Origin of the sequence: Stenotrophomonas sp. TWI809, from assembly GCF_039673205.1 — a bacterium.
In the GTDB taxonomy this organism is placed as follows: domain Bacteria; phylum Pseudomonadota; class Gammaproteobacteria; order Xanthomonadales; family Xanthomonadaceae; genus Stenotrophomonas.
This window is the reverse complement of record NZ_JBDJLE010000003.1, coordinates 56,536-252,575: the sequence shown is the minus strand read 5'-3', so window position 1 is coordinate 252,575 and position 196,040 is coordinate 56,536. Positions and strand designations below refer to the sequence as shown.

At 66.9% G+C, this 196,040-nt stretch carries 193 protein-coding genes, 9 tRNA genes, 1 other RNA gene and 2 pseudogenes (1 of these 205 running past the window's edge); 66 read left to right on the top strand and 139 right to left on the bottom strand.

From position 1 onward, the window contains the following. Together abc-f and ABE472_RS04295 are read right to left on the bottom strand one after the other, a co-directional pair. On the bottom strand, positions 1-1,630 hold a 1,630-nt coding region (gene abc-f, locus ABE472_RS04300; protein WP_346465610.1), incomplete at its 3' end, for a ribosomal protection-like ABC-F family protein. A gap of 36 nt (positions 1,631-1,666) precedes the next feature. Then, complete coding sequence (locus ABE472_RS04295; protein WP_346465608.1) at positions 1,667-2,563, bottom strand: LysR family transcriptional regulator; 897 nt, start codon at positions 2,561-2,563, stop codon at positions 1,667-1,669. A gap of 104 nt (positions 2,564-2,667) precedes the next feature. Between ABE472_RS04295 and ABE472_RS04290 the strand changes: the two genes are divergently transcribed. Both ABE472_RS04290 and dbpA read left to right on the top strand, forming a co-directional pair. Further along, positions 2,668-3,744: a YeiH family protein gene (locus ABE472_RS04290; RefSeq protein WP_346465606.1), complete on the top strand. Its 1,077-nt coding sequence runs from the start codon at positions 2,668-2,670 to the stop codon at positions 3,742-3,744. 33 nt (positions 3,745-3,777) lie between these two features. Further along, positions 3,778-5,160 (top strand): ATP-dependent RNA helicase DbpA, encoded by a 1,383-nt coding sequence (dbpA, locus tag ABE472_RS04285; protein ID WP_259260417.1) that lies wholly within the window; start codon positions 3,778-3,780, stop codon positions 5,158-5,160. A gap of 145 nt (positions 5,161-5,305) precedes the next feature. On the opposite strand, the gene ABE472_RS04280 is transcribed toward dbpA, so the two are convergent. The 4 genes from ABE472_RS04280 to ABE472_RS04265 form a co-directional block, all read right to left on the bottom strand. Then, positions 5,306-5,842: an adenine phosphoribosyltransferase gene (locus ABE472_RS04280; protein ID WP_346465604.1), complete on the bottom strand. Its 537-nt coding sequence runs from the start codon at positions 5,840-5,842 to the stop codon at positions 5,306-5,308. A gap of 42 nt (positions 5,843-5,884) precedes the next feature. After that, entirely contained in the window at positions 5,885-7,450 is a 1,566-nt protein-coding gene (locus ABE472_RS04275) for a protein adenylyltransferase SelO (protein ID WP_346465602.1), read from the bottom strand. A 37-nt stretch (positions 7,451-7,487) separates the two neighbouring features. After that, positions 7,488-8,180: a glutathione S-transferase gene (locus tag ABE472_RS04270; RefSeq protein ID WP_346465600.1), complete on the bottom strand. Its 693-nt coding sequence runs from the start codon at positions 8,178-8,180 to the stop codon at positions 7,488-7,490. A 161-nt stretch (positions 8,181-8,341) separates the two neighbouring features. Then, positions 8,342-8,551 (bottom strand): cold-shock protein, encoded by a 210-nt coding sequence (locus ABE472_RS04265; protein ID WP_017356920.1) that lies wholly within the window; start codon positions 8,549-8,551, stop codon positions 8,342-8,344. Between the two features lie 300 nt (positions 8,552-8,851). Here ABE472_RS04265 and ABE472_RS04260 point away from each other — a divergent pair, with 300 nt between their 5' ends. Further along, a complete protein-coding gene (locus ABE472_RS04260) occupies positions 8,852-9,328 on the top strand; it encodes a YaiI/YqxD family protein (protein ID WP_346465598.1) in 477 nt (158 codons plus the stop codon). A gap of 126 nt (positions 9,329-9,454) precedes the next feature. On the opposite strand, the gene ABE472_RS04255 is transcribed toward ABE472_RS04260, so the two are convergent. Further along, positions 9,455-10,339, bottom strand: a complete 885-nt coding sequence (locus ABE472_RS04255) for a pseudouridine synthase (protein ID WP_346465596.1) — start codon at positions 10,337-10,339, stop codon at positions 9,455-9,457. 41 nt (positions 10,340-10,380) lie between these two features. Between ABE472_RS04255 and ABE472_RS04250 the strand changes: the two genes are divergently transcribed. The 3 genes from ABE472_RS04250 to ABE472_RS04240 all read left to right on the top strand — a co-directional run bounded on the left by ABE472_RS04250 (position 10,381) and on the right by ABE472_RS04240 (position 14,275). Beyond that, positions 10,381-10,932 (top strand): YaeQ family protein, encoded by a 552-nt coding sequence (locus ABE472_RS04250; protein ID WP_313211577.1) that lies wholly within the window; start codon positions 10,381-10,383, stop codon positions 10,930-10,932. Further along, complete coding sequence (locus tag ABE472_RS04245) at positions 10,929-12,113, top strand: NAD(P)/FAD-dependent oxidoreductase (RefSeq protein ID WP_313218039.1); 1,185 nt, start codon at positions 10,929-10,931, stop codon at positions 12,111-12,113. Before ABE472_RS04250 ends, ABE472_RS04245 begins: the two co-directional genes overlap by 4 nt. 92 nt (positions 12,114-12,205) lie before the next feature. Beyond that, positions 12,206-14,275: an EAL domain-containing protein gene (locus tag ABE472_RS04240; RefSeq protein WP_346465594.1), complete on the top strand. Its 2,070-nt coding sequence runs from the start codon at positions 12,206-12,208 to the stop codon at positions 14,273-14,275. A 166-nt stretch (positions 14,276-14,441) separates the two neighbouring features. Here ABE472_RS04240 and fabV read toward each other — a convergent pair whose 3' ends face one another. The 6 genes from fabV to queA all read right to left on the bottom strand — a co-directional run bounded on the left by fabV (position 14,442) and on the right by queA (position 22,106). Beyond that, the gene (fabV, locus tag ABE472_RS04235; protein WP_313211574.1) at positions 14,442-15,701 is read right to left on the bottom strand and encodes an enoyl-ACP reductase FabV; all 1,260 of its coding nucleotides are present in this window, start codon (positions 15,699-15,701) and stop codon (positions 14,442-14,444) included. Positions 15,702-16,471: 770 nt separating this feature from the next. Beyond that, positions 16,472-17,446, bottom strand: a complete 975-nt coding sequence (secF, locus tag ABE472_RS04230; protein ID WP_313211573.1) for a protein translocase subunit SecF — start codon at positions 17,444-17,446, stop codon at positions 16,472-16,474. 19 nt (positions 17,447-17,465) lie between these two features. Then, entirely contained in the window at positions 17,466-19,319 is a 1,854-nt protein-coding gene (secD, locus tag ABE472_RS04225) for a protein translocase subunit SecD (protein ID WP_313211572.1), read from the bottom strand. Between the two features lie 58 nt (positions 19,320-19,377). Further along, complete coding sequence (yajC, locus tag ABE472_RS04220; protein ID WP_019183141.1) at positions 19,378-19,722, bottom strand: preprotein translocase subunit YajC; 345 nt, start codon at positions 19,720-19,722, stop codon at positions 19,378-19,380. A 155-nt stretch (positions 19,723-19,877) separates the two neighbouring features. Further along, positions 19,878-21,008, bottom strand: a complete 1,131-nt coding sequence (gene tgt, locus ABE472_RS04215) for a tRNA guanosine(34) transglycosylase Tgt (protein ID WP_346465592.1) — start codon at positions 21,006-21,008, stop codon at positions 19,878-19,880. Between the two features lie 66 nt (positions 21,009-21,074). Then, on the bottom strand, positions 21,075-22,106 hold the full coding sequence (gene queA / locus ABE472_RS04210) for a tRNA preQ1(34) S-adenosylmethionine ribosyltransferase-isomerase QueA (RefSeq protein WP_313211590.1): 1,032 nt from the start codon (positions 22,104-22,106) through the stop codon (positions 21,075-21,077). 247 nt (positions 22,107-22,353) lie between these two features. On the opposite strand from queA, the gene ABE472_RS04205 reads away from it, so the two are divergent. Then, positions 22,354-23,850 carry an aminotransferase class III-fold pyridoxal phosphate-dependent enzyme gene (locus ABE472_RS04205; protein ID WP_313218031.1) on the top strand — a complete coding sequence of 499 codons (1,497 nt, stop codon included), beginning with the start codon at positions 22,354-22,356 and terminating at the stop codon, positions 23,848-23,850. Positions 23,851-24,122: 272 nt separating this feature from the next. Next, positions 24,123-24,716 carry a TIGR00730 family Rossman fold protein gene (locus ABE472_RS04200; RefSeq protein ID WP_123729018.1) on the top strand — a complete coding sequence of 198 codons (594 nt, stop codon included), beginning with the start codon at positions 24,123-24,125 and terminating at the stop codon, positions 24,714-24,716. 21 nt (positions 24,717-24,737) lie between these two features. On the opposite strand, the gene ABE472_RS04195 is transcribed toward ABE472_RS04200, so the two are convergent. After that, complete coding sequence (locus ABE472_RS04195) at positions 24,738-27,620, bottom strand: EAL domain-containing protein (RefSeq protein ID WP_346465589.1); 2,883 nt, start codon at positions 27,618-27,620, stop codon at positions 24,738-24,740. Positions 27,621-27,823: 203 nt separating this feature from the next. Here ABE472_RS04195 and ABE472_RS04190 point away from each other — a divergent pair, with 203 nt between their 5' ends. From ABE472_RS04190 to ABE472_RS04170, 5 genes are all read left to right on the top strand, one after another. Continuing rightward, a complete protein-coding gene (locus ABE472_RS04190) occupies positions 27,824-28,378 on the top strand; it encodes an RNA polymerase sigma factor (protein ID WP_346464501.1) in 555 nt (184 codons plus the stop codon). Then, complete coding sequence (locus ABE472_RS04185) at positions 28,375-29,346, top strand: hypothetical protein (protein ID WP_346465587.1); 972 nt, start codon at positions 28,375-28,377, stop codon at positions 29,344-29,346. The genes ABE472_RS04190 and ABE472_RS04185 overlap by 4 nt, the downstream gene beginning before the upstream one ends. A gap of 44 nt (positions 29,347-29,390) precedes the next feature. Beyond that, positions 29,391-29,999 (top strand): YigZ family protein, encoded by a 609-nt coding sequence (locus tag ABE472_RS04180; protein WP_313211568.1) that lies wholly within the window; start codon positions 29,391-29,393, stop codon positions 29,997-29,999. After that, positions 29,992-31,758 (top strand): ABC transporter transmembrane domain-containing protein, encoded by a 1,767-nt coding sequence (locus ABE472_RS04175; protein ID WP_346465585.1) that lies wholly within the window; start codon positions 29,992-29,994, stop codon positions 31,756-31,758. Before ABE472_RS04180 ends, ABE472_RS04175 begins: the two co-directional genes overlap by 8 nt. 67 nt (positions 31,759-31,825) lie before the next feature. Beyond that, positions 31,826-32,020: a hypothetical protein gene (locus ABE472_RS04170; RefSeq protein WP_313211565.1), complete on the top strand. Its 195-nt coding sequence runs from the start codon at positions 31,826-31,828 to the stop codon at positions 32,018-32,020. Positions 32,021-32,167: 147 nt separating this feature from the next. Here the strand turns inward: ABE472_RS04170 and ABE472_RS04165 are convergent, their stop codons facing one another. From ABE472_RS04165 to hrcA, 6 genes are all read right to left on the bottom strand, one after another. Then, the gene (locus ABE472_RS04165; protein ID WP_346465583.1) at positions 32,168-33,280 is read right to left on the bottom strand and encodes a prephenate dehydrogenase; all 1,113 of its coding nucleotides are present in this window, start codon (positions 33,278-33,280) and stop codon (positions 32,168-32,170) included. Next, positions 33,277-34,185: a pyridoxal kinase gene (gene pdxY / locus ABE472_RS04160; RefSeq protein WP_313211562.1), complete on the bottom strand. Its 909-nt coding sequence runs from the start codon at positions 34,183-34,185 to the stop codon at positions 33,277-33,279. The genes ABE472_RS04165 and pdxY overlap by 4 nt, the downstream gene beginning before the upstream one ends. Before the next feature lie 308 nt (positions 34,186-34,493). Further along, positions 34,494-35,630: a molecular chaperone DnaJ gene (gene dnaJ, locus ABE472_RS04155; RefSeq protein WP_121042065.1), complete on the bottom strand. Its 1,137-nt coding sequence runs from the start codon at positions 35,628-35,630 to the stop codon at positions 34,494-34,496. Positions 35,631-35,794: 164 nt separating this feature from the next. Next, positions 35,795-37,723, bottom strand: coding sequence for a molecular chaperone DnaK (dnaK, locus tag ABE472_RS04150; protein ID WP_259260393.1), 1,929 nt, complete (start codon positions 37,721-37,723; stop codon positions 35,795-35,797). 175 nt (positions 37,724-37,898) lie between these two features. Beyond that, positions 37,899-38,414 (bottom strand): nucleotide exchange factor GrpE, encoded by a 516-nt coding sequence (gene grpE / locus ABE472_RS04145; protein WP_121042061.1) that lies wholly within the window; start codon positions 38,412-38,414, stop codon positions 37,899-37,901. Between the two features lie 82 nt (positions 38,415-38,496). Then, positions 38,497-39,564, bottom strand: coding sequence for a heat-inducible transcriptional repressor HrcA (hrcA, locus tag ABE472_RS04140; protein ID WP_088433152.1), 1,068 nt, complete (start codon positions 39,562-39,564; stop codon positions 38,497-38,499). A gap of 125 nt (positions 39,565-39,689) precedes the next feature. Here hrcA and recN point away from each other — a divergent pair, with 125 nt between their 5' ends. Continuing rightward, on the top strand, positions 39,690-41,351 hold the full coding sequence (gene recN, locus ABE472_RS04135) for a DNA repair protein RecN (RefSeq protein ID WP_346465581.1): 1,662 nt from the start codon (positions 39,690-39,692) through the stop codon (positions 41,349-41,351). A 125-nt stretch (positions 41,352-41,476) separates the two neighbouring features. Here the strand turns inward: recN and fur are convergent, their stop codons facing one another. Then, on the bottom strand, positions 41,477-41,884 hold the full coding sequence (fur, locus tag ABE472_RS04130; protein ID WP_070470227.1) for a ferric iron uptake transcriptional regulator: 408 nt from the start codon (positions 41,882-41,884) through the stop codon (positions 41,477-41,479). 104 nt (positions 41,885-41,988) lie between these two features. On the opposite strand from fur, the gene bamE reads away from it, so the two are divergent. Then, positions 41,989-42,381, top strand: a complete 393-nt coding sequence (gene bamE / locus ABE472_RS04125) for an outer membrane protein assembly factor BamE (RefSeq protein WP_019183163.1) — start codon at positions 41,989-41,991, stop codon at positions 42,379-42,381. 16 nt (positions 42,382-42,397) lie between these two features. Here the strand turns inward: bamE and ABE472_RS04120 are convergent, their stop codons facing one another. Both ABE472_RS04120 and ABE472_RS04115 read right to left on the bottom strand, forming a co-directional pair. Beyond that, positions 42,398-42,658 (bottom strand): RnfH family protein, encoded by a 261-nt coding sequence (locus ABE472_RS04120; RefSeq protein ID WP_346465579.1) that lies wholly within the window; start codon positions 42,656-42,658, stop codon positions 42,398-42,400. A gap of 3 nt (positions 42,659-42,661) precedes the next feature. Then, complete coding sequence (locus tag ABE472_RS04115; RefSeq protein ID WP_026069778.1) at positions 42,662-43,090, bottom strand: type II toxin-antitoxin system RatA family toxin; 429 nt, start codon at positions 43,088-43,090, stop codon at positions 42,662-42,664. Positions 43,091-43,147: 57 nt separating this feature from the next. On the opposite strand from ABE472_RS04115, the gene smpB reads away from it, so the two are divergent. Together smpB and ABE472_RS04105 are read left to right on the top strand one after the other, a co-directional pair. Continuing rightward, positions 43,148-43,651: an SsrA-binding protein SmpB gene (gene smpB / locus ABE472_RS04110; protein WP_088433158.1), complete on the top strand. Its 504-nt coding sequence runs from the start codon at positions 43,148-43,150 to the stop codon at positions 43,649-43,651. Beyond that, positions 43,651-44,079, top strand: coding sequence for a GNAT family N-acetyltransferase (locus ABE472_RS04105; protein ID WP_346465577.1), 429 nt, complete (start codon positions 43,651-43,653; stop codon positions 44,077-44,079). Before smpB ends, ABE472_RS04105 begins: the two co-directional genes overlap by 1 nt. Before the next feature lie 120 nt (positions 44,080-44,199). On the opposite strand, the gene ABE472_RS04100 is transcribed toward ABE472_RS04105, so the two are convergent. Continuing rightward, positions 44,200-44,847: a hypothetical protein gene (locus ABE472_RS04100; protein ID WP_346465575.1), complete on the bottom strand. Its 648-nt coding sequence runs from the start codon at positions 44,845-44,847 to the stop codon at positions 44,200-44,202. 167 nt (positions 44,848-45,014) lie between these two features. On the opposite strand from ABE472_RS04100, the gene ABE472_RS04095 reads away from it, so the two are divergent. After that, a complete protein-coding gene (locus tag ABE472_RS04095) occupies positions 45,015-45,368 on the top strand; it encodes a hypothetical protein (RefSeq protein ID WP_121042052.1) in 354 nt (117 codons plus the stop codon). A 108-nt stretch (positions 45,369-45,476) separates the two neighbouring features. Further along, positions 45,477-45,879, top strand: a transfer-messenger RNA (tmRNA) gene (ssrA, locus tag ABE472_RS04090). 104 nt (positions 45,880-45,983) lie between these two features. On the opposite strand, the gene ABE472_RS04085 is transcribed toward ssrA, so the two are convergent. The 3 genes from ABE472_RS04085 to ABE472_RS04075 are packed head-to-tail and all read right to left on the bottom strand — an operon-like array spanning position 45,984 to position 48,411. Then, positions 45,984-46,295 (bottom strand): hypothetical protein, encoded by a 312-nt coding sequence (locus ABE472_RS04085; RefSeq protein ID WP_123729002.1) that lies wholly within the window; start codon positions 46,293-46,295, stop codon positions 45,984-45,986. A gap of 55 nt (positions 46,296-46,350) precedes the next feature. Further along, entirely contained in the window at positions 46,351-46,902 is a 552-nt protein-coding gene (locus ABE472_RS04080) for a TetR/AcrR family transcriptional regulator (RefSeq protein WP_346465573.1), read from the bottom strand. Positions 46,903-46,905: 3 nt separating this feature from the next. After that, positions 46,906-48,411 (bottom strand): MFS transporter, encoded by a 1,506-nt coding sequence (locus tag ABE472_RS04075; protein ID WP_346465571.1) that lies wholly within the window; start codon positions 48,409-48,411, stop codon positions 46,906-46,908. A gap of 211 nt (positions 48,412-48,622) precedes the next feature. Here ABE472_RS04075 and ABE472_RS04070 point away from each other — a divergent pair, with 211 nt between their 5' ends. Next, the gene (locus ABE472_RS04070) at positions 48,623-48,892 is read left to right on the top strand and encodes a hypothetical protein (RefSeq protein ID WP_346465569.1); all 270 of its coding nucleotides are present in this window, start codon (positions 48,623-48,625) and stop codon (positions 48,890-48,892) included. A 4-nt stretch (positions 48,893-48,896) separates the two neighbouring features. On the opposite strand, the gene ABE472_RS04065 is transcribed toward ABE472_RS04070, so the two are convergent. Together ABE472_RS04065 and ABE472_RS04060 are read right to left on the bottom strand one after the other, a co-directional pair. Beyond that, positions 48,897-49,232, bottom strand: coding sequence for a hypothetical protein (locus ABE472_RS04065; RefSeq protein ID WP_313217956.1), 336 nt, complete (start codon positions 49,230-49,232; stop codon positions 48,897-48,899). Positions 49,233-49,359: 127 nt separating this feature from the next. Then, positions 49,360-49,536: a hypothetical protein gene (locus ABE472_RS04060; RefSeq protein ID WP_346465567.1), complete on the bottom strand. Its 177-nt coding sequence runs from the start codon at positions 49,534-49,536 to the stop codon at positions 49,360-49,362. A gap of 270 nt (positions 49,537-49,806) precedes the next feature. Between ABE472_RS04060 and ABE472_RS04055 the strand changes: the two genes are divergently transcribed. From ABE472_RS04055 to ABE472_RS04045, 3 genes are all read left to right on the top strand, one after another. Further along, positions 49,807-50,217, top strand: coding sequence for a g-type lysozyme inhibitor (locus ABE472_RS04055; protein WP_346465565.1), 411 nt, complete (start codon positions 49,807-49,809; stop codon positions 50,215-50,217). A 55-nt stretch (positions 50,218-50,272) separates the two neighbouring features. After that, the gene (locus ABE472_RS04050) at positions 50,273-50,941 is read left to right on the top strand and encodes a hypothetical protein (RefSeq protein WP_346465563.1); all 669 of its coding nucleotides are present in this window, start codon (positions 50,273-50,275) and stop codon (positions 50,939-50,941) included. 97 nt (positions 50,942-51,038) lie between these two features. After that, entirely contained in the window at positions 51,039-51,911 is an 873-nt protein-coding gene (locus ABE472_RS04045; RefSeq protein ID WP_313211517.1) for an endonuclease/exonuclease/phosphatase family protein, read from the top strand. 81 nt (positions 51,912-51,992) lie between these two features. Here ABE472_RS04045 and ABE472_RS04040 read toward each other — a convergent pair whose 3' ends face one another. The 6 genes from ABE472_RS04040 to ABE472_RS04015 all read right to left on the bottom strand — a co-directional run bounded on the left by ABE472_RS04040 (position 51,993) and on the right by ABE472_RS04015 (position 60,020). Next, positions 51,993-52,265: a hypothetical protein gene (locus tag ABE472_RS04040; RefSeq protein ID WP_313211516.1), complete on the bottom strand. Its 273-nt coding sequence runs from the start codon at positions 52,263-52,265 to the stop codon at positions 51,993-51,995. Between the two features lie 160 nt (positions 52,266-52,425). Further along, positions 52,426-53,856 carry an efflux transporter outer membrane subunit gene (locus ABE472_RS04035; RefSeq protein WP_313211515.1) on the bottom strand — a complete coding sequence of 477 codons (1,431 nt, stop codon included), beginning with the start codon at positions 53,854-53,856 and terminating at the stop codon, positions 52,426-52,428. Beyond that, positions 53,850-54,587: an SDR family oxidoreductase gene (locus ABE472_RS04030; protein ID WP_313211514.1), complete on the bottom strand. Its 738-nt coding sequence runs from the start codon at positions 54,585-54,587 to the stop codon at positions 53,850-53,852. Before ABE472_RS04030 ends, ABE472_RS04035 begins: the two co-directional genes overlap by 7 nt. Positions 54,588-54,612: 25 nt before the next feature. Beyond that, positions 54,613-57,783 (bottom strand): multidrug efflux RND transporter permease subunit, encoded by a 3,171-nt coding sequence (locus tag ABE472_RS04025; protein WP_313211513.1) that lies wholly within the window; start codon positions 57,781-57,783, stop codon positions 54,613-54,615. Between the two features lie 160 nt (positions 57,784-57,943). After that, positions 57,944-59,155: an efflux RND transporter periplasmic adaptor subunit gene (locus ABE472_RS04020; protein ID WP_346465560.1), complete on the bottom strand. Its 1,212-nt coding sequence runs from the start codon at positions 59,153-59,155 to the stop codon at positions 57,944-57,946. A 91-nt stretch (positions 59,156-59,246) separates the two neighbouring features. Continuing rightward, the gene (locus tag ABE472_RS04015) at positions 59,247-60,020 is read right to left on the bottom strand and encodes an SDR family oxidoreductase (RefSeq protein WP_346465558.1); all 774 of its coding nucleotides are present in this window, start codon (positions 60,018-60,020) and stop codon (positions 59,247-59,249) included. A 367-nt stretch (positions 60,021-60,387) separates the two neighbouring features. On the opposite strand from ABE472_RS04015, the gene ABE472_RS04010 reads away from it, so the two are divergent. Then, on the top strand, positions 60,388-61,410 hold the full coding sequence (locus ABE472_RS04010) for a LysR family transcriptional regulator (protein WP_121041912.1): 1,023 nt from the start codon (positions 60,388-60,390) through the stop codon (positions 61,408-61,410). A gap of 337 nt (positions 61,411-61,747) precedes the next feature. Here ABE472_RS04010 and ABE472_RS04005 read toward each other — a convergent pair whose 3' ends face one another. Further along, positions 61,748-62,443, bottom strand: coding sequence for an OmpA family protein (locus ABE472_RS04005; RefSeq protein WP_088432184.1), 696 nt, complete (start codon positions 62,441-62,443; stop codon positions 61,748-61,750). 151 nt (positions 62,444-62,594) lie between these two features. Next, positions 62,595-64,010, bottom strand: a complete 1,416-nt coding sequence (locus ABE472_RS04000; protein ID WP_346465556.1) for a deoxyribodipyrimidine photo-lyase — start codon at positions 64,008-64,010, stop codon at positions 62,595-62,597. A 187-nt stretch (positions 64,011-64,197) separates the two neighbouring features. On the opposite strand from ABE472_RS04000, the gene ABE472_RS03995 reads away from it, so the two are divergent. Beyond that, positions 64,198-64,827 (top strand): superoxide dismutase, encoded by a 630-nt coding sequence (locus ABE472_RS03995; RefSeq protein ID WP_346465554.1) that lies wholly within the window; start codon positions 64,198-64,200, stop codon positions 64,825-64,827. Positions 64,828-64,858: 31 nt separating this feature from the next. Continuing rightward, positions 64,859-65,185: a tetratricopeptide repeat protein gene (locus ABE472_RS03990; protein WP_313211507.1), complete on the top strand. Its 327-nt coding sequence runs from the start codon at positions 64,859-64,861 to the stop codon at positions 65,183-65,185. A gap of 13 nt (positions 65,186-65,198) precedes the next feature. Here ABE472_RS03990 and ABE472_RS03985 read toward each other — a convergent pair whose 3' ends face one another. The 5 genes from ABE472_RS03985 to ABE472_RS03965 all read right to left on the bottom strand — a co-directional run bounded on the left by ABE472_RS03985 (position 65,199) and on the right by ABE472_RS03965 (position 71,279). Then, a complete protein-coding gene (locus tag ABE472_RS03985) occupies positions 65,199-65,438 on the bottom strand; it encodes a hypothetical protein (RefSeq protein WP_346465553.1) in 240 nt (79 codons plus the stop codon). 79 nt (positions 65,439-65,517) lie between these two features. Next, positions 65,518-66,153, bottom strand: coding sequence for an inorganic diphosphatase (locus tag ABE472_RS03980; RefSeq protein ID WP_346465552.1), 636 nt, complete (start codon positions 66,151-66,153; stop codon positions 65,518-65,520). 49 nt (positions 66,154-66,202) lie between these two features. Then, a complete protein-coding gene (locus ABE472_RS03975; RefSeq protein WP_346465614.1) occupies positions 66,203-67,552 on the bottom strand; it encodes a metallophosphoesterase family protein in 1,350 nt (449 codons plus the stop codon). 32 nt (positions 67,553-67,584) lie between these two features. Then, on the bottom strand, positions 67,585-68,709 hold the full coding sequence (locus ABE472_RS03970) for a phytase (protein WP_346465550.1): 1,125 nt from the start codon (positions 68,707-68,709) through the stop codon (positions 67,585-67,587). Next, positions 68,709-71,279 carry a TonB-dependent receptor gene (locus ABE472_RS03965; RefSeq protein ID WP_346465548.1) on the bottom strand — a complete coding sequence of 857 codons (2,571 nt, stop codon included), beginning with the start codon at positions 71,277-71,279 and terminating at the stop codon, positions 68,709-68,711. Before ABE472_RS03965 ends, ABE472_RS03970 begins: the two co-directional genes overlap by 1 nt. Positions 71,280-71,584: 305 nt before the next feature. Between ABE472_RS03965 and upp the strand changes: the two genes are divergently transcribed. Then, complete coding sequence (upp, locus tag ABE472_RS03960) at positions 71,585-72,220, top strand: uracil phosphoribosyltransferase (protein ID WP_019183235.1); 636 nt, start codon at positions 71,585-71,587, stop codon at positions 72,218-72,220. A gap of 161 nt (positions 72,221-72,381) precedes the next feature. Here upp and ABE472_RS03955 read toward each other — a convergent pair. The 6 genes and pseudogenes from ABE472_RS03955 to rsmD all read right to left on the bottom strand — a co-directional run. Then, positions 72,382-73,191: pseudogene (locus ABE472_RS03955) on the bottom strand (MBL fold metallo-hydrolase); the annotation flags it as partial. 96 nt (positions 73,192-73,287) lie between these two features. Continuing rightward, the gene (gene ggt / locus ABE472_RS03950; RefSeq protein ID WP_313217933.1) at positions 73,288-75,024 is read right to left on the bottom strand and encodes a gamma-glutamyltransferase; all 1,737 of its coding nucleotides are present in this window, start codon (positions 75,022-75,024) and stop codon (positions 73,288-73,290) included. Then, entirely contained in the window at positions 75,021-75,305 is a 285-nt protein-coding gene (locus tag ABE472_RS03945) for a YfhL family 4Fe-4S dicluster ferredoxin (protein WP_070427136.1), read from the bottom strand. Before ABE472_RS03945 ends, ggt begins: the two co-directional genes overlap by 4 nt. Positions 75,306-75,430: 125 nt before the next feature. Beyond that, positions 75,431-75,922, bottom strand: a complete 492-nt coding sequence (locus tag ABE472_RS03940) for a hypothetical protein (protein ID WP_019183240.1) — start codon at positions 75,920-75,922, stop codon at positions 75,431-75,433. 47 nt (positions 75,923-75,969) lie between these two features. Continuing rightward, on the bottom strand, positions 75,970-76,479 hold the full coding sequence (coaD, locus tag ABE472_RS03935) for a pantetheine-phosphate adenylyltransferase (protein ID WP_313211488.1): 510 nt from the start codon (positions 76,477-76,479) through the stop codon (positions 75,970-75,972). Between the two features lie 7 nt (positions 76,480-76,486). After that, positions 76,487-77,089 carry a 16S rRNA (guanine(966)-N(2))-methyltransferase RsmD gene (gene rsmD, locus ABE472_RS03930; protein ID WP_346465546.1) on the bottom strand — a complete coding sequence of 201 codons (603 nt, stop codon included), beginning with the start codon at positions 77,087-77,089 and terminating at the stop codon, positions 76,487-76,489. Positions 77,090-77,534: 445 nt separating this feature from the next. On the opposite strand from rsmD, the gene htpG reads away from it, so the two are divergent. Next, entirely contained in the window at positions 77,535-79,433 is a 1,899-nt protein-coding gene (gene htpG, locus ABE472_RS03925) for a molecular chaperone HtpG (RefSeq protein WP_313217930.1), read from the top strand. Between the two features lie 91 nt (positions 79,434-79,524). Here htpG and ABE472_RS03920 read toward each other — a convergent pair whose 3' ends face one another. Further along, on the bottom strand, positions 79,525-79,821 hold the full coding sequence (locus ABE472_RS03920; protein ID WP_313211481.1) for a hypothetical protein: 297 nt from the start codon (positions 79,819-79,821) through the stop codon (positions 79,525-79,527). 165 nt (positions 79,822-79,986) lie between these two features. Between ABE472_RS03920 and ftsY the strand changes: the two genes are divergently transcribed. The 3 genes from ftsY to ABE472_RS03905 all read left to right on the top strand — a co-directional run bounded on the left by ftsY (position 79,987) and on the right by ABE472_RS03905 (position 83,014). Beyond that, entirely contained in the window at positions 79,987-81,468 is a 1,482-nt protein-coding gene (gene ftsY, locus ABE472_RS03915; RefSeq protein ID WP_346465543.1) for a signal recognition particle-docking protein FtsY, read from the top strand. Between the two features lie 132 nt (positions 81,469-81,600). Then, complete coding sequence (gene mutY, locus ABE472_RS03910; protein ID WP_346465541.1) at positions 81,601-82,740, top strand: A/G-specific adenine glycosylase; 1,140 nt, start codon at positions 81,601-81,603, stop codon at positions 82,738-82,740. 4 nt (positions 82,741-82,744) lie between these two features. Continuing rightward, positions 82,745-83,014: an oxidative damage protection protein gene (locus tag ABE472_RS03905; RefSeq protein WP_019183247.1), complete on the top strand. Its 270-nt coding sequence runs from the start codon at positions 82,745-82,747 to the stop codon at positions 83,012-83,014. A 120-nt stretch (positions 83,015-83,134) separates the two neighbouring features. Here the strand turns inward: ABE472_RS03905 and ABE472_RS03900 are convergent, their stop codons facing one another. From ABE472_RS03900 to ABE472_RS03855, 10 genes are all read right to left on the bottom strand, one after another. Continuing rightward, positions 83,135-83,599: a DUF6491 family protein gene (locus tag ABE472_RS03900; protein WP_088432205.1), complete on the bottom strand. Its 465-nt coding sequence runs from the start codon at positions 83,597-83,599 to the stop codon at positions 83,135-83,137. 105 nt (positions 83,600-83,704) lie between these two features. Then, on the bottom strand, positions 83,705-84,418 hold the full coding sequence (lolD, locus tag ABE472_RS03895) for a lipoprotein-releasing ABC transporter ATP-binding protein LolD (RefSeq protein WP_346465538.1): 714 nt from the start codon (positions 84,416-84,418) through the stop codon (positions 83,705-83,707). Then, a complete protein-coding gene (locus tag ABE472_RS03890; protein ID WP_088432207.1) occupies positions 84,411-85,652 on the bottom strand; it encodes a lipoprotein-releasing ABC transporter permease subunit in 1,242 nt (413 codons plus the stop codon). The genes lolD and ABE472_RS03890 overlap by 8 nt, the downstream gene beginning before the upstream one ends. 23 nt (positions 85,653-85,675) lie before the next feature. After that, positions 85,676-86,125, bottom strand: a complete 450-nt coding sequence (locus tag ABE472_RS03885; protein WP_346465536.1) for a hypothetical protein — start codon at positions 86,123-86,125, stop codon at positions 85,676-85,678. Then, the gene (locus tag ABE472_RS03880) at positions 86,076-86,324 is read right to left on the bottom strand and encodes a succinate dehydrogenase assembly factor 2 (RefSeq protein WP_019183252.1); all 249 of its coding nucleotides are present in this window, start codon (positions 86,322-86,324) and stop codon (positions 86,076-86,078) included. Before ABE472_RS03880 ends, ABE472_RS03885 begins: the two co-directional genes overlap by 50 nt. 193 nt (positions 86,325-86,517) lie before the next feature. Then, entirely contained in the window at positions 86,518-87,303 is a 786-nt protein-coding gene (locus ABE472_RS03875; RefSeq protein ID WP_088432210.1) for a succinate dehydrogenase iron-sulfur subunit, read from the bottom strand. Between the two features lie 163 nt (positions 87,304-87,466). Beyond that, a complete protein-coding gene (gene sdhA / locus ABE472_RS03870) occupies positions 87,467-89,257 on the bottom strand; it encodes a succinate dehydrogenase flavoprotein subunit (RefSeq protein WP_121041870.1) in 1,791 nt (596 codons plus the stop codon). A 31-nt stretch (positions 89,258-89,288) separates the two neighbouring features. Next, positions 89,289-89,675: a succinate dehydrogenase, hydrophobic membrane anchor protein gene (gene sdhD, locus ABE472_RS03865; RefSeq protein ID WP_346465534.1), complete on the bottom strand. Its 387-nt coding sequence runs from the start codon at positions 89,673-89,675 to the stop codon at positions 89,289-89,291. After that, positions 89,672-90,064: a succinate dehydrogenase, cytochrome b556 subunit gene (gene sdhC, locus ABE472_RS03860; RefSeq protein WP_313211464.1), complete on the bottom strand. Its 393-nt coding sequence runs from the start codon at positions 90,062-90,064 to the stop codon at positions 89,672-89,674. The genes sdhD and sdhC overlap by 4 nt, the downstream gene beginning before the upstream one ends. Positions 90,065-90,120: 56 nt before the next feature. Continuing rightward, on the bottom strand, positions 90,121-90,294 hold the full coding sequence (locus ABE472_RS03855) for a DUF1674 domain-containing protein (RefSeq protein ID WP_102788321.1): 174 nt from the start codon (positions 90,292-90,294) through the stop codon (positions 90,121-90,123). A 39-nt stretch (positions 90,295-90,333) separates the two neighbouring features. Here ABE472_RS03855 and ABE472_RS03850 point away from each other — a divergent pair, with 39 nt between their 5' ends. After that, entirely contained in the window at positions 90,334-91,203 is an 870-nt protein-coding gene (locus tag ABE472_RS03850) for a folate-binding protein (protein ID WP_346465532.1), read from the top strand. 48 nt (positions 91,204-91,251) lie between these two features. Further along, a complete protein-coding gene (locus ABE472_RS03845; RefSeq protein ID WP_284129577.1) occupies positions 91,252-91,407 on the top strand; it encodes a hypothetical protein in 156 nt (51 codons plus the stop codon). Positions 91,408-91,419: 12 nt separating this feature from the next. Here ABE472_RS03845 and ugpC read toward each other — a convergent pair whose 3' ends face one another. Continuing rightward, a complete protein-coding gene (ugpC, locus tag ABE472_RS03840; protein WP_313211458.1) occupies positions 91,420-92,511 on the bottom strand; it encodes a sn-glycerol-3-phosphate ABC transporter ATP-binding protein UgpC in 1,092 nt (363 codons plus the stop codon). A gap of 354 nt (positions 92,512-92,865) precedes the next feature. Between ugpC and zwf the strand changes: the two genes are divergently transcribed. From zwf to ABE472_RS03815, 5 genes are all read left to right on the top strand, one after another. Further along, on the top strand, positions 92,866-94,305 hold the full coding sequence (zwf, locus tag ABE472_RS03835) for a glucose-6-phosphate dehydrogenase (RefSeq protein WP_313211456.1): 1,440 nt from the start codon (positions 92,866-92,868) through the stop codon (positions 94,303-94,305). Further along, the gene (gene glk, locus ABE472_RS03830) at positions 94,302-95,309 is read left to right on the top strand and encodes a glucokinase (protein WP_313217922.1); all 1,008 of its coding nucleotides are present in this window, start codon (positions 94,302-94,304) and stop codon (positions 95,307-95,309) included. The genes zwf and glk overlap by 4 nt, the downstream gene beginning before the upstream one ends. Continuing rightward, a complete protein-coding gene (gene pgl, locus ABE472_RS03825) occupies positions 95,306-96,028 on the top strand; it encodes a 6-phosphogluconolactonase (protein ID WP_313211452.1) in 723 nt (240 codons plus the stop codon). Before glk ends, pgl begins: the two co-directional genes overlap by 4 nt. A 45-nt stretch (positions 96,029-96,073) precedes the next feature. Beyond that, positions 96,074-97,990 (top strand): phosphogluconate dehydratase, encoded by a 1,917-nt coding sequence (gene edd, locus ABE472_RS03820; protein ID WP_346463688.1) that lies wholly within the window; start codon positions 96,074-96,076, stop codon positions 97,988-97,990. A gap of 201 nt (positions 97,991-98,191) precedes the next feature. Then, positions 98,192-98,851 (top strand): bifunctional 4-hydroxy-2-oxoglutarate aldolase/2-dehydro-3-deoxy-phosphogluconate aldolase, encoded by a 660-nt coding sequence (locus ABE472_RS03815; RefSeq protein WP_346463690.1) that lies wholly within the window; start codon positions 98,192-98,194, stop codon positions 98,849-98,851. 54 nt (positions 98,852-98,905) lie between these two features. Here ABE472_RS03815 and ABE472_RS03810 read toward each other — a convergent pair whose 3' ends face one another. The 3 genes from ABE472_RS03810 to ispG all read right to left on the bottom strand — a co-directional run bounded on the left by ABE472_RS03810 (position 98,906) and on the right by ispG (position 101,728). Beyond that, positions 98,906-99,553, bottom strand: coding sequence for a response regulator (locus ABE472_RS03810; protein WP_019183265.1), 648 nt, complete (start codon positions 99,551-99,553; stop codon positions 98,906-98,908). A 221-nt stretch (positions 99,554-99,774) separates the two neighbouring features. Further along, positions 99,775-100,482 carry a phosphatase PAP2 family protein gene (locus ABE472_RS03805; protein WP_313217916.1) on the bottom strand — a complete coding sequence of 236 codons (708 nt, stop codon included), beginning with the start codon at positions 100,480-100,482 and terminating at the stop codon, positions 99,775-99,777. Then, on the bottom strand, positions 100,463-101,728 hold the full coding sequence (gene ispG / locus ABE472_RS03800) for a flavodoxin-dependent (E)-4-hydroxy-3-methylbut-2-enyl-diphosphate synthase (protein WP_313217914.1): 1,266 nt from the start codon (positions 101,726-101,728) through the stop codon (positions 100,463-100,465). The genes ABE472_RS03805 and ispG overlap by 20 nt, the downstream gene beginning before the upstream one ends. 144 nt (positions 101,729-101,872) lie before the next feature. Here ispG and ABE472_RS03795 point away from each other — a divergent pair, with 144 nt between their 5' ends. Both ABE472_RS03795 and ABE472_RS03790 read left to right on the top strand, forming a co-directional pair. Next, positions 101,873-103,099 (top strand): ATP-binding protein, encoded by a 1,227-nt coding sequence (locus ABE472_RS03795; RefSeq protein WP_346465530.1) that lies wholly within the window; start codon positions 101,873-101,875, stop codon positions 103,097-103,099. Continuing rightward, entirely contained in the window at positions 103,096-103,680 is a 585-nt protein-coding gene (locus ABE472_RS03790) for a response regulator transcription factor (protein WP_346465528.1), read from the top strand. Before ABE472_RS03795 ends, ABE472_RS03790 begins: the two co-directional genes overlap by 4 nt. Positions 103,681-104,026: 346 nt before the next feature. Here ABE472_RS03790 and pgi read toward each other — a convergent pair whose 3' ends face one another. From pgi to pcnB, 6 genes are all read right to left on the bottom strand, one after another. Further along, positions 104,027-105,541, bottom strand: a complete 1,515-nt coding sequence (gene pgi, locus ABE472_RS03785) for a glucose-6-phosphate isomerase (RefSeq protein WP_346465526.1) — start codon at positions 105,539-105,541, stop codon at positions 104,027-104,029. Further along, a complete protein-coding gene (gene panD / locus ABE472_RS03780; RefSeq protein ID WP_019183273.1) occupies positions 105,538-105,918 on the bottom strand; it encodes an aspartate 1-decarboxylase in 381 nt (126 codons plus the stop codon). The genes pgi and panD overlap by 4 nt, the downstream gene beginning before the upstream one ends. 206 nt (positions 105,919-106,124) lie before the next feature. Beyond that, complete coding sequence (gene panC, locus ABE472_RS03775) at positions 106,125-106,967, bottom strand: pantoate--beta-alanine ligase (protein WP_019183274.1); 843 nt, start codon at positions 106,965-106,967, stop codon at positions 106,125-106,127. Continuing rightward, positions 106,964-107,779, bottom strand: a complete 816-nt coding sequence (gene panB / locus ABE472_RS03770) for a 3-methyl-2-oxobutanoate hydroxymethyltransferase (protein ID WP_121041839.1) — start codon at positions 107,777-107,779, stop codon at positions 106,964-106,966. Before panB ends, panC begins: the two co-directional genes overlap by 4 nt. Positions 107,780-107,810: 31 nt before the next feature. Continuing rightward, entirely contained in the window at positions 107,811-108,299 is a 489-nt protein-coding gene (folK, locus tag ABE472_RS03765; protein ID WP_346465524.1) for a 2-amino-4-hydroxy-6-hydroxymethyldihydropteridine diphosphokinase, read from the bottom strand. 3 nt (positions 108,300-108,302) lie between these two features. Then, entirely contained in the window at positions 108,303-109,670 is a 1,368-nt protein-coding gene (gene pcnB, locus ABE472_RS03760; RefSeq protein ID WP_346463758.1) for a polynucleotide adenylyltransferase PcnB, read from the bottom strand. 50 nt (positions 109,671-109,720) lie between these two features. Between pcnB and ABE472_RS03755 the strand changes: the two genes are divergently transcribed. After that, positions 109,721-109,795: transfer RNA gene (locus tag ABE472_RS03755), tRNA-Glu, on the top strand. 151 nt (positions 109,796-109,946) lie between these two features. On the opposite strand, the gene ABE472_RS03750 is transcribed toward ABE472_RS03755, so the two are convergent. Continuing rightward, positions 109,947-111,377, bottom strand: coding sequence for a sugar porter family MFS transporter (locus ABE472_RS03750; RefSeq protein ID WP_346465522.1), 1,431 nt, complete (start codon positions 111,375-111,377; stop codon positions 109,947-109,949). 328 nt (positions 111,378-111,705) lie between these two features. On the opposite strand from ABE472_RS03750, the gene ABE472_RS03745 reads away from it, so the two are divergent. Both ABE472_RS03745 and fdxA read left to right on the top strand, forming a co-directional pair. Continuing rightward, positions 111,706-112,614: an SMP-30/gluconolactonase/LRE family protein gene (locus ABE472_RS03745; RefSeq protein ID WP_346465521.1), complete on the top strand. Its 909-nt coding sequence runs from the start codon at positions 111,706-111,708 to the stop codon at positions 112,612-112,614. A 204-nt stretch (positions 112,615-112,818) separates the two neighbouring features. Continuing rightward, on the top strand, positions 112,819-113,142 hold the full coding sequence (fdxA, locus tag ABE472_RS03740; protein ID WP_137189155.1) for a ferredoxin FdxA: 324 nt from the start codon (positions 112,819-112,821) through the stop codon (positions 113,140-113,142). A 181-nt stretch (positions 113,143-113,323) separates the two neighbouring features. Here the strand turns inward: fdxA and ABE472_RS03735 are convergent, their stop codons facing one another. Together ABE472_RS03735 and dapA are read right to left on the bottom strand one after the other, a co-directional pair. Continuing rightward, positions 113,324-113,848 carry a hypothetical protein gene (locus ABE472_RS03735; protein WP_313212562.1) on the bottom strand — a complete coding sequence of 175 codons (525 nt, stop codon included), beginning with the start codon at positions 113,846-113,848 and terminating at the stop codon, positions 113,324-113,326. Between the two features lie 26 nt (positions 113,849-113,874). Next, the gene (gene dapA, locus ABE472_RS03730; protein ID WP_313212567.1) at positions 113,875-114,768 is read right to left on the bottom strand and encodes a 4-hydroxy-tetrahydrodipicolinate synthase; all 894 of its coding nucleotides are present in this window, start codon (positions 114,766-114,768) and stop codon (positions 113,875-113,877) included. A 163-nt stretch (positions 114,769-114,931) separates the two neighbouring features. On the opposite strand from dapA, the gene ABE472_RS03725 reads away from it, so the two are divergent. The 9 genes from ABE472_RS03725 to ABE472_RS03685 all read left to right on the top strand — a co-directional run bounded on the left by ABE472_RS03725 (position 114,932) and on the right by ABE472_RS03685 (position 120,693). Further along, positions 114,932-115,492 (top strand): glycine cleavage system protein R, encoded by a 561-nt coding sequence (locus ABE472_RS03725; RefSeq protein ID WP_019183297.1) that lies wholly within the window; start codon positions 114,932-114,934, stop codon positions 115,490-115,492. A 78-nt stretch (positions 115,493-115,570) separates the two neighbouring features. Next, positions 115,571-116,050 (top strand): peroxiredoxin, encoded by a 480-nt coding sequence (locus ABE472_RS03720; RefSeq protein WP_176989669.1) that lies wholly within the window; start codon positions 115,571-115,573, stop codon positions 116,048-116,050. A gap of 81 nt (positions 116,051-116,131) precedes the next feature. Beyond that, positions 116,132-117,529 carry a PhoH family protein gene (locus ABE472_RS03715; protein WP_313212561.1) on the top strand — a complete coding sequence of 466 codons (1,398 nt, stop codon included), beginning with the start codon at positions 116,132-116,134 and terminating at the stop codon, positions 117,527-117,529. A 23-nt stretch (positions 117,530-117,552) separates the two neighbouring features. Further along, positions 117,553-118,032: a hypothetical protein gene (locus ABE472_RS03710; RefSeq protein WP_313212566.1), complete on the top strand. Its 480-nt coding sequence runs from the start codon at positions 117,553-117,555 to the stop codon at positions 118,030-118,032. Between the two features lie 30 nt (positions 118,033-118,062). After that, a complete protein-coding gene (locus tag ABE472_RS03705; protein ID WP_313212560.1) occupies positions 118,063-118,734 on the top strand; it encodes a YoaK family protein in 672 nt (223 codons plus the stop codon). Between the two features lie 43 nt (positions 118,735-118,777). Next, positions 118,778-119,587 (top strand): bifunctional hydroxymethylpyrimidine kinase/phosphomethylpyrimidine kinase, encoded by an 810-nt coding sequence (gene thiD, locus ABE472_RS03700; RefSeq protein ID WP_346465519.1) that lies wholly within the window; start codon positions 118,778-118,780, stop codon positions 119,585-119,587. Further along, complete coding sequence (locus ABE472_RS03695; protein ID WP_346465517.1) at positions 119,584-120,423, top strand: alpha/beta fold hydrolase; 840 nt, start codon at positions 119,584-119,586, stop codon at positions 120,421-120,423. The genes thiD and ABE472_RS03695 overlap by 4 nt, the downstream gene beginning before the upstream one ends. Positions 120,424-120,485: 62 nt before the next feature. Beyond that, positions 120,486-120,562 (top strand) — tRNA-Arg (locus tag ABE472_RS03690). A gap of 54 nt (positions 120,563-120,616) precedes the next feature. After that, a tRNA-Arg gene (locus ABE472_RS03685) sits at positions 120,617-120,693 on the top strand. Between the two features lie 145 nt (positions 120,694-120,838). Here ABE472_RS03685 and ABE472_RS03680 read toward each other — a convergent pair. After that, on the bottom strand, positions 120,839-121,984 hold the full coding sequence (locus ABE472_RS03680; RefSeq protein ID WP_346463704.1) for an alpha/beta fold hydrolase: 1,146 nt from the start codon (positions 121,982-121,984) through the stop codon (positions 120,839-120,841). Between the two features lie 155 nt (positions 121,985-122,139). Further along, a complete protein-coding gene (locus ABE472_RS03675; protein ID WP_313212556.1) occupies positions 122,140-123,066 on the bottom strand; it encodes a LysR family transcriptional regulator in 927 nt (308 codons plus the stop codon). A gap of 140 nt (positions 123,067-123,206) precedes the next feature. On the opposite strand from ABE472_RS03675, the gene ABE472_RS03670 reads away from it, so the two are divergent. Beyond that, on the top strand, positions 123,207-123,908 hold the full coding sequence (locus tag ABE472_RS03670) for a pirin family protein (RefSeq protein ID WP_346465515.1): 702 nt from the start codon (positions 123,207-123,209) through the stop codon (positions 123,906-123,908). A 55-nt stretch (positions 123,909-123,963) separates the two neighbouring features. On the opposite strand, the gene ABE472_RS03665 is transcribed toward ABE472_RS03670, so the two are convergent. The 3 genes from ABE472_RS03665 to ABE472_RS03655 form a co-directional block, all read right to left on the bottom strand. Then, positions 123,964-126,102 carry a TonB-dependent siderophore receptor gene (locus tag ABE472_RS03665; protein ID WP_346463762.1) on the bottom strand — a complete coding sequence of 713 codons (2,139 nt, stop codon included), beginning with the start codon at positions 126,100-126,102 and terminating at the stop codon, positions 123,964-123,966. A 230-nt stretch (positions 126,103-126,332) separates the two neighbouring features. Then, entirely contained in the window at positions 126,333-127,481 is a 1,149-nt protein-coding gene (locus ABE472_RS03660; RefSeq protein ID WP_346465514.1) for an aldo/keto reductase, read from the bottom strand. A gap of 119 nt (positions 127,482-127,600) precedes the next feature. Next, the gene (locus tag ABE472_RS03655; protein WP_346465512.1) at positions 127,601-128,281 is read right to left on the bottom strand and encodes an ankyrin repeat domain-containing protein; all 681 of its coding nucleotides are present in this window, start codon (positions 128,279-128,281) and stop codon (positions 127,601-127,603) included. Positions 128,282-128,468: 187 nt separating this feature from the next. Between ABE472_RS03655 and ABE472_RS03650 the strand changes: the two genes are divergently transcribed. Beyond that, positions 128,469-128,846, top strand: a complete 378-nt coding sequence (locus tag ABE472_RS03650; RefSeq protein ID WP_313212552.1) for a VOC family protein — start codon at positions 128,469-128,471, stop codon at positions 128,844-128,846. Between the two features lie 58 nt (positions 128,847-128,904). Here the strand turns inward: ABE472_RS03650 and ABE472_RS03645 are convergent. From ABE472_RS03645 to rlmE, 16 genes are all read right to left on the bottom strand, one after another. Continuing rightward, positions 128,905-128,997: transfer RNA gene (locus tag ABE472_RS03645), tRNA-Ser, on the bottom strand. Positions 128,998-129,078: 81 nt separating this feature from the next. Next, positions 129,079-129,282, bottom strand: coding sequence for a carbon storage regulator CsrA (gene csrA, locus ABE472_RS03640; protein WP_019183311.1), 204 nt, complete (start codon positions 129,280-129,282; stop codon positions 129,079-129,081). Between the two features lie 145 nt (positions 129,283-129,427). Continuing rightward, entirely contained in the window at positions 129,428-132,076 is a 2,649-nt protein-coding gene (gene alaS, locus ABE472_RS03635; protein WP_346465510.1) for an alanine--tRNA ligase, read from the bottom strand. Between the two features lie 107 nt (positions 132,077-132,183). Further along, complete coding sequence (recX, locus tag ABE472_RS03630; protein ID WP_123728918.1) at positions 132,184-132,675, bottom strand: recombination regulator RecX; 492 nt, start codon at positions 132,673-132,675, stop codon at positions 132,184-132,186. Between the two features lie 110 nt (positions 132,676-132,785). Continuing rightward, positions 132,786-133,826 (bottom strand): recombinase RecA, encoded by a 1,041-nt coding sequence (recA, locus tag ABE472_RS03625; RefSeq protein WP_123728917.1) that lies wholly within the window; start codon positions 133,824-133,826, stop codon positions 132,786-132,788. Positions 133,827-134,030: 204 nt separating this feature from the next. Beyond that, on the bottom strand, positions 134,031-134,681 hold the full coding sequence (lexA, locus tag ABE472_RS03620) for a transcriptional repressor LexA (protein WP_121041795.1): 651 nt from the start codon (positions 134,679-134,681) through the stop codon (positions 134,031-134,033). Between the two features lie 588 nt (positions 134,682-135,269). Continuing rightward, a complete protein-coding gene (ubiB, locus tag ABE472_RS03615) occupies positions 135,270-136,949 on the bottom strand; it encodes a 2-polyprenylphenol 6-hydroxylase (RefSeq protein WP_346465508.1) in 1,680 nt (559 codons plus the stop codon). Between the two features lie 36 nt (positions 136,950-136,985). After that, positions 136,986-137,480: a CinA family protein gene (locus ABE472_RS03610; protein ID WP_019183317.1), complete on the bottom strand. Its 495-nt coding sequence runs from the start codon at positions 137,478-137,480 to the stop codon at positions 136,986-136,988. A gap of 140 nt (positions 137,481-137,620) precedes the next feature. After that, positions 137,621-138,931, bottom strand: a complete 1,311-nt coding sequence (gene hflX / locus ABE472_RS03605) for a ribosome rescue GTPase HflX (protein ID WP_313217881.1) — start codon at positions 138,929-138,931, stop codon at positions 137,621-137,623. Between the two features lie 26 nt (positions 138,932-138,957). Further along, on the bottom strand, positions 138,958-139,239 hold the full coding sequence (hfq, locus tag ABE472_RS03600) for an RNA chaperone Hfq (RefSeq protein WP_123728913.1): 282 nt from the start codon (positions 139,237-139,239) through the stop codon (positions 138,958-138,960). A gap of 107 nt (positions 139,240-139,346) precedes the next feature. Beyond that, entirely contained in the window at positions 139,347-140,300 is a 954-nt protein-coding gene (gene miaA / locus ABE472_RS03595; protein ID WP_346465505.1) for a tRNA (adenosine(37)-N6)-dimethylallyltransferase MiaA, read from the bottom strand. Next, positions 140,300-141,199, bottom strand: coding sequence for a dihydropteroate synthase (gene folP, locus ABE472_RS03590; protein WP_346465503.1), 900 nt, complete (start codon positions 141,197-141,199; stop codon positions 140,300-140,302). The genes miaA and folP overlap by 1 nt, the downstream gene beginning before the upstream one ends. A 57-nt stretch (positions 141,200-141,256) precedes the next feature. After that, positions 141,257-141,748 carry a hypothetical protein gene (locus ABE472_RS03585; RefSeq protein WP_313217875.1) on the bottom strand — a complete coding sequence of 164 codons (492 nt, stop codon included), beginning with the start codon at positions 141,746-141,748 and terminating at the stop codon, positions 141,257-141,259. 119 nt (positions 141,749-141,867) lie between these two features. Beyond that, complete coding sequence (locus ABE472_RS03580) at positions 141,868-142,053, bottom strand: hypothetical protein (protein ID WP_019183322.1); 186 nt, start codon at positions 142,051-142,053, stop codon at positions 141,868-141,870. Positions 142,054-142,156: 103 nt separating this feature from the next. Continuing rightward, complete coding sequence (ftsH, locus tag ABE472_RS03575) at positions 142,157-144,103, bottom strand: ATP-dependent zinc metalloprotease FtsH (protein WP_313211994.1); 1,947 nt, start codon at positions 144,101-144,103, stop codon at positions 142,157-142,159. Between the two features lie 53 nt (positions 144,104-144,156). Continuing rightward, a complete protein-coding gene (gene rlmE, locus ABE472_RS03570) occupies positions 144,157-144,789 on the bottom strand; it encodes a 23S rRNA (uridine(2552)-2'-O)-methyltransferase RlmE (protein WP_121041780.1) in 633 nt (210 codons plus the stop codon). Between the two features lie 65 nt (positions 144,790-144,854). Here rlmE and yhbY point away from each other — a divergent pair, with 65 nt between their 5' ends. Next, entirely contained in the window at positions 144,855-145,160 is a 306-nt protein-coding gene (gene yhbY, locus ABE472_RS03565; RefSeq protein ID WP_019183325.1) for a ribosome assembly RNA-binding protein YhbY, read from the top strand. Between the two features lie 13 nt (positions 145,161-145,173). Continuing rightward, the gene (locus ABE472_RS03560) at positions 145,174-145,548 is read left to right on the top strand and encodes an Mth938-like domain-containing protein (protein WP_346465501.1); all 375 of its coding nucleotides are present in this window, start codon (positions 145,174-145,176) and stop codon (positions 145,546-145,548) included. Positions 145,549-145,600: 52 nt separating this feature from the next. Here the strand turns inward: ABE472_RS03560 and ABE472_RS03555 are convergent, their stop codons facing one another. The 4 genes from ABE472_RS03555 to surE are packed head-to-tail and all read right to left on the bottom strand — an operon-like array spanning position 145,601 to position 148,464. Beyond that, a complete protein-coding gene (locus tag ABE472_RS03555; RefSeq protein WP_313211998.1) occupies positions 145,601-146,380 on the bottom strand; it encodes a peptidoglycan DD-metalloendopeptidase family protein in 780 nt (259 codons plus the stop codon). Further along, positions 146,377-146,991 carry a YqaA family protein gene (locus tag ABE472_RS03550; RefSeq protein ID WP_121041774.1) on the bottom strand — a complete coding sequence of 205 codons (615 nt, stop codon included), beginning with the start codon at positions 146,989-146,991 and terminating at the stop codon, positions 146,377-146,379. Before ABE472_RS03550 ends, ABE472_RS03555 begins: the two co-directional genes overlap by 4 nt. A 19-nt stretch (positions 146,992-147,010) precedes the next feature. Beyond that, complete coding sequence (locus ABE472_RS03545; RefSeq protein WP_121041772.1) at positions 147,011-147,688, bottom strand: protein-L-isoaspartate(D-aspartate) O-methyltransferase; 678 nt, start codon at positions 147,686-147,688, stop codon at positions 147,011-147,013. Beyond that, entirely contained in the window at positions 147,685-148,464 is a 780-nt protein-coding gene (surE, locus tag ABE472_RS03540) for a 5'/3'-nucleotidase SurE (protein ID WP_313217870.1), read from the bottom strand. Before surE ends, ABE472_RS03545 begins: the two co-directional genes overlap by 4 nt. A gap of 186 nt (positions 148,465-148,650) precedes the next feature. Between surE and ABE472_RS03535 the strand changes: the two genes are divergently transcribed. After that, entirely contained in the window at positions 148,651-149,190 is a 540-nt protein-coding gene (locus tag ABE472_RS03535; RefSeq protein WP_346465499.1) for a Smr/MutS family protein, read from the top strand. 224 nt (positions 149,191-149,414) lie between these two features. Here ABE472_RS03535 and truD read toward each other — a convergent pair whose 3' ends face one another. The 10 genes from truD to ABE472_RS03485 form a co-directional block, all read right to left on the bottom strand. Further along, a complete protein-coding gene (gene truD / locus ABE472_RS03530; protein WP_346463713.1) occupies positions 149,415-150,452 on the bottom strand; it encodes a tRNA pseudouridine(13) synthase TruD in 1,038 nt (345 codons plus the stop codon). Continuing rightward, entirely contained in the window at positions 150,449-150,946 is a 498-nt protein-coding gene (gene ispF / locus ABE472_RS03525; protein WP_123728899.1) for a 2-C-methyl-D-erythritol 2,4-cyclodiphosphate synthase, read from the bottom strand. The genes truD and ispF overlap by 4 nt, the downstream gene beginning before the upstream one ends. A 37-nt stretch (positions 150,947-150,983) precedes the next feature. Then, complete coding sequence (ispD, locus tag ABE472_RS03520; protein ID WP_313212036.1) at positions 150,984-151,682, bottom strand: 2-C-methyl-D-erythritol 4-phosphate cytidylyltransferase; 699 nt, start codon at positions 151,680-151,682, stop codon at positions 150,984-150,986. Continuing rightward, entirely contained in the window at positions 151,679-152,029 is a 351-nt protein-coding gene (ftsB, locus tag ABE472_RS03515) for a cell division protein FtsB (RefSeq protein WP_121041759.1), read from the bottom strand. Before ftsB ends, ispD begins: the two co-directional genes overlap by 4 nt. 4 nt (positions 152,030-152,033) lie before the next feature. Further along, complete coding sequence (eno, locus tag ABE472_RS03510) at positions 152,034-153,320, bottom strand: phosphopyruvate hydratase (RefSeq protein WP_121041757.1); 1,287 nt, start codon at positions 153,318-153,320, stop codon at positions 152,034-152,036. Positions 153,321-153,391: 71 nt separating this feature from the next. Next, on the bottom strand, positions 153,392-153,805 hold the full coding sequence (locus tag ABE472_RS03505) for a hypothetical protein (RefSeq protein ID WP_346465497.1): 414 nt from the start codon (positions 153,803-153,805) through the stop codon (positions 153,392-153,394). Further along, positions 153,805-154,635, bottom strand: coding sequence for a 3-deoxy-8-phosphooctulonate synthase (gene kdsA, locus ABE472_RS03500; RefSeq protein WP_088433181.1), 831 nt, complete (start codon positions 154,633-154,635; stop codon positions 153,805-153,807). The genes ABE472_RS03505 and kdsA overlap by 1 nt, the downstream gene beginning before the upstream one ends. Positions 154,636-154,740: 105 nt before the next feature. Beyond that, entirely contained in the window at positions 154,741-156,405 is a 1,665-nt protein-coding gene (locus tag ABE472_RS03495; protein WP_313212006.1) for a CTP synthase, read from the bottom strand. Beyond that, complete coding sequence (locus ABE472_RS03490) at positions 156,402-156,662, bottom strand: hypothetical protein (RefSeq protein ID WP_313212007.1); 261 nt, start codon at positions 156,660-156,662, stop codon at positions 156,402-156,404. Before ABE472_RS03490 ends, ABE472_RS03495 begins: the two co-directional genes overlap by 4 nt. Before the next feature lie 261 nt (positions 156,663-156,923). Then, positions 156,924-157,163 (bottom strand): hypothetical protein, encoded by a 240-nt coding sequence (locus tag ABE472_RS03485; RefSeq protein ID WP_313217859.1) that lies wholly within the window; start codon positions 157,161-157,163, stop codon positions 156,924-156,926. 163 nt (positions 157,164-157,326) lie between these two features. Between ABE472_RS03485 and parE the strand changes: the two genes are divergently transcribed. Together parE and ABE472_RS03475 are read left to right on the top strand one after the other, a co-directional pair. Further along, entirely contained in the window at positions 157,327-159,216 is a 1,890-nt protein-coding gene (gene parE, locus ABE472_RS03480; protein WP_313212009.1) for a DNA topoisomerase IV subunit B, read from the top strand. Between the two features lie 135 nt (positions 159,217-159,351). Next, positions 159,352-159,924: pseudogene (locus ABE472_RS03475) on the top strand (GNAT family protein). A 105-nt stretch (positions 159,925-160,029) separates the two neighbouring features. Here the strand turns inward: ABE472_RS03475 and ABE472_RS03470 are convergent. After that, a complete protein-coding gene (locus ABE472_RS03470; protein WP_121041745.1) occupies positions 160,030-161,151 on the bottom strand; it encodes an inorganic phosphate transporter in 1,122 nt (373 codons plus the stop codon). Positions 161,152-161,164: 13 nt separating this feature from the next. After that, positions 161,165-161,791: a DUF47 family protein gene (locus tag ABE472_RS03465; RefSeq protein WP_121041743.1), complete on the bottom strand. Its 627-nt coding sequence runs from the start codon at positions 161,789-161,791 to the stop codon at positions 161,165-161,167. 282 nt (positions 161,792-162,073) lie between these two features. On the opposite strand from ABE472_RS03465, the gene ABE472_RS03460 reads away from it, so the two are divergent. Both ABE472_RS03460 and ABE472_RS03455 read left to right on the top strand, forming a co-directional pair. After that, a complete protein-coding gene (locus ABE472_RS03460; RefSeq protein ID WP_346465496.1) occupies positions 162,074-163,384 on the top strand; it encodes a hemolysin family protein in 1,311 nt (436 codons plus the stop codon). After that, positions 163,368-164,024: an exopolysaccharide biosynthesis protein gene (locus tag ABE472_RS03455; RefSeq protein ID WP_313217854.1), complete on the top strand. Its 657-nt coding sequence runs from the start codon at positions 163,368-163,370 to the stop codon at positions 164,022-164,024. Before ABE472_RS03460 ends, ABE472_RS03455 begins: the two co-directional genes overlap by 17 nt. A 161-nt stretch (positions 164,025-164,185) precedes the next feature. On the opposite strand, the gene ABE472_RS03450 is transcribed toward ABE472_RS03455, so the two are convergent. The 4 genes from ABE472_RS03450 to ABE472_RS03435 form a co-directional block, all read right to left on the bottom strand. Next, positions 164,186-164,695, bottom strand: a complete 510-nt coding sequence (locus ABE472_RS03450; protein ID WP_121041737.1) for a pyridoxamine 5'-phosphate oxidase family protein — start codon at positions 164,693-164,695, stop codon at positions 164,186-164,188. 97 nt (positions 164,696-164,792) lie between these two features. Beyond that, the gene (locus ABE472_RS03445; RefSeq protein WP_346465493.1) at positions 164,793-165,785 is read right to left on the bottom strand and encodes an LLM class flavin-dependent oxidoreductase; all 993 of its coding nucleotides are present in this window, start codon (positions 165,783-165,785) and stop codon (positions 164,793-164,795) included. 138 nt (positions 165,786-165,923) lie between these two features. Further along, entirely contained in the window at positions 165,924-166,676 is a 753-nt protein-coding gene (locus ABE472_RS03440) for a sulfurtransferase (protein ID WP_346463723.1), read from the bottom strand. Positions 166,677-166,725: 49 nt separating this feature from the next. Then, a complete protein-coding gene (locus ABE472_RS03435; RefSeq protein WP_313212019.1) occupies positions 166,726-167,091 on the bottom strand; it encodes a DUF6164 family protein in 366 nt (121 codons plus the stop codon). A gap of 67 nt (positions 167,092-167,158) precedes the next feature. Here ABE472_RS03435 and ABE472_RS03430 point away from each other — a divergent pair, with 67 nt between their 5' ends. Together ABE472_RS03430 and ABE472_RS03425 are read left to right on the top strand one after the other, a co-directional pair. After that, on the top strand, positions 167,159-167,599 hold the full coding sequence (locus ABE472_RS03430) for an FKBP-type peptidyl-prolyl cis-trans isomerase (RefSeq protein WP_346465491.1): 441 nt from the start codon (positions 167,159-167,161) through the stop codon (positions 167,597-167,599). A 10-nt stretch (positions 167,600-167,609) separates the two neighbouring features. Then, positions 167,610-168,857, top strand: coding sequence for a TIGR03862 family flavoprotein (locus ABE472_RS03425; protein WP_346465489.1), 1,248 nt, complete (start codon positions 167,610-167,612; stop codon positions 168,855-168,857). Positions 168,858-168,964: 107 nt separating this feature from the next. On the opposite strand, the gene ABE472_RS03420 is transcribed toward ABE472_RS03425, so the two are convergent. The 8 genes from ABE472_RS03420 to ABE472_RS03385 all read right to left on the bottom strand — a co-directional run bounded on the left by ABE472_RS03420 (position 168,965) and on the right by ABE472_RS03385 (position 176,418). Continuing rightward, positions 168,965-169,444: a GNAT family N-acetyltransferase gene (locus ABE472_RS03420; RefSeq protein ID WP_346465487.1), complete on the bottom strand. Its 480-nt coding sequence runs from the start codon at positions 169,442-169,444 to the stop codon at positions 168,965-168,967. Next, positions 169,441-171,063 carry an FMN-binding glutamate synthase family protein gene (locus ABE472_RS03415; RefSeq protein WP_313212024.1) on the bottom strand — a complete coding sequence of 541 codons (1,623 nt, stop codon included), beginning with the start codon at positions 171,061-171,063 and terminating at the stop codon, positions 169,441-169,443. Before ABE472_RS03415 ends, ABE472_RS03420 begins: the two co-directional genes overlap by 4 nt. Positions 171,064-171,094: 31 nt before the next feature. Beyond that, positions 171,095-172,381, bottom strand: a complete 1,287-nt coding sequence (locus ABE472_RS03410) for a nucleotide sugar dehydrogenase (protein ID WP_313212025.1) — start codon at positions 172,379-172,381, stop codon at positions 171,095-171,097. Between the two features lie 303 nt (positions 172,382-172,684). After that, positions 172,685-173,140 (bottom strand): BLUF domain-containing protein, encoded by a 456-nt coding sequence (locus ABE472_RS03405; RefSeq protein WP_313212027.1) that lies wholly within the window; start codon positions 173,138-173,140, stop codon positions 172,685-172,687. A gap of 107 nt (positions 173,141-173,247) precedes the next feature. Then, complete coding sequence (locus tag ABE472_RS03400; RefSeq protein WP_346465484.1) at positions 173,248-174,279, bottom strand: TraB/GumN family protein; 1,032 nt, start codon at positions 174,277-174,279, stop codon at positions 173,248-173,250. Between the two features lie 96 nt (positions 174,280-174,375). After that, positions 174,376-174,462: transfer RNA gene (locus tag ABE472_RS03395), tRNA-Leu, on the bottom strand. Between the two features lie 64 nt (positions 174,463-174,526). Continuing rightward, the gene (hemN, locus tag ABE472_RS03390; protein ID WP_346465482.1) at positions 174,527-175,936 is read right to left on the bottom strand and encodes an oxygen-independent coproporphyrinogen III oxidase; all 1,410 of its coding nucleotides are present in this window, start codon (positions 175,934-175,936) and stop codon (positions 174,527-174,529) included. A gap of 44 nt (positions 175,937-175,980) precedes the next feature. Then, positions 175,981-176,418: a group III truncated hemoglobin gene (locus ABE472_RS03385; RefSeq protein WP_313212030.1), complete on the bottom strand. Its 438-nt coding sequence runs from the start codon at positions 176,416-176,418 to the stop codon at positions 175,981-175,983. Positions 176,419-176,606: 188 nt separating this feature from the next. Between ABE472_RS03385 and ABE472_RS03380 the strand changes: the two genes are divergently transcribed. Both ABE472_RS03380 and ABE472_RS03375 read left to right on the top strand, forming a co-directional pair. Next, positions 176,607-176,900: a hypothetical protein gene (locus ABE472_RS03380; protein ID WP_121041710.1), complete on the top strand. Its 294-nt coding sequence runs from the start codon at positions 176,607-176,609 to the stop codon at positions 176,898-176,900. A 2-nt stretch (positions 176,901-176,902) separates the two neighbouring features. Next, complete coding sequence (locus ABE472_RS03375) at positions 176,903-177,991, top strand: 4Fe-4S dicluster domain-containing protein (RefSeq protein ID WP_346465480.1); 1,089 nt, start codon at positions 176,903-176,905, stop codon at positions 177,989-177,991. A gap of 55 nt (positions 177,992-178,046) precedes the next feature. Here ABE472_RS03375 and ABE472_RS03370 read toward each other — a convergent pair whose 3' ends face one another. The 8 genes from ABE472_RS03370 to ABE472_RS03335 all read right to left on the bottom strand — a co-directional run bounded on the left by ABE472_RS03370 (position 178,047) and on the right by ABE472_RS03335 (position 184,545). Then, positions 178,047-178,295 (bottom strand): hypothetical protein, encoded by a 249-nt coding sequence (locus ABE472_RS03370; protein ID WP_019183363.1) that lies wholly within the window; start codon positions 178,293-178,295, stop codon positions 178,047-178,049. 270 nt (positions 178,296-178,565) lie between these two features. Beyond that, positions 178,566-179,027 (bottom strand): BLUF domain-containing protein, encoded by a 462-nt coding sequence (locus tag ABE472_RS03365; protein ID WP_313217838.1) that lies wholly within the window; start codon positions 179,025-179,027, stop codon positions 178,566-178,568. Positions 179,028-179,176: 149 nt separating this feature from the next. Then, entirely contained in the window at positions 179,177-181,231 is a 2,055-nt protein-coding gene (locus tag ABE472_RS03360; protein WP_346465479.1) for an ATP-binding protein, read from the bottom strand. Next, positions 181,221-182,810 (bottom strand): ATPase domain-containing protein, encoded by a 1,590-nt coding sequence (locus tag ABE472_RS03355; protein ID WP_346465478.1) that lies wholly within the window; start codon positions 182,808-182,810, stop codon positions 181,221-181,223. The genes ABE472_RS03360 and ABE472_RS03355 overlap by 11 nt, the downstream gene beginning before the upstream one ends. 42 nt (positions 182,811-182,852) lie before the next feature. Beyond that, a tRNA-Cys gene (locus ABE472_RS03350) sits at positions 182,853-182,926 on the bottom strand. Between the two features lie 77 nt (positions 182,927-183,003). Next, positions 183,004-183,079: transfer RNA gene (locus ABE472_RS03345), tRNA-Gly, on the bottom strand. Between the two features lie 146 nt (positions 183,080-183,225). Then, positions 183,226-183,301: transfer RNA gene (locus tag ABE472_RS03340), tRNA-Gly, on the bottom strand. A 137-nt stretch (positions 183,302-183,438) separates the two neighbouring features. Next, entirely contained in the window at positions 183,439-184,545 is a 1,107-nt protein-coding gene (locus ABE472_RS03335) for an NAD(P)/FAD-dependent oxidoreductase (protein WP_346465612.1), read from the bottom strand. A 170-nt stretch (positions 184,546-184,715) separates the two neighbouring features. On the opposite strand from ABE472_RS03335, the gene ABE472_RS03330 reads away from it, so the two are divergent. Beyond that, the gene (locus ABE472_RS03330) at positions 184,716-185,063 is read left to right on the top strand and encodes a hypothetical protein (RefSeq protein ID WP_346465477.1); all 348 of its coding nucleotides are present in this window, start codon (positions 184,716-184,718) and stop codon (positions 185,061-185,063) included. A gap of 90 nt (positions 185,064-185,153) precedes the next feature. On the opposite strand, the gene ABE472_RS03325 is transcribed toward ABE472_RS03330, so the two are convergent. From ABE472_RS03325 to ABE472_RS03280, 10 genes are all read right to left on the bottom strand, one after another. Continuing rightward, positions 185,154-185,229, bottom strand: a tRNA-Gly gene (locus tag ABE472_RS03325). A 46-nt stretch (positions 185,230-185,275) separates the two neighbouring features. Beyond that, positions 185,276-185,899 (bottom strand): CDP-diacylglycerol--glycerol-3-phosphate 3-phosphatidyltransferase, encoded by a 624-nt coding sequence (gene pgsA / locus ABE472_RS03320; protein WP_088433209.1) that lies wholly within the window; start codon positions 185,897-185,899, stop codon positions 185,276-185,278. Between the two features lie 9 nt (positions 185,900-185,908). Continuing rightward, positions 185,909-187,756 (bottom strand): excinuclease ABC subunit UvrC, encoded by a 1,848-nt coding sequence (gene uvrC / locus ABE472_RS03315; RefSeq protein ID WP_346465476.1) that lies wholly within the window; start codon positions 187,754-187,756, stop codon positions 185,909-185,911. Next, positions 187,753-189,168, bottom strand: a complete 1,416-nt coding sequence (locus ABE472_RS03310; RefSeq protein ID WP_346465475.1) for a hypothetical protein — start codon at positions 189,166-189,168, stop codon at positions 187,753-187,755. The genes uvrC and ABE472_RS03310 overlap by 4 nt, the downstream gene beginning before the upstream one ends. A 46-nt stretch (positions 189,169-189,214) precedes the next feature. Next, positions 189,215-189,988 carry a 3-deoxy-manno-octulosonate cytidylyltransferase gene (gene kdsB / locus ABE472_RS03305; RefSeq protein ID WP_313217827.1) on the bottom strand — a complete coding sequence of 258 codons (774 nt, stop codon included), beginning with the start codon at positions 189,986-189,988 and terminating at the stop codon, positions 189,215-189,217. A gap of 66 nt (positions 189,989-190,054) precedes the next feature. Next, the gene (lpxK, locus tag ABE472_RS03300) at positions 190,055-191,077 is read right to left on the bottom strand and encodes a tetraacyldisaccharide 4'-kinase (RefSeq protein WP_346465474.1); all 1,023 of its coding nucleotides are present in this window, start codon (positions 191,075-191,077) and stop codon (positions 190,055-190,057) included. Beyond that, complete coding sequence (gene msbA / locus ABE472_RS03295) at positions 191,077-192,825, bottom strand: lipid A export permease/ATP-binding protein MsbA (RefSeq protein WP_346465473.1); 1,749 nt, start codon at positions 192,823-192,825, stop codon at positions 191,077-191,079. The genes lpxK and msbA overlap by 1 nt, the downstream gene beginning before the upstream one ends. Continuing rightward, on the bottom strand, positions 192,822-193,244 hold the full coding sequence (locus tag ABE472_RS03290; protein ID WP_123728864.1) for a biopolymer transporter ExbD: 423 nt from the start codon (positions 193,242-193,244) through the stop codon (positions 192,822-192,824). Before ABE472_RS03290 ends, msbA begins: the two co-directional genes overlap by 4 nt. Positions 193,245-193,247: 3 nt before the next feature. Next, entirely contained in the window at positions 193,248-193,922 is a 675-nt protein-coding gene (locus ABE472_RS03285) for a MotA/TolQ/ExbB proton channel family protein (RefSeq protein ID WP_259260249.1), read from the bottom strand. A gap of 3 nt (positions 193,923-193,925) precedes the next feature. After that, positions 193,926-196,040, bottom strand: partial view of a DNA internalization-related competence protein ComEC/Rec2 gene (locus tag ABE472_RS03280; protein ID WP_346465472.1) — the 3' portion only. Its footprint extends 294 nt past the window's final position; 2,115 of the gene's 2,409 nt are visible here — the last part of the coding sequence; its start codon lies off the right edge, out of view; its stop codon occupies positions 193,926-193,928.

Here is a 196,040-nt window from a genome sequence, read left to right as displayed (position 1 = left end):
CAACAGGCTTGGCCGCCACCACCGGCGCGGCCGCCGCCGCGGCGGCCACGCGTGCGGCGTGGCGCTGCCAATCGGTATAGCCGCCCACGTACTCGCCGACTACGCCGTCGCCTTCCATCACCATCGTGGAGGTCACCACGTTGTCCAGGAAGTCACGGTCATGGCTGACCAGCAGCAGCGTGCCGGTGTAGTCGCTCAGCAGCTCTTCGAGCAGCTCGAGGGTTTCCACGTCCAGATCGTTGGTCGGTTCATCCATCACCAGCAGGTTGGACGGCTGCGCGAACAGCTTGGCCAGCAGCAGGCGGTTGCGCTCACCACCGGACAAACGGGTGATCGGCGCGCGGGCGCGTTCGGGCGAGAACAGGAAGTCCTGCAGGTAGGCATGCACGTGCTTGCGCTTGCCGTTGAACTCGATGAAATCGCGGCCCTCGGCCACGTTCTCGATCGCGGTCCAGTCTTCGCGCAGCACCGCACGGTACTGGTCGAAGTACGCGATCTGCAGGTTGGTACCGGCACGCACTTCGCCGCTCTGCGGCTGCAGGTCGCCCAGCAGCAGCTTGAGCAGCGTGGTCTTGCCGCTGCCGTTCGGCCCGATCAGGCCGATGCGGTCGCCGCGCAGGATGACGGTGCTGAAATCCTTGACCATCGTGCGCTCGCCGAAGGCGAACGAGATGTCCTTGACGTCGATGACCTTCTTGCCGGAGTTCTCCGCCTGCGCCGCTTCCATGCGCACGTTGCCGCCAAGTTCACGGCGCTGCGAACGATCGTTGCGCATCGCCTTGAGGCGGCGCACACGACCTTCATCGCGGGTGCGACGGGCTTTGATGCCCTGGCGGATCCAGATTTCTTCCTGCGCGAGCAGCTTGTCAAAGCGCGCGTTTTCCTGCGCCTGCGCGTTCATGCGCTCTTCGCGGCGGCGTTCGTAGTTGGCCCAGTCGCCCGGCCAGCTGGTGACCTGGCCGCGGTCGATCTCGACGATGCGGGTGGCCAGTGCACGCAGGAAACGACGGTCATGGGTGACGAACACCACGCTGCCGTTCCAGTTCTTGAGGAACATTTCGAGCCAGTCGATGGCTTCGATGTCCAGGTGGTTGGTCGGTTCGTCGAGCAGCAGCAGATCCGGCGAGGAGACCAGCGCGCGGCCCAGCAGCACGCGGCGCTTCATGCCGCCGGACAGGCGCGCGAATTCGGCATCACCGTCCAGGTCGAGCTTGGTCAGGGTTTCGCTGACGCGCTGATCCAGGCCCCAGCCGTTGGCGGCATCGATCTTGGCCTGCACGGCCGAGAGCGCATCGCCGTCGAAATCTTCGGCCATGCTCAGGTGGTGGAACTCGGCCAGCCACTGGCCCAGCTCGCCCAGGCCATCGGCAACCACGTCGAACACGCTGCCGGCGGCGCCGTGCGGCACCTCCTGTTCCAGGCGGGTGATGCGCACCCCCTGCTGCACGCGGACTTCGCCGTCATCGGGCTTGTGATCGCCGGACAGCAGTTTGAGCAGGGTCGATTTGCCGGCGCCGTTGCGTCCGATCAGGGCGATACGCTCGCCCGGCTCGATCGACAGTTCGGCTTTTTCCAGCAACAGGGGGCCGCCGACGCTGAAGTCGACGTTTTGCAGAGTAATCAGAGGCATCCGACCATTGTACGGTCTGGCGATGCGCGGCGTCGCTTACTGCTGACCGAACGCGTCCGCAGGCAGCCCCAGCAACGCCCCCAGCACCGGCGGCACCCGCTTGCCGGGATGGCGTACCAGCCACAGCTGGCGCGACATGGGCGGCAGCGGCGTGTTCACCACGGTCAGCGTCCCCAGCGCGAGCAGATCGGCCACCGCATGCCGCGACAGGCACGCCAGACCTAGCCCGGCTGCCGCCGCCTGTTTGATGGCCTCGGTGCTGCCCAGCTGCATGGCGCGGGCGAAGTGGTGCAGGTGCGGCAACAGCGCCTGCTCGACCGCCTCGCGGGTGCCCGAGCCCGGCTCGCGCAGCAGCCAGCGGGCCTGTGCCAGCACGTCAATCTCCATCCAGGCGGTCCCCGGCGCTGTCGCGGCCACGATGACCAGTTCATCGCGCTGCCACGGCAGCACTTGCAGGCCGCTTTCGTGGCACGGGCCTTCAATCAGGCCCAGATCCACCTCCAGCCGCTGGACCGCGGCGACGACGTCGGCGCTGTTGCCGATCCGCAGGTCGAGCTGGGCCTGCGGGTTATCGGCCAGCAGCGCGGCGACGCGGGTCGGCAGCAGGTAGTTGCCGATCGTGGTGCTTGCCCCGAGCCGCAGCAGCAGTGGCTGCGCACCGGCTTGAATCTGCCCGACGCCGGCCAGCCGCTCCAGATCGACGGCGGCGGCCAGCAAGGCGCGGGCGGGATCCAGCAGTGCCCGTCCCTGCGCGTTGAGCACCAGCCGGCGCCCGATCCGGTCGAACAGCGGGCTGGCCAGCTGGTTTTCCAGCTCATTGAGGGCGGCGCTGGTGGCCGATTGCGACAACGCCAGCTGCGCTCCCGCAGCAGCCGTCGTGCCGGCGTCGGCGATGGACACGAAAACCTGCCATTGGCGAAGGGTGAGGTGCATGCCGCCAATTAACGCACCAAACAGGTCGAAATGACATGAACAATGCGTTTTACAGGTTCATCAGCGGCGCGCAGGCTGGGAAGGTGATCTGACTGGAGACATCTGTGAACACCTCTGCCGCCGCCCTGCCCTCACCCACCACCGCGCAGCGCTGGCGCGGTCGCCTGCCCGGGCTGCTGCTGACCGGCGCCGTTGCAGCTGCGGCCATGGGACTGGCGCCACTGCCGTGGCTGCAGGCGCACGGCATCAGCGCGCTCACCCTGGCCATCGTGCTGGGCATCGCGCTGGGCAACACCCTTTACCCGCGGCTGGCGGCCCATGCCGGCGCCGGGGTCGGCTTTTCCAAGCACTGGCTGCTGCGGGCGGGCATCGTGTTGTACGGCCTGCGCCTGACCTTCCAGGATATCGGCCAGGTCGGTATCAGCGGGGTGCTGATCGATGCGCTGGTGCTGACCAGCACGTTCGCGCTGGCCTGGTGGGCCGGCACGCGATGGTTCGGTCTCGAGAAGGAAAGCGCCCTGCTGATCGGCGCCGGCAGCTCGATCTGCGGGGCGGCGGCGGTGATGGCGGCCGAACCGGTGGTGCGCGGGCGCGCCGAGCAGGTGACGGTGGCCGTTTCCACCGTGGTGGTGTTCGGCACGCTCGCGATGTTCCTGTACCCGCTGCTGTACCAGCTCAATCAGGCGCACGGCTGGATCCCGATGAGCGCGCAGGTCTACGGCGTGTTCACCGGCTCGACCGTGCACGAGGTTGCGCAGGTGGTCGCGGCCGGGCGCGCGGTGAGCGCAGCCGCAGCCGACACCGCCGTGATCGCCAAGATGGTGCGGGTGATGATGTTGGCACCGTTCCTGATCGGGCTGTCGATGCTGTTGGCACGCCGGGGTACGCCGGGGGCGCCCGGCCAGCGCGCCAGGATCGTGGTGCCCTGGTTCGCGTTCGGCTTCGTGGCGGTGGCCGGGCTCAATTCGCTGCAGGTGCTGCCGGCGGCCATCGTCAGTGCAGCGATCGATCTGGACACCGTGTTGCTGGCGATGGCGATGGCCGCGCTCGGTCTGACCACGCACGCCTCGGCGCTGCGCAAGGCCGGGATGAAGCCGCTGCTGCTGGCGCTGCTGCTGTTCGGCTGGCTGTTGGCGGGCGGGTTGGGGATCAACCTGGGCGTACACGCGCTGCTCGGCTGAGGCACGCCGGGCGGACTTCTGCGACACTACCGCATGTCTGAATTCTCCTCCCTGCCGCTGAAACCAGCGCTGCTGCCCGGCATCGATGCCATGGGCTATACCTCGCTCACCCCCGTGCAGGCCCAGAGCCTGCCGGCCATCCTTGAGCGCCGCGATGTCATCGCACAGGCCCCGACCGGCAGCGGCAAGACCGCGGCCTTCGGGCTGGGCCTGCTGCAGGCGCTGGACCCGTCCGTGACCCGCGCCCAGGCGCTGGTGCTGTGCCCGACCCGCGAGCTGGCCGACCAGGTCGGCAAGCAGATCCGCAAGCTGGCCACCGGCATTCCGAACCTGAAGCTGCTGGTGCTGACCGGCGGCATGCCGCTGGGCCCGCAGCTGGCCTCGCTGGAGGCACACGATCCCCAGGTCGTCGTCGGCACCCCCGGGCGCATCCAGGAGCTGGGCCGCAAGCGCGTCCTGCATCTGGGCGGCGTGACCACCCTGGTGCTGGATGAAGCCGACCGCATGCTCGACATGGGCTTTGAAGAGCCGATCCGCGAGATCGCCGGGCGCACCAGCAAGGACCGCCAGACGCTGCTGTTCTCGGCGACCTTCCCGGATGAGATCCGCGAGATCGCCCGCGTGCTGCTGCGCGATCCGGTGGAAGTGACCGTGGAAGGCGCCGATCACGCGCCGGCGATCCGTCACCTGTTCTGCGAGACCGAGTTGGCACTGAAGCAGAAGGCGCTGGCCGGCCTGCTGCTCAAGTACACGCCGGAATCGGCCGTGGTGTTCTGCAACACCCGCCGCGATGTCGACGATGTCGCCATTTCGCTGCAGCAGTTCGGGTTCTCCGCGCTGCCGCTGCACGGCGAGATGGAGCAGCGCGACCGCGATGAAGTGCTGGTGCGCTTCGCCAACCGCAGCTGCAACGTGCTGGTCGCCAGTGACGTCGCCGCGCGAGGCCTGGATGTGCAGGATCTGGCCGCGGTGATCAATTACGAGCTGCCGACCGATATCGAAACCTACGAGCATCGCGTTGGCCGCACCGGCCGCGCCGGTGCCACGGGCCTGGCGATCAGCCTGGTGACGCACCGCGAGCGCAACCGCGCCGATGCGCTGGAAATGGCACAGGGCAAGCCGCTGGACTGGCAGAAGACGCCGCTGGCCACCGCGCGCCCGCCGGTGCTGCCGCAGGCCGCGATGACCACGCTGCGCATCGATGGCGGCAAGACCGACAAGCTGCGCCCGGGCGACATCCTCGGCGCACTGACCGGCGATGCCGGGCTGGCAGCCAAGTACATCGGCAAGATCGACATCTACGCCACGCGTTCGTATGTGGCAATCGCGCGCGAACATGCCGGCCGGGCGATCGCCCAGCTGGAGGCCGGCAAGATCAAGGGCCGCCGGTTCCGCGTCCGCAAGATGGATGTCTGAGCGGTAGAGCCGACCGTTGGTCGGCTGATCGCTTCAAGCATCGGGTAGAGCCGACCGTTGGTCGGCTGCGCCTTCGCCGGAGCGTTTGGGGTGCCGGCCAGCGGCCGGCACTACCGGTGCCGGCACGCCCGCACGGATTCCCGGCTCAGTACACCAGGTTGGCCAGCAGCGGCACGTCACTCGTCCAGCGCTCGCGGCCACCGAGGCCGGCCAGTTCCACCAGCACGGCCGCACCGACCACCTCGACCTGCAGCTGGCGGGCCAGCGACAACGCCGCCAGCAGGGTGCCGCCCGTGGCGAGCACGTCATCGATCACCAGCACGCGTGCGCCGGCCGGCAAGGCATCAGCGTGCACTTCAATGCTGTCCGTGCGGTATTCCAGGGTGTAATCCTGGCGCAGCACCCTGCCCGGCAGCTTGCCCGGCTTGCGCACCGGCACGAAGCCCACGCCCAGCACCCGCGCCATGGCCGCACCGAGGATGAACCCGCGCGACTCGATCCCCATCACCGCCTGCAGGTTGGCATCGCGCCAGGGCGCGACCATCGCATCGATGGCGGCCGCGAAATCCGGGCCGTCGGCGAGCAACGGCATGATGTCCTTGAACAGGATGCCCGGCTTGGGGAAATCGGCGATGTCGCGTAGGCGGCCGGCCCAGGCGGGCGTGGCGGAAGACTCGGTCATGATCGGCACAGCACAAAGGGTGGCATAGGGTAACCGAGCGTCTTACGAGCTGCAGGACAGCATCGAGCACCCGGCCTTCACACGCGCCCACTCGGGCCGCTTGGCCGCGAAGTGTTCGCGCCCCGGTTGCGTTTCATACGGCCGCCGCAGCACCTCCAGCAGCGTATGCACGCCGCTCAGGTCGCCCTGCTCCGCCTGTTCGATCGCCTCCTGGGCGAGCCAGTTGCGCAGCACGTAGACCGGATTGGCCCGGCCCATCTGCTGCTGACGCGCCTGTGCACTCAGGCCATCGCCGCGCAGGCGCACCGCGTACTGCTGCAGCCATGCCTGCAGCGACGGCAGCACCGCGTCGCGACGGGCCGGGCGGTAGAACGCCTCCTCCAGCACCGCCACGGAAGGCGATGCTGGATCGAGCGCCATCAGCCCACGGAAGGCCAGGGTCATGTCCATCTCACCCTCGTGCAGGATCTCCAGCCACGCCGCCATCAACGCCACGTCGTCATCGCGGCAGCTATCCAGGCCCAGCTTCGCGGCGATGTCGGCGCGCTCGCAGTCCGCGTGCACCTGCTGGAAACGCGCCAGCCCGTCGTGCAGCGGCGTGACATCGTCGAACAGCGGCGCCAGTGCCTGCGCCAGCCGGGTGAGATTCCAGTACGCCACCTGCGGCTGCGTGCCGAAACGATAGCGTCGCCCCTGCGCGTCGGTGGTGTTGGGCGTCCACTCGGGATCGTAATCCTCGACCCAGCCATACGGGCCGTAATCGATGGTGAGCCCGAGAATGGAGAGGTTGTCGGTGTTCATCACCCCGTGCACGAAGCCGACGCGCATCCAGTGCGCGACCAGCACCGCGGTGCGTTCGCAGATCTCGGCGAACCAGCGTGCATGGCGCGCCTCGCCCAGCTCGGCGAGTGCAGGAAAATCACGCGCGATGCAGACATCGGCCAACTGCCGCAGCAACGCGGTGTCGCCACGCGAGGCCGGCAGTTCGAACGTGCCGAAACGGATGAAGGACGGCCCGACGCGGCACACGATCGCGCCGGGTTCGGCCTCGGGGTGGCCGTCATAGAACATGTCGCGCACCACAGCATCGCCGGTGCCGACCAGGCTCAATGCGCGCGTGGTCGGCACGCCGAGATGATGCATCGCCTCGCTGCAGAGGAACTCGCGGATCGACGAGCGCAGCACTGCACGTCCGTCGGCGCCCCGCGAGTACGGGGTGCGCCCGGCGCCCTTCAACTGCAGTTCCCAGTGCGCACCGTCCGGCGTGAGCAGTTCGCCCAGCGAGATCGCGCGGCCATCGCCGAGCTGCCCCGCCCAATGCCCGAACTGATGGCCACCGTAGTTGGCCGCCCACGGTGCCATCCCGGCATACAGCGCATTGCCGCCGAACACCCGCGCGAAATCCTCGCTCTGTATCAGGTCCTCGCCCATGCCCAGCAGCGTGGCCACCTCAGGTGAGTACGCCAGCAGCTGTGGCGCGGCGACCGGCGTCGGCATGACCGAGGACCACGCGGCCTCGCGCACCTCCCGCACGCGCGGGCCGGTTTCCGGCTCGCCGGGCAGGTCACGGATGAAACGGTTGTCGAAACGCAGGGGCTGGGTGCTCATCGGTATGAAATGGGGGCAGACCGGCTGCCCCGCAAGTTCAGCGCGAACCGCCGCCCAGGTTCAACGGACCGCCGCGCTCCACCGCACGCTGGTACGCCGGGCGCTGCTCGATCCGCGCCAGGTAGGCCTGCAGGCGCGGATACGCCGCCATGTCACCGCCGCGGGCAGCGGCGGCCTGGATCGGGAAACTCATCTGGATATCGGCCGCGGTGAAGCGTTCACCGGCAAACCACGGCGACTGGCCGAGCTCGCGTTCCATCCAGTCCATGTGCAGCTTCACCTGCGGACGCACGAAGCCGTTGAGCGCCTTGTCGGCGATGGAGCGCGCGATCGGCCTGGCGAAGAACGGCATCGGCGCTTTGCGCAGCCGCGAAAACACCAGCGTCATCACCAGCGGCGGCATCGCCGAGCCTTCGGCATAGTGCATCCAGTAGCGGTAACGCACGCGTTCGGGCGCCTGGGCCGGCATCGGCTCGGGGGAGAGCTGGCGGCCGCTGTCGTAGCGGTCGGCGAGATATTCCAGGATCGCGCCGGATTCGGCCAGCACCAGGGCATCGTCCTGCAGCACCGGCGATTTTCCCAGCGGGTGCACGTCGCGCAGCGCCTGCGGCGCCAGCCAGGTCTTGGGATCGCGCTGATAGTTGACGACCTGGTACGGCAGGCCCAGTTCTTCGAGCATCCACAACACGCGCAGCGAGCGCGAGTGGTCCAGATGGTGCACCTTGATCATCGAGGGTTCCGCAGGGTCAAAGCGGCATCGTAACCGGGCAACGGGAAGGATGACGTCTTCAACGGGGTCTGCGTCGACGATGGCCGAACGCCGCCCAACAAAAAACGCCGGAAGCTTTCGCTTCCGGCGTTTTAGGCGACCTTACGGTTGCGGGGGGTCGATTAGACCGCCTGCACCTGGTCAGCCTGCATACCCTTCTGGCCCTGCACGGCGACGAAAGTCACCTTCTGGCCTTCCTGCAGCGACTTGAAGCCGGTGCCCTGGATCGCGCGGAAATGCACGAAGAGGTCCGGGCCGCTTTCCGGGGTGATGAAGCCGAAGCCCTTGGCGTCGTTGAACCACTTCACGGTGCCCTGCTGACGATCAGACATGTACTAACTCCTGAAACAATAGTTGAAATAATCGCGGCCGCCGCGTATCGGAGCCGAGACTGAGTTGCAGGCGTTGGTAAAGCGGATCGATGAGCAGATCGTGAGATCAACTGCACCAGGCCACGATTCACGGTGACCCTAGCAAACACAGTGTGGGTGACGATACTCGTGTTTTACCGAAAAAGCGATAGCTGGTTGATTCAGCCATCCTCCCCTCCCGCCTGACAGGACAAGGGGTCGGGCGATCCTACACGAATTTGCACCCCCTATTCAGATTTTTCCTACCTTAAGATCAGCCAAATGACCGGTACCCCGACCCCTAAAGTTCACATCTGGGTGGACGCCGACGCCTGTCCGGCCGTCATCAAGGAGATCCTGTTCCGGGCCGCCGAGCGTGCCGGGATCGAGATGACCCTGGTCGCGAACCACTGGCTGCGGACCCCTCCGTCCCGTTTCATCCGCTCGATCCAGGTTCCGCCGGGCCTGGATGTGGCCGACAGCGTGATCGTGGAACGGCTCCAGCCCGGCGATCTGGTCGTCACGCAGGACATCCCGCTGGCGGCCTTGGTCTTGGACAAAAAGGCCGTCGCATTGAACCCGCGCGGCGACCTGTACACCCCGAACAACATGGCCGAGCGGCTGTCGATGCGCAATTTCATGGAGGAACTGCGCGGCGCCGGCGTTCAGACCGGCGGCCCTCCGCCGCTGCATGCGCGGGACAAGCAGGCCTTTGCCGCGCAACTGGACCGCTGGCTGGCCAAGCGTTCGGCAAGATGAACGGACGGATGGCGGGTCGAGGTCCGGCGTGGCGGAAAGTCGCGGCCCGGTAGTGCCGGCCGCCGGCCGGCTCCTCCGTAGCGTTGGTGACCACCACACCCCCCGGCAGCCGGCCAGCGGCCGGCTCTACAGGTGGAGCGACAGGCCGCTGGTGAACGTGCGCCGCTGCCCGGTCAGCGGGTCATCGAATGTCAGTTCCTTCGCCAGCAACTGCAGCGCCGTATCCGCCGGCCCGTCCGCGAGCAGGTCTGGGTACAGGTCATCGCCCAGGATCGGCGCGCCCAGCCCCGCCATGTGCACGCGCAGCTGGTGCTTGCGGCCGGTGACCGGGTGCAGCCGGTAGCGCCAGACCGGTCCGGTGCTGTCCACCACCTCGATGCGGGTTCGGGCATTGGGCTCACCGGGCGCCTCGGTCATGCGGAAGAACGGCTCACCGGGGACCAGTCGCGTATGGCGTTCCAGCGGGAACGCCAGGTGCGGCAATGCCGGCGCCAAGGCTTCGTACACCTTCTCGATGCGCCGCTCGCGGAACAGGCGCTGGTAGGCATCGCGGCTGTCTGGCCGGGTGGAGAACAGCACCAGCCCGGCGGTCAGCCGGTCCAGGCGGTGCAGCGGCACCAGATCCCGGTTGCCGGTGCGCGCCACCAGCCGGGCCAGCAGCGTCTCGCGCACGTAACCGCCGGCAGGAGTGACCGGCAGGAAGTGCGGCTTGTCGGCCACCAGCAGGTCCGCGTCCTGGTGGACGATGGCCTCGGCGAAGGGAATCACCGGCTCATCGGCCACTTCACGGAAATACACGATCTCCAGCCCCACCTGCCAGGCCTGATCCGGCGCGAGCGCCCTACCCTGCGCGTCCTGTACCCGCCCCCGGGCGAAGCGGTCTGCCCACTGCGCGCGGTCGATGCGCGGGAAGCGCGCGCACAGCCCATCCAGCAGGCTCGGCCAGTCGCCGGGGGGCAACTGCAGGCGGCTGGGTGCGGGGGCAGCGAGGATCGGATCGGACGGGCTCATGGCGAACCATTATCATGGCGCTCTTTGTTTCAGGTATCCCCATGGCCCTCACCGCCACCATCCGCAAGGCCGAACTGCAGATCAGCGACATGGATCGCGGCTATTACGCCAGCCATACGCTGACGCTGGCCCAGCACCCGTCCGAGACCGACGACCGCCTGATGGTGCGCCTGCTCACCTTCGCGCTGAACGCCGATGACCGGCTGGAGTTCGGCCGCGGCCTGAGCGTGGACGACGAGCCGGACCTGTGGCGACGCGACTACACCGGTGACGTCGAGCTGTGGATCGAACTGGGCCAGCCCGACGAGTCGCGCCTGCGCAAGGCCGCCGGCCGCGCGCGCGCGGTGCAGCTGGTCACCTACGGCGGCCGCGCCGCCGACATCTGGTGGGACCGCAACGCCTCCGCACTGAAGAAGCTGTCCACGCTGGACGTGATGGACCTGCCGGGCGAGTTCGTCACCGAATGGGGCGCGCAGATCGAACGCACGATGCAGTGGGACGTACAGATCCAGGACGGCGAAGTGCAGTTGACGTCCGACAAGGCGCAGCTCAGCGTCATCCCCACCTGGCGCAAGCAGAAGCCGCAGGCGTGAGTGTGATCCGCTGTGATGTGCTGGTCATCGGGGCCGGCGCGGCCGGGCTGATGTGCGCGATGACCGCAGGCAAACGCGGGCGCCTGGTGCAGGTGATCGACCATGCCAACAAGGTTGGCAAGAAGATCCTGATGTCCGGCGGCGGGCGCTGCAACTTCACCAACACCGGCACCACGGCGGCCAACTTCCTGTCGGCCAATCCGCACTTCTGCAAATCCGCGCTGGCCCGTTACACGCCATACCACTTCATCGAGATGGTGGAGCGGCACGGCATCGCGTATCACGAAAAAGAGCTGGGCCAGCTGTTCTGCGACATTTCCTCCAAGCAGATCGTGAAGATGCTGGTGGACGAATGCCAGGCCGCCGGCGTGCAGATCCGCACCGACTGCGGCGTGCAGAAGGTGGAGCGCGGCGCGGACGGCTTCCACGTGCACACCGCGCAGGGGCACTTCCATGCCGCCTCGCTGGTGGTGGCCACGGGTGGCCTGTCGATCCCAAGCATGGGCGCGACCGGCTTCGGCTATGAGCTGGCCCGCCAGTTCGGCCATGAGGTCCTGCCGACCCGCGCCGGGCTGGTGCCACTGACCCTGAGTGGCAAGCATCAGGAGCGCTTCAACGATCTCAGCGGCGTGGCCCTGCCGATCGAAGCGCGCTGCAACGGCACCGAGTTCCGCAACTCCATGCTGATCACCCACCGCGGCATCAGCGGCCCGGCGATCCTGCAGATCTCCTCGTACTGGCAGCCCGGCGATACGCTGCACCTGGACCTGCTCCCCGGCCAGGACGCGCTGGAGTGGCTGCGCCGGATGAAGGCCGAACGCGGCGCCGCCGAGCTGCGCACGGTGCTGTCGGAGGTGTTGCCGCGCCGGCTGGCGCTGCGCCTGTGCGAGCACTGGCTCCCGGACCGGCTGGTGCGCCAGATCGACGAGCCACAGCTGCGCGAGGCGGCCGAGCTGTTGCAGAATTTCCCGCTGGTGGCCAGTGGCACCGAGGGGTACCGTACCGCCGAAGTGACGCTGGGCGGAGTCGACACCCGGAAGGTGTCCTCCAGTACCTTTGAATCGCACGTGGTTCCCGGCCTGCACTTCATTGGGGAGGTGCTGGACGTGACCGGCTGGCTGGGGGGCTACAACTTCCAGTGGGCCTGGGCCTGTGGCCATGCGGCAGGGAGCGTGGCCTGAGCCGGAACCAGCGTTCCGTGATCGGCTACCGTTTGCCGCATGGACGTAGTCACACGCATCGTGTATCAAGTTTGCAGTCCGGGGAGTAGTGAATGCAGAACGCGAATGACATGACGGTCCGCCTGCTGATCGTGGACGACAGCGGCGAGAACGCCGAGACCATCGTCAGCACGCTGCGCAACAGCGGCATCGCGGTGCGCCCGACGCGCCCGCAGCACAGTGAGGAACTGGCCCAGGCACTGGGTACCCAGCCGATCGACCTGGTGCTGGTCACCGCGGCGCAGAGCATCCCACTGCTGCAGGTGACCCAGCAGATCGCGGCCAGCGGCAAGGACATCCCGATGATCCTGCTGGCCGAATCGATCAACGAAACCGAGTGGGTCGAGGCCGGGGCCAATGGCATCCGCGCCATCGCCCTGCGCCACCGGCCCGAGCACCTGCTGGCGGTAGTGCGCAACGAATGGACCGATCTGCATGCGCGCCGCGGGCTGCGCCGGATCGAGGCGCAGATGCGCGAGACCGAGCGCCGCTGCGATGCGCTGATCTCCTCCTCGCGCGACCCGATCGCCTACATCCATGAAGGCATGCACATCCGGGCCAACGAGGCCTACCTGGAGATGTTCGGCTACGAAACCTTCGACGATGTGGAAGGCATCTCGCTGCTGGACATGGTCGCCCCGCAGCATGTGGACGGCTTCAAGCAGCTGCTCAAATCCATGAGCAAGGGCGATGCGCCGCCGCCGCAGTACCAGGTGGATGCGCGCAACCAGGACGGCGCGGTGTTCCCGGCCACGATGGAGTTCACCCAGGCCAGCTATGAGGGCGAATCGTGCCTGCAGGTGGTGTTCCGCCGGCGCATGGAGTTCGATCCGGAGCTGGCGCGCGAGGTCGAGGACCTGCGCCAGCGCGACCAGGTCACCGGCCTGCTCAACCGCCCGACCTTCATGTTGCATGTCGAACATGCCGTGGCCCAGGCCGGTCGCAGCGAGGGCCGGTTCGGCCTGCTGTTGATCGAACCGGATCATTACGCGCGCCTGCTGCCGGAGATCGGCCTGGACTCGGCCGACACACTGATCGGCGCCCTCGCCCGCGTGCTGGCCCACTCGGTGGGCGACACCGCACAGGTGGCGCGCTTCGGCGAGCACAGCTTTGCCGTGCTGACCGAAGCGCCCTACGCGCAGACCGTCGCCCTGGCCGACCAGATCCGTGAGGCATTCGCCTCGCAGGTGTTCAGCATCGGCGAGCGCTCGGCCACGGTCACGGTCAGCGTGGGCGGTGTGCAGGTCGGTGAAAAGATCGCGAGCATCGGCCAGGTGCTGGCGCGTGCCACCGAGTGCACCCAGGCGGCACTGGAGCTGGGCAACACCACCCGCGTATTCGATCCGGCCGCGGTGGATCGCGTGGAAGAAGAACGCATCCAGCACTGGGTCGCACGCATCCGCCAGGCCTTGGCCGGCGATGGCTTCCAGCTGCATTACCAGCCGGTGCTCAACCTGCAGGGCGAAGCGCTGGAGCTCTACGAAGCCTACCTGCGCCTGGACCACAACGGCGAGCTGCTCAGCCCGACGGCCTTCCTGGGCATTGCCGAGGATCACGGGTTGCTGGCCGACATCAACCGCTGGGTGGTCACCCACGCGATCGGCATGCTCGGCGCGCGCAAGCGCGAGGGCCATGTGACCCACCTGATGGTGAAGATCACCCCGGAGTCGTTCAACGACCCGCAGATGATCGCCACGCTCCGGCGCGAACTCGAGGCGCAGGGCGTGCCGGGCGAACAGCTGTGGCTGCATGCGCCGGAGGCCAAGGTGTTCACCCACCTGCGCAATGCCCAGCAGTTCCTGGCCGCGGTCGCCCCGCTGGGCTGCCGGATCGGTCTGGAGCAGTTCGGATCAGGGCTGGATTCGTTCCAGCTGCTGGCGCACTTCCAGCCGCAGTTCCTCAAGCTGGACCGCGACTTCACGTCCGACTTCGCCCGCACCCGCGAGCACAGCGAGAAGATCAGCGAGATCACCGCGCGTGCGCAGGCCGCCAACATCCGGACCATCGCCGAGTTCGTCGCCGATGCCAACTCGATGAGCCTGCTCTTCAGTGCCGGCGTGGACTACGTGCAGGGTGAGTTCGTCGGCCCGGCGGGGCCGGTGATGAACTTCGACTTCAGCTGAGCGTCTGAGCGTCACGACCAACGGTCGTGACCTACGGCTTCCCGGACATCCGGGTGCGCTGCCGGCGCATCCCGCTGCGCCGCATGGGCGTCACGGCGCGGCGCGTGGGCATCTGCGCGCACCACACCGGTAGATGCCGACCGTTGGTCGGCATCCCTCCTTCCGATCAGGCCATCTCGACCAGGTTCGGAATCTTCACGTCGGTGGCGACATCGGCGTCGTAATCCACGCCTTCCACGCCGAACCCGAACAGACGCAGGAAATCGGCCTTGTAGCCGGCCAGATCGCTGATCTCGTACAGGTTCTCGTTGGTCACCTGCGGCCACAGCGCGACCACCTCGCCCTGCACCTCCGGTGCCATTTCCTTGTAGTCCGCGCGCAGGCGGCCGGCGTCATCGATCAGCTCGACCTTGCGGCCGCCATCGGTGACCAGATCGTGGCGCAGGCGCTCGGTTGCGGTGCCCGCGTCCTTGCCGCCGTAGAGGATGTCGTACAGCGTATCGAGCTGCTCGATGCAGCCTTCATGCGTGCCCTTGGCCTTCATCACCTTGAACAGCAGCGACAGGTACAGCGGCATGGTCGGGATGGCCGAGCTGGCCTGGGTGACCACCGCCTTGAGCACCGACACGCGCGCATCGCCACCGATCGGGGCCAGCTTCTGGCGCAGACCGACGACCTTCTCGTCCAGATCCTTCTTGGCCGCGCCGATGGAGCCGTTCCAGTAGATCGCCTGGGTGATTTCCTCACCGACATAGGTGAAGGCCGTGGTGGTCGCGCCCTCGGCCAGCACACCGGCCTCGAGCAGCGCATCGATCCACATCTGCCAGTCTTCGCCGCCCATGACGGCGACGGTGCCGGCGATCTCTTCGGGCGTGGCCGGCTCGATCGTGGTCTCGGTGATCACTTCCTTGTCGGTATCCAGACCACGCAGCGTGATCGGCGCACCGATCGGCTTGAGCGTGGAGCTGATCACTTCACCGGTCTTGGGATGCTTGCGGCGCGGCGCGGCCAGGCTGTACACCACCTGGTCGACCTGGCCGAGGTCCTGCTTGATCAGCTCGATGACCTTGGCCTTGACCTCATCGGAGAACGCATCGCCATTGACGCTCTTGGCGTACAGACCGGCCTGCTCGGCGTACTTGTGGAACGCGGCGGTGTTGTACCAGCCGGCGGTGCCGGGCTTGGTCTCGGTGCCCGGGCGCTCGAAGAACACGCCCAGCGTGGCGGCATCGCTGCCGAAGGCGGCAGTGATGCGCGCGGCCAGCCCGTAGCCGGTGGAGGCGCCGAGCACCAGCACCTTCTTCGGGCCATTGGTGATCTTCGGCTTGGACTGGATGTAATCGATCTGCTGCTTGACGGCCGCATCGCAGCCGACGGGATGGGTGGTGACGCAGATGAAGCCGCGCACACGCGGTTTGATGACCATGTAAACCTCGAGGGGACTGGCGCAGGGCGGACCGGCGCGATGAAAAGGGAGGTCGCGCGCCACCGGAGCGGCTGCGCGGAACGCAAGGGATCGTAGTGCGCAGCGCTGCTTAGTACAACCGACGGGGGTGTATGTTCCTCGTGGCCTGGGACCGGTGAGGGCAGGTCGGGACGCGCCGTGAATCCGCCCCTGGAGGCTCGACACCCGCATCCATGCGGGTGACGGTCCCGCCCTGCCCTCACCGGCCCCTGCCCGACACAGGGTCGCTGCGGACGGAGAGCAGCCACGCATGGCGTGGCTCTACCTGCCACACCTGGCGCTGTGACGAGTGCAGTGGATGCTGACTCTTGGAGATTGGCCGACTGTCGCCGAACCAGGATCGCGCGTGCAGAGAGTCACCAATGCCAAGGCCGATTCTTGCCCCACGTAGATCCACGCCAGCGCGGGTGCCGTTGCTTTGCTTTGCGTGGCTTTGCTTTGCGTGGCTTTGCCTTGCTTCGCTCTGCCCTACCAACCGCCATCCAGCCCCCTGTCTGGAGGGTGACGGATAGCGATGTGCAGGACCGTTGGAGCGCCATGGATGGCGCTCACGAGCCCCCAGGGATGGGTTTACGGCGGGTCCAGCACAGCGCTATCCGTCGCCCTCCAACAGTGAGCACCCAAGGCGCCGCCCTGGCTCTGGCTCTGGCTCCGGCTCCGGCTCTGGCCCCAAACAAAAAGAAAGGCCGCGCAATGCGCGGCCTCTCAGCTGTTTCACACCACCAGAAAACTTACGGACGACGCTCCAACGCTTCCACGTCCTTGGCCTTCGGCAGCAGATCCTGCTTGGTCACCGCCAGCGCGCCCATCGTCAGCAGCGGGCAGGCAATGAAGATCGACGACAGCGTACCGATCACCGCACCGATCATCTGGCTCAGCGCCAGCCCTTCCAGCGAACCACCGCCGTACAGGTACAGCGCCAGCACCGACAGGAAGAACACCAGCGAGGTGATGATCGTGCGCGACAGCGTCTGGTTGATCGACCGGTTCATCACTTCCAGCGGCTCCACGCGCAGGCTGCGGAAGTTCTCACGCACACGGTCGAAGACCACGATGGTGTCGTTGATCGAGAAGCCCATCACCGACAGCAGACCTGCCAGCACGGTCAGATCGAACTCGCGGCCACTCAGCGAGAAGTAGCCCGCCACCACCAGCACGTCGAACAGCGTGGTGATGATCGCCACCATCGCGAACTTCCACTCGAAGCGGAAGCCGATGTAGATCAGGAAGCCGATCAGCACGAACAGCGCTGCGTACAGGCCGTTCAGCGCCAGCTCTTTACCGACCTGCGGGCCGACAAACTCGGCACCCACGATGGCGGCCTGGTTGCCCTCCATCGAGATCGCTTTCTGCACGGCTTCGGCGGTGCGGTTGTTGGCCTCACCGGCGTTCTCGCCTTCGGCCATCTCCTGCGGCTGCAGACGGATCAGCAGGTTGCTGCCGCTGCCGAAGCTCTGTACCTGGGCACCGGCATAGCCGGCGCCTTCCAGATGGTCGCGCACGGCATCGACGTCAGCGGGCTTGTCGAAGCGGACTTCGACCACGGTGCCGCCGGTGAAGTCCAGCGCGTAGTTGAAGCCCTTGAAGGCAATGCAGCCGATGGCGGCAATGAACACCAGCGCCGCCAGGCCGATGGCCACCCAGCGGGTGCGCATGAAGTCGAACTTGGTGTCGTTCGGGATCAGATGCAACGGGAAAAGTTTCATGGTTTCTATTCGCTTCCCGTCAAATGGCCAGGGTCTTGAGCTTCTTGCGGCGGCTGTAGACCAGCACGGCAAGGGCACGCGAGACGGTGATTGCAGTGAACATGGAGGCCAGGATGCCGACGATCATGGTCACGGCGAAGCCCTTCAACGGACCGGTACCGAACGCATACAACGCCACACCCGCCAGGATGCCGGTGAGGTTGGCGTCCAGGATGGTCCCGGAGGCCTTCTCGTAACCGGCCACGATGGCCGTCTTGGGCGGCATGCCGGCCCGCAGCTCTTCACGGATACGCTCGTTGATCAGCACGTTGGCGTCGACCGACAGGCCGATCGACAGCGCCAGACCGGCGAAGCCGGGCAGCGTCATCGTCGCACTGAACAGCGACATCACCGCCACCACGATCAGCAGGTTGAACAGCATGGCCACCGAGGTGATCACGCCGAACATGCGGTAGTACACGGTGAAGAAGATCAGGGTGAACAGGAACGCGAAGCCGACCGCGGTCACGCCGCGCTCGACGTTCTCCGCACCCAGGCTCGGGCCGACGATGCGTTCTTCAACGAAGTCCATCGGTGCGGCCAGCGAACCGGATTTCAGCAGCTTGGCCAGGTTTTCCGCCTCGGTCTTCTCAAGGCCGGTGGTCTGGAAGTTCTTGCCGAACACGCCGTTGATGTTGGCGACCGAGATCACTTCTTCCTTGACGCGGAAGCTGCGCACTTCCTTGCCATCGACCACGTTCACGGTCGGGATGCGTTCGGTGTAGACCACCGCCATCGGCTTGTTGACGTTGGCGCTGGTGAAATCAAACATGCGCTGGCCGCCGACATTGTTCAGCGTCACGCTCACGGCCGCAGCGCCGTTCTGGTCGGTGGTGGCCTGGGCGGCGACCATCTGGTCACCGGTCACGATCACGCGCTTGTTGAGCAGGATCGGGCCACGGTTGTCACGCTGCTGGTAGACCTTGGCCTCCGGCGGGATACGGCCGCTGGTGATCGCGTCCTGGGCATTGCCCTCGACCACGGCGCGGTACTCCAGCGTCGCGGTGGCACCGATCATGCGCTTGGCTTCAGCGGTGTCCTGCACGCCCGGCAGCTGCACGACCACGCGGTCGGCACCCTGGCGCTGGATGATCGGCTCGGACACGCCGAGCTGATTGACGCGGTTGCGCAGCGTGTTGACGTTCTGCTCGATGGCGCCGTTGGCGATCGCGGTCAGTTCCGTCTCCGGCATGCTCACGGTGATGCGGTTGCCCGCCACCTCGTAGCCCAGCGTCGGCTGCGCCTTGACCATGACTTCGCGGGCACGCGCGGCGGCATCGGCACCGGCGGACGGGCTGATGGTGGCCACGATGGTGTTGTCGCCACGACGCTCAACCGACTGGTAGGCGATGCGGGCATCGCGCAGGCTGGTCCGCACGTCTTCGGCGTAGGCGTCCAGACGCTTGTCCAGTGCCGCCTTCTGGTCGACCTGCAGCACGAAGTGCACGCCGCCCTGCAGATCCAGGCCGAGCACCATCGGCTTGGCGCCGAGGTCGCTCAGCCACTCCGGCACGGTGGAGGCCAGGTTCAGGGCGACCACGTAGTCCTCGCCCATCTCGTCGCGCAGGGCGTCGTTGGCGGCGGTCTGCGCCTGCAGCGTCGGCAGGCGCACGATCAGGCTGTCGCCTTCCTTGGCCACCGACAGCGGCTCCACGCCGGCCTGCTTGAGGTCACCCAGCACGCGGTCGCGCAGGGCGTCGTCGATCTGCCCGCCACGGTTGGCGGTGATCTGCACGGCAGGGTCCTTCTGGTAGATGTTGGGCAGTGCGTACAACGCACTGACCGCCAACACGATCAGGATGAGGAAATACTTCCAGCGTGGAAATTCGAGCATTGCTTGGGTCCCGCGCGGTGCCCGTCCCGGCACCGCGGTTGAACGGAAAGGGAGTGGATCAGTTGGCCGACTTCAGCGTGCCGGTCGGCAGCACATTGCCCACGGCGCCCTTCTGCACGCGGATGCGCACGTTCTCGGCCACTTCGATGGTGATGAAGTTGTCGCCGATGTCGGTGACCACGCCGGCGATGCCGCCGTTGGTCAGCACTTCGTCACCGCGCTTGACCTTCTCCAGCATGGCCTTGTGTTCCTTCTGGCGCTTCATCTGCGGGCGGATCATCAGGAAGTACATGATCGCGATCAGGATGATCGGGAACAGCAGGGTGGTCAGACCCATGCCCTGCGGCTGGCCACCGGCGGCCTGGGCGTTGGCGGTGGGAATCAGGAAGGCGAGCAGGTTCATAGTGTGTCCTTGGGTTGGGAGGCGCCCTGCCCTCTTTGAGGGTCGGGGAGTCGCCGCGAAACGGGGGTCAGCCTCGAAGTATGCCATGGCCCCGGGAGTTCGTCCTTGGGCCGTTTGGCAGGGTTCGCGCGCTGGATCGGCTGGCGGGGGTCACTTTACAGCGCGGGCGTGACCGCACCACGGGCCGCGTAGAAGGACTCGCGGAAGGCGGTAAAGGTTCCCGCCGCGATCGCCTCGCGCATGTCGGCCATCAACTTCTCGTAGTAATAGAGGTTGTGGATGGTGCCCAGCATCGGCGCCAGCATCTCGTTGCAGCGGTCCAGGTGGCGCAGATACGAGCGGGTATAGCCGCTGGTGCAGGCATGGCAGCCGCAGCCCGGCTCGATGGTGTCCATGTCGCGCTCGTAGCGGGCGTTGCGGATGCGGACCGTGCCGAACGAGGTGAAATAGTGGCCGTTGCGGGCATTCCGGGTCGGCATCACACAATCGAACATGTCCACGCCGCGGGCGACGCCTTCGACCAGATCCTCCGGGCGGCCGACGCCCATCAGGTAGCGCGGGCGATCGGCCGGCAGGATCGGGTGCACATGGTCGAGCATGGCGTTGCGTTCGTGCTCGGGCTCGCCCACGGCCAGGCCGCCGATGGCGTAGCCGTCGAAGCCGATCTGCTGCAGACCCTCGGCCGAGCGGCTGCGCAGGTCGTGATGGACGCCGCCCTGGACGATGCCGAACAGCGCCGCGTCGTTGCCCAGTTCATCGTGCGCGTTACGGCTGCGCTGCGCCCAGCGCAGGCTCAGCTCCATCGAGGTGCGCGCGACCGGCTCGGTGGCCGGGTACGGGGTGCACTCGTCGAAGATCATCACCACGTCCGAATCGAGCACCTTCTGGATGCGCATGCTCTCTTCCGGGCCCAGGAACACACGGGCGCCGTCGGTCGGCGAGGAGAACGTCACGCCCTGCTCGGTGATCTTGCGGCGGTGGGCCAGCGAGAACACCTGGAAGCCGCCGGAGTCGGTCAGGATCGGGCCGTTCCAGCGCGCGAAGCCATGCAGGCCGCCGTGGTCGGCGATCACGTCCAGGCCCGGGCGCAGGTACAGATGGAAGGTGTTGCCGAGGATGATTTCCGCACCCAGCGCGCGGATCTGCTCCGGCAGGATGCCCTTCACCGAGCCATAGGTCCCCACCGGCATGAAGGCCGGGGTTTCCACGGTCCCGCGCGGGAAGGTCAGGCGGCCGCGGCGGGCGCGACCGTCGGTGGTCTGGAGCTGGAACTGGAGTCGGGACATGGAGCGGTCATTCGGGCAAATAGTCTGCCATTGTCGCCGAAAACGGCCGCGCCTGCCCCGCTGACCTCATTCCCCCTGCGGGAACAGCAGCATCGCATCGCCATAGCTGAAGAAGCGGTACTTCTCCGCGATCGCAGCCTGGTAGGCCTCGAACACCCGGGCCTGGCCGGCAAACGCCGAGATCATCATCAGCAGCGTGCTTTCCGGCAGATGGAAGTTGGTCACCATCGCGTCCACGCTGCGGATCCGGTAGCCCGGCGTGATGAAGATCTGGGTTTCCCCGGCGTAGGGCAGCAGTTCGCCCTCGCGCATGGCGCTTTCCAGCGCACGCACCACGGTGGTCCCGACGCCGATCACCCGGCCGCCCGCAGCCCGGGTGCGGCGCACCTGCTGGACCAGTTCAGCCCCGACGTTCAGCCACTCACGGTGCATCACGTGTTCTTTCAGATCGTCCACGCGGACCGGCTGGAAGGTGCCCGCACCCACGTGCAGGGTCACGTGGCCGAACGCCACGCCCTTGTCCTTCAACGTGGCCAGCAGGGCCTCATCGAAGTGCAGGCCGGCGGTCGGGGCGGCCACCGCGCCGATCTCGCGCGCGAACACGGTCTGGTAGCGCTCGCGGTCGTCCACGCCCGGCTCGCGCTGGATGTAGGGCGGCAGCGGCAGCCGACCGGCGTGCAGCAGCCATTGCTCCAGCGCCTCGGGCACGTGGAACTGCAGCACGTAGAACTCGCCGTCGCGGCCCAGCACCTCGGCCTCGCCACCGGCGTCGAGCGCGATGCGGCTGCCTGGCTTGGGCGACTTGCTGGCGCCGACCTGCGCGCGGGCCTGCTGGCCACCGAGCAGGCGCTCGATCAGGATCTCGACACGGCCGCCGCTGGCCTTCTGGCCGAACAGACGGGCCGGGATCACCCGGGTGTCGTTGAAGACCAGCAGGTCGCCGGGCTGCAGCAGGTCGGGCAGATCGCGCACCTGGCGGTGATCAAACGCGGCCGGGGCCGGCGGCACCACCATCAGGCGGCTCGCCGAGCGCTCGGCGAGCGGCGCCTGGGCAATCAGTTCAGGCGGCAGGTCGTAGTTGAAATCGGACTTCTTCAAGGGAGCGCACGGCAACGTGTAGGCAATGTCGGCCATTGTACGACTGGCTCTCGGTGGCAACGAAGGATTCGCCAAACGTCGCGCAAAATGCTGCTTTGCAACAGTTTTTGACGGGGTTATCGCGCGAAAAACCGCGTGCTAGCATCGAGCCGGAAGTCTGATGCACGAGCAGGAATGCCCGAAGCGCGCGCGAATAGACGCGCGTTTTGCTTTTCCGCCGTGCCGCCATCGTTTCAGGAGATCTGCAATGAGCTTCATCGAACGTCTCGCCCCGCTCCGCGCCCAGCCCGGCACCCGCCTCACCACCGGCCTGGATGACGCCACCCTCGAACGCCTGGCCGCCGGCCACCCCGCCCTGGTCGCCGCCATCGACGCCGCCGCCGCTGAATTCGAGCGCGTGCGCGCCGATCTTGGCGGCCTGCTGGCACTGGACGAGCGCGCCCAGATCGATGCGATGCAGGAGGGGTTCGTCAATTTCTATGCCGATGATGCGGTCACCCCGTACGTCGCCCTCGCCGCCCGTGGCGCATGGGTGGTCACCCTGAAGGGCGCGGTGCTGTACGACGCCGGCGGCTACGGCATGCTCGGCTTCGGGCATACCCCCGAGGCGGTGATGCAGGCGATGGCCGCGCCGCAGGTCATGGCCAATGTGATGACCCCCAGCCTGTCCCAGCAGCGCTTCATCCAGGCGTTGCGCAAGGAGATCGGCCACCGTCGTGGCGGCTGCCCGTACAGTCACTTCATGTGCCTGAACTCGGGCTCCGAAGCGGTAGGGCTGGCCGCCCGCATCGCCGATGTCAACGCCAAGCTGCAGACCGATCCGGGCGCCCGCCACGCCGGTGCGAAGATCAAGCGCGTGGTGGTGAAGGGCAGCTTCCACGGCCGCACCGACCGCCCGGGCCTGTATTCCGATTCCAGTCGCAAGACTTACATGCAGCACCTGGCCAGCTACCGCGGCGAGGACACGGTGATCGCGATCGCGCCCTATGACGAGGAGGCGCTCAAGCGCGTGTTCGCCGAGGCCGAACAGAACCGCTGGTTCATCGAGGCGGTCTTCCTGGAGCCGGTGATGGGCGAAGGCGACCCCGGCCGCTCGGTGCCGCCCGCGTTCTATGCGCTGGCCCGCGAACTGACCCGCCAGCACGGCAGCCTGCTGCTGCTGGATTCGATCCAGGCCGGCCTGCGCGCGCACGGCGTGCTCTCGATCGTGGATTACCCGGGCTTCGAAGGCCTGGATGTGCCGGACATGGAAACCTACTCCAAGGCGCTCAACGCGGCCCAGTTCCCGCTTTCCGTGCTGGCCGTGACCGAGCATGCGGCGCAGCTGTATCGCAAGGGCATCTACGGCAACACCATGACCTCCAACCCGCGGGCGCTGGACGTGGCCTGCGCCACGTTGTCGCTGCTGACCCCGCAGGTGCGCGAGAACATCCGCGTGCGCGGCGAGGAAGCCGTGCGCAAGCTGGAACAGCTCAAGACCGAGCTGGGCGGGCTGATCACCAAGGTCCAGGGCACCGGCCTGCTGTTCTCCTGCGAGCTGGCCCCGCAGTTCAAGTGCTATGGCACCGGCTCCACCGAAGAGTGGCTGCGCAACCATGGCATCAATGTGATCCATGGCGGCGAGAACTCGCTGCGCTTCACCCCGCACTTCGGCATGGACGGCGAAGAGCTGGACCTGCTGGTCGGCCTGGTCGGCCGCGCGTTGAAGGAAGGTCCGCGCCGGGAGCAGTCGCAGGCGGCCTGAGGCCGGCGGTACGAACAACGGCAGCCGACCAACGGTCGGCTCTACCCCCATGAACCCCGGTAGAGCCGACCGTTGGTCGGCTGCCACAAACCCGGCAGAGCAACCACTACCCAGCCGCCACCCCCGGCGCCCGATTGGCCCCCGCGCCCGAAACGCGCGATAATCCGCCACCGCACCTGCGGAACGACACCCCGTCACGAGACCAGCGCACCGGTCATCGGCGGGGCTTTTTCGTTTCCGGTCGCTACAGATTCGGACAACAGGAAGATCCAATGAAGTCGATTTGCGTTTACTGTGGTTCCAACCCCGGCAGCAAGCCGGTCTACACCGAGCGCGCCATCGCGCTGGGCGACCGCATCGCCCGCGACGGCCTGCGCCTGGTCTACGGCGGCGGCAACGTCGGCCTGATGGGCACCGTGGCCAATGCCGTGCTTGAAGGCGGCGGTGAAGTCACCGGCGTGATCCCGCAGCAGCTGGCGGACTGGGAAGTGGCCCACCGTGGCCTGACCGAGCTGGAAATCGTCGGTTCGATGCACGAGCGCAAGTCGCGCATGTTCGATCTGTCCGATGCGTTCGTCGCCCTGCCCGGCGGCTTCGGCACCATGGAAGAAATCTTCGAGATGCTGACCTGGCGCCAGCTGGGCATCGGCAACAAGCCCTGCGCGTTCCTGGATGTGGACGGCTTCTATGCCCCGCTGATCGGCATGATCGATCGCATGGTCGAAGAGCGCTTCCTGCACCCGGCCCAGCGCGCGGACCTGTGGTATGGCTCGGACATCGATGAAATGCTGGCCTGGATGCGTGCCTACGAGCCGGCGCAGGCCTCCAAGTGGATCGACGAAAAGCGGGCCAACGCGCTGCGTTGATGCCTGCGGCACCGCGACGGTTCAGGCCGTCGCGGGGATCACCATCGGGGCCGGCCGGCCGAGCAGATAGCCCTGGCCGTAATCGCAGCCGAGCTGCAGCAGCGTATCGTGCTGGGCCTGGGTTTCGATGCCCTCGCCCACCGTTTCGATGCCCAGTGTGCGCGCCAGTGACAGCACGCCCTGCACCAGCGCGTGCGTGCTCTGCATGTCCTGGCCGTGCAGGCCGGCGATGAAGGATTGGTCGATCTTCAGCGTCGAGATCGGGAACCGGTGCAGGTAGGACAGCGCCGAGAAGCCGGTGCCGAAATCATCCAGCTGCACCAGCACCCCGCGCTCACGCAGGGTCTGCAGGATGCGCAGCGTGCGCGGGCCATCATCCAGCAGCGCCACCTCGGTGATCTCCAGCCGCAACCGGTGCGGATCGGCGCCGGCCGCTTCGATCAGGCCGAACAGGCGCGTGCTGAAATCGGCCGAGCGGAAGTGCCGCGGCGACACATTGACGGACAGATACCCACGGCCACCGCGCGCGAGCTGGGTGATCACCTGTTCGTACAGCAACCAGTCCACCTGTTCGATCAGGCCGCTCTCTTCGCCCAGATCCAGGAACGCACTCGGCAGCAGCAGCCCGCGGCGCTCGTGCTGCCAGCGCAACAGTGCTTCGTGGCCGACCAGCTCACCATCGCTGAGCCGCACGATCGGCTGATAGAACGGCATGAAATCCCGGTTGATGATGGCCCGGCGCAGGTCCGCCTCCAGGTCCAGGCTGCGCAGTGCCTGCTCGCGCATCGCCTCATCGAACACGGCGCAGCGATCATTGCCCTGCGCCTTGGCGCGGTACATCGCCGCATCCGCATCGCGCACCAGTTCCTCGCCGTTGCGGTAACGCGGGTTCCACATGGCGATACCCAGGCTGCCCGAGGGGAACAGTTCGCGCCCCTTCACCCACATCGATTCTTCCAGCGCCACCAGCATGCGCTGGGAAAACTCCAGCGCCGAGGCCAGGCCATCGCCGCACTGGAGCAGGATCGCGAACTCATCCCCGCCCAGCCGTGCGACCACATCCTGTGCGGAGATCATCGAGACGATGCGCTTGGCCACCTCCACCAGCATCTGGTCACCAGCGGCATGGCCGATGCTGTCATTGACCAGCTTGAACCGGTCCAGGTCCAGGAACAGCACGGCAAAGCCCTGGCTTTCGTTGGCGCGCGCACGCACGATCGCGTCTTCCAACCGGTCCAGCAGATGCAGGCGATTGGGCAGTCCGGTCAGCGCGTCGTGCATGGCCTGGTGGGTGAGGCGCTGTTCGGCACGCAGGCGCTCGCCGATCTGGCCCAGCAGCTTGTCGTTGACGTCGGCCAGCTCGCGGGTGCGCTCGTCCACGCGCTTTTCCAGATCGGCATGCGCGTTGCGCAACCGTTCCTGGTCACGCTGGCGCGCCAGTCCGTTGCCGATGTTCTGGGCCACGAAGGTCAGCAGCCGCTGGTCGTGCACGGTGAACACCACCTCCGGTGAATAACTCTGCACCACGATCACGCCGACCACATCGTCATCGCTCAACAACGGCACACCCAGCCAGCAGTTCGAGCGCGCACCGAACTCGCGCACCACGCCACTGTCGCGCAGCGCATCGATGCGCTCACGCGTGGCCAGCAGCGGTTGCCGGTTGCGCACGATGAACTCGGTCAGGCCTTCGCTGAAGGGCCGTGGTGCGCGCGAGGGGTTGTACTCATCCACCGAGTACACGAACTCCAGCCCATCCCCGCGTTCATTGACCAGCGCGATATAGAAGTTGCGCGCATCCAGCAGCGTGCCGACGACGCCATGCACCTGGCCGTAGTACTGCGACAGCGACTCGGCGCTCATCGCCAGCTCGGCGATGTTGAACAGCGCCATCTGCAGTTTCTCAGCACGGCGGCGCTCGACCACCTCCTCCTGCAGATTGCGGTTGGCACGCTGCAGCTCGACCGTGCGGCGCTCGACCTGCCGCTCCAACTGCACCTGCGCCTGGCGCCGGTCCATCGCGGTCAGGATGTGCTGGGCGACATAGCCCAGCAGGGTGCGGTCGGCCTCGCCATAGCGCGCGCAGTGTTCGTAGCTCTGCACCACGATCGCGCCGCACACGCGCCCATCGCGCAGCATCGGCACGCCCAGCCAGTCCAGGCTTTCCGGGCCGCGCTCGGGGTCATGTTCGTCATCAAGGACGGCCAGCAGTTCCCGCGAGGGACCGCTCAACGGCTCACCATGCCGCAGCAGCGCGAAGGTGAGGCTGCGTGGCATTTCATGCTCTTCGTAGCTGCGATCCGGGTCGGCAACGAAATCATCTTTCTGATCGGCGAAATACAGGAAGCGGACCCGGTGGCGGATGTCGTCGTATTCGACGATGAAACAGTTCTGCGCGTACATCAGCGAATTGAGCACGCGATGGAAGTGGCGCAGCATCTCGGCCATTTCCAGGTCCGCACCGGCCAGATCGGCGATTTCATAGAGCGCCTGCTGCAGGCGTTTGGAGTCTTCCAGGGAGGCGATCTCGCGGCGCTGCCGCGCCAGCAGCAGGGTGCTCTGGAACAGGGAGCGCGCCAACGCCCACCAGGTGTCCGGCGGTGTCGTCCCGGCGGCCGGGGTCACGTCCAGCGTCAGGGCGGCGCCGCTGTGGTTCCAGCACTGCTGCAGCGCCATGCCGGCCGAGGCCGCCTGACGCCGCGCGGGACCAGGGCCCGCCGGCGGGCTGCGGCCCTCAGGATGGGCCAGGGCACCCTCGCCCAGCACCGGATCCGACCAGGCCAGCGTGATCGCCGCCCCTGCCGGCAACAGGGCGCACAACGCCGTGGCGACCGCGGCAGGGATCACCGCATCACCGTCCCGTTGCACTGAAGAGGTCACCATCTGGCTGGTCACGTTGCTCATCTCTCGCGTGCCGACTGCCCGGCACCGCCCCTGTCCTGCGAGCATAACGCGCGGACCGGGGGGCAATGGAAGCGCTTCAACCCCGTCCGGCGCTGCTGGACGTTGTTCGTGCTGTGCCCCAGGTCATCACCATGCCATCCCGCTCTGCCGCCCCGCGCGCCATCGACTATGCGAACACCCCCGCAGCGCTTACTCTGTGCGGCGTGGACGCCCTTGCCCTGCCGACCGATGAAGCGCTGATGCTGGCCTGGGCCGGCGGCGACCTGCGTGCATTCGAGGCGCTGTATGGCCGTCATCGCGGCCGTCTGTACAGCTTCCTGCTGCGCCAGCTGCGCGACGGCGCGCTGGCCGATGAGATGTTCCAGGACGTCTGGCAGCGCGTGATCGCCGCGCGCGCCGGCTGGCAGCCGGACGCCGCCTTCACCACCTGGCTGTTCCGGATCGCCCACAACCGCCTCAACGACCACTGGCGTGCGGCCAGGCACCGGCCTGCAGCACCGATCGACGCCGATGAGCGGGTCGCGGCGATCGCCGATGCGCGCACGCCGGAAACCCAGCTGTCCGAGTTCGAACAACGCCGCCAGCTGCAGCTGGCCATGGAGCAGCTGCCGCCCGAGCAGCGCGAGGTCCTGCAGTTGCGCCTGGAACAGGAACTGAGCCTGGAAGAGATTGCCGAGATCACCGGTGTCGGCCGTGAGACAGTCAAATCACGGCTGCGCTATGCCATGGACAAACTGCGGACGGGGTTGAGCGGATGAACCGCCCGGATCCACTGACCCCGGAAGAACGCGAACTGGCCCGGCTGCTGGGTCGCCCGAGTGCCACCGGCCCGGCGCCGGCGATCGACGAGGCGGTGCTTGCGGCCGCCCGTACGGCAGTGGAAGCACCGGCCGCAGACGCTGCCACCTGGACGCTGCCGCCGGACACCGCCGTGCCTGCGCGACGGCCGCGCTCACGCCTGCCGGCCGTGTTCGGGCTGGCCGCCTCGGTGATCTTCGCCGTGGGCATCGCCTGGCAGCTCAAGCCCGAAGACCCGCCCGCCCCGCCGTTGGCCGAACCGGTCGCCGCACCGGCATCCAGCACCGCGGTGACCGGGACTGCGCCGGCGATGGAGGCCGCGCCGCCACCGCCCCCCGCCGCGGCACCGCCGGCGGTCCAGCAGCCGCGCGCGGCAAAGACAACGGCGCTCGAACCTGCCCCAGCCGCCGCACCGCCTGCGACCGAGCGTGGGCGGGACATGTCCTCGCCCCGCCCCGAGGCCATCGCCGCGCCCGCACCGCCAGGACCGCCCGCCCCGGCACCGGTGCAGGCCCCGGCGCCAATGATGTCGGCCCCGGCACCGCAGGCAGCCTCGGGGTATGCCATGGACACAAGCGAACCGGCGCTGGACAGCGTCGTGGTGACCGGTTCGACGATCGAGCGCGCTGCGCCGCGTGCCGCACTCAAAAACGCACCGCCGGCCAAACCCGCACCCAGCGCTCCCGGCGTGATGCGCCGCGCCGCCGCGCCGATGGCGGCCCCCGCCTCGCCTGACGATGCCGTGCAGGCTTTGCATCAGGCCGTCGCTGCCGATGCCAGCCTGCCGCGCAAGCAGTGGCTCAAGCGCATCCGCGAGCGGCGTGATGCCGGCGATGTGGATACCGCACGCGCCAGCCTGGAGCGCTACCTGCAGCAATACCCGGAAGTGCGCATCCCGCGCGACCTTCGCCAGCTGCTCGAGAACTGAGACGGCGCGTACGGTGATCAGGCATCCCCACTAGAATGATGGGAATGCCCGATACGCTCGCCACCCCCGTCAGCCACAGCCTGGAGATCAAGCACAGCCGCTTCATCGCCCATGCCGCGCCAATCCAGCATGCAGCCGCTGCGTTGGCGTTCCTGCAGCAGGTCGCCGTCGCCGATGCCACCCACAACTGCTGGGCCTACCGCTACGGCAACGACTACCGCTCCAGCGACGACGGCGAGCCGTCCGGCACCGCCGGACGCCCGATCCTGGCCGCCATTGATGGCCAGGGCTTCGATCGCGTGATGGTCGTGGTGACACGCTGGTACGGCGGCATCAAGCTCGGTGCCGGCGGCCTGGTCCGTGCTTATGGCGGCACTGCCGCCGAGTGCCTGCGGGTAGCCCCGCGGCTGCCCCTGATCGCCATGGCCGAGCTGGACGTGCAGGCCGGCTTCGAGGATCTGGGCCCGCTGCATGCCGCCCTGGGCGCCCATCTGGCCGAGAAAGTGGACGAAGCGTTCACCGCCGACGGCGTGAACCTGCACCTGCGCTTGCCGGCAGATCAGGTCGAACCGTTGAAAAACCGCCTCCGCGACGCCACTCGTGATCGTGTCCGTATTGAATCCCGCATCGAACCAGGCCCATCGAATGACTGACGCACCCGTTCCGAACGACACGCCGATGCGCCGATTGGGCAGCTTGAACACCTTGTGGCCGTTCGTCCGCCGGCACGTTGGGCTGTTCAGCGCCTGGCTGGTGGCCTTGGCGGTGTCCTCGGTGGCCACCCTGAGCCTGCCGGTCGCGGTGCGCCAGATGATCGACCACGGCTTCACCAGCGGCGGCCAGATCAACAAGGCCTTCGCGCTGCTGTTCCTGGTCGCGGTGGTGCTGGCCCTGGCCACCGCCGCGCGCTTCTTCTTCGTCTCGCTGCTGGGCGAAAAGGTGGTCGCCGATCTGCGCAGCCGCCTGTACGCCCATCTGATCACGCTGGGTGCCGGCTTCCACGACCGCAGCCGCAGCGGCGAGCTGGTCTCGCGCCTGACCGCCGACAGCGAACTGCTGCGCAGCGTGATCGGCTCGACCATGTCGGTGGCCCTGCGCAGCAGCGTGACCGTGGTCGGCAGCCTGGTGATGCTGTTCGTGACCAGCCCGCACCTGGCGGCGTGGTCGCTGGTCGGCATTCCGCTGGCGGTGTTGCCGATCATCATCGGCGCCCGCCGCCTGCGCAACATCGCGCGCGCCAGCCAGGACCGCATCGCCGATGCCAACAGCCTGGCCTCGGAAACCCTGGGGGCGGTACGCACCGTCCAGGCCCACGCCCGCGAACCGTATGAGCGCGGCCGCTTCAATGCCGCGCTGGGCGATGCGATCGGTGCCGCACGCCGCCGCATCCGCGCCCAGTCGATCGTCACCGCCAGCGCCATCGTGCTGGTGTTCGGCGCCATCGTCGGCGTGCTGTGGCTGGGCGCGCACGAAGTGATCGACGGCAACATGAGCGCCGGTACGCTGGGCCAGTTCGTGCTGTATGCGCTGATCGGCGGCGGTTCGGTCGGCGCGCTGGCCGAGGTCTGGAACGAGCTGCAGCGTGCGTCGGGTGGCATGGGTCGCATCGCCGAACTGCTGCAGGAAGACGTGGAGATCACCGCCCCGGCCCATCCCACCCCGTTGCCGCAGCCACTGCGCGGCGAGATCCGTTTCGAGGATGTGGTGTTCCACTACCCCCAGCGCCCGGATACCGCTGCGCTGGACCATGTGGATCTGCACGTGCGCCCGGGTGAAACGGTCGCGCTGGTCGGCCCCTCCGGCGCAGGCAAGAGCACCATCCTGTCGATGCTGCTGCGCTTCCACGATCCCGCGGCCGGTCGCATCCTGGTCGATGGCGTGGATCTGCGCGAGGTCGATCCGGCGCAGCTGCGCGAACAGCTGGCGCTGGTGCCGCAGCAGCCGACCCTGTTTGCCAGCAGTGCGTTCGAGAACATCCGCTATGGCCGCCTGGAGGCAACGGACGAGGAAGTGCAGCGCGCGGCCGAAGCCGCGGAGGCCGATGAATTCCTGCAGGCCCTGCCCGAAGGCTATACCAGCGAGCTGGGCGAGCGCGGTGCGCGCCTGTCCGGCGGCCAGCAGCAGCGCATCGCGATCGCGCGCGCCCTGCTCAAGGACGCCCCGATCCTGCTCCTCGATGAAGCCACCAGTGCACTGGATGCACAAAGCGAGCGCGCGGTGCAGCAGGCGCTGGAGCGGTTGATGGCCGGTCGCACCACGCTGGTGATCGCGCACCGCCTGGCCACCGTGCTGAAGGCTGACCGCATCGTGGTCATGGACCACGGCCGCATCGTCGCCCAGGGCACGCATGCCGAGCTGCTGGCCGAGGGCGGTCTCTACGCCGAACTGGCGCGCCTGCAATTCATCGATTGATGACGGGCCGGTAACACCGGCCATCGCATCCTGCAGCCCTCACTGGATGCGCTGCAGGAGGTGTTTCATGTCGTTCCGACAGTTCCCCGCCACCGACGCCAACGGCGACGATTACGTCATCATCGAGTTCAAGGATGAGCAGGCAGATGCCGCTCCAGGCACCGGCCAGAGCGCGCGTTACGAGCTGGCCGATGGCCGCCATCTGATCCGCGACGGCCGTGAGTTCCGGACGGCAGGCGGCGAGCTCACCCTCGTCACCTGAGGCGTTGAAAAAAAGTTACGCGGATGTTGGTCAATTTTTGACCAAGCATCTTGACAGCCTTTTACTGCAAGGCGCGTACGCACTTATCCACATGTTTGTGCGCAGATCATCCACACCCCCTGTGGATGAATGCTGCAGCGCACCGTGTCAGCGCACCAGCACGCGGCCGATACCCGAGGCATCGATCTCGATGGCCGCCGCCTGCAGCGCAAGGGCATCGCTGCCCACCACGAACCCCACCCGGAAGTGCACCTCGCCTGCCGGCGTCCGCGAGGAATGGATCGAGGCCAGGCTGACGCCGTGCCGCTCGAACACATGCAGCAACTCACGCAGTGAACCGGGCCGGTCTTCGGGCAGGTGCACGCTGATCGCGTTGCGTTCGGTCAGATCGGCCAGCAGGTAGCCGACCCGCTCGAAGGTGTAGTTGCCGTCGGCCAGCACCTCCGCACCCATGCTGTCACGGTTGTCCAGCAGCAACTGCTGGCGGAACGCCGCGCGCGCCGCGTCATCGCCCTGCTCCAGCTGTGCCCGCAACTGCTGCAACTGCGCCAACAGGCGGTCCAGCATCGGCGCCACGTGCGGGTTGCCGAACTGGATGTCTTCGTAGATCGCCGGATTGAGCGAGAGGATGCGCGCGATGATCGCGGTATCCAGCTCGAACGAGGCCGAGCGGTACGGCATCAAGGCCGGCAAGGCACCGAGTATCGGCGCGTACTCGCGCAGCACACCGGCCTGGGCCAGGTGGGTGGCATGCACCATCGCCTGCACCAGCGCCATGACCTGGTCGTGATGCTCGGGCGTGGCACGTACGCACTCCGCCTCCAGTGCCTCGCGCAGCTGCTGCACGAACGGCTGCCACTGCGTCAGGCGCGCCTCGCAGACCACCATCACCCTGCCCTTCAGCGTCGGTGCCTTGGGCGGAGCCGTCATCGGATGCAGCCCCACCACCTCGGCCTGCGAAGCGAGCATCGCCTCGACCGGGGCCGATTTGACCGAGGTGACATCCAACCACAGACGACCGGCTTCGCGACCAGCCGAGCGCGCAACGTACTCGGCGATCAACGCGGGCGTGTGCCGGATCGGCGCCGAGAAGATCAACACGTCGGCGCGATCAAGCAGCGTTTCCGGACTGTCCGACGCGGGGTCGGCCGGGTCATGGCCGATCACTTCCAGGCCGAGGCGTTGCTCCAGGAAGCGGCGCAGCCAGCGCCCGTAGGCACCGTCGCTGCCGACAATGCCAACCACCGGTGTCAGACTCACGCCAGGCGCTCGGCGACGAAGCGATCCGGCAGTGCCAGTGCCGCCGGCGCCGCCGCCAGCACATCGAACTCTTCATGCCCGTTGGCCAGCGTGGTCTCCAGCGCGACATGCACGCCGGCGATGGCGCGTGAGATCGCCTGTTCGAAGGTTTCCCCACGCAGCAGGAACGCGACCAGCAACGACATCAGCACATCGCCGGTGCCGGCGACGTCCACCGGAAGATGCGGCGAGGACCAGCGCCAGATCGCGTCACGGCTCACCGCGAGCGTGACCAGCTGACCCGGATCGCCGCCGACGCTGTGCGCCAGCACCCACTCGGGACCGCGCGCCAACAGCGCCTGCGAGGCGGCGATCGCATCGTCCTGGGCCAGGCTGGGCATGCCGGTCAGGCGGCCGAGTTCAAAGGCATTCGGCGTGACCAGCCAGGCATGCGGCAGCAGACGTTCGGCGAAGACTTTTTCCAGGCCCGGCTCGACGTAAGGGCCGGTGTGGGTGTCGCCAATCACCGGGTCCAGGCAATAACGCAGCTGCGGCGAAGACGGCAGCACCGCATCGAGCCAGTCGGCGAAGGCCGCCCCATTGCCGACGCTGCCGAAATAGCCGGAGACCAGCATGCGGGCGCGCTGCGGCAGGCCGCGCTCACCCGCGCCCAGCAGCAGATCGGCGAACCAGTCCGAGGGCAGCACGCGGCCGCGCGTGGTGTCGTAGAACGGCGCATTGCTGAGCAGCGTGGTGGGGATTTCGGCCACGCGCACGCCCAGCGCGCGCAGCGGCGGCACGGCCGCGCTGTTGCCGGCATAGCCGTAAACGAGCTGGGACTGCACCGAGATGACGTCGACCGGCGACGGACCGTCCGGGCGCTGGCGGCGGCCGTGGACCAGGTGGCTTTCGAGGGATTCGTTCATGCCGACATTTTACGCCCGGTGCCGCCCGGTAGAGCCACCCCATGGGTGGCTGTCGATTCACGGTAGAGCCACCCCATGGGTGGCTGTCGATCCACGGTAGAGCCACCCCATGGGTGGCTGTCGATCCACGGTAGAGCCACCCCAGGGGTGGCTGTCGATCCACGGTAGAGCCACCCCATGGGTGGCTGTCGATCCACCCGGCACCGCGTGCAGCCACCCATGGGGTGGCTCTACCCCCCGGTCTGCGCGCACAAAAAAGGCCCCCTGTTTCCAGGGGGCCTTCGGTAATTCACTGAAACCCGTGACGCTTACGACGTCATCCGGTCCCAGAAGCCCTTCACGCCATCGATGAAGGTCGCCGACTTCGGCGAATGCTTGCGCGCTTCCTCACCGGTGAAGGTGGTTTCGAACTGTTCCAGCAGCTTGCGCTGCTCCGGGGTGAGGTTGACCGGGGTCTCCACCACCACGCGGCAGTACAGGTCGCCTTCGCTGCGGCTGCGTACCGAACGCACGCCCTTGCCACGCATGCGGAACAACTTGCCGGTCTGGGTCTCGGCCGGAATGCGGATCTCGGCATAGCCGCCGAGGGTCGCTACACGGACGGTATCGCCCAAGGCCGCCTGCGAGATGCGGATCGGCACTTCGCAGTGCAGGTCGTCGCCGTCGCGCTGGAAGATCGCGTGCTCGCGCACCCGCACTTCCACATACAGATCGCCCGCCGGGGTGCCGGCCGGACCGGCCTCGCCTTCACCGGACAGACGGATGCGGTCGCCGGTGTCGACGCCCGCGGGCACCTTGACCGACAACACTTTGTCTTCCTCGACACGGCCATTGCCGTGACAGGTCTTGCAGGGGTTCTGGATGATCTGGCCACGGCCGTTGCAGTGGTGGCAGGCCTGCTGCATCGCGAAGATGCCGCGCTGGATGCGCACCTGGCCCTGGCCACGGCAGACCGAACAGGTCTCGACCTTGCCGTCTTCCGAACCGCTGGCGTTGCAGTCATCACACTCGACCAGACTCGGAATCTCGATGCGGCGCTCCACGCCCATCACCGCTTCTTCCAGGTCCAGTTCCATCACGTAGCCGATATCGGCGCCACGACGGGCCTGGCGCGGACCACCACCACCGGCGCCACCGCCGAAGATGTTGCCGAAGATGTCACCGAAGATATCGCCCATGTCCGGGCCACCCGGACCACCGCCACCGCCGCCCATGCCGTGCTCGAATGCCGCATGGCCGTGGGCATCGTACATCCGGCGCTTGTTGCCGTCGGACAGGGTTTCGTAGGCTTCCTTGCATTCCTTGAAGGCGGCCTCTGCCTCGTTGTCACCCGGATTGCGGTCCGGATGGAACTTCATCGCGCAACGGCGATAGGCCTTCTTCAGTTCTTCATCGCTGGCGGTGCGGGACACGCTCAGCACTTCGTAGTAATCGCGCTTGCTCATAACTTGAATCGGGTTCCGGAAGTCGGGATTCGTCAAAGCGGAAGAGCGGCACCAGGTCCGCTCTTTCGCCGGGCGCCCCGACAGGCCGGGAGACGGCTGTCAGGACCAGAAGGGGGATAGGACAACGGGACGCTGCCTGCGCAACGTCCCGTGTCGTGTCCGGATCAGGACTTCTTGTCGTCCTTGACTTCGGTGAACTCGGCGTCGACCACATCGTCGTGCGCGCCGCTGTTGCCACCGGCATCCGGGCCCGGTGCCGCGCCGCCCTGCTCGGCCGCCGCGGAGGCCGCGAACAGGGCCTGGCCGGCTTCTTCCAGCACCTTCGACTTGGCTTCGATCTGTGCCTTGTCGTCGCTCTTCATCGCGGTTTCCAGATCGGCCAGGGCCGACTCCACCTTGCCGATCACATCGCCACCGACCTTGCTGCCGTGCTCGGTGATCGCGGTACGGGTACCGTGGATCAGCGCGTCAGCCTGGTTGCGGGCCTGGACCAGCTCATGGAACTTCTTGTCTTCTTCGCGGTTGGCTTCCGCGTCGGCGACCATGCGCGCGATCTCGTCCTCGGACAGACCCGAACCTGCCTTGATCTCGACCTTCTGTTCCTTGTTGGTCTTCTTGTCCTTGGCCGACACGTGCAGGATGCCGTTGGCGTCGATGTCGAAGGACACTTCCACCTGCGGCAGACCGCGCGGCGACGGCTCGATGCCGGACAGGTCGAACTTGGCGAGCGACTTGTTGAAGCGGGCCTGCTCGCGCTCACCCTGCAGCACGTGCACGGTCACGGCCGACTGGTTGTCCTCGGCGGTGGAGAACACCTGCGAGGCCTTGGTCGGGATGGTGGTGTTCTTCTCGATGATCTTGGTGAACACGCCACCCAGGGTCTCGATGCCCAGCGACAGCGGGGTCACGTCCAGCAGCAGCACGTCCTTGACGTCGCCGCCCAGCACGCCGCCCTGGATCGCAGCACCCAGTGCCACGGCTTCGTCCGGGTTGACGTCCTTGCGCGGTTCCTTGCCGAAGAACTCGGTCACGGCCTGCTGCACCTTCGGCATGCGGGTCTGACCGCCGACCAGGATCACTTCACCGATGTCGCTCGAACGCAGGCCGGCATCATTCAGCGCGATGCGGCACGGCTCGATCGACTTCTTGATCAGGTCTTCCACCAGCGCTTCCAGCTTGGCGCGGGTCAGCTTGATGTTCAGGTGCTTCGGGCCCGACGCGTCAGCGGTGACGTACGGCAGGTTCACTTCGGTCTGCTGGCTGGTGGACAGCTCGATCTTGGCACGCTCGGCGGCGTCCTTCAGGCGCTGCAGGGCAAGCGGATCCTTGCGCAGGTCGATGCCCTGGTCCTTGTTGAACTCGTCGACGAGGTACTCGATGACGCGGTTGTCGAAATCTTCGCCGCCCAGGAAGGTGTCACCGTTGGTGGCCAGCACTTCGAACTGCTTCTCACCGTCGACGTTGGCGATCTCGATGATCGACACGTCGAAGGTGCCGCCGCCCAGATCGTACACAACGATCTTGCGGTCACGGCCGTCACCCTTGTCCAGGCCATAGGCCAGGGCAGCAGCGGTCGGCTCGTTGATGATGCGCTTGACTTCCAGACCGGCGATGCGGCCGGCGTCCTTGGTGGCCTGGCGCTGGCTGTCATTGAAGTAAGCCGGCACGGTGATCACGGCCTCGGTGACGGTCTCACCCAGGAACGCTTCGGCGGTCTTCTTCATCTTCTCCAGCACGCGGGCGGAGATTTCCTGCGGGGCCATCTTCTTGCCGTCGCTGGTCTGGACCCAGGCGTCGCCGTTGTCATGGGCCAGGATGCCGTAGGGCACGTGCGCGATGTCCTTCTGGACTTCAGCGTCGGTGAACTTGCGGCCGATCAGGCGCTTGACAGCGTAGAAGGTGTTCTTCGGGTTGGTCACCGCCTGGCGCTTGGCCGAGGCGCCGACCAGGACTTCGCCGTCCTTGGTGTAGGCGACGATGGAGGGCGTGGTGCGATCGCCTTCCGAATTTTCGATGACGCGGGCCTTGCCGCCGTCCATGATCGCCACACACGAGTTGGTGGTGCCGAGGTCGATACCAATGATCTTGCCCATGAGGGAGACTCCTGAAAGTTCTGGGTACATCCGGCAGCTGCCGGGTTATGAATGGGATGTGTGGGACGCTGCGGACACTTTCAAGCCGTCCATCAAACACAGTGTTCGATGGCGACCCAACGCGTTCAGCGTCCGGTCGGACCGCCGGGCCCGGCCCGGCGGACCGACCCGTGGGTCAGTCGCGGGCCACCACGACCAGCGCCGGCCGCAGCAGGCGGTCGTTGAGCAGGTAGCCCTTCTGGAACACCTGCACCACGCTGCCGGGCGCCGCGCCGGGCGCGTCGACCTGGCTGATGGCCTGGTGGTGGTCCGGGTTGAAGGTCTGGCCGGTCGGGTCGAGCAGGGTCAGGCCATTGTCGGCGGCGACCTTGAGCAGCTGCTTGTAGGTCAGTTCGAGACCTTCGCGCAGCGGGCTCGGCTCGCTGCCGGCGGCATTGAGGCCGGCATCGAGGCTGTCGAACACCGGCAGCAGCTCGCCGAGCAGCTTTTCATTGGCGAAGCGGCGCGCCTGTTCCACGTCACGGGCAACGCGCTTGCGCTGGTTGTCCAGGTCGGCGCGTTCGCGCAGCGACTCCGAACGCAGCAGGGCCAGCTCGTTGTGCAGGCTGTCCAGCTGCTGCTGCAGGGACGGCTCAGCGCCCGGCTCGCCGGCGGGATTCTGGGATGCGATATCTGACTGATCTTGGTTCATTTCCGGATCCTTGGCGGTGACTCTCCGCCTCCACCCACCCCTATGTGGGCGCGGCTACGGGATTCAAGAGTCCAGGGCCGCTTTATGCGCGATCGCGGGACAATCCGCCGCCCGCGGGCGAGCCCAGCGCGGCCCCCAGCACCTGGGCGGTGGCTTCCACCAGCGGGATCATGCGGTCGTAGGCCATCCGCTTCGGGCCGATCACCCCCAGCACCCCCAGCACCTGGCCATCGGCCGAGTACGGGGCGGTGACCAGGGAGACGCTCTCCAGCGGCATCACCCCGGTCTCCTCGCCGATGAAGATGCGCACGCCCGGGGCCTGGATGGTGCGCTCGAGCAACTGCAGGATCTCGCGCTTGCTGGCGAACACATCGAACAGCTCGCGCAGGCGCTCCAGATCGGACAGGTCCTGCACGCCCATCAGGCGGGTCTGCCCGGCCAGCACCATGTCATCGGCCGGCGGCACCATCGCCTGCTCGGCCAGCTCGATGCTGTGCGCCAGCAACTGCTCCATTTCCGACTGCGCATCGCGCAGCTCCAGCAGCAGCCGGGCCCGGATCTCGGCCAGCGGCCGACCGGCGCAGTTCGCATTGAGGTAGTTGGCGACCTGCTCCAGCTCGCCGGGGTTGAAGCCGCGGCGAGGCTCGATCACCCGGTTCTGCACCTCGTTGTCGGCGAACACCAGGATCGCCAGCACCCGGCGCGCGTCCAGCGCCACGAAATCGATATGCCGGAACGCGAACTGCTCCCGGCGCGGGGCGCTGACCACCCCGACGAAATGGCTCATCGCCGAAAGCAGCTCCGAGGCACTGCCGAGCAGGGCCTGGGTGCCGGTGCCGGTGGCCAGCTCGGTGCGCAGGCGGCTGAGCTCGCCCTCGCCCGGCGGCTGCATCTTGACCAGGCTGTCCACGAACACCCGGTAGCCGTGCGCGGTCGGCACCCGACCGGCCGAGGTATGCGGCGAGCTGAGCAGGCCCAGGTCTTCCAGGTCGCCCAGAATGTTGCGGATCGTGGCCGGACTGACGTCCAGGCCGGCATGCCGGGCAAGGGTCTGCGAGCCGACCGGTTCGCCATCCTGGATGTGGCGCGCGATCAGCGTCCGCAGCAGATGGCGGGCACGCGGGGCGAGATGGGACGCGGAAGGATGCATGGAATCAGCCTGTGAGACGCCCACTTAGATAATGGCTGCACGGGGCGTTGGCAAGTCATTGGAGACGCCCCCCGCCCATGCTAGCGTGCGCGGCTTGGAGACGCCCCTCGTGTACAACGTAGACCATGCTTAGACATCTATCGATCAAGGATTTCGCGGTCGTCCGCGCCACCGAGCTGGAATTCGGCGCCGGCATGACCGTGGTCTCAGGTGAAACCGGCGCGGGCAAGTCGCTGATGGTGGACGCGCTGGGCTTTTTGTCCGGGCTGCGCGCCGACAGCGGCGTGGTCCGCCACGGCGCCGCGCGCGCCGAGCTCTCGGCCGAATTCGCGCCATTGGCCGACGCCCCGGCGCGCCAGTGGCTGCGCGACAACGAGCTGGACGACGAAGAACAGTGCCAGTTGCGACGGGTGATCCGTGCCGACGGTGGCTCGCGCGCCTTCATCAACGGCCGCCCGGTGACGCTGACCCAGCTGACCGAGCTGGCCAGCATGCTGGTCGAGATCCACGGCCAGCACGAACAGCAGGCCCTGCTCTCGCGCCCCTCGCAGCTCTCGCTGCTGGATGCCTTTGCCCGCAACGATGCCGAGCGCGCCCAGGTCCGCCAGACCGCCGCACGCTGGCAGACGCTGGTGGACGAAGCCGAGGCGCTCTCGCGCCAGGGCGACGTGAGCGACCGGATCGGCTATCTGGAACACCAGCTCAGCGAGCTCAAGCGCGAAGACCTGGACCCGGCCTCGATCGCCACCCTGGGCAGCAGCCACCGCCGCCAGGCCCATGCCAGCGCGCTGATCGGCGCCTGCGACGTGGCCGTCAGCCGCCTCAATGGCGATGACGAGGTCTCGGTGCTGCAGCTGCTGCAGCAGACCCGGCATGATCTGGCCCGCGTGGCCGAACACGACAGCCGGCTCGGCGAGGTCGATGCCCTGCTCGACAGCGCCGCCATCCAGCTGGACGAAGCGCTGTCATTGCTCGACCGCGTCCATGACGACCTGGATGCCGACCCGGAGCAGTTCGAGGATATCGAGCGCCGTCTCGGCCGCCTGCACGACCTCGCCCGCAAGCACCGCGTGCCGATGGAAGGGCTGGGCGAGCATCGCGACGCCATGGAAGCCGAAGTCGAGCAGCTGCGCGGTGCCGACGAGCGCCTGCAGGTCCTGGCCGGCGAGATCGACCGTGCCGCTGGCCAGTGGAAGACCGTGGCCGAGGTGCTCAGCGCCAGCCGCCGGAAGGCCGCCAAGGCCCTGTCAGACACCACCACCACCCTGATCGGCGAGCTGGGCATGGGCGGCGGCCAGTTCCTGATCGAGATCGAGCCGCAGACCGTGGTCAAGCCGGACCCGAACGGCGCCGAGCGGGTCGAGTTCCTGGTCGCCGCCAACGCCGGCCAGCCGCCGCGTGCCCTGCGCAAGGTCGCCTCGGGCGGTGAGCTGTCCCGTATCTCGCTGGCGATCGAAGTGGCCGCGCTGGGCCTGGATGCGGTGCCGACCATGGTCTTCGACGAAGTCGATTCGGGCATCGGCGGCGCCGTGGCCGATATCGTCGGGCAGAAGCTGCGCGCCTTGGGCGAGAAGCGTCAGGTGCTGTGCGTCACCCACCTGCCGCAGGTCGCCTCCAAGGGCCACGCCCACTACCGGGTCAGCAAGGCGCCGGTGGACGGCATGACCCAGAGCGCGGTCGAGAAGCTGGATACCAAGGCCCGCGAGGAAGAGCTGGCCAGGATGCTGGGCGGCGTGGAAGTCAGCAAGGAAGCCCGGGCTGCGGCGCGCAAGCTGCTGCAGGTCTGAGGGCCCCGTGATGGGTAGTGCCGGCCGCTGGCCGGCTCCCCGCCGGATCCGGCGCCTGGCGCTGAAAGCAAAAACCCCGGGCATGCCCGGGGTTTTTTGATCGCATCCGGGTCGCCAGCGGCCCGTTACCGGCGCTTCTTGCGCACGTAGAGCACCAGCGAGTGCTCTTCCAGCTCGTAGCCATGGTCGGCCGCGATCTTGCGCTGCAGCTCTTCGATCTCGTGGCTTTCAAATTCGATGATCTTGCCGCTGTCCACATCGACCATGTGGTCGTGGTGGCCACCGCGATCCAGCTCGTAGACGGCCTGGCCGCCTTCGAAATTGTGCTTCAGCACCAGGCCGGCGGCCTCGAACTGGGTCAGCACCCGGTACACCGTGGCCAAGCCGATCTCATCACCGTGCTCCAGCAGCTGGCGGTAGATGTCTTCGGCGGTCATGTGGTGGCTGGCATTGCGCTGCTCGAGCAGCGCCAGGATCCGCATACGCGGGTGGGTCACCTTGAGGCCGACTTTGCGCAGGTCGTGGGTTTCCATAGTTCTCCGTTCATTGGCGATTTAGCGCCAGCTGCCTCGGATTGGGTCGCGGCGACACGTCGGGAGTGTATCATCGACTCGATTTCCCCAAACGCCATTCCCCGATGCGCAATCTCCTGCTGGTCGCCGCCGTTGCCCTGTCCACCACGGGCTGCGGCATCATTTACAAGCAACCCATCTATCAGGGCAACCTGATCCGGGAGCAGGCCGTCGGTCAGCTGCAGGTGGGCCAGAGCAAGCAGCAGGTCAACGCCCTGCTTGGCACGCCCTCCATCCCGGACCCGTTCCACGCCCAGCGCTGGGACTACACCGCCAGCCAGCGCGTGAACCGCGTGGGCAAGACGGAAGTGAAGAACTTCACCGTCTACTTCGAGAACGATGCGGTCACCCGCTGGGACGGCGAGTACTTCGCCAGCGACGACGCCCAGCTGGCCCGCAGCACGCTGCGCCAGTTCGGCCGCAACCTGCCCAAGGACAAGAAGAAGCGCGGCCGCTGAGGCCTGCCTTCTTCACTCAGCTGCCGGCGCGTGCGCGCCGGCGGCGGTTGTCTTTCGGGTCGGCCAGCAGCGGACGCAGCAGCTCGACCCGGTCGCCCTCGCGCAGCACCTGATCCGGCTTGGCCAGCAGGCCGTGCACGGCTACGGCCGGGCATGGCGCGCTGCCGTCAATGGCGGCCACCGCGATGGCCTCGGCGATCGTGGCGCCTTCGGGCAGCGACAGCACCCGCGACGCGGCCCGATCGGGCCAGGCCAGCACCACCTCGACGGTGATCACCGCTCAGTCCTGGGCGTCGGCGACGCGGACGAAATCGTTCACCATGCGGTCGGCCAGGCCCTGGAAGCCCAGCGCCAGGGCCGGACCAAGCAGACGTGAGGTCGGCTCGAACTCCAGCGTCAGCGTGACCTTGCAGGCGTCCTCGGCCAGCGCATGGAACTCCCAGCGCCCGTGCAGACGCTTGAACGGCCCGTCCTTAAGCTGCATATCGATGCTGTGCGGGCGCTGCAGCGTGTTCTCGGTCATGAACCAGGTCGAGAACGACCCAAAGCCCAGATCCAGGCGCGCGACCAGGCGGTCCGGGCCGGACTCCAGGATCTGCGAGGCCGAACACCAGCGGAAGCGGCGCGGATAGGCGTCAATATCATTGACCAGGTCGAACATGCGGGCAGCCGAATGTTCGACCAGGGCACTACGTCGGATAGTTGGCATGCGATACAGATGTCTGATGAATCGACCGGGCGTGCCCGAATCGGAGACAATAGGGGAATGAGCAAGAACAGCGGCAAGGATAAAGCAAAGGACGCGACGGCCAACAAAACCATCGCGCTCAACAAGCGTGCCCGTCACGAGTACCACATCGAAGATCGCTTCGAAGCCGGCCTGGCCCTGCAGGGCTGGGAGGTCAAGTCGATCCGCGCCGGGCGCGGCAACATCATCGATGCCTACGCCTACGTGCGTGATGGCGAGATCTACCTGATCGGCGCGCAGATCACCCCGTTGATCCAGGCCTCTTCGCACATGGTGGCCAACGACCGTCGCGAGCGGAAGCTGCTTCTGCATCGCAGTGAGATCGACAAGCTGATCGGCAAGGTGCAGCGCGATGGCTACACGATCGTGCCCACCGCGATGTACTGGAGCAAGAACAAGATCAAGCTCGAGATCGCGCTGGCCAAGGGCAAGCAGACCCACGACAAGCGCGATGCCGAGAAGGACCGGGACTGGGCGCGGGAGAAGTCGCGCACCATGCGCCGGCACAACCGCGACGCCTGATGGCGCCGGCGTCGCCCGCCCCGGTGATCCAGCCCGCCAGCGCCGAGGACACCCGCGCGGTGTTCGCTGGCCTGCTGGCCTTCAACCAGGCCGCCAGTGGCGACGCCCTGGACGACCAGCCGGTCAACCGGGTCATCCGTGATGCTGCCGGCCGCGTTGTGGCCGGGATCGCCGCTGATGTCTGTGGCGGCTGGCTGATGGTGCATGCGCTCTGGGTGGATGACACCCGCCGCGGCGAAGGATTAGGCCAGGCCCTGCTGGCCGATGCCGAGCAGCAGGCCCGCGCGCTCGGCGCGCACGCCGTGACGCTGGATACCTTCTCCTGGCAGGCGGAGGGCTTCTACCTCAAGCAGGGCCATGAAGTGTTCGGCCGGCTGCAGGATTTTCCGCCGGGTCATCAGCGCCTGTATCTGCGCAAGCGGCTGTAGGGCCCTGCGCGGCGCGCGGTCAGCGCGCGGTATCTTCCGGATCGGCTTGGTAGGGCCGCATCTCCACCGGCGGCGGGTCCACGCCGTGCTTCTGGCGGTACAACGCATTGAGATGCAGATTCAGATGCAGCGCCTCGGCCTCGCCAGCAGGCGCTGGTCGCCGCTCAGCCGCGCCCCCAGCATCATCTCCCGGTGCAACGCTGCGGTGAGATCGCCGCGCATCTCGGCCACCCGGGATATCGCGTAGGCCTCGGGAATCCCTGCCGCATGGGCGCCCGCCTTCCAGGACGACAGCAGACTCAGCGCGAACAGATCGCCGTCCGCGCCCGCGGCCAGCAAACGGCTTTCAGCCGTCGGATCGGCGCCCAGCCGCCGCCCATCGAGCATTGTGGCCGCCACCGTGTCGCCTGCCCGCGCCGCCTGGTCGAGTTCGGCGTCGGAGGCCTGCTGATAGCGGGTCCATTGCGCGCCATTGGGGAAGCCGTGCTGGTCGAGCCAGCGCCGCTCCTCCGGATGACCACTGCTGAAGGGGTCCTGGGCGATTTCCAGGCTCTCCCGTGTGCGGGCGAGATCGGGAACGGGGTGCGGCGGTCTGGTCGAGGCGGTCGGCGCCGCTTCAACCGAAGGCGTGGCCGCCTGTCCGGCCGGTGTCGACGCCTGCCCTGCCCCGCCCGGCGCCTGCGCACCCGAGGTCGACCGCCAAACGCTGGCGGCTCCGATCGCCGCCACCACCAGCACCGCCACTGCAATCCACACCTGCTTCTTCAACGCCTCGTCCCTGTCTGCAACCACTCTTCCGGGGCCGGATTGTAGTCCGCGCGTTCACCCGGGTGCCCGCCCCACCTGAGCCGCGGACGCCAGCGGGATAACGATCTTTCCCCGCCAACCCCGCACAACTGTCAGAATCCCCGCATTGATACGGAAAGGATCCGCGCGTGACTCTCGAAACTACCCCGGCACCCGCACTGGCGGCGGACGAACTGACCACCCTGCGCGCCGACGTGGCGGCGCTGGAGTTCATCTTTGACGAACTCGCCCGCGCCATGGACCCGGCCGCGCTGCTCAAGGTGCTGACCTACCTGATCCGCAACGCCAAGCGCGTCGCCTCGGAGACCCAGAGCTACGACAGCCTGGAGCACCGCCGCCTGGTGGCCCAGGTGGAATCGCTGATGGCCCGGGTTGAACCGCAGGCCAAGAAGCAGGCGATGACCGTGCGCAACGAGCACAACCGCCTGAAGAAGGAAAAGGCCCGACACAAGGCCGACAGCCGCCGCCAGCTGCAGAAGTAAGCCGCAGACGGCCAAGGTGACTGTTCAGCTGGATTGGAGTAGCATCCATTCCGTCAAGTAGAGTTCCGGTGCTGTTTTTCCGGATGAAGTGCGGTTCTTGAAGAAACCGGGGGTGCATTGGTTTCGACGGGGGTTGTGAAGTTACTTGGTGCATGCCGAGGGGGCAGCTTTCCTCGTTAATCCAGCAGCAAACTTTTAGTTGCCAACGACGACAACTACGGTTCGAACGACTTCGCAATCGCTGCCTAAAAACAGCTTTAGCGTTTAGTTCTACAGCCGCCTTAGGCGAACCCCCGAACCTACTTGTGCCCGTGCTCGTAGATGTAGGGTCATTATCACGGAACCGGTTGTGATGGCTGCCTGTCAGTCACGACTTAACTAAAGCAGGCTGGTCCTGGGGTGCGCTTTGCACACCGTGCTGCCACAGGATGAGATTCAACGGTGAGCTAAGCATGTAGTACCGGGGATGGAGTGCCTTCGGACGGCGGTTCAATTCCGCCCACCTCCACCAATTAGCCGTTTCGACGGTGCATCAAAGGCTGGAACCCTAGAGAAATCGAAGGTCCCGGCCTTTTTTGTGCCTGTGTCCCGCCAGCCAGACAGCCGCTCAGCCCCTCACGGCAACGTGAACTTCCGCGCCATCCGCAGCGGCCACACCGAAGTGAACTGCGCACCGCCCACCAGCCGGTACGCCGCGGACACGCTGTGCAGCACGCCCATCGCCTCCAGCACATCCTTGGTCTTCCGGAAGGTCGGGCGCGGATCCGCGGTGAACATGAAAAGGTTGATCTCTTTCGCGCTGACGTCGTAACCGTCCAGCGTCGCGGCCTTGCCGAGCGCGGTGGTCAGCTCGGCCTCCAGCGTGGCCAGGAAGGCCTCATCATCCAGCGACTTGCGCCAGAACTTGATCACAAGTTGGTAATCCATCAGGCGGACCCGTTGTTCAAGAAGTGAACCGCCAAGGGTACCCGCATGGCAGGCATCACGCTGTCTTGGAGGCGGCCGCGATCATCTGTGCCATCCGGTCAGCGATGGCCTGCCGCACCTCCGGCGCCAGCCGCGAGCGCGACAGCGCTTCGAACACCCACATGCCGTCGGCGGCGAGCTTGGCGATGAACAGGTCCAGCGCGGCCGGGTCGCTCAGGTCCTGCGGCGTGGGCGGCGACCAGCGCTCGACCACTTCGGTCCACGGCTGCATGTTCTCGTCGGTGGCGGCTGCATCGAACATCAGCTGCAGCTCGGCCCGGGTAGCCGTCTGTGCGCAGGTGAGCGCGTAGGCCTGGTAGCGCTCGGGGGGCTCTGCCGCGTCGGCAGGTTTGCCCGCGGCCTCGATCATGCTCGCCTCCCACACGCCGGCCAGGTGCTGGTGGATGCCCTGCAGCAGCGCATCGCGCGAGGGGAAGTGATACAGCAGCCCGCCCCGGGCGATGCCGGATTCGCTGGCGACCGCTTCAAAGGTCAGTGCGGTGATGCCGTCGCGTTCGATCACGCGGACGGCGGCATCCAGGATGTTGGTTCGGTTGCTCGGGCGCATGGGTCAGTGGGCGTGGGAGACGGTGGTGGCCGTGCCGGGGCCATGGCGGCGCAGCAGCACGCCGGTGGTGACGGTGCCGACCAGCAGCACCCCGGCAATCACATACAGTACCCAAACGTAGCTGGCGTCGTAGGCGGTGCTGGCTGCTGCCAGCCACCCGGCGTCGCCGCCCGGTTGTGCGGCCAGTGCAAGCGCCTGCTGGATGCTCTGGCCCGCACCGGCGTCCACACCGTCCGGCAGCGTCACGGTGGCCGAATACAGCGCGGCGATCAGGCTGCCCAGCAGAGAGACCGCGAGCAGGCTGCCGAACTCATAGGACACTTCCTCCACCGAGGAGGCCATGCCAGCGCGATGCGGGGGCACGTTGCCGATGATCGCGGTGGAGGCGACGGAGATGGTGGCGCCCATGCCCAGCCCGGTCAGCAGCAATCCGGCGAGGGTCCAGCCGAGGTGGCCGCCGAAGGTGGCCGCGACCAGCACCACACCGGCGGTGCCCACGCCCAGCCCGCCGGTGATCAGCGGCAACAGCCCGACGCGGTGCAGGAACATGCCGCCGAAAATGGCGCTGGGCAGGCACCCGATCGCCACCACAGACACCAGCAGGCCCGCCTGCAATGGGGTGTAGTCGGCCACCAGCTGGAAACGCTGGGTGGTCAGCAACTGCAGGCCGGCGATGGCGAACATCGCGAACGCCGCAGACAGGACGCCGGCCAGAAACGGAGCGTTACGGAAGATGGCCACGTCGAGCATCGGGTACGGCAGCCGGCGCTGGCGGCGCAGGAACAGCACCAGCCCCACCACGAAGACCAGCGCCGCACCGGCTGCCAGCCCCCCGTTCGGCGGCGCATGCGCAACCTCCTTGATCGCCACCACCAGCCCGGACAAGGCGACCAGGCTGAGCAACGAGGAGATCAGGTCCCACGGCTTGCTTGCATCGGGCGTGCCATGGGGCGCGAACAGCACCGCCCCGACCATGGCCAGCAGCACGATCGGCACATTGATGAGGAACACCGCGCCCCACCAGAAGTGCGCCAGCAGCACGCCACCGACGATCGGGCCGAGGGCCGCGCCGACGATGGAAATGCAGCCCCATACGGCGATGGCCAGATTGCGCTCGCGTTCGTCCTCGAAGGTCAGGCTGATCAGCGCCAGCGTGGCCGGCATCATCGCCGCCGCGCCCACGGCCAACAGCGCGCGGGCGGCGATCAGCAGATTGGCCTCCGGCGCGAACGCGGCCAGCAGCGAGGCGATCCCAAAAATCACCAAGCCGATCAGGAACATGCGCCGGTGCCCCAGCCGGTCGCCGAGAGTACCGGCACCCAGCAGCAGGCCAGCCATCACCAGGGGATAGGCGTTGATGATCCACAGGCCCTGCAGCGGTGTCGCGCCCAGTTCCTTGGTCAGTGTGGGCAAGGCGGTGTAGAGCACCGAGTTGTCGAGGGTGATCAGCAACAGGCCGGCGGCAACGGTGAGCAGCAGGCTCCAGCGCTGGGTCTTGGTCGGGGTCATGGTGCGCAAAGGGGGGCGACGGGATCGTAACTATACAGGACGTCCTGTTATGTTTTACCAACCTGGCGCCCACGCGTTCAGCCTGCGGCGACGCACCGTGTGCGCACTGCGCGCTGGCCGCTGCGCTGCCCCAACTGCGTTTACCTCATTGCAGGGGGCTCACCCGGGCAGGCAGGCGCCTGTCCGATATGGACTGTGTTGGGGGAACGCTATGGACGGACAGAAAGAGGCTTTTCGGCTGGCGCAGGCCGAATTGGCGCAGTGCTGGGCAGGCGGGGTGTCGGCCGCCGAGCGCTGGGCGGTGTATGACGCGATCCATGATCGGCTGGTCGCACAGTGGCCCAACGAGGCCCATCGCATCGTCGGCATGATGGTGCTGTGGGTGACCGAGATCCGCGGCACCTGCCCTGCTCCGTACCGCACGGCAGATGCGGGCCTGGGTGACAGCGTGCTGCTGCGCACGTGCCGTATCGACTCGTGAGGAGCTACGGCGCCGTCGGCTGGAACGGATCGGTGTGGCCGGCCACTTCCATGTTGATGGCATTGATCAGGGCCGACACGGCGGTCGCCAGGCGACGGCTGTCCGCGATGGAGCCGAAGAACAGAATCGAAGTGCCGTCCAGTTCGACCCCGGCCAGGCCGAGTTCGCCCTTGAGCGCGGCCACCCGTTCGTCGAACAGCTTCAACCAGTGGGCATCGGGAACAACATCGAGCATGGCGACAATGGCCTCGTCCGCGCCGTGATCGACAATGGTCTGCAATGTCGGGACGTCAAAACCCAGCAGGCGCGGCACGCTGCTATCTGGTACGGGGATGCTCATGCGGGCATGGTAGCCGGTCAGCCGGGCGAGCGCTGGAAGACGTTCAGTAACACGCGATGCTCTCTCGCTGGCGGCAACACAAACGGCCCGGCCAATCCGACCGGGCCACGGTGCGTGCGGACCCGTTTTATTCTTCCTGGTCGCTCTGCTGGCCCGAGCGCTGGCCCTGCTGATCCTGGTCCTGCTGTTGCTGCTGCTTCTGGGCATCGCGATCGCGCTGATCCTGCTGCTCCTGCTGGCCCTGCTGCGGGGCATTGCGCTGCGGATCATTCTGACCCTGCTGCGGGTTCGAGGTGTTGGCCATTGCCGTATCTCCGGTGTTCGGCATCGAAGTGGTGCCGGTGAATCCACGCTAGGCCTGCCGGCGTTACCCATGTGTGCGTGGAAGAGGCTGGTGCATGCACGCGCCGGGCACCTGCGTAAACAATTCAGAACGCACTGGAAACCGAGACCGGTAGAGCACGCTGCGTTCATCGCAGTGCGGCGAGGGTCGCAGCGCATCGACAATCCCTTGATGGGGTCACGCCCATGCTCGGGACGAAACGCCCTTGCCGGGCCCCACCAAGGACATGCCATGACGCCGCTCCGCTCACTGCTGTTGACCACCCTGCTCGCCCTGACGCCGATGCTGGCCACCGCAGCGGACAAGGTCACTACCACCCCCGTGCACTTCACCAAGGGCGCCAGCAGTGCCACCGTGCGTGGCACGTTGTCCGGCTATGACACCGTCCGCTACACGATTGCCGCGCGCGCCGGCCAGACCATGGCGGTGACGATCGATGGCAGCCCGAATGCCAACTTCAATGTGTTCGTGCCCGACGTGACGCCCGGCCAGGGGGAGGCGCTGGGCAGCAACGACGAAAAGCGGCGCTGGAGCGGCACGTTGCCGACCACCGGCACCTATGTCGTGCAGGTCTACCAGATGCGTGCCCAGGCGCGTCGCAATGAAAAGGCACCGCACAGCCTGACAGTCGCAATCCGCTGAGCCCTGTCCCGGGTATCCTCGGCGGTGCTGGCTTCCCCCTTGCAAGGACCCCGGGATGGACTTCCTCAAACTGCTGCGGTCGCTGGAAGAGTTCCTCTACGAGCTGTGCACCTGGTTCCTGTTTTTCCCACGCACGCTGTACCGCGTGATCGTGTATCCGCGGCGGATGGCCCAGTACGTGGATACCGAGCTGAAGGAAAAGCTGGAGCGCCAGTTCGACGATGCGATCAGCCCGCCCATGTTCCTGATGCTGGCGGTGCTGGTCGCGCACGGGGTGGAGCTGATGCTGCACCAGCAGGTGGTCGGCACCGGGGCGCTGTCGCACTCGATCTTCGGCAATGAAGAGAGCCTGCTGCTGTACCGCTCGATCACGTTCGCGATCTGGCCCCTGGTGACCACCACGCACCTGTTGCGTCGCAAGCACGTGCCGATGACCCGCGAGTCGCTGCGCCGTCCGTTTTTCATGCAGTGCTACCTGACCGCACCGTTCGCGGTGGCGCTGTCCACCAGCATGGTGTTCGTGCGGCTGCCGGGCCAGCTGTCGACCACGCTGGGCGTCGCGGTCGGCGTGCTCGCCGCGCTCTGGTATGCGGTGGTGCAGGCCGGGTGGCTGAAGATCGCGCTGCAGCGCTCCTGGTTGAACACGATCCTGTCCACGGTGTGGGTGCTGGTGTTGGGGGCAGCGATCAATATGACGATCGGCGTGATCCTGCTGTCGAGCTGAGGGGGCACTGCCGATCAACCGCCATGTCCTGCATATCCTTTTCCTGCCCTTCCATGCGACCCTTTGGGAACGTTTTCATGGAATGGAGGGATTCCACATGCTGTCTCGTTTCCATCGGCCCGCGCTGCTGGCCCTGATGATGTTCGCCGCCCCGCTGGCCAGCGCCTGGGCGCAGGCACCCGATGCGTTGAAGGTGATGTCGTTCAACGTACGCACGCCGGCCGATACCGATCCGGGAAAGCGCTGGGAGGACCGCCGCGATGCGATGGTCACGCTGATCCGTGAGCAGAAGCCCGAGGTGATCGGCACCCAGGAGCTGGTGCAGAAACAGGGCGAGTACCTGGTCGCGCACCTGCCCGGCTACACCCTGTTCGGCAGGGACCGCCGCGGCGGCAACGGCGACGAACACATGGGCGTGCTGTACGACAGTGCGCGGCTGAAGGTGCTCGAATCGGGTGACTTCTGGCTCTCCGACACACCGGACGTGCCGGGCAGCATCACCTGGGGCAACCTGTTCCCGCGCATGGTGACCTGGGCACTGTTCCAGCGTCAGGCCGATGGGCAGCGCTTCTATCTGTTCAACACCCACCTGCCCTACCGTGACGAAGATGAGCCGCGCCGCGTCCTCGGCGCAAAGCTGATCGTCTCGCGGCTGGCCACACTGCCCAAGGACATCCCGGTGGTGGTCACCGGCGATTTCAACAGTGAGCCCGGCAGTGACACCTACAAGGCATTTACCGCTGCGTTGGGCGATGCTCGAAAACTCGCCGGCAAGGTCGATGGCCCGCGCCTGACCTTCCATGATTTCACCGGCAAGCCGACGGTGGAACTGGACTGGATCCTGGTGCGCGGTTTCAGCGTGGACAGCTTCAGCACGCTGGACCAGAAACCCGGTGGCGTGCTGCCCTCGGATCATTATCCGGTGCAGGCGGAACTGCGGTTCCCCGTGCGAGCACCGGCGGGCAAGTAAGCAGACGCACGATGGACGGTCAGCGCACCGTCCATCGGCTTCAGGTTGGCCGTACGGCGGCCTGCGTTTTCACAACGTCGATCATGGCTGCCGCTCATCCATCTTCTGCAGCAGTCGATACAGCGCTTGGTGCTGCTCACGTGCCTGGCAGATCCGCGCGCCGATGGCGATGAACACACCGGTGGCGATCAGGCCGATCTCGAACAGGCCTTCGGTCAGGCAACAGAATCCCGTGACCACCGCAAGGATCGCCACCACCAACAGCGCGATCACGCCACGGGAAAGTCCCGCACCGGAGGCAGGTCCCGGGTCGTGCAGATGCAGGCGGACAGGACGCCACGGATTGGGTTGCATGCGGGCCACTCCAGAAAACGACCCACGCTTTTAGCACCGTGCACAGACACCGTGCAGAGGCAAAGCCGTCAATCGCGACGCACTGCGCAGCGGATGTGACGGCTGTTGCCTTTCTTGCTGTCGGGACGGCGCCCTCGCCGCCCCGTGCCCAACGGTGGGGTCAGCGTTGCGTGACCGCCACCGGGGTGTTGGCCGCATCCTGCTGCTGGCCCCAACCCCCCAGGGCCTTGTACACACCGACCACGCTGACGTTGACCGTGGATTCGGCCTCGGCCAGTGCATCGTCCGCGGCCAGCTGGGTGCGTTGCGCATCGAGCAGGGTCAGGAAGTCTTCCGACCCCTCGCGGAAGCGGATCTGCGCCAGTTCCTCGGCGCGCCCCGCCGCCTGGGCCTGCTCGGCGACGATCGCCAGGCGAGCCTGCTGCTTGGCGTACCGCGTCAACGCGTTCTCGGTGTCTTCCAGCGCCAGCAGCACGGCCTTTTCGTACTCGGCGGCAGCACCATCGGCCTGTGCCTTGCTGGCGCGCAGACGGGCTTTGACCGTACCGAAATCGAACGCGGCCCAACTGATCGACGGCGTCACCGACCATGCCTTGTTGCTGCCGTTGACCAGGCCACTGGCATCACCAGACAGGAACCCGACAAACCCGCTCAGGCTGATCCGCGGGAACAGGTCTGCCGTGGCCACGCCAACCCGTGCGGTCGCCGCGGCCAGCCGACGCTCGGCCACGCGCACATCGGCGCGCTGACGCAGCAGATCGGTGGTGTCACCCAGCGGCAACGCCTTGGCGTACGGCCGCATCTCGCGCGGCTGCAGCAGGCTGTCCAGTGCGTCCGGGCGCTGGCCCAGCAGCACCGCCAGACGATGACGTGACTGCACCTCGGCCACTTCCAGCAGCGGGATGTCGGCCTCGATCGCCTTCAGGCGCGCACGGCTGCTCTGCACGTCCAGCTCGCTGCCGGCGCCCAGTTCCCACCGGGTTTCGGTGAGCTTCTGGGTGTCGCGCAGATTGACCAGGGTGCGCTTGGCCACCGCGATGCGCTTCTGGGTACCGCGCAGTTCGAAGTAGTTGCGGGCCACTTCGGCGGCGACGGTGACCTGTGCATCGGCGAGGTTGTCCTGCTCGGCGCCCAGGTCGGCGCGCGCCGCTTCGGCGGCACGGCGCTGGCGGCCGAACAGATCCAGCTCCCAGCCGGCATCGAAGCCGAGCTGGTAGCTTTCGCTGAAGACACGCTCGCCACCGAGGGTGGCATCCGGCTGCTTGCGACGGTCGTAACTGCCACCACTGGTGACGTGCGGCAACTGGTCCAGGCGCTGCTCGACGAACACCGCGCGGGCCTCACGCACGCGCGACATCGCGATGCGCAGGTCCAGGTTGGTGCCCAGTGCTTCATGCACCAGCTGCTCCAGCACCGGGTCATCGAACTGGGCCCACCAGCTCGCCACCGGCGAGGTGGTGGTGAACACCGGCGCGGCGGCGCCCTGCAGGCTCACCGGCTCGGCCGGCGGCGCCTGGTAGTTGGGGCCGACGCTGACGCAGCCGGCCAGCAGCGCGCTGGTCACGGCCACGGTCAACAGACGGATCACCATGGCAGCACCTCGCCGAGGTAGGTGAAGCTGCCGTTCGGGCCGTCGGCATCGATCAGTGCCATGCCGACGCTGGAACGCGCACCTTCGCTGATTTCGATCTCACCTTCGCCACCGTTCATGTCGGTTTTGACGTAGCCCGGATGCACGGTGTTGACCTTGGTGGTGCTCTCGCGCAGCTCATAGGCCAGCTGCACGGTCCACGCATTCACCGCGCTCTTGGAGGCGTTGTACGCCGGGACCGCGAAGCCATAGATCGGCGAGCCCGGCTGGCTGTGCAGGGTCAGTGAGCCCAGGATGCTGGACACGTTGACGATGCGGCCGGCCGGCGAGGCATTGAGCAGCGGCAGGAACGCCTGGGTGACGGCGATCACCGCGAACACGTTGGTGTCGAAAGTATCGCGCCAGGTCTGCAGGGTCTGCGCCGAGGGGGCCAGCTTGATGTCGTCGAGCAGGATGCCGGCGTTGTTGACCAGGATGTCCAGGCGGCCGTGACGCTCGGTCACGGCCTGCACGGCGGCGGCGATGCTGGCGGCATCACCGACGTCCAGCTGGATCGCTTCCACCGGTAGGCCCTCGGCCTGCAGCTTCAGTGCCTCGGCCACGGCGACGTCGCGCTTGCGCCCGGCCAGCAGCGTATGCACGCCGGCCTGGGCCAGCTGACGGACGGTTTCCAGGCCGATGCCGCGGGTGGCACCTGTGACCAGGGCGATCTTTTGGGTAGCGGTATTCATAGGAAAAACCTCGCGGGGGAAGGAATCAGTGGTGGATGGTCGGTTCGCCGTGGGTCACCAGCTGCCCGCCACCATTACGGCTGACGAACTTGCGCAGGGCCACGTAGAACACCGGGGTCAGGAACAGGCCGAACAGGGTGACGCCCAGCATGCCGGCGAACACCGTGATACCGGTCACCGAGCGGACTTCCGCACCGGCGCCATGCGAGATCACCAGCGGGATGGTGCCGGCGATGAACGCGATGGAGGTCATCACGATCGGGCGCAGACGCAGGCGGCATGCTTCCAGTGCAGCCTCCACGATGCCCTTGCCGCCCATTTCAAGTTCGCGGGCAAACTCGACGATCAGGATGGCGTTCTTGCATGCCAGGCCCATCAGCACCACCAGGCCGACCTGCACGAACACGTTGTTGTCACCGCCCGTCATCCATACGCCGAACAACGCAGACAGCAGGGTCATGGGGACAATCAGGATCACCGCCAGCGGCAGCGACCAGCTTTCATACAGCGCGGCCAGCACCAGGAACGCCAGCAGGATCGCCACCGGGAACACGATGAACGCGGCCTTGCCCTGGGTGGCCTGCTGGTAGCTCAGGTCGGTCCACTCGGTCTGCATGCCCACCGGCAGCACCTGCCCGGCAATCTCGGTCAGCTTGGCCATGGCCTCGGCCGAGGACAGCATGCGCGGGTCGGCTTCGCCGGCCAGATCGGCCGCCGGGTAGCCGTTGAAGCGCAGCACCGGGTCCGGACCGTAGGTTTCCTTCACGGTGACCATCGAGCCGATCGGCACCATCTCGCCACGGTTGTTGCGGGTGCGCAGGCGACCGATGTCTTCCACGCTGTCACGGAACTGGCCGTCGGCCTGGGCAATCACCTGCCAGGTACGACCGAACTGGTTGAAGTCATTTACATACGACGAGCCCAGGTAGGTCTGCAGGGTGTCGAACAACTCGGTCAGTTCCACGCCCTGGGCCTTGGCCTTGACGCGGTCCACTTCGGCATCCAGTTGCGGCACGTTGGCCTGGTAACTGGTGATCGGGAACGCCATGCCCGGGGTCTGCGCGACGGCACCCTGCATCGTGCTCACCGCGGTCTGCAGTGCGCCGTAACCGAGGTTGCCACGGTCCTGGATGAACATCTGGTAGCCGTTGCCGTTACCCAGGCCGAGGATCGGCGGCGGCATCATGGAGAACGCGAAGCCCTCCTGCAGCCCGGCGATCTTGGCGTTGATCTCGGCATTGATCTGCGCGGCGGTGCGGCCCTTGCGCTCACTGAACGGCTTGAGCGGAACGAAGGCCACACCGGTGTTGGGCGTGTTGGTGAACTGCAGCGCGTTCAGACCCGGGAACTGGATCGTGTGCGCCACGCCATCGGTGTTGCGCGCGATCTCGGCGACCTTGGCCAGCATGGCGTCGGTACGTGCGATCGAGGAGCCTTCCGGCAGCTTCACACCGGCGATCAGGTACAGCTTGTCCTGGGTCGGGATGAAGCCGGCCGGCACCGCCTTGAACATCAGGCCGGTGGCCAGCAGCAGGCCGGCATAGACCACGAACACCAGGCCGCGGCGGCCCAGCAGGCGGCCGACCGAACCGTGGTATTTCTCCGAACTGGTCTTGAAGAAGCGGTTGAACGGACGGAAGATCCAGCCGAACAGACGATCGATCAGACGGGTCAGGCCATCCTTGGGTGCACCGTGCGGCTTGAGCAGACGTGCGGCCAGGGCCGGCGACAGGGTCAGCGAGTTGATCGCCGAGATCACGGTCGAGATCGCGATGGTGACGGCGAACTGCTTGTAGAACGCACCGGTCACGCCCGACAGGAACGCCATCGGCACGAACACGGCACACAGCACCAGCGCGATCGCCACGATCGGCCCGGACACTTCACGCATCGCCTGGTGTGCTGCGGCAAGCGGGGTCAGGCCTTCTTCAATGTTGCGCTCGACGTTCTCCACCACCACGATCGCGTCATCGACCACGATGCCGATCGCCAGCACCAGCCCGAACAGGGTCAAGGTATTGATCGAGAAGCCCAGCACGTACAGCGCCGCGAACGTACCCACGATGGACACCGGCACGGCGATCAACGGAATGATCGAGGCGCGCCAGGTCTGCAGGAACAGGATCACCACCAGCACCACCAGCGCGATGGCTTCCAGCAGCGTGGAGACCACGGCCTTGACCGAGTCACGCACGAAGATGGTGGTGTCGTACACCGCTTCGTACTTCACGCCGGCCGGGAACTGCTTGGTCAGCTCATCCATGGTGTGGATGACCGAGTCACGGATCTCCAGCGCATTCGCACCCGGGGCCTGGAAGATACCGATACCGACCGCGTTCTTGCCGTCCAGCTGCGAGCGCAGCGTGTAGTCACCGGCACCCAGTTCCAGGCGGGCGACATCGGACAGGCGGACCACTTCACCGTCGTCACCGGCCTTGAGCACGATGTCGCGGAATTCCTGCTCGCTGCGCAGGCGACCCTGGGCGTTGATCAGGGTCAGGAAGTCGCTGCTCGGCATCGGCTCGGCGCCGAGCTGGCCGGCCGAGACCTGCACGTTCTGCTCGCGCATCGCACGCACCACGTCGCTGGCGGTCAGGCCGCGCGCGGCGATCTTGTCCGGGTCCAGCCACGCACGCATGGCGTAGTCACCGCCGCCGAACATCTGCGCATCACCGACGCCCTGCAGGCGTGCCAAGGCATCCTTGACGTGCAGGCGGGCGTAGTTGCGCAGGTACAGCGAGTCGTACTTGCCGTCCGGCGAGGTCAGGTGGACCACCATCAGGAAGGTCGGCGACTGCTTCTGGGTGGAGACACCCTGGCGGCGCACGTCCTCGGGCAGGCGCGCCTGCGCCTGGGCGACGCGGTTCTGCACCTTGACCGCGGCTTCGTCCGGATCGGTACCCGGGCGGAAGGTCACCGTCATCTGCAGCACGCCGTCCGAGCCGGCGACGGACTTGATGTACATCATGTCCTCGACGCCGTTGATCGCTTCTTCCAGTGGCGTGGCCACCGTTTCAGCGATCACTTTGGGGTTGGCGCCCGGGTACACCGTGCGCACCACCACCGAGGGCGGCACCACTTCGGGGTACTCGCTGATCGGCAGCATCGGGATCGCGATCAGTCCAGCGGCGAAGATCACGATCGACAGCACCGCCGCGAAGATCGGCCTGTCAATAAAAAAACGGGAAAAGTCCATGGGTGGATTCCTGGGGTTTCACCAGCGCCGGCGTGCACGACCCCGGCCGCTGTCGCAGGCGACAGCGGTGGCGGGTTCCCCTGCACGGGGCGATGGCAGTCACGGTAGAGCCGACCGTTGGTCGGCTGCTATGTAGAACCGACGGTCAGTCGGCTGCCCTTCAATTCTTTGCAACAGCCGGCGCGGCTACCGGTGCGGCAGCCGGCTGCATCGCAACGGCCTTGGCCTGGACCGGCATGCCGGGCATGAAGACTTTCTGCACGCCATCGATGATCACGCGGTCTCCGGCCTTCAGGCCCTGCTCGACGATGCGCAGGCCGTCGGCGGTGCGGCCGAGTTCAATATCGCGGCGCTGTGCCTTGTTGTCCTTGTCGACCACGTAGACGAACTTGCGGTCCTGGTCGGTCAGCACGGCCTTGTCATCGATCAGCATGGCCTGGAACTGGCCGCTGCCCAGCAGCTGCACGCGGGCGAACAGGCCCGGGGTGAAGGCGCGGTCGGCGTTGTCCAGCAGCGCGCGGACCCGGATGGTGCCGGTGCTGCGGGTCACCTGGTTGTCCAGGAAGTCGACCTTGCCTTCATGCGGGTAGCCAGTCTCGCCGGACAGGCCGACCTTCACCGGCAGTTCGCTGTCGCGTTCGCTCGGGCGTTCACCCTTGCGCGCCATCTGGGCGTAACGCAGGAAGGTGCCTTCATCGGCATCGAAGTACACATGGACCTTGTCCAGCGAGACCAGCGTGGTCAGCACGCTGGCGCTGTCGCCGGCGGTGACGAGGTTGCCTGCGGTCACCATCGCGCGACCGGCGCGGCCGTTGATCGGCGCGCGCACCTGGGTGAACTCCATGTTCAAGCGCGCCGCATCGACGGCAGCCTGAGCGGCCTGCACCTGCGCCAGGGCCTGCTCGGACACCGCACGGCGCTGTTCCCAGGTCTCGGTGGAGATGGCCTGCTGGTCGGACAGGCGCCGGGCACGGTCGGCTTCGCTGCGGCTCACCTGGGCCTGGGTGCGCGCGCGGTTGAGCTCGGCGGTGGCGCGATCCAGCTCGGCGCGGTAGCTGCGCGCGTCGATGGTGAACAGCACATCGCCCTTCTTGACCTCCTGGCCTTCGACATAGTTGACCTTGTCGATGTAGCCGGAGACGCGCGGGCGCAGTTCAACGCTTTCGACCGCTTCGACGCGGCCACTGAAGTCGTCCCACTGGCTGACCTGCTTGACCAGTACCGGGGCGGCACTGACCGAGGGCGGCGGCGGCATGCCGGCTTCTTCAGCGTGGCTGCCACTGCAGGCGGCCAACACCGCGGCGGCGAGGATGGAAACGCCGGCCATGGTCAGCCGTCGGGTGAAACGATGCGGGGAGGAGTTGGAAGTCATGTCATGCATCCGTACGTAGGGGTGGTGATACAGAATCGAAAACGTGGGGCGACGTGGGGGGCGTAGCCTGGGACCTGAACCTTGGTAGAGGTCAAGCCGTGCCGACCGTGTCGCGCGACATCGGCGGGGGGCGGTCCAGATGCAGCAGCCCACGCGGCAGTTCGGCATCGCGTGCATCGCAGCGCACGATGGCGCGGTTGTCGGTGCAGTTGTCGAGCAGCGAGACCACACGACGGCCGACGAGCAGCGCACTCGGCCATTCGATGCAGGCTTTGGCCGCATTGGCCGGGGTGCACACCGGATCGCACACTTCCAGCATCTGCGCGCGCACGCCCAGTGCCTGGGCTTCCTGGTGAAGCACCTGCGCGTACATGCGCGTGGCGGACATGGTGATGGAGGACTCACCGTGCCCGGCCCACGGCTTGAAGCCGGCCGGCCCGCCGACCAGCACGTAGCGCCGCACCTGGGCGCCACCGCGCACCAGCGGCAGCAGATGGCGGCCGGCATGCACGTGCGGCATCACGTCGGCCAGCAGCGCCTGCAACAGCGCATCGCCGCTGCGGTCGGTCACCCGCCCACGGTTGTACGGCCCGCCCATCGCATCCACCACGGCCGCCAGCGCGCGCGGGCGCCCGCCGACGCGCTCGGCCACGGTGCGCGCCGAGGCGTCGTCGCCCAACGAGCCGAGCAGGACTTCCAGGCCCGGCTCGTCGGCGAACTGCTCCTGCAGCGCCGCCAGCCGGGCGGGATCGCGGCCGACCACCAGGACCGGGCTGCCGGCCTCCAGCAAGGCCGCCACGATGCCCTGGCCCACGCTGCCGGTGCCACCGAGCACCAGCACCTCGGGGGCCAATGTCCCATTCATGGGACTTTCACTCCCGTCGCCGGGATAATCCCAATTCGGCCCAGTCGGTCGCCATTGCGCGAGCCCAGCCGGAAGCTGCCGCCGCGCTGCATGTTGGCAGGCGGGGTAAACTCCCGAAAAGCCTTGCGGGACAAGGAGGCCGGACGGACTTCCACGGTCATCGCGAGGTCCAGCGGGGCGTTGGGGCCGCTACGCAGGCGGCCAAGAATGTTCCGCAACCACATGGTTGTCGTCCTTCATATCTGGAATGGCGCCAGATTAGTCCTCAAACTCCCCCTTGATTAGTCCGGATTTAGGGGAATAATCATCCCGTGCCCGGCACAATCATTTGCGGCACTCTTCCCCTCCCCCGACTTTGGATCCCGTCATGGCCCACGATCTCAACGACACGCTGATCTTCGTCAAAGTGGTCGAGCAAGGCAGTTTCATCGCCGCCGCCACGGCACTGGGGCTCCCCAAGACGACGGTGAGCCGCAAAGTGCAGGAACTGGAAACGCGTCTCGGCGCACGCCTGCTGCACCGGACCACCCGCCGCCTCGGCCTCACCGAGGCCGGCTCGGTCTATCACGAGCATTGCCAGCGCATCGCACGCGAGCTGGAAGAAGCCGAAGGTGCGGTCAACCAGTTGCAGTCCGGCCCGCGCGGCTGGCTGCGCTTCACCGTGCCCTACTCGATCGGCATCACATGGATCGCGCCGCTGCTCGGCCAGTTCCATGCGCAGTACCCGGAAATCCAGCTGGACATGCATCTGGGCAACGAGAAGCTCGACCTGATCGCCGGTGAAGCGGATCTGGCACTGCGCGTGGGCACCCTGCCCGACTCCAACCTGGTCGCGCGCAAGCTTGGCAGCCTGCGCACGCAGGTATTCGCCAGCCCGGCCTATATCGAACGCTACGGCGAGCCGCTGCATCCGGATGAGCTGCAGTTCCACCGCATCCTGGCCATGCGCAAAGCGCGCAACCTCAACAACAACCGCTTCTTCTGGCAACTGGGCGAGAACGGCGGCGAGCTGCTCGATTTCCCGGTGAATCCGCTGCTGGTGGCCAATGATCCGTCGGCGTTGAACGGTGCACTGGTGTGCGGCGAAGGCTTGCTGTTGACCGGTGACGTGATGGCCAAGCCATTCGTTGAATCCGGAATGGTGCGCCGCGTGCTGGCCGGCTGGACCGGGCCGGAAGTGGACTTCAACGCGGTGTTCGCCGGCGGCCGGCTGGTCTCGCCGAAGGTGCGCGCGTTCGTCGATTTCCTGGTCGAGAAGATGAACTTCGATGCCAACTACATGCTCGCGCAATGCCCGGCGGCGAAGCTGGCCAAGCAGCAGCAGACCCAGGTGGAAACGGAGCTGCAGGCGGCCGGGAAGCGGATTCTGGAGACGGTGACCGCGGGGTAATGCGGCTTCATCAGCGCAGTGCCGTATGAACGACAACGCCGCCCTTGGGCGGTGCGGTCGTGTGGGCGGTGCGGTCGTGTGGGCGGTGCGGTCGTGTGGGCGGTGCGGTCGTGTGGGCGGTGCGGTCGTGTGGGCGGTGCGGTCGTGTGGGCGGTGCGGTCGTGTGGGTGTGCGGTCGTGTGGGCGGTGCGGTCGTGTGGGTGTGCGAGCGGACGGAGTTGTTCCGGGCGTACCGGCCAACGGCCGGTACCTACAAAAAATGCCGCCTGTAAGGGCGGCATTTTTGTGTTGCGAGCCTGCGGGTCGCAACACGCAATAACAGCGCGCTGGCGCGCTGTTATTGCTGCAACGGAATCACACGGATCTCGACGCGGCGGTTCTGCGCGCGGCCGGCATCGGTGTTGTTGTCGGCAATCGGGTAGGCCTTGCCGGCACCCAGGGTTTCGATACGGGCGCGCTGCACGCCCTGGCCGGCCAGGTAGGCGGCGACCGAGTCGGCGCGTTCCTTGGACAGGCGATTGTTGACTGCATCGCTGCCAATGCTGTCGGTGTGGCCGACGACTTCGATCATGGTCTGGTTGTACTCGGCCAGCGTGCTGGCCACGCCATTGAGCGAGCTGTAGAACTGCGGCTTCAGGGTGGACTTGCCGAAATCGAAGGTGATGCCGTCCGGCAGGTTCAGGACCAGGTTGTCGCCATTACGGGAGACGTCGATACCGGTGTTGGCGGTACGCTCGCGCAGCGCGCGTTCCTGGCGGTCCTGGTACTGGCCGACGGCCGCGCCGCTCAGTGCGCCGATACCGGCACCGATCATGGCGTGCTGGCGGCGCTCGGTGGCGCTGTTGCCGCTGAGCAGACCCGCGGCCACGCCGACGGCGGTACCGATCAGGGCGTTGCGGCCGGTACGGTTCTGCTGCTCGACGGGATTGCCGTACTGGTCACTCTGCACGTAGGAGCCACCGGTGGCGCAGGCCGTCAGGGCGGCAGCAGTCATCAGGGCCAGGGCCACGTTGCGGGTTGCGGGTCGAATCATGAGGTTTCTCCTTGGTTACCGGACGGCGCCGGCGTGCGGGCCGTGAAGAGCATAAACAGCCCAACGCGATGCCGGCATGATGAATGGCACGCTCGGCAGCTCCCTGTTCAGGTAAACGTTTACGGCTGCGGCCCTCGATCCGAGGTGCCGGTCACGCCCCGCCGGTATGCCGATACGCTGCCAACGCGGCATCCCGACCCTCGCTCAGATCCACCAGTGGCAATGCCGGGTAGCCCGGCGCGAGCTCGGCCAGCAGCTGCGGCGATTGCCACGGTGCGAAGCGTGCCTTCAGCGGAAGCGCTTCCAGTTCCGGCACCCAGCGGGTGATGTAGCGCGCCTGCGGGTCGAACTTCTGCGACTGCGTGACCGGATTGAAGATCCGGAAGTAAGGCGCCGCGTCCGCCCCCGTGCCGGCAACCCATTGCCACCCCATGGTGTTGTTGGCCAGATCCGCGTCGACCAGGGTGTCCCAGAACCAGCGCGCGCCTTCGCGCCAATGCTGGCGCATGTGCTTGCACAGATAGCTGGCGACGATCATGCGCACGCGGTTGTGCATGTAGCCGGTGGCCCACAGCTCGCGCATCCCCGCATCCACGATCGGGATGCCGGTACGGCCCTGCTGCCACGCACGCAGCGCGTCGGCATCGGGCTTGGCCCAGTCGAACTGATCGAAGCGCGGGTTGAGGTTGTGATCCGGGGTCTGCGGGAAGTGATGCAGCAGGTGATACGAAAACTCGCGCCAGCCCAACTCGCGGATGTAGCCGTCGATGTCGGCATCGCGACTGGCGCTGCGCTCGCCCTGCAGACGACGCGCGATCTGCCACGGTGCGATCTCGCCGAAATGCAGATGCGGCGACAGCATCGAGGTGCCCACACGGTCCGGCAGATCACGCTGCTCGCGATACCCGTTGAGTGCACCGTCGATGAAGACGCCCAGCGCCTCGTGCGCGCCCGCCTCGCCCGGTTGCCAGTGGTCCCAGAACTGCCGATCCCACGGAATCGACGGTGCCAGGCCGAGCGTGTCGAGGCTCTCGCCGCTGGCGCTGTGCGCGGGCAGCCGATCCGGCAATCGGGTCGGGGCCGGCAACTGCAGACGGGTCAGCGCATTGCGCCAGAACGGGGTGAACACCTTGTACGGGCCACCCTGCTGGGTCGCCACATCCCACGGTTCGAACATCAGGCTGCCGTTGTGGCTTTCGGCATCGATACCCTGCTCGCGCAGTTCCCGCTTGATCTTCGCATCGCGTGGCTGCGTGGCCGGCTCGTACTTGCGGTTCCAGTACACCGCGACTGCACCGGTCTGCTCGATCAGCTGCTGCAGCTGTGCCTGGCTGTCGCCCTGGCGGAGCACCAGCGAGGAGCCGCGCGCGCGGAGCTCGGCGTCCAGCGCGGTGAGTGAGCGATGCAGCCACGTATCCGATGCAGCGCCCGGGGTCCAGTCGCCCTCCTCCTGCGGCGCATGGATGTAGACCGGCACCGGCACGTGGCCTGCGTCCAAGGCGGCCTGCAGGGCCGGGTTGTCCTGCAACCGCAGATCACGACGAAACCACACCAGCGCTACCGACACGAGACTACCCCGGAAGATTCTTGAGGCAATGATAGCCAGTACAGGTGAAGGGGAGGCAGCGATCGCGCGTGAATGGCCCGCACTGTTCCACATCGCCGCGCTTGACCTCAATCGTGCTTGAGGTTCTATCGTGGCATCACCGTGCTGCGTGCCGGCACCGCCCTCATCTGCTCTTCCGGAGATATCCATGGCCTACACCCTCCCCGCCCTGCCCTACGCCTACGACGCACTCGAACCGCACTTCGATGCACGCACGATGGAAATCCATCATGCCAAACACCACCAGGCCTACATCACCAACCTCAATGCCGCGCTCGCCGATGCCGGGATCCAGAGCACGGATATCGATGCACTGATCGCCGATATCGGCTCTCTGCCCGAGGGGGTGCGCAACGCCGTCCGCAACAACGGCGGCGGACATGCCAATCACAGCCTGTTCTGGACGGTGCTGACCGCCAACGGGAGCACGCCGGAAGGCACGGTGGCTCAGGCGATCGAGCGCGATCTCGGCGGCTACGCCGCGTTCAAGGAGGCCTTAACCAAGGCCGCGCAGAGCCGCTTCGGCAGCGGCTGGGCGTGGTTGACGCTGACCCGCGACGGCACGCTTCTGGTGGAGAGCAGCCCGAACCAGGACAACCCGCTGATGGGCGAGTTCGCCGGCCTTTCCGGTGGCACGCCGATCCTGGGGCTGGATGTGTGGGAACACGCCTACTACCTCAACTACCAGAACCGCCGCCCGGACTACATCGCCGCCTTCTTCGAGCTGATCGACTGGGCCGAAGTGGCGCGCCGTTACCAGGCCGCCGGCGGGCGATGATGGGCGCCGGTACTGCACGGTAGAGACATCGATGGATATCCCCGCACTGCAACGTCTGCTCGAGCGTGGTCGCGACAGTGCCCTGCTCCGCTTCGGCCTGGGCAAGGCCCTGCTCGACGCGGGTGACACCGCGGAGGCGGTCATCCATCTGCAGGGCTGTGTCGCACAGGACCCGCGCTACTCGGCAGGCTGGAAATGGCTGGGTAAAGCACATCTGGCGGCCGGCGATACGGACGCGGCAGCACAGGCGTGGCGCGACGGCAGTACCGTCGCCGAGACCAACGGCGACAAGCAGGCGGCCAAGGAGATGGCCGTGTTCCTGCGGCGACTGCAGAAGGCGAATGCGAGCCGGGTGTGATCGCCCGGCATCGCTACCAGAGCAGACCGTTGTTGTAGAGCGCGATCAGGGTCCACATCAAGGCGATCACCGCGAAGCCGGTGAAATAGGTCCAGTTCTGGTGTGCGGCCGTCCAATCGTCTTTTCCAAAGCGGCCGCCGCTGAAGGCGAACAGCGCGACGCGCCCGATACCGAACACCAGAATCTGCACGATGAAGCCGACCACGATCCAGTGGATCACGGTCAGTACGCCGCGCTTGATCTCCTCTTCCATGTGCTGCCGCCCACTCCGTTGAAAAGCCTGACATCGACGATGCGCAGGCGACCAACACTGAGCATAGCGGACGAAAAAATCAATCGCCTTTCGCGCGCCGCTGCTGCGCATCGAAGCGCTGCATGGAGGTACGGATCAGCGCCTTGGCCTCGGCGGCATTGCCCCAGCCGTTGAGCTGGACCGGATTGCGACCGGCCGGCAGATCCTTGTAGACCCGGAAGAAGGCTTCGATGCGCTGCCGCTCGATCAGCGGCAGGTCATCCAGATCGCGGATGTTGGCGTAGGTGGGATCGATCTTGTCGGTCGGCACGCCGATGACCTTTTCATCCTGCTCCCCGTCATCGACCATCTTCAGGAAGCCGATCGGGCGGAACCGCACGATGACGCCGGGATGCAGCGGCTCGCGGGTCAGCACGAGCGCATCCAGCGGATCGTTGTCGCCAGCCAGGGTGCGTGGCATCGAGCCGTAGTTGGCCGGGTATGCCACAGGCATGGACTGGAAGCGGTCCACATGGACCAGACCGTCTTCCTTGATCTCGTACTTGGTGAAGCTGCCGGCCGGGATCTCCACGGCCAGATGCACTTCGTCCGGCGCGTTCTTCGGCTGCGCGGCGAGGAAGGGGTGCAGGACCGCATTGGCGGCCACGCTGGTACCGGCGAGCAGCAGCAGCGAGGTGGCCAATACGACCAGCCCGAGGGAACGGCGATGGATCATCTCAGTCTCCACGAATGGCCGGGCGCGCCGCAGCGGCCCGGCCGGTCGATCATTCCCAACAACGGTCGGCGCGGCCCTTGAGGGTCTGGGCGCGCGTGCAGTCACGGGGGGCGATGCGTCCCTGCGTCAGTTCGGCTTTCTGTTTGCGGCCATCGGTGCCGCGTGTCAACTCGAAGCCGTCGTACAGGCGGCCGGTGACGGTGCGCGCCTCGTAACGCAGGTGGCTCGGATCGATCTTCAACACCTGGAACAGCTGCGTGTCCTCACCCACCGGTGCCATGGTGGCACGGGCTTCGTCAGACAGCCGGTACTGCTTCGGTCCAGCCACGGTGACCACAAACTGCGGCGTCGCACCCTTCCCTTCGCCACGGCGGCCGTAGGTGTGGTCGTGGCCCTGCAGGACCAGATCGACCTGGTGGCGGCGCACCACGGGCAGCAGCACATCGCGCAGCTCGGTGTTCTCACGGCCTTCGCGCGGGGAGTAGAACGGCTGGTGCAGCAGCACAATGCTCCACGGGTGCGGGTTGTCGGCCAGCACCTTGTCCAGCCAGGCGGCCTGCGCCTTGGCGGTGCCGAGATCGAGCGCGGAGGTGCCGTCGAGCACGGCGATGCGCACGCCCTGGTAGTCGAACCAGTAGGTGCTGGTATCCGCGGCGTCCACACCATTACGCGGCAGTGCGAACGTCACCGGCCAATGGCGGCCGAGCACGCGACGCTCCTGCGGGGTGTCTTCAAACTCCTCGAAGTACTCGTGGTTGCCGATCGCGGGGGCCACGGCGGTCTCCTGCGGCAGCCAGCCGGCAGCGGCGAACCACTCGCCCCACTCGCTGTCGTCCTGCCCGTCGCCCCCGCTGACCAGGTCACCGGCGAACAGGCTCAGGCGCGCGTCCGGGGCGGCCTTGATGCCGGCCCGCATCACCCGCGAGACGTGGCTGAGGTTCTTGTTCTGGGTATCACCGAAGTACAACAACGTGAGCGGCTGCTCGGCACGGCCGGCGGTACGCAGTTGGTTCCATGCACTCCAGGTGTTCTGACCCTGCACGCGCCACAGGTAAAGCGTATCCGGCTGCAGGCCGGTGATGTCGGCACGGTGATGATGGGACGCGCCCAGTTCGGTGGTCAGCGCCTGCGTGGTGGCGGTGATCCGGGTCGGCGTGCCCACATCGGGCGAGTCGCCGGCGGCGACCCACTCCAGCACCGGCGCCTTGACCGAGGTGTCGGTGCGCCACGCAACCGAGAAGCCGCGTGCGGCGTCCTGCGCCGGCGAGGCGACCAGGCGGTCCGGGAAGCCGGTCGCCGCGTAGTGGCGGTTGCCGGCCGGCACCTGGGTGTTGGGCTCGGCACCGGTCTCGGGGCCCTTCTTTGCCGAGGCGCTGCCACTGCACAGCAGCAGCGCCATCGTCAGCGCGGTCAGGGCGGCAGGAACGCGGCTCACGCGCCGCACTCCAGCGGCAGCGACAACTGCTTGGCGATGCTCGCCCAGTCGAAGGCGACCACGCCCTGGTCATCGTGCACGGCATACAGCGCGCCATGCGGGAAACGCGCGGACGGTGCCTGCATCGACCAGATGCCGTCGGTGTTGGCCACCGTGTTGCCCTGGAACGCACCGACATGCTTCAGGCTGTGCCGGTCGAACAGATGGAACACGCTGCGCTGCTTGCCCTGCTCGGTGGTGATCCACCAACCGTCCTTGCCGCAGGTCCGCAGCATCACGCCTTCGGCCTGGGCCTGGAAGGCATCGCGGCCAAACGTGGTGCCACTGAAGCGGCCTTCCAGCGTATAGACCTTGAACTCGCTGGCGTAGGTTTCGTCTTCTTCCGCGATCAGCAGGCGGTCGTTGGCCGGGTCGCCCCAGATCGATTCGACCACCCGCAGCGCGCCCGCTTCGGTGGTGTCACCGATGCTGGCGGTGAGCGCAGCCTGCGCCTTGCCGCCCTGCACGGTGAGCGCGTAACGCCGCACGCGCTTGTCCAGTTCGGCCAGCGGCGGCAGCACGTCGTTGCCCTGCGCGTCTTCGCCGGCGTCGTAGGAATCGGTGACGTACACGTCGTAGCCGTTGCCGAGCTTGTTCACCCACAGCCCGTACGGCTTGCGCAGATCATCGGCGCCGAACACGCCCAGCGGGCTGAAATCCGGCAGCTGCAGCACCTGCACACGGTGGCTGTCACGCTCCACGATCAGCACCAGGTCATCGACCACGGCAATGCCGTTGGGGCGATCGAACTGACCCGGCGCGGTGCCGAGGCTGCCGACGTCACGCAGCTTCGCCCCGGTCTGCCCGTCGTAGACCACCAGCTTGTCGGTGGCCTTGGCGGTGGCGATCAACCAGACCTGGCCCTCGGGCGTGGTCCAGCTGGCCGGCGAGTCGATGTTGTCGTCCGAGGTCATCGGGGTGAGGAACGCCTCGGCGACCGTGGCCACATCACGTGCCGTGGAGGCGTCGGTGCCGGTCGGTGCGACCCCCGGGGCCGGCGCCGCTGGCTCGGGCGCGGCTGCCGGCTGGCAGGCGGTCAAGAGCGCCAGTGCGAGCAGGCTCAGACCATGGGACGCGCGCATCACAGGGCCACCTTCAGGCCGAGGGCGTAGGTGCGGCCGTATTCTTCGTTCTGCAGGGTGCGCGAGCGCACGCCCTGGTACAGCTCCAGCGGCTTGTCGAGCAGGTTCTGGGCTTCGAAGTAGACGCTCACGTTCGAGGTGATCTTGTAGTCCATGCTGAAATCGAGCTGGGTGTTGGGCGCCACATAGATGTCATAGGCGCGGCTGTCGCCCAGCGAATCCAGGTACTCGCTGCGGTAGACCGCGGCCACGCGGGTGCTGAAGCCGGCCTTTTCATAGCCGATGTGCGCGCTGTACACGTGCTTGGAGGCACGCGGCAGCATGAAGTCGTCGCGCTCGCGGCCGGCCACGCCCGGATCGAAATCTGTATCCAGCCAGGTACCGCTGGCGCCGACCAGCAGACCATCCCAACCGGCCGGCAGGAAGGCGAGCTGCTGCTGCCAGTTGAACTCGGCACCCTTCACCGTGGCCTTGTTGCCGTTGATCACCCGGGTGACCTCGAAGTCCGGATACGCCGGATCGTTGTTGCTCACCGTGTTGACGATGTAGCCGTCGATCGACTTGTGGAACACGCCCAGCGAGACGATGCCGGTGCTGCCGATGTACTTCTCGAGCGAGAGGTCGATGTTCTTTGATTCATACGGATCCAGCTGCGGATTGCCGATCCGGACTTCCTCGTCACCGCGGCTCAGGCCGACCCGCGGCGCCACATCGCCAAACGACGGGCGCGACACGGTCTTGTTGGCGGCCGCACGCAGCACCCAGTCATCACCGGCGTCATAACGCAGGTGCAGGCCGGGCAGCACGTTGGTGTAGCTGCGGCTCACGCTCAACGGGGTGACCGTGAAGCTGCGGCCGTTACCGGCCACCTCGACGCTGTTGCCGGTGGCGCTGAACTGGGTGTTCTCCACACGCACGCCACCGATGATGCGCAGCGCGCCGACATCCCAGGTGCCCATCACGTAACTGGCGAAGATGTCCTCACTGGCGGTGTAATCCTCTTCCAGCGAGGTCAGCGCATTGCCGCCGGCATCCTGCGGGCGGGCACTGTACTGGCCACCGGACTGCGCCCAGTAGCGGCGCATGGCATCCGAGCTCATGCCCTGGCCGAGGCTGCCGCCGCGGTGATCGGGGGTGGAGGTGGTCCAGTCCGACAGCGCCACGTCCGGACCAACGCGCAGTTCGCGCTCATCGACATTGACGTCGCGGTCGCGCCAGCGCCCGAGCAGGCCGAACTTGATGCTGGAGGCATCGCCATCGAAGCGCACGTTGATCTGCGCACTGCGCTCGCTGTCGTTGACCTGCTTGGGCGACACCACAAAACGATCGAAATCGTAGTTGCCGTTGTCCATCCACTGCGCGCTGGTCAGGCTGTAGCGCGGGATGCCACTGTTCTGATCGACGCTGGCGCCGAGGTCATCGCCGCTGTACTCGAAACGCGCCTCCATCTCATCGTTGACGCGCTCTTCGGTACGCGTGTAACCGACCTTGTAATCGACCACCGCATTGGTCAGGCGGTTCTCGCCGCCGGCGCTGGTGGTGAAGGTGTTTTCTTTCTTGGTGCGGTAGCGCATGCGCTTCTGGATCGCATCGGCCGGCAGGTCATCGACGCGGTACTGGTTGCTGCCCAGCGCGGTGACGTCACCATCGCCGAAGTTGAAGATGGTGCGCTGGCGGGTTTCGGCATCGTCGAACTGGCTGTACAGCGTGCGCAGGTAATACCGATTGTCGTCATCCGGGTGCCAATCCAGATTGAGGTTCGCACCGATGCGCTTGCGCTCGATCTCGTACTTGCGCTGCTGCAGGCTGGTGGCGAACAGGTCGTCCTCGGCACCGCCGTCGAACTCGCCGTACTCCACTTCGGTGTTGTCCGATTCGAACTTGCGGTTCTGGTAGTTCACCCCCAACGCCACGCCGAAGGTATCGGCGAAGACTTCGCTGTAGTTGATCGCGGCCTTGGGGCTGGTGTTGCCGGAGAGCTGCTGATGGCTGGCTTCGATCTTGCCGCGCAGGTTGCGGCCTTCGCGGTCGAACGCCGAGGCGGACTCGACCAAGATCGCACCGCCGATCGCGTCGCCGGGCATGTCCGGCGTGGGCGATTTGACCACGCGCAGGCGCTCGGTCGAGTCGGAGGGAATCACGTCCAGCGGTGCAGCGCGGCTGGAATCCTCCGGCGTACCAATCGCGATGCCATCGACGCTGACGCTGTTGAGGTTGGCATCCAGGCCACGGATGACCACGAAGCGCCCCTCGCCCTGGTCACGGGTGACGCTGACGCCCGGCAGGCGCTGCAGCGATTCGGCCACGTTCTGGTCCGGATAGACGCCCATGGCATCGGAGGACACCGCATCTTCGATCGCATCGCTGCTGCGCTTGAGGTCGACCGCGCGGGTCTGCGACTCCAGCTGCGGGCGGACTTCGACCCGGTCCAGATCGATGGCGGCGGCACCGGCGGCGGCGCTGCCGGCCACGGTGCTGCCATCGGGCGTATCGGCGGCATGGGCCGACGGGGTGATCACCGCCAGCAACGAAAGGCTGATCGCCAGGCCCAACGGACGCTTCTTCTGCACTGCATTCCCCAATCTGTGTAAAGAATGGGTCAGCACGGTATGTCCGGGAGGTTGCATGAGGATGACACCGGGGACATCAAGGGCGGAGATCGGGGTCTGGGTAGAGCCGAGCCATGCTCGGCTGCCTCGGGTTGACGGGTGCGCCGGTGATCGGCTTCTTCATTGGCGGGCCTGCCGAGCGTCGGCTTCGTCACTGGCGGGCCTGCCGAGCATGGCTCGGCACTACCGGGCATGGCGGCTTCGGCTTTTGGCTTCGGTTGGGCGTTGCGGCACACTAGTGACCTCTCCTCTCCCCTGATTCCCCCATGAAAATCGTCGAAGTGCGCCATCCGCTGGTGCAGCACAAGATCGGCCTGATGCGTGATGCGTCCCTGAGCACCAAGGACTTCCGCGAGCTGGCCAATGAACTCGGTGGGCTGCTGGCCTATGAGGCCACCGCCGACCTGGATACCGAAGCCCACACCATGGCCGGCTGGGCGGGCCCGGTGACGGTGCAGCGCATTGCCGGGGCAAAGATCACCGTGGTGCCGATCCTGCGCGCCGGCCTGGGCATGCTCAGTGGCGTGCTGTCGCTGATCCCCGCCGCGCGGGTGAGCGTGGTCGGCCTGCAGCGCGATGAGGAAACCCTGCAGCCGGTGCCCTACTTCGAGCGCCTGACCGGCCGCCTGGAAGAGCGCGATGCGCTGATCCTGGACCCGATGCTGGCCACCGGCGGCACCCTGATCGCCACCATCGACATGCTCAAACGCGCTGGCGCCCGCCGCATCAAGGGCATCTTCCTGGTCGCCGCACCGGAAGGCATCGCCGCCGTGCAGGCCGTGCACCCGGACGTGGAGATCTTCACCGCCGCCATCGATGCCCAGCTCAACGAGAAGGGCTACATCCTGCCGGGCCTGGGCGATGCGGGCGACCGCATCTTCGGGACCCGCGTGGTCGGTTGATCCGCTCGTTCTGACCGGCGGCCAGCACCGGCCGTCGGTGCTTCACACGGCCTGGCCATGGCCGGGCAGAAGCTGCGCGCACCATCATCCCGTGCGTGGAGCTGCGTCATGAAGACCCTGTCCCTGCTGGCCTGTCTGCTGTTTTTGGGTGGCCCTGTGATCGCCAGCGCGCACTGCGGGTCGTGGGTGAAGAACAGATGGACGTTGCGGGCCAGCTTGTCTTCCAGGAAGCTGCGCTTCTCGTCGATCAGCAGTTCGGCGTTGCGGTCGTAGCCCATGGTGATCGGCACATGCACCCACGAGCGGCCCGGGATCAGGTCCGCACAGAACACCACGCCGCCCCGCGCCTGGCCATCCACCGTCTCCGGCCCGATGATCTCAGCCAGCATCAGGCCGGGCGTGTGCCCGTCGCTGAAGCTGAAACGCACGCTGTCGCCCAGGGTGGTGGAATACGGACCGTCGACGATCTCCAGACGGCCACTGGCCTGCAGCAGGCCGGGCAGTTCCGGGATGAAACTGGCCCGGTCGCGCTGATGCGGATGCAGCGCACGTGCCCAGTGCTCGGCCCCGACCAGGAAGGTCGCATTCGGGAACAACAGTTCCGGCGAGCGCCCTTCGCTCCACGGTGCCAGCAGGCCGCCGGCATGATCGAAATGCAGATGGCTCAGCACCACCACGTCGATGTCTTCGTGCTCGAACCCGGCCTCGCGCAGGGATTCGATCAGCACATGGCTGGGCTCCTGCACGCCGTATCGGTCCCGCAGTTTCGGCTCGAAGAAGGCCCCGATCCCGGTTTCGAACAGCACCGTCTTGCCGGCCAGTGGGCTGGCGAGCAGTGCACGGCAGGCCAGTTCGATCCGGTTGAGATCGTCAGGCACTGCCCATTTTTCCCAGACCGCGCGCGGCGCATTACCGAACATCGCGCCGCCGTCGAGTTTCTGCGAGTTACCGCGGATGGACCATAGTTTCATTGGCAAATTATCGTCGCGCCCCTGTTAAATATTCGCTAGTCATCGCCCATGAAAAAACCCCGCCACTGGGACGGGGTTTCTCGTTTCTGCGGTCAATCAGTGCGCCTGGCTGACCGCGGCGCTGCCGACCGGATTGCGCGGGTCGCTGCCACCGCTGAGGACATTGCTGCGGCGGTCCCATTCCACGGTCTGCAGGTTGCCCCAGACATGACTGGAGCCGCGGCCACCCGCGGCGGTGTCGCCGGGCAGATCGATCCTGTGGCCCATCGCCTGCAGCTGTTTGATGGTGCCCGCATCGAAGGTGCCGCTCTCGGCCTCGATCAGGTCCGGCAGCCACTGGTGGTGGTAGCGCGGCAACGCAGCGACCTGCTGGGCGGTCAGGCCATCGTCGTAGCCGAGGATGCCCAGCAGCACCATGGTGATGATGCGGCTGCCACCGGGCGTGCCGAGCACCACGACCTTGTCGGCGGACTCCATGAAGGTCGGGGTCATCGAGCTGAGCATGCGCTTGCCCGGCTTGGGCGCATTGGCCGCATAGCCCATCACGCCGAAGGCATTGGGCGTGCCCGGCTTCAGCGCGAAATCGTCCATTTCGTTGTTCAGCAGCACGCCGGTACCCGACGGAATCAGGCCCGAGCCGTACAGCAGGTTCACGGTCTGGGTCGCGCCGACGCGGTTGCCCTCGCGGTCGATGATCGAGAAATGCGTGGTCTCGTCATCTTCCAGCGGGGTCGGGTTGCCCGAGAGCAGATCGCTCGGGGTCGCCTTCTCCGGATGGATGGTGGCACGCAGGCCCTGCGCGTAATCCTTGCTGGTCAGCACCTTCTGCGGGATATCCACGAAGTCCGGATCGCCCAGGAAGAAGGTGCGGTCGCGGTAGGCGCGGCGCATGGCTTCCACCACCAGGTGGGTGCGATGGGCCTGGTCGAGCGATTTCAGGTCCCAGCCTTCCAGGATCTGCAGCATGGCCGCCAGCGCGATGCCGCCGGAAGACGGCGGCGAGGCGGTGGTGATGGTCCAGTCGCGGTATTTGAAGGCGATCGGCTCGCGCAGCTTGACCCGATAGCCGGCCAGTTCCTCGGCGGTCCAATGGCCACCGGCCTGCTTTACGCCCTTGAGCAGCAGCTTCCCGGTCTCGCCCCGGTAGAAACCATCGAAGCCCTGGTCGGCCAGACGCTCCATGGTCCTGGCCAGTTCCGGCTGGCGGAACAGGTCGCCCTCGGCGATCGGCTTGCCGTTGCGCTCATACACCTCGCGCGTGCCGGGATAGCGCTGCATCACCTCACGCCGGGACTGATAGCCCTTGGACATGCGCGCATACACCGGGAAGCCATCGCGCGCGATGCGCATCGCCGGCGCCAGCGAGGTCTTCAGCGGCAGCTTGCCGTGCTTGGAGGACAGTTCCACCAGTGCTGCCGGCAGGCCCGGGATACCGGCCGACCAGGCGCCATTGACCGAACGGTCGCGGTCCAGCTCGCCTTTCTTGTCCAGGAACGCTTCGGGCGTGGCGGACTGCGGCGCGGTTTCGCGCGCGTCCAGCATCACGTCCTTGCCGGTGGCCGCATCGTGCAGCAGGAAGAACCCGCCGCCACCAAGGCCGGAACTGATCGGCTCGACCACCGCCAGCGTGGCGGACACGGCCACGGCCGCATCGAATGCGTTGCCGCCCTTGGCCAGGATTTCCATGCCGGCTTCGGTGGCCAGGTGATGGCCACTGGCGACGGCTGCGCCGTCAGGATGCTTGGCCAGCGCCACCTGCGGGGATTCCGCAGCCCAGACGCTCGGGCTGACCAGCAGGACGAGCAGCAACCAACGACGCGACAGCGTTCTCATTTGGGCAGAAACTCCGTGACATACAATTCGGGATGATCGCGCTGCAGCCCGTGCAGCTTGGCCAGCAGGGCGTCCTGGGTTTCCGGAATGTCCGGATCGGGATCGATGCATTCGACCGGGCAGACGACCACGCACTGGGGTTCGTCGAAATGCCCCACGCACTCGGTGCAGCGGGCCGGATCGATCACGTAGATGGTTTCACCCATCGAAATGGCCTGATTGGGACAGGCCGGCTCACAGACGTCGCAATTGACGCAGAGCTCATTGATTTTCAGCGACATGGCGTTACTCCACGCCCGCGCCGGCGGATGAGAACCGGCCCACGCGGGCGCGCGGGCCGATCATCGGTGACGCCCCTGCGGGCGCCACCCGGGCCGCGCACAAGGCGCAGCCGCCACTGCACGGGTTACTTGGCTTCGACGAAGATGTACTCGGCGCCGGTCGGCTGGATGATCGACTGGACGCGGGCGTTGTCGGCGGCCTTGCCGATGAACACCACGCGCACACCCTTCATCGAGTCCGGCGAGACGTCCTTGAACACGGCCTGGATCATGTCGGCCATCTTGGCCGAGGCCGAAGAACCGAAGGCCAGCATGTTGCCCGGCTGCACGCCACGGCCCACGGCCTGGGTGGCGCTTTCGACCTGACGCTCATACTTGGCCGCGAATTCCGGATCCGATTCCGGGGCAAGGTAGTACAGGTACGGGCTGTTGCTGATGTTGCCCATGTTCTGCACGGCCACGGCCTGCAGGTACTTCTTCCAGCCGGCATCGTCATCGGCAGCCGGGGCGACCAGCGCCTGCTGGGCTTCGACGACCGGTGCGGCCTCTTCCTTCTTGCAGGCGGTGAAGGCCAGCGCGAACGACGCGATCAACATGGCACGCATGGTGTTGTTCATGGAATTCCTCCCTTGGTGATTCTTGGTATGTATGGGTCTGACAGGTACTACGCTTGGCCCGACTTCGCTTCACGGACCTTGCGCAGCGCCTCAAGCACAGCGGACGGCACGAAGCCGGACACGTCGCCGCCCAGACGGGCGATCTCGCGGACCAGCGAAGACGAAATGAAGCTGTGTTGCTCGGCCGGGGTCAGGAACAGCGTCTCGACCTCCGGGATCAGATGGCGGTTCATGCTCGCCATCTGGAATTCGTATTCGAAATCGGACACCGCGCGCAGGCCGCGCAGCAGGATGCCGCCCTGCACCGAGCGCACGAAATGCGCCAGCAGGGTATCGAAACCACGCACTTCCACGTTGCGGTTGTGGCCCAGCGCATCGCGGGCCAGCTGCACGCGCTGCTCCAGCGGCAGGGTCGGCCCCTTGGACGGACTCTGCGCCACGCCCACCACCACCTTCTCGAACAGGGGCGCAGCGCGGTTCACCAGATCGATGTGACCGTTGGTGATCGGATCGAAGGTGCCCGGGTACACGGCAATGCGGCGGTTGGCCACGGTCATACGTCAGCTACGCGTGTTGGTCTGGTGAAAGTGTAGCAGTGGCGCGGCGATACAGGGCAAAACGCACCTCCCGGGTCCCCCCCTCGCGGTGCAGCAGCCACGGCGCGGGCATCCTCGGCGCCTGATCGGCCGGGGACTCCACGTACAGCCAGGCATCGGCGGCCAGATGTGACGGCAGCCCGGCGATCACCGCCTCCCACAGCCCATCGGCGAACGGCGGATCGATGAACACGATATCCGCCAGCGCTCCGGCCGGCTGACGCAGCCACTGCAGCGCATCGGCCTGTACCACCGCGATCTGCTCCTGCGCGCCCAACTTGGCGACCGACTCGCGCAACTGGCGGGACAATGCGACATCGCGCTCCACCAGCGTCGCCTGCGCCGCCCCTCGCGACACCGCCTCCAGACCCAGCGCCCCGCTGCCGGCGAACAGATCCAGCACCCGCGCCCCACCCAGCCGCGGCATCAGCCAATTGAACAGCGTCTCCCGCACCCGGTCACTGCTGGGCCGCAGCCCCGGTGACAGCGGCACCGGCAGCTTCGTATTGCGCCACTTGCCCCCGATGATCCGCACCTGGCCCACGGCCCCCGCCGGCTGACGCGGCTTCATGCGTGGCTCCGGAGACAGATGGAAGCGGGATGGGCGAACGGTCGGAAGAGAGTCATGGGCACGGATGGCAGGCGGTTCAGGACGACATTCTAGGCGGTCCGGTCGCTGTCTCTGCCAGGCATCCCGATGCTGGAATGAAATGCAGCCACGCATGGCGTGGCTCTACCTGTCGCACGTCCGACCCACCTTGTAGAGGGTGGCGGGTACGGGGGCCGGGACCGTTGCGCAGCATGGATGCTGCCCACGAGGCCCCATGGATGGGTTCACGCCGCGTCCCGGCCCCCCGTACCCGCCGCCCTCCCACACGGACATGCAGGCGCCGCGCTCCTGCTTGCGATTCAGCCCCCGAGGCTGCCGACACTCTTGAATTCGGGACAATCCACCCCTACCCCTTGAGCCAGCCGCCGCGCCGGGCGCGGCAATGTCCCAAGGAGCAACACGACCCATGACCGTGCAGACCCAAAAAGAAACCCTGGGCTTCCAGACCGAAGTCAAACAGCTGCTGCAGCTGATGATCCACTCGCTGTACTCCAACAAGGAAATCTTCCTTCGCGAGCTCATCTCCAACGCGGCCGACGCCTCGGACAAGCTGCGCTTCGAAGCGCTGACCCAGCCGGCCCTGCTCGAAAACGACGGCGACCTGCGCATCCGCGTCAGTTTCGATGCCACGGCCAACACCCTGACCATCGACGACAACGGCATCGGCATGAGCCGGGATGAAGCGATCGCCCACCTGGGCACCATCGCCAAATCCGGCACCGGCGACTTCCTGCGCCAGCTCTCCGGCGACCAGAAGAAGGACTCCCAGCTGATCGGCCAGTTCGGCGTCGGCTTCTACAGCGCCTTCATCGTCGCCGACCAGGTCGACGTCTATTCCCGTCGCGCCGGCCTGCCCGCCAGCGAGGGCGTGCACTGGTCCTCGCGCGGCGAAGGCGAGTTCGACGTGGAACCCATCGACAAGCCCGAGCGCGGCACCCGCATCGTGCTGCACCTGAAGGACGACCAGCGCGACTTCGCCGACGGCTGGCGCCTGCGCGGCATCATCAAGAAGTACTCCGACCACATCGGCCTGCCGATCCAGATGGTCAAGGAACACCACGGCGACGACGCCCCGGCCGAGGTTGAATGGGAGACCGTCAACCGTGCCAGCGCCCTGTGGACGCGCCCGCGGACCGAGATCAGCGACGCCGAGTACCAGGAGTTCTACAAGCACGCCGCGCACGACCATCAGGATCCGCTGGCGTGGAGCCACAACAAGGTCGAAGGCAAGCTCGAGTACACCTCGCTGCTGTACGTCCCCGGCCATGCGCCGTTCGATCTGTACCACCGCGACGCACCCAAGGGCCTGAAGCTGTACGTGCAGCGCGTCTTCGTGATGGACCAGGCCGAGCAGTTCCTGCCGCTGTACCTGCGTTTCATCAAGGGCGTGGTGGATTCCAACGACCTGTCGCTGAACGTCTCGCGCGAAATCCTGCAGTCCGGCCCGGTCATCGATTCGATGAAGTCGGCGCTGACCAAGCGCTCGCTGGACATGCTGGAGAAGCTGGCCAAGGACAAGCCGGAGGTCTATGCCGGCTTCTGGAAGCAGTTCGGCCAGGTGCTCAAGGAGGGCCCGGCCGAAGACTATGGCAACCGCGAAAAGATCGCCGGCCTGCTGCGCTTCGCCTCCACCCATGATGCCAGTGGCGAGCCCAGCGTCTCGCTGGCCGACTACGTGGGCCGCATGATCGAGGGCCAGGACAAGATCTACTTCCTGACCGGCGACAGCCACACCCAGGTCAAGGACAGCCCGCACCTGGAAGTGTTCCGCAAGAAGGGCGTGGAAGTGCTGCTGCTCACCGACCGCATCGACGAATGGCTGATGGGGTACCTGACCGAGTTCGATGGCAAGTCGTTCGTCGATGTCGCCCGTGGCGACCTGGACCTGGGCGCGCTGGAAAGCGCCGAAGACAAGCAGGCCCAGGAAGCCGTCGCCAAGGACAAGCAGGCGCTGGTGGACCGCATCAAGACCGCGCTGGGTGATGACGTCGCCGACGTGCGCGTCTCGCACCGCCTGACCGACTCCCCGGCGATCCTGGCGATCGGCGAGCAGGATCTGGGCCTGCAGATGCGCCAGATCCTGGAAGCCAGTGGGCAGAAGGTGCCGGACAGCAAGCCGGTGTTCGAGTTCAACCCTGCCCATCCGCTGATCGGCAAGCTGGATCAGGAAGGCGATGCCGCGCGCTTCGACGACCTGAGCCGCGTGCTGTTCGATCAGGCCGCGCTGGCCGCGGGCGACACGCTGAAGGACCCGGCAGCGTATGTGCGCCGGCTCAACAAGCTGTTGTTGGAGCTGTCGGCGTAAGTCGTGCTGCAGGTGGGTGCCGGCCACGGGTCGGCGCCCGCCGCGGTTGATGGTGCATGACGCCGCGCGGCGGTCAGCGCGTGCGCTCGGGTCAGGCCCAGCGGTCGAGCAGGGTGCCCAGCATCTCGTCCTGACGCCGGATCACGGTGGCGTTGGCGGCAAACGCCAGCGCAGCCTGCTTGGCGGTGAGCAGATCCGCGATGGGCGCGTTGGCATCGTCAGGTGCGGCGACCACGGTGGCGGTGACACCGCCCCCTGCCGTTGCGGCCTGCGCGATCCCCAGGCGCGTGGAATCAGCCACCGGCAATCGCGCCACGTTGGAGACGGCCGCCTGTACGCCCAGCGAAGCGGCACGCATGCCGGCGCTGGCAATGGACATCACGCTCATCGTTCACCGTTTCGCGGTCCCGGCCGCGCCCGCATGGCGCAGCCCTTCACAACCGGTAACGGCCGCATCGGCCATTACTTGAGTCCCGCCCCACCGCACCTGCACGCCCATGGGCATTCGGGGCGCAGTGGTAGCATAGCCCTCTGATTTCAGCGTCTTTTGCCAATGCTCAGCTTCTTCCGTCGCAAAAAGCCCCAGGACGCCCCGCAAGAGGCGGCCAAGACCCAGCATTACTCCGCCGAGGAGTTGGCTGCCGCGTTCCCGCAGGCCAGGACCGAGCCTGCTGCACCGCCGGCGCCTGCGCCGCTGCCGCCCGTGGTGGAAACCCCTGTTCCCGCTGCCGAGCCAGCCGCGCCGGTGGAGCGCGTGATCGCGCCGACCCCAGTGGTTCCCGCGCCGGTCATTCCCGCGCCCGTGGTGGCTGCACCTGTGGTGCCTGCCCCGGTGACCCCGGCGCCGGCAGCCCCTGCACCCGCGGTGGCCTCGCCAGTTGTTCAGGAGCCTATCGCCCCCGTTCCGACGGTAGCTGCACCGGTTCAAGAGCCGCCGCTGGAGGCCGGTGTCGCGCCCGCCGCGCCCACCCCGATTCCGGCCGCTCCCGTGAGCAACCCGGCGCCGGCCGTCGTTGCGCCGTCGGCTGTTCCAGCTCCGATCACTACGGTTGCCCCGGTCGCCCCGACCATCGTGACCGAGCGACCGACCTCCCAGGACATGGCCCCCGCCGCTGCCGGCAAGAGCGGCTGGCGCGAGCGCCTGCGCAACAGCGTGATCGCACGCAGTTTCGGCGGCCTGTTCTCGCGCAATCCCAAGCTCGATGACGACCTGCTCGACGAACTGGAAACCGCGCTGATCACCGCCGATGTCGGCGTCGGCGCGACCACGGCGCTGGTCGAAGGCCTGCGCAAGCGCATGAAGGCGCGCGAGTTCACCGATGCCAATGCGCTGCTCACCGCGCTGCGCGCCGAGCTGATCGCGATCCTGCAGCCGGTCGCCAGGCCGCTGGTCATCGACCGCACCGCCAAGCCGTTCGTGGTGCTCACCGTCGGCGTCAACGGCGTCGGCAAGACCACCACCATCGGCAAGCTGGCCAAGCGCTTCAAGGACGACGGCCACAGCCTGATGCTGGCCGCCGGCGATACCTTCCGTGCCGCTGCCGTCGCGCAGTTGCAGGCCTGGGGCGAACGCAACGGCGTGGCCGTGGTCGCGCAGGGTCAGAACGCCGATGCGGCCTCGGTCGCCTTCGATGCACTGCAGGCCGGCAAGGCACGCGGCACCGAGGTGCTGATCGCCGATACCGCCGGCCGCCTGCATACCCAGGCCGGCCTGATGAACGAGCTCGGCAAGATCCGCCGCGTGCTCGGCAAGATCGATGCCAATGCGCCGCATGAAGTGCTGATGGTCATCGATGGCACCACCGGCCAGAACGCGCTCTCGCAGCTGCGCCAGTTCCACGCGGCGGTCAACGTGACCGGCCTGGTGGTGACCAAGCTGGACGGCACCGCCAAGGGCGGCGTGGTGTTCGCGCTCGCCCGCGAGTTCGGCATTCCGATCCGCTTCTGCGGCATCGGCGAGCGCCCGGAAGACCTGCGCGTGTTCGACCCGGAAGCCTTTGTAGACGCCCTGCTGCCCGAAGCACTCGGCGCCTGATCACCGCCGGGCCAGGCAGCGGCTTCACTTGTAGAGCCACCCCATGGGTGGCTGCTTCACCTCCGTGACCGGTCTCCCCGGCTGCCGATGCAGCCACGCATGGCGTGGCTCCCGTCCTTCTCCGGAATCTGCATGACCCGCCAGCCTCCCGCCAGCGCCGTATTGCCGACCGACGATGTCTTCGTCTCGCGGCTGCTGCACTGGTTCGACGATCACGGCCGGCATGACCTGCCGTGGCAGCACCCGCGCTCGCCGTACCGGGTGTGGCTGTCGGAGATCATGCTGCAGCAGACCCAGGTCAGCACGGTCATCCCGTACTTCCTGAAGTTCCTCGCGGCGTTCCCGACCCTGCCCGACCTGGCCGCCGCCAGCAATGACGCGGTGATGGCGCAGTGGGCGGGATTGGGGTACTACGCCCGTGCACGCAACCTGCATGCCGCCGCGCAGCGCTGCGTGGACCTGCATGGCGGCGAGCTGCCGCGTGATTTCGATGCACTGCATGCGCTGCCGGGCATCGGCCGCAGCACTGCGGGCGCGATCCTCAGCCAGGCCTGGAATGACCGGTTCGCGATTCTCGATGGCAACGTCAAGCGCGTACTGACCCGCTATCACGGCATCGAGGGCTTTCCCGGCCTGCCGTCGATCGAAAAGCAGCTGTGGGTGGTCGCCGAGGCGCACGCAGCGCAGGTGCCTGGCACGCGCATGGTCGATTACACCCAGGCGCAGATGGACCTGGGCGCCAGCGTCTGCAGCCGCAGCAGGCCCGCCTGCGTGATCTGTCCGCTGCAGGCGACCTGCGTTGCCCTTCGTGAAGGCCGCACCGATCAGCTGCCGACGCCCAAACCGGGCAAGACCCTGCCTGAGCGCGAGGCGGTAGCGTTGCTGCTGCGCGACGCACGCGGCCGCGTACTACTGCAGAAACGGCCGGATACCGGCATCTGGGCGCAGCTATGGACCCTGCCCCAGGCCGACAGCGGGATCGCCCTGCAGGACTGGTTCGACGCGCACATCGACGGCTCGCTGGATGACGCCGAGCCGCTGCCGCTGCTGGAGCACACCTTCAGCCACTACCGGTTGCATCTGCAGGTGCTGGTGGCAACCGTACAGGGCGCGCGCGGCAACGATGCAGGGCGGCGCTGGGTCGCCGCCGAGGAACTGGCCACGCTCGGCCTGCCCGCGCCGATCCGCAAGCTGCTGGAAACGGGTGCACCGCCCGCTCAGCCCAAGCGCCGTACAATGCGGCGCGCAGCAACATCCCAAGACAACGAGTAACGCTATGCCCCGCACCGTTTTCTGCCAGTACGAACAACGCGACGCCGAAGGCCTGGACTTCGTGCCCTACCCCGGCGAACTGGGCCAGCGCATCTTCAACCACATCGGCAAGCCGGCGTGGGCCGCGTGGCTGGCGCACCAGACCATGCTGATCAATGAAAACCGGCTGTCGCCGCGCGATCCCAAGCACCGCGCGTTCCTGGAAGAAGAGCTGGTGAAATATCTGTTCAGCGGTGGCGCGGAGAAGCCGGCCGGGTTCGTACCGGAGGCCTGATCGCCGCTGATACCGACCCACGGACGGTATCTACCGCGAGGATGTGGCGACCGCGAGGTTGTGGCGATCGCGGGATCGCGGTGCCCTCGTCGGTATGCCTTGGCCGGCCAGCGGCCGGCACTACGGGGTCGGCGCCTGCTGGCCTTCTTCGCGCTCCTGCACCTGCGCCTGGCGCAGCTCCTGCTCGGACGCCCGCAACGCCTTGGTATCCAGCTTGCGGATGCTGCTGATGAAGCACGGCAGATTCACCGGGCCGGCCGTCGGGTCGCGCACCAGCACCTTGTCAAAGCGTGACGAAACGCGCCCGATCCGGCTGGTCAGGCCGATCGCCGAGGCGTAGTCCAACCCTTGGCACGGTCCGGCCAGATCCAGCAGATAGCCCTCGCTCGGGCGCGTCCAGACCGCCAGCGCACTGTCGCCGAGAGCCGTCCAGCCCGACAGCGAGCCGTACAGCGGCATGTCCTGCTGCGGCGGCCCGGCGTGGGCGCGGTAGAGATCGAGCTTCTGCGCGGTGGATAGGCGGCCGGTACTGGCGCACGCGGCCAGCCCAAGGCACAGGGCCGCGATGGCGAGGGTCTGCTTCATGACGCCTCCTGCTGGGGACTGTGCGCCGATCATGCGCCGCCCGGCGTGGTCCCGGCGAGAGGAACCCGCCGGGTGTTCAGCGCCCAGGCAGGCGCTGCTGCCTGCTCAGACCTCGCTGTGCGCCAGGCTGTGCAGCCGCCCTTCGCGCAACTCCAGCACGCGGTCCAGCTTGCGCGCCAGGGAGCGGTCGTGGGTCACCAGCACCAGGCTGGTGTGGTGCGCGCGGTTGAGCTCGAGCATCAGCTCGAACACGGTCGCGGCGGTCTTGTCATCCAGGTTGCCGGTCGGCTCATCACCGAGCACGCAGGCCGGGCGATTGACCAAGGCGCGGGCGACGGCCGCACGCTGGCGTTCACCGCCGGACAACTCGCCCGGCTTGTGGTCCAGGCGATGGCCCAGGCCGACCGATTCCAGCAGCGCCTGCGCACGGCTGCGCGCGTCGACCACTTCTTCGCCACCCAGCAGCACCGGCATCATCACGTTTTCCAGCGCGGTGAATTCGGGCAGCAGGTGATGGAACTGGTAGACGAAGCCGAGCGCGCGGTTGCGCAGTTGGCCGCGCTGGCTGTCGGACAGGCCGGACATGCGCTGGCCGGCCACGTAGACCTCGCCCGCCGTCGGCGTATCCAGGCCACCGAGCAGATGCAGCAGGGTGCTTTTGCCGGCGCCGGAAGCGCCGATGATGGCCACGGTCTCGCCGGCCGCCACGCGCAGGTCCAGCCCGTTGAACACGGGGGTCTGCATGCGGCCTTCGGCATAGGTCTTGGCCAGCGCTTCGGCGCGGATGACTTCCTGGCCCAGGGTGAGTGCTTCATTCATAACGCAGGGCCTCCGCCGGCTGGGTACGTGCCGCGCGCCAGGCGGGATACAGGGTGGCAAGGAAGCTCATGACCAGCGCCACGGCAGTGATCACGATGATGTCCGGGGTCTGCATGTCGGTCGGCAGGCCGGTGATGTAGTAAACGTCCTCCGGCAGCAGCTTGACGTTGAACAGCGTCTCGATCGCGCCGAGGATGCGCTCCAGGTTCAAGGTCAGGGTGATGCCACCGATCACGCCGAGCACGGTACCGAAGATGCCGATCAGCGAGCCCTGCACCATGAACACCTGCATGACGCCGCCCGGGGTCAGGCCCAGGGTGCGCAGGATCGCGATGTCGGCCTGCTTGTCGGTGACCAGCATCACCTGCGAGGAGACCAGGTTGAACGCGCCCATGGCGATGATCAGCGAGAGCAGGATGCCCATCACCACCTTCTCCATGCGCAGCGAGTGGTAGAGGTTGGCGTTCTGCTGGGTCCAGTCGCTGACCCGGTAGGCACCGGTCAGGTTGTGGGCCAGATCGACGCCGACATCCAGCGCCTTGTCCATGTCATGCAGTTTCAGGCGCACACCGGTGACGCCATCGATGCGCAGTACTTTTTCCAGATCGGCCATGTTGGCGTAGGCCACGCCGCGGTCGACCTCGTTGTAACCGGCTTCGAAGATGCCGCTCACGGTGAAGCGTTTCATGCGCGGGATCGCGCCGATCGGCGTGCCCTGCACTTCGGCCAACGTGACCAGCACGGTATCGCCGACGCCGACACCGAGGTAGATCGCCAGTTCCTGGCCGACCAGCAGGTTGTAGCTGCCCGCGGTCAGGCTGTCGAAGCTGCCTTTCTTGACCTTCTGGTTGATCACCGAGACGTTCGGCTCCAGCGCCGGGTCGATGCCCTGCACGATGGCGCCCTGAACGCGGGGACCGCTGAGCATGGCCTGGATTTCGATGTACGGCGCCGCGCCGGCAACCCGCGGATCTTTCTTGGCCACCTCCACCGCATGCGCCCAATCGGCCATCGGGGCGCCGTCGGTGGTGATGGTGGTATGCGCGGTCATCTGCAGCAGGCGATCGCGGATTTCCTTCTGGAAACCGCTCATGACCGCCAGCGTGGTGATCAGCACGGTCACGCCCAGGGCGATGCCGAGGATCGAGGCCATGGAGATGAAGGAGATGAAGCCGTTGCGGCGTTTGGCGCGCAGGTAGCGCAGGCCAATCGAGACAGGTATGGGTTTGAACATGCAGGTACGCCGGACAATTCAGGCTATGGTGCCACTGCAGGGGGTGAACGGGAAATGCAGTGTGCCCGGACGGCTAGTCGCAGTTCACGTGCCTGCCCCGGGGGAAGGGTATCGGGCCAGAACAGGCGCCAATGGCGGCGGCCGTCCTGGCGCCACCCCAGCTGCACCAGCGGGCCGCGGCACCGGATCTGCAGCGCCTCGACCGGCTCGCCATCCACCTGCACCAGGTCTTCGTCCGCCGGAATCACGAAGACGCAGCCCGGGCGGCGCGCATATCGCCACGCCTCCCACCAGGTGCCGGCCATCGCCACCATGCCCAGCGGCACGCCCCACGGCGCGGGCAGATCGGTCGCCCACACTGCCCAGGGCATCACAGCGCCCATGGCGATCAGCGCGCGGCACTGCCAGCGCGAGGGATACCACTCACGCTGGAAGGGCGCGGATCCGGGCGATGAGGGCGGCGGGCGCGGCATGCGGGCACTCCTCGTAACCCATGAACCAGCGCCACAACTTATCGTCCTCGCTCTCGAGCAGGAACAGGAAAACCTCGCGCTCGTCTGTCGGTGCCTGCAGCCAGCAACGGTCCAGATAACGGCCGAACAGCTGGTCCAGCTCGCGCATGCCGCGGCGGCAACGCCAGCGCAGCTTTTTCAGTTCGGTTGCTTCGTCCATTTTCTGCGTTTCCAGATAAGGCAAAGCCACGCATGGCGTGGCTCTACCGTTTCGATCTTTTTCTGCAAAGCCACGCATGGCGTGGCTCTACCGTTTCGATCTTTTTCTGCAAAGCCACGCATGGCGTGGCTCTACTGTTTCGATCTTTTTCTGCGAAGCCACGCATGGCGTGGCTCTACAGGACATACGTGGATCAGGCGCGGCGCGCCATCATCAGCTTCTTGATCTCGGCAATGGCCAGCGCCGGGTTCAGGCCCTTCGGGCAGGTCCGCGAGCAGTTCATGATGGTGTGGCAGCGGTACAGCTTGAACGGGTCTTCCAGCTCGTCCAGGCGCGCACCGGTGTCTTCATCGCGCGAGTCGATGATCCAGCGGTAGGCCTGCAGCAGGATGGCCGGGCCCAGGTAACGCTCGCCGTTCCACCAGTAGCTCGGGCAGCTGGTCGAGCAGCAGGCGCACAGGATGCACTCGTACAGGCCATCGAGCTTCTTGCGGTCTTCCGGCGACTGCAGGCGCTCACGATCCGGCGGCGGCGGGGTCTGGGTACGGATCCACGGCTTGATCGAGGCGTACTGCGCGTAGAAGTGGGTCAGGTCCGGCACCAGATCCTTGACCACGCTCATGTGCGGCAGCGGGTAGATCGGCACTTCAGCCTTGCCGCAATCGGCGATCGCGCGGGTGCAGGCCAGCGTGTTGGTGCCGTCGATGTTCATCGCGCACGAACCGCAGATGCCCTCGCGGCACGAACGGCGGAAGGTCAGGGTCGGATCGATCTCGTTCTTGATCTTGATCAGCGCGTCCAGGACCATCGGGCCGCAGGCGTCCAGATCGATCTCATACGTATCGGTGCGCGGATTGCTGTCGTCGTCGGGACTCCAGCGGTAGATCTTGAAGGTGCGGGTGTTCTTCGCACCGGTCTGGGCGGGGAAGTGCTTGCCCTTTCCGATCTTGGAATTCTTGGGGAGGGAAAACTCGGCCATGGCTGTTCTCGTTGGCTCAGGCGGCTCGCGCTGCAGAGCAGGCGCGGGTAGCACGGAAGATGAGGAAGTCGACACCACCGGCCCGCGGCGCACGCACCACCCCACCCGTGCGGGAGGTGGCGGTGGCGAGCGCTGCGTGGACGGAGGTCATGCCGCAGGTCTCTTAGTAAACGCGCGGCTTGGGCGGGACGACGTCCACGTCCTTGCTCAGCGTGTACATGTGGACCGGACGGTAGTCGAACTCGCACTTGCCGTTCTCGTCGACGTTGACCAGCGTGTGCTTCTGCCAGTTGACGTCGTCGCGGTCCGGGAAGTCCTCATGCGCATGCGCGCCGCGGCTTTCCTTGCGCTGTTCGGCCGAGTTGATCGTCGCCACCGCGTTGAGCAGCAGGTTGTTCAGCTCGTAGGTTTCGATCAGGTCCGAGTTCCACACCAGCGAACGGTCGGAGACCTTGACGTCCTGGAAGGAGTCGAAGATCTCGGCCATCTTGGTGCAGCCCTCTTCCAGCGTCTTGCTGGTACGGAACACCGCCGCGTCGTTCTGCATGGTGCGCTGCATGCGATCGCGGATGACCGAGGTCGGGGTGTCGCCGTTGGCGTAACGCAGCTTGTCGAGCAGGCCCAGGGCCTTGTCGCAGGCATCGGACGGCAGGGTCTTGTGCGGTGCGCCGGACTTGATGGTGTCGGCGCAGCGGTTGGCCACCGCACGGCCGAACACGACCAGATCCAGCAGCGAGTTCGAGCCCAGGCGGTTGGCGCCGTGCACGGACACGCAGGCCGCTTCGCCGATGGCGTAAAGGCCCGGCACGACCGCATCGGGGTTGTCGCCGACCTTGCGCACGACTTCGCCGTGGTAGTTGGTCGGGATGCCGCCCATGTTGTAGTGCACGGTCGGGATGACCGGGATCGGCTGCTTGTGCACGTCCACGCCGGCGAAGATGCGGGCGCTTTCAGCGATGCCCGGCAGCTTGTCGTCGATCACGCCCGGGCCGAGGTGGGTCAGGTCGAGCAGGATGTGATCCTTGTGCTCGCCGACGCCGCGGCCTTCGCGGATCTCGATGGTCATCGAGCGCGACACCACGTCGCGCGAGGCCAGATCCTTGTAGTGCGGTGCATAGCGCTCCATGAAGCGCTCGCCGTTGCTGTTGCGCAGGATGCCGCCTTCGCCACGCACGCCTTCGGTGATCAGGCAGCCCGCGCCGTAGATACCGGTCGGGTGGAACTGCACGAACTCCATGTCCTGCATCGGCAGGCCGGCACGCATGACCAGACCGCCGCCGTCGCCGGTGCAGGTGTGGGCCGAGGTGGCGCTGAAGTAGGCGCGGCCGTAGCCGCCGGTGGCCAGCACCACGCCATGGGCGCGGAACAGGTGCAGCGAGCCGTCGGCCATGTCCAGGGCGAGCACGCCGCGGCAGACGCCTTCGTCATCGAAGATCAGGTCAAGGGCGAAGTACTCGATCATGAAGCGCGCGTTGTGCGCCAGCGACTGCTGGTACAGCGTGTGCAGCATGGCGTGGCCGGTACGGTCGGCCGCGGCGCAGGTGCGCTGCGCGGACGGGCCTTCGCCGTACTTGGTGGTCATGCCACCGAACGGACGCTGGTAGATCTTGCCTTCTTCGGTACGGCTGAACGGCACACCGTAGTGTTCCAGCTCGATGATGGCCGGAATCGCTTCGCGGCACATGTACTCGATGGCGTCCTGGTCACCCAGCCAATCGGAGCCCTTGATGGTGTCGAAGAAGTGGTAGCGCCAGTCGTCTTCACCCATGTTGCCCAGCGCGGCGGAAATACCGCCCTGCGCGGCCACGGTGTGCGAACGGGTCGGGAAGACCTTGGTCAGGCAGACGGTCTGCAGGCCCTTGGCGGCAAGACCGAACGTAGCGCGCAGGCCTGCGCCACCGGCGCCGACCACGACCATGTCGTACTTGTGTTCCGTAATCTTGTAAGCGGACATCTAATCTGGATTCCTGTCTTGGTGCCTGGACTCAGGCAACGCCGAGCGCAATGCGGGCGACCGCAAAAACACTGACGATCGCGCCGAGCACGGCGATGAACTTCACCGTGGTCTGCAGCGCCAGGGCCAGCAGCGAATTGTGGATGTAGTCTTCCAGCACGACCTGCAGGCCGAGCTGGGCATGCCAGAACATCGCGACCAGGAAGCCGACCAGCAGCACCGCGTTCCACGGCTTGGACACCGCGTCGGTGGCGGTCACGTAATCGGCGCCGATCAGGCTCAGCACGAACACCAGGAACCAGATGCTCAGGCCGACCAGCGCGGTGGCGGTCAGGCGCTGCATCACGAAGTGCTCGGTGCCGGTCTTGGCGGCGCCCAGGCCACGCACGTTCTTCAGCGGGGTACGGTACTTGTTCATGCGGCCGCTCCCATGAAGACATAGGCCCAGATCAGGGCGGTGATCACCAGGCTGGCGAAGACCGAGACCCAGCTGCTGCGCACGAAGGCGGGGATGGAGAAGCCGATCGCGAAGTCCTGCACGATATGGCGGATGCCATTGCACAGGTGGTAGGCGAAGGACCAGGTCCAGGCGAACAGGAAGAGCTTGCCGTACCAGCTACCGGCCTGGCCGGTGAAGCAGTTCCAGGATTCAGGACCCATCATCAGGGCGAGCAGGCCGCCGGCAATGATCAGGGCTCCAACAGACAGAAAGATGCCGGTCGCTCGATGCAGGATCGAGGTGGCCATCTGAATCTGCCAGCGATACACCTGAAGGTGCGGGGAAAGGGGACGTTCTCTGGCGGCCATTCGCTGGGCTCGTTATCTCGGCTGGGCGGCGCAATGCCGCGTTGGCTCAATGCTGATCAAAAATCGATGCAGCGTCCGTTTTTTTCCCAATCTCCGTACCGCACCGGATCAAGTCCGCCGCGGCCGCCGATTTCCAAAGGCACTGCCGGCGTCGCGGGGAGCGGTTGCTCCTCCGGTACCAGCGTGCCTTCAGCTTCAGAATCTGGAGTGGGGGTTGTTTGGCCTATCATGGGTGTTCTCGCAACGCACAAATTTTAGACCCCGTTCACGTGCCTGACAACCTGCCCTCCGATTTCGCCCGCTTTTCGCGCCTCCCCGGTCACCAGCTGCTCAGTCTCAGCGGTGCCGATGCGGCCGCCTTTGCCCATGCCCAATTCTCCAGCGATGTCACCGCCCTGCCCCTGCGGCATTGGCAGTGGAGTGCCTGGCTGACGGCCAAGGGCCGCACCATTGCTGTGTTCCAGCTGTTGCGGCTGGAGGAGGAGCGCATCGTGCTGCTGCTCGCCGACGGCGACGCCGATGCGATTGCGTCGCAGTTGCAGCGTTTTGTATTCCGCCGCAAGGTCCGGATCGAGGTGCGCAACGACCTGGCCGTGGTGGCGAGCTTCACCGCGCCGGAAGCGGCCTCCGGGGCCGCGATTGCGCAACTTGCCGGCGAAAACCTCGAACTGGACCTCGGCAGCGATGTGCTTCCGCGCAGCCTGCGGATCGGCGCGGCCGATGCCGTGGCCGCTGCGGCCGACAGTGCGGATATCGCGCTGGCCTGGCGCCAGTCCGACCTGCGCTACGGGCTGCCGCGACTGGACGCCGATCAGCGCGAGCAGTGGACGCCACAGCAGTTGGGGCTGGACCGCCTGAACGGGTACAGCGTCAAGAAGGGCTGCTACCCGGGCCAGGAAATCGTGGCCCGCACCCATTTCCTGGGCAAGGCCAAGCGCGCCCTGCAGCTGCTGCGGGTCGTGGAGGGCACGACCAGTGGCACGCAGGTACATCAGAACGAGGCGGCGATCGGCACGGTCGCGTCGGTGGCCGGTGACCTGGCCCTGGCGGTACTGCCGCTGGAGATCGCGCCGGAGCCGTTGAGCGTCGGCGGGGTCCAGGCCGCTCACCTGCCGTTGCTGGACGGTCTGGCGCGGTAGACCCGGTAGGCATCGACCGTTGATCGATGCGGCACGCCATGAACGTTGATGGGTGTACGGGGAGCCGGCCAGCGGCCGGCACTACCGGATCTGGTGGCACTACCGGATCTGGTGGCACTGCCGGATCTGGTGGCACTGCCGGATCTGGTGGCACTGCCGGATTCGGGCACGGGTAGTGCCGGCCGCTGGCCGGCAACCCCGTAACCCGGCCGCGTGTTACGCGTCGTTCAACCGCTCGCCGGTCTCTGCATCGAAGAAATGCAGGCCCTGCGGGTGGATCGCCACACGGATCGGCTCGCCCACCGAGGGCAATGCCTGCGGCGCCACGCGCATCACCAACGGCTGGCCGCCACTGGTCATGTTGACGAAGATCTCGTTGCCGACCGGCTCGATGCCATCGATCATCGCCTCGAACGCGGTCGCATCCCCGGCGGCGGCCGGCTGCAGATGCTCCGGGCGCACGCCCACGGCGATCGCCTTGCCGACCCACGCCTGATCGATCCGGGCCTGGCCCAGCGGCGCGGTCAGCCCGGTGTCCTGCACGGCATAGCCACTGTCGGTGCGCTGCAGGGTGCCGCGCAGCACGTTCATCGCCGGGCTGCCGAGGAAGCCGGCCACGAACAGGTTGGCCGGACGGTCATACAGCGCCATCGGGGTATCGATCTGCTGGATCACGCCGTCCTTGAGCACCACGATGCGCTGGCCCAGGGTCATCGCCTCCACCTGATCGTGGGTCACGTAGATCATCGTGGTGCCGAGCTTGCGGTGCAGCTGCGCGATTTCCGTACGCACGCTGTGGCGCAGCTTCGCATCCAGGTTGGAGAGCGGCTCATCCAGCAGGAACACCGCCGGCTCACGCACCAGGGCGCGGCCCAGCGCGACGCGCTGGCGCTGGCCGCCGGACATCGCCTTGGGGAGCTTGTCGAGCATGTCGGTCAGGCCCAGCGTTTCGGCCGCCTCGCTGACCCGCTTGCTGATCGTCGCCTTGTCGTGGCCGCGCAGCTTCAGGCCGAAGGCCAGGTTCTCGGCCACGGTCATGTGCGGGTAGAGCGCGTAGCTCTGGAACACCATGGCGATGTCACGATCTTTCGGCGCCACGTCGTTGACCACGCGCTCGCCGATGGTCAGCGTGCCGCCACTGATCTCCTCCAGGCCGGCGACCATGCGCAGCAGTGTGGACTTGCCACACCCCGACGGCCCCACCAGCACCATCAATTCACCATCGGCCACTTCGAAGGTCGCGCCCTGCACGGCCACCTGACCGTTGTCGTAGACCTTGCGAACGCCCTGCAACTGCACTTTTGCCATATCACCATTCCAGTCCGCCCGGTCTCCGGGCTGTTATGCGGAACTGCCTTCGGCCCTCCCGATGGCAGGTCGATGGCGTGGTGCCGCATGACGGCGACCACTGCAATCGAATACAGTCTGCGCATTCTGCCATGTAAACGTTTTCACGTGGCACTATCCGATGGTCGGCCGTGATCGGGATGCCGGGGAGGATGCGATATCTCCCACGACACCCGGTCGGCAGGCCATCATGCCGGGCGGAATCCATGGGGCGTGCTGCACCTGCAACAAGCAGACAACGGACCCCGCCCGACCCCCGAGAACATAGACGAGAAGCGATTGACAACGATGTCACCCGGATCTGAAACTCGAGCGATGCACGACACCCTCTTCCTGTTTGGCGCCACAGGTGACCTGGCCCAGCGCTATCTGTTCCCCTCGCTGCTGCGATTGCTGGGCGACGGCCTGCTCCCCGAAGACTTCAAGGTCCGTGCGCTGGCGCTGTCGCCGCACGATACCGAGGCCTTCCGCGAGATCCTGCGCCCGCGCCTGCAGCAGGCCATGCCCATGGCCAGCCAGGACGACATCCACTCGCTGCTGCAGCGCATCGACTACCGTTCGGTGGATCTGCGCAATCCCGAGTCCGTGGCCGAATCGGTCCATGACCTGGTCGACCGCAAGTGCGTGAGCTACCTGGCGATCCCGCCGGGCCTGTACATCTCCACCTGCGAAGGCCTGGCCAAGGGCGGCGCCCTGGCCGCACCGCACCGGCTGATGCTGGAAAAGCCGATCGGCAGCGACAGCGCCAGCGCCGAGGAGATCATCTCCACCATCGGCCAGTGGATCGACGAAGACCGCGTGTTCCGCCTGGATCACTACCTGGGCAAGGCCGCGGTGCAGAACCTGATCGCGCTGCGCTTCGGCAACACGCTGCTCGAGGCGGTGTGGAACCGCAACTACATCGAATCGGTGCATATCCTGGTCGCCGAGAGCGAGGGCGTGGACGGCCGCGATGCGTATTACGCCCGCTCCGGTGCGCTGCGCGACATGGTCCAGAGCCACATCCTGCAGCTGCTGTGCCTGGTCGCGATGGAGCCGCCGGCCTCGCTGGAAGCCGATCGCATCCGCGATGAGAAGGTCAAGGTGCTGCGCGCCCTGCGCCCGCTCGATGCCAAGCACGCCGCGCGTGACAGCGTGCGTGGCCGCTACACCGCCGGCACCATCAATGGCCAGCCCGCGCAGGCCTACCAGCCGCCGGAAGGCAGCGATGTGGAAACCTTCGCCGGCGTCACCGCGCATATCGACAACTGGCGCTGGTCCGGCGTGCCGTTCCATCTGGTCACCGGCAAGCGCCTGGCCGAGCGCACCACCCGCGTGGTGGTCACGCTCAAGCCGGTCACCCATTGGCTGTTCGAACGACCGCACCGCGGCAACGCCACCCCGAACCGGATCACCTTCCAGCTGCAGCCGCAGGAAAACATCGAGCTGGGCCTGATGAGTTCGCTGGCCGGCCCGGAATGGGGCGCGCTGGAACTGCACCCGCTGGAACTGGAACTGTCCGTACCCACCGGCCTGCACCGCCGCATCGCCTACGAGCGCCTGTTCCTGGATGCCTTCAACGGCAACCACGCGCTGTTCGTGCGTGATGACGAAGTGCGCGCGGCCTGGGCCTGGATCGACAGCGTCAGCGACGCATGGAAGGAAGCCAAGCTGCCGCTGCAGCCCTACCCGGCCGGTGAATGGGGTCCGGAAGAAGCGGCCGGCTTCCTGCCCGCCGATGCCGACGCCGACGCTGCCCGTGGTGGCCAGGCATGACGGTGTTGTCCCAGCCGGTCCTCGTCGCGGATATCGGCGGTACCAACGCTCGCTTCGCGCTCGCCGACACCTCGCTGGCCGCGCCACTGCAGCAGGACAGCATCCGCGAATTCGCCGTCGCTGAGTTCCCTTCGCTGGGCGAGGCCGCACGGCACTATCTCGAACAGATCGGCGCGGAAGCCAAGCGCGGCGTGTTCGCCGTGGCCGGCCGCGTGGACGGTGACGAAGCGCGCATCACCAATCACCCGTGGGTGATCTCGCGCATGCGCACCGCGCACATGCTCGGCTTCGATGAGTTGCACCTGATCAACGACTTCGCCGCCCAGGCGATGGCGATCTCGCTGCTGCAGCCGCACGATGTGATCCAGGTCGGCGGTGCGGCGTGGGTGCCGGGCAAGCCGGGCCAGCCGCGCAACTATGCGGTGATCGGCCCCGGCACCGGGCTGGGCGTGGGCGGCTTGATCCTGCGCCACGGCCGCTGCTATCCGCTGGAAACCGAGGGTGGCCACGTCAGCTTCCCGCCCGGGACGCCGGAAGAGATCCGCATCCTGGAAATCCTGTCCGAACAGTTCGGCCGTGTCTCCAACGAGCGCCTGATCTGCGGACCCGGCCTGGTCAACATCCATCGCGCCGTGTGCGAGATGGCCGACATCGATCCGGGCCAGCTGCAGCCGGTGGACGTCACCGCGCGTGCGCTGCATGGCGACCCGCAGGCGATGCGGACCGTGGATGTGTTCTGTGCGGTGTTCGGCGCGATCGCCGGTGACCTGGTGCTGATGCAGGGCGCCTGGGATGGCGTGTTCCTGACCGGCGGCCTGGTGCCGAAGATGCTCGATTCGCTGCAGCACTCCGGCTTCCGCCAGCGCTTTGAACACAAGGGCCGCTTCTCTTCGATCATGTCCAAGGTGCCGTCACTGGCGGTGATGCACCCCAGCCCCGGCCTGCTCGGCGCGGCCGCGTATGCGGCGGATGTGGAACGCGATCTGCCGGGAGGCACCGCATGAATACCCTGGATACGTCCGATCGTTTCACCCTGATCCGCCATGGCGATGCCGATGGCTGGATCGAGGCCGTGGCCGCCGAAATGGCCGCCGAGCTCAACCGCGACATCGCCGAGTTCGGCCGGGCGCGCATGCTGCTCTCCGGCGGCACCACGCCGGCGCCGATCTACCAGGCACTGGCCGAGCTGGACGTTCAATGGGACCGGGTGGAAGTGAGCCTGGTCGATGAGCGCTGGCTCTCGCCGCAGGATCGCGACAGCAATGCATGGCTGGTGAAGGAGAGCTTTCTCACCCGTGCTGAAGGCGCGCATTTCGATCCGCTGGTGCGGGTCGGCAAGCCGCTGCCCGAGTGCGTCTACAGCGCCAACCTGCAGGCCCGGCACAGCCAGCGGCCCTGCGTGAGCGTGCTGGGCATGGGCAATGACGGCCACACCGCCTCGCTGTTCCCGGGTTCGAAGGATTTGACCCGCGCACTGGAAAGCACCCTGCCCTACGCGGCGCTGGATGCCACCGGCTGCCCCGGTGCGAACCAGTGGCCGCTGCGCATCACCCTCACGCCGCACGGCCTGAAGCAGAGCCGCCAGCGCCTGTTGCTGCTGCGTGGCAAGCAGAAGCTGGAAGTGCTCAAGCACGCGCTGGAAAGCAACAATCCGCAGCTGTATCCCATCCTCAACGCGATCGATCTCGACGGCGCGAAACTGCGCGTCCACTGGTGTGACTGAGTTGCCCCGGTGTTGTTCCGTTCGCCTTCTCATAGCCGGTAGCCAATGAGCCTGCATCCCAAACTCCATGCCATCACCGAGCGCATCGTCCAGCGCAGCGTCGCCTCCCGCGCCGCCTACCTGGCCGGTGTCGACGCGGCGCTGCGCGACGGTCCGTTCCGTTCGCGCCTGAGCTGCGGCAACCTTGCCCACGGGTTCGCCGCGTGCGGCCCGACCGACAAGTCGCGCCTGCGCGGCGGCGTGACGCCCAACCTGGGCATCATCACCGCGTACAACGACATGCTCTCGGCGCATCAGCCGTTCGAGCACTACCCGGAGATCCTGCGCGAAACCGCGCGCGAACTCGGCGCGACCGCACAGGTTGCCGGTGGCGTGCCGGCGATGTGCGACGGCGTCACCCAAGGCCGCGGCGGCATGGAGCTGTCGCTGTTCTCGCGCGATGTGATCGCCCAGTCGACCGCGATCGGCCTGAGCCATGACATGTTCGATGCCAGCGTCTACCTCGGCGTCTGCGACAAGATCGTGCCGGGCCTGCTGATCGGTGCGCTCGCTTTCGGCCACCTGCCGGCGATCTTCCTGCCGGCCGGCCCGATGACCCCGGGCATTCCGAACAAGCAGAAGGCCGAAGTGCGCGAGCGCTATGCGGCCGGCCAGGCGACCCGCGAAGAACTGCTGGAAGCCGAAGCCGCCTCGTACCACGGCGCCGGCACCTGCACCTTCTATGGCACCGCCAACTCCAACCAGACCCTGCTCGAGGCGATGGGCGTGCAGATGCCGGGCGCCTCGTTCGTCAATCCGGATACGCCGCTGCGCGATGCACTGACCCGCCAGGCAGCTGTGCGTGCGCTGGAGATCAGCGCGCTGGGCGACGACTTCCGACCGCTCGGCCGCTTGATCGACGAACGCGCGATCGTCAACGCCGTGGTCACCCTGATGGCCACCGGCGGCTCGACCAACCACACCATCCACTGGATCGCAGTGGCGCGTGCGGCCGGCATCGTGCTGACCTGGGACGACATGGACCAGCTCTCGCAGCTGATCCCGCTGCTGGCCCGCGTCTATCCGAACGGCGAAGCCGACGTGAACCGCTTCGCTGCCGCGGGCGGCACCGCGTTCGTGTTCCGTGAGCTGATGGAGGCCGGCCTGATGCACGCCGACCTGCAGACCGTGGCCGAAGGCGGCATGCCGCAGTACGGCCAGGAGCCGGCGTTGCGCGACGGCAAGCTGACCTACATCGACGGTGTGCGCGAGAGCGCCGATCCGGATGTGGTGCGTGGCGTGGCCAATCCGTTCGAATCCCAGGGCGGCCTGCGCCTGCTGCGCGGCAACCTCGGCCGTTCGCTGATCAAGCTGTCGGCGGTGAAGCCGGAGTTCCGCACGATCGAAGCGCCGGCGGTGGTGGTCGATGCGCCGCAGGTCCTCAACAAGCTGCACGCGGCCGGTGTGCTGCCGCACGATTTCGTGGCGGTGGTCCGTTACCAGGGTCCGCGCTCCAACGGCATGCCGGAGCTGCATTCGCTGGCGCCGCTGCTGGGCCTGCTGCAGAACCAGGGCCGTCGCGTGGCGCTGGTTACCGACGGTCGTCTGTCGGGCGCGTCGGGCAAGTTCCCGGCGGCGATCCACATGACCCCGGAAGCCTCGCGTGGCGGTCCGCTGGCACGTGTGCGCGAGGGCGACATCATCCGTCTGGATGGTGAGGCCGGCACGCTGGAGCTGTTGGTGGATGCGGCCGAGTTCGCGGCACGTGAGCCGGCGCCGAATACCGCGCCGGCGGCGCATGATCTGGGCCGCAATCTGTTCGCGATGAGCCGCCGCCTGGTGGGTCCAGCCGATCAGGGCGCGATGTCGATTTCGTGCGGGCCGGCGGCCGATGACGGCAGCATCTGGAATTACGATGCGGAGTACGAGCTTGGGCATGATGCCGCGGCGGCGGATGCGCCGCATGAGGGTAAGGACGCGTGAGCTGACGCAAACGCGGCGGCCGGATGTTCTGGTTGAGGCAGCGGGATGGCCCCAACCAGGACGCGCCGTGAACCCATCCATGGGGGCTCGTCAGCGCCATCCATGGCGCTGTAACGGTCCTGGTTGGGGCCATCCGCTGCCTCCCGACACTTATCGGCGCGTTGTTGGCGTCGTACTTTTTGGAATAAGGATTGAAAACGCATGAGCATCGTCGAGCATCAGAAACGCGCTGAAACCCTGTTGAAGGCCGCCGGCATTCTGCCGGTGGTGACGGTGCATACGCTGGATCAGGCCCGTGCGGTCAGCGCGGCGTTGTTGGAGGGCGGGCTGCCGGCGATCGAGCTGACGCTGCGTACGCCGGTGGCGATGGACGCGCTCGCCATGCTCAAGCGCGAGCTGCCGGATGTGGTGGTGGGTGCGGGCACGGTGTTGACCGTGGAGCAGATGCAGCAGTCGATCGATGCGGGTGCGGATTTCCTGGTCACGCCGGGTACGCCGGCGCACATGGCCGATGCGCTGGCGCAGGCACCGCTGCCGGTGGTGCCGGGTGCGGCCTCGCCGACCGAAATGCTGGCGCTGTATGCGCGCGGCTTCCGGGTGTGCAAGTTGTTCCCGGCCTCGGCCGTGGGTGGGCTGGCGATGATCAAGGGTCTGGCCGGTCCGATCCCGGATCTGAAGCTGTGCCCGACCGGTGGCATCACCGAAGACACGGCAGCCGAGTACCTGGAGCAGAAGAACGTGGTCTGCATCGGCGGTTCGTGGATGGTGCCGGGCGGGTGGATCGAGCGCGGTGAGTGGGACAAGGTGCGCGAGAGTGCGGCCCAGGCCGCGAAGATCGTCGCGCGGGTCCGCGCGCACTGAACGAAAACGCCCGGGCATGCCCGGGCGTTTTTCCATCCGCCGCCAGAAGGCGGGTTACATCGGGCGTGCCGGATCCACCAGGCCGTACTGGCTGGCCATGCGCGCCAGCGCGATGTTGTCGTTGATGCCCATCTTCTCGAACAGGCGGGCCTTGTGCGTATTGACGGTCTTCGCGCTCAGGCTCAGGCGCTTGGCGATGTCTTCCTGGCGCAGGCCCTGGGTGAGCAGCAGCGCCACTTCCAGTTCGCGTGGGGACAGGGTGTCGAACGGTGAATGGTTGCCTTCCACGTTCGACAGCGCCAGGTTCTGCGCGATGCTGTTGCCCAGGTAACGGCGGCCGAGTGCGGCATCACGCACCGCGCGCAGCAGTTCCTGTGCATCGCAGGCCTTGCCGATGTAGCCGGAGGCACCGGCTTCGAGCAGGCGCTTGGGCATCGGACCATCTTCAAGGACGGAGACGATCACCACGCGGGTGCCGTGATCGCCACGGACCACGCGCTCGGTGACTTCCATGCCGCTCACGCCCGGCAGGTGCAGATCGCACAGCACGACGTCGGGCCGCAGGCGGCGGATATCCGGCAGCGCATCTTCGCCACTCTCCGCCTCACCGACCACCTCGATGTCGGTTTCATTGGAGAGGATCATCTTCATGCCCGTACGCACCAGGGCATGATCGTCCACCAGATACACTCGAATCGTCATCCGCCAACCTCGTCAAACACTGTGAACGGGGGCAAGCCTAGCCGCGGGATGTGGCGATCACAAGGAACCGGGTTCCCCATCATCGCGTTCTGGTCCGCGCATCACAGACATGCTGTCCTGCCCTCCCCCTGTGCCTCTCACCCTTGCCTGATCCAATGGAGCAGCCTATGGGTGCAGCCCGCTTTCATGCCGCTTTCGGCCAGTTTACCGCCGTATTTGTTTCAGTGGCGATGCCGCCACGGATGGCGGCGGCGGAACATGACCAGGAAGCACCCTACCACCCAGACCAGGGCGGCACACCAGCCGGCCAGGATATCGGAGGGGTAATGCACCCCCAGGTACATGCGCGAGACGCTCACCAGGACCGCGAAAGCAAGCGCGGCAAGGGCCACCGGCCAGCGCCAGCGGGTGTTCCAGGCCAGCAGCACCAGCGTGACGGCCAGGGTCATCGAGCCCATGGCATGGCCGCTGGGGAAGCTGAAGGTGCTCTCCGGGGCGATGGACTCCCACAGGCTGGGCCGGTCGCGCTGGAAGAAGCGCTTGCTGCCCAGGTTCAACAGGGCCGAGCCGGCAAAGCAGATCGCGACGAAACTGGCCTCGCGCCAGCGTTTGCGCCAGGCAAGCAGGCCCACGATCAGCACGTCGGCCGGAATCAGGAACCACTCGTAGCCCAGCTTGGACAGCAGCACGAAGAACCGGTCCAGGCCCGGCGAATGCAGGGCGTGCAGCTTCCACAACAGCAGGTCGTCGAAGTAGATCGCCTCCAGCTCGTGCACTTCATCGGCCAGGGCGACGAAGCCCGCCAACGGCAGCAACACGCCCACGAACAGCAGCACGAAGCGCCAGGCGTTGCGGCCCATCCAGTGGCGGACGCCGGCGGCCGGCTCCGGCGTGGCCAGCACCGTCGGCTTACCCGGCGCTTCGGACATAGGTGCGTTCAACGTACTCATCGATCAGCGTGACGAAGTCCTGGGCGATGTTCTCGCCACGCAGGGTGACCGTCTTTTCGCCATCCACGAACACCGGCGCGGCCGGCGTTTCACCCGTGCCCGGCAGCGAGATGCCGATATTGGCGTGGCGCGATTCGCCCGGGCCGTTGACGATGCAGCCCATGACCGCCAGGGTCATGTTCTCCGCACCCGGGTGGCTCACCTTCCACAGCGGCATCTTCTCGCGCACGTGGTTCTGCACGACCTTGGCCAGCTCCTGGAAGAACTCCGAGGTGGTCCGGCCGCAGCCGGGGCAGGCCGTGACCAGCGGGGTGAAGGCACGCTGCCCGGTGGTCTGCAGCAGCTCTTGGGCAACGATCACTTCGGCCGTGCGCGACTGGCCCGGTTCGGGGGTCAGCGAGATACGGATGGTGTCGCCGATGCCTTCCTGCAGCAGCACCGCCAGCGCCGCCGACGAGGCGACGATGCCCTTGCTGCCGATACCGGCCTCGGTCAGGCCCAGGTGCAGCGCGAAATCCGAGCGCTGGGCCAGGTCGCGGTACACCGCGATCAGCTCCTGCACGCCGCTGACCTTGGCCGACAGCACGATGCGATCGCGCGGCAGGCCCAGTTCCACGGCGGTCTCCGCCGAATCCAGCGCCGAGCGGATCAGCGCTTCACGCAGCACGCGCCCGGCATCCCACGGCTGCGCGCGCTGGCTGTTCTCGTCCATCAGGCGCGCGGCCAGGGACTGGTCCAGCGAGCCCCAGTTGGCGCCGATGCGGACGGGCTTGTTGTAGCGGATCGCAAACTCGATCAGCTGCGCGAACTGCGTGTCTTTCTTCTTGCCGAAGCCGACGTTGCCCGGATTGATCCGGTACTTGGCCAGCGCTTCGGCGCAGGCCGGCTCCTGGGTCAGCAGCTGGTGGCCGTTGTAATGGAAGTCGCCGATCAGGGGGACATCGATCCCCATCATCTGCAGCTTCTCCACGATCCGCGGGATGGCCGCAGCAGACTCGGGATTGTTGACGGTCAACCGCACCATCTCCGAGCCCGCGCGCCACAGTTCGGCGACCTGCTTCACGCTGGAGGCGACATCGGCGGTGTCGGTGTTGGTCATCGACTGCACCACCACGGGATGGCCCCCGCCCACGACCACGCCGCCGATATGGACGGGCTGGGTCTGGCGGCGGGCCCACACGGCGGAGTCGGCGGGTTGGGTCGGTCGGGTCACGGCGTCATGCATCCGCCTATTTTAGCGCGCCCAGCGCACGGGTAGGTGCCCAGCGTTGGTTGGCACTCATGTTCAGCGCCCCGCGCGCGCCGCCTACCCCGGATGCGGCCTATTGTCGCAGGCAGGTCCAGGCCGGAGCGCATACGATGTGCGCACATGACCGGTACCGACGCCCCCTTCCTCCGCACCCTGTGCAGCCTGCGCTGGCTGGCCGTGGCTGGCCAGGCCGCCACGATCCTGGTCGCCACCTGGGTACTGGGCCTGGAGCTGCCGCAGCTGCCGCTCTGGGCCGGCGTCGCCGCGCTGACCCTGTTCAACCTGTATGCGCAACTGCGCGTTCACGATGCCGACACCGCACCGCTGACCGCGTTCTGCCACATCCTGGTGGATGTCACCGTGCTCACCTGGATGGTGGGCTGGAGCGGCGGCGTCGCCAATCCTTTCGGCTCTCTGTTCCTGATCCTGATCGCACTGGCCGCGCTCGCCCTGCCCCTGCGCTGGACCCTCGCCGTGGCCGCGGCCTGCCTGATCGGCTATGCAGCAAGCGGCGTGTTCGGCCTGCCGCTGCCGAGCGGCTATTTCACCGGTGCGCAGATGCAGCAGTGGGGCGTGGTCTGCAACTTCCTGCTGTCGGCCACGGTGGTGCTGGTGTTCGCGACCCGACTGGCGATCGCCCTGCGCCAGCGCGAACGCGAGCTGGCCATGCTGCGCGAACGCTTCGTGCGCAATGAGGGCATCGTCGCGCTGGCCACCCATGCCGCCTCGGTGGCGCATGAGCTCAATACCCCGCTGGCGACCATGACCCTGCTCGCCGACGATATCGCCGACCAGACCGAAAGCAGCGAGGTCCGCGATGACGTGGAAACCCTGCGCGAGCTGCTGGTGCAGTGTCGGGAGCGGGTGCTCGCCCTCGCCCGCCCGGCCGCCGGCGATGCACCCGGCCGCGATGCGGTGACGTTGCCGCAGGTGCTGGAACAGTGGCGGCTGGTGCGTCCGACCATCGCGCTGAAGCGCAATGAGGATGCCCCGCTCACCCTGCCGCTGGACCCGGGCATCGGGCACCTGCTGATGGTGCTGCTCAACAATGCCGCCGACGCGGGTGAGAAGGCCGACCGGCCGCAGGTGGATCTGTCGCTGCGCATCGAGGGCGATGACCTGATCGGCGAAGTGCGCGACTACGGCCACGGCTTCGATGCCCGCCAGGCCGTGCTGCCCGGCACCTTGTTCAACAGCGGCAAGACCGATGGCATGGGCGTGGGCCTGGCCCTGTCCCACGCCACCATCGAACGCCTGGACGGCGAGCTGTGGATGCGCCCGGCCAACGGTGCCGGCACGCGCGTCGGCTTCCGCCTGCCCTTGTCCCCACGGGAGACTTCCGCATGACCACCTTCACTCCGGCCCCCGGGCTGGCCAGTCACGGCCTGCTGGTCGATGACGACGAACTGTACCTGCGCACGCTGCAGCGCAGCCTGGCCCGCAAGGGGTTGGAAACCGTCACCGCCAGCGACACCGCCTCGGCCCTGCTGCTGGCCCGGCAGCAGCCGCCGGCCTACGCGCTGATCGACCTCAAGCTCGGCTCCGAATCCGGCCTGGCCCTGATCCAGCCGTTGCGCGCCCTGCGCGAAGACATGCGGATCCTGCTGGTGACCGGCTACGCCAGCATCGCCACGGCGGTGGAAGCGATCAAGCTCGGCGCCGACGACTACCTGCCCAAGCCGGCCACGGTGCCGATGATCCTGCGCGCGCTCGGCGAGGAAGACGATGGCCCGGCCGACGATGGCGACATGGAACCGCCGGATGCGATGACCCCGATCAGCCGGCTGCAGTGGGAACACATCCAGCAGGCGATGCATGAAACCGGCGGCAACGTGTCCGCTGCTGCGCGCCTGCTCGGCATGCACCGGCGCTCGCTGCAGCGCAAGTTGGCCAAGCGGCCGAGCCCCGAGCGCGATCCGAGCCGGTGAGGCCGGGCGCGGGCTGGCCGCGCAAACACCGGCCGCAACAACCGGTAGAGCCGACCGTTGGTCGGCTGCTCTTCGCCACATCGACCAACCCCGCGCGCTGCGCGCGATAGCCGACCAACGGTCGGCTCTACCTGCCTTTTTAGTCGGCCCTACCCGCACTGAACCTGCATCGGTAGAGCCGACCGTTGGTCGGCTGCTCAAACACGGGCGCATCAACCGGTAGAGCCGACCGTTGGTCGGCTGCTCTTCGCCACATCGATCAACACCGCGCGCTGCGCGCGATAGCCGACCAACGGTCGGCTCTACCTGCCCTTTTAGCCGGCCAACGGTCGGATCTACGCGGTGGTCAGGCGGTCAGCCGGCCCAGCAACTCCAGCGTCACCGGGTCGGTGATCGCATGCGCTTCACCCTGCAACGCCGGCAGCAACTGGCTGGCCAGCTGCTTGCCCAACTCCACGCCGAACTGGTCGAAGGCGTTGATGTTCCAGATCAGCGACTGCACGTACACGGCGTGTTCGTACATCGCGATGAGCGCACCCAGCGAGTGCGGGGTCAGCGCGTCGAGCAGGATCAGCGTGCTCGGGCGGCCGCCGGGATACTCGCGGTGCGGATCATCGCTGCCCTGCCCGTTGGCCAGCGCTTCGGTCTGCGCCAGCAGGTTGGCCATCAGCGCCTGGTGGTTGACCACATAGGGATCATCGTTGTGCACGCAGCCGATGAAATCGGCCGGGATCACGCTGGTGCCCTGGTGCAGCGCCTGGAAGAAGCTGTGCTGCACATCGGTGCCCGCCCCGCCCCACCACACCGGCACGGTGTCGCTGGCGACCGGGCTGCCATCGAGCTGCACGCGCTTGCCCAGGCTTTCCATCACCAGCTGCTGCAGGTAGGCCGGCAGCAGCGCCAGGCGCTGGTCGTAGGTCATCACGGCGTGCGTGGCATGGCCGAGCAGGTTGCGGTTCCAGATGTCGGTCAGCGCATGCAGCACCGGCAGGTTCTGCGCGAGCGGTGCGGTCAGCGCGTGTTCGTCCATCTGCGCCGCGCCCTCGAGCAGCTGCTCGAAGCGCGTGAAACCGATCGCCAGTGCGATCGGGAAACCGACCGCCGACCACAGCGAATAGCGCCCGCCCACCCAATCCCACATCGGCAGTACGCGGCCGGCGGCGATCGAGAAGGCCTTGGCCGCACGCTCCGGATTCGCGCTGACCGCATACAGGCGCTCGCTGCCGCCCAGCCAGTCATGCAGGATCTGCCCGTTGAGCAGTGTTTCCTGGGTGCCGAAGGTCTTGGAGATCAGGATGCCGGCCGTGGTCGCCGGGTCCAGCGTGGCGAGCGTGCGCTGCATCGCGGCACCGTCCACGTTCGACACGAAATGCACGCGGAAGCGTGCCCCGGAGACCGGACGCAGCGCATCGGCGACCAGCCGCGGCCCCAGGTCCGAGCCGCCGATGCCGACGCTGACGATATCGGTGATAGTGGTTGCTTCCAGCGCGGCGATCAGCTCGCCCATCTGCTGGCGCACCTGCGCGGCGGTGGCGAAGGCCTCACCGGCCACCGGAGCGCCGCTGGCATCGCCGCGCAGTGCGGTGTGCAGCGCCGCACGGCCTTCGGTTACATTGACCGTTTCACCACGGAACAGGCGCTGGAAGCCGCCAGCGACATCGCGCTCGGCGGCCAGCTGCAGCAGTGCGTCCAACGCCGCGCGGTCGTACTTCTGCCGCGCGAAATTGACGTACAACGGACCGACCCGCAGCCCCAGCGATTGTGCGCGGCCCGGTTCGGCGGCGATCAACGAAGGGATGCTCGCGCCACGCAGGCGCTGGGCATGGGAATGAAGCGGGTCGAATCCGTTGTGCTGTGTCATGCGGCCTGTGTCGGGATCGTGTCGTTGGTGTGGGAGATCTGGTTCTTGCCGTCCACATATACCAACTTCGGCTTGAAGCTGTCAGCTTCTTCTTCGCTCATGCTGGCGAAGGCCGCGATGATGATGATGTCGCCCACCTGCACGTGGCGCGCGGCGCCACCGTTGAGCGACACCACGCCGCTGCCGGCTTCGGCACGGATGGCATAGGTCGAGAAACGCGCACCGTTGGTCACATCCCAGATGTGTACCTGCTCGAACTCACGGATGCCGGTCGCAGCCAGCAGGTTGTCATCGATGGCGATGGAACCTTCGTAGTTCAGCTCGGAGTGAGTGACGGTGGCGCGGTGGATCTTGGTCTTCAGCAGGGACAGATGCATGGCAACGGGGAAACGGTAAAGGAAAGGGAAATTCTAGCACCCGGGGGCCCGGCGGCAGGGCGCGCCGGTCGCGGGAGGGGGCTGCCCACCGTTCAGCATCTTCAGGCCGCCCCGCCGCCCCGGTAGAGCCACCCCATGGGTGGCTGCACGTCCGGCATCGCCCAGCAGCCACCCATGGGGTGGCCCTACCCGGCGGGGCGCAGCCCTCAGAACTCCAGGTTGTCGATCAACCGGGTATTGCCGATCCGCGCGGCGATCAGGGCCACGCGGGTGCCGTCGTTGGCATCGGCCGGCTCGGACAAGTCCGGCAGGCGGACCACGGCGTAGTCGACCTGGAACCCGGCGGCCTGCAGCGCCGCGGCGGCTTCGGCCTCGATCAGGCTGCGGCTCTTGCCCGCAATGAAGCCTTCGCGCATGCCCAGCAGCACCTGGTGGATGGTGGTCGAGACCGGGCGCTGCTCGGCGTTGAGATACTGGTTGCGCGAGCTCATCGCCAGACCGTCGTCTTCGCGCACGATGTCGCCCCCGACGATCTGGATCGGGAAGGCCAGGTCTTCCACCATCTGGCGGATCACCGCCAGCTGCTGGTAGTCCTTCTTGCCGAAGGCCGCCACATCCGGCTGCACCTGGTTGAACAGGCGCGAGACCACGGTGCAGACGCCATCGAAATGGCCCGGGCGGTGCGCGCCTTCGAGCAGGCCGCTGATGCCGGGCACATTGACGCTGGCCGCCAGTTCGACACCGAACGGGTACATCGACTCAACCGTGGGCAGCCACAGCACATCGCACCCGGCCTGCTCCAGGCCGGTGGTGTCGGCTTCGGGCGTGCGCGGGTAGCGGGTGAAGTCCTCGTTCGGGCCGAACTGGGTCGGGTTGACGAAGACGCTGGAGACCACGCGATCGGCGTACTGCCGGGCCAGCGTGACCAGTGAATAATGCCCTGCGTGCAGGTTGCCCATGGTCGGGACCAGCGCGACGCGCAGGCCCTCGCGCTTCCAGCCGTTGACGACGGCGCGCAGACGGGACAGTTCGGTGACGGTTTCGATCATGAGGCGTAGGCGTGTTCTGCGTCGGGGAAGGAGCCGTCGCGCACGGCGTCGGCGTAGGCACGGACCGCACCGGCAACCGACCCGCCTTCGGCAAGGAAATCCTTGACGAACTTGGGACGACGATGGCCGCTGTCCAGACCGAGGAAATCATGCAGCACCAGCACCTGGCCATCGCACTGCGGGCCGGCGCCGATGCCGATGGTGGGCACGCTGATGTCCGCGGTGACCTGGGCAGCCACCGGCGTGGGCACGCATTCGAGCACGACCAGGCTGGCGCCGGCGGCGACCGCGGCCTTGGCATCATCGCGCAGCTGCTGGGCGGCGTCGCCACGGCCCTGCACGCGATAACCGCCCAGGCGCAGCACCGACTGCGGGGTCAGGCCCAGGTGCGAACAGACCGGAATCTCGCGCTCGACCAGGTAACGGATGATGTCCAGCTTGAAGCCGGCACCTTCGATCTTGACCATCTCCGCACCGGCCTGCAGCAGGCGCAGCGAGGCATCCAGCGCGCGCTCCGGGGTAGCGTCGGCGCCGAACGGCAGATCCGCCACCAGCAGCGCGCGTTGCAGTACACGGGCCACGGCGCGGGTGTGATAGACCATGTCGTCGGTGGTCACCGGCAGGGTCGAGTCATGCCCCTGCACCACCATGCCCAGCGAGTCGCCGATCAGGATCAGGTCCACGCCGTTGGCGTCGAAGCTGCGGGCGAACCCGGCATCGTAGGCGGTCAACATCACCAGCTTCTGTCCGTTGCGCTTGGCCTCGGCCAACGCGGGCACGGTCCAGGGCTTGCTGTCTGCGTGGGTACTCATGAGCTGATAACCGGTGGCGATAAGCCCCGCATTATCCTCCTATTGAAGCGATCCCGCAGGCCTCGACCCGCATCACAGCATCCCGCACGCGGCCGTGCCCGGGAATGATGGCGTCGGGCGCGATCTCGGCCAGCGGCAGCAGCGCGAACGCGCGCTCATGCAGATAGGGATGCGGTACCTGCAACTGCGGCAGATCGATGCTCTGTTCGCCGTACAGCAGCACGTCCAGATCCAGTGCACGCGGCCCCCAGTGCACGGCAGGATCCCGTACGCGGCCGAAGCGGCGCTCGATCTCCAGCAGCGCAGCCAGCAGATCCGGTGCGGGCAACCGGGTCTCCAGCACGGCGGCGGCGTTGACGAACGCCGGCTGATCCAGGTTGCCCCACGCCGGCGTGCTGTACAGCTGCGAGCGCGCCCGCAGTGTGGTCTGCGGCAGGGCCGCCAGCGCCTGGAACGCATCGCGCAGGGTCTGCGCGGCGTCCCCGAGATTGGCGCCCAATCCGATACAGGCCAGGGTCACGGCTTACTCGCCTGCCACTCCACCGGGACGACGACGGCGGCGGCGACGCTTGCGCGGTGCACCGTCTTCGCCCTCACCGTCGGCCTGGGCGGCATCCAGCGCCGAATCCAGCTCGGTACCGGACTGCAGCTGGGCCTCGCGCCAGAACGCCACGTCGGCTTCATGCTCGCTGGAGGCGACCTGGCGCAGGACCAGGAAATCGTAGGCGGCGCGGAAGCGCGGATGGGTCAACGTGCGGATCACCCGCTTGCGCTGGCGCGAGCTAAAGCGCCCCTGCAGCAACCAGATCTCCTGCATCGGCAGCGAGAAACGGCGCGGCAGGGCGATCGTGGTGAGCTGGTGCAGGGTGACGCGGTCCGCCGCACGGCGCTGCGCCTCTTCCAGTGCGACGCCCTGCTTCTGCAGGCTGGCCAGGGCGCGGCAGAACGCCGGCCACAGCAGCAGCGCGAACAGGAACGACGGCGACACCGGCTCGTCATTGGCCACACGCAGATCGGTGTTGTGCAGACCTTCGATGACCATGCGGCGCAACGCACCACTGCGATTGCTGCGCAGGGCCGCGGCGCTTTCCGGGAACATGACATCGAGCAGGCCGTACCGCTCCAGGCCCTCGAAGCTGGCCACACCGTGCCCGGACAGGAACAGCTTGAGCACTTCCTCGAACAGACGCGCCGGGGCGGCCTCGGCCAGCAGGTTGGCCAGGCGCGGCAGCGGTTCGGCGGTCGCCTCTTCGATCTGGAAGCCCAGCTTGGCCGCCAGGCGCACCGCGCGCAGCATGCGTACCGGGTCTTCCTGGTAACGCTGCTCGGGGTCGCCGATCAGCTTCATCAGGCGTGCCTGCACGTCTTCAAAGCCACCGGTGTAATCGCGCACCGAGAAATCCTCGATCGCGTAGTACAGGGCGTTGCAGGTGAAGTCGCGGCGGATCGCGTCGTCTTCGATGCTGCCGTACACGTTGTCGCGCACGAGCATGCCGTTTTCCATCTCACGGTCGCCGCTGCCATCGTCGATGTTGGCGCGGAAGGTGGCGACCTCGATGATCTCGCGGCCGAACACCACGTGCGCCAGGCGGAAACGGCGGCCGATCAGCCGGCAGTTGCGGAACAACTGCTTGACCTGCTCGGGCGTCGCGTCGGTGGCGACGTCGAAATCCTTGGGGTGGCCGTTCACCAGCAGATCGCGGACGGCGCCGCCGACCAGGTAACCGGCAAACCCGGAATCACGCAGCCGGTACAGAACGCGCAGGGCGTTGGGGCTGATGTCCTTGCGGGAGATGTTGTGCTGATCGCGCGGGATCACGCGCAGGCTGAACGGTGATGTAGCAGAGGAATTGATGTTGGCGCTTCCGGTTGAGTTTTCGGGATTGCCCAATGGCATCTAGGTCCATATACTAGCGCGCTGCGCAGTTCGCGACAAAGCCTGCTCCCTTCGTCTAATGGTTAGGACGTGGCCCTCTCAAGGCTAAAACAGGGGTTCGAGTCCCCTAGGGAGCACCAGTCGCGGTGCAGAAAGCCAAAAACCCCGCCACGGCGGGGTTTTTTGCGTTCAGGGTCAGGGCGTGCGGCGCCTGTCCTGCCAGGCCCGGCTCGGGGAGTGCACCCCCCGACCCGGCAAAGCGCCCCGCGACGAGGATGTCGGAAGCGGCGCTCACCCCTCCATCTGCTCCAGTTCCTTGCCCTTGGTCTCCTTGACGAAGCGCAGCACGAAGAACACCGACAGCACCGCGGCCACCGTATAGATGCCGTAGGCCCCGGCCAGGCCGATGCTGCCCAGCAGGACCGGGAAGGACACGGTGATGGCGAAGTTGGCCGTCCACTGCGCCCCGCCGGCCACCGCCAGCCCCGAGCCGCGGATCTGGTTGGGGAACATCTCGCCCAGCATCACCCACATCACCGGGCCCCAGGACATGTTGAAGAAGATCACGTAGACATTCGCCGCCACCAGCGCCAGCACGCCCATGCTGTCGGACAGCTGCAGCTTGCCGCCGGCATCCAGCGAGCCGCTGGCGAAGGCAAGGGTGACCAGCGCCAGCGAGATCGCCATGCCGACCGAGCCGACCCACAGCAGCGGCTTGCGTCCGATGCGGTCGATCAGCACCACGGTGACCAGGCAGGCACCGATGCTCAGCGCACCGGACAGCACGTTGATCAGCAGCGCGTCGCTCTCCGAGAAGCCCACCGCCTGCCACAGCACCGCGCCGTAATAGAAGACGACGTTGATGCCGACCAGTTGCTGGAACACCGCCAGGCCGATCCCGATCCAGACGATCGGGCGCAGCTTGCCGGTGGCCTTGCTGATCAGGTCCGAGAAGGTCGGGCGGTGCTGGTCCTGGGACAGCGAACCCTCGATCTCGGTGATCTTGGCCTGGGCCTCGGCCGGCCCGTACAGACGGGTCAGCACCGCCAGGGCCTGGTCACGGCGCCCTTTGACCACCAGGAAGCGCGGGCTTTCCGGGATCACCAGCAGCAGGCACAGGAACAGCAGCGAGGGAATGGCCTGCATCCAGAACATCCAGCGCCATGCCGCCTGGCCCAGCCACAGGGACTCGGTGGAGGCGCCGGCCGCCTTGGCCAATAGATAGTTGCTGAGGAAGGCACAGAACAACCCGCTGATGATCGCGATCTGCTGCACCGTGGCCAACCGGCCGCGGTACCGGGCCGAGGCCACCTCGGCAATGTAGGCCGGCGACATCACGCTGGCCGCGCCGACCGCGAACCCGCCGATCACCCGGGCGATGATGAACACCGTGGAGCTGTGCGCCGCACCGGCCCCCAGGGCCGAGAACAGGAACATCACCGCCGCGATGATCAGCACGCCGCGGCGGCCGAGCCGGTCGCCCAGGCGGCCGGCGAAGAACGCACCGATCGCGCAGCCGAGCAGCATCGAGGCGACCTCGAAGCCGATCCCGGCCGAGCTGGACTGGAAGGTGTCCTTGAGGCCATCGACGGTGCCGTTGATCACGCCGCTGTCGAACCCGAACAGGAAGCCACCGATGGTGGCCACGCAGCTGATCAGGATGATGAAGCCGGTGTTCTCGCCGCTGCCGGCACGTGTACTGCTGAGCGAAGCACTGGTCATGGGAAACCCTGGGTTGAAGGGACGCTGCGCACGACCGCAGCAGGGACGGATGGCGCAGGTTCTCATACCTTTCGCGCCGGCTGGGCGGCGGCGGGTGGGCCCGGACCTGGCGGCGGCCCGCGGCGGCGTGCGCGCATCGCCGCGCTCGACCACCGGTTGATCACCGACGCCCTCCACTGCGACCATGCCCGCCTGGCCGCCCTGCCCACTCCCGGGCGTGGCGCGGCATTGTCGAGGAGCGCCTGCCCATGCCCATGTTCGTTCGCCCGATCGCCCCGTCCCGCTGTGGCGCCACGCCGATGGTGCGGATGCCCACCGGTGCGTCGCAATGAGCCTCGAACGCGCGCCGGCCACGCTGGCGGTGGACAGCCGCTGCACCCACGGCGAGGGCGTGCTCTGGTGCGACCGGCGGCAGAGCCTGCTCTGGATCGACATCGCCGAACGTCGGCTGTGGCAGCACACGCCGGCCAGCGGCAGCACGCGCCACTGGGTGTTGCCGGACCGCCCCGGCTGCATCGGGTTGTTCGACGATGGCACGCTGCTGGTCGCATTGGTCAGTTCGCTGCACCGCGCCGACCTGGCTGCCGCCACCGACGATGCGCTGCCGCTGCAGTGGCTGGCCGATGTGGACCCACACAACGCATACACGCGCAGCAACGATGGCCGCGCCGACCGTCACGGCAACTTCGTGTTCGGCACGATGAACGAACACCCGGCGCGCGCCGCCGATGGCCGCTTCTATCAGTACTCCAGCCGCCACGGCCTGCGCGAACTGCCGCTGCCGGGCATCGTGATTCCCAACGCGATCAGCTTCAGCCTGGATGGCCGCACGCTGTACTGGTGCGATTCGGTGACGCCGCAGATCATGGCCTGCGATTACGACCCAGAGCGCGCCAGCACCGCCAACGTGCGTGTGTTCACCACGTTGGCCAACCGCGCTGCCGAGCCCGACGGGTCGGCGGTGGATGCCGATGGGCGGGTCTGGAACGCGCAATGGCGCGCCAGCCAGGTGAGCTGCTATGGCGCCGACGGCACACTGCTGCAGGTGCAGCCGGTGCCGGTCAAGAACCCCACCTGCGTTGCCTTCGGCGGCCCCGACCTGCGCACCTTGTACGTGATCAGTTCGCAGCTGGACCACACGCCCGAGGCGCTGGCCGCAAGCCCGCATGCGGGCAGCCTGTTCAGCGCGCGCCAGGACCACCCCGGTCTGCCGGAGAGCCGGGTCCACGTGGCCTGACCGGCTGCGGGTCGGGCATGCACCGGGCGGTTGGCCAGCGGTGGCGCACGTTGACAGGGAAGCGCCGCGCATCACCCGCAACGCCTTGTTGCACAAGGGCCGCCCGCACTTGATCAGGTATCGAGGCGCGCTGTCTGAGCACGCCACGCCAGCATTCAGCCACAACCTGTTCTAGAATTGGTCGGCTTAACGCCGGATTTCCCCATGCCTTTCGTCGTCACCGAAAACTGCATCAAGTGCAAACACACCGATTGCGTGGAAGTGTGCCCCGTGGATTGCTTCCACGAAGGTCCCAACTTCCTGGTGATCGACCCGGATGAGTGCATCGATTGCACCCTGTGCGAACCGGAGTGCCCGGTCAACGCGATCTTCCCCGAAGACGACGTGCCCGCCGGGCAGGAAGCGTTCGTCGCCCTGAACGCCGAGCTGGCCAAGGCCTGGCCGGTGCTGACCGTGCGCAAGGACCCGCCCGCCGATGCCGGCGAATGGGACGGCAAGCCGGACAAGCTGCCCCTTCTGGAACGCTGAGCCGCGGCATGTCGCAAACGAAAAAGGGCGCCTAGGGCGCCCTTTTTGTTTCCCCAACCGGATCCCCGGTAGTGCCGGCCGCTGGCCAGCTGCCCTTCGCCCCAACGCCGTCAGCGTCAGAGCCGGGCAGGCACGCAATGCACACCTGCCCGGCCAGCAACAGGAGCTACCGCAGGCCTCCTTACGGGGCCAGCTTCGCCTTCAGCTCACCCAGCAGCTTGGTCGGGGCCGCCGCGGTGGCCGGCAGGCCACGCGGGTCGACGGCCGACACATAAGCACCGGCATCGACGGCGACCACGCGGACCAGGAAGTCGCTGCCTTCGAAGGCCACATCGTAGGAACCCAGCAGCTGGGCCTTGCTGGCGATCTTCACGCCTTCAACGGTCTCCAGGGCGGTACCGACCTTGGCGAACACCTCTTCCTTGGTGCCCGGCACGGTGAAGCCGGCATTGTTGGCGGCCGCCGGGTTCGCGGCCGGGGCCGGGCGCGCCGCCTGCGAGGCCAGCGAGGAGCTGGTGGCAGCGGTAGCGGCAGCCTGGCCGGCCGGGACGTTCAGATCCGGCGGCACTTCCAGCGGGCGAACTTCCGGGGCCAGGGCGTAGTCGCCCTTGGCGCCGCGCTTGAAGCAACCGGTGGTGCCGACGAGGGTGGCGGTAGCCAGGATCGCGAAGGACAGCACGCGGAAGGCGGAAACGGATTGACGCATGGGAATCTCCTGGGTGACCACTGACATCAGTGGTTGGATAGTGCTTCCAGCGCACCGATATCGGTGGCCAGGTGTTCGGCAGCGGCGTGATGGGCCGCGGACAAGGGCAGCAGCGGCAGGCGCAGGCCATCACCAATGCCGATCCGGCGCAGCAGGTCCTTCACCGGGATCGGGTTGGACTCCACGCCGCAGAATTCATGGAACGGCTCGAGACGGGCATCCCACGACTCGGTCGCCTCGCGTTCCCCGGCTGCCGCCAGGTCGCACATCCGGCGGTACGCGCCCGGCAGGGCGTTGGAGCCCACCGAGATGAGGCCGTCCACGCCGGACAGGATCGAACGCGCGGCCGTACCGTCGTCACCGCTGAGGATGGCGAAGTCCGGCGAGCGCAGCGCCAGCAGGGCATTGACGCGGCCCACATCGCCGACCGCCTCCTTGATGCCCACGATGTTCGGGTGCCGCGCCAGTTCGGCCACGGTCTCGGGCAGCATGTCGCAGCCGGTACGGCCGGGCACGTTGTACAGGATGACCGGCAGGCCGCCCTGGTCGGCCACCGCGCGGTAATGCGCGATCAGGCCGGCCTGGGTCGGGCGCACGTACGGCGGGGTCACCACCAGCGCATGGGTCGCGCCGCTGGCAGCCGCACGACGGGTCTGCTCGATCGTTTTGGCCGTCCCCGACAGGCCGGTCCCGGCCAGTACCGGGATGCGTCCGGCGACGGTTTTGACCGCACTGCGCAGCAGCTGGTCGTATTCGTCGTCGGACAGGGCAGCGGCTTCACCGGTCGAACCGGCCACCACCACCCCGTGAACACCACCCTCCAGTTGCAGGTGCAGCAGGCGCTGCCAACCGTCGGGATCCAATGCGCCGTTCGCCTGGAAGGGCGTCGCCAGCGCGGTGATGAGACCGGAAAGGGACAAGGACATCGTGCTCGGAAGAAAGGGGGCACCGGGCCTGCGTAAACGCCGGCCAGATGTACGTTGCATGTTACTTGCGGGTCGAAAGCGCGGGCAAGTATGCTGGACTCCGGCGAACGTGCCGTCGCCGGCCGTTCAGACTCACCTTGCATCACCCGGAACCCTCTTGACCGACACCACGCCGCGGCCTGCGCCGACCGAAAACCACCTCCTGATCAACGCCTATACGACGCATCCGGAGTCCCCCCTGCTGCCTGTGACCCGGCGTATCGCCGACAGTGGCTGCAATCTGGTCGATGCCCGCCTGGCCACGGTCGGGCGCGACGTGTCCGTCACCGCCCTGGCCACCGGCTCGTGGGACTCGGTGGCCAAGCTGGAGGCGATGCTGACCCGGCTGGAGCGCGAGGAAGGCCTGAAGCTGGTCTGGTACCGCACCGGTGCCAAGCAGGCGCAGTCCAACCTGCTGCCCTACATCGTGGAAGTGATCGCCGCCGACAAGCCGGGGATCCTGTTCCAGCTGGCCGATTTCTTCGACCGCCAGGGCATCACCATCGAAAACCTGCAGAGCACGCGTTACCGCGCGATGCAGACCGGTGCGGAAATGTTCTCCGCGCAGGTCACGATCGGGGTGCCGGCCAACATGCACATTGCCGCGCTGCGTGATGATTTCCTCGAGTTCTGCGATCACCTCAACCTCGATGCGATCATGGACCCGATGAAGTTCTGATGCTTCGCGCGTTCGTCACGGGCGCGCGGGGTTTCATGCAGTTGTAGTAGATCTACCCCAGGATCCGGAAAGGAACCCATGAACGACGGCGACACCCTGGACAGCACCACCCTCGCACTGCCGCTGGCGTTGTCCGGCGGCGAGACCACCACCCTCGGCGATCTGGCCGGCCAGTGGCTGGTGCTGTACTTCTACCCCAAGGACAGCACCCCGGGCTGCACCACCGAGGGCATCGATTTCAACGCACTGCTCCCGCAGTTCACGAAGGCCGGCGCCCGCGTCTTCGGCGTCTCCCGCGATTCGGTCAAATCCCACGACAATTTCTGCGCCAAGCAGGGCTTCGCCTTCCCGCTGATCAGCGATGGCGATGAAGCGCTGTGCACCGCGTTCGACGTGATCAAGCTGAAGAACATGTACGGCAAGCAGGTGCGTGGCATCGAGCGCAGCACCTTCCTCATTTCGCCGGACAGTCGTATCGTGCAGGTGTGGCGCAAGGTCAAAGTGGCCGGCCACGCAGACACCGTCCTTGAAGCCCTGAAGGCCGCGAAAACCCAGTGATCAATCCGGCACCCCCAATGGTCATCACCCTGCCCCGCAGGTCGTGATGGCTTGTCCCTGTTCTGCCACCAGGAATTGACGATGACCCGAGGCAAGCGCATCTACGTACTGGATACCAACGTGCTCATGCACGATCCGACCGCGCTGTTCAAGTTCGAGGAGCATGATGTCTACCTGCCGATGCAGGTGATCGAAGAGCTGGACAACGGCAAGAAGGGCACCACCGAGGCCAGCCGCAACGCGCGCCAGGTCAGCCGCTTCCTCAATGAGCTGGTGCAGGCCTCGGGCCTGGACAACCTGGCCGACGGCATCCCGCTGCAACGGCCGAACGGGCTGCAGCTGCGCGGCAAGCAGAGCGTGGGCCTGCTGCGATTCCAGACCAGTCATTTCGATGCGGGCAAGAGCTTCGGCGCGGTGATTCCGGACAACGCCATCCTCGGCGCGATCCTGGCCCTGAAGGAGCAGGTGCCCGAGATTCCGGTGGTGTTCGTCTCCAAGGACATCAACCTGCGGATCAAGGCGGCGATTGCCGGCATCGTCTCGGAGGATTACGAGAACGACCGCGCGCTGGACGATTTCAGCCTGCTCTACACCGGCGCCACCGAACTGCCGGAAGACTTCTGGAAGAAGCACACCGACAACCTGCGCAGCTGGAGCGACAAGGGCCGCACCAGTTACGAAATCATCGCCAGCGAAGACGAGAGCTGGCACCCCAACCAGTACGCCTACCTGCCGGGCGACGATGAAGTCGAACTGCGCGTGGCCAAGGTGGACGGCGACAAGATCACGTTGTCGCTGGTCAACGATTTCCGCCACGGCAGCCATGCGGTGTGGGGCATCAGCGCGCGCAACCGCGAGCAGAACTTCGCGCTCAATGCGTTGATGGACCCGGAGATCGATTTCGTCACCCTGCTCGGGACGGCCGGCACCGGCAAGACGCTGCTCGCGCTGGCCGCTGGCCTGGCCCAGACCATGGACCAGCAGCGCTACCGCGAGATCATCATGACCCGCGCCACGGTCAGCGTCGGCGAGGACATCGGCTTCCTGCCCGGTACCGAGGAAGAGAAGATGACCCCATGGATGGGCGCGCTGACCGACAACCTGGAAGTGCTCACGCATACCCAGGAAGGCGGCGCATGGGGCCGAGCGGCGACCAACGACCTGATCGCCAGCCGGATCAAGATCCGCTCGCTGAACTTCATGCGCGGGCGCACGTTCCTGTCACGCTATCTGATCCTGGATGAAGCGCAGAATCTCACCCCCAAGCAGATGAAGACCCTGATCACCCGTGCCGGCCCGGGCACCAAGATCGTCTGCCTGGGCAACGTCGAACAGATCGATACCCCGTACCTGACCGAGACCACCTCGGGCCTGACCTACGCGGTGGACCGTTTCAAGAACTGGCCGCACAGCGCGCACGTGACGCTGCGCCGTGGCGAGCGTTCGCGCCTGGCCGATTACGCCTCGGAGGTGTTGTGAGCCGTTCCCTGTCCCGTGCCGTCCTGCCGCTGGCGCTTGCTGCGCTGGCGGCCGCCTGCACGCCTGCCAATACGCGGCCGGGCGCCAGCGTCCCGACCGCGATCAAGACCGGCCAGTCCTGGGTGGTGACCCGCCCCGTCGTCGCCGCCCAGGTATTGGATACCTGCTCGCGTTCCAGCCCCGGCCGCGAGCCGGGGCGCGTCACCGGCTACTGGGCGCCCAGCCGCCAACAGGTGGAGCAGCTGGAAGCCCGGTTGCCGTCGCTGGAGACGCAGGTGCCCAAGGCTGCCGATTTCGACCGCCAATATGTCGGCATCGAGATGGACGGCCGGCAGCTGATCTATCTCAACGCCTTCCATCTGCCTGACGATGCCGACATCGATCCAGCGCGCGATGCAATCCGGGTCTGCGATGGCGGCGCGCAGTTCTGGGGCGCGCTGTTCGATCCGGCCAGCGGCAGCTTCTCGGATGTGCAGTTCAACGGCCCGCCCGCGGGCCGTTGATCGTGCCGTGACCACCACCGCGCACGCCGGATGAGCATCCGGCTGCCCACCTGGGTCTGGATCGGGGCGATCGCCCTGTCCTGCGTGGCCGGGATGGTCAACGTGGTCGGCTTCCTGGGGTTCGAACACCAGGCCGTCAGCCACATGACCGGCACCACCAGCCAGCTCGGCATGGCGCTGGCCCAACGCGACTGGCGCGTGGTCGGGCACCTGTGGGGGCTGTTGATCGCGTTCTGCGTGGGCGCCACGCTCAGCGGAGTGATCATCCAGGACAGCGGCCTGCAACTGGGCCGCCGCTATGGCGCAGTGCTGGCACTGGAATCGCTGTTGCTGCTGATCGCGATCCCGCTGTTCAAACAGCAGCAGATCTGGGGGGCACTGGCCGCGGCGATGGCGTGCGGCCTGCAGAACGCGATGGCCACCACCTTCAGTGGCGCGGTGGTGCGCACCACCCATCTCAGCGGCATGTTCACCGATCTCGGGATCGGGCTGGGCCACCTGATGCGCGGCCTGCCGCTGCCGATCCGTCGACTGACCCTGAGCGGGTTGATCGTCAGCGGCTTCCTGGCCGGCGGCGTGATGGGCGCCATGCTGTTCCTGCGCTTCGGCTACGACGCCCTGCTCGCCCCGGCACTGCTCACCGGCGGCACCGGGGTGGGCTACGTGCTGTACCGGCAGTGGGCACTGCTGCGGGCGCGCTGAGGGCGCGGCAGCACTGCCGCGACAAACATTGCACAATTGGGGCATGACGCCCTCCAGCCCCGTTTCCGCCCTGACCATCGCCGGCTCCGATTCCGGCGGTGGTGCTGGCATCCAGGCCGACCTGAAGGCCTTCGCCGCCCATCGCGTGCATGGTCTGTCGGCGATCGCCGCACTGACCGCACAGAACACGCGCGGCGTTACCGCCGTACACGTGCCGCCGCTGGACTTCCTGCAGGCGCAGATCGATGCCTGCTTCGCCGATTTCGATATCCATGCGGTGAAACTGGGCATGCTGGCCAACGCCGAGGTGATCGCACTGGTGGCAGATGCACTGGAAAAGCACCGCCCACCGCACGTGGTGCTGGATCCGGTGATGGTCGCGACCAGCGGCGCCAAGCTGCTCGAAGACAGCGCACTGGTGGCGATGCGCACGCGCCTGATCCCACTGGCGACGCTGCTGACGCCCAACACCCCCGAAGCGGAGCTGCTGCTCGGCCGCCGCATCGTCACCGCCGAGGAGGCCGAAGATGCCGCCGACGCGCTGTTGGAGCTTGGCGCCGGCGCGGTGCTGCTCAAGGGCGGGCATCTGGACGAAGGCAGTCGCGTGATCGATCGCTACTTCGACGGTGTGACCCGCGAAGAATTCATCCATACCCGCCTGCCGGTGGATGCGCACGGCACCGGCTGTACGCTGGCCTCGGCCATCGCCGCGCAGCTGTGCCAGGGGCTGTCATTGCCCAATGCCTGCGAAGCGGCCATCGATTACGTCGCGCGTGGTCTGCAGAGCGGTTATTACCCGGGCCGCAGCGAGGTGCTGGTGATCGACCACTTCGGTGCGGCACGCCCGGCATGATCGACGCCTCGCCCCTGCCTGTGCAGGCCGAAGACGGGCATCGCTTCGAACTGCTGGCGCGCGTGCCGACGCAGCCACGCGCACGCCTGCTGTGGCTGCCGGCGCTGGGCGTGGCCGCGCGCCATTACCTGCCGTTCGCCGAGGCGCTCGCTGCGCGTGGCATTGCGGTGTACCTGCACGAGTGGCGCGGCAACGGCAGCAGCAGCCTGCGCCCGTCGCGCACGCAGGACTGGGGCTATCGCGACCTCCTCGAGCAGGACCTGCCGGCGAGCCTGGCAAACGTGGCCGGAGACGCTGCAACACCCTTGATCATCGGCGGCCACAGTCTCGGCGGTCAGCTGGCCTGCTGCTTCGCCGGTCTGCATGCGCAGCGCTTCGCCCGCGTGTGGCTGGTCGCCAGCGGCACGCCGTACTGGCGCACCTTCCCGGCCCCGCGTGGCTGGACCCTGCCGCTGGTGTATCGCTTCCTGCCCTGGCTGGCCCAGCGCCAAGGGGTCCTGCACGGCAAGAAGCTCGGCTTTGGTGGCACCGAGGCGCGCGGGTTGATCCGCGACTGGTCGCGCGTGGGCCTCAACAATCACTACGCGGCCGCTGGCATGGCGACCGATCTGGAGGCCGCGATGCGCGATCTGCGCGGCCAGGCGGCCGCCGTGGTGATGGACCACGACTGGTTGGCACCGACGGGCTCAATGCAGGGCCTGCTGGCCAAGATGCCGGGCATGCGTGCGCAGCTCAGCGTGGTCAGTGCGCAGATGCTGGGTGCGCGTGCCGATCACTTCGCCTGGATGAAGACGCCGGAAGCCGTGGTGGAGCAGCTTCTTCGTTCATTTGAATGAAGACCTTCACAAAAACCGTTGACGAATGCGACGCCGATCCGCATAATTCCGCTCCTGTTGACGCGCCCGTAGCTCAGTTGGATAGAGTACCTGGCTACGAACCAGGCGGTCGGGAGTTCGAATCTCTCCGGGCGCACCATCAACAGGGTATCGATTTCGCCGTCGGTATCAGCAGTAAAAATTCGATGTAAATGCGCCCGTAGCTCAGTTGGATAGAGTACCTGGCTACGAACCAGGCGGTCGGGAGTTCGAATCTCTCCGGGCGCACCATTGCATCGACGAAAACAGCAGCCATCGGTTGCTGTTTTTTTTTGCGTGGGTGCCGGCTGTCACCCGGTAGTGCCGGCCACTGGCCGGCTCTCATGAATGCTGGACGATCGCGTGGAGCCGGCCAGCGGCCGGCACTACCAGGAGGTCATCCCTGCGGTGCGTGGGCCTGGGCTGCCTGCATCGCCATCAGATCCGCTTCGCCCGGCAGTTCCGGCGCCGGGCAGCCACCACCGGCATGGGCGTCGTGCGCCAGCCAGTCATCCACCACACCGCCCAGCAGATCCACGCGCAGCGGCAGGGTGATGTGGTCTTCGCCCCGCATCTCGATGTAGTGCACGCGCGGGCTGGCGGCGGCCAGGCGACGGCCCTGCCCGACCGGCACATGCTGATCGTCCTGGCCGTGCAGCAGCAGCACGCAGGTACGGCTGTCGGCCAGCGCGCGGGTGACATCGACGCGGTCCAGGTCCAGATCCAGGCGCTGGCTGGCCGCGGCGATCACCTGGTCGATATCCTGCCCACCGTAGCGCCAGCGCCCATAGGCGGCCATGGCCTGCGCCTTCCACGCGGTCGGCTGCAGCGACATCAGGTGCGGGATCATGCTGCGGATCGCATCGCCGGCATTGGCGAAGGATTCCATCGCCACCACGCCGGTGACCTGGTCGCCGAGCTTGTCGGCGGTGAACAGCGCGGTGGCGGCGCCGTAGGAAACGCCGAACAGATACAGCGGCCCGACCACCTCCCCGCGTGCCTTCAGCGCAGCGATGACATCGACCACATCATCCGATTCGAACGTCCCGTAACCGGACGGGCCGGCGCCGGAATGCCCATGATTGCGCAGGTCGATGGTGACCACGCGATAGCCTGACTGCGCCAACTGCAGCGACCACGGCAGCATCGCATCACCGTTCATCATCCAGCCGTGCAGCAGCACCACCGTGCCGCGCGGTGCCTTCGGCTGGAACGGGTGCGGCAGGTCCAGCGCCATGCCGGTACGCAGCGGCTCGCCGTTGTCATGGTGCTGGGGCAGGTACTGGTAATGCAGCCCGTACTGACCCGGGTCGAACGCACGCCAGAAGATCGGCACGCCGGCGCGGCCGGTCACGAGACCGTGCCGGTTGGGCACACTCTCAACCGCTTCGGCGATGCGCGGCATGTCCAGCAGCGTGGATACGCCGCCGGGCGCGATCAGCCGATCACTCAACGAGGTCGAGGCGGCGGTGGAGGTCAAGGAGGAGCAGGCAGCCAGCCACAGGCCAGCCCCGGCCAGCAGCAACAGCAGCAAGCGCTTCATGGGCAGAATCGGAAAAACCAGACGAGTCGCGCAGGGTACCGATCACGTCAGCGCCGCTCTATCGCATCCAGATGACCATCCGATGACAGCCAAGCCAACATTCAGCTTGAACGGGCGGGCAGCGGCATCGCCGCAGGCCCCTGCCCGGCCTGCGATCAGCCCAGCCAGCCTTCCATGGTGGGCCACCAGCCATCCAGCACCTCCGGGCGCTGCATGCGCTCGCGCCACCATTTCAGCGCGGCCCCGTCCTCGCCAGTCCGCCAGGCCAGCCAGAACGTCTCGTCCGGCTTGGGCTCTTCAACCTGCCTGATCACCAGCCGGCCCTGCGCCACCGCCCGCTGTACGTACGGCTCGGGCAGGAAACCGAAACCGAGCCCGGCACATTGCAGGCGGAACTTGCTGACCATGTCCGGCACGGTCACGGTCTCCTGCCCCATCAGCAGCCCGACCGTGCGCGGCAGCAGCCGCCGCGCCGAATCGGCCACGGCGATCGCACAGTGGGCGGCCAACGACTCACGGCCCAGCGGCTCGGACGCGGCCGCCAGCGGATGCGAGGGCGCCACCGCGAACACGAAACGCACCACGCCCATCGGCTCGACCACATAGCCCCCGCCGCTGGGGCCCTCGCCCGCCGCGCCGACCAGCAGGTCCGCGCGCCGGTCCAGCAGTGCCTCCCAGGTGCCTGACAGCGATTCACTGATCAGCCGCATCCGGGTCTGTTCGGCCACCGCATTGAAGGCACGCACGTCCTCGGCCAGCAACGCCGGCACGAACATCGAGTCGACCGCCACGGTCAGCTCGGCCTCCCAGCCGGAGGCCACCCGCCGCACCCGCATCTCCAGCTCCCGCGCCGCCCGCAGCAGATGGCGGCCCTCCTCCAGCAACGCCTCCCCGGCCGGGGTCAGGTGCGCGCGCGGGCCCACCCGATCGAACAGCTGCACGCCCAGGTCCTCTTCCAGTTTGGAGACGGTATAGGAAATGGTCGAAGGCACCTTGTGCAGGGCCTTGCCGGCCGCAGCGAACGAGCCGCGGCGGTCGATGGCATCCAGGATCTGCAGGGCGTCGAGGCTGAGCTTGAGCATTCGAATTTTTCGATGATGGCTTGCAAAACTATCCGTTTTTCAAGCCGACGGCGCAAGCGGATACTGGCCGCAACAGGAAAGGGGACGGCAGCGACCGCCCCGGACCGCCATCGAAACCATCGAACATCCAGGAGATTCCCATGCTGCAGATCCGCAAGAGCAACACCCGTGGCAAGGCCGACCATGGCTGGCTGAACTCCATGCACACCTTCTCCTTCGCCAATTACTACGACCCGCGCTATACCAGCTTCGGACCGCTGCGGGTGATCAACGAAGACCGCGTGCAGGGCGGCCAGGGCTTTGGCACGCACAGCCACAGCAACATGGAGATCATCTCCTACGTGCTCGGCGGCGCGCTGGAGCACAAGGACTCGATGGGCACCGGCTCGGTGCTGCGCTACGGCGATGTGCAGCGCATGAGCGCCGGCAGCGGCGTCAGCCACAGCGAGTTCAACCACTCGGCCGACGAAGCGGTGCACTTCCTGCAGATCTGGCTGTTCCCCGACCAGGAGAACATCACCCCGAGCTACCAGGAGACCCACTTCGCCCCGGACACCAAGCGAGGCCAGCTGCGCCTGATCGCCTCGCGCGATGGCCGTGACGGTTCGCTGCTGATCCACCAGGACGCCAACATCTACGCCACGATCCTGGACGGCGACGACCGCGTCCACCTGCCACTGGCCCCGCGCCGCGGTGCCTACGTGCAGGTCGCCCGCGGGCAGCTGCAGGTCAACGGCATCACCTTGGCGACCGGCGATGCGCTGCAGGTCAGTGACGAGGCGCAGCTGACGCTGGAAAACGCCAACGACGCGGAAGTCATCGTGTTCGAGCTGGCGCTGTAAACATCCGGCCGCAAACGCAGACACCCCGGTTGCCCGGGGTGTCGTTCGTTTTGGATCAGAACCTGTAGTTGAGGGTCAGGCGCACGTTGCGCGGCTCGCCCCAGGTGTAGGTGCTGTACCAGCTGAAGATCGTGTAGTAGTGCTTGTCCAGCAGGTTGTTGACGTTGAGCGTCGCCGAGAGCTGGTCGTTGAACTGGTACCGCGCCATGGCATCGAGCAGCCAGTAGGGCTCGGTGCGGTGGAGCTGGCTTCCGCCGGTGGCCGGATTGGTGATGGTGCCGAACGTGCTGCCCTGCCAGCGCGCGCCCCCGCCAACGCTCCAGCCGTCAGCCACACCGGTGAGGCGGTAACTGGTGTGCACGCTGAACTGATCTTCCGGCTCCAGCGTGGAGACCTTGGTGGACTGCTGCCGCGCGATCTTGTGCGCGTAGCCGCCCTGGATCTGCCAGCCCGGCGCAAGCTGGCCGGACACCTCCAGCTCATAGCCTTTGGTGCGCACCCCCATCAGGCCTTCATAGGCAATCCCGCCACTCGGCGTCCTGCCGCCGGTCGGCTGTGCGTAGTTGTCCTGCTCCAGCTGGAACACCGCCGCACTGGCGTTGAGGCGACCGTCGTAGAACTCCGCCTTCAGGCCCGCTTCGTAGCTGCGCCCTTCCAGCGGATCCAGCACCCGGCCCTGTTCGTCCTGGTTGCCCTGCGGCTTGAAGATGGTGCTGTAGCTGGCGAAGACGGAGAAGTTGCGGTTGAGGTCGTACACCAGGCCGGCGTACGGCACGACCACACCGCTCTCGTCGGTATCCGGCGATTTGTAGTTGGCGATGCGGCTGCCGACGATCAGCTTGAGCGGATCGGCCAGGTCGAAACGGCCCACCACATAGGCACCGCTTTCGCGGGTGACCTGGTTGTCACCGTAGCCCCACTGCCAGTCCGGCTCGGGCACATCGCCGGTCCAGGCGTAGTAGTCGGCAACGCTGCTGACATAGCCCGGCTGCGGCGAGTAGCCATTGTTGACCCAGCGCTTGCGCGACACGCTGCCACCGACCACCAGCTCGTGCTGGCGGCCGAACCACTCGAACTTGCCGCTGACGTACAGATCGGCCGCGTTGCTGGTGGTCTTGCCGATGTACTGGCCCAGCCACATGCTCACGCCTTCACCGGTGACCGGATCCGGATTGCCACCGGCCGCCGCGCCCAGCGAGGCGTCATAGCCGTTGACCTGGTGATTGAGCTGCAGCTTGGCGACCCAGTCATTGCCGAAGGTGTGCTCCAGCGTCGCGAAGCCGGTACGGGCGTACTGGCCCCAGCGGCTCCAGCGCGCGCCGTTGTTGAACGAGCGCGGCATGTCGTTGAAGTTGCCTGCACTGTCCAGCAGGGGAATACCGCCCCAGCTGGAGCCTTCCGGATCGCTGTCCTGGTAATCGGCACCGACGGTCAGCAGCGTGCTCTCGCCGAGGTCGGCCTCGAGGATGCCGTAGAACACCTCATTGCTGCGCTGGTAATGGTCGACATTGGAATGCTTGTCCTGGTAGGCGCCGACCACGCGGCCGCGCACGCGGCCACTCTCAGTCAGCGGCCCGCCGACATCGACTTCGGCGCGGTAGCTGTCCCATGAACCGACACCCAGCGTGGCACTGCCGGCCAGCTCCCGGGTGGGTTTCTTGCGCACCAGATTGATGGTCGCGCCCGGGTCGCCCATGCCGGTCAGCAGGCCGGTGGCGCCCTTGAGCACCTCCACGCGATCGTAGATGGCCATGTCGCTGAGCGTGTTGCCGGCCGAGTACGCCGAATCGCGCGCCATCGGGATGCCGTCGTACTGGAAGTTCTGTACTGCAAAGCCGCGCGCGTAGTACTCGGTGCGCTCGCTGTCGTAGGTGACGATGCTCACACCCGGCGTGACCTTCATGACGTCATCGATGCCGTTGAGGCCGAAGTCGTTCATTTCCTGCCGCGTGATCACGCTGATCGACTGCGGCGTCTGGCGCGGGCTGAGCACCAGGCGGGTGGCCGTGGCGATCGTGCCGGGCGTATAGGAATCACTGCCTTCGGTCACGGTGCCGAGCTGGTTGGCGGTAACCTGCACGGTCTGCAGGGTCTGTGCGCCGTCCTTGGCAGGGGCGTCCCCCGCCGGCACCTCTTCGGCCTGCACGGCCGAGGCGGACAGGGCCAGGCCCAGCACGCAGGCCATCGCCTGCATCAGCGGGGAGCGCGAGGGAAAAGCGCGACGGCGACCCGAATGGATCGGGGCAACACGGAACGGAACGACGGACACGGCAATGCCTCCAGGCAGGAAGGGACTCCTCTGGCGGCGGCTGGAGGGAACGAATGGGCGGCATGATGCCGCATCCCGGCCGCCAGTGGAAGATGGCGCGACCGTTGAGGCAGAAGGCGTTCGGGGGTCGCCCCGGGTCAGGCGGGGCGTGGGGGTCAGCCGCGGGGCACCGGGGCATCGGAGGCGATCAGCTTCTCCTGCTTGAGCTCGGCCCAGAATGCGGCCGGAATCGCCACGGACATGGAGGCGACATTGGCCAGCACCTGTTCGGGCGTCCGCGCGCCGGGAATGACCGCCGAGACCACCTCCGGCGCATCGGCGAACTGCAGCGCCGCGGTGCGCAGATCCACACCATGGCGCTCGCAGAGGACCTGCACCTTCGCACGCTTCTCCGGCGCCCACGACGGCACCTTGCCGTCATACAGATAGCGATCACGCCCGGCCAGGTAGCCGGCCAGCAGCGGCGAGCCGACCACGACCGATGCACCGCGTGCGGCGATCCTGGGGAAGGTGTCATGCAACGCCTGCTCGTGGTCCAGCAGCGAGTACTGACAGGCGAGCAGGAAGATGTCCGGATCCGCCTCGGCCACCGCACGCAGGGCCGGCTCGGGACGGTTCACACCGAAGCCCCACGCCTTGATCAACCCCTCCTCGCGCATGCGGGTCAGCGCCGGCATCGCGCCCTTCGCTGCTTCCGCGAAACGCTGCTCCCAAGGCACGCCCAGGTCTTTCTCGTTGTCCGGCGAGAGGTCATGGATGAAGACCACGTCCAGCTGCGACACACCGAGCCGGTTGAGGCTGTCCTCCACCGAACGCCGCGTGCCGTCGGCGGAGTAGTCGTAACGGTAATGGAATGGCGACGGGTCCTTCCACATCACGTCCTGCAACTCACCGGCGGTCGCCGTCAGCAGGCGCCCGACCTTGGTCGACAGCGTGTACTCGCGCGCCGGGTGGTTGTGCAGATGATGGCCATAACGACGCTCGCTCAGGCCGAGCCCGTACCAGGGTGACGTATCGAAATAGCGCACGCCCGCCGCATAGGCTGCGGCGAGGCTGGCTTCGCTCTGCGCATCGGTCGCGGCCGCAAACCCATTGCCGATCGCGACGCCGCCCAGGCCCAGGCGGGTCTGCGGCCGGTAACGCCCGCCCTGCCGCGCGGGATTGCCGGGCAAGGGCTTCGCTGAAGCCTGGCCGCGGGTGGGCAGGACGCTGCCCGGGCCGGCCGACTGCGCCATCAATGGGGCGGCGGCGAACGCGGCCGTGCCGGCGGCGGCAACGGAAAGGAAGTGGCGACGTGCGTTCACGGCGACTCCTGTTTCTGCGGGGGGGAAGCACACACCTTGGCAGAGCAGCGGTGCAGAGCATGCCTGTGCGGCGTCAACGCAGTGGCAACATCCATCCGCTCTGTCCGGTTGCGCGTCGCTCAGCCCGGACGCGCACCCCCTGCCAGAAGCAGCGCCTCCATCTCGCGGTAACCGCGCTGGCGTGCATGCTGCAGCGGGCTCACGCCTTCACCGTCGGGCAGGTTCACATCCGCGCCTGCCGCGATGAGCTGACGGACGATCTCCACATGTCGCGGGCCGCCATCGGCGAGGATGATCGCCTCCAGCAGCGCGGTCCACTGCAGCTTGTTGATGTGATCCACATCGACACCGGCCGCGATCAGCGTCGCCACGGTCTCCACGTGCCCGCGTTCGGCCGCTGGGATGAGTGCGGTGCCGCCGTAGCGGTTGGTGCTCTTGAGGTCGGCGCCAGCACTCAGTGTCGCGCGCAGGATCTCAAGATGCCCTCGCGCACCGGCGTACAGGTACGGGCTGTCCTGGATCGCATCCTTGGCATTGACGTCAGCACCGGCCTGGATCAGCGCACGTGCGGCCTCCACGTGGTTGTGGTGGGTCGCGACCAGCAACGGTGTCGCCTTCGCCACGCCGCGCGCATCCACGCGGGCGCCCTGCCCCAGCAGCGTACGCACCGCAGTGGCATCGCCCTTCTCCGCCGCCCGATGCAGCCGCTCTTCCAACGAGGCGGCACTGACCGGCATGACCATGCCCATCAGCATGCTCACGACCACCCAGCCACGCAGTGACCTCCGTCCCATCGACATGTTCCTGCTCCTTCCACGGGGGCGCCCGGTGGGACGCCGCAGGACAACGACCGTAGCCGAGCCGCCGCGTCGGCACCAATGATGATTGGGGATCGGCTGCATGCGCCATCCGAATGCGTCGGGCGGCGCGCCTTCCGCCTGTTTCATGCGACGCTGCGCGCCACATTCCCCACGGAAGCGCACCACCATGCTGCATCACCTTTCCCTGGGCGTGCGCGATCTCGCGCGTGCCGCCGCCTTCCACGATGCCGCGCTCGGTGCGCTGGGCATGCGCCGCGTCTTCGAAGACGACGAGGCGATCGGGTATGGATATGTCGAGGACGAGGATCTGCTGTGCCTGAAACTGCGGGCCGATGCCTCGCCACCCGGCGCCGGATTCCACCTGGCCTTTGGAGCGCCCTCGCGCCAGGCGGTGGACGCGTTCCACCGCGATGCACTGGCGGTTGGCGGCACCTGCAACGGGGCGCCGGGGCTGCGCGAGGATTATGGCGATCACTATTACGCCGCGTTTCTGATCGACCCGGACGGGCATCGGATCGAGGCGGTCTGCAAGTCGGCCATTTGAACCGGATCGCACAAAGAAAAAGGCCTCCGTACTTGCGTACGAAGGCCTTTTCTACAACTGGCGGAGCGGGAGGGATTCGAACCCTCGATAGAGTTTTAAGCCCTATACTCCCTTAGCAGGGGAGCCCCTTCAGCCACTCGGGCACCGCTCCAGTGTTCTTGGTCCGCCGCTGCGATGAATCATCTCAGCGGGGGCGCGAATAATAACGTTTTCCGCGCCCTCAGGTAAAGCCTTAATCCGAAGAATTTTCACTTCCGGATGCATTCGGCTCATCACCGCGCTGGATCCGCTGATAAATCTCTTCGCGGTGCACGGCCACGTCCTTCGGAGCGGTGATACCGATACGCACCTGGTTGCCCTTGACGCCGAGCACGGTCACGCTGACCGAGTCACCGATCATCAGGGTTTCGCCTACACGGCGAGTCAGGATCAACATTTGTTCAAGTCTCCAGGGGAACCGGTGGTGGCATTTCCCCACCGGCTTGGCGCCCCGGCAAGAGCGCCCCACGACAACGGGAAAAGATTCGCCATAGTACCGTCAGGCCTCCCGACCCATCAAGGAGCAGGAGGCTTCAGGCTGTTCAGATACGGGGGGTGACCCAGTCGACGACGGCGGCCAGTGCAGAAGCAAGGGCGGGCCCGTCCTCACCACCACCCTGGGCGAGGTCCGGGCGGCCGCCGCCCTTGCCCCCGATCTGACTGGCGATATGGGCCAACAGTTCCCCGGCCTTGACCTTGCCCATTGCGCTGCCGTTCACACCGGCGACCAGGGCCGCCTTGCCGTCCTGGGTGCCGGCCAGCACGATCACCGCATCGCCGAGCTGCTGCTTGAGCCGGTCGATCGCATCGCGCAGCGCCTTGGCATCGAAGCCTTCCAGACGCGCGGCCAGGATCTTGATGCCGTTGACCTCGACCGCGGCGCCACCAAGATCGGCGGTCGCACCGGCCGCCTGCTTGGCCTTGAGCGCCTCGAGCTCGCGCTCGAGCTTCTTCTGGCGCTCGCCGAGCTGGCGGATCTTGTCGACCACGTCGCCGGCGTTGCCGCCGAGCAGTGCCGCCGCTTCGCTCAGCTGGGCTTCTTCATGGGCCACATAATCCAACGCGCCCTGCCCGGTCACCGCTTCGATACGGCGCACGCCCGAGGACACGCCACCTTCGGACGTGATCTTGAACAGACCAATGTCGCCGGTGCGCGAGACATGCGTACCGCCACACAGTTCGGTGGAGTAGTCGCCCATCTTCAGCACGCGCACGTGCTCGCCGTACTTCTCGCCGAACAGCGCCATCGCGCCGAAGTCGAGCGCTTCCTGCATGCCCATGTTGTGGACTTCAGCGGCGTTGTTGGCACGCACCTGCTCGTTGACCTTGCGCTCGATGATCGCCAGGTCCTCGGCGCTGATCGGCGCGAAGTGCGAGAAATCGAAGCGCAGGCGATCGGGTGCGACCAGCGAGCCCTTCTGCTGCACATGGGTGCCCAGCACTTCGCGCAGGGCGGCGTGCAGCAGATGGGTGGCCGAGTGGTTGAGGATGGTCGCGCCACGGCGCTGGCCATCGACCTGACCGGACAGCATGTCGCCGACCTTCAGGCTGCCCGCGGTGAGCTTGCCGACGTGCCCATGGAACTGGCCCGCGAACTTCTGGGTATCGCTGACGTCCACCTGCACGCCGGCGCCGGACAGGGTGCCGTTGTCGCCGACCTGGCCACCGGATTCGGCGTAGAACGGGGTCTGGTGGGTCAGCACGATGACGTCGTCGCCGGCCTTGGCGCTCTCCACCGGGCGGCCGTCCTTGAGGATGGCGACCACGGTGAGATCGTCGGCCTGCAGGCGGTCATACCCGAGGAACACGGTCGGCTTGAGCGTGGCGACCAGATCGGCCGACAGGGTCACGCCGCCGCCGAACTTGCCGGCCGCGCGCGCGGTCTCGCGCTGGGTGTCCATCGCGGCGTTGAAGCCCTCGATGTCCACGATCAGGTCACGCTCGCGCGCGATGTCCTGGGTGAGATCGAGCGGGAAGCCGTAGGTGTCGTAGAGGCGGAACGCATCCACGCCCGGGATCACGCCGTTGCTGACCTTTGCGGCCACGTCGTCGAAGATCTTCATGCCCGAATCCAGCGTTTCCGCGAAACGCTCTTCTTCGGCCTGCAGCGCGCGCACCACCGTGTCTGCCTGCGCCGGCAGTTCCGGATAGGCCACGCCCATCTGCTCGACCAGGGTCGGCACCAGCTTGCTGAAGAACGGCTGGCGCACGCCCAGCATCCAGCCATGGCGCAGGGCGCGGCGGATGATCCGGCGCAGCACGTAGCCGCGGCCTTCGTTGGACGGCAGCACGCCATCGACGATCAGGAACGAGCAGGCGCGGATGTGATCGGCGATCACGCGCAGCGACTTGTTCTCCAGATCGGCCATGCCGGTCAGCTCGCTGGCCTTGCGGATCAGCGCCTGGAACAGGTCGATTTCGTAATTGGTGTGGACGTGCTGCAGGATCGCGGCCAGACGCTCCAGGCCCATGCCGGTATCCACGCACGGGGCCGGCAGCGGCACCAGGGTGCCATCGGGCTGGCGGTCGAACTGCATGAAGACCAGGTTCCAGATCTCGATGAAACGGTCACCGTCTTCATCCGGCGAGCCCGGCGGGCCACCGGCGATGTGGTCGCCATGGTCATAGAAGATTTCGGTACACGGGCCGCACGGACCGGTCTCGGCCATCTGCCAGAAATTGTCCGACGCGAACGGCGCACCCTTGTTGTCGCCGATGCGCACGATCCGCTCTTCCGGAATGCCGACCATGTCGCGCCACAGCGCGTAGGCCTCGTCATCGGTCTGGTACACGGTGACCAGCAGGCGCTCGGCCGGCAGCTTCCAGACCTGGGTCAGCAGCTCCCAGGCCCAGGCGATGGCGTCCTTCTTGAAGTAATCGCCGAACGACCAGTTGCCCAGCATTTCAAAGAAGGTGTGGTGGCGGGCGGTGTAACCGACCTGGTCCAGATCGTTGTGCTTGCCACCGGCGCGCAGGCAGCGCTGGACGTCGGCCGCGCGCACGTAGCTGCGCTTCTCGGCGCCAAGGAACACGTCCTTGAACTGCACCATGCCGGAGTTGGTGAACAGCAGGGTCGGATCATTGCCCGGCACCAGGGGCGCCGACGGCACGATCGTGTGGCCTTTGCCCTTGAAGAACTCAAGGAAATCGCTGCGGATCTGGGAGGTAGTGAATTTGACGGATGCGTTCATGGGGGGCTGGCTTTGTGCGGGCCGGTCAGTCCCTGGCACGCAGCCCCAATGGCCGGGTGTCAACTGCAGGACCGCCGAAACCACAAAGGGTATCAGGCCCGGGCCGCTCAGTCCTCAGGGTCGTACCGGGTGGCCTGGCGGATGCTGTCGCCGGGGAACCCCCGGCGGGCCAGAAGATCCGCGGCTTTACGCCGTGCAGGCAGTTCCTGCGGGCCGGCCTCGCCAAAACGGCGGCAGACCAGGTCGCGGGCATTCTCGGTCCAATCGCCTTCGAAGGTGTCCATGGCCGCAGCGATCTGATCGCTGTCCAGGCCATGCGTGCCCAGTTCGGCGCGGATATGGATCGGTCCATAGCCGGTGTTGGCCCGGATCCGGACCAGATTCTCGGCAAAGCGGGTGTCATCCTGCCAGCCGGCCTCGGCCAGCTTGCTGACCGCTGCTTCGGCGGCCTCGTTCTCGATGCCGCGGGCCTGCAGTTTGCGGGTCAGCTCTTTACGCGAGTGTTCGCGGCGCACCAGCAGCCCCAACGCCCGCTGGACCGGCGTCTGTTCCTGGACACGGCGCTTGCGCCGGGGTGCGGGGGCTTCGGAGTCTTGCATGGCAGCGGTCCATTACAGTGCGCCATCCTTGGCGCCATCCCGTCGGGGATTCTTGAAACTGCAGGACAGGGCGAGCGTCACTGACGGCGCTGCCCTGCCCCGCAGGAAACTCACTCGGCGTCGTCTTCAGCCTCGTCGCCGCCTTCACGCACGGCTTCTTCCGGCTGGAACTTCTCGCGCAGCTCGGCTTCCAGACGCTGGGCGATCTGCGGGTTGTCGCGCAGGTAGCCGCGGGCGTTGTCCTTGCCCTGGCCGATGCGCTCTTCGCCGTAGCTGTACCAGGCGCCGGCCTTCTCGACCAGCTTGGCTTCCACGCCCATGTCGATCAGTTCGCCTTCGCGGCTGATGCCTTCGCCGTACAGGATCTCGGTGATGACCTGCTTGAACGGGGGCGCCAGCTTGTTCTTGACCACCTTGATCTTGGTCTGGTTGCCGATGATCTCGTCGCCCTTCTTGATGGCGCCGATACGGCGGATGTCCAGGCGGACCGAGGCGTAGAACTTCAGCGCGTTGCCGCCGGTTGTCACTTCCGGGCTCTGGCCCGGCATCATCACGCCGATCTTGTGGCGCAGCTGGTTGATGAAGACCACCAGGGTGTTGGAGCGCTTGATGTTGCCGGTCAGCTTGCGCAGCGCCTGGCTCATCAGGCGAGCCTGCAGGCCCGGCAGCTGGTCGCCCATTTCGCCTTCGATTTCGGCCTTCGGGGTCAGCGCGGCGACCGAGTCGACCACCACGATGTCCACCGAGCTGGAGCGCACCAGCATGTCGGCGATTTCCAGCGCCTGCTCACCGGTATCCGGCTGCGAGAGCAGCAGGTCGTCCACGTTGACGCCCAGCTTGGCGGCGTAGATCGGATCCAGCGCGTGCTCGGCATCGATGAAGGCCGCGGTACCGCCCTTCTTCTGGCACTCGGCGATCGCCTGCAGGGTCAGGGTGGTCTTGCCCGAGGATTCCGGACCGTAGATCTCCACGACGCGACCCTTGGGCAGGCCACCGATACCGAGGGCGATATCCAGCATCAGCGAACCGGTGGGGATGACCTCGACCGCCTCGACGACGCGGTCGCCCATGCGCATCACGGCGCCCTTGCCGAACTGCTTTTCGATCTGGCTCAGCGCGGCGGTGAGGGCGCGCTTTTTGTTTTCGTCCATCGGAGTGGTCCTTGCAGAGGTCGTATCGGTGGAGGTGCTGTCTTTGGAAGTCTTCTTGGCCATGGGTTCACTTTAAGGCTGGCGTATCGCACGGGCTGAGATTCTGCCCGGCGTTCGGAAAAAAATTATCGGACATCCGTACCAACCTCAGCAAAACCAGAGATGTGCCACAAAAGACCGCGCGTGATTCAATGGGGAACAGGGTCAGCGGTTGGGCCGCAGCAACCCGCAATAGAGGCCTTCGATGGCGAAGTCCTGGTCGGGCAGCACTTCGATCGGCTTGTAATCGGGGTTGCGCGGCAGCAGGCGGATCCGGTCCTTGCCCATCTTCAGCAGCTTGACCGTGATCTCGTCATCGATGCGGGCCACCACGATCTGCCCGGAGCGGGCGTCGCGGGTGCGGTGCACACCGATCAGGTCGCCGTCGAAGATGCCCTCGTCGATCATCGAGTCGCCCTGCACCTTCAGCAGGTAGTCCGGCGCGGGCGAGAAGAACACCCGGTCCAGCACCACGAAATCATCCGAGCCGATATCCGCGCCGATCGGCAGACCGGCCGCGACCCGGCCCAGCACCGGCAGCCGCAGAACGTGGTCCGGCAACGCCGACGCAGGCAGTGATTCGGGCAGGCCGTTCTGCAGCGCCGGCGCCTGGACCAGCCGGATGCCGCGGGCCTGGCCCGGGATGCGACGGATCGCCCCGGCCTGCTCCAGCGCTTCCAGATGGTACTGGGCTGCGCGGACGCCCTTGAAGCCGAACGCGCGGGCGATTTCGGTCTGCGACGGCGGTGCGCCATCGGTCTCTATACGCTCGGCGATCAACTGCAGGATCGCCTGCTGGGTATCGGTCAGGTCCATGGTTAGTAGTATTACTACTAACGATGCGGGCACGCAAGTGCCCGCAGAGGAAGAGCCGATAGAAGAAGGGCTGTCCCGCACCGGCCGAAGCCTCCAGCAATGCCTGTAGCCACCGACCGTTGGTCGGTGACCGCGCGAACGCGCGGCGATGTCTGACGGCGCGGGTGCGTATCGCTTGCGGCCAGCTCTCCGGCGTTTAGCCTCTGCAATCTTTGGGGTCAGGCATTCGTGGGGGCCGGATGAGGAGCAGCCACGCATGGCGTGGCTCTACCGGTGGGTGCGGTGACGGGCTGGAGCAGCCACGCATGGCGTGGCTCTACCGGTGGGTGCGGTGACGGGCTGGAGCAGCCACGCATGGCGTGGCTCTACCGGTGGGTGCGGCGGCGGGCTGGAGCAGCCACGCATGGCGTGGCTCTACCGGTGGGTGCGGCGGCGGGCTGGAGCAGCCACGCATGGCGTGGCTCTACCGGTGGGCAAATGGTGACGGGTCGGTCAGGAGGGAGCGTCCGACCAACGGTCGGACCTACACGTAATCCCCCGCTTACGCGGGAGATTCCGGGGATCCTGCGGATCCCAGCGGTAAGAACCCTACGGGTTCTTACCGCTGCGCCAGATCGAAAACAGGATCCACACGCCACAGAAGCCGGCACCGATGAAGCCGGCCACGCCAAGCGCGAGCAGCCAGCGGCTGGAGATGCCGCCGACACTGTGCATGACGATCGAGGAGCCGATGATCAGCGCGGCGGTCACGATGCCCATCACCAGCCGGTTCGCCGCGCGGTTGACCTGGTCGCCGAAGCCCTGCAGCGCCGTGGTTTCAATCTTGAGCTGGAGCCGGCCGCGGCGCGCCATCTGCAGCAGGCGGCGGACATCGCGCGGCAGATCGCCGACCAGATCCATCACCCCGACCAGGCTGCGCTTGCCGCGCTTGAGCATCGCGCCGGGCGAGTAGCGTTGCCACATCACCCGCTCCAGATACGGGCGCGCGGCGCTGGCCATATCGAACTGCGGGTCCAGCTGGCGGCCCATGCCTTCCAGGGTGAGGAAGGTCTTGATCATCAGCGCCAGATCGGCCGGCAGGGTCAGCGCGTACTGGCGCAGCAGCTGGGTGATGTTGCCCAGCATCAGGCCCATGTGCAGGTCCTTCAGCGGGACCCCGCGGTACTGGTCCACGAAGGTGCTGATGTCCTGCTGCAGGCGCGACTCGTCCACTTCCACGCCACCGGCCCAGTCCAGCAGCACGTCGGCCACCTGCTCCGGCTCCTGGGTGACCAGGCCATGCAGGAGCTGGGCAACCTGGAAGCGGCGCTGCTCGGAGATCGCCCCGACCATGCCGAAATCGATCACGCCGATGCGGCCATCCCGCAGGTAGATGATGTTGCCCGGGTGCGGATCAGCGTGGAAACAGCCGTCCTCCAGCACCATCTTCAGCACGATGCGCGCGCCGGTGCGGGCCAGCTGCACGCGGTCCAGACCGGCCGCATCGACGCCGACCAGATCGCGGCCGGGAATGCCGTCCACGAAGTCCTGCACGTTGAGGCTCTCGCAGGTCCACTGCCAGTGCACGTTGGGGATCAGGATGTCGTCGCGGCCCTGGAAATTGCGCGCGATGCGCTCGGCATTGCGGCATTCGGCGGCAAAATCCAGCTCGCGGCGCAGCGACACCTGGAACTGCTGCACCACCTCGGCCGGGCGATACCGCTGCAGATCGGGCAGGCGCGCCTCCACGATCTCGGCCAGCCGCGCCAGCAGGCGCAGGTCGGCTTCGATGACGTCACGGATGCCCGGACGACGGATCTTCAGCACCACGGCGGTGCCGTCATGCAGCGTTGCGCGATGCGCCTGTGCCAGCGAGGCCGCGGCCATGGGCGTTTCATCGAGCCACGCGAACACCTCGGTGGCCGGTGCGCCGAGATCACGTTCGAGCTGCTCACGCACCTGCGCATACGGCAGCGCGGGCACGGCGTTCTGCAGTTCGGAGAACTCGGCGATCCAATCCGGCGGAAACAGGTCCACGCGGGTGGCCAGCACCTGGCCGAGTTTGACGAAGGTGGGGCCCAGGTCTTCCATCGCGCGGCGCACGCGCACAGGCGCGGTCATCCGCAGCATCTGCTGGGTATCGTTCCAGTGCAGCAGGCGGCCAGCGCGTTCGAGCACATCGGCCAGGCCGATGCGGCGCACGAGGTCGCCGAAGCCATAGCGGATCAGGACCGACGCGATTTCCTGCAATCGCCCCAGGTCACGCACGGTACCCAGCGTTTCCCACATCGGCCCACTCTCCTGTCAGCACACCCGGTCAGGATGTCACAACAGCGGGAAGATTCCCGTCAGCGCCTGCTGCACGGTCTGCCGCCGTATGGCTTCGCGGTCGCCATCGAACTGGAACAGCTGCGCACGCGCGTAGCCGCCACGGCCCTTCCAGCCGATCCAGACGCTGCCGACCGGCTTGTCCTCGCTGCCACCGCCCGGCCCGGCAATGCCGGTCACCGCCACGGCGATGCCGGCACCGGAATTGATCAGCGCACCGGAGACCATTTCCAGCACGGTCTCGCGGCTGACCGCGCCGAACTGTTCCAGCGTCTGCGCGCGCACGCCCAGCAGGCGTTGCTTGGCTTCGTAGCTGTAGACCACCATGCCGCAATCGAAGAACGCCGAGGAGCCGGCGATATCGGTCATCGCCTTGGCGATCCAGCCGCCACTGCAGCTTTCGGCAGTCACCAGCTGCAGCGAGGCCTGCTGGAGGCGCTGGCCCACGTCACTGGCGAGGGCGCCCAGCTCGGCGTCGGAAGGAACGGTCATGGGAAGTCCTGGATCAACGGGGGGACGAACGCCCCCTGTTTTAGCCGAAATCGTGAGTGATGTCGTGTGTTGCCGGGTGCGACGGAGGGCGAAGCCCCGCCGGGAGAATCATGGGCGCCAGCCGGCGGCCGGCACCCGCATCACCATTCCGGAAGCTTTTCCGGAAGCATCGCGCGGATCGGTTCGCCGCCCTCCCCAGCCGCCAGCTTCTCGGCCTCGGCGATCGGGATCTCGACCTGCAGCAGCCAACCGTCTTCGTCGGTGGCTTCGCTGCGCACGACCTCCAGCTGATGCAGGCGCGAACGCAGGCGACCGGCACTCGGCGGCAGCCGCAGCTCGCCACTGACGTGCTGCAGGCCCAGGCGCTTGCCCAGCACGGACTGCAGGAGCGGCAGGCCAACGTTGTCGCGGGCGGAAATCCAGACCCGCTCGCGGCGCGCGTTGTCGGGGATGCCGTCCTGGGCATCGTGACGCACGTCGGCCCCGTCGATGCGGTCGATCTTGTTGAACACCAGCAACTGCGGCAGATCGCCCGCGCCGATGGCGGTCAGCACTTCATCCACCTGTGCGATGCGCTCCTCACGGTGCGGATCGGCCGCATCGACGAGGTGCAGCAGGAAGTCCGCTTCGCGGGCTTCGGACAGGGTCGACCGGAACGCGGCCACCAGATCATGCGGCAGGTCGCGGACGAAGCCGACGGTATCGGCGAGCACCACGCTGCCGCCCGGCAGCGCGATGCGGCGCACGGTCGGGTCCAACGTCGCGAACAACTGGTCCGCAGCGAAGGCCTCGGCGCCAGTCAATGCGTTGAACAGGGTCGACTTGCCGGCGTTGGTGTAGCCCACCAGCGCCACGCGCGGCAGCTCGCTGCGCAGGCGGGCACGACGCATCTGGGTGCGCTGCACTTCCACCTTTTCCAGCTTCTTCTGCAGCTGCTCCACCCGCTTCTGCAGCAGGCGGCGATCGGTTTCCAGCTGGGTTTCACCCGGGCCGCGCAGGCCGATGGAACCACCACGCTGGCGCTCCAGATGGGTCCAGCCGCGGATCAGCCGCGTGGACATGTGGCGCAGCTGCGCCAGCTCCACCTGCAGCTTGCCTTCGTGGCTGCGCGCACGCTGGGCGAAGATATCCAGGATCAGCCCGGTGCGGTCGATCACGCGCCGTTCCAGGAACCGCTCCAGGTTGCGCTCCTGCCCCGGCGACAGCGCATGGTTGACCAGGATCAGGTCGGCGCCGGTGGCATCGGCCGCGGCCTTGACCTCGTCCAGCTTGCCGCTGCCGATCAGGATCGACGGATTGGGCCGATCGATGCGCGCGGTCAGCGTGGCCGCGATGCTGGCCCCGGCGGAGCGGGCCAGATCGGTGAACTCTTCAAGCACGTCATCTTCGAGCCGGCCGGCATGCGGCTGGATCAGGAGTGCGTGTTCGCCTCGCTTGGAACGGTCAAACACGCAGTTCTCCAGAATTCTTCACGCAGTCACTCAACGTCGTCATCACCTTGGACGCCATCGGCGCCATCATTGGATTGCACATAACCACCTCCGGGCCCGACCTTCACGTTGCGCGCGGGCACCACGGTCGAGATGGCGTGCTTGTACACCATCTGGCTCACCGTATTGCGCAGCAGCACCACGAACTGGTCGAACGATTCAATCGTTCCCTGCAGCTTGATGCCATTGACCAGATACACCGACACCGGCACGCGTTCGCGCCGAAGTGCATTCAGAAACGGATCCTGCAGCGATTGCCCCTTGGACATTGCACACTCCTGATTATTGTTTTTATGGTCTTCCGGCAGTTACCACGGCCCCCGCCGCCCGCCGGAACCCTTGATGGTACACGGGGTGGGCGAATGAAGGCGTGGACTCAGCGTGCGACGAAGGTCGACACCGCATCCGCCAGGGAAGCCCTGTCTAGATGGGGATCGAACCAGCGCGCATCAAGCTCCCCGCGCAGCCAGGTCAGCTGGCGCTTGGCGAGCTGGCGGGTGGCCTGGATGCCGCGCTCACGGAACGCCTCGGCCGTGCCCTGCCCGTCCAGATACTCCCAGGCCTGCCGGTAGCCCACCGCCCGCACGGCCGGCAGATCCAGCGGCGCGGCCACCTCGGCCATCGCCGGCAGGGCCCGCAGGGCGTGGACTTCGTCCAGGAAGCCGTGATCCAGCATCGCGTCGAAACGGGTTTCGATGCGCTGGTGCAGCACCGTGCGCTCGCGCGGCGCGAGAATCAGTTTGAGCGGCCGTACCGGCAGCCGGTCGACGCCGGGCAGCTTCTGCCATTCGCTGATCGGGGTACCGGTCAGCCGATGGACTTCCAGTGCCCGCTGGATGCGCTGCGGGTCGGTGGCGTGAATGCGCTTTGCCGCGGCCGGATCGATGCCGGCCAGTTGGGCATGCATTGCCGCCCAGCCCTGCTCGGCCGCCTCGGCGGCAATCTGTGCGCGCACCGCCGGATCGGCCTCGGGCATCGGCGACAGGCCCTGTAGCAACGCGCGGAAATACAGCCCGGTGCCACCGGCGAGGATCGGCATGCGACCCCGCGCGATGATGTCGCGGACGGCCCGCGCCGCGTCGCTGGCGAACTCCGCCGCCGAATAGGTCTGCCACGGGTCGCGCACATCGAGCAGATGGTGCGGCGCCTGTGCGCGCTCGGCCGCATCGGGCTTGGCCGAGCCGATATCCAGCCCGCGATAGACCAGCGCCGAATCGACGCTGACGATCTCACCGTCCAGCTGCTGGGCCAGTGCGATCGCGGTGGCGGTCTTGCCTGACGCGGTCGGGCCCATCACCGCGATCGCCAGCGGGCGCTGATCGACGGCCATCAGTCCTCGTCCGGCCAGCGCGGCATCGCCGGGGCGGCGGACACCCGCGGCATCGGCACGGCATCGACTGCGGCCCACACCTTCAGCGCATCGACCGTGGCGGCGACATCGTGCACACGCAGCAGCATCGCGCCACGCTGGGCCGCGATCAGGTGCGCGGCGACCGAACCGGCCACGCGGTCACGCGGCTGCTCACGACCGGTCAGTTCACCGATGCTGCGCTTGCGCGACAGGCCGGCCAGCATTGGCACGCCCAGCTCGAGGAAGCGCTCCGAACGCGCTAGCAGGATCATGTTGTGTTCGGTGGTCTTGCCGAAGCCGAAGCCCAGATCGATGATCAGATGCTTCTTGGCCACGCCGGCCATCTCGGCCTGGAACATGCGCTCGGTCAGGAAGCGATGCACCTCGGCGACCACGTCATCGTAGTGCGGGGTGTCCTGCATGCTGCCCGGCTCGCCCTGCATGTGCATCAGCACCACCGGCACGCCGAGTTCGGCGGCGGCGTCCAGCGCACCGGGCTGGCGCAACGCATGGATGTCATTGATCAGGCCGGCACCGGCCGCGACCGCTGCGCGCATCACCTCGGGCTTGAAGGTGTCGATGCTGATCGGCACGGTGGTTTCGCGTGCCAACCGCTCGATCACCGGGATGACCCGGCGGAGTTCTTCATCCAACGGCACCGGCGCACTGCCTGGCCGGGTCGATTCACCGCCGATGTCGAGCAGGTCCGCGCCCTCGGCCACCAGTTGCAGGCCGCGCGCGACCGCAGCCTCCACGCTGTCGTGGTCACCGCCGTCGGAGAAGGAATCCGGGGTGACGTTGACGATGCCCATGACCCGCGGGCGATCCAGCCGCAGCAGCCGGCCGCCGCAATCGAGCTGGGGGGAGATATCGAACATGGGCAGATCCACGAAGTACGCCAGCGCGTAGTTTACGCTGGCGCACCGGACCGGCTGTCAGAGGTCGCCGAGGCGGGCCCCATCGACCGGCTTGGCCAGCCAGATCGCCAGATCGTTGCCGATCGCATTGACGGTGCGTTCAAGCACGTCGCAGGAGCCCTTGAAGCCGGCAAACGCGCCACCGCGCGACACACGGCGTGCGGTGACCGTGGCCACCTGCTGGCCGTTCTCGAACAGCACGCCGCGCACGGCCGCCGACTTGAAGTGGCCGGTGAACGCATTGCCTGCGCTCTGCGCTTCCACCAGCTCCAGCTTCAACGCGTGCCCGCTGCCGGTGTTCACCGGATCACTGCCGAAGACGATGGTGTTGCCATGCGCCGGGGCATTCTTGCCCAGCGCGGTCGCCAGCTGCGCGCCCATCCGGCACTCGGCCTTGATGTTCTCGGCAATGATCGCCGACTCGTTGAACGGCACCGGATCCTGCACGTGGATCTCGGCCGCCATGACCGGCGTGGCACAGCACAGCAGCGCAGCAACGGCTGCGCGCATCGAATGACGCATGAACATCCCCCTGGAAAGTGTGTCGGCCGATCCCCCGGCCATGCCCGACCGCGGCATGCGGCGCGGGCACGCGCATCGTGCCCACTGCCGGCCGCGCACGCAAGCATTCAGCGCTGGCGGCGCTTGCGCTCCACGTAGACGGTCTTGGCGATGCTCATCAACACGCCAACCGCGATGCCGATGCCGGCGCCGAGCAGGAAGTTGTCGCGGGTCAGGCCGATGGCCACGCCAATGATCGTGGCGATCACCATTTCAGTGGTGTGCGAGATCGGCTGCGGCGGGGGTGCGGACATGACGACTCCAGAACGAGGGGCGAAAACGGACCGTCATTATGACCTGCCCGAAACGACGAAGGCCGGGTTTCCCCGGCCTTCGTCACTTACGTGGGCAACACCCTCAGATCTGCTCGGCAGGACCGGCGATCGGCGACACGGGACGGGCATCGCCCCCCTTGTCGTTGTTGTTGCCGCCATCCTTGTTGCTGGCGGACTTGTCCCAGCCCATCGGCGGCGGCGGATCACGGCCTTCCATCACGGCATTGATCTGCGGCGCATCGATGGTCTCGTACTGCAGCAGCAGCTGCGACATCGTGTGCAGCTTGTCGAGATTGGCCGTCAGCAGTTCGGTGGTACGGGCGTACGCCTTGTCCAGGATGCTGCGGACCACTTCGTCGATGCGGCGCGCGGTGTCATCCGACACGCTCTTGTGCTGCGTCACCGAACGGCCGAGGAACACTTCATCGTCCTCTTCACCGTAGGCGATCGGGCCGAGCTCATCGGACAGGCCCCACTTGGTGACCATGTTGCGGGCCATCTTGGTGGCGCGCTCGATGTCGTTGGAGGCACCGGTGGTGACCTTGTCGGTGCCGAAGATCAGCTCTTCGGCCACACGACCGCCGTACAGCGAGCACAGCTGCGATTCGATCGCCACCCGGTTCATCGAGTACTTGTCGCCTTCCGGCAGGTACATCGTCACGCCCAGCGCACGACCGCGGGGAATGATGGTGACCTTGTAGACCGGATCGTGCTCGGGCACCAGACGACCGACGATGGCGTGGCCAGCTTCGTGATAGGCGGTGAGCGTCTTTTCTTCTTCGCTCATCGCCATTGAACGACGTTCGGCACCCATCAGGATCTTGTCGCGGGCACGGTCGAAGTGGTCCATGCGGACTTCCTTCTCACCGCCGCGCGCGGCGAACAGTGCTGCTTCGTTGGCCAGGTTGGCCAGGTCCGCACCGGAGAAGCCCGGGGTACCGCGCGCGATCACCATCGGCTCGACATCGTCGGCCAGCGGCAGCTTGCGCATATGCACCTTGAGGATCTGCTCGCGGCCCTTGACGTCCGGCAGGCCGACCACGACCTGGCGGTCGAAACGGCCCGGGCGCAGCAGCGCCGGATCCAGCACGTCGGGACGGTTGGTGGCGGCGATGACGATCACGCCCTCGCCTCCCTCGAAGCCGTCCATCTCGACCAGCAGCTGGTTCAGGGTCTGCTCGCGCTCGTCATGACCGCCGCCGAGACCGGCGCCACGGTGGCGACCGACGGCGTCGATTTCATCGATGAAGATGATGCACGGCGCCTGCTTCTTGGCCTGCTCGAACATGTCGCGCACGCGGCTTGCGCCGACGCCGACGAACATTTCCACGAAGTCCGAACCGGAGATCGAGAAGAACGGGACCTTGGCTTCACCGGCGATCGCGCGGGCCAGCAGCGTCTTGCCGGTACCCGGCGGACCCACCATCAGCACGCCGCGCGGAATCTTGCCGCCCAGCTTGGTGAACTTGGTCGGGTCGCGCAGGAAATCGACCAGTTCGCCGACTTCTTCCTTGGCCTCGTCGCACCCGGCAACGTCGGCGAAGGTGACCTTGATCTGGTCCTCGCCCTGCAGCTTGGCCCGCGACTTGCCGAAGGACATTGCGCCCTTGGCCCCGCCGCCACCGCCCTGCATCTGGCGCATGATGAATATCCAGAAGCCGATGATCAGGATCACCGGGAGGAAGTTCATCAGGATCGCGCCCAGCGAGATGCCACTGGAGGGCTCCTCCTGGACGATTTCCACGTTCTTGCCGCGCAGCACGTTGATCAGGTCGCGATCGAACGGGGCGGTGATGGTGGCCGACTGGCCGCCACGGGTGGTGTAGGAAATCTGATTGGTGCCGCCACGCATGTCACCGCTGAAGGTCACCTTCTGGACGTTGCCGCTGTCCACCTGGTCCAGGAACTGCGAGTACGTCGCGCCCTGTGCGCCGGCTCCGCTGCTCTTCGGCGAGAAGCTCTGGAAGACCACCATCAGCACGACGGCGACGACCACCCATAGCAGGAGGTTCTTGGTCAAGTCGTTCATCCTCATTGGCTCCGGTGTTCCTCTAATTCCTGACGCGATTCGTATGGTTGAGCTTACTTGATCTGCGCGCGTTTTCCCTGCCCCAAGGCGTACACCTCGGGCGAGCGCTTCCGGGAGGCTTCAGGCTTGCGGATCACTACTTTGTCGTACCGGCGGCGCATTTCGCGCACGTAGTCGTCAAAGCCCACGCCCTGGAACAGCTTGATCAGGAACGCGCCACCCGGCTTGAGATGGTTGTCGGCAAAATCCAACGCCAACTCCGCCAGGTGCATCATCCGCGGTTGGTCCACCGCATCCATTCCACTCTTATTGGGGGCCATATCCGAGAGCACAAGGTCTACCGGCTGATCCCCCAGCATGGCTTCGAACTCCGATAGGACGGCTTGCTCCCTGAAGTCACCGTGAAGGAACTCCACGCCGGCCAGCGGCGGCATCTCCAGGATGTCCAGCGCCAGCACCCGGCCGGTATCGCCGATCTGGCGGCGGACCTGCTGGGACCAGCCACCCGGGGCGGCGCCCAGATCGACCACGACCATGTGCGGCTTCAGCAGCCGATCGCGCTGCAGCAACTCCTCCAGCTTGTAGGCCGCGCGCGAGCGCATGCCCTCGGCCTGGGCCTTCTTCACGAAGGGGTCGGCGAAGTGCTCTTTCAACCAGCGTTGACTGCTTTTGCTACGGGTTGCCATTGAGATGCGGGTCGGATGGGGAGGTCATGATACCCTGATCGCCCCAGTTAACCGCTTGTTCCTGAATGGCTATCGCCCTGACTTCTTCCCAAACCCGTTTCCTCCGCGGCCACGCGCATGATCTGAAAGCCCTGCTCCAGATCGGCGGCAAGGGGGTGACACCGGCCTTCCTGGCTGAACTGGAAGAGGTGCTGGAGCGCCACGAGCTGATCAAGGTCAAGGTTGCCGCCGAAGACCGCGAGGCCCGCGACGCCCTCATCGCCGAGCTGGTCAGTGCCAGCGAAAGCGCGCTGGTGCAGCGTATCGGCCACGTGGCCGTGCTGTACCGCCCGAGCAAGGAACAGCGCCAGATCGTCCTGCCGCGCGGCTGATCCCGGAACGCCCATGCAGCTGAGCCACGAAATCCCCGACTACGCCTACGCCCTGCGTGCCGCCGATGGCCGCAGTGCGAAAGTGAATGACCGGACCCTGGCCGCGAGTTTCATCCTCGCCCCGGACACGTTGATCGAAGCGTGGCCGGTGGCCAATATCGCCCAGTTGACCCCGGAAGACCTGCAGCCGGTGCTGGCACTGAACCCCGCGCTGGTGGTGCTGGGCACGGGCGATACCCAGGTGTTCCCGCCGGCCGCGGTCATGGCCGCGTGCCTGACCCGCGGGATCGGCCTGGAAGTGATGAACAACCCGGCGGCGGCACGGACCTTCAACATCCTTGCCAGCGAGGGCCGCAAGGTGGCCGCGGCGTTCATCCTGAAGGGGTGAGACCGGGATTTCCGTTCAGAAAAGGCCGCCCTTGAGGCGGCCTTTTTCGTGCTTACTTCGGCGGCAGGTACAGCAGCGGGTCGACCGGCTTGCCGTTGTAGCGGATCTCGAAGTGCAGCATGTCGCGTGCGGCGCCGGTGCGGCCCATCTCCGCGATCTGCTCGCCGGCCTTCACGCTCTGGCCTTCGTTGACCAGGCGCTTGCGGTTGTGACCATACGCTGACAGCCACTGATCGCTGTGCTTGATGATGATCAGCTCACCGAAACCGACCAGGCCGGCACCGGAGTAGACCACCACGCCGGCGGCGGTCGCGCGGACCGGCTGGCCACTGGTGCCGGCAATGTCCACGCCCTGCTTGGTCGCTTCACCGGCGACGAAACGGCCGACGATCGCGCCATCGGCCGGCCAGCGCCAGCTGATGTTGCTCTTGATCGCGGTGGTCGGCGACGGGGTGGCGGCCGGCGCGGTGCTGCCCGGCCGCGGCGCGGTGACCACGGTGGTCGGCGCGCGGGCCGGACTGCCACCACTGCCGCCCGGGAACAGCCGCAGCGACTGCCCCGGATAGATCGTGTAGGGCTCGGCCAGCCCGTTCCAGGCGGCCAGATCGCGCGGGGTGATGTTGTGGATGCGCGCGAGTGCATACAACGTGTCGCCACGACGGACGACAGCGGTCTGGCCGGGCTTGGCCACAGAGGTCTGCGGGGTGCTGTGGGCCACACCGCCCGAGCCCGAAGGCCGCACCACGGTGGCGGTGCCACAGGCGCTCAGCGCCGACACCACCAGCAGCAGCGCGCCGGTGCGCACTCCCTTGCTCAAACGATCAGCACTCATGCGAACTTCGCTCTCCATACAAGCCAGGCCACCAGCACGACCACCAGCGCGGTCGCGATCCAGCCCAGCGGTTCAATCCAACGGCGCAGCGCAGCTTCCGCGCGCGGCCCGCCAATACGAATGACCGCCGCCAGCACGTACACGCGCTTGCCACGGCCGATCAACATGCTCAGGAAATACTGCGGCAACGGCACGCCGACGATACCCGATGCCCATGTGAAGACCTTCATCGGGATCGGCATGAAGCCGCCCAGCACCAGGAAGGTGAACACCGCCCAGGGCGACTCGGCCATCTTGGCCTGCACGATGGCGATGCCGCCTTCGATGCTGGTCAACATGCCCAGCGCGGCGAACACCGGCTTGAGCGCTTCAAAGGCGAAGTGGCCCAGCGCATAGCCGACCAGCGCACCGGCCATCGAACCGGCCAGGCTGAGCGTGGCGAACCACCAGCCGCGCTTGGGCTGGGCCACGCACATCGGGGCGAGCATCACCTCGGGCATCACCGGGAAGATGATCGCCTCGATGAAGCTCAACACCGTCAGATAGGTCGGCGCGCGCTCGTGCGCGGCCCACTTCATTGCCCGCTCGTACAGCGGACCAAAAATCTTCATGACGCAACGCTCCTTGGAATCAGTCCAGCATGCCAGACAGCAGCGGTACGAACGTGACCGGCGCCAGTACCTGCTGTTCAACACTGCCGTCATCGCGACGGGTCAACTGGATCAGCGACTGCGCGCCCGGGCCGCCGACCGGCGCGACCAGGCGGCCACCCACGGCAAGCTGTTCGACCAGCGCATCGACCAGCGCCGGTGCGGCCGCGGTCACCACGATCGCATCGTAAGGACCGTGCTCGGCCCAGCCGATGCGGCCATCGTCATGTTTGCTGCGGATGTTCATGCCCAGCGCACGGAAGCGCTTGCGCGCCTGGCGCAGCAGATCACCGATACGCTCGACCGTGTAGACCTCCAGCCCGATCGCGCCCAGCACAGCGGCCTGGTAGCCCGAGCCGGTGCCGACTTCCAGCACCTTCTTCGGCGCCGACTGCAGCACCGCTTCGGTCATGCGCGCGACCACCCAGGGCTGGGAAATGGTCTGCCCGTGCCCGATCGGCAGCGCGGTGTCTTCGTAGGCACGCGACGCCAGCGCTTCGTCGATGAACAGATGGCGCGGCACCACGCGGATGGCATTGAGGGTGGCTTCGTCGGCGATGCCGGCATCGCGCAGGCGATCCACCAGGCGATCACGGACCCGCTGCGAGGTCATGCCGATGCCGACGGCTTCGGGCTGCAGGCGCAGGCGCGGGGTCATGCCGGCCGGTCCAGCGCGTCGGTCAGCCCCGCCACCCAGCTGGCCACTTTCTCCAAGGCCTGGTAACGGGTGAGATCGACCTGGATCGGGGTGATCGAGATGTAGCCGTTGCGGACCGCGTGGAAATCGGTACCGGGGCCGGAATCCTGCTCGCGCCCGGCCGGGCCGATCCAGAACACCTCATTGCCGCGCGGATCGCGCTGGGCAATGCAGCCTTCGGCGCGGTGGCGGTTGCCCAGGCGGGTCACTTCAAAGCCACGGACCTCGCTCCACGGCAGGTCCGGCACGTTGACGTTGAGGATGGTGTCGGCGGGCAGCGGGTCGGCCTTGAGCCGGGTGACGATCTCGACCGCGGCGCGGGCGGCGGTGTCGAAGTTACGCGGCTCGTGGTTGTGCGTGACCAGCGACATCGCCACGGCGGGCAGGCCGAGGAATCGCCCTTCCATCGCCGCCGAGACGGTGCCGGAGTAGATGACGTCGTCGCCGAGGTTGGCGGCGTTGTTGATACCCGATACCACCATGTCCGGTTCGTACTCGAGCATGCCGGTCAGGGCCAGATGCACGCAATCGGTCGGGGTGCCGGCCACCGAGCAGGTGTAGTGGTCGATGCGCTTCATGCGGATCGGCAGGTCCAGGGTCAGCGAATTGCTGGCGCCTGAGCGATCACGATCGGGGGCGACCACGGTCACTTCATGACCGGCGTCACGTAAAACCGTGGCGAGCATCTTGATGCCCGGTGCATCGACACCGTCATCGTTGCTGACCAGAATCCGCATCTGCGATTTAACCGCTTGATTTTTCAAGACTTCGATTCCATCACTTCCCACTGTTGGCGGCGGTGGCCGTGCCCCCTTGGGAGCATGACGACCGCGCAAGTGCGTCCGCTATTGTGCCGCAAGCGGACAGATCGTCCTACCCCGATAACGGTAGGCATCGCCCTCCCCGCCCATTAGGCTGTACGCATGTCACATCCTGAAGACGAAGATCCTGCCGCGTTGTTCCGCGCCGCTATCGGCGAGGTCAAACCGCTGCGCAAGGTGGTCACCCCGCCGCCGGCCGCGCCGCGGCCGAAGCCGCGTGCACGGATGGCCGAGCAGGATGAACAGGACGCACGCGGGGAATTCGCCCGGCTGCTGCGCGACAGCAGCCCCCTGGAGGCTGGCGATACGGCCAGCTACCGGCGCGAGAACCTGCCGCCACGAATGTTCCAGCGACTCAAGCGCGGCCAGTACTCCGTGCAGGACGAACTGGACCTGCATGGTGCGACCGTGGCCCAGGCCGAGGCGCTGGTGCGGCAGTTCCTGGTGGAAGCGCATGCGCATGAGTACGGCTGCGTGCGCATCATCCACGGCAAGGGGCTGCAGTCCGATGGCGGCGCACCGGTGCTGAAGAATCTGGTCGATCGGCTGCTGCGCCTGCGCAACGATGTGCTGGCGTTTCATTCCGCGCCCGCCGGTCAAGGCGGGACGGGCGCGGTACTGGTGCTGCTGGCGAACCGGTAACGACGGGCCCGGAATCACCGCCATGCACCGCGCGCGGTAGAGCCGACCGTTGGTCGGCTGAGGTAGAGCCGACCGTTGGTCGGCTGAGGTGGAGCCGACCGTTGGTCGGCTGAGCGGTGCAGGTTTTCCGGTGCAGGGACGGAAGGCAGCCGACCAACGGTCGGCTCTACACAATTTCCGGTGCCGGACGGGAGGCAGCCGACCAACGGTCGGCTCTACGCGGCTCAGGTATCGGACTGGCTGGCGTCTTCCACCGGGCCCAACTCGTGCAGCACCGCGGTGGCATAGCAGCCCGGCGGCAGCGCGAAGCTCAGTTCCAGCACATCTGCGGCCAGCCACTGATGCTGCAGCATGGCCGGACGCAGGCGCAGCGCACGGCGCTCCTGCTTCAGGCGGGCGCCTTCCAGGCCGGCGCGCAGCGCGAGCGATTGCTCGTCCGCGACCGCGCCCAGTTCCAGTTCGGCGGCGGCGCCGGTGCTGCGCAGCTCACCTTCGCCCCACAACGGGCCGCTGGGGTGGATGTCGAAGCGGCCAAGGCGGTCGGCCAACAGATCCGTCCACGGCTCCGGGCCGAAGACACTGCGGCTGCCATCGAGCATCCAGACCTCGCCGTCCAGCGGCGTGTCCCAGTTGCCCTGCTCCACGCGCGCCGCCAGCACCTGGTTGAACAGTGCCGAGCGCGCGGCCGAGAGCAGCAGCGAGCGCTGGTCCGGGCGCATGCGGCGGCCGCCGAACATGGCCAGCGCAGCCGGCACGTTGCCGCCGTCGCGGCCGAAGCGCTGCTCACCGAACCAGTTCGGCAGGCCGCGCGAGGCGATATGGGACAGGCGCTCTTCGATGGCCGCGGCATCGCCGCGCACATCGCGCAGTACCAGCTTGAAGCGGTTGCCAGCCAGAGCACCGCGCTGCAGCTTGCGGTTGTGCCAGGTCGACTCGACCACCTCGATCTCGTCCGAGGCCAGCAGCGCCGGATCCGGCGCCACGCGCTTGGGCAGGTGCACGCTGAAGCGCTGCGTGGTGACCGCGTGCCGATCTTTCATGCCCGCGTAGCTGACCGCCATGTCCGGCAGGCCAGCCCACCTGGCCAGCACCTTGGCCACGTGCACGGTGTTCGCCCCGCGCTTGCGGATCGTCAGCAGCAGGTGCTCGCCCTCACCGCTCGGCTCGAACGCCGGCAGTTCGTCGACCTGGAAATCCTCGGGCGTGGTGCGGATCTTCGCACTGAGCAGCGGCGCACCGAACGCCAGCGGCAACGGGATCACAGGGCCACCAACAGCACGCTGGCCTGGGCGGCGATGCCCTCGCTGCGGCCGGTGAAGCCCAGCTTCTCCGACGTGGTGGCCTTCACGCTCACGCAGTCCAATGCAATGCCGAGCACGCCAGCGATGCGCTCACGCATGGCCAGCGCGTGCGGACCGACCTTGGGCCGCTCGCAGATCACGGTGATGTCGGTATTCCCGACCTGCCAGCCGCGCTCGCGCAGCAGCCCGTTGCAATGATCCAGCAGGTGCGCGCTGTCCGCGCCTTTCCAGCGCATGTCGGTCGGCGGGAAATGCACGCCGATATCGCCCAGCGCCAGCGCACCGAGCATGGCATCGCACAGGGCGTGCAGGATCACATCGCCATCGCTGTGCGCGAGCACGCCGCAGCTGTGCGCGACGCGGATGCCGCCGAGCATGATGTGATCGCCCTCGCCAAAGGCATGGACGTCGTAGCCCTGTCCGATGCGGAAGGGAGGAAACTGGGGGGTGGTCATTGCAAGAACCTGCGGTTGGGTGTGGCGCGTGCGGACGTCAGGGTTCGCGACGCGACAACACAAATTCGAAACGGGACAGATCAGCCGGGGTGGTGACCTTGAAGTTGTCTTCGCTGCCTTCCACCAGCAGCGGGCGCAGCCCCTGGCGCTCCATGGCCATGGCCTCGTCGGTGACCTCCACGCCGGCGTCAGCCGCCTCCTGCAGCGCGCGCGCCAACTGGTGGCGGCGGAACAGCTGCGGGGTCAGCGCACGCCACAGCCGTTCGCGCGGCTCGGTGGCATCGATACCGCCGTCATCGCCGGCACGCTTGAGCGTGTCGCGCACGGGCGCGGCCAGGATCGCGCCGACCGGGTCGGCACGGCCGACTTCCAGCAGGCGACCGAGATCGGCAGCGGCCAGGTTCGGGCGTGCGGCGTCGTGCACCAGCACGAAATCGTCCGCGCGCACGTCATCGGGCAACGCATGCAGGCCGGCCAGCACCGAGCCGGCGCGGGTGGCACCGCCGATGCAGGTCAGAATGGGTTTGTCCGCCAGTGACTGCCAGCCCGGCCAGTCGGCGTCGTTCTCGGCGACCACCACCATCACTCCGGCCACGACCGGGTGCGAGAGCAGCGCCTCAAGGGTATGGGCCAGCAACACGCGGTCGCCGGCCAGCAGATACTGCTTGGGTGTGGGCCCACCGAAGCGGGTGCCACGGCCAGCAGCGGGAACCACCGCCCAGATGCCCGCCATCAGGGCACATCCTGGTGCGGCGCATCCGGATCGGTGACGGCCGTCGGCGCGCGCGGTGGCGGCACCGGCGCGTCTTCGACCACGCGGTAGAACTTCTCGCCGGGCTTGATCATGCCCAGCTCGCTGCGCGCGCGTTCTTCGATGGCGGCCTCGCCTTCCTTGAGGTCCTTGACCTCGGCAGCAAGCGCATCATTGCGCTGCTGCAGGCCGGCGTTGTCCCGCTTCTGGTTCTCGACCTGGGCCTCAAGCATCATCACTTCGCCCGAGTTGCCCGGCCCAAACCAGAAGCGGTACTGCAGCCATCCGAGCAGCAGCGCGAGCACCAGCAGCAGCCAGCGCCAGTCGCGCATGGGATCAGCGCTTCAGCGACACGAACGCGTCACGACCGGCGTAACGCGCGCCGGCACCGAGGGCTTCCTCGATACGCAGCAGCTGGTTGTACTTGGCCACGCGATCACTGCGGCACAGCGAGCCGGTCTTGATCTGGGTGGCGGTGGTGGCCACGGCGATGTCGGCGATGGTGGTGTCTTCGGTTTCGCCCGAACGGTGCGAGACGATCGAGGCATAGTTGGCCGCGTGCGCCATGGCGATCGCTTCCAGGGTCTCGGTCAGGGTGCCGATCTGGTTGACCTTGATCAGGATCGCGTTGGCGGTGCCGGACTCGATGCCTTCCTTGAAGATCTTCGGGTTGGTGACGAACAGATCGTCGCCCACCAGCTGGACCTTGTTGCCGATGCGGTCGGTCAGCAGCTTCCAGCCGGCCCAGTCGTTCTCGGCCAGGCCGTCTTCGATGGTCACGATCGGGTACTGCGCAGCCCAGTCGGCCAGGAAGTCGACGAACTGCTCGGAGGTCAGGCGCTTGTTCTCGCCGACCAGGTTGTACTTGCCGTTCTCGTAGAACTCGCTGGAGGCCACGTCCAGGCCCAGCAGCACGTCTTCACCGGCGGTGTAGCCGGCCTTGCCGATGGCTTCCAGGATGGTGTCCAGTGCTTCGACGTTGCTGCGGAAGTCCGGCGCGAAGCCGCCTTCGTCGCCCACCGCCGTGCTCAGGCCGTGGCCCTTGAGCACCGACTTGAGCGAATGGAAGATTTCGGTGCCGGCACGCAGCGACTCGGAGAACGAGGTGAAGCCGACCGGCAGCACCATGAATTCCTGGAAATCGACGTTGTTGTCGGCATGCGCGCCGCCGTTGATGATGTTCATCATCGGCACCGGCAGGGTGACGTCGCGGCCGTTGGCCAGGTGCTGCCACAGCGCCTGCTTCTTCGAGGCGGCCACGGCGTGGGCATTGGCCAGCGAAACCCCCAGCAGCGCGTTCGCGCCCAGGCGGCCCTTGTTCTCGGTGCCGTCCAGATCGATCAGGCGGCGGTCGAGGCCTTCCTGGTCGGCGGCGTCGAAGCCCTTCAGCGCCGTGGCAATCGTGGTGTTGACGTTGGACACGGCGTTGCGCACGCCCTTGCCCAGGTAACGGGTCTTGTCGCCGTCACGCAGTTCCACGGCTTCCTTGGTGCCGGTCGAGGCGCCGGACGGCACCGCGGCACGACCGAACGAGCCGTCCTCGAGGATGACTTCGGCTTCCAGCGTGGGGTTGCCACGGCTGTCGAGGATTTCACGGGCGTGGATGCTGCGGATCGTGGTCATAGCGGGCCGGTTACCAGTCAGAGAGGGGGAGGCGCCGCCAACGCAGCGCCAAAAAAAAACATGCCGCGTGATTATCCCTGCACACCCGTCACTTGCCAAATCGGCAGGGTGGCGGGCGGCACCCCGGCCACGCTGGCGTGGCGCGAGGTCAGCGACGGGATCAACAACACCAGCATCAACAACGCCAGCAGGGCCAGCGCCACGCCGCCGCCGGCCGGTTGCCGGCGCAGCCGGAACGCGAGCACGCTGGCGGTCACGCAGGCCAGTGCGGCGGTGCCGGTCAGCGACAGCGTCGCCAACAGCATGGGCATCACCGCGCGCAGTGCGTTGTCGCCATCACCGGGCGAGCCCATGCTGGTGAACATCAGCACCACCAGCACGAACACCCCGCACCAGGTGGCGATCGCCGCGCCCAGCGCGATCCAGCCCCAGGTCCAGCCGCGCCAGCCGCGGCGCACCGCGGGGGACGCCGGAACGTCGGCCATCATGCGAAGCGCGAGAACCCGTGCTTCTTGGTGACCGCGTCGAGTTCCATCAGGGTTTCGAGCAGTTCTTCCATGCGGTCCAGCGGCCACGCGTTGGGGCCGTCGGACAGCGCCTTGGACGGATCCGGGTGGGTCTCGGCGAACAGGCCCGACACACCGACAGCGACCGCCGCACGCGCCAGCACCGGCACGAACTCGCGCTGGCCGCCGGAGCTGTTGCCCTGCCCGCCCGGCAGCTGCACCGAATGGGTGGCGTCGAACACGACCGGGCACCCGGTATCGCGCATCACCGACAGCGAGCGCATGTCGCTGACCAGGTTGTTGTAGCCGAAGCTGGCACCGCGCTCGCAGACCATGATGTCCTGGTTGCCGGTGGCCTTGGCCTTCTCCACGACAGGTTTCATGTCCCACGGGGACAGGAACTGACCCTTCTTGATGTTGACCGGCTTGCCGGTCGCGCACACCTTGGTGATGAAATCGGTCTGGCGGACCAGGAACGCCGGGGTCTGCAGCACGTCCACCACCGAGGCCACTTCGTCCATCGGGGTGTATTCGTGCACGTCGGTCAGCACCGGCACGCCGATCTGCTTCTTCACTTCGGCCAGGACCTTCAGGCCCTCCTCCATGCCCGGGCCGCGGAAGGCGGTGCCCGAGGTGCGGTTGGCCTTGTCGAAGCTCGACTTGAAGATGAAGTTGATGCCGAGGCGATCAGTGATTTCCTTCAACTTGCCAGCCACGTCCAGCTGCAGCTGCATCGACTCGATCACACACGGGCCGGCGATCAGGAACAGGGGCTGGTCCAGCCCGACGTCGAATCCACACAGTTTCATGGCGTTTCCTTGTTGTCCGGCGAACACTGGCCAGGCCAGCCGCCGTGGGTGATTAGCGCTCTGCAATGGGGGCACACGGCCCCCACTGCAAGTGCGGCATGCCGATCAGGCGGCTGCGTCCTGTGCCAGCTTGCCACCGGCCTTGCGCTCGCGCGCGGCACGGATGAAGCCGATGAACAGCGGGTGGCCTTCGCGCGGCGTGGACAGGAACTCCGGGTGCGCCTGGCAGGCCAGGAACCACGGGTGCTGGTCACGCGGCAGCTCGATGACTTCCACCAGGGTGTCATCCATCGACTTGCCGGCGATCACCAGGCCCGCATCTTCCAGCTGGGTGCGGTAGCGGTTGTTGAACTCGTAGCGGTGACGGTGACGCTCGGAGACCACGTCCTTGCCGTACAGCTCGCGGGCCAGCGTGCCCGGCTTCAGGCGCTGTTCCTGCAGGCCCAGGCGCATGGTGCCGCCCAGATCGCTCTTGTCGTCGCGCTTTTCCACATCGCCGGTGGCGGTGCGCCATTCGGTGATCAGGCCGATCACCGGGTTCGGCGACTGGCGGTCGTTCTCGGTGCTGTTGGCACCTTCCAGGCCGGCCACATGGCGGGCGAAATCGACCACTGCGGCCTGCATGCCGTAGCAGATGCCGAAGTACGGCACATTCTGCTCACGGGCGAACTGCGAGGTCAGCACCTTGCCTTCGAAGCCACGGTCGCCGAAGCCGCCCGGCACCAGGATGCCGTCGACATCCTTCAGCGCGGCCAGGTCGCTGTCTTCCAGCTCCTGCGCTTCGAGCCACTTCAGGTTGACCTTGGTGCGCTGGCGCAGGCCACCGTGCTTGAGCGCCTCGCCGACCGACTTGTAGGCGTCCTGGTGATCGACGTACTTGCCGACCACCGCGATGGTGACCTCGTCCAGCGGGTGCAGCGTGGCATCCACCGCCGCTTCCCACTCGGCCAGATCGACCGGGCCGGCCTTGTCGCCGAGCTTGAGCTGGTTGACCACGATGTCGTCCAGACCCTGCGCGTGCAGGCCCATCGGGATGCGGTACAGCACGTCCACGTCCGGCACGCTGATCACGGCGCGCTCGGAGACGTTGGTGAACTGGGCGATCTTGCGGCGCTCCGAATCCGGCACCACCTGCTCGGAACGACACAGCAGCACGTCCGGCTGGATGCCGATCGAGCGCAGTTCCTTGACCGAGTGCTGGGTCGGCTTGGTCTTCAGCTCGCCGGCCGCAGCAATGTACGGCACCAGGGTCAGGTGCATGAACAGCGCCTTCTCCGGGCCGCGCTCGGTGCGCACCTGGCGGATCGCCTCCAGGAACGGCAGCGACTCGATATCGCCCACGGTGCCACCGATCTCCACCAGCGCCACGTCGAAGCCTTCGGTGGCCTCGTCCATGCAGCGGCGGATTTCATCGGTGATGTGCGGAATGACCTGCACGGTGGCGCCCAGGTAGTCGCCGCGGCGCTCCTTGCGGATCACGTTCTCGTAGATGCGGCCGGTGGTGACCGAGTTCTTGCGGCTCAGGCGGGTGCGCACGAAGCGCTCGTAATGGCCCAGGTCCAGGTCGGTCTCGGCGCCGTCATCGGTGACGTAGACCTCACCGTGCTGGAACGGGCTCATGGTGCCCGGGTCGACGTTGATGTACGGATCAAGCTTCATCATCGTCACCCGCAGGCCGCGGGCCTCGAGGATGGCGGCAAGCGACGCGGCGGCAATGCCTTTGCCGAGCGAGGACACTACGCCGCCGGTTACGAAGATCAAGGGAGTCATGGCTGGGGGTGTCCTGTCAGGAAGGGGGAAACGGCGCCGGCGCGCAGGGCGACGGACGACGTAAAGGGGGAAATCGAGGCGATCCGGCTGGCGGCGGCGTCTTCACGCGCCAGGACCGGGATCAGGGGGGATGCGGTGCGGGAGTGGGTCAGCGACGTCGGGTCAGCCGTGCCGGCCGCTGTCTGGACCGTCACCTCCTGCCTACCCTGCTGGCGATCGCGCACGATCAGGCCAGTCCATTCGCTGATGGATGACACGCACTACTCCCGGAAAGCCATAGTTTACAGATTGACGGCCTCCAGCCCAAGGGGCGGATGACGGTCTTCACATAAAAAGAAGAGCCCCGGCGCGATACCGGGGCTCATGTTGCGTACTTTTTCAGATCCCCAGGTCTCTGTCGTGGAGAGCCCCCTTGGCGTTCAAGGGGGCGCGCCGACAGGCGCGGGGATGTGGAAGAGAGGGTGAGCGGGGCCCACGGTTTGCCGCGCAAACCGTGGGGAAGCGTCAGCGCGAAGCGCTTATCGCTTCTTCCGCGCTTCTTCTTCCTCTTCCTTCTGCGGGGCCTGCTCGCCCTTGGCCTTCATTTCGGCCGTGGCGGCGGCGCGGCGCTTGGCCTTGGCGTCCGCTTCCGCCTGGGCCCTGTCGGCCTGTTCGCCCTGCTGCGGCGTGGGCTGGCCCTGTCCGGCGTTCTGGGCCAGTGCCATGGGCACGGCCACGACGGCGGCGGCGATGGCAACGATGGTCAGCAACTTCTTCATGGGGTGCTCCTCGCGGTATGGCATGGAATGGGGCGCCGGAGGCTCCGGTTTCCCATCCAGCACAGTCTATCGCGCCCCGGTCGGCCGCCCCCTGAACGTGTGGCGTGCAAAAAACCCGTCCAGACCGCAAACTTCGCCGTCGCATTGCGCTTTATGAAGACAGATGAACGCCCGCTATAACGCCGCCGATATTGAAGTCCTGTCCGGCCTGGACCCGGTCAAGCGCCGCCCCGGCATGTACACCGACACCGCGCGCCCGAACCATCTGGCGCAGGAAGTCATCGACAATGCCGTCGACGAAGCCTTGGCCGGACATGCCCACACGGTCGAAGTCACGCTGTTCAAGGACGGCAGCTGCGAAGTCAGCGATGACGGCCGCGGCATGCCCGTGGACATCCACCCCGAGGAGAAGATCCCCGGCGTCGAACTGATCCTGACCCGCCTGCACGCGGGCGGCAAGTTCAACAACAAGAACTACACCTTCTCCGGCGGCCTGCATGGCGTGGGCGTCAGCGTGGTCAACGCGTTGTCCACCCTGGTCGAAGTGCACATCAAGCGCGAGGGGAGCGAACACCGCATCACCTTCCGCAACGGCGACCGCGCCACCCCGCTGGAAGTGGTCGGCAGCGTCGGCAAGAAGAACACCGGTACCCGCGTGCGCTTCTGGGCCGACCCGAAGTACTTCGATACGCCCAAGTACAACCTGCGTGCGCTGCGCCACCTGCTGCGCGCCAAGGCCGTGCTGTGCCCCGGCCTGACCGTGAAGCTGCACGATGAAGCCACCGGCGAGCAGGACACCTGGTACTACGAAGATGGCCTGAGCGATTACCTCAAGGCCGAGCTCGGCGAGCGCGAGATGCTGCCGGCCGACCTGTTCGTGGGCCACCTGAAGAAAGAAAACGAGATCGTGGACTGGGCCCTGGCCTGGATTCCCGAAGGCGAGCTGGTCCAGGAAAGCTACGTCAACCTGATCCCGACCGCCCAGCACGGCACCCACGCCAACGGCCTTCGCACCGGGCTGACCGAGGCGCTGCGCGAGTTCTGCGACTTCCGCAACCTGCTGCCACGTGGCGTCAAGCTGGCCCCGGAAGACGTCTGGGACCGCGTGTCGTTCGTGCTGTCGCTGAAGATGACCGATCCGCAGTTCAGCGGCCAGACCAAGGAACGCCTGTCCTCGCGCCAGGCCGCAGGCTTCGTCGAGGGCGCAGCGCATGATGCCTTCAGCCTGCTGCTGAACCAGAACGTCGCATTGGGCGAACAGATCGCCCAGCTGGCCATCGAGCGCGCCAGTGCGCGTCTGAAGACCGAGAAGCTGGTGACCCGCAAGAAGGTCACCCAGGGCCCCGCCCTGCCCGGCAAGCTGGCCGACTGCATCAGCCAGGACCTGTCGCGCACCGAGCTGTTCCTGGTCGAAGGCGACTCCGCTGGCGGCAGTGCCAAGCAGGCCCGCGACAAGGACTTCCAGGCGATCCTGCCGCTGCGCGGCAAGATCCTCAACACCTGGGAAGTGTCCTCGGGCAGCGTGCTGGCCTCCGAAGAAGTGCACAACCTGGCGATCGCGATCGGCTGCGACCCGGGCAAGGACGACATCGCCGGCCTGCGCTACGGCAAGGTGGTCATCCTGGCCGACGCCGACTCGGACGGCCTGCACATCGCGACCCTGCTGACCGCGCTGTTCCTCAAGCACTTCCCGGCGCTGGTCGATGCCGGCCACGTGTTCGTGGCGATGCCGCCGCTGTTCCGTGTCGACGTGGGCAAGCAGGTGTTCTACGCCCTGGACGAGGAAGAGAAGCGCACGATGCTGGACAAGATCGAGCGCGAGAAGATCAAGGGCCAGATCAGCGTGACCCGCTTCAAGGGCCTGGGTGAAATGAACCCGCAGCAGCTGCGCGAGTCCACCATCCATCCCGATACCCGCCGCCTGGTACAGCTGACCATCGATGACGGCGAGCAGACCCATTCGCTGATGGACATGCTGCTGGCCAAGAAGCGCGCCAGCGACCGCAAGGGCTGGCTGGAGAAGAAGGGCGATCTGGCCTCGCTGGAAGTCTGATCGGTTTGCTGTGACATTGAAAACCCGCCTTCCGGCGGGTTTTTTCCTGGGTTGCCTGCCGCGGCCATTACGCTAGGCATGGATACACCCCGCAGGAGCGGCTACCGTGGCCGCACCTCGGTCACAGGAACCCACATGCCGTTCGACCCCAACCTGCAGCTGGACAGCGCACGCCTGGTGCTCAACGCCATCCGCGCGGCAGACGCACAGGCGTTGTTTGCGATCTAGTCCGACCCGGCGGGCATGCGCTACTGGAACCACGCGCCCTGGACCGACCTCAAGCAGGCCTATGTGCAGATCCTCGACGATCTGGCCGCGCTCGATGCGGGCACGCAGTTGAAGCTGGCGATCCGGGAGCGTGTGGACGGGCCGCTGCTGGGGATCGTGGTGGTGTTCGCGATCGACGAGACGTCCCGGCGTGCGGAGATCGGGTATCACCTGGCGCCGTCGGCGCAGGGCAAGGGCTACATGCACGAGGCGCTGTCACGGTTCGTGGCGTATCTGTTCGATGTGCTGCGCCTGCGTCGCCTGGAAGCGGAGATTGATCCGCGCAACGTGCCCTCGGCGAAGGTCCTGGCGCGGCTCGGCTTCCAGCGCGAGGGACTGCTGCGGGAGCGCTGGCGGGTCGCCGGCGAAGTATCGGATTCGGCGGTGTATGGGTTGCTGGCACGGGAGTGGCAGAGGCCAGGCAGCGCAGTGTCGGGGTGACCGTCGCACGAAACACCCCCGGCCATTCCGGCCACTGCATCCGCGGTGCCCCACGAAAAAGCCCGCCTTCCGGCGGGCTTTTCGATGTTCAAGCGCGTGGACCGATCAGGCCCAGCCGAACAGTTCGAACAGACGCAGGATCAGGTACGCACAGCCGCCGGCGGCCGGGATCGTCAGGATCCACGCCCACACGATGCGCTCGATCACGCCGAAGCGCAGCGAACGCGGGTTCTTGGCGAAGCCCACGCCCATGATCGCGGTGGAGATGCTGTGGGTGGTCGAGACCGGCATGCCGAAGTGCGCCGCCACGGTCAGGATCGTGGCCGAGCTCGTTTCCGCGGCGAAGCCGTGGATCGGGTGCAGCTTGACCATCTTGTGGCCCAGGGTCTTGATGATCTTCCAGCCGCCCGAGGCAGTACCGGCGGCCATCACCACGGCGCAGGTCAGCACGATCCACATCGCGATGCCGTCACCGGCGGTTGCATCCGGGTGCATGAACGCCAGCCAGGACGGCAGGTCGTTCAGCGCACCGGTTGCCTCGGCGCCGATCAGGGTCATGGCGATGATGCCCATGGTCTTCTGCGCATCGTTGTGGCCGTGGGCGAAGCCCATGTAGGCCGCCGACACGATCTGCGCCTTGCCGAAGAACGCATTGACGATGCGCGGCCGGGCCAGACGGCCCAGGAAGCCACCGATCTTCGCCATGCCGGCGATCATGCCCCACAGCAGCAGCATCACCGCGATGCCGAGCAGGAAGCCGGCGATCGGCGAGGTGATCATCGGCAGGAACACCTTCCACAGCAGGCCCTTGTTCTGGGCCCAGGTGCCGATGCGCTCGGACCAGATCAGGGCATCCCAGTTGTTGTGGGCAGCGGCCAGGCCGGCGCCGCACAGGCCGCCGATCAGGGCGTGCGAGGACGAGGACGGCAGCCCCTTCCACCACGTGATCAGGTTCCAGATGATGCCGCCCAGCAGCGCGCACAGGATCACCTGCGGGGTCACATCGACCACGTTGGTGTTGAGCAGGCCCGAAGCGATGGTCAGCGCGACGGCGGTGCCGGTCAGCGCGCCGATCAAGTTCATGAACGCGGCGAGCATCACCGCCCAGCCGGGCGAGAGCACTTTGGTCGCCACCACGGTGGCGATGGAGTTGGCGGTGTCGTGGAAGCCGTTGATGAACTCGAAAACGAGCGCGGCCAGGATCACCACCAGGACAAGGGTCAGCATGCTGTGGCGTCCGTCAGCTGTTCTTCAAGACGATCTGGTACGCCACCACGCCGGCCTCGCGGCAACGATCGATGGCCTTTTCCAGGATCTCGAAGAATTCCTTGAGCAGGAACATCTGCAGGCTGTCCAGGCGGCCGGAGTAGATGTCGCGGTACAGCTCGAGCATCAGGCGGTCGGCTTCGTTTTCCAGCGAACGCAGCTTCTCGTTGAGCGCGGTCATCCGGTCCAGGTTCATGTGGCGCAGGTCGTTGACCATCTCCACCACCACGCTGGCAGCCTGTTCCAACATCGCCGCGCGCGGCGCGAAATCGATGTGTTCCAGATGCTGGGTGGCCAGCGAGTAGCGATCGGCGAACTTCTCGATCTGCTTGGGAATCTTGTACAGCGCCGAGCCCAGCGCTTCGATGTCTTCGCGCTCGATCGGGGTCATGAAGCTGTCAACCAGCGCCTGGCTGATCTTGTCCGAAGCCGCGCGCTCGCGCAGGCGGGCCAGCTTGAAGGCGTCCAGCGCCGGCTGGCGGTCCGCTTCGCGCAGCATGGAGTGCAGCGCCTTGGAACTGTCCTGGGCGGCCTGGGCAGCCTCGTCCAGCAGGGTATAGAACTGTTTGCCGGAGCCAAAAATGGTCTGCAGAGAGAACATTGAGAAACCTATTCGCCGTCGAGGAAGGACGGCACCGGGCGGAATTATGACGGTTTGATGTCTGTTCCGGGTACTCCCCCCCTTCTTCACACTGGGACGGCCCCGTCTGAACGACTCTATTTGCACCCCTGCCCCGGCCTTTTGTTAAGATGCGCGGGCACCTTCGGGTGCACTCTATGGACGACGACCCTTACCCCCCGCTGCACCGCCGCGCTTACGCGCCCTCCGGTAGCCGACATCGCTTGAACACGCCCTCCCTGCCACCAACCGGGGAAGCCGCCCGTGTTTGAACTGATTATTGTCCTCGCCCTGATCCTGCTGAACGGTTTCTTCGCCATGTCCGAGATGTCGGTCATGACCTCGCGCAAGAGCCGGCTGAAGCAGATGGCAGGTTCCAGCAAGCGCGCCGAGCGCGCCCTGGCGCTCTCCGAGAAGCCCGAGAACTTCCTGTCCACGGTCCAGATCGGAATCACCCTGATCGGCATCCTGACCGGCCTGTTCGGTGGCGAGGCGATCGGCCTGACCATCGCCGAGTGGCTGCAGGGCATGTTCCCGGCGTTCGCGTATTCCGGCGTAGTCGGCAAGACCCTGGCCGTGGCCCTGATCACCTTCCTGACGCTGATCTTCGGCGAACTGGTGCCCAAGCGGCTGGCCCTGACCCGTTCGGAGGACATCGCCGGCCTGGTGGCGCTGCCCATGAGCTGGCTGGCGAAGATCGCTGCGCCCGGCGTCTGGCTGCTGTCCCACTCGACCCGGCTGGTGTTGCGCGTGCTGGGCCTGGGCAAGGACGAATCGGCCTCGGTGACGGAAGAAGAGATCCGCATGCTGGTGGCCGAAAGCCACGAGGCCGGCGTGATCGACGCCCATGAGCGCGACATGATGAACCGCGTCATGCGCCTGGGCGACCGCACCGCCGACAGCCTGATGACCCCGCGCAACCGGATCGCCTGGCTGGATACGCTGGCCGAGCCGGAAAAGAACATCGCGACCATGCGCGAGAACGAATTCTCGCGTTATCCGGTGTTCCGCGGCAACGATCAGGACATCGTCGGTGTGCTGGAGGTCAAGAGCCTGGTGACGCGCCTGGTGCGCGATGACCATTCGCTGTTCCAGAACCTGCGCGAGCCGCTGTACGTCTCGGAGTCCACCCATGCGATGAAGCTGCTGGAGATCTTCCGCGAGGAACAGCAGTCGATGGCGCTGGTGGTGGACGAGTACGGCGAGATCCAGGGCCTGGTGACCATCAGCGACCTGATGGGCGCGGTGGTCGGCCGCCTGCAGTCGGTGGAGAACGTGGACGAGGACGCCCTGGTGGTGACCCGTGAGGACGGCTCCTACCTGGTCGATGGCTCGCTCTCGATCGAAGACCTGCGCGAACTGATGGGCAACGCCGAGCTGCCCGATGCCGATGATGGCGACTACTACACGCTGGCCGGCATGTGCATCCACTATTTCGGGCGCATCCCGCATGCGGGCGAGTACTTCGATTGGGCCGGCTGGCGCATCGAGATCGTCGATCTCGACGGTGCCCGTGTCGACAAGCTGCTGCTGCGCACCCTGAGCGAAGACGAAGCCGATGACATCACCGGCTGAGCCGACGCCGCCGGATCCGACGCGGCCGCAGTACCGCAACGAGGGTATCCGTACCCTGCTGGCGATGTTCGACCACGGTGACCCGGAGCAACGGCTGCTGCTGGGCCAGATCCTGCAGGATCTGCAGCAGAGCGCGTTCGGTGTGTTCCTGTTCGTGGCGATCCTGCCGGCCTTCATCCCGATCCCCGGGCTGGGCGGTGCGGTCAGTGGACCGCTGGTGGTGCTGATCGGCGCGCAGATGCTGTGCGGCATGCGCCGCCCCTGGCTGCCCGGCTTCATCCGCAACCGCGGACCCAAGCGGGGCACCATGCATCGGTTCCTGGAGCGCATCGACCGTCCGCTGCGGCGGCTGGACCGCCTGCTCAAGCCGCGGATGCCCGGGCTGCTGGTACCGCTGCCCGCGCATGCCTTCAGTGGCCTGTTGCTGATCCTGACCGGGGTGCTGCTGTCGCTGCCGATCCCGCTCACCAATTATCTGTTCGGCTTCCAGCTGCTGCTCTTCGCGTTGGCACTGCTGGAACGCGATGGCGTGCTGATGCTGCTCAACTGGATCGGCGCGGTGGCCGCCGTGTTGTTCTTCGGCTTCAGTTCGGGGCAGCTGGTGGGCTATACGGTGGATCTGTTCCAGCGCTGGTTCTGAAGTACCGACCAACGGTCGGTACCTACCGAAGTACCGACCAACGGTCGGTACCTACCGAAGTACCGACCAACGGTCGGTACCTACCGAAGTACCGACCAACGGTCGGTACCTACCGAAGTACCGACCAGCGGTCGGTACCTGCCGAATTACCGAGTCGGCACCTACGCGCCGGGCTTGAGATCCACCGTGCCGGTGTCGGACATCGCGCCCGGATCATCGGTCACCGCCGACAGCACGAAGTACAGTGCCTTGCCGAGCAGGCCGCCGGGGCCATCCCAGTATTCGGCCGATTCGGCGCTGACGTGGATCAGACGCAGGTTCGGGTCGTCCTTGCCGCCGGGGAAGAAGATCTTCATCGCCGGCGACCAGAGTTCGTCGATCTTGGCGCGGTCATTGACCACCCGCGCGGTACCCGAGACCGAGACATAGGTATTGCCCGACGGCGATGCGTAGGCCACGTTGACGCGCGGGTTGGCGGTGATTTCCGCGATCTTCGGGCTGTCGGCGCCGGTGGCGAACCACAGGTCGCCATCGAACTCGACTTCCTGTGTGCCCAACGGACGACTGAACAAGCGTCCATCCGCACCGACCGTGGTGAACATCGCGATGTCCACGCCGCGGATCAGTTCGGCCAGTTGTTTGATGTGCTGCTGACGATCGTGCTCGGCCATGGGGTGGCTCCTGTAAGGGGAGCCACCATCACAGCTGATCGGCGGCTACGGCGACGTGAACCGCACGGTCACGCCCTCTTCGCGCGCCGCACCGGTTTCAGACCTGCAGTGCGCGCCACGCCTGCATCGCCAGCCCGAACGAGCGCTTGCGCGCGGCGTGGTCGTAGATGTTGGCGGTGACCAGCACTTCATCCGGCTTGTGTCGCGCGACGAACGCGGCGAGGCCTTCCTGCACCTGCTGCACGTCACCGACCACCGCACAGGCCAGCGCGTTCTGCACGCCGGCCTTTTCGTGCGGCTGCCAGAACGCTTCGATGTCGTCGATCGGCGGCGGGATCAGACCCGGCAGGCCACGGCGAAGATTGACGAAGCTCTGCTGCTGGGTGGTGAACAAGCGCTTGGCCTCGGCTTCGGAATCGCTGGCGACCACGTTCAAGCCCAGCACCGCGTACGGCGCCTGCAGATACTGCGAGGCACGGAATTCGCGGCGGTAGACCGCCAGCGCTTCATCCATCGCGTCCGGGGCGAAGTGCGAGGCGAAGGCGAACGGCAGACCCATCGCCGCCGACAGCCGCGCACTGAACAGACTGGAGCCCAGCAGCCACACCGGCACCGGGATGCCCGCACCGGGCACGGCGCGCACGGCCTGGCCCTTCTGGGCCGGCTCGAAGTAATGCAGCAGCTCGCGTACGTCCTGCGGGAACTGGTCGGCGCTGTCGAAGTAGCGGCGCAGTGCGCGGGCGGTCGGCTGGTCGGTGCCGGGCGCGCGGCCCAGGCCGAGGTCGATGCGGTCCGGGTACAGCGAGGCCAGCGTGCCGAACTGCTCGGCCACCTGCAGCGGCGAGTGATTGGGCAGCATGATGCCGCCGGCACCGACGCGGATGCGCTTCGTGCCCCCGGCCACATGACCGATCAGCACCGCGGTGGCGGCGCTGGCGATGCCGGGCATGTTGTGGTGCTCGGCCAGCCAATAGCGGTGGAAGCCCCAACCTTCGGCGTGCTGGGCCAGGTCCAGCATGTTGGCGAAGGCCTGCGTGGTGTCGCTGCCTTCGCAGACCGGCGCCAGATCAAGAATCGACAGCTGCATCATGAATGCTCGTTCCAACCAGGAGATATCCCACTGAGATGGGGCTGGCTGGCCGGTTTGCCACCGCCCACAAGGCGCAGGTGGCAAGACGCTGATTTCCGTCTCGCGACGATTCAGGACAATCGAGGCCGTGAAGGCGGCTCAGGCGGTGCCGGCGTCCTGATCGACCAGTGGCTGCAGGGCCGCATCCAGCGCCACGCGCTCGTCGAAGACGAAGCAGCGGCCGTCATAGCCCTCACCGCCCACGGCCTCGAAATAGCCCAGGATGCCGCCGTCCAGCTGCAGGACGTTGTCCATGCCGTCGTTGCGCATCCACAGCGCCGCCTTCTCGCAGCGGATGCCGCCGGTGCAGAAGCTGACCACGGTGCTGTCCTTGAGCGCTTCGCGGTGTGGGGCCAGGGCCTCGGGCAGATCGGTGAACTTGGTGATCGGCAGCACCAGCGCGTCCTGGAAGGTGCCGTACTCGATCTCCTGGGTGTTGCGGGTGTCCAGCATCACCACCGGCTTGCCGGCGTCATCGTGCCCCTGGCGCAGCCAGCGCTGCACCGTGGCCGGATCGATCGAGGGCGCGCGCGGGTAGGCCAGCGGCTGGCCGTCGTCGATGCGGAAACTGATGATCTCCGGCTTGACCTTGGCCTTGAGCCGGGCGAACGGCTGCATCTGGCTGTAGCTGGTCTTCACGCGCAGCCCGGCAAACCGCGCATCGGCGCGCAGGGCGGCGTAGAAGCCGTCGATCTGCGGCTCGGCACCGGCAAGGAACAGATTGATGCCCTCGCCCGCCACCAGGATCGTGCCGCGCAGCTGCGCGGCGGTCGCCCGCTCCAGCAGGGTCGCGCACAGCGCGTCCGGGTCGGCGACGGGGGTGAAGTGGTAAGCGGCGGTATTGGCGATCATCCCGCCATTTTAGCCGCTGGGCAGGCGCCACGCCTGACCCGCCCTGGAATCAGCCGCGCAGCAGCACGAACGGCAGCAGCACCAGCGCGGTCGCGACGGCCATGCCGAGCAGCACCGCCACCACGAACACCGGGCGCCGGCGGATCAGGCTGCCGAAGGTCTCGGCCGTCCCCTCACGCAGCGCGGCCTCACGCTCGCCACGCACGCGCTCGCCGCGTGCCTGCTGGTACTCGCCCATCAGCGCCTTGGCCCGAGGATGATCGGCGTCATCGCGGACCCAGATCCCGCCAAAGGAGATCCCCCAGGGGCTGGGCTCGGTGCGGTAGTGGGCGATGCCCGCCTTGTCCAGCAGGGCGGTGACATCCTGGATTTCATCGTCTGCGACATTGCGCAGGTTGAGCAGCAGTTTCGACATGTGCCCATGATAGCGCCCGGCGATGCGCTACCCTTGCGTCCCCGTTTTTTGGATCCGGAGCCCGCCCATGCGCCGTCTGCCGCGTTACCTGCTCGCCCCCCTGATGTTGTCGCTGCTTGCCGCCTGCACCCCGCCCGGCCCGCCGCCCGGCGGCAGCATCGCGCAGTTCGAGAAGATCGATACCCAGTCGGGCACCGGCGCCGAGGCCACACCCGGCAGCAAGGTGACCGTGCACTACACGGGCTGGATCTACGACGAGCGCACCGCCGACAAGCACGGCGCCAAGTTCGACAGCTCGGTCGACCGCGGCGAGCCCTTCACCTTCAACCTCGGCCAGGGCCAGGTCATCAAGGGCTGGGACGAAGGCTTTGCCGGCATGAAGGTGGGTGGCAAGCGCACGCTGATGATTCCGGCCGAGTACGGCTACGGCACGCGTGGCGCCGGCCCGATCGCACCGAATTCCTCGCTGGTGTTCGATGTCGAACTGCTCGACGTCAAGCCGCGTTGATCCTGCCTGCATGAGCATTGCCGTGAACACCCCACGCCGGGTCGCGATCATCGGCGGCGGCCCCGCCGGCCTGATGGCGGCGGAAACCGTGCGCGCTGCCGGCCACACCGTCGATCTGTACGAAGCCAAGGGCTCGCCCGGGCGCAAGTTCCTGATCGCCGGCAAAGGCGGCCTCAATCTGACCCACTCCGATGCGCGTGAGGTGTTCATCTCGCGCTACCGCGAGCGCGCGGACGCGGTGGGCGGCTGGCTGGCCGATTTCGATGGCGAGGCGCTGCGTGCCTGGGCGCTGGCATTCGGCGTGGAGACCTATGTGGGCAGTTCGGGACGTGTGTTCCCGGTCGACCGCAAGGCCGCCCCGCTGCTGCGCGGCTGGGTGCGCCGGCTGAAGGAACAGGGGGTGCGCTTCCACGTGCAGCACCGCTGGACTGGCTGGGATGACGCAGGCGCGCTGCGCCTGGAAACCCCCGAGGGCACGACCACGATCACGGCCGATGCGGTGGTGTTCGCGCTCGGCGGTGGCAGCTGGCCGGAGCTCGGCTCGGACGGTGCGTGGGTGGCGCCGATGACCGCCAGCGGCATCGACATCGCCCCGCTGAAGCCGGCCAACTGTGGCTTCGACATCGGCTGGACGCCCTACTTCAGCGAGCGCCAGGCGGGTGCCCCGCTCAAGCCGGTGGTGGCGCACTGGACCGACCTGCAGGGTGAGCCGCGCTCGCTGCAGGGTGAATGCGTGATCACCGCGACCGGCATCGAAGGCAGCCTGATCTACGCGCTGTCGGCCGATCTGCGCGACAGCCTGGCCCGCGACGGGCAGGTGACCCTGCAGCTGGACCTGCTGCCGGGCCAGACCGAAGCGCAGGTCGCGGAAAAACTGCGCAAGCCGCGCCAGGGCCGCAGCTTCGGCGAGGTCCTGCGCCGCCAGCTGGGTCTGGGCGGGGTCAAATCCGCGCTGCTGTTCGAGGTACTGGGTCGCGAGGCCGGGCAACTGCCGCTGGACCAGATCGCGCATGCGCTGAAGCGGCTGCCATTGGCTCTGCAGCGAGCCCGTCCTATCGATGAAGTGATCAGCACCGCCGGCGGCGTGCGCCTGGAAGCACTGGATACGCAGCTGATGCTGCGCGGGCGCCCGGGCATCTTCTGTGCCGGCGAGATGCTGGACTGGGAAGCGCCGACCGGCGGCTATCTGCTGACGGCCTGCTATGCCAGCGGGCTGCGCGCCGGGCGTGGCGTGGTGGCGTGGTTGGCGCAGGCGTGAATCACGCGGTGCCGGCCAGCGGCCGGCACTACCGAGGTAGTGCGCACCGTGGCGTGCCGGACCGCCTGTCAGGACATGCAATCGGTAGTGCCGGCCGCTGGCCGGCATCAGCGCCTGCGCTGCATCCGCACCGAAGCGAGCGCTACCCCGCTGGGGTGTGGGTAGCTTTCCTCGCGCAACGCTTCAAAGCCACAGCGACGATAGAACGCGACCGCATTGAGCGAGGCTGAGAGCACCAAGGGCCGCGCCGGATCCGCCCGTGCTTGCATCGCCTGCATCAAGGTCAGGCCGATGCCACGGCCGCCGCAGTCGGGATCGACGAACAACGCATCGATTTCGTTGCCGGCCAGATCGATCACGCCATAGCCCAACAGCGCGCCGTCGGCGTCTTCGGCAATCACGCAGCCACCGGCGGCGAGCAGCGCGCGGTAGTGGTCCGGTGGCGGTGAGGCCGACCACGGGGCGATCACCTCCGGCGGATAGGCCGCACTGCACAGTTCACGTACGCACCGCGTGCGCAGCAGCCACAGTCTGTCCGCCTCCTCGGCACGGCCAACGCGCAAGCGCAGGTCGCGCGCATCGGTCATCGCGATTTGCTTGTCCGCAGCGCCTGGATGCGCGCCGGCGGCTGGAACGAATCACTGCGCGCATCGGCCCAGTAGTCGTGGAAGACCGCATGGTCCGGCACTTTGCGCAGCAGCTCACCCGGGGCCAGATAGCGGTACAGCGAAGCCAGTGAGCGGATTTCCACCGGCGAGACGCGGCGCAGGATGTGCTCCGGGCCCAACTCGGAAGGATCGTTCAAGCCGGCCGCGCACAACAGGTCGCGCAGCGCGCGCAGGGTGTTCTCATGGTAGTTGTGAACGCGCGTGGCCTTGTCAGCGGCGTCCAGGTGACGCCAGCGATGCGGGTTCTGCGTGGCGATGCCGGTGGGGCATTTATCGCTGTGGCAGCTCAGCGACTGGATGCAGCCCAGCGCGAACATGAAGCCACGCCCGGCATTGCACCAGTCCGCGCCCAGCGCGATGGTGCGTGCGATCTCGAAGGCACTGGTGACCTTGCCCGCCGCACCGACGCGGATGCGATCGCGCAGGTCCAGGCCGACCAGCGTGTTGTGCACCAGCAACAGCGCCTCGTGCATCGGCACACCCACGTGATCGATGAACTCGGCCGGCGCCGCACCGGTACCGCCCTCGGCGCCATCGACCACGATGAAATCCGGCAGCAGCCCGGTTTCCTGCATCGCCTTGGCGATACCGAACCACTCCCAGGGGTGGCCGATGGCCAGCTTGAACCCGACCGGCTTGCCGCCGGACAACTCGCGCAGCCGCGCAACGAACTGCAGCAGTTCCACCGGCGTATTGAACGCGCTGTGCCTGGAGGGCGATACGCAATCCACGCCCATCGGCACGCCACGGGTGATCGAAATCTCCTCGCTCACTTTGGCCGCCGGCAGCACGCCGCCGTGGCCGGGCTTGGCGCCCTGCGACAGCTTGATCTCGATCATCTTGACCTGATCATGGGTGGCGTTGGCGACGAATTTCTCTTCGCTGAAACCACCGGCATCGTCACGGCATCCGAAGTAGCCCGAGCCGATTTCCCAGACCAGGTCGCCGCCCATTTCGCGGTGATAGGGCGAAATCGACCCTTCGCCGGTGTCGTGATAGAAGCTGCCACGGCGCGCGCCTTCGTTGAGGGCGCGGATCGCGTTCGCCGACAACGAACCGAAGCTCATCGCGGAGATGTTGAACACACTGGCCGAATACGGCTTGGCGCAGTTCGGGCCGATCTGGATGCGGAAATCGTGGTGGCCGATCTCGGTCGGCGCCAGCGAATGGTTGATCCACTCGTAGTCCACCGCATAGGTGCTGCGCAGCGTACCGAACGGCACCACGTCCATTTCATTCTTGGAGCGCTGGTAGATCAGCGCGCGCTGCTGGCGCGAGAACGGCACATCCTCCAGATCGCTCTGCACGAAGTACTGGCGGATCTCCGGCCCGATCGATTCCAGCCCGTAGCGGAAGTGGGCCATCACCGGATAGTTGCGCCGCAGCGTGCTGCGCTTCTGCAGCAGATCCCAGGTGCCCAGCACCACCAGCAACGCCGTCACGCCGACGCCCCAGTACCAGGCGGGCCAGATCGTGGCCAACCACAGGCAGACCGGGAACAACCCGATGGCGAGCAGGTACGCGAGATAGCGATGCATGGCTTTCCTCAATCAATAGCTGCCCCCGAGTCTACAGGCGGTCGTCCACCACTTCCCGGGGCCACACGGATTTGACGTCGTACACCACACCGCCCGGCGTGAGCAGCGCGCGCACCTGCGCGGCGTCGAAGGCACGGAAACGATCATGCGCCACCGCCAGTACGACGGCGTCATAGCCGGCCGCATCCGGGGCCTCGACCCAGCGCACGCCCGCATCGGCCAGTGCGGCCGGCCCCACCCACGGGTCCTGCACGTCCACCCGGGCGCCACTGACCTGCAGGCGCTGCGCCAGTTCCAACGCGCGGCTGTTGCGCAGGTCCGGGCAGTTCTCCTTGAAGGTCACGCCCAGTACCAGCACGCGTGCCTGCGCGACATCGATGCTGCGCGATGCCAGCAGTGCCAGCACGCGTTGTGCGACATGCTCGCCGACCCGGTTGTTGACCTGTCGCGCGGTGTGGATCAGGTCCGGGTGATACCCCACGCTCTCGGACTTGTGCAGCAGGTAGTACGGGTCCACGCCGATGCAGTGGCCGCCGACCAGGCCCGGGCGGAACGGGAGGAAGTTCCACTTGCTGCCGGCCGCATCCAGCACGTCCTGGGTATCGATGCCGAGCCGATCGAAGATCAACGCCAGCTCGTTGACCAACGCAATGTTGACGTCGCGCTGGATGTTCTCGATCACCTTGGCCGCTTCGGCCACGCGGATCGAGGGCGCCGGCCAGGTGCCGGCCGTAATGATGCGCTTGTACAAGGCATCGACCACGGCGGCGACTTCCGGCGTCGAGCCGGAGGTGATCTTGCGGATGTCCGGCAACCGTCGTTCGCGGTCACCCGGATTGATCCGCTCCGGGCTGTAACCGCAATAGAAATCGACGTTGAAGCGCAGCCCCGATCCGGCCTCCAGCAGCGGCACGCAGACTTCTTCTGTCGTGCCCGGGTAGACGGTGGATTCGTAGATCACGATGTCGCCCGGCGTGAGCAGGCCGGCGATCAGGGTGCTGGCACTGCGCAGCGGCCCGAGATCGGGCTGCTCATGCGCATCGATCGGGGTGGGCACGGTCACGATGTAGACGTTGCACCCGGCCAGCTCTGAAGGATCGGCGGTGTAGCGGGCATGCAACGCAGCAGCCAGTTCATCCGCGTCCAGTTCCAGGGTGTGATCCATGCCACGCTGCAGCTCGGCGACCCGCGCCTGATCGATGTCGTAGCCCACCGTGGCCTGGTGCCGGCCAAAGGTCACGGTCAACGGCAGCCCAACGTAGCCGAGCCCGATGACCCCGATGCGCGCGGACACCGCGGCGGAAATGGCGTGCGTCATCGAGCGGCTCCGCACCGCGGAACCGGGCCAGCCATCAGGCGGGGCATCATCAGGGAATACGTCATGCGATACGGAGCCGGGAGACAGGTGGTGCAAGACTAACGCGCCCGACCCTGCCCCACAAAGAACAAAGCCGCCGCCCGCGGAGAGTACGGACGACGGCCAAAGGAATAATGGTCCAGCTGCGGTTACTACCCTTTCAGACAGCCTCCAAGGGCAAACCCCGCAAGACTGGTCACAGCTGGTAGAACGAGGATAGGCGTGCAACCGTGATTATTGTGTTACGGACAAGGTTGTTTTGCGTTACGACCCCAATGTCACTGCTGCCGGTTCCAACTCGCCGGACACACCGGTCCATGCCTCCAGCAGACGACCAAAACCTGCGGGCATATCGTCTGGCTCGGAACACCGCTGTTGGAACCCCTGCCAGGGCGCCTCGACGATACGCGCAAGCGCATCCGGTTCGACCGCTGCTGATGCCATCGTCCAGCAGGGGAAATGGCGTTTCTCCACGAACCCTCGCGCGAGTTCGCGCAGATTCGTATGGATGCGTGCGTTGAACACGCGCTGGAACACCGAGTCGACACCGTCCTCCGGTCCCTCGAAGTACTGCAGGAAACACCGGCCGTCGAACATCAGCACGCCGGTCACGCCTGCCACTTTGTTGAACCCCATTGCTGCTCGCAGGATCTGATCGATATCAGACGTTTCGATTCCATCGATAGCGTCGCTGACATAAGCGACCGCATGCAGCGGCATGAAGGATTTCCGGAATGAACTGAAGCTGACTATGCCATGAAGTTTTCGCACTGGGTAGACACCGAATGTGCTCACGGTCTCGTTACGAATCGCCCGTTAGTCACGCCTTATTCCGGTGCCTGGACCTCATAGCCCCGGGCACGCAGTTGATCGGCATAGCCACCGGGCACCAGCAGCGAGGTGACCGGGACGGTCGCAAAGGTGACCGCATTGCGCGCCAACGCCTCGCCGGCCAGGGTCATCCATTTGCGCTGCGCCTGCGCATCGACATCGGTCAAGCCACGCCGCCGCCCGAAATCGCTGTTGGCCACGGCATCCACGCAGGCCAGGTACTGCCCCTTCACCGCCAGCCGCTCCAGCGCCTCGATATCACCGACCGACCAGGCGTTGGCGCGCTCGGCCAGCAGCGGCAGGCCGTGTTCGACCACATCCAGGGTACGGCGGAAGCACTCGACATCCTGCAAGGCGGTGCCACGCACTTCCTTCAACGCCTGCCGCGGGTCGGCGATCTTGATCGTGACCTGGGTCGGGACCGGCGTGAGACCGTGCGCCTTGCTGGCCTTCTGCACGATCCTGGACACCGGTGAGGAACGGCCGAGGCCGACATCCTTCAGTGCGGCGGCATACAGCTGGGTCGCGGCCACCAAGGGCCGGTCTTTCTCGATGCCTCCGTCGCGGCCGATGTGGCGCTGCTTGAGCACTTCCCAGCGCGCGTAGAGATCGGGCGGCAACACCTCGCGCAAGGTGCGTCCGTCGGGATCACGGGCAGCCTTCATCGCCGAGGGCACCAGGGTCAGCCCGCGGAAAAAGCCCACGTCGGCATCCAGTGTCCAGCCCGGCGAGCCGAGCACTTCCTGCGCGCTGGCGATCACCGCCTGCACCTCGTCGGCACGCCACGTCAGCTTGGCTGGCAGCGGCGAAACCGTCCCGAGAATCCACAGTGTGTGGCCCTGGGCATTTCGGACCTGCCACATGCCTGGCCCGGGCTGCTCACCCGAGACCACCACCGGGGCGAGATCGATCACCTCGCCTGCGGCCTGCGCCGGCACCTGCATCTGGGCCTGCGCATGGGCCACGCCGCCGAACAGCAGCGCCACGCCCCACACCAGTGCTTTCCCTGCACGAACTGCGTTTGCCATGTGGCGTGTCCGAGGTGGGTTGCTGCGCAGCGTACGGTGGCACGCGGCCGGCTGCGTAAAGTTTGCGTTGCGCGGGCAACGCGTGAAACTGGCCGTTGGTGCCCGGGGCCGGAATCGAACCGGCATGGGGTTGCCCCCGGCGGATTTTAAGTCCGATGCGTCTACCAGTTTCGCCACCCGGGCAACGGCGCGCATAGGGTGCCTGATCGCGCCCGGTTTTGGAATGCACGCGTCACTGCGGCCCCGCTCAGATCGCGCGGGAATACCGCACGGGCTGGTCCGGCTGCGTCAGATAGCGGTCGAAGCACATCGCCAGCAGCCGCAGCAGTGGGCGCCCGCGCTCGCTCGCGCGCACCACGCCCTGCGCGTAATCGGCCAGGCCGTCTGCCTGCAGTGCCGCCAGCGCGCGCAGTCCCTCGGCGAAATACGTCTCGAAGTCCACGCCGTGCCGTGCCGCCAGGGCTGCCCCGTCCACTTCTCCCTGGCACATCAACTGGCCAATCACTTCCGCGCGCAGCACATCGTCCTGGTCCAGGGTCAGGCCGCGCCAGACCGGCAACCGCCCTGCATCGACCGCCGCTTCCCAGGCCGGCAGTTCACGCGGGTTCTGGCTGTAGGTCTCGCCGATGTGGCTGATCGCGCTGGCCCCCAGGCCCACCAGATCGGTGTCGGCGTGCGTGGTATAGCCCATGAAGTTGCGGTGCAGTTGCCCCGCCCGTTGTGCCCGTGACAGGTCTTCCTCCGGCAACGCGAAATGATCCATGCCGATGTACTGATAGCCCGCGTCTGAGAGGCGCTGCACCGCCAAGCCCAGCAAGGCCAGCTTCTGCTCGGGGCTGGGCAGATCCGCATCGGCGATCTGGCGCTGCGCGCGGAACAGGTGCGGCAGGTGCGCGTACCCATACACCGCCAGGCGATCCGGTCGCTCGCGCAGCACGGTTTCCAGCGTCTGCGCGAAACCGGGGAGTGTCTGCTTCGGCAGGCCGTAGATCAGATCGACATTGACCGAGCGCAAGCCATGCTCGCGGCAGGCACGCAGGATATCCAGTGTGTCCTCCACGCCCTGCTCGCGGTTGATGGCCTTCTGTACATCCGGATCGAAATCCTGCACGCCGAGGCTGGCGCGGTTGAAGCCCAGCTCGGCGAGCACCGCGATATCGGCGCGTGTGACGAAGCGCGGGTCGAGCTCGATGGAGAAATCGCGCGTGGCCGCCGTGCTGAAGTTGAAGCGCTGGCGCAGCCCATCGATCAACTCGCGCATCTGTGCCGGCGCCAGGAAGTTGGGCGTGCCACCGCCGAGGTGCAGCTGGATCACTTCGCGCGCCGGATCGAACTGCGGCGCCATCAGGTCCGCCTCGCTCAGCACGCGGGCGACGTAGCTGATGCCTTTGCTGTGATCGCGGGTGATGACCCGGTTGCAGCCGCAGTAGAAACACGGGCTGCTGCAGTACGGCACATGCACGTACAGCGACAGCGCGCGGCCCCGGCGGTTGCTGTCCACGATGGCCTCGCGCAGGGCCAGCTCACCGTAGCCGTCATGGAAATGCGGGGCGGTGGGATAGGAGGTGTAGCGCGGGCCCGGCCGGTCGTGGCGACGCAGCAGCTCGGGATCGAAGTGCCAGGCGAGCCCGGCGGCGGCAGGCGAGAAGGTATCCATGCCGCCAGCTTGCGCGTGCGCGGGTGCGCACGCATTGCGTCAGATCAATTCACGCCCGGGCGGCCCGCCATCGGCAGGCTCGGCCAGCGCAGCATCTGGAAGCGACGCCAGAAGGTATCGGCGATCCGCTCGGCGACATCATCGGCCAGCCGCTGCATCGGTGGATTGCCGCATTCGGCGGTGGTCTGCCGGAACAGGGCCAGCCAGCGGTCGAACAGATCGCGATCCAGCTCATCCATGGCCATGTGCTTGGGCATGGGCGCGCCTTTGAAGCGCCGCGTGCCGCGCAGCATCGCCGACCAGAAATCCACCAGCTGCGCCAGATGCGCATCCCAGTCGTGGATCCGCGCCGTGAACACCGGCCCCAGGCGCGGCTCCTCGCGGACACGCGCGTAGAAGTCGTGCACCAGGCGGGTGACGTCCTCTTCGCTGCACAGGTCCAGTGCCGGAAGAGGCAGCACGTTGTCGGTGGGATCGGACATGAACACCCTCGGGCAGCAACGCCCAGCATCGGCGGCAGGGGCTGCCGCTGCCTTGATCAGGATCAATGAAGCCGACGGCGAAGCCTTCTAGTCTGGGAGCTCGACAGGAAGCGCGCACTCGCGGTCCCGGCCCCCGGTCGGCGCGAAGTATAGCCGTGCCCTGCCCCCTCCTCCTGACCGTGGCCGCAATGAACGACCTGCACGACCCGCCCGACGGCAGCCGCCGACGGCTGATCCAGCAATGGGGCGCCATCCTGTGGCCCAGCTTCGTCGCGGCGGGCCTGGCCAGCGTGGTGTTCTTCGCCTTTGTGGACCCGCTGCGCCTGCGCGACATCAGTTTCCCGCAGCACGAGATCAGCCGCGAGCTGGGCTACACGCTGGGGTTCTTCATGTTCTGGGCGGTCACCGCCGCCGCCAGCGCGATCACCTGGTACCTGCTGCGGCCGATGCCCAGCGACGATGACGACCTGCCACTGGGGTGACCATGACAGACCGCCTCACCCTGCATCTGGTCGATCCCTCGCCTCCGTCCCCGGCCCCGGGCCGGCGCGCGCCGCTGCGCTGGCGGCCACTGCTCTCGGTCATCCTGCTGGCCGGCTTCTATCTCCTGCCGTGGCTGCGCTGGGAGGGTCGCCAGGCGCTGTTGTTCGACCTCACCGCGCGCCGCTTCGATCTGTTCGGCTGGACCCTCTGGCCGCACGACGTCGGCATCCTGCTGGGCCTGGCCGCCGTGCTGGCCACCGCGTTGGTACTGCTCACTCACCTGGCCGGCCGGGTGTGGTGCGGCTACGGCTGTCCACAGACCTTGTGGAGCCGGTTGTTCCGGTGGATGGATCAAGGCACCGCACGCTGGCTGCCGGCCACCGGCGCAGCGCGTGCGGTCAAGCATCTGCTGTGGCTGCTGGTGGCCGCGTGGACGGGCATCACCTTCGTGGGCTTTTTCAGCCCGATCCACGGTCTGGTCGGTACGCCGTGGCCACCGGTCTGGAGTGGCTGGGAAACGTTCTGGATCGTCTTCTATGCGGCAGCCACCTGGGGCAATGCCGGCTTCCTGCGCGAACATGTCTGCCGCGAGCTGTGTCCGTATGCGCGCATCCACGGCATGTTCTGCGACAACGACACGCCGCGCATGCAGTACCACGCACGCCGCGGCGAACCGCGCGGCCCACGCGTGGCTGGGCTGGGCGGTGTCCAGGCGCGGGGACGCGGGCTGCTTGATCCCATCAGCGCCAGCGACTATGCCTTCCGCGCCGCACATGAAGACATCGCTGGCCCGATGCCGCACTTCAGCGCCGATCGCCTCGGCGATTGTCTGGATTGCGGCGCCTGCGCCAACGTGTGCCCGATGGCGCTGGACGTGCGTGCCGGGCCGAACGCTGATTGCATCAGTTGTGGCGACTGCCAGGATGCCTGCGATGCACGCATGCGTGCCTGGCAGTTCCCGACCGGGTTGATCCGCTATGCACGCCCATCGGCCATGCAGCAGCACCCGACCCGGTGGATTCGTCCGCGCACGCTCGCCGCCGCCGGCACGCTGCTGGCGCTGCTGGCCATCGGTCTTCATCACCTGTAACGGCGCCGCGTTGGCGGTTGTCCCCCGTACCGGTTCCCGGTCCCCCGACCCGGTCTCAGCGCGCGCGCGGGCGTGCGCTGCGCGGCGGCACCAACTGGGCGCGCCGCACGATCCCCAACTGTTCAATGATCAACGCCAGCTCATTGGTGACACGGGTTCGCGCGGTGCCCTGCGCGGGTGGGACCAGACGCTCGAGCACGCGCTGGTAGGTGGACCAGAATTCCGGGCCGCAGCCATGTTTCACGTAGCTGGCTTCCAGCTCGGTTCGCACTCCGTCAGCCAAGTCATGTTCGCCGTATTCCATACGACCTCCGTGGGACTTGCTTGCTTCAGGGACGACAAAACCCCCTCAGGGGCGGATTCACTTCGGGTTCACCTAAAATTTGCACGGTCATCGCATTAAGTCAATTACCCGAAGGGTAAAGGCCACGCCCCTGATGAACCGTTCATACAACGTCCGAACCCGTGCCTGCATCATGCAGGCCGGGTATTGACAGCAATATGTCAGGGCAGCGCTTCGGATACTCCGCGCCTGGCCGCCCCGCCCCGGGAAGCTGCACAGGGGCGCGCCACCTCACTCGGCCGCCGAGCGGCTCTCCTGCATACCCGCGCGCGCGGGCAGGTGCGGCGCGACGAACTGCATCAGACGTTCCATGGCACTGCCTGCCGGCGGTCCGCCCGCGGCGCGATCGGCAAAGGCCTCCCATTCTCCGGCAGACAAGATCTCGACCAGGGTCGGCTCCACGCCCAGCCAGCGCATGCTCCAGTAAGGAAAATAGCGCGCAGGCACGCGGGCGTGACCGAGTTTGCGAATGTTCCGATGACTGCGGGCCTGCAGTACCCGCTCGTGTACCGCCGACACCCCATCATCCGGGCCTTCGAAGTACTGCAGGAAACGACTGCCGTCGCAGAGAAGCACACCGGTGACCCCGGCCAGGCTGTTGAAGCGGATGGCATCTTCGACAAGGGCGTCGAGATGCTCCGCAGACAGCGGGCCTGCAACGTCGCTGACATACGCGATCGCGCAAAGGGGCATGGGTAAACTCCGACGATTTCAAAGCACTATGCTGGCACTTTCAGGTATCTAAATAAAGCCGTTGCCTGAAGCGTTCAGAACACTTTCAAAACGAATGCTCCTCGTCGTGCACGCTTTCGCCGGACAGACACACGCCGGGTGCCGCGGGACTACCGATGTCCCGCCATCGAGCTTCTTACCGCCTCACTGAACGCATCGAGCAGGAACGGCTTGGCGATCATCGCCATGCCGTTATCGAGGAATGCCGAGCGCTCCTGTGCTTTCTCTGCGTAGCCGGTCATGAACAGCACCGGCAACGAGGGCCGCGATTGCCTCGCGATTTCGGCCAGCTGGCGTCCGTTGAGGCCGGGCAATCCGACGTCGGTGATCAGCAGGTCGATCTTCTTCGATGAGCCGAGGATCGGAATGGCGCCATCGGCATCACCCACGACTTCGGCGGTATACCCGAGGTCTTCCAGCACCACGGTGACGAGCATGCGCACCTGCTCGTCGTCCTCCACCACCAGGATCGACTGCCCGGCGCCGAGCGACACCGGCTGTGCGCTCGGTGCACCGTCGTCCTCGGCGGCGTCGTGCACCACCGGCATGAACAGCGCTACCGTGGTGCCCTGCCCTGGCGTGGAATCCACCGTGATGTGGCCGCCGGACTGCTGCATGAAGCCGTAGATCATCGACATGCCCAAGCCCGTGCCCTTGCCGATCGGCTTGGTAGTGAAGAACGGCTCGAAGATCCGCTCGACCACCTCCGGTGGCATGCCGGTGCCGGAATCGGAGACCGATACCACGGCGTACTCGCCTGCCGGAATGGTCGGCACCTCGCCCTCGGCGGCAAAGACGTGCGAGGTCCGCAGGATCAACTCACCCCCTTCAGGCATCGCGTCACGTGCATTGATCGCCAGATTCAGCAGCGCGCTTTCGAACTGGTTGCTGTCCAGGTTGGCGCGCAGCGGCGCGTCACTGGTCGCCATCTGGATGCGGATCTTCTCGCCCAGCGTGCTGCGCAGCAGGTGCTGGACCGAGCCCACCAGCGCATTGAGTTCCACGGTCTTCGAATCCAGCGACTGACGTCGCGAAAACGCCAGCAGACGCTGGGTCAAGGCCGCCGCGCGCTGGCTGGAGGCGGTGGCCGCATCCAGGAAGCGCTCCATCCCTTCCATGCGCCCCATGTCCAGGCGCATGCGCATGATGTCCAGCGAGGACAGGATGCCGGTCAGCATGTTGTTGAAGTCGTGCGCGATGCCGCCGGTCAACTGCCCGATCGCATCCATCTTCTGCGACTGGCGCAGGGCCGCTTCGCTGGCCTCGCGCGCGACCATCTGCCGCTCCAGCTCCGCCGTGCGCTCGGCCACCATCGCCTCCAGGTCCGAAGCATGTTGCTGACTCGTTTCCAGGGCCAGCTTGGAGGCAGTGATATCGGTGACGAACACGTGGAACCCGTCCGGCGCGCCGTCGGCATCGAAGCGCGGCGAATAACGGATCTCACTGTCGCGCCGGCGGCCGTCACTGAACGGCCAGTTGGCCTCGAACACGATGTGCTCGCCCGCCAGCGCACGTTCGATCAACGGGCGGCGGCTGCTCCATACCTCCTGCCCGAATACCTCCGGCACGCGTTTGCCGATCACGGCCGATACCGGACGCTCGAACCAGGCCTCATACGCCTTGTTGGCGAAGCGGTAACACAGGTCGCGGTCGATGAAGGCGATCAGCACCGGCATCGCATCGGCCACCAGGCGCAGCTCTGCTTCGCTGCGCTCCAGTGCGGCACGGCCATCGGCCAGCGCCCGCATCTGATCGCGGACCAGGAACTGCTTGTCGCGCGCCCGCAGCGCACTGCGCACGGAGCTGAGCAGCGAGCTGCTGCCCAGCGGCCGGTCCAGCTCGATGATGTTGATCGACAACTGCAGGCCAGGATCGGCCAAGGGGCGCTTCTGCGAGCGCGGCGAACGCAGCAGAATGAAGGGAATATCCGACCAGGACGGTTGCCTGGCCAAGGGCTCCAGCAACGCGGCGGTGCCCTTGGCGACCGCCTCTTCGGTGACGACCACCGCGCCAACGTCATCATCAAGCGCGTCGGCCAGCCGTGGCAGGCTCTCCTGGATCGCGGTCCGCAGCCCGGCGGCATTGAGTACGTCGGCAATGCTCTGCGCATCGCGCCCGAACGGCGCAACGATATGCACCACACCGGAAACGGAGTCACTCTGCACGGGTGTGGCCGAGCAGATGCGCCGTATTGCCCACGAATTCCGGCGTGCCGGTCAGAATGCCCTTGAACTCGTTGAGCGGGGCACTCAGCGAAATCCCCTTGCCGTCGATCTTCAGCTCGCGGATCGTATTCTCGTGCGCACCGCCCCGATTCTTGATCACCGAGATCGCCTTGCGGATGCGCCCCTGCGATTCGAAGAACCGGAACAACACGACCGAATCGGCGATGTAGGAAACGTTGAGGTTGCCGGTCGACATGGTGCCGACCAACCCGTGTTGCGGATTGATCAGGATGGTCGCCACGCCCTTCTGGTTGAGGTAGGACAGCATCTCGTGCAGCTGAAGCATCAACTGCTTTTCCTGGGGCATCGCGGTGACGTAGCCGTTGAGACTATCGATCACCAGCAGGCGGCAGTGGCGCTCCTCGACCGCACGCTGCATGTTCCAGGCGAACTCGCCCGGTGAGACCTCGGCCGGATCGACCTGGAGGATTTCCAGCAGGCCCGACGCCAGGTGTTTGCTCAGATCGATATCCAGCGACTCAGCGCGGGCGAGCAAGGTGCCGATGCGCTCATCGAATTCGAAGATGCAGCAGTGTTCACCGCGCTCGCAGGCCGCCCAGACGTACTGCAGCGCCACATTCGTCTTGCCGCTGCCAGCCGGGCCGGTCAACAGCGTGCTGGTGCCCCGCAGCGGACCGCCGCCGAGCAGACTGTCGATCTCGCCGACCCCGCTGCTGATGGGCGTACCGTTGAACGCGGCGTGGTGGTCCGAGGCGATCAACCGCGGGAAGACCTCCAGGCCCCCTTCGCGGATGGTCATGTCATGGTAGCCAGCGGTGAAGTTCACTCCGCGCAGTTTCTGGACATGCATCCGGCGGCGCGCCGGGCCGAAATCCAGTGTCAGGCGCTCCAGCGACACCACGCCATGGCAAAGGCTGTGCAGCTGACCATCGCGCTCCTCACCGGAGGCCGTCATGTCATCGACCAGCACCACGGTCGCGCTCTTGGGCGCAAAGAACTGCTTGAGCGAGAGAATCTGCCGGCGATAACGCAGCGGATCCTGCGACAGCAATCGCAGCTCGGACAGCGAATCAAACACCACCCGATGCGGCTTGATGCGCTCCACCTCGCTGAGGATCAGCTTGACCGTTTCGTCCAGCTCGACTTCCCAGGAGTGCAGTACCGACTGCATCCGTCCGTCGCCCAGCGCTTCCTCGGCCGAGGCCAGCTCGAACAACTCCAGCCCATCCAGGGACCAGCCGTGCGCATTGGCAACTTCTCGCAGCTCGTCAGCTGTCTCGGAGAGCGTGATGTAGAGGCAGCGCTCGCCCTTGCTCAGCCCATGCAGCAGAAACTGCAGGGACAGCGTGGTCTTGCCGGAGCCTGGGGGTCCTTCCAGCAGGTACAGCCGTCCCTGCGGGAAGCCCCCGCCGAGGATGCTGTCGAGGCCTTCGATACCCGTCGCTACGCGTGCTTTTTGTGTCTGCATAAGGCTGCCAAAGTGGACGGCCGCAGCATACGAAGCGCGTTGTGTAGGCCCTGTCGGCTCTGGCCTCCGAAACTGAATGGAGGCCCACAACGCACAAAGCCCGCTTTCGCGGGCTCTGGGCTACTTTCTATTTGGAGGCCTGGGTCGGAATTGAACCGGCGTACGCGGATTTGCAGTCCGCTGCATGACCACTCTGCCACCAGGCCGGTGACCCTACGATCATCGAAGGCGTGTTGCGTGCCCCGATAAAACAAGACCCCGAGAACGGGGCCTGGTCAGGATTTGGAGCGGGAAACGAGACTCGAACTCGCGACCTCAACCTTGGCAAGGTTGCGCTCTACCAACTGAGCTATTCCCGCAAAATCAAGCCTATATGTTACCGAAACCACTCGAAACACACCAGCTTTTTCACACTTTTTTTCACATCCCGGCCCCTGCTTCCGGACCGGATGCCCGCGTGCCACCGCGGAGAAAAACAAGGCCCCAAGGGGGCCCTGTCGAAATCTGGAGCGGGAAACGAGACTCGAACTCGCGACCTCAACCTTGGCAAGGTTGCGCTCTACCAACTGAGCTATTCCCGCAGACTTTCGCTTGCCCCGGCTGCACCGCACCGTGAAGTGCTGGAGGCTGCCGGCCCATCGACCTGCGTCGAAGGAGCGCTATTGTGTCGGGATTCCTTCACGCCGTCAACATGCTTGTTCATCAAAAAGCGCGGGGCCTACACACGCATCCCGCGCCGATGGAAATACACCTGCTCGGCCACCCGCCGCATCGCGCCGGACTGCAGCACCAGATCCAGCGGCCAGTCCATCTGCAGGTGGTCCATCGCCCAGCGCAGCAGACGTTTGCGGCGGAAGGTGGGGGCTGCTTTGCGCGCCACCGCTTCTGCGGGCGGCCCATTGCCGCGCAGGTGCAGGCCGGCGGCATCGCCGATCGCCCAGCCATGCCGCCAGGACGAATGGATGCCGCCGGCCGACAGCGGCGACACGATGCCCGCCGCGTCGCCGGTGAGGATCACCCCGGGCGCGGTGATCGGACCGTCCGGCAGGCCACACGGCACCAGCCCGGCGCGCGTGGCGGTGGGCACCGCTGCCGCCGGCAGGCCGACCACGTCGCGCACATGCTGCAGGAATCCCTCCATATCGGGCTGCCGTGCATGGGCCGGATCGTGTCGCAGCGCCAGCCCCACCTGCACGCCCGTCGGATTCTGCGCCACCCAGCCGATGTACCCCGGGGCGAAGCGCTTGCTGGCGAAGCAGTGCAGTGCCCCGGTTTCGGCCAGCTGTACGCCGCCAAACTCCTGCTCCACCCCGTACAGATTGTCCTGCACCCGGCCCAGCCCGGTGCGCTGCGCGACGCGCGAGGTGGCGCCGTCGGCACCGATCAGATACCGGGTGCGCCCTGCCCCCTCCACCTGCCAGCCGTCACCGTAGCGCCGTGCCTGGGTGAACGACTGCTGCAGGCGAAGGTCGACCCCGTTGGCGCACAGTTCGGCCGCCAGCCAGCGCAGCAGGTTCGGCGTGTCGGTGGTCATGAAGTAGTAGCCCGGTGCCGCCAGCAGCACGCTGCGCAGGCTGGGGGCGTACAACCGCACCCGCTCTACACGCTGCAGCAGCTCCGCCGGCGCCCGGCCCAGCCACGTCTGTTCGATGGCCTCTTTGACGATGATGCCGGTGGTATGCAGGCGCGCGCCGGGATCGGCCTTGCGCTCCAGCACGCACACGCGCAGGCCGTACTGGACGGCGGCGAGCGCGCAGGCCGCGCCGGCGAAGCTGGCACCAACGACGACAAGGTCCCAGTCGTAGGCGGTAGAAGACGTCTCCATCAACGGGGTGTCCTGTGCGGTCGAGGCGTACAGGATCGAATGCATGGAGGGGGAGGCAATGAAGTGCCGGTGAAGCGAGTATGAAGCGCCGCCTTTCCCCACCGCCATCGCAGCATGCATGGGAGAATCCGCGTTACGCCGGCGGACCACGCCGTCCCTTATCGAGCGCCATGACCAGCCGCACCTCGCGCACTATCTTTTTCGGCATGGCCGGATTGTTGTCGGCCCTGCTCATCGCCTGCGTGGCGACCCAGCTGGGTTCCAACACCTGGATGTTGTTGACGGACCGAAGCAACACGCTTCCGACCGAGTCGTCGATCTTCTCGTTCGAGCCCTACGTGATCAACGAGGGGTCGTCGAACTACTGGTTGTATGGCAAGGACGGCCGGAACTACTACCACTTCGTGCACCGCGACGACGCCGCCTACGTGTACCTGCCCATCGACAATGCCTGCCCCGGCTTCCAGCGCGACGACATCCGCACCTGGTGCAATGTGCGCATCGGCCAACACCGCTGACGACGCACGCCGCAGATACGAAAAAAGCGACCCGAAGGTCGCTTTTTTCGTTGCTTCACACCGCGGTGGAATGCCGGTGGATGCTGTATCTGGAGCGGGAAACGAGACTCGAACTCGCGACCTCAACCTTGGCAAGGTTGCGCTCTACCAACTGAGCTATTCCCGCTTGGGAGGCGAAATTCTACAGCCAAATGCACCCCTGTCAACAGCCCTCACGCATTCTTTTTTGCTTTGGCGTTCTCACGCGCAAGGCGCTCGTCTTCGCGCAGGCTCGGCCACGCGGCGTGCAGGTATTGCAGGCCCGACCACAGTGTCAGGATCGAGGCGATCGCCAGGGTCCAATCGCCGATGTGGAAGACCTGGGTGCCCATCCAGATGTCCTGCATCGGGGTGTGCGGCGCGACCGAGTACAGCAGGCACAGCAGCGCGACCATCTGCGCGGTGGTTTTCACTTTGCCGATCACCGCCACACGCACTTTGGCCCGCTGGCCGATTTCCGCCATCCATTCGCGCAGTGCCGACACGGCGATTTCACGGCCGACGATCACGGCCGCCCAGACCGCCATCCACGCGGTGGGATGGCCCTGCACGATCAGGAACAGCGCCACGGCCACCATCAGCTTGTCCGCGACCGGGTCGAGGAAGGCGCCGAACGCGGACTGCAGGTCGTAGCGGCGGGCGATCCAGCCGTCGAGCCAGTCGGTGAGCGCAGCCAGGCCGAAGATCGCCGCCGAGGCGAAATTGGTCCACTTGTAGGGGAGATAGAACACCAGCACCAGGACGGGGATCATCACGATCCGCAGCAGGGTCAGCCAGGTGGGGAGGGTCAACTTCATTGCGTCTCTCTACTCGCCCGCCGCGTCGGGCGTGGGCAGTCCATGAAGGTTAGCGTAGATACGCGCAGCGAGGGCGTCATTGATGCCGTCCACTTTCGCGATTTCCGCTTCGCCGGCGGCTTTCAGGCCGACCAGGCCGCCGAAATGTTTGAGCAGGCTGGCGCGCCGGCGCGGGCCGATGCCAGGAATATCCTCGAGTTTGCTGGTCATCCGGGCCTTCTGGCGGCGCCCACGGTGGCCGGTGATGGCGAAGCGGTGGGCTTCGTCACGCACCTGCTGGATGAACTGCAGCGCCGGTGAGGCCGCGCCCGGGCGTAGTTCGCGGCCATCCGGCATGACCAGGGCTTCATGCCCTGCCCTGCGCTCCACACCCTTGGCCACGCCGACCAGCATCACCCCTTCCACGCCCAGATCGGCCAGCGCCGCCTGCGCCTGGGCCAACTGGCCGGCGCCACCATCGATCAGCAACAGATCGGGCAGCACCGCATCTTCCTCCACCGCCCGGCGGAAGCGCCGCTCGATCGCCTGGCGCATGGCCGCGTAGTCATCGCCGGGCTCGATGCCGCTGATGTTGAAACGGCGGTACTGGCTGCGCACCGGGCCCGCCGCATCGAACACCACGCACGAGGCCACGGTGGCTTCGCCCATGGTGTGACTGATGTCGAAACACTCCACGCGCTTGACCTGCTCGGTCAGGCCGAGCATCTGCCGCAGGTCTTCGCTGCGCGCGTGCTGGGCGGTGCGGCTGCCCAGCTCGGTCACCAGGGTGATCTGCGCATTGCGTGCGGCCAGTTCCACGTAGCCTGCGCGCTCACCACGCACGTTCCAGCGCAGCTGCACCTTGTGCTCGGCCGAAGCACTCAAGGCCGATTCGATCAGGCTGGCATCGGGAATCTCACGGTCGAGCAGGATCTCGCGCGGCGGCGCATGCTCGGCGTAGTACTGGGAGACGAACGCGCCCAGCACTTCGTCGGCACTCTCCTCGCCATTGGTGCGCGGGAAGAACGGCCGCGTGCCCATGTTGCGGCCATCACGGAAGGCCAGCAGCAGCACGCAGGCGCTGGCGCCCTGGGTGGCGCAGGCGAGGACGTCCAGATCGGCCGCGCGGCCATCCACGTACTGGCGGGTCTGCATGCTGCGCAGCGAGGCGATGAGATCACGCAGGCGCGCGGCCTGCTCGAACTCCAGTGCTTCGCTGGCGGTCTGCATCTGAGTGCCGAGCTCGCGCGCCAGCTGGTCGCTCTTGCCTTCCAGGAACATCGAGGCGCGGCGGACGGATTCGGCGTAATCCTCCGGGGCCACCAGCTCCACGCAGGGCGCGCTGCAGCGGCCGATCTGATACTGCAGGCAGGGCCGCGAGCGGTTCCGGAACACGCTGTCTTCGCAGCTGCGCAGCTTGAACAGCTTGTGCATCAGGTTGAGCGTTTCGCGAACGGCGGTGACGCCCGGGTACGGACCGAAGTAGCGCCCGGGCACCGCACGCGGGCCACGGTGCAGCGCGATGCGCGGCCATTGTTCGCGGGTCAGCAGCACGTGCGGATAGGTCTTGTCGTCGCGCAAGGACACGTTGTAGCGCGGCGAGAGCGACTTGATCAGCTGGTTTTCCAGCAGCAGCGCCTCGGCCTCCGAACGGGTCACGGTCACGTCCATGCGCGCGACCTGCGACAGCATCGACATGATCCGCGTGGTCTTGGGCGTGCCGTTGAAGTAGCTGCCCACGCGATTGCGCAGCGCGCGCGCCTTGCCGACGTACAACAGCGTGTCGTCGGCGGCGTACATGCGGTACACGCCGGGGGCGGTGCTCAGGTGGGCCGCAAATGCCTTGCCATCGAAGGCGGGGGCGGAAGAAACAGTCATTCGTTGATCGGCACGTCGCTCAGGACACCACTGACGGGGTCGAATCGCAGCACGGCATGGGCATCGGTCTCGGCAATCCACACCGCGCCACCACCCAGTGCCAGGCCAGCCGGGCCATGCAGGCGGCGCGGCAACTCCAGCGTACTCAGCTCACCACCGCCCAGGCGCAGCGTGCGCAGGCGGCCGTTGCCGGCATCGGCGATCCACAGCAGCGGCGCATCCGGACTCAGGGCAATTGCCTGCGGGTACTGCAGCAGTGCCGAGGTGCGCGGGCCGTCCTGTTCGCCGAAGGTCCACAGCCCCTGCCCGACCAGCGTCTGCACCAGATCACCACGCAACTGCATGGCGCGGATCGAGGAGCCCAGCGCATCGCAGACGTACAGCACCTGCTGGACCGCAGCGACCGAGCACGGCTGCGCGAACGCGGCCATGTGGCCACTGCCGTCGCGCTCGTCGATGGCCCCACTGCCCGCGCGCCACTGCAGGCTGCGCTGGCCAAGGTGATAGCTCCAGATACGGTTGTCGCCGGCCATCGCGATGTGGATCTGGTTATCGGCGACGGCCAGCCCCTGCGGATGATTGAGGGCGGTGTGGCGCGGATCGGCGACGGGCCCTTCAATCGGCTCACCGGGGCGGCCGGTGCCGCACAGCGTGTCGACCTGGCCGGAGAGCAGATGGACGCGGCGCAGGGCATGGTTGCCGGTGTCGGCCACGTACAGCCATTCGCGCTCCAGCGCGAGGCCCTGTGGATGGTGGAAGGCCGCCTGGGCCTGGTCGCCATCCATGAAATCGGCGGTACCCATGCCGAACTGGCGCAGCACGCGGCCACCATGGCTGCATTCCAGCACGCGGTGATGGCCGGTGTCGGCGATGTACAGGCGCTCGGTGGTCACCGCCAACCCGGTCGGGAAGCGCAGCGGGAGGCGCGGCTCGGGACTGAGTTCACGGGCGCCGTGCAGATCCTCATCGGACGGCCGCGAGCTGCCTTCGCACAGCGCAGTGAGCGAGCGTTCCAGTTCCCCGCCGAGACCGACCAGACGCTCGCGCTCGCGCCCTTGGGCATCGAGCAGGACCAGGGTCGGCCATGCGGTCACGCCGAAGCGGCGCCAGCCATCCCAGTCCGCATCCAGCAGGGCCGGCGCGTTCAGCCCCTGGCGGCGCAGCAGCTTGAGGGACTGATCGGGATCGCGCTCGCCGTCAAAACGTGGCACCTGCAGCACCAGCAGCTGCAGCTTGCCCGGGTTGCGTGATTGCCACTGGGCCAGCTCGGCCAGCCGCTGCGCGCACCACACCGAGGCGGCATTGACGAAGGCCAGCACGACCGGCCGCCCCTGCAGCTCGGCCAAGGTGGTCGGTTTGGCGTTGAGCCAGGTGGCGAACTCGGGCAGATCCTGGACGGGCTGGACGTTCATGCCCCGATTATGCCGGACTACGCGTCATGCAACCGTCGTGCCACGGTCACGGGTGTGCCGCCCACCAGGCTTCGGCGCGCGCCAGATCGTCCGGGGTATCAATGCCGGGCGGGAACTCGGCCGGGGTCAGCGCCACGCTGATGCGGTGCCCCGCTTCCAGCACGCGCAACTGCTCCAGCGACTCCAGCTGTTCCAGCGTGCCAGCCGGCAACGCGGCGAACTGGCGCAGGAAACCGGCGCGGTAGCCGTAGATGCCGATATGGCGCAGCCAGTGCGCGCCGGCGAGCGTGTCGCGCGAGCGGGCGAAGGCATCGCGGTGCCACGGAATGGGCGCGCGGCTGAAGTACAGCGCGTCCAGGTTCTGCTTGCGCACGACCTTGACCACGTTCGGGTCGAACAGGGTGTCCGCGTCTTCCACCGGCGTGGCCAGCGTGGACATCTCCGCACCGCTGTAGACCAAGGCTTCGGCCACCGCGCGGATGCCTTCTGCCGGGGCGAAGGGCTCGTCGCCCTGCAGGTTCACCACCAGGGTGTCATCGGACCAGCCCGCCTGCGCCGCGCACTCGGCCAGCCGATCGGTGCCGGAGGCGTGCCCGGTGGAGGTCATCGCCACACGTACCTCGGCCATGCCCTGCAGGGCATCGGCGATGCGCTGATCGTCGGTGGCGACCCATACCTCGCGCGCGCCGGCGAGCAGCGCGCGTTGCGCCACGCGCAGCACCAGCGGCTCGCCGCCGAGCAGGCGCAGCGGCTTGCCTGGCAGCCGCGAAGCGGCATAACGGGCGGGGATGGCAACGACGAACTCGACGGAAGCGCTCATGGGGGATGACCTGTACGAAAGGAATGCAGTCAGGGACGCAGTGTGCCGCAACCGGCACCGGGCCCGTCAACGCTTGCCGAGTTTCTCGACGCGGTCCAGCAGGCTGATCCAGAACGCCGCCGGCAACTCGGCCGACAGCGGCACGGCGAAGTGCCATTCGGTCGCGAACGCCTTGCACTTGACCGCGTCCTTCTCGGTCATCAGCACCGGCAGTTCGCTGCCGAAGCGCAGATCCGCTGGCTGGTAGGCATGGTGATCGGCGAAGGCGTGCGGCACCACGCCGATGCGATGCGCACGCAGCATGTCGAAGAAGCGCTGCGGATTGGCGATACCGGCCACCGCATGCACGCGCTGGCCCTGGAAATGCGACAGGCGCCGCGCGCGGCCGCCCTGCAGCGGCTGCGCGCTGTCGATGCGCAGCTGCATCGGCCACTCGCCGAAGCCGCAGGCGGTCTGCGCTTCGGTGCCATCGCTGGCCTGGCCCATGTTGACCACGCGGAAATCGCAGTCGCGCGCACGGCTGGCCGGCTCGCGCAGCGGCCCGGCGGGAATCAGCCGGCCATTGCCGTAGCGACGCTGGGCATCGACGACTTCGATTTCGATGTCGCGCGCCAGCCGGTAGTGCTGCAGCCCGTCGTCGCAGACGATGATGTCGCAGCCCGCCTCGACCAGCGCCTTGCCCGCCGCCACACGGTCCGCATCCACCCGCACCGGCACGCCGGTTTTCCAGGCAATCAGCACCGGCTCGTCGCCGCCCACGGCGGTATCGGTGCTGGCCAGCACCCAGCGCGGCGTCCCTGCGTCTGCGCGGCCATATCCACGGCTGGCGACGCCCGGTTTCCAGCCGGCTTCGCGCAGGCGGTTGACCAGCGCGATCGTCAGCGGGGTCTTGCCGGTGCCACCGGCGGTGACATTGCCGACCACCACGACGGGCACCGGCAGCGAATGCCGCTTGAGCCAGCGACGCCGATACGCCATCCGGCGCAGCGCGATCGCCGCGCCGTACAGCGGTGACGCCAGGCGTGCCAGGAACGGAATGGCGCTGCCGTCGTACCAGTACGACGGCGTGTGGGTGCCCTTGCCTGCCATCAAGGCTGCCTTTCGCGGAACTGCATCTTGTGCAGGTGCTCGTACAGGCCACCCAGCGCCAGCAGTTCGTTGTGCGTGCCGCGCTCGACGATGCGGCCATGGTCCATCACCAGCACCTGATCGGCATGTTCGATGGTGGACAGACGGTGCGCGATCACCAGTGTGGTGCGCTCGGGCATCAGGCGCTGCAACGCATCCTGCACCAGGCGCTCGGACTCGTTGTCGAGCGCAGCGGTCGCTTCATCCAGGATCAGGATCGGCGCATCGCGCAGGATCGCGCGGGCGATCGCCAGGCGCTGACGCTGGCCGCCGGAGAGCAGCGCACCGTTCTCGCCGACCGGCGTCTGCAGTTGCTGCGGCATGCGCGCGATGAACTCCCACGCATTGGCCGCTTCGGCCGCGGCGCGGATCTGCTCTTCGGTCGCATCCATGCCGTAGGCGATGTTGGCGCCCACGGTGTCATCGAACAGCATGACCTTCTGCCCGACCATGGCCACCTGGCGACGCAGGTCAGCCAGCGGGTAATCGTCCAGCGCCACCCCATCCAGCGTGATGCGGCCGCCGCTGGGTTCGTAGAAGCGCGGCACCAGGCGGATCAGGCTGGTTTTGCCGCTACCGGAGCGGCCGACAATCGCCGTCACCGTGCCCGGCTTGGCCACGAAACTGATGTCGTCCAGCGCGATGCCGGTGTCTTCGCGATAACGCAGCATCACGTGCTCGAACGCAAGCTCGCCCCGTGCGCGGCCGATCCGCTGGATCCCTTCGTCGCGCTCGACCGGCATATCGAGAATCCCGAACAGGCGCTCGGCCGCGGCCACACCGCGCGAGATCGAGGTCTGCACACTGGTCAGGCGACGCAGTGACGGAATGATCGCCATCATCGAGGTCATCAGGCCCATGAACTGGCCTGCGTTGAGCTTGCCGGCCAGCGCCTCGCGGGTGGACACCCATACGATCACCGCCAGCGCCAGGGCCGCGAGGAACTGCACCGTGCTGGAGGCCAGCGCGCGCGTGGTTTCGACCTTCATGTTCAGGCCGAGCATGCGGTTGGCAAGCCTGGAATAGCGCGAAATCTCGTGCGCCTGGGTGCCATGCACCTTCACTTCCTGCTGCGCGGCCAGGGACTGTTCGGCGGTCTGCGCCATGCCGCCCATGCCGTCCTGGATGCCACGGCTGATCCGGCGGTAGCGCTTGCCCACGATCGAGACGATCACGCCGATCAGCGGCACCACCACCAGCATCGCCATCGTGACCTTGACGCTCATCTGCAGCATCACCACCAGCATGGCGATGATGGTGAGCGTATCGGCCACCAGGGTCTTGAGCGCATCGGCGCTGGCCTGGGTGACCTGCTCGGTATCGAAGTTCAGGCGGCTGACCATCACCGGCGTGGCCTCGGCATCGAAATGCGAGGACGGCAGATGCAGGTACTTTTCCAGCACCTGCTCACGCAGGTCGCGCACCACGCTGCGCCCGGTGCGGGCCAGCGCGTAATCGCTGACCAGGGTGGCCAGGCTGCGCATCATGAACAACCCGAGGATGGTCAACGGCAGGATCACCGCCATCCGCGGCTCCGGGTTGACGAAGCCCCGGTTGACCAGCGGCTCCATGAGCTTGGTGAAGCTGTAGCCGGCCAGGGCCTCGACCACCATCGCGACCACGGCGGCGACCATGAACACCCAATAGGCACCGGTATACCCGAGCAGGCGCTTGTAGATCGGCCAGACAGGGGAATTTTTCTTGCTCATGGACGCACCTCCGGCGCGGTAGCGATGGCGATGCGGCGGAAGCCCAGCTGGCCCAGAGCATCCTGGGCCGTGACGACAGCCTGGTAAGGGGTGCGCGCGTCGGCGCGCAACAGCACGGTCTGTTCCCGATCGCTGCCGGCGACGGCGGCAATGGTCTGCTTGACCGACTCGACGTCGGTGCGCAGCACTTCCTGGTCGTTGATGAAGTAACGCCCTTCGGCATTGACCAGCACGCTCAGCGAGCGCGGCGGCTCGGTGGTGTCCTGCTGGCTGGCGGTCGGCAACTGCAGCTGCAGCGTCGAACGCGCGTCGAAGGTGGTGGTGACCACGAAGAAGATGATCAGAACGAGGATCACATCGATCAGGGGAACCAGATCGATCTGCGGCTCGTCCTGGATCCGGTCATTGCGGATGCGCATCCGTCAGCCCTTGACCGTGACCGGTGCCGCACCCGCCTGCGCACCCGCACCGCGCGGTGCGTTGTTCATCACGCCGGGGCGGCCATCAAGCGCATCCAGCAGGGCCGAAGCCTCCTGCTCCATCTCGATCACGTAGCCGGCGATGCGGCCCTTGAAGTAGCGATGGAACATCAGCGCGGGGATCGCCACGATCATGCCGGTTGCGGTGCAGACCAGCGCCTTGCCGATGCCACCGGCGAGCTGATTCACATCGCCCACGCCGTGGTCGAGGATGCCCATGAACATCTGGATCATGCCGACCACCGTGCCGAGCAGGCCCAGCAGCGGGCCGGCCGAGGCGATCGTGCCGAGGGCATTCAGGAACCGCTCCATGCGGTGAACCAGATGCCGGCCGGCGTCTTCGATGCGCTCACGGATCTGATCGCGCGGACGGTTGCGCGCTTCCAGCGCGGTCGCCAGCAGCGCGCCCAGCGGCGAGTTGCCGCGCAGCGACTGGATGTGGCTCGGGTCGAGCTTGCCGCGCGCCGCCCAGTTGCGCACTTCCTGCCCCAGCCCGGGGGGCAGGACTTCATTGCGGCGAAGGGTCCAGAAACGCTCCAGGACAATTGCCAAAGCCAGTACGCCCAACAGCAGCAGCGGCAGCATCGGCCAGCCACCGGCCTTGACCAGTTCCCACACGTTTCAATCCTCCGGCCCATCGGCCGCCTGTTTGATCGCCGATAGGATAGCAGCCGGCCGGCTCCGCTCCGCGGCATCCCACCAACGCCGCTCGAAAACCCGCTGTTCTCGCACCTGCAGGCCTTCACGCCCGAGCCAGACCCGCACGGCGCCGCTGTCGGCGGTGTTGAGTACCTCAGCCCCGACCGCCTGCCAGCGCGCGACCACCTCCGCGCGTGGGTGCCCGAAGCGGTTGCGGTGGCCGGACGAGACGATCGCCAACCCAGGCGCAACCGCTGCGACCCACGCCGGCGTGGACGAGCTCGCGCTGCCGTGGTGTGGAACCACCACCGCCTCGGCCGCCAGCAGCGCACCTGCCTGCTGGACCAGCAGCGCCTCGCTGCGCTTTTCGATGTCGCCGGCCAGCAGGATCACGCCCTGCGGCGTTTCCAGCCGCAGCACGCAGCTGCTGTCATTGGTCGGCTGCGGCACATCGCGCGGGGGATGCAACACCCGGAACGTCACCCCGTCCCACTGCCACGATTGACCGGCATGGCAGGCCACTGCGCGGCCACGCAGGGCGCCGGGCGGGGCCTGCAGCGTCGCACCGGGAAAGCTGCGGCGCACCCCGCGCAGCCCCCCGGTGTGATCGCGGTGGTCGTGGCTGATCATGATCCGGTCCAGCCGGCCCTGCCCCAGCGCGCGCAGGGTCGGCACCACGATGCGCTCGCCGGCATCGAAGCCATCGTCGGCCCCCGGCCCGGTGTCATACAGCAGCGTGTGGCGGCGCGTGCGCACCGCTACCGCCAGGCCCTGCCCCACATCCATCACCAGTAGTTCCACCTCACCCTCGCCCGGGCCATGCCGCGCCGGCCACAGCAACGGCAGGCACAGCAACAGCGCGGGCACCCTGCCGCCACTGCCGCGCGGCAGCAGCAGCCAGAACACACCGAACACCGCCGAGATCAACGCCCAGCGATTGGCCTGCGGCAGCCACCACAGCGACAGCTCACTGCGCGCGGCATGGCCGAACAGCCACCAGCTCGCCTCGAAACACCACGCCGCCAACTGCCACGGCCAGCGCCCCGCTCCGTCGATCAGGGCCTCCAGCGCAGTGCCGAGCAACGCCAGCGGCACCACTACCATCGTCCACCACGGAATCGCCACCAGGTTCACCAGCGGTCCGGCCCGGGAGGCCTGCCCGAACAGCGCCACCGTCAACGGCAGCAGCGCCACGGTCGCCACACCCTGCGCACTCAGAAAACCGCGCAGCCAGCCCTGCTCACGCCCCGGCAGGCACCAGATCAGCCAAAGGACGCCGGCAAAGCTCAGCCAGAAGCCGGGCGCGAGCACGGCGAGCGGATCGAACAGCAGCATTGCCAGCGCCGCCAGGGAGAGCGACTGCGCCACGCTCGCCCGCCGCCGGCTGCAGCGGGCGGCGGCCACCACCGCGATCATCAGCACGGTACGCACGGTCGGCAGCGCGAAACCCGCTGCGGCGGCGTACAGCGCAGCGCCTGCGACAGCCGCCGCCGCGGCCCCCATCGGGCGCGGCACGTACAGGCCGAGCAGCGGCAGGCAGCGCCAGAGCCCACTGGCCAGCAGTGCGGCAACGCCTGCCACCACACCGACATGAAAGCCGGAGATCGCCACCAGGTGCGTAACCCCCAACGCACGCAGATCGTCCCAGTCCCCTTGGCTGAGACCGCGCGTATCGCCGAGTGCCAGGGCCTGGACGAAGCGGCGGCCGTCGCTCTGGACCGCCCTGGCAATCGCCTCGGCCATCCGCTCCCGCCATGCGGGCAGTCCGGTCGGCTCCCCCAGCGGATGCGCCTGGGCAGGCTCCCGTACGTACCCGCTCCCAGCCACCCGTTGCCGCAACGCATAGCCCTCGGCATCGAACCCGCCGGGGTTCACCCGCCCGCGCGGTGGCCGGGCACGGACCGTGAGCGACCAGCGTTCACCGGCCCGAAGGGTGCGCCTTCGATCATCGGCTTCGCCGCGAAAACCGTCATACCAACCCAGCGCCAGGTCACGGCCGCGGAGCTCGGCGGGCATCGCCGGCGCATCATCCACCCGGAAGCGGAAACGGGTACCGCCGGGGCCGTGGTGAGGCAGGCTGATCACGCGCCCGTGCAG

Bases quoted from the DNA above. Each gene is read 5' to 3' on its own strand.
- ABE472_RS03310 (WP_346465475.1), bottom strand. From the start codon at position 189,168: ATGAACGTCCAGCCCGTCCAGGATCTGCCCGAGTTCGCCACCTGGCTC.
- ABE472_RS03375 (WP_346465480.1), top strand. From the start codon at position 176,903: ATGACAGACCGCCTCACCCTGCATCTGGTCGATCCCTCGCCTCCGTCC.
- ABE472_RS03385 (WP_313212030.1), bottom strand. From the start codon at position 176,418: ATGTCCGATCCCACCGACAACGTGCTGCCTCTTCCGGCACTGGACCTG.
- lpxK (WP_346465474.1), bottom strand. From the start codon at position 191,077: ATGGCAGGCAAGGGCACCCACACGCCGTCGTACTGGTACGACGGCAGC.
- kdsA (WP_088433181.1), bottom strand. From the start codon at position 154,635: ATGAAACTGTGTGGATTCGACGTCGGGCTGGACCAGCCCCTGTTCCTG.
- surE (WP_313217870.1), bottom strand. From the start codon at position 148,464: ATGCGGATTCTGGTCAGCAACGATGACGGTGTCGATGCACCGGGCATC.
- ABE472_RS03495 (WP_313212006.1), bottom strand. From the start codon at position 156,405: ATGACTCCCTTGATCTTCGTAACCGGCGGCGTAGTGTCCTCGCTCGGC.
- edd (WP_346463688.1), top strand. From the start codon at position 96,074: ATGAGCCTGCATCCCAAACTCCATGCCATCACCGAGCGCATCGTCCAG.
- ABE472_RS03665 (WP_346463762.1), bottom strand. From the start codon at position 126,102: ATGCAGGCGATGGCCTGCGTGCTGGGCCTGGCCCTGTCCGCCTCGGCC.
- ABE472_RS04035 (WP_313211515.1), bottom strand. From the start codon at position 53,856: ATGGTGATCCGTCTGTTGACCGTGGCCGTGACCAGCGCGCTGCTGGCC.
- recN (WP_346465581.1), top strand. From the start codon at position 39,690: ATGCTTAGACATCTATCGATCAAGGATTTCGCGGTCGTCCGCGCCACC.
- ABE472_RS03470 (WP_121041745.1), bottom strand. From the start codon at position 161,151: ATGCTGACCCTTGTCCTGGTGGTGATCCTGGCCGCGCTCGTTTTCGAG.
- ABE472_RS04055 (WP_346465565.1), top strand. From the start codon at position 49,807: ATGACGCCGCTCCGCTCACTGCTGTTGACCACCCTGCTCGCCCTGACG.
- ubiB (WP_346465508.1), bottom strand. From the start codon at position 136,949: ATGTGGGAAACGCTGGGTACCGTGCGTGACCTGGGGCGATTGCAGGAA.
- folP (WP_346465503.1), bottom strand. From the start codon at position 141,199: ATGTTCGATATCTCCCCCCAGCTCGATTGCGGCGGCCGGCTGCTGCGG.
- ABE472_RS03290 (WP_123728864.1), bottom strand. From the start codon at position 193,244: ATGCGCATCCGCAATGACCGGATCCAGGACGAGCCGCAGATCGATCTG.
- panD (WP_019183273.1), bottom strand. From the start codon at position 105,918: ATGCATCTGTCCCTGCTGAAGACCAAGATCCACCGCGCCACCGTCACT.
- ABE472_RS03585 (WP_313217875.1), bottom strand. From the start codon at position 141,748: ATGCGCGCAGCCGTTGCTGCGCTGCTGTGCTGTGCCACGCCGGTCATG.
- ABE472_RS04250 (WP_313211577.1), top strand. From the start codon at position 10,381: ATGGCCCTCACCGCCACCATCCGCAAGGCCGAACTGCAGATCAGCGAC.
- ABE472_RS03980 (WP_346465552.1), bottom strand. From the start codon at position 66,153: ATGATCCATCGCCGTTCCCTCGGGCTGGTCGTATTGGCCACCTCGCTG.
- pgi (WP_346465526.1), bottom strand. From the start codon at position 105,541: ATGACACAGCACAACGGATTCGACCCGCTTCATTCCCATGCCCAGCGC.
- ABE472_RS04180 (WP_313211568.1), top strand. From the start codon at position 29,391: ATGCCCGATACGCTCGCCACCCCCGTCAGCCACAGCCTGGAGATCAAG.
- ggt (WP_313217933.1), bottom strand. From the start codon at position 75,024: ATGAGAACGCTGTCGCGTCGTTGGTTGCTGCTCGTCCTGCTGGTCAGC.
- ABE472_RS04065 (WP_313217956.1), bottom strand. From the start codon at position 49,232: ATGAGCATCCCCGTACCAGATAGCAGCGTGCCGCGCCTGCTGGGTTTT.
- ABE472_RS04295 (WP_346465608.1), bottom strand. From the start codon at position 2,563: ATGCACCTCACCCTTCGCCAATGGCAGGTTTTCGTGTCCATCGCCGAC.
- ABE472_RS03680 (WP_346463704.1), bottom strand. From the start codon at position 121,984: ATGAAGCGCTTGCTGCTGTTGCTGCTGGCCGGGGCTGGCCTGTGGCTG.
- ABE472_RS03330 (WP_346465477.1), top strand. From the start codon at position 184,716: ATGACCAGCCGCACCTCGCGCACTATCTTTTTCGGCATGGCCGGATTG.
- ABE472_RS03900 (WP_088432205.1), bottom strand. From the start codon at position 83,599: ATGAAGCAGACCCTCGCCATCGCGGCCCTGTGCCTTGGGCTGGCCGCG.
- eno (WP_121041757.1), bottom strand. From the start codon at position 153,320: ATGACCACGATCCGCAGCATCCACGCCCGTGAAATCCTCGACAGCCGT.
- ABE472_RS03415 (WP_313212024.1), bottom strand. From the start codon at position 171,063: ATGCATCGCTATCTCGCGTACCTGCTCGCCATCGGGTTGTTCCCGGTC.
- ABE472_RS04045 (WP_313211517.1), top strand. From the start codon at position 51,039: ATGCTGTCTCGTTTCCATCGGCCCGCGCTGCTGGCCCTGATGATGTTC.
- ABE472_RS03990 (WP_313211507.1), top strand. From the start codon at position 64,859: ATGGATATCCCCGCACTGCAACGTCTGCTCGAGCGTGGTCGCGACAGT.
- mutY (WP_346465541.1), top strand. From the start codon at position 81,601: ATGACCCGCCAGCCTCCCGCCAGCGCCGTATTGCCGACCGACGATGTC.
- ABE472_RS03465 (WP_121041743.1), bottom strand. From the start codon at position 161,791: ATGTTCTCTCTGCAGACCATTTTTGGCTCCGGCAAACAGTTCTATACC.
- ABE472_RS03410 (WP_313212025.1), bottom strand. From the start codon at position 172,381: ATGACGCACGCCATTTCCGCCGCGGTGTCCGCGCGCATCGGGGTCATC.
- dnaJ (WP_121042065.1), bottom strand. From the start codon at position 35,630: ATGAGCAAGCGCGATTACTACGAAGTGCTGAGCGTGTCCCGCACCGCC.
- ABE472_RS03650 (WP_313212552.1), top strand. From the start codon at position 128,469: ATGCTGCATCACCTTTCCCTGGGCGTGCGCGATCTCGCGCGTGCCGCC.
- ABE472_RS03580 (WP_019183322.1), bottom strand. From the start codon at position 142,053: ATGTCCGCACCCCCGCCGCAGCCGATCTCGCACACCACTGAAATGGTG.
- ABE472_RS03880 (WP_019183252.1), bottom strand. From the start codon at position 86,324: ATGGACGAAGCAACCGAACTGAAAAAGCTGCGCTGGCGTTGCCGCCGC.
- hfq (WP_123728913.1), bottom strand. From the start codon at position 139,239: ATGTCCAAGGGGCAATCGCTGCAGGATCCGTTTCTGAATGCACTTCGG.
- recA (WP_123728917.1), bottom strand. From the start codon at position 133,826: ATGGACGAAAACAAAAAGCGCGCCCTCACCGCCGCGCTGAGCCAGATC.
- thiD (WP_346465519.1), top strand. From the start codon at position 118,778: ATGACGCCCTCCAGCCCCGTTTCCGCCCTGACCATCGCCGGCTCCGAT.
- ABE472_RS04275 (WP_346465602.1), bottom strand. From the start codon at position 7,450: ATGAGCACCCAGCCCCTGCGTTTCGACAACCGTTTCATCCGTGACCTG.
- ABE472_RS03985 (WP_346465553.1), bottom strand. From the start codon at position 65,438: ATGGAAGAGGAGATCAAGCGCGGCGTACTGACCGTGATCCACTGGATC.
- ABE472_RS03945 (WP_070427136.1), bottom strand. From the start codon at position 75,305: ATGTCGCTGAAAATCAATGAGCTCTGCGTCAATTGCGACGTCTGTGAG.
- grpE (WP_121042061.1), bottom strand. From the start codon at position 38,414: ATGAACCAAGATCAGTCAGATATCGCATCCCAGAATCCCGCCGGCGAG.
- ABE472_RS03745 (WP_346465521.1), top strand. From the start codon at position 111,706: ATGAGCCTCGAACGCGCGCCGGCCACGCTGGCGGTGGACAGCCGCTGC.
- ABE472_RS03440 (WP_346463723.1), bottom strand. From the start codon at position 166,676: ATGATCGCCAATACCGCCGCTTACCACTTCACCCCCGTCGCCGACCCG.
- ABE472_RS03845 (WP_284129577.1), top strand. From the start codon at position 91,252: ATGGGTGTACGGGGAGCCGGCCAGCGGCCGGCACTACCGGATCTGGTG.
- ABE472_RS04115 (WP_026069778.1), bottom strand. From the start codon at position 43,090: ATGCCAACTATCCGACGTAGTGCCCTGGTCGAACATTCGGCTGCCCGC.
- kdsB (WP_313217827.1), bottom strand. From the start codon at position 189,988: ATGAGCGCTTCCGTCGAGTTCGTCGTTGCCATCCCCGCCCGTTATGCC.
- ABE472_RS04005 (WP_088432184.1), bottom strand. From the start codon at position 62,443: ATGATTCGACCCGCAACCCGCAACGTGGCCCTGGCCCTGATGACTGCT.
- ABE472_RS03610 (WP_019183317.1), bottom strand. From the start codon at position 137,480: ATGACCGTTCCTTCCGACGCCGAGCTGGGCGCCCTCGCCAGTGACGTG.
- secD (WP_313211572.1), bottom strand. From the start codon at position 19,319: ATGCTCGAATTTCCACGCTGGAAGTATTTCCTCATCCTGATCGTGTTG.
- ABE472_RS03370 (WP_019183363.1), bottom strand. From the start codon at position 178,295: ATGGAATACGGCGAACATGACTTGGCTGACGGAGTGCGAACCGAGCTG.
- csrA (WP_019183311.1), bottom strand. From the start codon at position 129,282: ATGTTGATCCTGACTCGCCGTGTAGGCGAAACCCTGATGATCGGTGAC.
- ABE472_RS03400 (WP_346465484.1), bottom strand. From the start codon at position 174,279: ATGGCAAACGCAGTTCGTGCAGGGAAAGCACTGGTGTGGGGCGTGGCG.
- sdhD (WP_346465534.1), bottom strand. From the start codon at position 89,675: ATGAACAAGTACCGTACCCCGCTGAAGAACGTGCGTGGCCTGGGCGCC.
- fabV (WP_313211574.1), bottom strand. From the start codon at position 15,701: ATGGTCATCAAACCGCGTGTGCGCGGCTTCATCTGCGTCACCACCCAT.
- yhbY (WP_019183325.1), top strand. From the start codon at position 144,855: ATGGCTATCGCCCTGACTTCTTCCCAAACCCGTTTCCTCCGCGGCCAC.
- ABE472_RS03750 (WP_346465522.1), bottom strand. From the start codon at position 111,377: ATGACCAGTGCTTCGCTCAGCAGTACACGTGCCGGCAGCGGCGAGAAC.
- uvrC (WP_346465476.1), bottom strand. From the start codon at position 187,756: ATGACTGTTTCTTCCGCCCCCGCCTTCGATGGCAAGGCATTTGCGGCC.
- ABE472_RS03545 (WP_121041772.1), bottom strand. From the start codon at position 147,688: ATGACCCCGCGCCTGCGCCTGCAGCCCGAAGCCGTCGGCATCGGCATG.
- fdxA (WP_137189155.1), top strand. From the start codon at position 112,819: ATGCCTTTCGTCGTCACCGAAAACTGCATCAAGTGCAAACACACCGAT.
- ABE472_RS03790 (WP_346465528.1), top strand. From the start codon at position 103,096: ATGACCACCTTCACTCCGGCCCCCGGGCTGGCCAGTCACGGCCTGCTG.
- bamE (WP_019183163.1), top strand. From the start codon at position 41,989: ATGCGCAATCTCCTGCTGGTCGCCGCCGTTGCCCTGTCCACCACGGGC.
- ABE472_RS03890 (WP_088432207.1), bottom strand. From the start codon at position 85,652: ATGTTCAAACCCATACCTGTCTCGATTGGCCTGCGCTACCTGCGCGCC.
- ABE472_RS04255 (WP_346465596.1), bottom strand. From the start codon at position 10,339: ATGAGCCCGTCCGATCCGATCCTCGCTGCCCCCGCACCCAGCCGCCTG.
- rlmE (WP_121041780.1), bottom strand. From the start codon at position 144,789: ATGGCAACCCGTAGCAAAAGCAGTCAACGCTGGTTGAAAGAGCACTTC.
- dbpA (WP_259260417.1), top strand. From the start codon at position 3,778: ATGTCTGAATTCTCCTCCCTGCCGCTGAAACCAGCGCTGCTGCCCGGC.
- ABE472_RS04240 (WP_346465594.1), top strand. From the start codon at position 12,206: ATGCAGAACGCGAATGACATGACGGTCCGCCTGCTGATCGTGGACGAC.
- glk (WP_313217922.1), top strand. From the start codon at position 94,302: ATGACGGTGTTGTCCCAGCCGGTCCTCGTCGCGGATATCGGCGGTACC.
- ABE472_RS04060 (WP_346465567.1), bottom strand. From the start codon at position 49,536: ATGGCCAACACCTCGAACCCGCAGCAGGGTCAGAATGATCCGCAGCGC.
- ABE472_RS03875 (WP_088432210.1), bottom strand. From the start codon at position 87,303: ATGGCCGAGTTTTCCCTCCCCAAGAATTCCAAGATCGGAAAGGGCAAG.
- pgl (WP_313211452.1), top strand. From the start codon at position 95,306: ATGAATACCCTGGATACGTCCGATCGTTTCACCCTGATCCGCCATGGC.
- ABE472_RS03885 (WP_346465536.1), bottom strand. From the start codon at position 86,125: ATGCCGCGCCCGCCGCCCTCATCGCCCGGATCCGCGCCCTTCCAGCGT.
- lolD (WP_346465538.1), bottom strand. From the start codon at position 84,418: ATGAATGAAGCACTCACCCTGGGCCAGGAAGTCATCCGCGCCGAAGCG.
- ABE472_RS04080 (WP_346465573.1), bottom strand. From the start codon at position 46,902: ATGCGCCCGAGCAACCGAACCAACATCCTGGATGCCGCCGTCCGCGTG.
- zwf (WP_313211456.1), top strand. From the start codon at position 92,866: ATGCACGACACCCTCTTCCTGTTTGGCGCCACAGGTGACCTGGCCCAG.
- htpG (WP_313217930.1), top strand. From the start codon at position 77,535: ATGACCGTGCAGACCCAAAAAGAAACCCTGGGCTTCCAGACCGAAGTC.
- sdhC (WP_313211464.1), bottom strand. From the start codon at position 90,064: ATGGCCGCCAGAGAACGTCCCCTTTCCCCGCACCTTCAGGTGTATCGC.
- ABE472_RS03535 (WP_346465499.1), top strand. From the start codon at position 148,651: ATGTCACATCCTGAAGACGAAGATCCTGCCGCGTTGTTCCGCGCCGCT.
- ABE472_RS03655 (WP_346465512.1), bottom strand. From the start codon at position 128,281: ATGTCGATGGGACGGAGGTCACTGCGTGGCTGGGTGGTCGTGAGCATG.
- ftsB (WP_121041759.1), bottom strand. From the start codon at position 152,029: ATGCGCGACTGGCGCTGGCTGCTGCTGGTGCTCGCGCTGCTGCTCGGA.
- msbA (WP_346465473.1), bottom strand. From the start codon at position 192,825: ATGAGCAAGAAAAATTCCCCTGTCTGGCCGATCTACAAGCGCCTGCTC.
- ABE472_RS04030 (WP_313211514.1), bottom strand. From the start codon at position 54,587: ATGAATACCGCTACCCAAAAGATCGCCCTGGTCACAGGTGCCACCCGC.
- ABE472_RS03555 (WP_313211998.1), bottom strand. From the start codon at position 146,380: ATGAGTGCTGATCGTTTGAGCAAGGGAGTGCGCACCGGCGCGCTGCTG.
- ABE472_RS04025 (WP_313211513.1), bottom strand. From the start codon at position 57,783: ATGGACTTTTCCCGTTTTTTTATTGACAGGCCGATCTTCGCGGCGGTG.
- ABE472_RS03445 (WP_346465493.1), bottom strand. From the start codon at position 165,785: ATGATGCAGCTGTCGATTCTTGATCTGGCGCCGGTCTGCGAAGGCAGC.
- coaD (WP_313211488.1), bottom strand. From the start codon at position 76,479: ATGACCGTGGCCAACCGCCGCATTGCCGTGTACCCGGGCACCTTCGAT.
- ABE472_RS04260 (WP_346465598.1), top strand. From the start codon at position 8,852: ATGACCGGTACCCCGACCCCTAAAGTTCACATCTGGGTGGACGCCGAC.
- ABE472_RS03335 (WP_346465612.1), bottom strand. From the start codon at position 184,545: ATGGAGACGTCTTCTACCGCCTACGACTGGGACCTTGTCGTCGTTGGT.
- ABE472_RS04015 (WP_346465558.1), bottom strand. From the start codon at position 60,020: ATGAATGGGACATTGGCCCCCGAGGTGCTGGTGCTCGGTGGCACCGGC.
- ABE472_RS03455 (WP_313217854.1), top strand. From the start codon at position 163,368: ATGACATCACCGGCTGAGCCGACGCCGCCGGATCCGACGCGGCCGCAG.
- ABE472_RS04185 (WP_346465587.1), top strand. From the start codon at position 28,375: ATGAACCGCCCGGATCCACTGACCCCGGAAGAACGCGAACTGGCCCGG.
- ABE472_RS04205 (WP_313218031.1), top strand. From the start codon at position 22,354: ATGAGCTTCATCGAACGTCTCGCCCCGCTCCGCGCCCAGCCCGGCACC.
- ABE472_RS03405 (WP_313212027.1), bottom strand. From the start codon at position 173,140: ATGCCGCTGCATGCGGTCGCTTATGTCAGCGACGCTATCGATGGAATC.
- ABE472_RS03365 (WP_313217838.1), bottom strand. From the start codon at position 179,027: ATGCCCCTTTGCGCGATCGCGTATGTCAGCGACGTTGCAGGCCCGCTG.
- rsmD (WP_346465546.1), bottom strand. From the start codon at position 77,089: ATGAAGCCGCGTCAGCCGGCGGGGGCCGTGGGCCAGGTGCGGATCATC.
- ABE472_RS04170 (WP_313211565.1), top strand. From the start codon at position 31,826: ATGTCGTTCCGACAGTTCCCCGCCACCGACGCCAACGGCGACGATTAC.
- ABE472_RS03855 (WP_102788321.1), bottom strand. From the start codon at position 90,294: ATGATAGGCCAAACAACCCCCACTCCAGATTCTGAAGCTGAAGGCACG.
- smpB (WP_088433158.1), top strand. From the start codon at position 43,148: ATGAGCAAGAACAGCGGCAAGGATAAAGCAAAGGACGCGACGGCCAAC.
- ABE472_RS03735 (WP_313212562.1), bottom strand. From the start codon at position 113,848: ATGCGTCAATCCGTTTCCGCCTTCCGCGTGCTGTCCTTCGCGATCCTG.
- ABE472_RS04265 (WP_017356920.1), bottom strand. From the start codon at position 8,551: ATGTCTGATCGTCAGCAGGGCACCGTGAAGTGGTTCAACGACGCCAAG.
- tgt (WP_346465592.1), bottom strand. From the start codon at position 21,008: ATGTCCCGACTCCAGTTCCAGCTCCAGACCACCGACGGTCGCGCCCGC.
- hrcA (WP_088433152.1), bottom strand. From the start codon at position 39,564: ATGCATCCTTCCGCGTCCCATCTCGCCCCGCGTGCCCGCCATCTGCTG.
- parE (WP_313212009.1), top strand. From the start codon at position 157,327: ATGAACGCCCGCTATAACGCCGCCGATATTGAAGTCCTGTCCGGCCTG.
- ABE472_RS04040 (WP_313211516.1), bottom strand. From the start codon at position 52,265: ATGCAACCCAATCCGTGGCGTCCTGTCCGCCTGCATCTGCACGACCCG.
- ugpC (WP_313211458.1), bottom strand. From the start codon at position 92,511: ATGGCAAAAGTGCAGTTGCAGGGCGTTCGCAAGGTCTACGACAACGGT.
- ABE472_RS03450 (WP_121041737.1), bottom strand. From the start codon at position 164,695: ATGGCCGAGCACGATCGTCAGCAGCACATCAAACAACTGGCCGAACTG.
- ABE472_RS03905 (WP_019183247.1), top strand. From the start codon at position 82,745: ATGCCCCGCACCGTTTTCTGCCAGTACGAACAACGCGACGCCGAAGGC.
- ABE472_RS04085 (WP_123729002.1), bottom strand. From the start codon at position 46,295: ATGGATTACCAACTTGTGATCAAGTTCTGGCGCAAGTCGCTGGATGAT.
- ABE472_RS03380 (WP_121041710.1), top strand. From the start codon at position 176,607: ATGAACGACCTGCACGACCCGCCCGACGGCAGCCGCCGACGGCTGATC.
- ABE472_RS03505 (WP_346465497.1), bottom strand. From the start codon at position 153,805: ATGGCCGACGTTCCGGCGTCCCCCGCGGTGCGCCGCGGCTGGCGCGGC.
- ABE472_RS03995 (WP_346465554.1), top strand. From the start codon at position 64,198: ATGGCCTACACCCTCCCCGCCCTGCCCTACGCCTACGACGCACTCGAA.
- ABE472_RS03810 (WP_019183265.1), bottom strand. From the start codon at position 99,553: ATGACGATTCGAGTGTATCTGGTGGACGATCATGCCCTGGTGCGTACG.
- ftsH (WP_313211994.1), bottom strand. From the start codon at position 144,103: ATGAACGACTTGACCAAGAACCTCCTGCTATGGGTGGTCGTCGCCGTC.
- miaA (WP_346465505.1), bottom strand. From the start codon at position 140,300: ATGGCCGTCGATCAGCGCCCGCTGGCGATCGCGGTGATGGGCCCGACC.
- ABE472_RS03670 (WP_346465515.1), top strand. From the start codon at position 123,207: ATGCTGCAGATCCGCAAGAGCAACACCCGTGGCAAGGCCGACCATGGC.
- ABE472_RS04105 (WP_346465577.1), top strand. From the start codon at position 43,651: ATGGCGCCGGCGTCGCCCGCCCCGGTGATCCAGCCCGCCAGCGCCGAG.
- ispG (WP_313217914.1), bottom strand. From the start codon at position 101,728: ATGCATGACGCCGTGACCCGACCGACCCAACCCGCCGACTCCGCCGTG.
- ABE472_RS03430 (WP_346465491.1), top strand. From the start codon at position 167,159: ATGCGCCGTCTGCCGCGTTACCTGCTCGCCCCCCTGATGTTGTCGCTG.
- hemN (WP_346465482.1), bottom strand. From the start codon at position 175,936: ATGGATACCTTCTCGCCTGCCGCCGCCGGGCTCGCCTGGCACTTCGAT.
- sdhA (WP_121041870.1), bottom strand. From the start codon at position 89,257: ATGTCCGCTTACAAGATTACGGAACACAAGTACGACATGGTCGTGGTC.
- ABE472_RS03425 (WP_346465489.1), top strand. From the start codon at position 167,610: ATGAGCATTGCCGTGAACACCCCACGCCGGGTCGCGATCATCGGCGGC.
- ABE472_RS03675 (WP_313212556.1), bottom strand. From the start codon at position 123,066: ATGCTCAAGCTCAGCCTCGACGCCCTGCAGATCCTGGATGCCATCGAC.
- ABE472_RS04280 (WP_346465604.1), bottom strand. From the start codon at position 5,842: ATGACCGAGTCTTCCGCCACGCCCGCCTGGGCCGGCCGCCTACGCGAC.
- recX (WP_123728918.1), bottom strand. From the start codon at position 132,675: ATGCAAGACTCCGAAGCCCCCGCACCCCGGCGCAAGCGCCGTGTCCAG.
- ABE472_RS04200 (WP_123729018.1), top strand. From the start codon at position 24,123: ATGAAGTCGATTTGCGTTTACTGTGGTTCCAACCCCGGCAGCAAGCCG.
- ABE472_RS03720 (WP_176989669.1), top strand. From the start codon at position 115,571: ATGAACGACGGCGACACCCTGGACAGCACCACCCTCGCACTGCCGCTG.
- ispF (WP_123728899.1), bottom strand. From the start codon at position 150,946: ATGACCACCCCCCAGTTTCCTCCCTTCCGCATCGGACAGGGCTACGAC.
- ABE472_RS03805 (WP_313217916.1), bottom strand. From the start codon at position 100,482: ATGTCCGAAGCGCCGGGTAAGCCGACGGTGCTGGCCACGCCGGAGCCG.
- ABE472_RS04050 (WP_346465563.1), top strand. From the start codon at position 50,273: ATGGACTTCCTCAAACTGCTGCGGTCGCTGGAAGAGTTCCTCTACGAG.
- ABE472_RS03920 (WP_313211481.1), bottom strand. From the start codon at position 79,821: ATGAGCGTGATGTCCATTGCCAGCGCCGGCATGCGTGCCGCTTCGCTG.
- secF (WP_313211573.1), bottom strand. From the start codon at position 17,446: ATGAAACTTTTCCCGTTGCATCTGATCCCGAACGACACCAAGTTCGAC.
- ABE472_RS04175 (WP_346465585.1), top strand. From the start codon at position 29,992: ATGACTGACGCACCCGTTCCGAACGACACGCCGATGCGCCGATTGGGC.
- ABE472_RS03940 (WP_019183240.1), bottom strand. From the start codon at position 75,922: ATGAACAACACCATGCGTGCCATGTTGATCGCGTCGTTCGCGCTGGCC.
- ABE472_RS04195 (WP_346465589.1), bottom strand. From the start codon at position 27,620: ATGAGCAACGTGACCAGCCAGATGGTGACCTCTTCAGTGCAACGGGAC.
- ABE472_RS03695 (WP_346465517.1), top strand. From the start codon at position 119,584: ATGATCGACGCCTCGCCCCTGCCTGTGCAGGCCGAAGACGGGCATCGC.
- ABE472_RS04270 (WP_346465600.1), bottom strand. From the start codon at position 8,180: ATGATCAAGGTGCACCATCTGGACCACTCGCGCTCGCTGCGCGTGTTG.
- upp (WP_019183235.1), top strand. From the start codon at position 71,585: ATGAAAATCGTCGAAGTGCGCCATCCGCTGGTGCAGCACAAGATCGGC.
- ABE472_RS03815 (WP_346463690.1), top strand. From the start codon at position 98,192: ATGAGCATCGTCGAGCATCAGAAACGCGCTGAAACCCTGTTGAAGGCC.
- ABE472_RS04075 (WP_346465571.1), bottom strand. From the start codon at position 48,411: ATGACCCCGACCAAGACCCAGCGCTGGAGCCTGCTGCTCACCGTTGCC.
- ABE472_RS03420 (WP_346465487.1), bottom strand. From the start codon at position 169,444: ATGACCGATGCGCGCGACCTGCGCTTGCGCGTTGGCCGTGCCGAGGAG.
- ftsY (WP_346465543.1), top strand. From the start codon at position 79,987: ATGCTCAGCTTCTTCCGTCGCAAAAAGCCCCAGGACGCCCCGCAAGAG.
- ABE472_RS03705 (WP_313212560.1), top strand. From the start codon at position 118,063: ATGAGCATCCGGCTGCCCACCTGGGTCTGGATCGGGGCGATCGCCCTG.
- pdxY (WP_313211562.1), bottom strand. From the start codon at position 34,185: ATGAACGAATCCCTCGAAAGCCACCTGGTCCACGGCCGCCGCCAGCGC.
- alaS (WP_346465510.1), bottom strand. From the start codon at position 132,076: ATGAACGCATCCGTCAAATTCACTACCTCCCAGATCCGCAGCGATTTC.
- ABE472_RS04070 (WP_346465569.1), top strand. From the start codon at position 48,623: ATGGACGGACAGAAAGAGGCTTTTCGGCTGGCGCAGGCCGAATTGGCG.
- ABE472_RS03795 (WP_346465530.1), top strand. From the start codon at position 101,873: ATGACCGGTACCGACGCCCCCTTCCTCCGCACCCTGTGCAGCCTGCGC.
- lexA (WP_121041795.1), bottom strand. From the start codon at position 134,681: ATGGACCTGACCGATACCCAGCAGGCGATCCTGCAGTTGATCGCCGAG.
- ABE472_RS03970 (WP_346465550.1), bottom strand. From the start codon at position 68,709: ATGCGCGCGTCCCATGGTCTGAGCCTGCTCGCACTGGCGCTCTTGACC.
- ABE472_RS03715 (WP_313212561.1), top strand. From the start codon at position 116,132: ATGACCCGAGGCAAGCGCATCTACGTACTGGATACCAACGTGCTCATG.
- ABE472_RS03975 (WP_346465614.1), bottom strand. From the start codon at position 67,552: ATGGCGCTGCTGCTGTGCAGTGGCAGCGCCTCGGCAAAGAAGGGCCCC.
- panC (WP_019183274.1), bottom strand. From the start codon at position 106,967: ATGATCGAAACCGTCACCGAACTGTCCCGTCTGCGCGCCGTCGTCAAC.
- yajC (WP_019183141.1), bottom strand. From the start codon at position 19,722: ATGAACCTGCTCGCCTTCCTGATTCCCACCGCCAACGCCCAGGCCGCC.
- ABE472_RS04020 (WP_346465560.1), bottom strand. From the start codon at position 59,155: ATGACTTCCAACTCCTCCCCGCATCGTTTCACCCGACGGCTGACCATG.
- ABE472_RS03560 (WP_346465501.1), top strand. From the start codon at position 145,174: ATGCAGCTGAGCCACGAAATCCCCGACTACGCCTACGCCCTGCGTGCC.
- ABE472_RS03485 (WP_313217859.1), bottom strand. From the start codon at position 157,163: ATGAAGAAGTTGCTGACCATCGTTGCCATCGCCGCCGCCGTCGTGGCC.
- panB (WP_121041839.1), bottom strand. From the start codon at position 107,779: ATGAGTACCCACGCAGACAGCAAGCCCTGGACCGTGCCCGCGTTGGCC.
- ABE472_RS04010 (WP_121041912.1), top strand. From the start codon at position 60,388: ATGGCCCACGATCTCAACGACACGCTGATCTTCGTCAAAGTGGTCGAG.
- pgsA (WP_088433209.1), bottom strand. From the start codon at position 185,899: ATGAAGTTGACCCTCCCCACCTGGCTGACCCTGCTGCGGATCGTGATG.
- fur (WP_070470227.1), bottom strand. From the start codon at position 41,884: ATGGAAACCCACGACCTGCGCAAAGTCGGCCTCAAGGTGACCCACCCG.
- ABE472_RS03435 (WP_313212019.1), bottom strand. From the start codon at position 167,091: ATGTCGAAACTGCTGCTCAACCTGCGCAATGTCGCAGACGATGAAATC.
- dnaK (WP_259260393.1), bottom strand. From the start codon at position 37,723: ATGGGCAAGATCATTGGTATCGACCTCGGCACCACCAACTCGTGTGTG.
- ABE472_RS03550 (WP_121041774.1), bottom strand. From the start codon at position 146,991: ATGAAGATTTTTGGTCCGCTGTACGAGCGGGCAATGAAGTGGGCCGCG.